The 220,469-nt window shown below is 55.5% G+C and carries 195 protein-coding genes and 6 pseudogenes (1 of these 201 only partly in view); 102 read left to right on the top strand and 99 right to left on the bottom strand.

All coding sequences use genetic code 11. The features are described from left to right. Nucleotides 1-436: 436 nt before the first annotated feature. The 3 genes from PZA18_RS04245 to PZA18_RS04235 all read right to left on the bottom strand — a co-directional run bounded on the left by PZA18_RS04245 (nucleotide 437) and on the right by PZA18_RS04235 (nucleotide 2,631). On the bottom strand, nucleotides 437-1,354 hold the full coding sequence (locus PZA18_RS04245; RefSeq protein WP_284099549.1) for a PP2C family protein-serine/threonine phosphatase: 918 nt from the start codon (nucleotides 1,352-1,354) through the stop codon (nucleotides 437-439). Continuing rightward, the gene (locus PZA18_RS04240) at nucleotides 1,351-2,313 is read right to left on the bottom strand and encodes a serine/threonine protein kinase (protein WP_284099547.1); all 963 of its coding nucleotides are present in this window, start codon (nucleotides 2,311-2,313) and stop codon (nucleotides 1,351-1,353) included. Before PZA18_RS04240 ends, PZA18_RS04245 begins: the two co-directional genes overlap by 4 nt. 90 nt (nucleotides 2,314-2,403) lie before the next feature. Next, on the bottom strand, nucleotides 2,404-2,631 hold the full coding sequence (locus tag PZA18_RS04235) for a hypothetical protein (RefSeq protein ID WP_284099546.1): 228 nt from the start codon (nucleotides 2,629-2,631) through the stop codon (nucleotides 2,404-2,406). On the opposite strand from PZA18_RS04235, the gene PZA18_RS04230 reads away from it, so the two are divergent. The 7 genes from PZA18_RS04230 to trmB all read left to right on the top strand — a co-directional run bounded on the left by PZA18_RS04230 (nucleotide 2,630) and on the right by trmB (nucleotide 8,860). Beyond that, a complete protein-coding gene (locus PZA18_RS04230) occupies nucleotides 2,630-3,484 on the top strand; it encodes a YicC/YloC family endoribonuclease (RefSeq protein ID WP_284099545.1) in 855 nt (284 codons plus the stop codon). The two genes, PZA18_RS04235 and PZA18_RS04230, sit on opposite strands and share 2 nt — an antisense overlap. A gap of 304 nt (nucleotides 3,485-3,788) precedes the next feature. After that, on the top strand, nucleotides 3,789-4,406 hold the full coding sequence (gmk, locus tag PZA18_RS04225; protein ID WP_284099554.1) for a guanylate kinase: 618 nt from the start codon (nucleotides 3,789-3,791) through the stop codon (nucleotides 4,404-4,406). 27 nt (nucleotides 4,407-4,433) lie between these two features. Further along, nucleotides 4,434-4,643, top strand: coding sequence for a DNA-directed RNA polymerase subunit omega (rpoZ, locus tag PZA18_RS04220; RefSeq protein WP_284099544.1), 210 nt, complete (start codon nucleotides 4,434-4,436; stop codon nucleotides 4,641-4,643). Between the two features lie 77 nt (nucleotides 4,644-4,720). Continuing rightward, nucleotides 4,721-6,892 (top strand): RelA/SpoT family protein, encoded by a 2,172-nt coding sequence (locus PZA18_RS04215; protein ID WP_284099543.1) that lies wholly within the window; start codon nucleotides 4,721-4,723, stop codon nucleotides 6,890-6,892. Nucleotides 6,893-6,985: 93 nt separating this feature from the next. Continuing rightward, nucleotides 6,986-7,189, top strand: a complete 204-nt coding sequence (gene thiS, locus PZA18_RS04210) for a sulfur carrier protein ThiS (RefSeq protein WP_284099542.1) — start codon at nucleotides 6,986-6,988, stop codon at nucleotides 7,187-7,189. 111 nt (nucleotides 7,190-7,300) lie between these two features. After that, nucleotides 7,301-8,086: a thiazole synthase gene (locus tag PZA18_RS04205; RefSeq protein WP_284099541.1), complete on the top strand. Its 786-nt coding sequence runs from the start codon at nucleotides 7,301-7,303 to the stop codon at nucleotides 8,084-8,086. Between the two features lie 90 nt (nucleotides 8,087-8,176). Continuing rightward, nucleotides 8,177-8,860: a tRNA (guanosine(46)-N7)-methyltransferase TrmB gene (gene trmB, locus PZA18_RS04200; protein WP_284099540.1), complete on the top strand. Its 684-nt coding sequence runs from the start codon at nucleotides 8,177-8,179 to the stop codon at nucleotides 8,858-8,860. A gap of 148 nt (nucleotides 8,861-9,008) precedes the next feature. Here the strand turns inward: trmB and PZA18_RS04195 are convergent, their stop codons facing one another. Together PZA18_RS04195 and PZA18_RS04190 are read right to left on the bottom strand one after the other, a co-directional pair. Beyond that, nucleotides 9,009-10,451, bottom strand: a complete 1,443-nt coding sequence (locus PZA18_RS04195; RefSeq protein WP_284099539.1) for a heavy metal sensor histidine kinase — start codon at nucleotides 10,449-10,451, stop codon at nucleotides 9,009-9,011. After that, nucleotides 10,448-11,119: a heavy metal response regulator transcription factor gene (locus PZA18_RS04190; protein WP_284099538.1), complete on the bottom strand. Its 672-nt coding sequence runs from the start codon at nucleotides 11,117-11,119 to the stop codon at nucleotides 10,448-10,450. The genes PZA18_RS04195 and PZA18_RS04190 overlap by 4 nt, the downstream gene beginning before the upstream one ends. A gap of 481 nt (nucleotides 11,120-11,600) precedes the next feature. Between PZA18_RS04190 and PZA18_RS04185 the strand changes: the two genes are divergently transcribed. The 5 genes from PZA18_RS04185 to PZA18_RS04165 are packed head-to-tail and all read left to right on the top strand — an operon-like array spanning nucleotide 11,601 to nucleotide 17,947. Next, nucleotides 11,601-12,821: a TolC family protein gene (locus PZA18_RS04185; protein WP_284099537.1), complete on the top strand. Its 1,221-nt coding sequence runs from the start codon at nucleotides 11,601-11,603 to the stop codon at nucleotides 12,819-12,821. Beyond that, a complete protein-coding gene (locus tag PZA18_RS04180; RefSeq protein ID WP_284099536.1) occupies nucleotides 12,818-13,342 on the top strand; it encodes a hypothetical protein in 525 nt (174 codons plus the stop codon). The genes PZA18_RS04185 and PZA18_RS04180 overlap by 4 nt, the downstream gene beginning before the upstream one ends. After that, the gene (locus PZA18_RS04175; protein ID WP_284099535.1) at nucleotides 13,339-14,439 is read left to right on the top strand and encodes an efflux RND transporter periplasmic adaptor subunit; all 1,101 of its coding nucleotides are present in this window, start codon (nucleotides 13,339-13,341) and stop codon (nucleotides 14,437-14,439) included. The genes PZA18_RS04180 and PZA18_RS04175 overlap by 4 nt, the downstream gene beginning before the upstream one ends. A gap of 11 nt (nucleotides 14,440-14,450) precedes the next feature. Beyond that, entirely contained in the window at nucleotides 14,451-17,552 is a 3,102-nt protein-coding gene (locus PZA18_RS04170) for an efflux RND transporter permease subunit (RefSeq protein WP_284099534.1), read from the top strand. Between the two features lie 26 nt (nucleotides 17,553-17,578). Then, on the top strand, nucleotides 17,579-17,947 hold the full coding sequence (locus tag PZA18_RS04165) for a hypothetical protein (RefSeq protein ID WP_284099533.1): 369 nt from the start codon (nucleotides 17,579-17,581) through the stop codon (nucleotides 17,945-17,947). Between the two features lie 69 nt (nucleotides 17,948-18,016). Here PZA18_RS04165 and PZA18_RS04160 read toward each other — a convergent pair whose 3' ends face one another. The 5 genes from PZA18_RS04160 to wrbA are packed head-to-tail and all read right to left on the bottom strand — an operon-like array spanning nucleotide 18,017 to nucleotide 21,407. After that, nucleotides 18,017-18,751, bottom strand: a complete 735-nt coding sequence (locus PZA18_RS04160; RefSeq protein WP_284099532.1) for an SPOR domain-containing protein — start codon at nucleotides 18,749-18,751, stop codon at nucleotides 18,017-18,019. Beyond that, nucleotides 18,748-19,482, bottom strand: coding sequence for a type III pantothenate kinase (locus tag PZA18_RS04155; protein ID WP_284099531.1), 735 nt, complete (start codon nucleotides 19,480-19,482; stop codon nucleotides 18,748-18,750). Before PZA18_RS04155 ends, PZA18_RS04160 begins: the two co-directional genes overlap by 4 nt. Continuing rightward, nucleotides 19,479-20,453, bottom strand: coding sequence for a biotin--[acetyl-CoA-carboxylase] ligase (locus PZA18_RS04150; protein ID WP_284099530.1), 975 nt, complete (start codon nucleotides 20,451-20,453; stop codon nucleotides 19,479-19,481). The genes PZA18_RS04155 and PZA18_RS04150 overlap by 4 nt, the downstream gene beginning before the upstream one ends. Further along, nucleotides 20,450-20,770 (bottom strand): DUF2069 domain-containing protein, encoded by a 321-nt coding sequence (locus PZA18_RS04145; RefSeq protein ID WP_284099553.1) that lies wholly within the window; start codon nucleotides 20,768-20,770, stop codon nucleotides 20,450-20,452. Before PZA18_RS04145 ends, PZA18_RS04150 begins: the two co-directional genes overlap by 4 nt. Before the next feature lie 49 nt (nucleotides 20,771-20,819). After that, nucleotides 20,820-21,407 (bottom strand): NAD(P)H:quinone oxidoreductase, encoded by a 588-nt coding sequence (wrbA, locus tag PZA18_RS04140; protein WP_284099529.1) that lies wholly within the window; start codon nucleotides 21,405-21,407, stop codon nucleotides 20,820-20,822. 27 nt (nucleotides 21,408-21,434) lie between these two features. Between wrbA and PZA18_RS04135 the strand changes: the two genes are divergently transcribed. After that, nucleotides 21,435-22,709, top strand: coding sequence for a YihY family inner membrane protein (locus PZA18_RS04135; protein ID WP_284099528.1), 1,275 nt, complete (start codon nucleotides 21,435-21,437; stop codon nucleotides 22,707-22,709). A gap of 104 nt (nucleotides 22,710-22,813) precedes the next feature. Here PZA18_RS04135 and PZA18_RS04130 read toward each other — a convergent pair whose 3' ends face one another. Both PZA18_RS04130 and bioA read right to left on the bottom strand, forming a co-directional pair. Beyond that, a complete protein-coding gene (locus PZA18_RS04130; RefSeq protein ID WP_284099527.1) occupies nucleotides 22,814-24,418 on the bottom strand; it encodes a hypothetical protein in 1,605 nt (534 codons plus the stop codon). A 36-nt stretch (nucleotides 24,419-24,454) separates the two neighbouring features. Continuing rightward, nucleotides 24,455-25,789: an adenosylmethionine--8-amino-7-oxononanoate transaminase gene (bioA, locus tag PZA18_RS04125; RefSeq protein WP_284099526.1), complete on the bottom strand. Its 1,335-nt coding sequence runs from the start codon at nucleotides 25,787-25,789 to the stop codon at nucleotides 24,455-24,457. 376 nt (nucleotides 25,790-26,165) lie between these two features. Here bioA and groES point away from each other — a divergent pair, with 376 nt between their 5' ends. The 3 genes from groES (at nucleotide 26,166) to PZA18_RS04110 (ending at nucleotide 30,767) form a co-directional block, all read left to right on the top strand. Further along, nucleotides 26,166-26,456, top strand: a complete 291-nt coding sequence (gene groES, locus PZA18_RS04120; RefSeq protein ID WP_284099525.1) for a co-chaperone GroES — start codon at nucleotides 26,166-26,168, stop codon at nucleotides 26,454-26,456. Between the two features lie 52 nt (nucleotides 26,457-26,508). Beyond that, complete coding sequence (groL, locus tag PZA18_RS04115) at nucleotides 26,509-28,146, top strand: chaperonin GroEL (RefSeq protein WP_284099524.1); 1,638 nt, start codon at nucleotides 26,509-26,511, stop codon at nucleotides 28,144-28,146. A 383-nt stretch (nucleotides 28,147-28,529) separates the two neighbouring features. Continuing rightward, nucleotides 28,530-30,767, top strand: coding sequence for an Ig-like domain-containing protein (locus tag PZA18_RS04110; protein WP_284099523.1), 2,238 nt, complete (start codon nucleotides 28,530-28,532; stop codon nucleotides 30,765-30,767). 181 nt (nucleotides 30,768-30,948) lie between these two features. On the opposite strand, the gene PZA18_RS04105 is transcribed toward PZA18_RS04110, so the two are convergent. From PZA18_RS04105 to rsmD, 3 genes are all read right to left on the bottom strand, one after another. Continuing rightward, on the bottom strand, nucleotides 30,949-31,203 hold the full coding sequence (locus PZA18_RS04105) for a YfhL family 4Fe-4S dicluster ferredoxin (protein WP_284099522.1): 255 nt from the start codon (nucleotides 31,201-31,203) through the stop codon (nucleotides 30,949-30,951). An 81-nt stretch (nucleotides 31,204-31,284) separates the two neighbouring features. Next, the gene (locus tag PZA18_RS04100) at nucleotides 31,285-32,643 is read right to left on the bottom strand and encodes a cation:proton antiporter (protein ID WP_284099521.1); all 1,359 of its coding nucleotides are present in this window, start codon (nucleotides 32,641-32,643) and stop codon (nucleotides 31,285-31,287) included. Between the two features lie 53 nt (nucleotides 32,644-32,696). Next, complete coding sequence (rsmD, locus tag PZA18_RS04095; RefSeq protein ID WP_284099520.1) at nucleotides 32,697-33,311, bottom strand: 16S rRNA (guanine(966)-N(2))-methyltransferase RsmD; 615 nt, start codon at nucleotides 33,309-33,311, stop codon at nucleotides 32,697-32,699. 103 nt (nucleotides 33,312-33,414) lie between these two features. On the opposite strand from rsmD, the gene ftsY reads away from it, so the two are divergent. The 4 genes from ftsY to rpoH all read left to right on the top strand — a co-directional run bounded on the left by ftsY (nucleotide 33,415) and on the right by rpoH (nucleotide 37,346). After that, nucleotides 33,415-34,710 (top strand): signal recognition particle-docking protein FtsY, encoded by a 1,296-nt coding sequence (gene ftsY, locus PZA18_RS04090; protein WP_284099519.1) that lies wholly within the window; start codon nucleotides 33,415-33,417, stop codon nucleotides 34,708-34,710. A 117-nt stretch (nucleotides 34,711-34,827) separates the two neighbouring features. After that, nucleotides 34,828-35,481: a cell division ATP-binding protein FtsE gene (gene ftsE, locus PZA18_RS04085; RefSeq protein WP_284099518.1), complete on the top strand. Its 654-nt coding sequence runs from the start codon at nucleotides 34,828-34,830 to the stop codon at nucleotides 35,479-35,481. Between the two features lie 8 nt (nucleotides 35,482-35,489). After that, on the top strand, nucleotides 35,490-36,380 hold the full coding sequence (gene ftsX, locus PZA18_RS04080) for a permease-like cell division protein FtsX (RefSeq protein WP_284099517.1): 891 nt from the start codon (nucleotides 35,490-35,492) through the stop codon (nucleotides 36,378-36,380). A 123-nt stretch (nucleotides 36,381-36,503) separates the two neighbouring features. Further along, nucleotides 36,504-37,346, top strand: coding sequence for an RNA polymerase sigma factor RpoH (gene rpoH, locus PZA18_RS04075; RefSeq protein WP_284099516.1), 843 nt, complete (start codon nucleotides 36,504-36,506; stop codon nucleotides 37,344-37,346). 106 nt (nucleotides 37,347-37,452) lie between these two features. Here the strand turns inward: rpoH and PZA18_RS04070 are convergent, their stop codons facing one another. The 7 genes and pseudogenes from PZA18_RS04070 to PZA18_RS04040 form a co-directional block, all read right to left on the bottom strand. Next, the gene (locus tag PZA18_RS04070; RefSeq protein ID WP_284099515.1) at nucleotides 37,453-38,364 is read right to left on the bottom strand and encodes an ABC transporter ATP-binding protein; all 912 of its coding nucleotides are present in this window, start codon (nucleotides 38,362-38,364) and stop codon (nucleotides 37,453-37,455) included. Between the two features lie 16 nt (nucleotides 38,365-38,380). Further along, complete coding sequence (locus PZA18_RS04065; protein ID WP_284099514.1) at nucleotides 38,381-39,223, bottom strand: hypothetical protein; 843 nt, start codon at nucleotides 39,221-39,223, stop codon at nucleotides 38,381-38,383. Further along, nucleotides 39,213-42,902 carry a hypothetical protein gene (locus tag PZA18_RS04060; protein WP_284099513.1) on the bottom strand — a complete coding sequence of 1,230 codons (3,690 nt, stop codon included), beginning with the start codon at nucleotides 42,900-42,902 and terminating at the stop codon, nucleotides 39,213-39,215. Before PZA18_RS04060 ends, PZA18_RS04065 begins: the two co-directional genes overlap by 11 nt. A gap of 20 nt (nucleotides 42,903-42,922) precedes the next feature. Beyond that, complete coding sequence (locus tag PZA18_RS04055) at nucleotides 42,923-43,726, bottom strand: ABC transporter permease (RefSeq protein WP_284099512.1); 804 nt, start codon at nucleotides 43,724-43,726, stop codon at nucleotides 42,923-42,925. A gap of 105 nt (nucleotides 43,727-43,831) precedes the next feature. Beyond that, a complete protein-coding gene (locus PZA18_RS04050; protein WP_284099511.1) occupies nucleotides 43,832-44,182 on the bottom strand; it encodes a hypothetical protein in 351 nt (116 codons plus the stop codon). Between the two features lie 143 nt (nucleotides 44,183-44,325). Continuing rightward, nucleotides 44,326-44,422 (bottom strand): annotated as a pseudogene (locus tag PZA18_RS04045) (prepilin-type N-terminal cleavage/methylation domain-containing protein); the annotation flags it as partial. A 589-nt stretch (nucleotides 44,423-45,011) separates the two neighbouring features. After that, nucleotides 45,012-45,251 (bottom strand): annotated as a pseudogene (locus PZA18_RS04040) (hypothetical protein); the annotation flags it as partial. A gap of 17 nt (nucleotides 45,252-45,268) precedes the next feature. Here PZA18_RS04040 and PZA18_RS04035 point away from each other — a divergent pair. Beyond that, nucleotides 45,269-45,902 (top strand): annotated as a pseudogene (locus PZA18_RS04035) (IS5 family transposase). Nucleotides 45,903-46,020: 118 nt separating this feature from the next. On the opposite strand, the gene PZA18_RS04030 reads toward PZA18_RS04035, so the two are convergent. The 12 genes and pseudogenes from PZA18_RS04030 to PZA18_RS03975 all read right to left on the bottom strand — a co-directional run bounded on the left by PZA18_RS04030 (nucleotide 46,021) and on the right by PZA18_RS03975 (nucleotide 61,967). Beyond that, complete coding sequence (locus PZA18_RS04030; protein WP_284099510.1) at nucleotides 46,021-46,395, bottom strand: hypothetical protein; 375 nt, start codon at nucleotides 46,393-46,395, stop codon at nucleotides 46,021-46,023. A gap of 138 nt (nucleotides 46,396-46,533) precedes the next feature. Continuing rightward, a pseudogene (locus tag PZA18_RS04025) lies at nucleotides 46,534-46,630 on the bottom strand (prepilin-type N-terminal cleavage/methylation domain-containing protein); the annotation flags it as partial. 492 nt (nucleotides 46,631-47,122) lie between these two features. After that, a pseudogene (locus PZA18_RS25750) lies at nucleotides 47,123-47,207 on the bottom strand (prepilin-type N-terminal cleavage/methylation domain-containing protein); the annotation flags it as partial. A gap of 210 nt (nucleotides 47,208-47,417) precedes the next feature. Further along, entirely contained in the window at nucleotides 47,418-49,001 is a 1,584-nt protein-coding gene (locus PZA18_RS04015) for an HD domain-containing phosphohydrolase (RefSeq protein WP_284099509.1), read from the bottom strand. Between the two features lie 216 nt (nucleotides 49,002-49,217). Continuing rightward, nucleotides 49,218-51,596, bottom strand: coding sequence for a GspE/PulE family protein (locus PZA18_RS04010; RefSeq protein WP_284099508.1), 2,379 nt, complete (start codon nucleotides 51,594-51,596; stop codon nucleotides 49,218-49,220). 61 nt (nucleotides 51,597-51,657) lie between these two features. After that, on the bottom strand, nucleotides 51,658-52,425 hold the full coding sequence (locus PZA18_RS04005; RefSeq protein WP_284099507.1) for a 3',5'-cyclic-nucleotide phosphodiesterase: 768 nt from the start codon (nucleotides 52,423-52,425) through the stop codon (nucleotides 51,658-51,660). Between the two features lie 13 nt (nucleotides 52,426-52,438). Beyond that, complete coding sequence (locus tag PZA18_RS04000; RefSeq protein ID WP_284099506.1) at nucleotides 52,439-54,739, bottom strand: CHASE2 domain-containing protein; 2,301 nt, start codon at nucleotides 54,737-54,739, stop codon at nucleotides 52,439-52,441. 206 nt (nucleotides 54,740-54,945) lie between these two features. After that, nucleotides 54,946-55,689, bottom strand: coding sequence for an FHA domain-containing protein (locus PZA18_RS03995; RefSeq protein WP_284099505.1), 744 nt, complete (start codon nucleotides 55,687-55,689; stop codon nucleotides 54,946-54,948). A gap of 18 nt (nucleotides 55,690-55,707) precedes the next feature. After that, a complete protein-coding gene (locus PZA18_RS03990) occupies nucleotides 55,708-56,538 on the bottom strand; it encodes a Stp1/IreP family PP2C-type Ser/Thr phosphatase (RefSeq protein WP_284099504.1) in 831 nt (276 codons plus the stop codon). Nucleotides 56,539-56,540: 2 nt separating this feature from the next. Beyond that, nucleotides 56,541-59,069, bottom strand: coding sequence for a CHASE2 domain-containing serine/threonine-protein kinase (locus PZA18_RS03985; protein ID WP_284099503.1), 2,529 nt, complete (start codon nucleotides 59,067-59,069; stop codon nucleotides 56,541-56,543). A 334-nt stretch (nucleotides 59,070-59,403) separates the two neighbouring features. After that, the gene (locus PZA18_RS03980) at nucleotides 59,404-60,264 is read right to left on the bottom strand and encodes a J domain-containing protein (RefSeq protein ID WP_284099502.1); all 861 of its coding nucleotides are present in this window, start codon (nucleotides 60,262-60,264) and stop codon (nucleotides 59,404-59,406) included. After that, nucleotides 60,261-61,967 (bottom strand): Hsp70 family protein, encoded by a 1,707-nt coding sequence (locus tag PZA18_RS03975; RefSeq protein WP_284099501.1) that lies wholly within the window; start codon nucleotides 61,965-61,967, stop codon nucleotides 60,261-60,263. Before PZA18_RS03975 ends, PZA18_RS03980 begins: the two co-directional genes overlap by 4 nt. A 486-nt stretch (nucleotides 61,968-62,453) precedes the next feature. On the opposite strand from PZA18_RS03975, the gene PZA18_RS03970 reads away from it, so the two are divergent. From PZA18_RS03970 to PZA18_RS03955, 4 genes are all read left to right on the top strand, one after another. Continuing rightward, on the top strand, nucleotides 62,454-62,981 hold the full coding sequence (locus PZA18_RS03970; RefSeq protein ID WP_284099500.1) for a cytochrome b: 528 nt from the start codon (nucleotides 62,454-62,456) through the stop codon (nucleotides 62,979-62,981). Between the two features lie 24 nt (nucleotides 62,982-63,005). After that, the gene (locus PZA18_RS03965; protein ID WP_284099499.1) at nucleotides 63,006-63,560 is read left to right on the top strand and encodes a YceI family protein; all 555 of its coding nucleotides are present in this window, start codon (nucleotides 63,006-63,008) and stop codon (nucleotides 63,558-63,560) included. Between the two features lie 66 nt (nucleotides 63,561-63,626). Beyond that, nucleotides 63,627-64,202 (top strand): YceI family protein, encoded by a 576-nt coding sequence (locus tag PZA18_RS03960; RefSeq protein WP_284099498.1) that lies wholly within the window; start codon nucleotides 63,627-63,629, stop codon nucleotides 64,200-64,202. A 64-nt stretch (nucleotides 64,203-64,266) separates the two neighbouring features. Beyond that, nucleotides 64,267-64,851 (top strand): YceI family protein, encoded by a 585-nt coding sequence (locus PZA18_RS03955; RefSeq protein ID WP_284099497.1) that lies wholly within the window; start codon nucleotides 64,267-64,269, stop codon nucleotides 64,849-64,851. 61 nt (nucleotides 64,852-64,912) lie between these two features. On the opposite strand, the gene PZA18_RS03950 is transcribed toward PZA18_RS03955, so the two are convergent. After that, on the bottom strand, nucleotides 64,913-65,233 hold the full coding sequence (locus PZA18_RS03950; RefSeq protein WP_284099496.1) for a DUF4156 domain-containing protein: 321 nt from the start codon (nucleotides 65,231-65,233) through the stop codon (nucleotides 64,913-64,915). Between the two features lie 152 nt (nucleotides 65,234-65,385). Continuing rightward, entirely contained in the window at nucleotides 65,386-65,709 is a 324-nt protein-coding gene (locus PZA18_RS03945; RefSeq protein WP_284099495.1) for a 2Fe-2S iron-sulfur cluster-binding protein, read from the bottom strand. Nucleotides 65,710-66,357: 648 nt separating this feature from the next. Here PZA18_RS03945 and PZA18_RS03940 point away from each other — a divergent pair. The 15 genes from PZA18_RS03940 (at nucleotide 66,358) to PZA18_RS03870 (ending at nucleotide 82,111) form a co-directional block, all read left to right on the top strand. Next, a complete protein-coding gene (locus PZA18_RS03940; protein WP_284099494.1) occupies nucleotides 66,358-68,265 on the top strand; it encodes a lytic transglycosylase domain-containing protein in 1,908 nt (635 codons plus the stop codon). 129 nt (nucleotides 68,266-68,394) lie between these two features. After that, entirely contained in the window at nucleotides 68,395-69,600 is a 1,206-nt protein-coding gene (locus PZA18_RS03935; protein WP_284099493.1) for a methyl-accepting chemotaxis protein, read from the top strand. A 130-nt stretch (nucleotides 69,601-69,730) separates the two neighbouring features. Then, nucleotides 69,731-70,663 (top strand): complex I NDUFA9 subunit family protein, encoded by a 933-nt coding sequence (locus tag PZA18_RS03930; RefSeq protein WP_284099492.1) that lies wholly within the window; start codon nucleotides 69,731-69,733, stop codon nucleotides 70,661-70,663. An 83-nt stretch (nucleotides 70,664-70,746) separates the two neighbouring features. Continuing rightward, nucleotides 70,747-71,400, top strand: a complete 654-nt coding sequence (locus tag PZA18_RS03925; RefSeq protein WP_284099491.1) for a glutathione S-transferase family protein — start codon at nucleotides 70,747-70,749, stop codon at nucleotides 71,398-71,400. A 134-nt stretch (nucleotides 71,401-71,534) separates the two neighbouring features. Then, nucleotides 71,535-72,083: a cysteine hydrolase family protein gene (locus PZA18_RS03920; protein WP_284099490.1), complete on the top strand. Its 549-nt coding sequence runs from the start codon at nucleotides 71,535-71,537 to the stop codon at nucleotides 72,081-72,083. Beyond that, nucleotides 72,062-73,057, top strand: coding sequence for a GlxA family transcriptional regulator (locus PZA18_RS03915; RefSeq protein ID WP_284099489.1), 996 nt, complete (start codon nucleotides 72,062-72,064; stop codon nucleotides 73,055-73,057). Before PZA18_RS03920 ends, PZA18_RS03915 begins: the two co-directional genes overlap by 22 nt. Nucleotides 73,058-73,202: 145 nt before the next feature. Beyond that, nucleotides 73,203-74,201 carry a sulfate ABC transporter substrate-binding protein gene (locus PZA18_RS03910; protein WP_284099488.1) on the top strand — a complete coding sequence of 333 codons (999 nt, stop codon included), beginning with the start codon at nucleotides 73,203-73,205 and terminating at the stop codon, nucleotides 74,199-74,201. A 5-nt stretch (nucleotides 74,202-74,206) separates the two neighbouring features. Beyond that, entirely contained in the window at nucleotides 74,207-74,785 is a 579-nt protein-coding gene (locus PZA18_RS03905) for a hypothetical protein (RefSeq protein WP_284099487.1), read from the top strand. A gap of 56 nt (nucleotides 74,786-74,841) precedes the next feature. Continuing rightward, complete coding sequence (locus PZA18_RS03900; protein WP_284099486.1) at nucleotides 74,842-76,233, top strand: cystathionine beta-synthase; 1,392 nt, start codon at nucleotides 74,842-74,844, stop codon at nucleotides 76,231-76,233. Next, nucleotides 76,220-77,374, top strand: a complete 1,155-nt coding sequence (locus PZA18_RS03895) for a trans-sulfuration enzyme family protein (RefSeq protein ID WP_284099485.1) — start codon at nucleotides 76,220-76,222, stop codon at nucleotides 77,372-77,374. Before PZA18_RS03900 ends, PZA18_RS03895 begins: the two co-directional genes overlap by 14 nt. Nucleotides 77,375-77,674: 300 nt before the next feature. After that, the gene (locus tag PZA18_RS03890) at nucleotides 77,675-78,676 is read left to right on the top strand and encodes a sulfate ABC transporter substrate-binding protein (RefSeq protein ID WP_284099484.1); all 1,002 of its coding nucleotides are present in this window, start codon (nucleotides 77,675-77,677) and stop codon (nucleotides 78,674-78,676) included. A 52-nt stretch (nucleotides 78,677-78,728) separates the two neighbouring features. Then, nucleotides 78,729-79,562, top strand: a complete 834-nt coding sequence (cysT, locus tag PZA18_RS03885) for a sulfate ABC transporter permease subunit CysT (RefSeq protein WP_284099483.1) — start codon at nucleotides 78,729-78,731, stop codon at nucleotides 79,560-79,562. A 21-nt stretch (nucleotides 79,563-79,583) separates the two neighbouring features. Next, nucleotides 79,584-80,459 (top strand): sulfate ABC transporter permease subunit CysW, encoded by an 876-nt coding sequence (gene cysW / locus PZA18_RS03880; RefSeq protein ID WP_284099482.1) that lies wholly within the window; start codon nucleotides 79,584-79,586, stop codon nucleotides 80,457-80,459. Nucleotides 80,460-80,467: 8 nt separating this feature from the next. Then, the gene (locus PZA18_RS03875) at nucleotides 80,468-81,505 is read left to right on the top strand and encodes a sulfate/molybdate ABC transporter ATP-binding protein (RefSeq protein ID WP_284099481.1); all 1,038 of its coding nucleotides are present in this window, start codon (nucleotides 80,468-80,470) and stop codon (nucleotides 81,503-81,505) included. Nucleotides 81,506-81,568: 63 nt separating this feature from the next. Beyond that, a complete protein-coding gene (locus PZA18_RS03870) occupies nucleotides 81,569-82,111 on the top strand; it encodes a HutD/Ves family protein (RefSeq protein WP_284099480.1) in 543 nt (180 codons plus the stop codon). Between the two features lie 64 nt (nucleotides 82,112-82,175). Here the strand turns inward: PZA18_RS03870 and PZA18_RS03865 are convergent, their stop codons facing one another. The 14 genes from PZA18_RS03865 to PZA18_RS03800 form a co-directional block, all read right to left on the bottom strand. Continuing rightward, a complete protein-coding gene (locus PZA18_RS03865) occupies nucleotides 82,176-82,961 on the bottom strand; it encodes a TIGR00266 family protein (protein ID WP_284099479.1) in 786 nt (261 codons plus the stop codon). A gap of 137 nt (nucleotides 82,962-83,098) precedes the next feature. Continuing rightward, complete coding sequence (locus tag PZA18_RS03860) at nucleotides 83,099-83,737, bottom strand: flavin prenyltransferase UbiX (RefSeq protein WP_284099478.1); 639 nt, start codon at nucleotides 83,735-83,737, stop codon at nucleotides 83,099-83,101. Further along, nucleotides 83,734-84,357, bottom strand: coding sequence for a Gx transporter family protein (locus tag PZA18_RS03855; protein ID WP_284099477.1), 624 nt, complete (start codon nucleotides 84,355-84,357; stop codon nucleotides 83,734-83,736). The genes PZA18_RS03860 and PZA18_RS03855 overlap by 4 nt, the downstream gene beginning before the upstream one ends. A gap of 50 nt (nucleotides 84,358-84,407) precedes the next feature. Further along, the gene (locus PZA18_RS03850) at nucleotides 84,408-84,800 is read right to left on the bottom strand and encodes a NusG domain II-containing protein (protein ID WP_284099476.1); all 393 of its coding nucleotides are present in this window, start codon (nucleotides 84,798-84,800) and stop codon (nucleotides 84,408-84,410) included. Continuing rightward, nucleotides 84,790-85,641: an RNase adapter RapZ gene (rapZ, locus tag PZA18_RS03845; protein WP_284099475.1), complete on the bottom strand. Its 852-nt coding sequence runs from the start codon at nucleotides 85,639-85,641 to the stop codon at nucleotides 84,790-84,792. Before rapZ ends, PZA18_RS03850 begins: the two co-directional genes overlap by 11 nt. Before the next feature lie 25 nt (nucleotides 85,642-85,666). Then, entirely contained in the window at nucleotides 85,667-86,608 is a 942-nt protein-coding gene (gene hprK, locus PZA18_RS03840; protein ID WP_284099474.1) for an HPr(Ser) kinase/phosphatase, read from the bottom strand. Then, entirely contained in the window at nucleotides 86,589-87,062 is a 474-nt protein-coding gene (locus PZA18_RS03835) for a PTS sugar transporter subunit IIA (protein ID WP_284099473.1), read from the bottom strand. Before PZA18_RS03835 ends, hprK begins: the two co-directional genes overlap by 20 nt. Before the next feature lie 104 nt (nucleotides 87,063-87,166). Beyond that, the gene (hpf, locus tag PZA18_RS03830) at nucleotides 87,167-87,499 is read right to left on the bottom strand and encodes a ribosome hibernation-promoting factor, HPF/YfiA family (protein ID WP_284099472.1); all 333 of its coding nucleotides are present in this window, start codon (nucleotides 87,497-87,499) and stop codon (nucleotides 87,167-87,169) included. A 40-nt stretch (nucleotides 87,500-87,539) separates the two neighbouring features. Beyond that, nucleotides 87,540-88,964: an RNA polymerase factor sigma-54 gene (locus PZA18_RS03825; protein ID WP_284099471.1), complete on the bottom strand. Its 1,425-nt coding sequence runs from the start codon at nucleotides 88,962-88,964 to the stop codon at nucleotides 87,540-87,542. Between the two features lie 160 nt (nucleotides 88,965-89,124). Continuing rightward, entirely contained in the window at nucleotides 89,125-89,847 is a 723-nt protein-coding gene (lptB, locus tag PZA18_RS03820) for an LPS export ABC transporter ATP-binding protein (RefSeq protein WP_284099470.1), read from the bottom strand. After that, nucleotides 89,844-90,380 carry a lipopolysaccharide transport periplasmic protein LptA gene (gene lptA, locus PZA18_RS03815; protein WP_284099469.1) on the bottom strand — a complete coding sequence of 179 codons (537 nt, stop codon included), beginning with the start codon at nucleotides 90,378-90,380 and terminating at the stop codon, nucleotides 89,844-89,846. The genes lptB and lptA overlap by 4 nt, the downstream gene beginning before the upstream one ends. After that, the gene (lptC, locus tag PZA18_RS03810; protein ID WP_284099467.1) at nucleotides 90,361-90,936 is read right to left on the bottom strand and encodes an LPS export ABC transporter periplasmic protein LptC; all 576 of its coding nucleotides are present in this window, start codon (nucleotides 90,934-90,936) and stop codon (nucleotides 90,361-90,363) included. Before lptC ends, lptA begins: the two co-directional genes overlap by 20 nt. A gap of 4 nt (nucleotides 90,937-90,940) precedes the next feature. Then, a complete protein-coding gene (locus tag PZA18_RS03805; RefSeq protein ID WP_284099466.1) occupies nucleotides 90,941-91,426 on the bottom strand; it encodes a KdsC family phosphatase in 486 nt (161 codons plus the stop codon). A 45-nt stretch (nucleotides 91,427-91,471) separates the two neighbouring features. Then, nucleotides 91,472-92,470: a KpsF/GutQ family sugar-phosphate isomerase gene (locus PZA18_RS03800; RefSeq protein WP_284099465.1), complete on the bottom strand. Its 999-nt coding sequence runs from the start codon at nucleotides 92,468-92,470 to the stop codon at nucleotides 91,472-91,474. Between the two features lie 148 nt (nucleotides 92,471-92,618). Here PZA18_RS03800 and PZA18_RS03795 point away from each other — a divergent pair, with 148 nt between their 5' ends. Beyond that, complete coding sequence (locus tag PZA18_RS03795; RefSeq protein ID WP_284099464.1) at nucleotides 92,619-94,589, top strand: cation:proton antiporter domain-containing protein; 1,971 nt, start codon at nucleotides 92,619-92,621, stop codon at nucleotides 94,587-94,589. Between the two features lie 83 nt (nucleotides 94,590-94,672). Here PZA18_RS03795 and PZA18_RS03790 read toward each other — a convergent pair whose 3' ends face one another. Beyond that, nucleotides 94,673-95,314, bottom strand: coding sequence for a prepilin-type N-terminal cleavage/methylation domain-containing protein (locus PZA18_RS03790; RefSeq protein ID WP_284099463.1), 642 nt, complete (start codon nucleotides 95,312-95,314; stop codon nucleotides 94,673-94,675). A 257-nt stretch (nucleotides 95,315-95,571) separates the two neighbouring features. Between PZA18_RS03790 and PZA18_RS03785 the strand changes: the two genes are divergently transcribed. Next, nucleotides 95,572-97,293 carry a sensor histidine kinase gene (locus PZA18_RS03785; protein WP_284099462.1) on the top strand — a complete coding sequence of 574 codons (1,722 nt, stop codon included), beginning with the start codon at nucleotides 95,572-95,574 and terminating at the stop codon, nucleotides 97,291-97,293. Between the two features lie 24 nt (nucleotides 97,294-97,317). Here PZA18_RS03785 and PZA18_RS03780 read toward each other — a convergent pair whose 3' ends face one another. From PZA18_RS03780 to PZA18_RS03730, 11 genes are all read right to left on the bottom strand, one after another. Continuing rightward, the gene (locus PZA18_RS03780) at nucleotides 97,318-98,094 is read right to left on the bottom strand and encodes a type II secretion system protein (RefSeq protein WP_284099461.1); all 777 of its coding nucleotides are present in this window, start codon (nucleotides 98,092-98,094) and stop codon (nucleotides 97,318-97,320) included. An 8-nt stretch (nucleotides 98,095-98,102) separates the two neighbouring features. Further along, nucleotides 98,103-99,242 (bottom strand): hypothetical protein, encoded by a 1,140-nt coding sequence (locus tag PZA18_RS03775; RefSeq protein ID WP_284099460.1) that lies wholly within the window; start codon nucleotides 99,240-99,242, stop codon nucleotides 98,103-98,105. Between the two features lie 25 nt (nucleotides 99,243-99,267). Then, the gene (locus PZA18_RS03770; RefSeq protein ID WP_284099459.1) at nucleotides 99,268-99,702 is read right to left on the bottom strand and encodes a hypothetical protein; all 435 of its coding nucleotides are present in this window, start codon (nucleotides 99,700-99,702) and stop codon (nucleotides 99,268-99,270) included. Nucleotide 99,703: 1 nt separating this feature from the next. After that, nucleotides 99,704-100,327, bottom strand: a complete 624-nt coding sequence (locus PZA18_RS03765; protein ID WP_284099458.1) for a hypothetical protein — start codon at nucleotides 100,325-100,327, stop codon at nucleotides 99,704-99,706. Next, on the bottom strand, nucleotides 100,302-101,948 hold the full coding sequence (locus PZA18_RS03760; RefSeq protein WP_284099457.1) for a hypothetical protein: 1,647 nt from the start codon (nucleotides 101,946-101,948) through the stop codon (nucleotides 100,302-100,304). Before PZA18_RS03760 ends, PZA18_RS03765 begins: the two co-directional genes overlap by 26 nt. A 1-nt stretch (nucleotide 101,949) precedes the next feature. Beyond that, a complete protein-coding gene (locus PZA18_RS03755) occupies nucleotides 101,950-103,152 on the bottom strand; it encodes a type II secretion system F family protein (RefSeq protein ID WP_284099456.1) in 1,203 nt (400 codons plus the stop codon). A 3-nt stretch (nucleotides 103,153-103,155) separates the two neighbouring features. Next, the gene (locus PZA18_RS03750) at nucleotides 103,156-104,853 is read right to left on the bottom strand and encodes a GspE/PulE family protein (protein ID WP_284099455.1); all 1,698 of its coding nucleotides are present in this window, start codon (nucleotides 104,851-104,853) and stop codon (nucleotides 103,156-103,158) included. A gap of 32 nt (nucleotides 104,854-104,885) precedes the next feature. Then, nucleotides 104,886-106,607 carry a tetratricopeptide repeat protein gene (locus tag PZA18_RS03745; RefSeq protein ID WP_284099454.1) on the bottom strand — a complete coding sequence of 574 codons (1,722 nt, stop codon included), beginning with the start codon at nucleotides 106,605-106,607 and terminating at the stop codon, nucleotides 104,886-104,888. A gap of 171 nt (nucleotides 106,608-106,778) precedes the next feature. Next, nucleotides 106,779-108,668, bottom strand: coding sequence for a pilus (MSHA type) biogenesis protein MshL (gene mshL, locus PZA18_RS03740; protein WP_284099453.1), 1,890 nt, complete (start codon nucleotides 108,666-108,668; stop codon nucleotides 106,779-106,781). Nucleotides 108,669-108,772: 104 nt separating this feature from the next. After that, nucleotides 108,773-110,188, bottom strand: a complete 1,416-nt coding sequence (locus tag PZA18_RS03735) for an AAA family ATPase (protein ID WP_284099452.1) — start codon at nucleotides 110,186-110,188, stop codon at nucleotides 108,773-108,775. A 231-nt stretch (nucleotides 110,189-110,419) separates the two neighbouring features. Further along, nucleotides 110,420-111,838 carry a sigma-54-dependent transcriptional regulator gene (locus PZA18_RS03730; RefSeq protein WP_284099451.1) on the bottom strand — a complete coding sequence of 473 codons (1,419 nt, stop codon included), beginning with the start codon at nucleotides 111,836-111,838 and terminating at the stop codon, nucleotides 110,420-110,422. Nucleotides 111,839-112,041: 203 nt separating this feature from the next. Here PZA18_RS03730 and PZA18_RS03725 point away from each other — a divergent pair, with 203 nt between their 5' ends. From PZA18_RS03725 to PZA18_RS03685, 9 genes are all read left to right on the top strand, one after another. Continuing rightward, nucleotides 112,042-112,851 carry an ABC transporter ATP-binding protein gene (locus PZA18_RS03725; RefSeq protein ID WP_308447324.1) on the top strand — a complete coding sequence of 270 codons (810 nt, stop codon included), beginning with the start codon at nucleotides 112,042-112,044 and terminating at the stop codon, nucleotides 112,849-112,851. Beyond that, entirely contained in the window at nucleotides 112,844-113,638 is a 795-nt protein-coding gene (gene mlaE / locus PZA18_RS03720; RefSeq protein ID WP_284099448.1) for a lipid asymmetry maintenance ABC transporter permease subunit MlaE, read from the top strand. Before PZA18_RS03725 ends, mlaE begins: the two co-directional genes overlap by 8 nt. 3 nt (nucleotides 113,639-113,641) lie before the next feature. Further along, nucleotides 113,642-114,121, top strand: a complete 480-nt coding sequence (gene mlaD / locus PZA18_RS03715; protein WP_284099447.1) for an outer membrane lipid asymmetry maintenance protein MlaD — start codon at nucleotides 113,642-113,644, stop codon at nucleotides 114,119-114,121. 57 nt (nucleotides 114,122-114,178) lie between these two features. Then, on the top strand, nucleotides 114,179-114,805 hold the full coding sequence (locus PZA18_RS03710; RefSeq protein ID WP_284099446.1) for an MlaC/ttg2D family ABC transporter substrate-binding protein: 627 nt from the start codon (nucleotides 114,179-114,181) through the stop codon (nucleotides 114,803-114,805). A gap of 9 nt (nucleotides 114,806-114,814) precedes the next feature. After that, nucleotides 114,815-115,102: an STAS domain-containing protein gene (locus PZA18_RS03705; protein WP_284099445.1), complete on the top strand. Its 288-nt coding sequence runs from the start codon at nucleotides 114,815-114,817 to the stop codon at nucleotides 115,100-115,102. 61 nt (nucleotides 115,103-115,163) lie between these two features. Then, entirely contained in the window at nucleotides 115,164-115,913 is a 750-nt protein-coding gene (locus PZA18_RS03700) for an MlaA family lipoprotein (protein ID WP_284099444.1), read from the top strand. A 77-nt stretch (nucleotides 115,914-115,990) separates the two neighbouring features. Then, on the top strand, nucleotides 115,991-116,905 hold the full coding sequence (locus PZA18_RS03695) for an ABC transporter ATP-binding protein (RefSeq protein ID WP_284099443.1): 915 nt from the start codon (nucleotides 115,991-115,993) through the stop codon (nucleotides 116,903-116,905). Nucleotides 116,906-116,920: 15 nt separating this feature from the next. Further along, nucleotides 116,921-117,676 (top strand): ABC transporter permease, encoded by a 756-nt coding sequence (locus PZA18_RS03690; protein ID WP_284099552.1) that lies wholly within the window; start codon nucleotides 116,921-116,923, stop codon nucleotides 117,674-117,676. Nucleotides 117,677-117,749: 73 nt separating this feature from the next. Then, entirely contained in the window at nucleotides 117,750-117,992 is a 243-nt protein-coding gene (locus PZA18_RS03685) for a BolA family protein (RefSeq protein WP_284099442.1), read from the top strand. Here the strand turns inward: PZA18_RS03685 and PZA18_RS03680 are convergent. Then, entirely contained in the window at nucleotides 117,989-118,174 is a 186-nt protein-coding gene (locus PZA18_RS03680) for a hypothetical protein (protein WP_284099441.1), read from the bottom strand. The genes PZA18_RS03685 and PZA18_RS03680 overlap by 4 nt on opposite strands. Between PZA18_RS03680 and PZA18_RS03675 the strand changes: the two genes are divergently transcribed. The 13 genes from PZA18_RS03675 to tatC all read left to right on the top strand — a co-directional run bounded on the left by PZA18_RS03675 (nucleotide 118,173) and on the right by tatC (nucleotide 126,017). After that, on the top strand, nucleotides 118,173-118,532 hold the full coding sequence (locus PZA18_RS03675) for a DUF4870 domain-containing protein (RefSeq protein WP_284099440.1): 360 nt from the start codon (nucleotides 118,173-118,175) through the stop codon (nucleotides 118,530-118,532). The two genes, PZA18_RS03680 and PZA18_RS03675, sit on opposite strands and share 2 nt — an antisense overlap. Beyond that, nucleotides 118,532-119,173 carry an ATP phosphoribosyltransferase gene (gene hisG, locus PZA18_RS03670; protein WP_284099439.1) on the top strand — a complete coding sequence of 214 codons (642 nt, stop codon included), beginning with the start codon at nucleotides 118,532-118,534 and terminating at the stop codon, nucleotides 119,171-119,173. The genes PZA18_RS03675 and hisG overlap by 1 nt, the downstream gene beginning before the upstream one ends. Nucleotides 119,174-119,202: 29 nt before the next feature. Next, nucleotides 119,203-120,495: a histidinol dehydrogenase gene (gene hisD, locus PZA18_RS03665; RefSeq protein WP_284099438.1), complete on the top strand. Its 1,293-nt coding sequence runs from the start codon at nucleotides 119,203-119,205 to the stop codon at nucleotides 120,493-120,495. A 47-nt stretch (nucleotides 120,496-120,542) separates the two neighbouring features. Continuing rightward, the gene (hisB, locus tag PZA18_RS03660; RefSeq protein ID WP_284099437.1) at nucleotides 120,543-121,136 is read left to right on the top strand and encodes an imidazoleglycerol-phosphate dehydratase HisB; all 594 of its coding nucleotides are present in this window, start codon (nucleotides 120,543-120,545) and stop codon (nucleotides 121,134-121,136) included. Nucleotides 121,137-121,157: 21 nt separating this feature from the next. Continuing rightward, nucleotides 121,158-121,793, top strand: a complete 636-nt coding sequence (gene hisH, locus PZA18_RS03655; RefSeq protein WP_284099436.1) for an imidazole glycerol phosphate synthase subunit HisH — start codon at nucleotides 121,158-121,160, stop codon at nucleotides 121,791-121,793. 43 nt (nucleotides 121,794-121,836) lie between these two features. Further along, on the top strand, nucleotides 121,837-122,577 hold the full coding sequence (gene hisA / locus PZA18_RS03650) for a 1-(5-phosphoribosyl)-5-[(5-phosphoribosylamino)methylideneamino]imidazole-4-carboxamide isomerase (protein ID WP_284099435.1): 741 nt from the start codon (nucleotides 121,837-121,839) through the stop codon (nucleotides 122,575-122,577). Nucleotides 122,578-122,622: 45 nt separating this feature from the next. Continuing rightward, nucleotides 122,623-123,396: an imidazole glycerol phosphate synthase subunit HisF gene (gene hisF / locus PZA18_RS03645; protein ID WP_284099434.1), complete on the top strand. Its 774-nt coding sequence runs from the start codon at nucleotides 122,623-122,625 to the stop codon at nucleotides 123,394-123,396. A 70-nt stretch (nucleotides 123,397-123,466) separates the two neighbouring features. Then, nucleotides 123,467-123,841 (top strand): phosphoribosyl-AMP cyclohydrolase, encoded by a 375-nt coding sequence (hisI, locus tag PZA18_RS03640; protein ID WP_284099433.1) that lies wholly within the window; start codon nucleotides 123,467-123,469, stop codon nucleotides 123,839-123,841. Nucleotides 123,842-123,913: 72 nt separating this feature from the next. Further along, a complete protein-coding gene (locus tag PZA18_RS03635) occupies nucleotides 123,914-124,246 on the top strand; it encodes a phosphoribosyl-ATP diphosphatase (RefSeq protein ID WP_284099432.1) in 333 nt (110 codons plus the stop codon). Then, nucleotides 124,246-124,611 (top strand): histidine triad nucleotide-binding protein, encoded by a 366-nt coding sequence (locus tag PZA18_RS03630; protein ID WP_284099431.1) that lies wholly within the window; start codon nucleotides 124,246-124,248, stop codon nucleotides 124,609-124,611. Before PZA18_RS03635 ends, PZA18_RS03630 begins: the two co-directional genes overlap by 1 nt. A gap of 13 nt (nucleotides 124,612-124,624) precedes the next feature. Then, a complete protein-coding gene (gene tatA / locus PZA18_RS03625) occupies nucleotides 124,625-124,843 on the top strand; it encodes a Sec-independent protein translocase subunit TatA (protein WP_284099430.1) in 219 nt (72 codons plus the stop codon). Between the two features lie 2 nt (nucleotides 124,844-124,845). Next, complete coding sequence (gene tatB, locus PZA18_RS03620) at nucleotides 124,846-125,235, top strand: Sec-independent protein translocase protein TatB (RefSeq protein ID WP_284099429.1); 390 nt, start codon at nucleotides 124,846-124,848, stop codon at nucleotides 125,233-125,235. A gap of 26 nt (nucleotides 125,236-125,261) precedes the next feature. Then, entirely contained in the window at nucleotides 125,262-126,017 is a 756-nt protein-coding gene (gene tatC / locus PZA18_RS03615; protein WP_284099428.1) for a twin-arginine translocase subunit TatC, read from the top strand. 68 nt (nucleotides 126,018-126,085) lie between these two features. Here the strand turns inward: tatC and PZA18_RS03610 are convergent, their stop codons facing one another. After that, nucleotides 126,086-127,237, bottom strand: a complete 1,152-nt coding sequence (locus tag PZA18_RS03610; protein WP_284099427.1) for a Do family serine endopeptidase — start codon at nucleotides 127,235-127,237, stop codon at nucleotides 126,086-126,088. A 21-nt stretch (nucleotides 127,238-127,258) separates the two neighbouring features. Between PZA18_RS03610 and PZA18_RS03605 the strand changes: the two genes are divergently transcribed. The 6 genes from PZA18_RS03605 to PZA18_RS03580 all read left to right on the top strand — a co-directional run bounded on the left by PZA18_RS03605 (nucleotide 127,259) and on the right by PZA18_RS03580 (nucleotide 132,006). Next, entirely contained in the window at nucleotides 127,259-128,005 is a 747-nt protein-coding gene (locus tag PZA18_RS03605) for a Nif3-like dinuclear metal center hexameric protein (RefSeq protein ID WP_284099426.1), read from the top strand. Between the two features lie 110 nt (nucleotides 128,006-128,115). After that, nucleotides 128,116-128,709: a ubiquinol-cytochrome c reductase iron-sulfur subunit gene (gene petA, locus PZA18_RS03600; RefSeq protein WP_284099425.1), complete on the top strand. Its 594-nt coding sequence runs from the start codon at nucleotides 128,116-128,118 to the stop codon at nucleotides 128,707-128,709. Between the two features lie 13 nt (nucleotides 128,710-128,722). After that, nucleotides 128,723-129,961 (top strand): cytochrome b, encoded by a 1,239-nt coding sequence (locus PZA18_RS03595; protein ID WP_284099424.1) that lies wholly within the window; start codon nucleotides 128,723-128,725, stop codon nucleotides 129,959-129,961. A gap of 15 nt (nucleotides 129,962-129,976) precedes the next feature. Beyond that, the gene (locus PZA18_RS03590) at nucleotides 129,977-130,759 is read left to right on the top strand and encodes a cytochrome c1 (RefSeq protein WP_284099423.1); all 783 of its coding nucleotides are present in this window, start codon (nucleotides 129,977-129,979) and stop codon (nucleotides 130,757-130,759) included. Nucleotides 130,760-130,903: 144 nt separating this feature from the next. Continuing rightward, nucleotides 130,904-131,506, top strand: a complete 603-nt coding sequence (locus PZA18_RS03585; RefSeq protein ID WP_284099422.1) for a glutathione S-transferase N-terminal domain-containing protein — start codon at nucleotides 130,904-130,906, stop codon at nucleotides 131,504-131,506. A gap of 23 nt (nucleotides 131,507-131,529) precedes the next feature. After that, nucleotides 131,530-132,006, top strand: a complete 477-nt coding sequence (locus PZA18_RS03580; RefSeq protein WP_284099421.1) for a ClpXP protease specificity-enhancing factor — start codon at nucleotides 131,530-131,532, stop codon at nucleotides 132,004-132,006. Nucleotides 132,007-132,176: 170 nt separating this feature from the next. On the opposite strand, the gene PZA18_RS03575 is transcribed toward PZA18_RS03580, so the two are convergent. From PZA18_RS03575 to purM, 5 genes are read right to left on the bottom strand one after another with little or no spacing between them, the layout of a single operon-like run. Next, a complete protein-coding gene (locus tag PZA18_RS03575; protein ID WP_284099420.1) occupies nucleotides 132,177-133,439 on the bottom strand; it encodes an RsmB/NOP family class I SAM-dependent RNA methyltransferase in 1,263 nt (420 codons plus the stop codon). Between the two features lie 4 nt (nucleotides 133,440-133,443). Continuing rightward, on the bottom strand, nucleotides 133,444-134,130 hold the full coding sequence (locus PZA18_RS03570) for a DUF3108 domain-containing protein (protein WP_284099419.1): 687 nt from the start codon (nucleotides 134,128-134,130) through the stop codon (nucleotides 133,444-133,446). A 12-nt stretch (nucleotides 134,131-134,142) separates the two neighbouring features. Continuing rightward, nucleotides 134,143-135,279, bottom strand: coding sequence for a DUF3108 domain-containing protein (locus PZA18_RS03565; protein ID WP_284099418.1), 1,137 nt, complete (start codon nucleotides 135,277-135,279; stop codon nucleotides 134,143-134,145). Nucleotides 135,280-135,309: 30 nt separating this feature from the next. Next, nucleotides 135,310-135,933: a phosphoribosylglycinamide formyltransferase gene (purN, locus tag PZA18_RS03560; RefSeq protein WP_284099417.1), complete on the bottom strand. Its 624-nt coding sequence runs from the start codon at nucleotides 135,931-135,933 to the stop codon at nucleotides 135,310-135,312. Between the two features lie 54 nt (nucleotides 135,934-135,987). Beyond that, entirely contained in the window at nucleotides 135,988-137,034 is a 1,047-nt protein-coding gene (purM, locus tag PZA18_RS03555; protein ID WP_284099416.1) for a phosphoribosylformylglycinamidine cyclo-ligase, read from the bottom strand. 117 nt (nucleotides 137,035-137,151) lie between these two features. On the opposite strand from purM, the gene PZA18_RS03550 reads away from it, so the two are divergent. Together PZA18_RS03550 and hda are read left to right on the top strand one after the other, a co-directional pair. Then, nucleotides 137,152-138,216 (top strand): AI-2E family transporter, encoded by a 1,065-nt coding sequence (locus PZA18_RS03550; protein WP_284099415.1) that lies wholly within the window; start codon nucleotides 137,152-137,154, stop codon nucleotides 138,214-138,216. Between the two features lie 115 nt (nucleotides 138,217-138,331). Next, complete coding sequence (gene hda, locus PZA18_RS03545) at nucleotides 138,332-139,003, top strand: DnaA regulatory inactivator Hda (RefSeq protein ID WP_284099414.1); 672 nt, start codon at nucleotides 138,332-138,334, stop codon at nucleotides 139,001-139,003. Between the two features lie 109 nt (nucleotides 139,004-139,112). On the opposite strand, the gene PZA18_RS03540 is transcribed toward hda, so the two are convergent. After that, on the bottom strand, nucleotides 139,113-140,735 hold the full coding sequence (locus tag PZA18_RS03540) for a hypothetical protein (RefSeq protein ID WP_284099413.1): 1,623 nt from the start codon (nucleotides 140,733-140,735) through the stop codon (nucleotides 139,113-139,115). Continuing rightward, entirely contained in the window at nucleotides 140,735-141,175 is a 441-nt protein-coding gene (locus tag PZA18_RS03535; protein ID WP_284099412.1) for an HIT family protein, read from the bottom strand. Before PZA18_RS03535 ends, PZA18_RS03540 begins: the two co-directional genes overlap by 1 nt. A 209-nt stretch (nucleotides 141,176-141,384) precedes the next feature. On the opposite strand from PZA18_RS03535, the gene PZA18_RS03530 reads away from it, so the two are divergent. Next, on the top strand, nucleotides 141,385-142,419 hold the full coding sequence (locus PZA18_RS03530) for a M48 family metallopeptidase (protein ID WP_284099411.1): 1,035 nt from the start codon (nucleotides 141,385-141,387) through the stop codon (nucleotides 142,417-142,419). Nucleotides 142,420-142,794: 375 nt separating this feature from the next. Here the strand turns inward: PZA18_RS03530 and PZA18_RS03525 are convergent, their stop codons facing one another. Continuing rightward, nucleotides 142,795-143,850, bottom strand: coding sequence for a TRAP transporter substrate-binding protein (locus PZA18_RS03525; RefSeq protein WP_284099410.1), 1,056 nt, complete (start codon nucleotides 143,848-143,850; stop codon nucleotides 142,795-142,797). A 108-nt stretch (nucleotides 143,851-143,958) separates the two neighbouring features. After that, nucleotides 143,959-145,611, bottom strand: a complete 1,653-nt coding sequence (locus PZA18_RS03520; RefSeq protein ID WP_284099409.1) for a flavin monoamine oxidase family protein — start codon at nucleotides 145,609-145,611, stop codon at nucleotides 143,959-143,961. Nucleotides 145,612-145,945: 334 nt separating this feature from the next. On the opposite strand from PZA18_RS03520, the gene PZA18_RS03515 reads away from it, so the two are divergent. Both PZA18_RS03515 and PZA18_RS03510 read left to right on the top strand, forming a co-directional pair. After that, entirely contained in the window at nucleotides 145,946-150,193 is a 4,248-nt protein-coding gene (locus PZA18_RS03515; protein WP_284099408.1) for a response regulator, read from the top strand. A gap of 47 nt (nucleotides 150,194-150,240) precedes the next feature. Further along, nucleotides 150,241-151,140 (top strand): diguanylate cyclase, encoded by a 900-nt coding sequence (locus PZA18_RS03510; RefSeq protein ID WP_284099407.1) that lies wholly within the window; start codon nucleotides 150,241-150,243, stop codon nucleotides 151,138-151,140. Between the two features lie 54 nt (nucleotides 151,141-151,194). Here PZA18_RS03510 and PZA18_RS03505 read toward each other — a convergent pair whose 3' ends face one another. From PZA18_RS03505 to PZA18_RS03490, 4 genes are all read right to left on the bottom strand, one after another. Beyond that, nucleotides 151,195-152,085 (bottom strand): hypothetical protein, encoded by an 891-nt coding sequence (locus PZA18_RS03505; protein ID WP_284099406.1) that lies wholly within the window; start codon nucleotides 152,083-152,085, stop codon nucleotides 151,195-151,197. A 178-nt stretch (nucleotides 152,086-152,263) separates the two neighbouring features. Continuing rightward, the gene (locus tag PZA18_RS03500) at nucleotides 152,264-152,878 is read right to left on the bottom strand and encodes a hypothetical protein (protein ID WP_284099405.1); all 615 of its coding nucleotides are present in this window, start codon (nucleotides 152,876-152,878) and stop codon (nucleotides 152,264-152,266) included. A gap of 36 nt (nucleotides 152,879-152,914) precedes the next feature. After that, nucleotides 152,915-154,282: a sigma-54-dependent transcriptional regulator gene (locus PZA18_RS03495; RefSeq protein WP_284099404.1), complete on the bottom strand. Its 1,368-nt coding sequence runs from the start codon at nucleotides 154,280-154,282 to the stop codon at nucleotides 152,915-152,917. Continuing rightward, the gene (locus PZA18_RS03490; protein WP_284099403.1) at nucleotides 154,279-155,856 is read right to left on the bottom strand and encodes a two-component system sensor histidine kinase NtrB; all 1,578 of its coding nucleotides are present in this window, start codon (nucleotides 155,854-155,856) and stop codon (nucleotides 154,279-154,281) included. Before PZA18_RS03490 ends, PZA18_RS03495 begins: the two co-directional genes overlap by 4 nt. A 276-nt stretch (nucleotides 155,857-156,132) precedes the next feature. Between PZA18_RS03490 and yedA the strand changes: the two genes are divergently transcribed. The 6 genes from yedA (at nucleotide 156,133) to PZA18_RS03460 (ending at nucleotide 166,893) form a co-directional block, all read left to right on the top strand. Further along, complete coding sequence (gene yedA, locus PZA18_RS03485) at nucleotides 156,133-157,002, top strand: drug/metabolite exporter YedA (RefSeq protein WP_284099402.1); 870 nt, start codon at nucleotides 156,133-156,135, stop codon at nucleotides 157,000-157,002. 186 nt (nucleotides 157,003-157,188) lie between these two features. Next, a complete protein-coding gene (locus PZA18_RS03480) occupies nucleotides 157,189-158,016 on the top strand; it encodes a PhnD/SsuA/transferrin family substrate-binding protein (RefSeq protein WP_284099401.1) in 828 nt (275 codons plus the stop codon). Continuing rightward, nucleotides 158,013-160,229 carry a PAS domain S-box protein gene (locus PZA18_RS03475; protein ID WP_284099400.1) on the top strand — a complete coding sequence of 739 codons (2,217 nt, stop codon included), beginning with the start codon at nucleotides 158,013-158,015 and terminating at the stop codon, nucleotides 160,227-160,229. Before PZA18_RS03480 ends, PZA18_RS03475 begins: the two co-directional genes overlap by 4 nt. 267 nt (nucleotides 160,230-160,496) lie before the next feature. Then, a complete protein-coding gene (ilvA, locus tag PZA18_RS03470) occupies nucleotides 160,497-162,008 on the top strand; it encodes a threonine ammonia-lyase, biosynthetic (protein WP_284099399.1) in 1,512 nt (503 codons plus the stop codon). A gap of 101 nt (nucleotides 162,009-162,109) precedes the next feature. After that, complete coding sequence (locus PZA18_RS03465; protein ID WP_284099398.1) at nucleotides 162,110-162,655, top strand: hypothetical protein; 546 nt, start codon at nucleotides 162,110-162,112, stop codon at nucleotides 162,653-162,655. 398 nt (nucleotides 162,656-163,053) lie between these two features. Further along, nucleotides 163,054-166,893, top strand: a complete 3,840-nt coding sequence (locus tag PZA18_RS03460) for an FAD/FMN-binding oxidoreductase (protein WP_284099396.1) — start codon at nucleotides 163,054-163,056, stop codon at nucleotides 166,891-166,893. A gap of 119 nt (nucleotides 166,894-167,012) precedes the next feature. On the opposite strand, the gene PZA18_RS03455 is transcribed toward PZA18_RS03460, so the two are convergent. Continuing rightward, nucleotides 167,013-168,188 carry a YjgN family protein gene (locus PZA18_RS03455; protein ID WP_284099395.1) on the bottom strand — a complete coding sequence of 392 codons (1,176 nt, stop codon included), beginning with the start codon at nucleotides 168,186-168,188 and terminating at the stop codon, nucleotides 167,013-167,015. A 115-nt stretch (nucleotides 168,189-168,303) separates the two neighbouring features. After that, the gene (locus PZA18_RS03450) at nucleotides 168,304-169,230 is read right to left on the bottom strand and encodes a LysR family transcriptional regulator (RefSeq protein WP_284099394.1); all 927 of its coding nucleotides are present in this window, start codon (nucleotides 169,228-169,230) and stop codon (nucleotides 168,304-168,306) included. Nucleotides 169,231-169,329: 99 nt separating this feature from the next. Here PZA18_RS03450 and metE point away from each other — a divergent pair. Continuing rightward, nucleotides 169,330-171,597: pseudogene (gene metE, locus PZA18_RS03445) on the top strand (5-methyltetrahydropteroyltriglutamate--homocysteine S-methyltransferase); the annotation flags it as partial. Here the strand turns inward: metE and PZA18_RS03440 are convergent. Next, a complete protein-coding gene (locus PZA18_RS03440) occupies nucleotides 171,589-171,900 on the bottom strand; it encodes a GNAT family N-acetyltransferase (RefSeq protein WP_308447323.1) in 312 nt (103 codons plus the stop codon). The pseudogene metE and the gene PZA18_RS03440 overlap by 9 nt on opposite strands. Nucleotides 171,901-172,461: 561 nt before the next feature. After that, entirely contained in the window at nucleotides 172,462-173,379 is a 918-nt protein-coding gene (locus PZA18_RS03435; protein WP_284099392.1) for a LysR family transcriptional regulator, read from the bottom strand. 135 nt (nucleotides 173,380-173,514) lie between these two features. Between PZA18_RS03435 and PZA18_RS03430 the strand changes: the two genes are divergently transcribed. Then, nucleotides 173,515-174,267 carry an SDR family oxidoreductase gene (locus PZA18_RS03430; protein WP_284099391.1) on the top strand — a complete coding sequence of 251 codons (753 nt, stop codon included), beginning with the start codon at nucleotides 173,515-173,517 and terminating at the stop codon, nucleotides 174,265-174,267. Between the two features lie 32 nt (nucleotides 174,268-174,299). Here the strand turns inward: PZA18_RS03430 and PZA18_RS03425 are convergent, their stop codons facing one another. From PZA18_RS03425 to recG, 5 genes are all read right to left on the bottom strand, one after another. Beyond that, on the bottom strand, nucleotides 174,300-174,722 hold the full coding sequence (locus tag PZA18_RS03425) for a hypothetical protein (RefSeq protein WP_284099390.1): 423 nt from the start codon (nucleotides 174,720-174,722) through the stop codon (nucleotides 174,300-174,302). Further along, the gene (locus PZA18_RS03420; protein ID WP_284099389.1) at nucleotides 174,722-175,669 is read right to left on the bottom strand and encodes a Nudix family hydrolase; all 948 of its coding nucleotides are present in this window, start codon (nucleotides 175,667-175,669) and stop codon (nucleotides 174,722-174,724) included. Before PZA18_RS03420 ends, PZA18_RS03425 begins: the two co-directional genes overlap by 1 nt. Next, a complete protein-coding gene (locus tag PZA18_RS03415) occupies nucleotides 175,666-176,538 on the bottom strand; it encodes an ATP-binding protein (protein WP_284099388.1) in 873 nt (290 codons plus the stop codon). Before PZA18_RS03415 ends, PZA18_RS03420 begins: the two co-directional genes overlap by 4 nt. A 466-nt stretch (nucleotides 176,539-177,004) precedes the next feature. Beyond that, complete coding sequence (argJ, locus tag PZA18_RS03410; RefSeq protein WP_284099387.1) at nucleotides 177,005-178,234, bottom strand: bifunctional glutamate N-acetyltransferase/amino-acid acetyltransferase ArgJ; 1,230 nt, start codon at nucleotides 178,232-178,234, stop codon at nucleotides 177,005-177,007. Nucleotides 178,235-178,353: 119 nt separating this feature from the next. Beyond that, nucleotides 178,354-180,435: an ATP-dependent DNA helicase RecG gene (gene recG / locus PZA18_RS03405; protein WP_284099551.1), complete on the bottom strand. Its 2,082-nt coding sequence runs from the start codon at nucleotides 180,433-180,435 to the stop codon at nucleotides 178,354-178,356. A 531-nt stretch (nucleotides 180,436-180,966) separates the two neighbouring features. Here recG and PZA18_RS03400 point away from each other — a divergent pair. From PZA18_RS03400 to PZA18_RS03390, 3 genes are all read left to right on the top strand, one after another. Then, nucleotides 180,967-181,254, top strand: coding sequence for a helix-turn-helix domain-containing protein (locus PZA18_RS03400; RefSeq protein ID WP_284099386.1), 288 nt, complete (start codon nucleotides 180,967-180,969; stop codon nucleotides 181,252-181,254). A gap of 697 nt (nucleotides 181,255-181,951) precedes the next feature. Beyond that, on the top strand, nucleotides 181,952-184,141 hold the full coding sequence (locus PZA18_RS03395) for an isocitrate/isopropylmalate family dehydrogenase (protein WP_284099385.1): 2,190 nt from the start codon (nucleotides 181,952-181,954) through the stop codon (nucleotides 184,139-184,141). Next, complete coding sequence (locus PZA18_RS03390; protein WP_284099384.1) at nucleotides 184,138-184,821, top strand: RraA family protein; 684 nt, start codon at nucleotides 184,138-184,140, stop codon at nucleotides 184,819-184,821. Before PZA18_RS03395 ends, PZA18_RS03390 begins: the two co-directional genes overlap by 4 nt. A gap of 205 nt (nucleotides 184,822-185,026) precedes the next feature. On the opposite strand, the gene PZA18_RS03385 is transcribed toward PZA18_RS03390, so the two are convergent. From PZA18_RS03385 to PZA18_RS03375, 3 genes are read right to left on the bottom strand one after another with little or no spacing between them, the layout of a single operon-like run. Continuing rightward, entirely contained in the window at nucleotides 185,027-186,427 is a 1,401-nt protein-coding gene (locus tag PZA18_RS03385; protein WP_284099383.1) for a hypothetical protein, read from the bottom strand. Further along, nucleotides 186,420-186,842 carry a DNA polymerase III subunit chi gene (locus PZA18_RS03380; protein WP_284099382.1) on the bottom strand — a complete coding sequence of 141 codons (423 nt, stop codon included), beginning with the start codon at nucleotides 186,840-186,842 and terminating at the stop codon, nucleotides 186,420-186,422. The genes PZA18_RS03385 and PZA18_RS03380 overlap by 8 nt, the downstream gene beginning before the upstream one ends. A 30-nt stretch (nucleotides 186,843-186,872) precedes the next feature. Then, entirely contained in the window at nucleotides 186,873-188,378 is a 1,506-nt protein-coding gene (locus tag PZA18_RS03375) for a leucyl aminopeptidase (RefSeq protein WP_284099381.1), read from the bottom strand. Between the two features lie 321 nt (nucleotides 188,379-188,699). Here PZA18_RS03375 and lptF point away from each other — a divergent pair, with 321 nt between their 5' ends. After that, a complete protein-coding gene (gene lptF, locus PZA18_RS03370; RefSeq protein WP_284099380.1) occupies nucleotides 188,700-189,773 on the top strand; it encodes an LPS export ABC transporter permease LptF in 1,074 nt (357 codons plus the stop codon). Nucleotides 189,774-189,780: 7 nt separating this feature from the next. Beyond that, the gene (gene lptG, locus PZA18_RS03365; protein WP_284099379.1) at nucleotides 189,781-190,860 is read left to right on the top strand and encodes an LPS export ABC transporter permease LptG; all 1,080 of its coding nucleotides are present in this window, start codon (nucleotides 189,781-189,783) and stop codon (nucleotides 190,858-190,860) included. Nucleotides 190,861-190,930: 70 nt separating this feature from the next. Here lptG and PZA18_RS03360 read toward each other — a convergent pair whose 3' ends face one another. The 4 genes from PZA18_RS03360 to PZA18_RS03345 form a co-directional block, all read right to left on the bottom strand. Further along, nucleotides 190,931-191,572 (bottom strand): hypothetical protein, encoded by a 642-nt coding sequence (locus PZA18_RS03360; protein ID WP_284099378.1) that lies wholly within the window; start codon nucleotides 191,570-191,572, stop codon nucleotides 190,931-190,933. A 299-nt stretch (nucleotides 191,573-191,871) separates the two neighbouring features. Next, nucleotides 191,872-192,357: a DUF456 domain-containing protein gene (locus tag PZA18_RS03355; protein WP_284099377.1), complete on the bottom strand. Its 486-nt coding sequence runs from the start codon at nucleotides 192,355-192,357 to the stop codon at nucleotides 191,872-191,874. Nucleotides 192,358-192,570: 213 nt separating this feature from the next. Then, nucleotides 192,571-192,771 carry a hypothetical protein gene (locus PZA18_RS03350; RefSeq protein ID WP_284099376.1) on the bottom strand — a complete coding sequence of 67 codons (201 nt, stop codon included), beginning with the start codon at nucleotides 192,769-192,771 and terminating at the stop codon, nucleotides 192,571-192,573. Between the two features lie 98 nt (nucleotides 192,772-192,869). Continuing rightward, nucleotides 192,870-193,250 carry a DUF2237 family protein gene (locus tag PZA18_RS03345; RefSeq protein ID WP_284099375.1) on the bottom strand — a complete coding sequence of 127 codons (381 nt, stop codon included), beginning with the start codon at nucleotides 193,248-193,250 and terminating at the stop codon, nucleotides 192,870-192,872. 405 nt (nucleotides 193,251-193,655) lie between these two features. Here PZA18_RS03345 and PZA18_RS03340 point away from each other — a divergent pair, with 405 nt between their 5' ends. From PZA18_RS03340 to PZA18_RS03320, 5 genes are all read left to right on the top strand, one after another. After that, on the top strand, nucleotides 193,656-194,960 hold the full coding sequence (locus PZA18_RS03340) for a hemolysin family protein (RefSeq protein ID WP_284099374.1): 1,305 nt from the start codon (nucleotides 193,656-193,658) through the stop codon (nucleotides 194,958-194,960). Between the two features lie 484 nt (nucleotides 194,961-195,444). Then, complete coding sequence (locus PZA18_RS03335; RefSeq protein WP_284099372.1) at nucleotides 195,445-197,406, top strand: dynamin family protein; 1,962 nt, start codon at nucleotides 195,445-195,447, stop codon at nucleotides 197,404-197,406. Nucleotides 197,407-199,177: 1,771 nt separating this feature from the next. Further along, nucleotides 199,178-199,501: an H-NS histone family protein gene (locus PZA18_RS03330; protein ID WP_284099371.1), complete on the top strand. Its 324-nt coding sequence runs from the start codon at nucleotides 199,178-199,180 to the stop codon at nucleotides 199,499-199,501. Between the two features lie 658 nt (nucleotides 199,502-200,159). Further along, nucleotides 200,160-202,979 (top strand): VIT domain-containing protein, encoded by a 2,820-nt coding sequence (locus tag PZA18_RS03325; RefSeq protein WP_284099370.1) that lies wholly within the window; start codon nucleotides 200,160-200,162, stop codon nucleotides 202,977-202,979. 137 nt (nucleotides 202,980-203,116) lie between these two features. Further along, entirely contained in the window at nucleotides 203,117-203,500 is a 384-nt protein-coding gene (locus PZA18_RS03320; protein ID WP_284099369.1) for a hypothetical protein, read from the top strand. A gap of 58 nt (nucleotides 203,501-203,558) precedes the next feature. On the opposite strand, the gene moaA is transcribed toward PZA18_RS03320, so the two are convergent. Then, nucleotides 203,559-204,581, bottom strand: a complete 1,023-nt coding sequence (gene moaA, locus PZA18_RS03315; RefSeq protein ID WP_284099368.1) for a GTP 3',8-cyclase MoaA — start codon at nucleotides 204,579-204,581, stop codon at nucleotides 203,559-203,561. Nucleotides 204,582-204,950: 369 nt separating this feature from the next. On the opposite strand from moaA, the gene PZA18_RS03310 reads away from it, so the two are divergent. Further along, nucleotides 204,951-206,255: a S1 family peptidase gene (locus tag PZA18_RS03310; protein WP_284099367.1), complete on the top strand. Its 1,305-nt coding sequence runs from the start codon at nucleotides 204,951-204,953 to the stop codon at nucleotides 206,253-206,255. Between the two features lie 137 nt (nucleotides 206,256-206,392). Beyond that, nucleotides 206,393-207,697 (top strand): serine protease, encoded by a 1,305-nt coding sequence (locus PZA18_RS03305; protein WP_284099366.1) that lies wholly within the window; start codon nucleotides 206,393-206,395, stop codon nucleotides 207,695-207,697. Between the two features lie 134 nt (nucleotides 207,698-207,831). Here the strand turns inward: PZA18_RS03305 and PZA18_RS03300 are convergent, their stop codons facing one another. Then, on the bottom strand, nucleotides 207,832-208,869 hold the full coding sequence (locus tag PZA18_RS03300; RefSeq protein ID WP_284099365.1) for a Leu/Phe/Val dehydrogenase: 1,038 nt from the start codon (nucleotides 208,867-208,869) through the stop codon (nucleotides 207,832-207,834). Nucleotides 208,870-209,256: 387 nt separating this feature from the next. Here PZA18_RS03300 and crcB point away from each other — a divergent pair, with 387 nt between their 5' ends. After that, the gene (crcB, locus tag PZA18_RS03295; RefSeq protein ID WP_284099364.1) at nucleotides 209,257-209,640 is read left to right on the top strand and encodes a fluoride efflux transporter CrcB; all 384 of its coding nucleotides are present in this window, start codon (nucleotides 209,257-209,259) and stop codon (nucleotides 209,638-209,640) included. Between the two features lie 47 nt (nucleotides 209,641-209,687). After that, nucleotides 209,688-210,020 carry a DUF190 domain-containing protein gene (locus PZA18_RS03290; protein ID WP_284099363.1) on the top strand — a complete coding sequence of 111 codons (333 nt, stop codon included), beginning with the start codon at nucleotides 209,688-209,690 and terminating at the stop codon, nucleotides 210,018-210,020. 48 nt (nucleotides 210,021-210,068) lie between these two features. Here PZA18_RS03290 and PZA18_RS03285 read toward each other — a convergent pair whose 3' ends face one another. Beyond that, nucleotides 210,069-211,142, bottom strand: a complete 1,074-nt coding sequence (locus PZA18_RS03285) for a S41 family peptidase (RefSeq protein WP_284099362.1) — start codon at nucleotides 211,140-211,142, stop codon at nucleotides 210,069-210,071. A gap of 137 nt (nucleotides 211,143-211,279) precedes the next feature. Between PZA18_RS03285 and PZA18_RS03280 the strand changes: the two genes are divergently transcribed. Next, entirely contained in the window at nucleotides 211,280-211,723 is a 444-nt protein-coding gene (locus PZA18_RS03280; RefSeq protein ID WP_284099361.1) for an Lrp/AsnC family transcriptional regulator, read from the top strand. A gap of 160 nt (nucleotides 211,724-211,883) precedes the next feature. On the opposite strand, the gene PZA18_RS03275 is transcribed toward PZA18_RS03280, so the two are convergent. After that, nucleotides 211,884-215,339, bottom strand: a complete 3,456-nt coding sequence (locus PZA18_RS03275) for a M9 family metallopeptidase (RefSeq protein ID WP_284099360.1) — start codon at nucleotides 215,337-215,339, stop codon at nucleotides 211,884-211,886. 677 nt (nucleotides 215,340-216,016) lie between these two features. Then, the gene (locus tag PZA18_RS03270) at nucleotides 216,017-216,142 is read right to left on the bottom strand and encodes a hypothetical protein (protein WP_284099359.1); all 126 of its coding nucleotides are present in this window, start codon (nucleotides 216,140-216,142) and stop codon (nucleotides 216,017-216,019) included. Between the two features lie 219 nt (nucleotides 216,143-216,361). Between PZA18_RS03270 and PZA18_RS03265 the strand changes: the two genes are divergently transcribed. Together PZA18_RS03265 and PZA18_RS03260 are read left to right on the top strand one after the other, a co-directional pair. Further along, the gene (locus tag PZA18_RS03265; RefSeq protein ID WP_284099358.1) at nucleotides 216,362-216,766 is read left to right on the top strand and encodes a DUF2000 domain-containing protein; all 405 of its coding nucleotides are present in this window, start codon (nucleotides 216,362-216,364) and stop codon (nucleotides 216,764-216,766) included. Between the two features lie 122 nt (nucleotides 216,767-216,888). Further along, entirely contained in the window at nucleotides 216,889-217,467 is a 579-nt protein-coding gene (locus PZA18_RS03260) for a LysE family translocator (RefSeq protein WP_284099357.1), read from the top strand. 95 nt (nucleotides 217,468-217,562) lie between these two features. On the opposite strand, the gene PZA18_RS03255 is transcribed toward PZA18_RS03260, so the two are convergent. Continuing rightward, on the bottom strand, nucleotides 217,563-218,453 hold the full coding sequence (locus PZA18_RS03255) for a LysR family transcriptional regulator (RefSeq protein ID WP_284099356.1): 891 nt from the start codon (nucleotides 218,451-218,453) through the stop codon (nucleotides 217,563-217,565). Between the two features lie 457 nt (nucleotides 218,454-218,910). On the opposite strand from PZA18_RS03255, the gene PZA18_RS03250 reads away from it, so the two are divergent. Both PZA18_RS03250 and glmS read left to right on the top strand, forming a co-directional pair. Beyond that, nucleotides 218,911-219,438, top strand: a complete 528-nt coding sequence (locus PZA18_RS03250; protein ID WP_284099355.1) for a DUF2939 domain-containing protein — start codon at nucleotides 218,911-218,913, stop codon at nucleotides 219,436-219,438. A gap of 297 nt (nucleotides 219,439-219,735) precedes the next feature. Next, a protein-coding gene (gene glmS / locus PZA18_RS03245) for a glutamine--fructose-6-phosphate transaminase (isomerizing) (RefSeq protein WP_284099354.1) crosses the window boundary here: on the top strand, nucleotides 219,736-220,469 show its 5' end (the start). The gene runs 1,093 nt beyond the window's last position; only the first 734 of its 1,827 coding nucleotides appear in the window; the start codon lies at nucleotides 219,736-219,738; its stop codon lies off the right edge, out of view.

Raw genomic sequence — 220,469 nt, 5'->3', positions numbered from 1 at the left:
CGCGCCGGGCCGAGTTTTGGGGCAGGGCTAGGCAGGGTGAGCGCAGTTTAGCGAGCTAAATAAGCGAACGCTAACGACGCCATGCCCCAAAAATCGACCCGGCCCGGAGGGTTTCGCCGGATTTGGGCCTGCTGCGGTGTTGACTGCCAGGCTGTTGGCTTGCAATGCAAGCCTTACAGCCTGTGCGCCCAGCCGGGAAATCGCGTGGCTTACCACTAACCGGCGCGCTTTTCGCCTTGCATCAGGCCCAATTCCGACGAAACGCGATCCGGAAATAAAATGTCAACAGAGCCTAAAGCCGCTCCTGCAAAATTCAAACTTCATCAGTCCGGATCTTTAGGCATTTGCCAAGGGGCAATGGCAATTGCAGCGCAGCACACCGTGGGGAGGGCGTGCTGCGCGGGAGGGGGGATCAATAAGGTTGGGCGCCCAACGCTTATTTCGAGAACTTCTTGATGGCACGCTGGATCTCGTTGATCGCAGCTTCAATGTCTGCCTCGGTGACTTCCTTGCTTTCTTTCAGCTGACGGTCCGCCGCCAAGGTATCAACACGGGTCGTGACCTGATCAATATCCAGCTTGCGGGTCGAAAGGGCGATGGTTGACAGCTCGTCATCATCTTCATGCCAATTGATGCCGATCGCGGTCAGATTGTCGCCATGCACCCCACCGCGCAGTTCCGCCCGGTCGAGCAATTGCGGAATCGCATACAACACCGGATACGCTGTCAGAAATTGTTCCAGTTCTTCATTGGTGACACAGCCCCACAGGCCGTCAGTGCAGAGCATGACGCAGTCCCCATCCTGCATGGGCACCTTGCCACCGGTTTCCACTTCGGGGGGATAAATACTGCCCAGACAGTTGTAGATCTTGTTCTTCTCAGGATGGCGCTCCGCCTCTTGGGCCGAAATCTTGCCAGCTTCGACCATCTGCTGCACCTTGGAGTGGTCTTTGGTGCGAGCGATCACTTTGCTTTTGCGAATCAGATAGAGGCGCGAATCCCCAACGTGAGCCCAATAAGCCACCCCATCCTGAATGATGATAGCGACACAGGTGGTGCGCGGGGTTTCTAGTAAATGGTGATTGGTGGCGTAATTGAAGATTGCATCATGACATTTCATGAAGCCATCACTCAAAAACTGGTGGGGATTGGCAATGGTGGGGCGTGCCTTTTTCTGGAACAGATCGCAGAGCAGCTCTACCGTTATCTGTGCGGCGACTTCGCCATGCAGATAACCGCCCATACCATCTGCCGCAACCAGCAGCAGGGCATCCCGGCTGTAGGAGTAACCAACACGGTCCTGGTTGTACTGACGCGCTCCACGGCGGCTTTCCTGGAATATCGTAAATTTCACTTGGCCTCTCCTTTACCGCCGAGGCGGCTCAAGGTATTGCGCAATCCGGCCAGCAACGATCCGCTCTTATCTCCGCGTGGTTCGGCGGCGACCTCAAGCAGCGCTTTTTGCAGGGCATGCACACTCTGGGGGCGATCGGTATGCTCAAGCTTCAGGCACCAGTCAACGATATCCAGCAGGCTGTCCGAGTAACGGCCCGACCAGAGCTTCTTGACTGAGGTATAGCGGTCTTCTTTCATCCGCTGATCGGCTGCCTGAGGGGCCATGCCCGACATGCAGGCGAAAATGGTGGCGCCCACGCTGTAAATGTCACTCCAAGGGCCGAGGTTTTCGCGGTCGTTGTAGTGTTCCGGGGCTGCAAACCCTGGGGTGTACATTGGCGTGAATTTGTTAACTGCCGTCCCCAGCGCTTGCCGGGCTGAGCCAAAGTCGAGTAGTACCGGCGAACCATCCCGCCGGATGTAGATATTGGCCGGCTTGATATCGAGGTGCAGCAGCCTGTGCAGATGAACCTCACGCAAGCCATTGAGCAAATGGCAGAAAACATAAAGGATCATGTTTTCCTTGACGCCACCCTGGCTGACCTGAATTTCTTTCTGCAACGTCCTCCCCCGCTCGTATTCCATGACCATGTAAACAGTCTCGTTCGAGCGGAAGAAATTAATGACTCGCACCACATTTGGGTGCGAAATCTTGGCCAGAGTCTTGCCCTCTTCAAAGAAGCACTTCATCCCGTGGCGAAACAGCGCCAGCTTGTCGGCTGAGGTCGCCTGCACGATTTCGCCTTCTTTGCGGAGGACCAGCGCGTTGGGCAGGTACTCCTTGATGGCGACAGGATGATCTTCCTCGTCGTGAGCAAGGTAAACGATCGAGAAGCCACCCGCAGAGAGTTGCTTCACGATGGTGTAATTCAGCAGTTGGTAGCCTCGCGGTAGCGGGGCATTGGACGTCGGAGTCATTGAGACTGGGGGTAGGCCCGTGTGTTATAGTTGGCGGCACCGCAGAAGCTACGGGTTTACATGCAAACCAGTATCTGAGGTACAGATTCTTTATAGCCGCTTCCGGCCGACCTCGGGCTTTACCAATGGATATTTGGTGAAGCCCGAATCAATTTTGGTGACCTTGGGTACTGCTTGTAAAGCCTTGGCAGCAAGTATCTTGGTTATATTTTGTACCAACAACCTGAATTCTGGCTGTTTGTCTCGGTTTTGCCAGTCGGCTGAAGTGTCGCAAACCAGCCCATATTCTTTGAAGAGGTAGAGCATGATCGTCAGCATGACAGGATTTGCAACCATCAGCCGCGAGCTGGTGGGGGGGGTTCTGACGGTTGAATTGCGCGCTGTCAACCATCGCTTTCTCGATGTTTCGCTGCGTCTGCCTGAAGAGCTGCGTTTGCTGGAAAATCAGCTACGGGAAAAGATGGCTGGCAAGGTAACGCGAGGCAAGCTCGACTGTCGTGTTAGCTACAACACTGACACCGGTGCGCCAGCTCCGTTGAGGGTAGATCGTGATTATCTGCAAAGCCTGATTGCCCTCTCTGAACAGGTACGGGCGATGGCTCCTGGCGCGGGTGAGCTGAAGTTGGGCGAGCTGCTGCGCTGGCCGGGCGTCATGGCTTCTGATGCGCTGCCGCCGGAAATGCTGCAGCAGACCTGTCTTGAAATGTTCGATGCGGTGCTGACCGATTTCGTGGCGACACGCCGTCGTGAAGGTGAGAAGCTGGTAGCGATGATGCTGGAGCGCGTCAGCAGGATGGAGCAGCTGGTGGTTGAAGTGACGCCGAAGATCCCGGCTATCGTTGCTGCGTATGAAGAGAAAATTGTTCAGCGTCTGAAAGAAGCGCTTGGTAGTCTTGATGATGATCGCGTCAAACAAGAGGTGGCGTTGTTTGCACAACGGGTTGATGTCGCTGAAGAGATTTCAAGACTCAATGCGCATCTGAGCGAATTGCGGCGTATTCTGTCTGCTGGCGGCTCTGCTGGAAAACGCCTGGATTTTCTGATGCAGGAACTGCATCGAGAAGCGAATACTCTTGGTTCGAAGTCTGTTTCAATTGAAACCAGTCAGATTTCGATGGAAATGAAAGTGCTGATCGAGCAAATGCGCGAGCAGGTGCAGAATATCGAATAAAACCAATATGTAATTGTTGGTTTGGAATAATTTTGGTGCGAATGCCGGCTTGCACGGAATGAGCCGGCATTTTTGTTTTGTGATACGCTGAAATGACGCCTTGCCTATTGGAAGCTGTTTGCAAAATTGCTACGCAGCCGTGGTTCGCGGTCAGGCGGTGCCCCGAATCCTCTTGTAAGTCACCTTGCATTTTGGATTCCGTGAGCGGTTGTTCCCCGACTGGACCGTTGCATATTCAATTTGGCAAGCAGCTTCTAAATTCAAGGCTGCCCATTTTTTGGCACAAAGAAATACGCTTTCCATCATGAACTCTGGAAACATTTACGTCATTGCTGCACCTTCCGGTGCAGGAAAAACCACCTTGGTGCTGGCTTTGCTGGCCGCTGAGCCGCAGGTGCAGTTGTCTATCTCCTATACCAGCCGTGCGCCTCGTGAAGGCGAGGTGGATGGCCGTGATTACCATTTCGTTTCAAGAGAAACCTTCGAAGCGATGATCGCGCGTGGCGAGTTCCTGGAAAGTGCTGAGGTCTATGGCAATTACTACGGGACATCGCAAGTCTGGATCAACGAAGCCTTGGCTGCGGGCAAAGACATTCTGCTTGAGATTGATACTCAGGGTGCCGCACAAGTGCGAAGGCTGTTTCCTCAGGCAATCAGTACTTTTATTTTGCCGCCGTCTGCTGAAATTCTGGAGCAGCGTTTGCGGAATCGTGGCAAGGATAGCGAAGACGCCATTGAACGCCGTCTGAAAGCTGCGCGCGAAGAAATCGCCCACGTTGAAGAGTTCGACCACATCATCGTCAATGAGCATATTGACGAAGCAGTGCGCGACATCATTGCGATCGTGCGTGCAGGACGTCTCACCTTGAACCGGCAGGTGGCACGCCATTCCGAGCTGATTTCCAAATTGAAGGGCGCGTAAGGCGCATGGTTTTTTGTAGGAGGATGTATGGCACGTATTACTGTTGAAGATTGTCTGTCGCGCATTAACAACCGTTTCGATCTGACTTTGGCTGCAACTTATCGCGCCCGGCAGATTGCCAATGGTTCGACCCCCTTGGTTGATGTTCCTGGTAAGGACAAGCCGACCGTGATTGCATTGCGCGAATTGGCTGCAGGCAAGATCGGCCTGGAAATGTTGCATCGAAATAAACCCTGATCCGGCCGGCGCGTTTTGCGCGCCCGGCTTTGCTGGTGACGCCATCCTGGCGTCCAGCACCTTTCGAGACGTTCATTATGGAACTGGCTCTAGCCGATGTTCCCATTCTTGCCGAAACGGCACCTCAGGTCGTGAATGACGCCAACGCCCTATTCCGGCGGCTTGGCACGTATTTGCGATCCGAAGATGTTCTCCTGCTGATTGAAGCATTCAAGTTCGGCGAAGCTGCCCACCGTGGCCAGTTTCGCAAGAGCGGCGAACCCTATATCACTCACCCATTGGCGGTTGCGGCCATCCTGGCAGACTGGCATCTGGATGCGCAGGCTCTGGCGGCGGCGTTGTTGCACGATGTCATGGAAGACACCGGTGTGGCCAAGATCGAGTTGGTTGAGAAATTCGGCCGCACCATTGCCGATCTGGTGGATGGGCTGTCCAAGCTTGAACGACTGGAGTTCCAAAGCAAAGAAGAGGCGCAGGCCGAGAACTTCCGCAAGATGCTGATGGCAATGGCCAGAGACGTGCGTGTGATTCTGGTGAAGCTGGCAGACCGTTTGCACAATATGCGCACGCTGGAGTCGATGCGTGAAGACAAGCAAAAGCGGATAGCAGCAGAAACGATGGAGATTTATGCGCCGATTGCCAATCGGATCGGCCTGCATCGGGTTTATCAGGAACTTGATGACCTGAGTTTCAAATATCTTCACCCACATCGTTATCAGGTTCTGTCCAAAGCCCTGACCAAGGCGCGTGGCAATCGGCGGGAGATGCTTGGCAAGATTATCGACGCCATCAAAACCCGGCTGGCCGATGCGGGTATCGAGGCCTCCATATCAGGTCGTGAAAAGCACCTGCATAGCATCTACACCAAGATGCAAGACAAGCACCTGTCGTTTTCAGAAGTGCTCGATATTTATGGGTTTCGTGTCATCGTCAAGGATGTTCCCACCTGTTACCTGACGCTGGGCGTGTTACACGGTTTGTACAAGCCGATTGGCGGCAAGTTCAAAGACTATGTGGCGATTCCTAAACCCAATGGTTATCAGAGTTTGCACACGGCCTTGTTTGGCCCGTACGGCACCCCAATTGAAATCCAGATCCGCACGCAGGATATGCACAAGATCGCCGAGTCTGGCGTTGCCTCGCACTGGATGTACAAGAGCGGCGATGAGAGTTTCGGTGATGTGCATCAGAAAACGCATCAATGGTTGCAAAGCCTGCTGGAGATTCAGTCAGTCAGTGGGGATTCGATTGAGTTTCTCGAACATATCAAAGTCGATCTTTTCCCGGGTGAGCTCTATGTCTTCACCCCGAAGGGCAAGATTCTGACCCTGCCACATGGTGCTACGGTTGTGGACTTTGCGTATGCCGTGCATACCGATATTGGTAATCGTTGTATTGCGGCCAAGATCAATTATGACCTGATGCCTCTGCGGACGGTGCTCCGTACAGGGGACAGGGTGGAGATTATTACCGCCGCACATGCCAAGCCAAATCCGAGCTGGCTCAATTTTGTGACTACGGGCAAAGCACGGTCCCATATCCGACATTTTCTCAAGACCATGCGCTATGAGGAGGCTGTTGCGCTTGGAGAGAAGATGTTGAACCAGTCGGTCAATGCTTTGGCATCGGTCAAGCAGCTGACGGCAGAGGCCTGGGAGCGGTACTTCAAAGAGAACGCCCCCATCAGTCGTGATCAGGTCTTGTCCGATATTGGTCTAGGCAAACGTTTACCGGTCGTGGTGGCTCAACGTCTGTTGGTATTGTCCGGGGCGTTGACCGATGAGTCCGCCAAACCCGGGCCGATCATGATCCGGGGGACCGAGGGCCTGGCCGTCCAGTTTGCCAAGTGCTGTAACCCGATTCCTGGCGATCCGATTATCGGGGTGATCAAGAAAGGTCAGGGTTTGGTCGTGCACACCCATGACTGCCCGCAGATGACCAAGAGCGGGCGTGTTGATCAGGATAAATTGCTGGATGTGGAGTGGGATGTTTCGTCCAGCAAGCTGTTTGATGTTGCCATCAAAGTGTTGGCGCTACACGAGCGTGGGGTGCTGGCCCAGATTGCTGCGGCAATCTCGGAGGCAGGAGCGAATATCGAAACGGTCAGGATGAATGACGAAGGGTTCGACGGTAGCGACCATTACACTGAAGTGAAATTCACTGTGCAGGTCGAAAACCGCCTGCATCTGGCCAAAGTGAAGCAGGCCTTGCGTCAGTTGCCGAGTATCGTGCGGGTGACCCGGGTCTGAGTATCGCGTGCCGGCGCAATGTTTGCTGCCGCCGGCTGTAGAGAGGGGCGTGCTAGAATCGTCGCCCCTCGAATTTTGTGTGCAGGGCGAATCGTGCTTGAACTTACCGTAAATGGGCAGCTGCATCGTTTTGATGGCGAAATGTCGGTAGCCGACCTGATGAGTGCCCTTGGCCTGGCCGGAAAACGTTGTGCAGTGGAAAGAAATGGCGAGATTGTCCCTCGCGGCATGCATGCCACAACATTGCTGCATGCGGGCGATAAGCTGGAAGTTGTGGTGGCGGTAGGTGGTGGTTAGCCAAGCGCTTCGCGGACGGGTTGGACGGGCGTCGCAGTCGATGTTTTTGCGCTGCGGTGTCGCGTCGTTTAAGGCGGAGACCGCCTTTCTTTTATTTCAAGGTTGGTGTGAATGAAACAGGACAGGCTCGTTATCGCCGGGCGGGAGTATGGTTCCCGGCTACTGGTGGGGACAGGTAAATACAAAGATTTCTCGGAAACCCGGGCAGCTATTGATGCTGCGGGGGCTGAAATCATCACCGTGGCGATTCGTCGCGTGAATATCGGTCAGGAACCGGGCCAACCGAGTCTGCTCGAATTTCTGCCGCCAGCTGAATTCACCTATCTACCCAACACGGCGGGCTGCTATTCAGCGGATGACGCGGTGCGGACCCTCCGATTGGCACGTGAACTGCTGGACGGACATAAGCTGGTCAAGCTGGAGGTTTTGGGAGATCCCCACACCTTGTTCCCCAATGTAATGCAAACCTTGAAGGCGGCTGAGACCCTGGTCAAGGAGGGTTTCGATGTCATGGTGTATACCTCGGATGACCCGATTGTTGCCAAACAACTCGAAGAGATTGGCTGCTGCGCCATCATGCCGCTGGCCAGCCTGATTGGCTCGGGTATGGGGATTCTCAATCCCTGGAATCTCAAACTCATTATCGAGCAGTCACAGGTTCCGGTGATTGTCGATGCCGGGGTCGGCACCGCGTCGGATGCCGCAATTGCGATGGAGCTCGGTTGTCACGGCGTATTGATGAATACAGCGATCGCGGCAGCGCAAGATCCCGTTCTGATGGCCAGCGCAATGCGCAAAGGTGTGGAAGCAGGGCGAGAGGCATTTCTGGCGGGGCGTATGCCACGCAAACTGTACTCGGCTACGCCCAGCTCGCCTACAAACGGCATGATTGGCTGATCTGCATACGGGTCTCCAGCCTGCTGATGACCTATTCAATGGCCCGGTGTTCTCTGGGCCTATCCCACTGGTTTGAGTGAATTGCACGTAATGGAAGAAGAAAACCTGAAACATCGCCACATTCGTAGCTTTGTGCTGCGGCAAGGGCATTTGTCGGATGCGCAGCAGCGGGCGATTGATCTGGGCATGCCCCGCTGGGGCATTGATTACCAACCGGCGAGACTGGATCTGGATGCGGCGTTCGGCCGGTCGGCACCTAAAGTGCTGGAAATTGGTTTCGGCATGGGAGGCGCAACCGCCGAGATCGCAGCCGCCCGTCCCGATACCGACTTTCTGGGCATTGAGGTGCATGGCCCTGGCGTTGGCAACTTGCTGAAACTGATCGAGGAAAAGCAGCTGAGCAATCTGCGCTTGATCCGGCACGATGCCGTGGAAGTCTGCAGCCATATGCTGGCGCCCGCGAGCCTGGATGGCTTTCACCTTTACTTTCCCGATCCGTGGCCCAAGAAGCGCCATCACAAGCGGCGATTGGTTCAGCCCGAATTTGTGGCGGGCATTTTGCCTTTGCTCAAACCGGGTGCGTATATTCACATGGCGACCGATTGGGAAGACTACGCGGTGCAGATGCTGGAAGTGTTGAGCGCGACCCCCGGTATCAAGAACAGCGCCGAGACTTACGCGCCGCGACCCGACTGGCGGCCGCTGACCAAGTTTGAACAGCGTGGCCTGAATCTTGGCCATGGTGTGTGGGATCTGGTCTTTCACAAGCAGTAATCACAGCAATGTCAGGCCGCCCGGAGACTTTCTGTCGGTGGTGGGCGGCCTCTTCAATGTAGCCGTCCTTGTCATCTAAAGGCTTCCACGGCTTCCACCAAACTCCAATTCTTTGTGCTGACAGCGCCGGGTCTCGATGTCTGATCAGTCAGACTCGCGATGCCTGATGGGTTGCTGCCGTGTCCAGGCCTTTCTGGAAACGCAGCTGGAACTGGACTTTTTCCTGATCACTTACCGCTACGACCTGTCCTTGGTGCAAGCGCATGATGGAATCGACAATAGCGAGGCCCAGGCCAACACCGTCTGTGTCGCGACTACGGGCGTCGTCATTGCGGGTGAATCGGCTGAATAGCTGACTAAGTCGCTCGGCGGGAATGGGCTCACCGGGATTGCTGACTGAAAGTACGGCGCCATGCTCGGTTTCTTCCAGCGTCAGTTCGATTTTGGCGTGGTCGGGTGCGTAGCGAACGGCGTTGGAGAGCAGATTGGTCATGGCGCGCCGGAGCATGGCACGGTCGCCGGATACGCAGGCTTGTCCGCATACTCCAATCCGCTGGTGGCGTTCGGAGGCGGCCAATTCAAAGAACTCCGCCAGCTGCTGGGCTTCGGCATGGAGGTCAACGGTGACACGATTCAGATGGATCATGCCGCGATCAGCCCGGGCCAGAAACAGCATATCCGACACCATGCGCTGCAGCTGCTCCAGTTGTTCCAGATTGCCGAGCAGGGCTTCCTCATATTCGTCCGCCTGACGTGGACGGCTTAAGGTTACCTGTGTTTGCAGCATCAGATTATTGAGCGGTGTCCGTAACTCATGGGCGATATCAGCGGAGAATTGCTCCAGGCTGCGAAAGCTGTCGCCCAGCCTTTCCAGCATGCGGTTAAGGCTGGCAACCAGCTGGCGGATTTCGCCTGGGGCGTGGGCGATATCAATCGGCGCACCCAGCTTGGCGCTGGTCATCTGCTCAGCCTCGGTGGCGATCTGGGCAATGGGCGCCAAGCCCTGACGGGCTACAAAGAATGCCAGCAGCCCGCTGGCCAGCGAACCGAGGACCACGGCAAGCACCGCCGACCAGCCATGCTCACGCAGGATTTGCCGTGATTCACTGACATCGATCACCAGAAAGGCATCGATTGCGGCTGGTGCATTGCGTGACCAGGTGTACCGGATGCGCTTGATCCACCAACTGGATTCTCCGCGCTGCAGATGTCGAACCTTGCCGGGCTCCAGGTGGGTGATCTGTGCGGCCAGCGCTGCCGAGTCACTCAGAACCGCCGGTAATGGCAAAAGCCAGTGCCCATTGCTATTTAGTCCGATGGTGAGGTGCGGATGGCCCAGCGGAATGTCGCGCAGCCGGTCCAGTCGGGCGGGTAGCGCTTCGGCGCTGGGAATGTTGCTCAGTACATGCTCGATGATTTCGGTCTTGCCATGAATTTCCGCCAGCTCGCGCTCGTCGAGCTGCATTTGCAGGGCGTGGTAGAGCCAATAGCCCACTGCGCTCAGCAAGAGTGCCGAACCGAGAGAGAACAACACCACCAACCGGCTGCTGAGCGTGGTGGATTCGGGAAACGGATCAAGACGCCATTTCAATCGCGCTGCTCCATCACATAGCCAAAACCACGGACGGTGTGCAGCAACTGGCTGCCGAACGGCTCGTCGATCTTGCTACGCAACCGTCGCACTGCCACTTCGACCACATTGGTATCGCTGTCAAAATTCATGTCCCACACCTGCTCTGCAATCAGCGTGCGGCTCAGTACTTCGCCGCGTCGGCGCAGAAACAGCAGGAGCAGCGCGTATTCCTTGGCAGTCAGGTCGATGCGTTGGCCAGACCGTTCGACGCGCTGTCGTAGCAGGTGCACGCTCAGGTCTCCCAGCGTGAGGACATCGAGTTCCTGCTGTTTGCCTCGCCGCAGCAAGACCCTGACACGCGCCAGCAGTTCAGAGAACGCATAAGGCTTGATCAGATAGTCGTCCGCGCCCAGCTCCAGGCCGCGAACCCGATCCTCCACCCGGTCGCGGGCGGTCAGAAATAGCACGGGTGTGTGTTGACTCTGGCGCAGGCGTTTGATGATCTCCCAACCATTCAGGTCTGGCAGCCCAATATCCAGCACGATGGCATCGTACTCAACGTTTTGTGCCTGATGCAAAGCATCCAGGCCGGACTTCAACCAGTCCACCACAAAGCCGTTCTCCCGCAGCCCCTTGCTCAGATATTCGCCTGCGTGTTGTTCGTCTTCAACCAGTAATAAATGCATGGTGCTTGCCTTTGGAAAGACCTGTTGCGATCAGCATATCGGTGCAATGCCAATTTTGATGGCATCGGACTACAACTAGGCTCTGTTGACGTTTTGTTTCCGGTCGCGCCGGGCCGAGTTTTGGGGCAGGGCGAGGCTGGGTGAGAGCGGTTTAGCGAGCTAAATAAGCGAACCCAAACGATGCCATGCCCCAAAAGTCGACCCGGCCCGGAGGGTTTCGCCGAAACGCGTTCCGAAAACAAAACGTCCACAGAGCCTGGGTTCTGCAAACGTAACGTCAACAGAACCTAAACTAAACAGCCGGCCGCTGGCCGGGCGTTGCTCTTACCTGCATCGTAGCGAATACAGCGCCACCACAGGCCTGGATGACAAATTTGTAATCTGATGGTCAGTTCAGCGACGAGCTATGCCATTTAAGCTGCTAATCAATCAAAAAGTCCCATATTGGGGCGCGGCGAGTTGCCATTCAGCGGAGGAGTCCATGCGTGTTTGCTCGTTCTGGCGGCTATGGCCGTTGCTGTTGCTTCTGCCGGCACAGGCTGCCAGCCTGCACGAGGTCTTTGTTGCGGCCTGGGCACGGCAGCCGGAAGCGCTTGGTCGCGCCGCCCGTGAAGAGGAAGTGGCTGCACGCGTTGACGCCGCTCGCGCCTGGACGCCCCAGCCACCGGCCATCAGCCTGTCGCAGAAGAGTGACCGGATTGATCGCAATACCGGCCAGCGTGAGTGGGAGGTCGAAGTCGGGGTGCCGCTCTGGCAGCCGGGTGAGCGTCAGCAGCAGATGGCTGCAGTGCTGGCTGAGCATGCCGCTTATCGTGCCGAGCAGCTGCACAGCCAATGGCGCTTTGCCGGCGAGCTGCGTGAGGCCTGGTGGCGGCTACAGCTGTCTACCAGCGATTTGGCAATTGCCCGGCGCCGCCTCGAAGAAGTTGGCGCCGTGGCAGACGATCTGGCCCGCCAGCTTAAGGCTGGCGCGGTTTCCCGGCTCGATGCCAATCAGGCACAGATCTCCAGGCAAGCTGCCGAACTGGCATTGACGCAGGCCGATCTAGCCTGGCAGCGGGCGCGTGGCGAGTGGCAAGCGGTTGTGCTGGCGACGCAGACTGGCGAGATAGCAGCGGTACCGGCCGAGGTGCCATCTGCGTCGAGCGCTGCCGAGCGGGTTGCGTTGCTGGAGCGACATCCAGCATGGCTGCTTGCCTTGCAACGGGTGGTGGTGGCACAGGCGCGATTGGGCTTGGCGGCAGTCAATCTGCGGGATGCGCCTGAGCTGGGGTTGGCGATCACCCGGGAGCGCCAGAGTCGTGAAGATCCTTATGCCCAGTCGTTGACTTTGAAACTGAAGATTCCGCTGGGGGGAGATTCTCGCAATCGGTCGCGACAAGCCGCAGCCGCCGCAGAGCTGGCCGAGGCGCAGGCTCAGCTCGACAAGCAAAGACGGCAGCGAGCGCTTGAAGTGGAGGGGGCGGCCGCCGAACTGCAGCAGCAACAGATGGCGGTCAATATCGCGGGCGACCGTCAGCAACTGGCGTTGGATAACTTCACCCTGCAGCAGAAGGCCTATCGGCTTGGTCATATTGACCTGGCCACCCGCCTGCGGGCCGAAGCGGAGCGCTTTGATGCCGAACAAGCGCTGGCGCGCGCCCGACTGGAAGTCGGCCGGGCCATCGCCCGTTACAACCAAGCTTTGGGAGTGTTGCCATGATTTCTGTTGTGCGTCTTTGGCTGATCGGGCTGCTGGTGCTGCCAGGCAGTACGGCCTCGGCTCATGGCGGTGAAGATCATGGTGATACGGTCACCCGGCAAACGGTCACACCGGGGATCGCTCCGCGTGCTGAGGCCAAGTCCGAACTTTTTGAGTTACTGACCGAGCTGAATGGCTCGCAGTTGACGCTTTATCTCGATCGCTTTGCTGACAACCAGCCGGTGCAAGGGGCGCGCATCGAAGTTGAGAGCGGTACTTTCAAGGCGGTCGCCACAGCTGTGGATGATCACTACCGTCTGATGGCCGGGCCTCTCGCCAAGCCGGGCAAGCATCCATTGATTTTCACCATCACTGCCGGCAATGACGCTGATCTCCTGGAGACGACGCTGCTAGTTGGCGGTGATGATTCAGCAGAACCGCATCCGCATCCGCTTCGCTGGCGATGGCCGCTACTGGCGCTGGGTGGGGTGATCGCCATGGCAGCGCTGCTTCGTTTTCAATTTCGCCGGAAAACATCATGAGACGCGCCTTGCTGCATTTATCTCTGCTGACGCTGATTCCGCCCGGTGTGCTGGCGCATGAGGGGCATGATCATGCCGATGCGGCGGCCAGTGTCGCTCAGACCCTCAACGGTAATCGACCACAGCGCTTGCCCGATGGCAGTGTGTTTTTGCCCAAGGTTGCGCAACGACGTCTGGCGGTTCGTACCGTGTTGGCTGCCGTGGCGGACCACCCCCAGACGATAGAACTGAACGGCCATGTCGTCATGGACCCCAGCGCGGGCGGCAAAGTGCAGGCGCTGGTGGCTGGGCGTGTCGAACCTGGACCACGTGGCTTGCCATTGCCAGGGCAGGCGGTGCGCCAGGGTGAGTTATTGGCGTATGTGCGGCCTGTGCTCGGGGCTGCCGAGCGTAGCGGCCAGCTTGCCCAGTTGGCCGAGCTGCGTAGCGCTCGCCAGCTTGCCGAAAAAAACCTGGCGCGTCTGCGCGAGCTGGAAGGGAGCGTGCCCCGGCGGGATATCGACGTCGCCGAAGCGGAACTGGAAAGCCTGGCAGGACGCCTGCAGGCGGTGTCAGCCGGTGTGGAGGGCCGTGATGCCTTGCGGGCGCCGGTGAGTGGCGTGGTGGCGAGTGTTGCCGTGGTGGCCGGGCAGGTGGTCGATGCCAAGGAAGTGCTGTTTGAAGTTGTGGATCCAGCCCGACTGCTGGTGGAGGCACAAGCCTTTGATGCCAGTCTGGTCGATCAGCTGACCGATGCCAGCCTGGCCGGTAGCGATACCCGATTGCGCTATCTTGGCGGCAGTCGCGCGCTACGCGACGGGGCCTTGCCTTTGCTGTTCCGGCTGGAGTCATCAAGTGCAACGCTGGCGCTGGGGCAGCCGGTCAAACTGCTGGCGCGTAGCCGCACTACCCGCAAAGGTGTGGCATTGCCCACACTGGCGGTGGTGCGTAACCCGGCCAACGAGGCCATTGTCTGGTTGCACGCCGCAGCGGAACGCTTCATGCCAGTACCCGTGAAGGTATTGCCTCTCGATAGCGCCACCGTGCTGGTACAGGGCGTGTCGGCTGGCGCACGGGTGGTGACGGGCGGAGCCACCTTGATCAACCAGATTCGTTGAAAGTCCGGAAAATGTTCAACTGGGTCGTCAGCCACAGCTTACGCAATCGCCTGCCCGTGCTGGCGCTTGCCCTGGTTCTGCTGCTTTATGGCGGCATGACGGCTTGGCGTATGCCAGTCGATGTTTTTCCTGATCTCAACAAACCGACCGTAACCGTGATGACCGAAGCCGGCGGCATGGCGCCGGAAGAAGTGGAACAGCTGGTGAGTTTCCCGCTGGAAACCGCCTTGAATGGCATGCCGGGGGTGACCCGTGTGCGCTCGGTGTCGGGTATTGGGCTGTCGATTGTCTACGCGGAGTTTGATTGGGGAAGTGATCTGTACCGCAATCGTCAGCTGGTCGCCGAGCGTCTGGCCGAAGTGCGGGAGCAACTGCCCGCCGGTGTCAGCCCGAATATGGGGCCGATCTCATCGGTGATGGGCGAAATCATGCTGATTGCCTTGCCGGCAGACCCTGGCAAAGTCAGCCCGATGCAAGTGCGGGAGTATGCGGATTTCGTCCTGCGGCCGCGCTTGCTGTCGATTCCAGGGGTGGCGCAGGTCATTCCGATTGGGGGTGAGGTCAGGCAGTTCCGGGTTGAGCCGGACCCTGCGCGCATGGCGCAGCTGGGCATCAGTTTTGAACAGCTGGAGTCCGCACTGAAAGCTTTTTCCCGCAATACCAGCGGTGGCTTTCTGGAGCAGAACGCCCGCGAGTATCTGATCCGCCATCTTGGCCACACCACCCGATTGGAAGATCTGCAGAACCTGGCGGTGGCGGTCAGTCGTGATCGGCCGATTCTGCTGAAACAGATCAGCGAGGTGAAATTTGCTGCCGCCTTCAAGCGCGGCGACGCGGGTTTTGCCGGCAAACCGGCAGTCATCATCAGCGTGCAGAAGCAGCCGGGGGCCGACACGGTACGCTTGACCCGCGAGATCGATATGGCGCTGGCAGATCTGAGCAAGACGCTGCCTGCAGGCATCAGCCAACCTCAGGTGTCGTTCCGCCAGGCCGATTTCATCGACGCATCGATTGATAACGTCCAGGAGGCTTTGCGTGACGGCGCGGTAATGGTGGCGGTGATTCTGTATCTGTTTCTGATGAATGGCCGCACCACACTGATCTCGCTGACGGCCATTCCCTTGTCGATTGCCGTGACGGCGTTGGTATTCAAGGCACTGGGCTTGTCGATCAATGTGATGACCCTTGGTGGGCTGGCGATTGCCATTGGTGAGCTGGTCGATGATGCGCTGGTCGATGTCGAGAATGTGTTGCGCCGACTCAAGCAGCATAAGCCGGATGGCGTGGTTGGCACCATCAAGGCGATTGCGGCGGCCTGTAATGAAGTTCGTTCCGGGGTGGTGGTTGCCACGCTGGTGGTGGTGCTGGTGTTTGTGCCTTTGTTCGCCTTGCCCGGCATCGAGGGGCGGCTGTTTGTACCGCTGGGTATCGCTTATATCACCTCCATCCTGGCCAGCATGCTGGTGGCGCTGACCGTGACGCCCGTCATGTGCTACTTCCTGCTACCGGGCATGAAGCAACTCGATCACGGCGACAGCTGGCTGGTACGAAAGCTCAAGGCCTGGGATCGCCAGTTGCTGGAGGCATCGTTTGGCTATGCCCGGCAGATTCTCGGGCTGGCCATCCTGTTGCTTGCAATGGTGGTGGCAACAGTACCGTTTTTCCCCCGCGCTTTTTTGCCGGCTTTCAACGAAGGCACGCTGACTATCAGCCTGCTCTTGAACCCCGGCACCTCGCTGGCCGAGTCGAACCGCGTGGGGGCATTGGCCGAAACGCTGATCATGACTGTGCCCGAGGTAAAAAGCGTTGGTCGCCGTACTGGCCGTGCTGAGTTGGATGAGCATGCGGAAGGGGTACATTCCAGCGAGCTGGATGTCGATCTCAAGCCAAGCCATCGTGGTCGGGAAGTCATCATTGCTGATATCCGCTCGAAACTAGCGCCACTGCCTGCGACAACGCTGATCGGGCAGCCGATTTCACACCGGCTTGATCACTTGCTGTCGGGCGTTCGTGCGCAGATTGCGGTCAAACTGTATGGAGATGATCTGGATACCTTGCGTGGCCAGGCTGCGGCGTTGCGCGACCGTCTGGCGAATGTGCCGGGATTAACCGATCTGCAAATCGAAAAGCAGGTGCTGATTCCGCAGATCAAGGTTCGGCTGGACTATGCGCGGGCAGCGCAATACGGCGTGGCCCCCGGTGCCTTGCTGAAAACGCTTGAGACCCTGAGCGAAGGGGATACGGTGGCGCAGATCGTGGATGGTAATAAGCGCTTCAAGCTGGTGGTGCGTCTGCCGGATACGGCACGTAATGCGCAGGGACTCGCCAATGTGCTGATCGACACCCCGCATGGCCGCATTCCGCTCAGTCTGGTTGCCAGTGTGGAAGAAAGCGATGGCCCAAACCAGATCGGTCGTGAAAATAGCCGGCGTCGTATTGTGCTCGCGGCAAATACCGATGGTTCGGATATGGCAGGCATCGTGGCGCGGGTTCGTCACGAGCTGGCGGCCAGCCATTTGCCTGCAGGTTACTTTGTCAGCCTTGAAGGCCAGTTTCAGGCGCAGGAGCAGGCTACGCAGCTGATTGCCGGCTTGTCGGTGCTCTCGCTTGGCTTGATTTTCATGGTCCTGTATGGCCGCTATCAATCGTATCGGTTGGCGTTGCTGATCATGGGCAATATTCCAATGGCGCTCATCGGCAGTGTCGTGGCGATGTGGCTGGCCGGGGTATCGCTGTCGGTGGCGTCGTTGGTGGGCTTTATCACGCTCACAGGTATTGCAACGCGCAATGGCATTCTCAAAATCAGCCACTACATCAACCTTTGCAAGTTTGAAGGTGAACAATTCAGCCAGGCGATGATTGTGCGCGGATCACTGGAGCGGCTGACCCCGGTACTGATGACAGCACTGGTGGCTGCGTTTGCCCTGCTACCCCTGTTGTTCGCGGCCGATGCGCCAGGCAAGGAGATTCTGCACCCGGTGGCGGTGGTGATCTTCGGGGGGCTGGTTAGCTCGACCTTGCTTGATACGCTGCTGACACCGTTGATGTTCTGGTTGTTTGGCGAAAAGCCCTTGCAGGTTTTGCTGGCAGACCAAAGCCAGGAAGCGTTTTAAACCGAATTTTTAAACAAGGAATGACGATGAAGCGGCTATTTGTGGCATGCCTGACCAGTTTCGCCTCTGCTTATGCATTGGCTCACGGCGACCTGCAGCCAGCACATGGCGGGGTAATTGAAGAAGGGGCTCTGGTGACGGTGGAGCTGGTTGCCAAGCCAGGTGGCTTGGCGGTGTATCTGAGTGACCACGGCAAGGCGATGGATGCCAAGGGGGCCAGTGGTTCGGTTATTGTGCTTGGCGGCGGTGGCAAGGTGGAAGCCAAGCTCACTCCGGCTGACGGCAATGCCTTGAGCGCTACCGGTAATTTCAAACTAGGTAGCGGCAGCAAGGCTATCGTCAAACTCTCGGTGCCCGGCAAAGGCGACGATCAGATCCGCTTCAGCATTAAATGAGCCGCTAGCACGGCTGGCGTCGTCCTGACTTCGCACCCGATTTGTGGCGGCGGCAAACTCAAGATCGGCCTAGCGCGAGCAGCGGCTGTCATCCAGCGTCGTGCCTTTGAACTCGGCGGCCAACGCCTGCAGTTTTTCTTTTTGCTCACTGCTAATGCCACTGAGCGACAGGGTGGCTGAATGCACGCCATCGCCACGTTCGCGTACGACGGCTGATTTGACGCCGACAGTCCTCAGGCTTTCCAGCCGCCGGTCTGCGGCTTCTCGGGTCGAGAAGATGCCGAGTGATATGGCGTTTTGCCACTTCCCGCCATCGTTGACGACGTAATAGTCGTCAATCTTCAACCCCTTCAGCTCGTCGCCTTTGCGCTGCGCTTCAGCAAGGGTGTTGCGGGGCGGAATGTATACCCAGAATTTGGTTGGACCATCGCTGATCAGTTGCTCGGCCGGGGCATTGGCCAGTTTGAGGGCTTTGAGCTTGCTCTTGGCTCGCAGCAAGTCGCGCTCTGGTAGCCCTTTCCAGACCATGCAGCTGTTGGCGGCGTCCTGGGCGGCTAGCGGGGCAGGAGCTTCCGCAGGCGTGGGTTCGGCTGGTTTGGCATCGGCAGGCTTGGGTTCTGTGGCAGTCGCTGCGCTATCAACACCTGGTTTGCCTGGTTCGGGGGCTTCGGCACTGATCAGCTTGATTTTGTCGGCATTGACTTCGCGCGAGCGCCAGTCTGGCGCTGCCGTCGGTTCGGCAAACTGGCTATAGCCGTAGAACAGCAAATTCGCGATCAGCAGTAGCAGAAAAAGCCATTTCATAAAGAGATTTCCTCATTGGCCACCACGGCCAAGCCTTCAAGCACGAGATTATCTATATGACAGACATGAGAGGCGGCGATGCCGAGCCAAGGTGTAATCACTGCAGCATCCCCTCCCGAGATCAGGCAGCTTACCTCATGACCTCTAAAACGGGCGAGGCGGGCCGCCATGTGTTCAATGGCGCCAGCTAGTGCCACCAGGGCCCCGTTGAAAATGGCATCGCCGGTATTGCATGGAAATTCGGTCGCTTGGCCGGGCGGCAGGCCAAGCTCGGCAGTGCCTTGTGCCAGGCTTTTGCGCATCAGCTGCAAGCCGGGCGAAATGGTGCCACCCAGAAAGACACCCTCGGTGGTCAAGGCATCGACGGTCAACGCCGTCCCGGCCATGACCACCAGCAGGTCTCCCTCTCGCTGCTGGCGGGCACCGATCAATGCCGCCCAACGATCCGCCCCCAGCCGCGCCGGCTCAGTATAGCTATTGTGAATGCCACAACGCTCGCGGCCAGGAATCAACCATTGCACGGTGAGTGGCTGGACAGCGGCGGCCAGCGCCTGCGCCAGTTCCGGCCCTGCCACATTGCAGGCTACAACCTTGCTGATTGGCCACGGTGCGATTTGCGCCGGCAGCATTGCTAGCTCCGTATGCAGGCAGGCAGCGGTATGCAGGGTGTGCGTTCCCTGGCGAATGGCCCACTTGATGCGGGTGTTGCCGATATCAACCAGCAGGTTCAATTTGAATCCTTTCTGCGCAGGCTGACATCGCCGGCGAACAAGCGGAATTCCCCTTGCGCACCGCTGACTCGCAAGGCGCCATCGTCGGTGATGCCCAAGGCGACCCCTTCGGACTGTTCGCCATTCGAGTGCAGGATGGTGACCGGCTGGTGGTGCCAGGCGTGGCGGCGCTCCCACTCGGCAACCAGCGGCTTGAAGCCGCCAGACTCGAATGCCGGCAGGATGTCGGCCAGCTCTGCCAGAATGCCGGCGAGCAGAACGTTGCGATTGGTCTCACCGCCTTGCGCCTGCATATCGGTAATTGGCTGGTCCAGCGCCGTGCGGGCTTGTTGCGACAGGTTGATGTTCAGACCAATGCCGATCACGGCAGCATTCGGGCCGAGGGCGTCTCCCTGCACCTCGATCAGAATCCCCGCCAGCTTTTGTGTCCCGGCGATCAGGTCGTTCGGCCACTTCAACCGGGCCTGGGTTGCCCCGTGGCGTTCGACGGCTCGCGCCAGGGCAATGCCTACCGCCAGACTCAACCCTGACAGCTGGGCAGCACCGCAATCGAATCGCCACAGCAGAGAGAACATCAGGCTGGCACCCAGTTCGCCACGCCATTGGCGGCCGCGTCGCCCCCGGCCAGCGGTTTGCCATTCGGCGGCATATACCATGCCGGATGGTGCGCCTTTTCCGGCTGCTGCCAGCAACTCGGTATTGGTCGAGCCGGTGCTATCGAACAGTTTCAGGTCGAAAAATCGCGCCTGTGAACCCAGATGACGGGCGATGGTGGCTTCGTCCAGCCATATCAGGGGCCGGGACAGCCGATAACCTCGGCCTCGTATGCTGTGAACTTCGATGCCGTAGTGCTCGGCTTGCTGCAGGGCTTGCCAGATCAAACTGCGTGACACCCCCAGCTGTGAAGCCAAGGCTTCGCCCGAGATGAAATGTTCGGCAGAAAGCTGCCGCAGAACATCAAAGCAATTCATGTGCTGCCACGAGGCTGACTATCACGGGTTTGTCGGGCAAACATGGCCGAGGTGGTGAAGACGACCAAGGCCAACGTCAGCTCTGCCAGGGCAAGCCACTGCGACAAGCCCTTGTCACCCCAGGCGCGCATCACGCCTTCGGTGAAATAGGCGAGTACCAGCATGCCTGTCCATTGATAGGTGTAGCGCCGACCTTTCAGCAATCCCGGCAGTGGTAACAGCAAGGGCAGCGCCTTCAGAGCCAGCCAGGAGCCACCAGGGCGCAAAGGGGCGAGGCGCAGCTCCCAGGCTGCGCAGACGGTGATCAGGCAGAGCATGCCGACAATCGTGTAATTACGAAGATTGAGTGTGGAGGGTGTCACGGTATCAAGCCAGTTTGAGGGCAATTTCAGCCAGACGGCGGCCGAGGGTGAAGGTGAGCTGGCGTTCGTGCTCAGTAATGGGGTTGCGGCCATCTTCGCCTGCAATATGCCCGGCACCATAGGGGCTACCGCCGCTCTGGGTCTCGCTGAGGGCCGGTTCGGTAAAGGGCAGTCCGACCAGCAGCATGCCGTGATGGAGCAAGGGCAGGGCCATGGTAAGCAGGGTGGCTTCCTGCCCGCCGTGCTGTGTTGCGCTGCTGGTAAACACGCTGGCAGGCTTGCCGACTAGCGAACCATTCACCCACTCCGCTGTGGTGCTGTCCCAAAAATGTTTGAGGGGAGCGGCCATCTGACCAAACCGGGTCGGACTGCCTAGCGCCAACCCTACGCACTCGCGTAAATCTTTGGCTTCAACATAAGGTGAGCCTTCTTCTGGTATGGCTGGGGCGACTGCTTCACAGACGGGCGACACGGCCGGGACGGTGCGCAGGCGGGCCGTCGCGCCGCCGGCCTCGATGCCGCGCGCCAGGATGCGTGCCAATTGTCGCACCGAGCCGTGCCGGCTGTAGTACAAGACGAGAATTTCAGGCATCAACAGGCAAAAGGGGAAGTAATAGGGATGCGCTATTATAAGGCTTTGCTCCTTAGCCCGACCCGTCAGATGCGCAACCTGTTTTCACTTTTCAGACAGTCTGGCTTCAAGCTGCCCGCGCCGCTGGATTTCGCTGGCTTTGTCCTGCGTCGATTCTGGCGTGATCGCTGCCCGGAAGTCGCAGGCAGTCTGACTTTTACTACCATGCTGGCGTTGGTGCCCTTCCTGACCATCGCCCTGACGGTGGCTTCGGCTTTTCCGACGTTTGAGATCTTCAGCAACCGCTTCAAGACCTTTCTGCTGACCAATCTGGTGCCCGATTCAGCCGGTCGGGTCATTACTGTCTACATGAAGCAGTTCACTGACAATGCCGACAAACTGACCGTCATGGGCACGGCAGCGCTGGGCATTACGGCGCTGGCCATGTTGATCACGATTGATGAGACCTTCAACCGGATCTGGCGCGTCAGCCGGTCCCGCAGACTGGTGACTCGGGCGCTGACGTATTGGGCGACGCTGACGCTGGCGCCTTTGCTGATTGGTGTTTCGATTTCACTGACCTCCTGGCTGTTTGCCGAATCAGGTCTCAATGCGGGGTGGTTTGCGTCGTTCTTGCTGGAAAGTGGCACCATTTTGCTGGCCATCATCGCATTTGCCTTGCTGTATGGGGTGGTGCCCAATTGCCCGGTGCCAATGCCGCATGCCATGAGTGGTGCCATATTCGCCGGCATTCTGTTCGAGCTGATGAAAAAACTGTTCGGTTGGTATGTGCGGCAGTTCTCAGGCTTCAAGCTGGTTTATGGCGCCTTTGCCAGCTTGCCGATCTTTCTGATGTGGCTCTATCTGAGCTGGATGATTGTGCTGGCGGGGGCGGTGCTGACGGCAGCCCTGTCTTACTGGCAAGGCGGCGCATGGCGCAAACCGGTGTTACCAGGGCGACGCGTGCGCGATGCCGTGAGAGCCTTGCTGGAGCTTGACAATGCCCGTCTGACCGGTGAAGCGTTGACCGAGTATGTTCTGCAACGCCGGCTGGCGATGGGGCTGGATGAGCTGCATGGATTGCTGGAGCAGCTGGCAGAGAAACAATGGGTGCAGGCAACGCGCAATAGTGGTTGGGTGCTGTCGATTTCTTTGGAGTCGCTGACTTTGCGCGAGGTTTACGCCACCCTGGTCCCACACCCCCAGCCAGACGACCAACCTGTGGACCGCATTGCCAGTGAGCTGGATCGGCACTTTAGCAAGGTCGATGCCGAGCTGAACGTGACTCTGGCCGAACTGAAGGCTGGCGCTAGGCTCTGTTGACGTTTTGTTTCCGGTCGCGCCGGGCCGATTTTTGGGGCATGGCGCGACCGGAAACAAAACGTCAACAGAGCCTAGCCGGCTATAAACCGTGACGAAGCGGAGGCTTATCCCGGTGCGCCGGTACTCTGCATATACTCGAATAGATCAAAGCCGATCGCTTGTTCGATGAGTTTGGTGGCGCGGACCAGATACTCACCTTCATCGGTATAAATCGCCAACTCCCGCATTGGCCCAAACGTGCCACGTGCGGCGGCGATCAGTGGTGCCTGCTTCAGGGCGACAACTTCTGGCAGCAGCAGACAGGGCTGGAATGTGGTGCCTTGATGCGCGATGGTTGGCCGAATCAGCGCCGCTTCAGCTTTCGATGCCAGAATCTGCACTCCCATCTCAATGGCGTCGCCTTCGTCTACCACCTGCAGCCAGCGCGATGCGGCAACCATCCAGCCGCCTTGCTCGCGTGATTGCAGGCCGACAATGTCGCCAACTCGATACTGACAGTGCTGCGGAACCGGTTGCATGCGGATAGCGTAACCACCGGGGCTTTCGTTTAAAACGACCCAGTCATCGGGTGGCGGTACGACAGCGCCGCTCAGCGTGGCCGGACCTTCGCTCCCTTGCTCGCTCACCTCAATTCCCGTGTCAAGTACCACGGGCTGCAACAAGGCTTTGGCGCCGTTGGCATAGAAGCTGGCGGAGCGTATCCCGGCACAGACTTCCACCAGGCTGCTGGCACGAATCCGCTGGAAAACCCGTTTCGGGGCAATGCTCCATTGACGGATCACTCGCTTGAGTAGATCAATCCAGGCCTGAGCCTTGGCCTTGTCGGGCACGCTGTGCGCTTTCGATTCGACGGATTGCAGCGCCTTATGCAGGTGCTTGGCCATATCCAGCGTATCGAGCAGAATCGCGCTACGGGAATCGACATCGACGGGACGCTGACCCAGAAACACGGGCGGACTGTCTGTCTCCAGACGCACCAGAAAAAAGCCGGCTGGATTGGGAGTGACCGTCAGGGGCTGAAACTGCGCAGCAGCGCCATAGTTGCGGATCAGATCCTGAATTTTGTCGAGATCGGACGTCGAGTAGCGATAGGGGTCCGCCAGCGACAGCAGCAGAATCTGCTTGTATAAGCCACCAAGTGTCATGTTGGGATTGCCGGCCGCTTCTTCCGGGCCGTCGATCATCTTGTGCTGAATGACGTGACGGAACACGCAATGCAGCTCAAACCAGACACCGGGAGGCAATGGGCAATAGCATTTGCAGCATACCCAGAACAGCTTCTGATAAGTCATCAGCAAATGCTGGAATAGCTGCGGCAGCTGCTTGTTACCAAAAGAAAAACGTTTCTCCAGCTTGTCGAGAATGGCCAGCTTGTAGCCATTCGCGAGTTCCATTTGCAAAGCCCGCGCCATATTCGCCGAGTTGCGCGCTTTGTCCTTCATCGGCACGCTGCCGGAGGTGAAGGCCTGCTCCAGCGGCGCTTCCAGCATGTCGATCGTGACTTGATAGTGCTCAAGCAATTTCTGGCGGGTATCCGCATCAATCTTTACCCGGTTGAGCGTGGCCAGCGCGTCGCAGATGGCGCGCGAGGTCTCAAGCAGGTTGGCGTGTGGCAAAGATACCAACCAAGCCTTGAGTGCCTTGGGGTTGGTTTCAACCGCAATATGCGGGTTGGCAACCGGTGTCGGAACGCTAAAGCTGATCGTCATGTTGGTTATGATGGCAGGATCAAATTTAGTTATACCTTATTTTTCGGCGGACGCGACCGGCGCAAATTCAGCCGAGTCGAGCAGGCTCAGCATGACCTCCACAAATAAGCCAAAACCTGCGTCATCGATGACATATGGCGGCATCAGATAAACCGTATTGCCTATAGGTCTTAGCAGCAGACCTCGTGCCAGCGCCGCTGAAAAACAGCGCTGCGAAAAACCGGGGCCTGCGCTATCGACTTCAAATGCCCAGATCATTCCAATATTGCGAAAATTATGGACCCGGGAATGTTGCGCCAGGGGCGCCGCCAGCAGATTAAAGCGTGTGGTCTTGCTTTCGTTTACCGCCAATACCTGATCGTGCTCGAAGATATCCAGTACCGTCAGCGCTGCTCGGCAAGCTAGCGCATTGCCGGTGTAGGAATGTGAATGCAAAAAGCCTCGACCGATATGGTCATCATAGAAAGCTTCGTAAACCTTGTTGGTGGTTAAGACCGCTGCAAGTGGCAGATAGCCCCCGGTAATTCCCTTGGACAGGCAGATGAAATCTGGCCGGATCTGGGCTTGTTGATGCGCAAACATGCTGCCGGTGCGGCCAAATCCAACGGCAATTTCATCCGCGATCAAATGAACTTGGTACTTTTCACAGAGCGCGGCCGCCTGCTTGAGCCAGCTGGCGGGGTAGATGGCCATGCCTGCTGCGCACTGCACCAGCGGCTCCACAATCAGCGCGGCGATGCGCTGCCCATGGTCAGCCAGCAAGGTTTCTAGCGATACCAGCGTACGCGCAGCATATTGCTCTGCAGTCTCGTCGGGTCTGGCCAGACGTGGATCAGGTGATGGGACGCGGTGACTGTGGCGAAGAAGCGGTGCGTAGGTATCACGAAACAAAGGGACATCCGTAACTGACAAAGCGCCAATCGTTTCACCGTGGTAGCTGTTTTCCAGGCTGACGAATTCACATTTCTCAGCCCGACCGGTGTTTCGCCAGTAATGAAAGGACATCTTCAGCGCAATTTCGGTAGCCGATGCACCATCCGAGCCATAAAAAGCATGGCCGAGACCGGTGAGCGCGGCTAATCGCTCTGATAGCTCAATGACCGGCTGCTGGGTAAAGCCAGCCAGGATGACATGCTCTAAAGTGTCCAGTTGCTGCTTGAGCGCGTCGCCGATCACCGGATTGCAATGGCCGAACAAATTGACCCACCAAGAGCTGACGCCATCGAGATAGCGCTTGCCTTCAAAGTCGTAGAGCCAGATACCTTCCCCGCGGGCGATCGGGACAATAGGAAGCGACTCGTGCAATTTCATCTGGGTACATGGGTGCCAAACCGCTTGCCGGCTGCGGCTGAGCCAAGATTGGTTATTCATTTGGACCTCTTAACGGGTTCGCAAACTGCGGAAGGGGCGGGTATTCGATGACGAGGACGCCTGTCTTCCAATGTTCGGGGTTTGGGGTACTCTCGTATCGGTCTTCCAATCGGAAGTGTCGGGTGCATTGTCATGTAAGTAGCACGGTCGGCTCCAGCGATGGATGTCCTGGATTGCGCAGGCAGGCAAGGTTTGCCCTCGATTTCATTCCAGCAGCAAATGATGTTTGCCGGATGTCTTGAAAAGGCCATATGTCGCCCATATCATTAGCACTCGTCAGCGATGAGTGCTAGCAATGCTGGGTTTTGAGGGGTTTAGCCTCAAAATCAGATTCCGCTGATTCGCTCAGAATTTCTTTTGAACAGGAGATGTGTCCATGAAAATCCGTCCTTTGCATGATCGCGTCGTCATCAAGCGTGTCGAAGCCGAAGAGAAGACTGCATCTGGAATCGTTCTGCCCGGCAACGCCGCAGAAAAGCCAGATATGGGTGAAGTAGTTGCCATCGGTAACGGCAAAGTGCTGGAAAACGGTTCGGTTCGTGCCTTGCAAGTCAAGGTCGGTGATAAGGTCATCTTCGGTAAGTACTCCGGTCAGACCGTCAAGGTTGACGGTAACGAGCTGCTGGTCATGCGCGAAGAAGACATCATGGGTGTTGTAGAGGCTTAATCCTCGCCACTCTGCCGCAAACCCGGATTCAACCGTATTTGGAGAACTAAAAATGGCTGCAAAAGACGTAAAGTTTGGCGATTCCGCTCGTCAGAAAATGGTTATTGGCGTCAACGTACTGGCTGACGCAGTAAAGGTAACTCTGGGCCCCAAGGGTCGCAATGTGGTTCTGGAGCGTTCGTTTGGCGCCCCTACCATCACCAAGGATGGCGTATCCGTTGCCAAGGAAATCGAACTGAAAGACAAGTTCGAAAACATGGGTGCTCAGATGGTCAAGGAAGTGGCTTCCAAGACATCCGACGTTGCTGGTGACGGTACTACCACCGCTACCGTTCTGGCTCAATCCATTGTTCAGGAAGGCATGAAGTTTGTGGCTGCCGGCATGAACCCAATGGACCTGAAGCGCGGTATCGACAAGGCTGTAGTCGCTTTGGTAGAAGAACTGAAGAAGAACAGCAAGCCCTGCACAACCAGCAAGGAAATTGCTCAGGTTGGCTCAATCTCCGCGAACTCCGACGAAAGCATCGGCAAGATCATCGCCGACGCAATGGACAAGGTTGGCAAGGAAGGCGTTATCACCGTTGAAGATGGTTCTTCTCTGGAAAACCAGCTGGATACCGTTGAAGGTATGCAGTTCGACCGTGGTTATCTGAGCCCTTACTTCATCAACAACCCAGACAAGCAGATTGCGTCGCTCGACAACCCGTTCGTGCTGCTGTTCGACAAGAAGATCAGCAACATCCGTGACCTGCTGCCGGTACTTGAGCAAGTTGCCAAGGCTGGCCGTCCTTTGCTGATCATTGCTGAAGACGTAGAAGGTGAAGCGTTGGCGACTCTGGTGGTCAACAACATCCGCGGCATTCTGAAGACCGTGGCAGTGAAGGCTCCTGGCTTTGGCGATCGTCGCAAGGCCATGCTGGAAGATATCGCCATCCTGACTGGCGGTACCGTGATTGCAGAGGAAGTTGGTTTGACTCTGGAAAAAGCTTCGTTGGCTGATCTTGGCCAGGCAAAGCGCATTGAAGTTGCTAAAGAAAACACCACCATCATTGATGGTGCCGGCAAGGAAGATGCGATCAAGGCCCGTGTTGTCATGATCAATAAGCAGATCGAAGAAGCTACCAGCGACTACGATCGCGAGAAGCTGCAAGAGCGCAAGGCCAAGCTGGCTGGCGGTGTAGCCGTGATCAAGGTTGGCGCAGCCACTGAAGTTGAAATGAAAGAAAAGAAGGCACGTGTTGAAGACGCACTGCATGCGACCCGCGCTGCTGTGGAAGAAGGCATTGTCGCTGGCGGCGGTGTTGCGCTGCTGCGTGCTCGCTCTACCCTGGCTTCCGTCAAGGGCGATAACCACGACCAGGACGCAGGCATCAAGATCGTTCTGAAGGCGATTGAAGCCCCGCTGCGTCAGATTGTGACCAATGCCGGTGACGAGGCCAGCGTGGTTGTTAACCGTGTTCTGGATGGCAGCGGTAACTTCGGCTACAACGCCGCTACCGGTGAATACGGCGACATGGTTGAAATGGGCGTTCTGGACCCAACCAAGGTGACACGCTCCGCTCTGCAGAATGCTGCGTCCGTGGCTTCACTGATGCTGACGACCGATTGCATGGTTGCAGAACTGCCTAAGGATGACGCCCCGGCTGCCGGTATGGGTGGCATGGGTGGTATGGGCGGTATGGACATGTAAGGCTCTTGGCTTGCGTGCTGGTTTCCGTAGCAGGAGTCTGGGTACGCAAAGTTCAAACAAAGACGCCCGCGATGGCTTTCATCGCGGGCGTCTTTGCTTTGGCGTGTCGATGTACTGTCTTGGGACAAGTATTTTCGTGGTCGATGGATGTTGCCGATTCACTTATTCTTGAATTTGGCTTATATCTCAAACTGAGCCAATAAGGCGGGGAAACCCACCCAAAATGGACGTTGGTCGGCGACAACTTGATCCAAATGGCATAAGCGAGGATTGCTTTTCCCAGCTATATAGGTTTAAATGTAGAAATGACAATATCCTGTTTTGAGTTTATTGAATAAATTCAAACACTTCTCGCGTTAATTTCACAAAGGAATTCAGCTGTGATGCGCTTTTTCGACTCCGCGAAAGACACGTCCGTTGGCAAATGGTTTGCCATGGCCGGTCTGGTGCTGCTGACAGCCTGTAATGGCTCCGGTGGGGGCTCCAGTGGCTCAGTAAACACCGGCCAGACAGGGCCTCAGCCTGCAAGTATTTCAATTCTTGCCAATTCGACTCAACTCAATTCTGATAACAAAACAGCCGTAGAAATTACCGCTATTGTTAAAGATTCAGGTAATGCAGCGATGGCAGGCCAGACTGTTAAATTCAGTACGACAGATGGCGTGGTAACGGCTGAGAATCCGGTCACCGGTAGCAATGGTTCCGTTGTCGCTAAATTAAATACCAGCGGAGATCCTTCTAATCGTAATGTTACCGTTACAGCAACCTCTGGAAAGGTTAGTAGTAGCGTAACGGTTACTGTTTCGGGTACAAGCATTGCTGTATCGGGTACCTCCTCCATTGTTTTAAATAGTTCGACGGATCTGGTTGTTTCTGTTACCGATTCCAGTGGAATAGGAATTAGTAATAAGCCGGTGGTGATCACCTCGGCTTTGGGAAATACGCTTAAAGTTGTACAAAATGGCAATACAACCGAAGGGGTTGGCAAAGTATCGACAACCACGGATAGCCAAGGCAAGCTGACTGTCACTGTGAAAGGCGACAGGGCAGGGTCTGATATTCTGACTTTTGGTGCCGCTGGTGCAGCCAAACAGTTCAACTTGAACGTCAGCAGCTCAAGCTTCCAGTTCATTGGCTACAACGGCCAGACCGATGTAGTGCTGCGTACACCGCAGTTGATAACCGTAAAGTGGTTGGAGGGTGGTCAGCCTGCGGTAGGCCGCACCGTCAATTTTTCTACCACTCGCGGTACTCTGTATGACGCGAGCCAGTCTGGTTTAGTCCCAGCATCGTCATCGACCACAAACTCCCAAGGAGAGGCGTCGATCATGGTGGCTTCTGATCAGGCAGGTTCTGCCATTGTGCTGGCGACGAGCTCGGGAGGTACGACTTCCAATACTATTTCAATGCGGTTTGTAGCCGCGACTGCCAGCCGTGTCGATTTGCAAGCAGACCGTACAACGCTGGGTGTATTCAAACCAAATAATGCGGCAAGCCAAGCTACTCTAACGGCCGTGGTTCGCGATTCTGCAAATAATTTGGTCAAAAATGCTCGCGTCGAATTTTCTGCGATCTCGGATATTACCGGCGGTACTTTGAGTAGTCCCTCCGCATTGACTGATGAAAGTGGGATTGCTTCGGTGGTATATACGTCAGGTACGATCAGCAGCCCGAAAGATGGTGTTGTGATCCGGGCGACCGTGCGTGAAGTAAATAACAGAGTGATAACAAACGGGGTGTCCAGTGACATCAAGTTGACCGTTGCAGCACAATCCCTGTTTGTTCGTTTAGGCACTGATAACCTGCAAGGATCTGATGGCCAGACTAATTACCAGAAGACATATTCCGCTATCGTGACGGATGCAGCAGGAAACCCGGTTGCAAATCAACCTGTTCAGTTTACCTTTGTTCTGGATCTTTATTACAAAGGCTACTTCTCTGCTGGCGCAGAAGAGTGGGTTCCAACCTATACCACCGTATGTGCTTCTGAAGATGTCAATTACAACGGTATTCTTGACCCGGGTGAAGACATTAACGGCAACGGTCAGCTTACACCTGGCGCAGTGGCGAATGTTACTGCAACCGCAAATACTAACGCAGATGGTATTGCGACAACCAAGATTACATTCCCCAAAGAGTATGCTTACTGGGTACGCGGGACTCTGGACGCAACTGTAAAAGTTGCTGGTACTGAGACTCGTGCAACGGTAAAGAATATTATCCTTGAAGGGGTAAAAGGTGATTACGCTAAGGATAAGCGCCCACCGGGGCGCCTAATTGAGGGCGGTTATTTCCAGCGAAATGTGACAGTGCGCCAGTTGAATCGGTATTTCACCGTGTCGAACACTACTGGCAACAACGGTACTTTGGTCGAAACACAAAAGCCTGATGAGACTATTACGCCGGCCTCACAGCGTTGGGTTGGACCTGCAGTTCCTGGTACGCAGACCGTTTTCAAAACACGTTCACCAAACCTGACAGACGTACAGATTCTTACACAACCCAATGGAACAGCGGTTAATGAGACCACTACAACAACGTTTACGGAGGTGGTATTCCTCCAGTCATTGTCAGTGATTAGTCCATATGGCCAGTCAGGAACCTGTTCTGATACGAACTAAATAGGTCCACCGTTGTGATCAGTGTGAAACACCGGCCTGGTTAGTGTTGATGTTCAACTAGACCGGTGTGTAACCAAAACAAAAGCCCGCCAAGTTTGGTGGGCTTTTGTTTTGGAGCTTTCTCGAAGGGAGTCAGTGGTTATGATGAGGACGGATTGTGCGCAGATTGTCGATCAGATCCTTATGCCGACTTTGACCAGATCTGGTGATACTTTTCCATCAATTGCTCTTGAGTTTCGCGAAGATCTGGGTCGAAAGGTATGCAATCTACAGGGCAGACCTGCTGACATTGCGGCTTATCGTAATGGCCGACGCATTCCGTACACAGCTTGGGATCGATGACATAAATCTCGGCACCTTGCGAGATTGCATTGTTTGGACATTCGGGCTCGCATACATCGCAGTTGATGCATTCGTCCGTAATCATGAGTGCCATGGCGGGTCTTCCTTAATAATTCCCAAGGTTTTTACTCGGGTATTTTCCCGCTCCTTGCGGGGTATGGCAAGTTGCTCATGGCTAAGGCTCGGATTGGCTGCGTTTTATTATCAAGTTTAATGTCGGCGGGGTGATAAGTGTTGTGAAAACAATGACCAAAACCAAGACCGAATAGAGTTGGTCGGGGATTACCTGCAGCTGTTTGCCAATGGCTGCGAAGATCAATCCCACCTCTCCTCTTGGCACCATGCCCCATCCCACCAGCCAGCGATTGACAGGTCCGGCTATTGTGGCAGAGGCAATCTTTCCAATGACGGCAGCTGCAGAGATCACCGCTGCAATCAAGATAGTCTTGCTGTCAGCCAGCGTTGCCAGGTTGACCTGCATGCCACTCATCACAAAAAAGATCGGGACCAGCAAATAGCCAACCGGCTCAATCTGCCGATTCAAGCGGTGCTGATTTTCTCTTTCCAGAAGGTGTTTGACTGCCTGCTGCAACATCGGCTCAGCGGGCGTCATGACTTCTCGAAGTTCCACATGCAGGCTATCTGGTTCGAAGTTGTGTACATAGCTGGCTTCAAGAATCAGGCCTGCGGCGAACGCGCCAACGATGGGGTCCAGACCTACCAGATTGGCGGCGTAGGCAAATCCGAAACAGAAGCACGCCAGCATGGTGAATTGCATGGCTTTACCCGGGTTCAGTCGCGATAGCAACGTTGAAATCAGAGGGGCCAGCTTGCGGCCGACGATGATGGAGCCAGCGAGAAAGGCAACCGCTAGCAACAGAATTCGGCTGACTTCAATGGGAGAGATGCTGCCCTTGCTGGCAATTGCGCTGACCACGGCAAGAATCACCAAGCCTAGTACGTCATCAATGACTGCCGCCCCAAGCACAATGGATGCTTCGACACTGTGCAGAATGCCTGCGTCTTTAAAGACGCGGCCGGTTATTCCAACGGAAGTCGCTGTGAGCGTTGCACCAATAAAGAGGTAGGTAATCGAGCTCGACTCGGGTAGTAGCAATGGGCCGATCAACAGCGTTCCGAAGATAAAGGGGATGATTACACCCACGCTGGCAACCATCAGTGCGCGTAGCCCCACGCGACGCATGACATCAAGATTGGACTCCAGGCCGATTTGAAACAGCAGGATGATCACTCCGAGTTTGGCCAGGAATTCCATGATGGAGTCACTTCGTATTGCATCCAGCTGATGGAGTCCTAGCAATCCCAGATTACCTAAGATGATCCCAATCAACAGCTCTCCCAAAACTGCGGGCTGACCGATCTTTTCGATCAGGTTGGATAACCGCGCTGCCAGTAAAATTATGAGCAGCCAAAGCAGATGGGTGCTGGTATGTGCTGTGCCGCTTGCCCATGCGATGGCTGGTAAGGTCGAAGCAGTGCCTAGCAGGAATAACTTGGGATCGCGTCTTTTCATTTCGGCCCGATGCTCACGGTGGAGGGGGAGTTTGCGCAGGGTGGGTGAACGGCTCAAAAATGGCCATCGTGGACTTCCACATCCTCATTCGGGGTATCTCGTGAAATGAGTCCATAGTGAACCATCCCCGCTTTGCCTTTCTTTACGGTGCGCCATCCGCTTAATGTCGGCCATTTATCTGTTTCTACATAGACGTATGCCGTTTCAGCCAGATGTGGCGCCAGTTTGGCCAAGGCTTTGCCGAGAAGATCCGAGTGGAAGGGCGGGTCGAGGAAAACTACATCAAACGTTTCTTTGTTTTTATCGAGAAAGATCATCCCATCCATGCATAGCACTTCGATGTTGCTCGCACCTAGTGTCTGCCGGTTCTCTTGCAGTGTTTTCGAAACGCTATGGTTGGCTTCGATCATAATGACTTTTCGGGCGCGCCGTGATGCGGCTTCAAACCCCAGGCCGCCACTACCTGCAAACAAGTCGAGGCAGGTTTTCCCCCAAAGATCCTGGCCGAGCCAGTTGAAGACGGTCTCCCGCACGCGATCTGGCGTGGGGCGCAAACCTTCTGCATTTGGAAATTTAAGCTGGCGTCGTTTCCATTCTCCACCGATGATACGAATCTGATTTTTTTGCTTGGGGGCGTGGCCAGATGATTGAGGGCGGCTTCGTTGCATGATCGTTTTTCAAGCGGCGCTTGGGCCGAATGGCTGCAAAAGATAAAATGCTAACCCAATTCGATATCTATTCCTTCTTCGCCTGCTTCATAAGGCAGAATTCATGACAGAACACGATTCCAATACCCCCCCGAAATCAACTGAACCTTCCGCCTGGAAAAGCCGCCTGAAGCAGGGCTGGAAGTTACTGAACACCGATCTGGGTGAGCTGATGAGAGGTGATGAGGCGGCTCCTACTGCTGCCCCTCATGTCCCGGCGACTCCGACAGCCGAAGGCGAAGGCGCGCCCGAATCTCAGGCGCCGATCGCACCTGCGGCAGAACCGCTACCCCTCGCAGCAGATCCTGCAAGCGTAGAGCCGCCGGCGCAAGTTACCGAGCCAGTTGTCCAGGCGCCAGCTGCTGTTGAAGAAAAGTCCTTCTGGCAAAAAACGGTCGAGATACTGAATACCGATGTCACGGTGTTGGCGAAAGACGTCGTTGAAGCTAGTCAGGAAGTCTGGCAGTACAAACTCAAAGCAGGTCTAGCCAAGACGAGAGACAAGCTGGGTAAAGAGCTTGCGGCTTTATTTGGTGGGGGTCAGATTGATGAAGACATCTACGAAGAGCTGGAGTCCATTCTGCTGACAGCCGATATGGGTGTGGACGCGACGAATCACCTTCTCAAGCAAGTCAGAGAGCGTGTCACATTGGCGGGGCTGAAGGATGCGTCCGAATTGAAGGGTGCACTGAAGGGGGCTCTCGGTGATCTGATCGCGCCGTTGGAGCGCCCACTGAATACCGACAGCGGAGCACCGTTCATCATCATGGTGGCCGGTGTCAATGGTGCAGGAAAGACCACGTCGATTGGCAAATTGGCGAAATATTTCCAGTCCCAAGGCAAGAGCGTTTTATTGGCTGCGGGCGATACCTTCCGCGCAGCAGCCAGAGAACAGTTGATGGCATGGGGCGAGCGAAATAATGTGGTGGTAATTGCGCAGGATGGCGGGGATTCAGCAGCTGTGATCTTTGACGCAATCCAAGCAGCCAAGGCCAGAAATATCGACATTGTGCTGGCTGATACGGCCGGCCGTCTGCCCACCCAGTTGCATCTGATGGAGGAAATCAAGAAGGTGAAGCGGGTGATTGCTAAAGCTGAGCCTGATGGCCCTCATGAAGTATTGCTCGTCCTGGATGCCAACATCGGCCAGAATGCGTTAAGCCAAGTAAAAGTTTTTGATGAGGCGCTGGGGCTCACGGGCCTTGTTCTGACCAAGCTGGACGGTACAGCCAAGGGGGGAGTGATCGCAGGCATCGCCAAGACACGGCCTATTCCACTACGGTTTATTGGTGTGGGAGAAGGGATTGATGATCTGCGGCCTTTTGTCGCCAAAGACTATGTTGATGCGTTGATTGATTAATCTACCCATGCTTGCTTGAAGCGATAAACCATGGGCGTCATGGATGAGATCGGTTCTGCACTGTGTTGGATTTGGAACGGAGCCTCAGGCTCCGTTTTGTTGTGAAGGTGATAACGCATGATTCAATTTAATCAGGTGACAAAACGCTATCCCGGCGGACTGGAAGCCTTGCGGAGTTTGTCATTTCAGATTGAGTCGGGTGAGCTGGTGTTTCTGGCTGGCCATTCGGGGGCAGGAAAGAGCACTTTGCTCAAGCTCATTGCCGGAATCGAGCGCCCAACCTCCGGTAGCGTAGTGGTGAGCGGCCAAAACCTTGCCAGTTTGAAACGCGCCTCTGTGCCTTTTGTGCGGCGGCACATTGGACTGATCTTTCAGGACCACAAGATTTTGTTTGACCGCAGTGTGTTTGAAAATGTCATGCTGCCTTTGGATATTGTTGGCTTCGATCGGCGAGAGGCAACACGTCGGGTCCGGGCGGCGCTGGATAAAGTGGGCTTGCTAGGCAAAGAAAAGCTCAATCCTGTCGCGTTGTCAGGTGGTGAGCAGCAGCGACTGTGCATTGCCAGAGCCGTAGTACACCGCCCGGCCATATTGCTGGCCGATGAGCCGACAGGCAATCTTGATAGAGCTTACTCGCTGGACATTATGGAGTTGTTCAAGTCATTCCATCAGGTTGGCGTGACCATCATTATTTCAGCCCATGACGAAAGCCTCATGGCTGATTATGGACGTCGCATTTTGCGGCTTTCGAAGGGGCAGTTTACCCAATGAAATCCTGGTTGATTGCACACAGAACGGCACTACTTGCCACACTTAAGCTATTGCTTGCTGCGCCACTTGCAAGCTTCTTCAACGTTTCAGTAATCGGGGTGGCGGTTGCCCTGCCGCTGACTTTGCATGTACTGGTAACGAATATGCATGCTGTTGTGGGCAGAATTCCTACAACAACCGAGGCGACGATTTTTCTGAAGCCCTCAGCCACCCCCTCGGAAACAATGCGCCTGGAAAAGCAGCTGAAAAGCCACCCCGAGATCGCGAAGGTACAGGTGGTGGATCGCGCCATCGCGCTCAAAGAAATCAGCCAGCGCAGTGGGATCGGCGAGTTAGTGGGCAATCTTGGCGAGAATCCCTTGCCGGACTCGATTCTGATTGAACTCAAGCAGGCTGGGGCCTTGGAGCTAGTGCTTGCCACCATCCGCAAAGATCCTGCAGTCGATGAAGTTGAAGCTGATTCGGCGTGGGCTAGGCGCTTTTCAAGCATTGTTGATCTGGGCGAACGAACAACCCGTCTGCTCGCAGGTCTTCTATTGTTGACTCTCGCATTGGTGACGGCGAATACCGTCCGATTACAAATTCTGACGCGCCGAGACGAAATCGAGGTGTCCAAGCTGATTGGCGCAACAGATCACTTTATTCGTCGGCCATTTTTGTATTTTTCTGCCCTGCAAGGCGGGATGGGAGCGTTGCTAGGGTGGGGAATTGTCCTGTGGGTAGTTGCCGAATTGAATCCACCGCTGGAGCAGTTTGCGCAACTGTATGGCGAGACCTATCGGCTGAGTACCCCGTCGCTAGAGGCCGTGGCAACTGTATTTGCCGGTGCTTTGGTGGCTAGTTTGCTTGGGGCGTTATTTGCTGTGCGGCGCCATCTGCGTCAGCTGGATGCGGCATAAGCCTCTTGGAGCGTCATACACAACGTGTGTTGCGGGAACTTATTCTTCTGCTAGCACTCTCAGATGACGAGTGCTAATATTTGATCGTCATCCATGTGCTTGACAGAATTCAGGAGAGATTTGATGAGTGCCACGTTCGCTTTGCCCGTACTGTCCGACGGTCTTGACCGCTACGTACAGCAGGTATCTGCAATCCCGATGCTTTCGCAGGAGGAAGAAACCGAGTTGGCGACACGTTGGCAACGGGAGCATGACATTGATGCGGCAGGACGCCTCGTCTTGTCCCACTTACGGGTAGTGGTATCAATTGCCCGGGGCTATGCAGGCTATGGCTTGCCTCAGGCAGATCTGGTGCAGGAAGGCAATATCGGCTTGATGAAGGCCGTTAAACGCTTCGAGCCAGATCGTGGTGTGCGCTTGTTTTCCTTTGCCGTGCATTGGATTAAGGCTGAAATTCACGAGTACATCCTTCGCAATTGGCGCTTGGTTCGGATCGCGACGACCAAGGCGCAGCGCAAGTTGTTTTTTAATCTGCGTAGCATGAAGCAGAGCTTCTCAGCTTTGTCGCAGTCCGAAGCCAAGGAAATCGCGAAAGACCTCGGTGTTAAGCCTGAGGAAGTGATGGAAATGGATACGCGCTTGAGCGGCCAGGACGTGACGCTGCATGCGGAAGAGGGTGACGAGGAAGGTTATGCGCCGATCGACTGGTTGGCCGATACTCACAACGAGCCGGTAGCCGTGCTGGAACGCCGGGCCGTCGATCACCTGCAGTCAGAGGGTTTGTCTGAGGCTCTGGAGAAGCTCGATCCACGCAGTCGTCGAATTGTTGAGGCACGCTGGTTGGCGGAGGGCGATGCGGCAACCTTGCATGAACTGGCAGCGGAGTTCGGGGTATCGGCCGAGCGAATTCGCCAGATTGAGGTTAAAGCATTACAAAAAATGAAAGGCACGTTGGCTGCTGCCTAGGCCATTGCAGCCTGTCCTGAGCTGGGCAATAGCGCTAGTTTCAGAATAAAAAATAAAAAGGCATCCTCTTCAGCGGGATGCCTTTTTATTTGGGCAAAGGTTTAGCTTAGCTGGCGCGGTTAGGTTGAATATCTTCTGTTACATACTTAACAAACGCACCTTCCAAGGTAAGTGCGGGTTTGATTTCTACAATCTGATGGTCGGCAGCTCTTAGCTGTTCCAGCAGTGGCCAGAGCTGATCCCTTTCAATATTGGTAGACCATCGCTCGCCGACATCCTTTTCCATGCCCTCAATTGCTTGTGTGCCCATACTCCTGACCAGTACTTTGCCCGTGTCGCCAACCAGCTCATGTGGTTCTTGAACGGTACGTAGAACCCCTTTGTGGATCAGGCCAAAGCGGTCTGCCAGTCGCTCGACGTCGTGCAAAACATGGGAAGAGAAGAAAATGGTGCCACCTTGGTGGCGGTATTCCATCAATACATCAACCACTTCTTTACGGCCTATTGGATCTAAGCCTGACAAGGGCTCATCCAGAATCAACAGGCGGGGCTGGATTGCCAAAGCATGCGCAAGGACTGTGCGTTGAGTCATCCCCTTGGAGAAGCTACGAATGCGCTTGTTGGCTACATGCGCGATACTGAAACGCTCCAGCCACTTCATGCAGTGCTTCTCGGTATTGTCCACTTTGAGCTTATGCAAACTGACTCCCATTTTTAGCACTTCGAGTGGGGTCAGGTAGTCATAGAGATAAGGATTTTCTGGTACGTATCCCATACCAAGGCGGGCATGATGGTCAGAAACATCTGTGCCAAACATGCTGGCTTTGCCGCTGGATGGACTGATGATGCCAGTCAGGATCTTGATCGTTGTGCTTTTGCCGGCACCATTGGGGCCAATGAAACCAAAAGCTTCTCCTTGATTGACTGATAGCGTGACATTGTCGAGCGCCTTGGTGGACTGCTTTTTTCGGTCACGATAATGCTTGGTTAGGCCTTCAAGTGCGATAGCGCAGGTCATGGTCATATGCGGTTAATTAATTAGTAGATGGCTTTTTATTGAGCAAGACTGGTTGCCCTTTATCATCCAGCACATAGCCGAAACCAAATGGATCGACAGGCAGGCTGGTGAGTAATTTGTGGGTAACCAAGTCATCCAGGCGAGCTGGCGGCCTTCCTGTTTGCTTCTGAAATTCGGCAGTAGCCGTACGCAGCGCTTTCAAGCCCTGCAGCCGACTAATTCGAGCATCCAGGTAGCGCTGGAGGTCTTTATCTCGTGTGGATTGCCGCATTGCAGAGATAGTGCCAATCGCAATATCGACGTCGTTACTCTTCTCGTGCCATTTGGCGGCAATGGCCAGTAGGGCCGATCTGTCGCTACCAGTACTGCGCATGGCAGCTTCTTCCAGATCCCGTCCCGCCCCGGCATAGTCCATATAAAAGTATTGTTGGTTAAATCCATGGAAGAATGATGGTAGCGGATCCTTCTTGCGAGCCTCTGCTGCACGTTCCAGGACATACTGGGCAGCATCTACCTCGCCCGTCCACGGCAGGATGGCGGCGGCGAGGTAGTAATTGTCTTCGTGATAGGGATTGAGTAAAGCCGCTTCTCGCTGAACACGCCCGAGCACGTGAGACGTGGTTTCATCGAGTTTGTCTGTCCCCACAACAATTGCACGGAACACTGCGATATTCGCTGCCAGGTAGCGATCCCCGCCGGCAAGAGCAATTTGGACTTCGGCGGGAACTGATACTCGCAGCGCGTCCTGAATTTTTACCCCAGGCCGGTGGCTTAATTGGTTGACCGCAATGCCATAGATGCCGATCCCCAGCGCAAGCGAGAGTGCCACGCCAGTGGAAAAGCTCTTATTACGCGCCATCACTTACTCCTCGCTCTGCCAATAGATCTTCCAGGGCATCTGCAACACGCGCCAGAACAGCCTTCCAAGGCTCTCCTCTCTTCTGTCGGAAGAGGCGGGCGGAGGGGTACCAAGGTACATTGTCTTTCTCAAGTTGCCATCTCCAATCGATCCCCTTGAAAGGCAATAAAATCCAGACTGGGCAGTTGAGCGCGCCGGCCAAGTGAGCCATTGCCGTATCGACGGCAATGACCAGATCCAATGATTGGATATAGGCAGCGGTATCGGCAAGATCATTGCAATCGGCAACCAGGTTATTCAACTGAAATTCCGGGTGGTCCAGTGCCTGATTAGAAGCAATATCCTTTTGAATGCTATAGAGACTGATCTGATTTTGAATGGCCAGTAGCGGCGACCAATCTGACAAGTGGGTTGAACGATACTTATCGTTGCCATATGCAGGGTTTCCAGCCCAGACGATGCCTATCTTGAGTCGCCTATCTGACGAGAGCTTTTGCTGCCAGTGCTCGACAGTCTCTGAGGGAGGTTTAAGGTATGGGGGCGGGCTTGGGTCAACCTCCAGCGACACTCGCAAAATGTGTGGGAGCGCCATGACGGATACGAGGTAGTCTGCATTGAGCGTGTCGTAATCCGACTTGCTGAGCGCAATAACCTCGTCCACCCCCTTAATCGAGGAGAATAAACGATGCAGGTTATCGGTAACCGCAAGCGTTTTACGTTTAGCGGGCGGCAGTAATGGCAATAAGCGGATGAATTGTAAAAAATCGCCAATACCCACATTGCAGTAAATGAGCAGGTGTGAGTTAGAAACATCACTCGTGCCTTCCCAAACGGGAGTCTGTAGCGGAGGGGGTTTTATTCCTAAATGTAAATGTTTCCATCCATCTGCATAGTTGCCTTTCTGAAGATATTCCCAGGAAAGCGCAATATGGGCTGAGGTGTAATCGGGTGTTTGGTTGAGAACCTTGGTGAGATGAGAAATACCAATATCTGTTAAGCCTGAATGCAGAGCAATTAAGCCGATATTGTATAAGTCGTCTGTCTCGGTACTGTGGTAGGTCAACGCCTCTTTTACGGCCTTGGCAGCAAGTTCCGGTTCGTCCAATTCGTCCAAAGTCAAGATATAGGACATCAACGCTGGTAGAGTTTGCTTTATTTCTAATGCATGCTCAAGAATATACCTCGCCAGTTCGGGGCATTTCTCATTCAGCAAAACTCTACCTAAATTTGACCAGACATTAAAATAGTCGTACTTATATAGGATAGCATGCTGATAGCAGCGAATCGCCTCCTGGGCATTACCTTCTTTTTCGTACAGAAAGCCTAAATTATTTGCAGCGAAAACATGCCGCTTACAAGAAGCAAGCGCTTTTCGATAGAGAGTGATTGATGCTTCTAAGTCGTTCTGGCGATAGCGCGTACGACCTGCTAGATAGTTGAGGTTAGGAGCTTCTGGTGCTCTTGTGAGGCAGACTTCCCAAATCTGCCACGCTGCTTCATAGTTCCCCCCATCATGTAGTAGTTCACCTAAAAGTCGATATCTATCAAGTGTATCCTTAATTCTTAAGCTGGACCTGAGTAGCACTTCTGCCAAACTCGAATTTTCCTTTTTCAGGGCTATGGCAGCTAGAGTTTGTAATTGCCAGCTATTTTCAAAATGATTAACCTCTGATTTAAGCCAGTTCGCTGTAACTGGAAACTGCCCATCTTCCAGGCGCATTCCAATTGCCGCCACAAGCTGCCGGCTGAGCGATTCGCCTTGGGACACCAAAAGAAATTGTTGAAGGCTATTATCGGAGTCTTCCGAGGAATTCTCTTGATTAGTGAAGATCTCGCAGAGAGTTTTTTCTGTGTCGGGCAGTAATGACTTGTTAGCATATACATGCTGCAGCAAAGCATTCCTAATTTCCTCGATTACCAAGGCCCAAGTATTACCATGTGAGGCTTGTCGAAAAATTCGGAATGAAGGGTACCAGGATGTCGTATCCCCACTTATGGGCCAACGCCAATCAGACTCAAAAGGCAGCATGATCCATGTCGGGATTCCCATCGCACCGGCTAAATGAGCAATCGAAGTATCTACGGAAATTACAAGATCAAGTTCACCTATGGCAGCAGCTGTATGTCCTAGATGCTCAAAGTGATCTGATAGAGGAATGATGCTTAGACAATCAGGGTCATCTTGCAATTCACAAGTGGCATGCCCTTTCTGCAAGCTATAAAACTGGACACCCGGTACTCTTCCCAGAGGGAGTAAGTCGCCTATACTGCAAGAACGTTGATAGTCCCGCCTATGATTGGGATTGCCACTCCACGCAATCCCGACTTTTAACAGCTGAGTTTGGGTAATCCACGACCGGGCTTCTTGGATAAGCGCGGACTTCGGTTTTATATAAGGCGCGACAGGTAGTGCGCCATCATGTAATTGGCAAATTCCGAAGATTGGGATTTGGAAATCTATTTCTGGAATTTCTGTTTCTTGCGACGCTGCTTCTTCTGCGCCGTCTAGGTATGATAAGAATTCAAGCATCACACCTGGAATATCAAATAAAACAGTCTTTACTCTATTCTTTATCCATGGTAAATATCGCAAACACTGTATAACGTCGCCAATGCCTTGCTCTGCATGAATCAATAGAGTTCCATGCAGGATTGGCTGACCATCCCATTGTGCATATTCAATATGTGCATGTGGCCCACCTTGCGACCCAGGCCAAAAGCGTGATTCATAGTAGTGCCATGCTTCATCTATACGATTCAGTTTGAAACAAGCAACCGCTCTGCAGAAGTTTGCATTCGGATCTGCAGAAAAGTCTTTCAATATTCGGTCGACAGTGGAAATAGATTCTTCATATTTATTTTCTGAATGTAGAAGAAGAGTGGCCTGCCCTAAAATACCAGGTTCGGGATTTGATTTATTAATTTTTTCATGGAGAAGTTGAAGGGCTGGTTTATTTAAGCCAGCAATTCGTAAGCATTCCATCAGGGGAAGGCCCATGAATTCCTTGTTTCCCGTTGAGGTGCAAGCTTTTTTGGCTATTAATAGACCTTCAATAAATCGATTAGTACGAAACAATACCCTTATATAAGTGGAAATTACTGCTATTGATTTGTCAAATTCTAATGCTCTTTCAATCGCATTGGTGCATGAATCATTCTCATTCAGAGAGAAGTATGCCTCAGAGAGCAAATGCCAGCCATTTGAAAAGTCCGAGTGTATTGAAAGTAAAGGCTCAAGTAAATGAGGAATATCTTTTATGCGATTAGTTTGAAAAGATGCAACTGCTAAATTGAAAATAACGGTCGGGTCTTCTGGCGTGAGCTGATGAGCTGCTTTAATGCAGTCGTATACCTTTTCCAGATCACCTGCTGATTGATAGATTTCGGCCTTATGCAAGAGAAGATCAATTGATGTGGCATCTTTTAAATTAGAAGCATCTAAGATTTCGAGTGCACTATCTGGCCTGTTTTGAGCTGACAAATACCCAGCATATAAAATTGCCAGCCCAGTGCTTGAATGAGAGGATTGAGTCCAGAGGTGCCAAATTTCATCCATTGCAACTAATGCATCGCCTGTGCTTGCCAAATTTAAGAATTGTGATATTTCAGAAAGAATTAAACCTTCGTCGTTAGAGCTGGAAAGAAAAGTGCGTACATTCTTAATTATTTGTGTACTCATGATTTTCGGCGTACTTAGTATTAGATAAATTCCCGACGATTAAACTGCCAAGTTGCAAGTGCCATCATAATGATGATGTAGGCGAAACACATTGCGGCGGAGAGTAGCATGGACAAGGAATCTAAATTCTGACTATATAAAGCAGCTACACGAATGTCCATTCTGCTTAAGTCAGGCATTATCCAGAGAGTCGCAGAAAGTATGGGATCGAATATCGGTGCTATATCAGCAGCCATATCGCCTTTTCTTCTCAGGAATTCTATGGTTGGGCCGAGGCTGCGCGCGGCAATGGAGAATGCTGCACCCATGGCGAGGGGAAGCATGGGGGTAGTCGATATGCTCGCAATCAGCGTTGAAAATGCGGCTACTACTGCAAGATCAAGAAAGTTAAAAGCAAGAACTAGAGGTAATTGGGTCAAATCAATAGGGGTTGATTGTTGATAACCTTGGGGTGTTGCTAACTTGATGGTAATTAATAGCATTACGCCAAGTAGCATTGTAGCAACTAAGGTGAGTAACAAAATACCCAAATAACGACCTATGATATAGGCAGATCGACCGATTGGATAAGTTAATGCAAAGAAAACTGTTTTTCGCTCAATTTCTTTCCCTATTAACTCTTGACACCAAAATAAAGTCATTAAGACGCTGACAAATCGCATGGATGACAATCCAACATCCATAGCAACTGTAGAGGGCTGTCTTCCCGAAAATGTTGCAGCCAGAATGGTTCCACCCATTGATAGTAGGCTTATGATAAAAAGGGCCTGAAAGCTGCGACTACGGTAGCCTGAATACCAAGCTGATAGTAAATGCATCCACATGGTTTTCCCGTCAGTTTTGAAAGCGATGCATATATTTTAATGGTAATCGCATAAAAGAAAAACCGGCCTAGGGCCGGTTTTTCGGATTAAAGCCACTGCTTGTTTTTAGGAGCAGCCATCACCAGTAGCTGTGGCTGCTTTGGGAGCCGGAGTCGCTACGCTAGAGCCGTCACAGTCGCGTACACCACCACCATTGCTGCTACCGCCAAATGCCCTGGTTCCCTTTGTGCTGGCGGTGCTTACTGCAACAGCAGTAGGGCTGTCCAGAGCAATCAGTGCAACGTTATTCGAAAGTTTGAAGGTAAATGCATTCTGAACAAAGTTACCTGCGGTAACTGACCAAGTGCCCAGTGTACCTGTTGCATTTGCAGCAACCGATAGCGCATTTGCTGTTCCGGCGGTTAGACCCATGGCAACTACGCCACCTAATACAATCACTTTAGTGCTCTTTTCCATCTTTAATCTCCTGAAGCTCAATCGAGTGCCGAGAATTGAAGTTACAACGATCAGAAATTAGCTTGTGGTATTAGAGGCTGCGGTTGTCAGGAAATTGCGGGCATCAGACTGAGCGGCTTTGTCTTGGCCTTTCTTTTGGTATTCACTAAATTGAGGAATTGCGATTGCTGCCAAAATACCAATGATTGCAACGACAATCATCAATTCAATAAGGGTAAAACCTTTCTGTAACTTCTTCATTGTAGTTCCTTTCAAAGGAAAAAGTATTTGGGGTAAAACTTACTACGTAAGAATAAATAACAGGTTGGTGTTAACAACATTTGTCAAACAATCGTCCTGCGATCGTGACAGGCAGCAATTAAATTACAAGATGCTTAACCATTTCCCTCTATGCTTTGCTACATTCGTGTATAAGCAAACACAGTGCCAGCTTACCTCTGAAGGTTTACTGAGCGTTTTCCTGTAGGGCTTATTTGGTGTGGATGAGGCGGCAGACCACGTGGATCGTAAGGTAGCGAAACCTCGCATGACCAAAATGGTCACTAACTTACCTGAAATCGACAAAGTAAGATGGGGGGCACGCTTTCTGATTGATAAGTGTAGGCGGATATAGTGCTGTAGTGGTCACGTATTTCCGGGCACAGTGTTAAGTGTTTCGGCGGTTGAAAGCTGCTCGAAGGCATTGTGTGATCGGTGGTTCAAATGTGAATACAGCTGACGGTCGTTGTGGAACCCGACAATTGTAGTCGGCAACATCACGAATGGCCTTATCCTGATTGGCGTTATCCTGTCGCCAAATGCGCTCCATCACTGCGTTGACGCTCCTATGTCAAGAAGCGTTAGTTGTGGCAGCTAGGTTCGCAAGGATGAGAGGGTATAGCTCTCTAACGATATATGGCTTCAAGCAGCGATAAATTTCTTTGTTCGACATGCCTTTCGCTGTTCGTCGTTCCACATAAGCCTTAGTTCTGGGTTCGCTCCTCATTCGAACTGTAGCAATGGTCCACAATGCCTTGTTGGCCGATCGGTCATCGCCGCGGTGTAATCTATGTCGCACCGTTTTTCTTGACATCCGAATCCATAGCAGTGCCGGCGCATCGTCGCCATGACATATCTGAAGCGACTTGGCTCTTGCTGGTGCCTCTTCTTCCGGGGCGATAAGAAGATTGGGGTGGGGTAACCAAGGATAACTGATTGTTTATCAATGCTGTTTCTGGATTTTGTGCACGGGTGCGCCATGGAGGGATCTTCCTCCCAATCAGGGCGACTGGATAACACCACTCGACGCTTTTACCGATAGCACGACAAGGGTGTTTGGGAAAACGGCATGAACGTTTGATCTCTGACCCGGACTGTGAATGGCTGATGATTGATATTTCCCATGTCAAGATTCATCCCCGACTTAGCCGGAGCGCGTGGCGGCAATCGGGTAAAGGGCATAGCAAAATCAAGCTATATTTTGCTGTCGATGCACATGGTATGCCATCCACATCCTGCTGACAGCCGGAACGATCGCTGATTGCACCCAGGCAGGTACCTTGATCGAAGGGCTGACGCCTCGGAACCTCGAAGATTTATATCGCCACCATCATCTGGTTGAGAAAGCCATTCTGCAGCTCAAACGCTGGCGCGGCATGCAACTCGATACGCCAAGCATATGGCCTCTTTTCTGGCCGCCGCCAAGATCCGCTGTATTGCTATCTGGGTACGCGTCTTGTGACGACGCCCTTTAGTGTTTGGGGTTGCAAGTTTAATGGAATATAAGAAAAAAGCAGAGGTGTAAGCCTCTGCTTTCGGTGTTTGAAGAAATCCTTAAAGGATTTCTAGACTTGATCCGATTAGGAGCAGCCATCCTTGTCTGCATCTGGCGTGGCTTTGGGAGCAGGATTGGCTACGCTGCTGCCGGAGCAATCTTTAATGCCGCCGCCATTGCTGCTGCCGCCAAAAACACGAGTCCCTTTTGTGCTGGCCGAGCTTACGGCTACAGCGGTGCTGCTATCCTGAGCGGCTAAGGATACGTTGTTAGATAGCTTGAAGGTGAAAGAGTTGGTTACAAAACCGCCAGCACTGGCGGTGCCTGTTGGGACAGTAAACGTGGCCACCGCACCAGTAGCTGATGCTGCGGCGCTTACCGCGGTTGCATTTGCAGTACCGGTAGCCAAACCCATCGCTACTACACCACCCAAAATAACAATCTTAGTGCTCTTTTCCATTTTAAAAGCTTTCCTGAATTTGCAAGAGTTAATGTCAGTAACTAAAACGCAATTAGCTCGAGGTGTTTGATGCTGCGGTAGTCAAAAAATTACGCGCGTCAGATTGAGCGGCCTTATCTTGCCCCTTTTTCTGGTACTCGCTGAATTGAGGAATTGCGATAGCAGCCAGAATACCAATAATGGCAACAACGATCATCAGTTCGATCAGGGTAAAACCTTTTTGCAACTTCTTCATTGTGTTTCCCTTTCAAATGAAAGTGTGGGTTGAGTTTTGATTTCGTGAGCTTATTTTACTTTAAATTTTTATACCGTGCAAATAAATTTGCTTTTTATGTAAAGTTAAACGCAATAAAGTGACTCTGCTTATTGAAAGAATATCTTTAATAAGTAATGATTTTAATCGCAAAAGATTCGAATGCTGGTAATTGTTAATTACCAGCAATAGATATCTGCGGTGAGTACAAGCAACAGGATTCGACCGGAACTAACGACGTGCTAGAGTGGGTGCTGAATTACTTGGCTTGAGCGAGAAATCTTTGCAAAACAATCTATTGTAAGTCACTTTAAGTTTAATTCATCAGAGGCATAAGTATATCTCAAAAAAGAAAATATGCAAATGTCCTGAATTGTTAGTTGCTACTCCCTGCGGTGGCGGAGGTTAAAAAGTTACGCGCATCTGACTGTGCGGCCTTGTCTTCTGCACGGCGGATGTATCCGAGCGTTTGTGTAATGGCAATCGCCGCCAATATCCCGATGATTGCAATAACTATCATCAGCTCAATCAGGGTGAAGCCTTTACTGCTTTGTCTCATCCGAACCTCAAATTTACAGCTAGCTACTCTTAGCAATTAGGATGCCAGGTTGGTAGCCGCGGGCGGAAAAATACCGCCAATTATGGCGATTGCATGAATCGACGCTGCGTGATTGCTCTCTGTGATAGATGAACGAGGTGGGTGGATGGCAGACATCTTGACGAAGATTGTCACTTACTAACTCCTTACGTCCGTGTCGGAGGTTGTTAATCAGGCTCGGGACAGTGTCAGTATCGCGCTTTCATCGACTTCGTCGATTTGCGCTGGCTCAAGAAACATATTGGCGTAGGCCAAGTAGACCTTCTCTTTGATGAATACTTCGAAGAGGTCCAGGTCGATATGCTGATCCTTTGCCATTCTCGCCAGAATGGTGAGCGATTCGGATAGTGTTTTTCCTGGCTTGTAGGGGCGGTCGCGCGCGGTGAGTGCTTCGAAAATGTCGGCAATGCCCATCGTCCTCGCTTGAACAGACATTTGATCTCTGGTTAATCCACGCGGATAGCCTTTTCCATCCATCCGTTCGTGGTGTCCGCCGGCGTATTCGGGCACGTTTTTGAGATGCCTTGGCCAAGGAAGTGCTTCGAGCATCTTGATGGTCACCACAATATGGTGATTGATGATTTCCCGTTCTGCATTGGTCAATGTTCCTCTGGCAATCGAGAGGTTTTCTACTTCTTCGTCACTTAAAAAAGGCACGGTGTGACCGTTTGCGTCAGACCACTGATAACTGGCGATCTGCTGAACTCTGGCGATGGCATCTCGATTCATGAATTCACCGCCAAAGTTGGTATGTCTGAGAAATTCCCTGTCCGCATCATATTGTTCAAGGTTGCGAGCATGGGTGGCTGCGTCGATATTACCTCGCAGGTGTGCAATCAAGCTGTCTCGTTTAAGGATTTCAAACCGTGTGTCAATCAGTTCGATGCGGTCGAAAATGGTTTGTAGCTTGGTTGCCTTGTCTACAACATGGACGGGCGTGGTGACTTTGCCGCAATCGTGTAAAAGACCAGCGATTTTTAACTCATATCGATCTTTCTCGCTCATGCGAAAGTCTTTGAATGGGCCCCAGTCAACCCGGTTGACCGCATCGGCAAGCAGCATGGTCAGAACGGGTACCCGTTCGCAGTGCCCGCCAGTGTAGGGGGATTTGTCGTCAATCGCGGTGTTGATCAGGTTAATTAATGATTCGAACAAGTCCTGCAGCTGGTCAATCAAATGGCGGTTAGTAAGGGCAATGGCCGCTTGAGAGGCCAACGATTCGACCAGGCGCTGATCTGCGTGGGCAAAGGGGACGATATTGCCCGCCGCATCCTGGGCGTTGATCAGTTGAAGTACACCGATGATTTCGTTTTCGTGATTTTTGAGGGGAACGGTGAGGAATGACTTTGAGCGGTAGCCGGTATTGGCGTCAAAGCGACGGGTGCCGGCGAAGTCGAAGCCATCTTCGGTATACGCATCGGCAATATTGATGGTCTGGTCATGCAATACCGAGTAGGCAACCACCATGCTGCGATTGGGTTTGCCCGCTGCATCAAACAAAGGGATGGGCGGAAAGGGAATCGAGACGCCTGTGGTGCCTCCCATGGCAATGCCCAATGAATCAGTACGGATGATCTCGAATTTCAGTTTGCCATCGACGACCAGATACAAGGTGCCTGCATCGGCGTGGGCGAGTTCTTTGGCGGCCAGCAGAATGTGCTCAAGCAGACGACTGGCATCTCGCTCGCGCGAGAGCTCGCTACCTATGGCGTTGAGTCTTTCCAGTCGATCTATTAACTCGGTGACGTTCAACATAGAAGCCTCCTGGCCGAGCGCTGGGCCGCTCTGGCAGCGGCTAGATAAGGGGCGACTGCTTGCTCAGGGCTGGATGTTACAGATATGCGCAGCAAGACCAGGTATCAAATTAATGCTCCGTTCTGATCTGAAACGGGAGCGTCAGCGGAACCCGGCTTGCCTGCCTCTAGGTATAGTGCAAAACCATTTACTTGCCATGTCTTCGGAGGGCTCTTATTACTTAATGCAGACGGCCCTGACCTGATGCATGTCGGTAATGCCCATCAGCACTTTTTCGATGCCATCTTGCTTCAGGGTACGCATACCTTCTTCCAACGCCACGGCAAACAGCTCGGCGACTCGCGCGTGTTCTTGAATTTTCTTTTTGACCGGATCGGTTCCAACCAGTAATTCGTGCAGGCCAACGCGCCCCTTATAGCCGGTGCCTGCACAGGCATCGCAGCCAACGGGCTTGTACAGCGTCAGCTTCCCATCTTTGTCGCTGAATTGTTGTAACCATTCTTCTTTGAGTGCTTGTTTCTGCTTCTCCGGCTCGGCTAGCCACGATGTCGTACCAAGCAATTCTTCAGAATACTCGCGCAGCATCATTTGCATTTCCGCTTCTTCAGGCTGGTAAGCCTGCTTGCACTTGCAAAGTCGCTTGGCCAGACGTTGCGCCAGGATGCCCAGCAAAGCATCGGCAAAGTTGAAAGGGTCCATACCCATATCGAGCAAGCGGATGATTGATTCGGGTGCACTGTTGGTATGCAGGGTTGCAAGCACCAGGTGGCCTGTTAGCGAGGCCTCGATACCGGTGGAGGTGGTCTCTTTGTCTCGCATTTCACCGACCATGATCACATCCGGATCGGCGCGCAAAAATGCTTTCATTGCAACGGCAAAGGTCAGCCCAGCCTTTGGGTTCATCTGTACTTGCCGCAAACCCTTTTGCGTGATTTCAACCGGATCTTCCGCAGTCCAGATCTTAGTTTCCGGGGTGTTCAGGTGTTTGAGCACCGAGTGCAGGGTGGTGGTTTTACCAGAACCCGTGGGGCCGCAGACGAAAAACAGGCCATAAGGCTTTGAGATGACCGACTTCAGGTTGGTTTCGTTGCGCTTCGAGAAACCCATTTTGTCGAGCGGGATGGGTTCGCCGGAAGCCAGAATCCGCATGACTACGTCTTCCATCCCGCCGGCTGATGGGATGGTGGCGACCCGCAGTTCAATATCCAATGGCCCGAACTTCTTGAACTTGATCTTGCCGTCTTGCGGTTTGCGTCGTTCCGAAATATCAAGATCACACATGATCTTGAGTCGCGTCACCAAGGGTTCGCGATAAGAGGACGGCACCTCGATGTATGGCTGCAAAGAACCATCTCGCCGGAAGCGGATTTCGGTCTTGGCTTTGCCGGGGTACGGCTCGATATGAATGTCGGATGCCCCCATGTTGTAAGCATCGACAATGATCTTGTTGACCAGCTTGACGAGTTCGTTGTCGGCTGCCAGCGAGAGCGCTTCGGCACTGACGCTGTCATTTTCGTCATCCCCTTCGTCGAGGTTGGATAGCAGCTCACCGATAGATGCCCCACCATCTGCTTCGGCGCCCCCATAAAACAGATTGAGCGTCTGCACAAACTCCCGCTGGCTGCAGACGTGATAGGCAATGGTCTTACCTGGGAATACTTGGTTTACCAAGCGGCCACCACGGACCTTTTCGGGGTCGGTTGTGATGACGATCAATCCTTCCTTGCCATCTTCCACCGGCAGCCACTGGCTGCTTTCGGCGAAGTCCCGCTTAAAAGAGCGCAACAGGTCCAGTGGCTTTACGCGTTCTGCCTTGAATGGCTCATAAGGCACGCCAAAGAATTTCGAAAGTGATTGCCCCAAGGCAGCAGGCGTGACCTGGAACTCGCGCAGTAATAGATCTTCGATGTCTACGCCATGTTCGCGGGCAGATCGAATGGCTGTTTCAAGCTCGGTAGCGACGATAACGCCATCCGCAACCAGATAGTCGTACTTGGTGCGGGCGACAAAGCGAGAAGATTGCTGACGAAGCTTGAGGGCGATGGCCAGTGTTTTGCACAGTTCCACCAAGCCTTTCTCGGCGAGGGCAGGAAAGGGGCGTCCGGCCCGGTTGTTGATGATCTGCACCACTCCGGCCAAGTTGCCGGTTTTTTCCTCAAGAATCGGGCCAACCAGCATTTGCTTCGTCCGGTAACCCGTGCGCTTATCGACCTCCTGCAAGAAATTCAGATTCGGGCTGTAAGATTTCAGTTCTGCCGCATCGTATACGTCACGGATGTTTACCATGCGGCGATGGTTGGCCACATAGCCGGCTACACTTTGCTCGTTGATCGGAAGCTTGAGGTCTTTGAATGAGTTCAGCCCGGTTTTGACCTTGGAAATGATGGAGCCGCCATCTTCAGTAGAAATATAGATGGTGAGTCGGTCTGCGTTGAACAAGTCGCAGATGGCCTGGCTGACTTCGAGCATGATTTCATCAATGTCCGACGTCGCATGGATTTTGTTGGCGACGGCTTGCAGACTGCGCGTGAATTGCAGCTCGATACTCAGTTCCGGGTCACTGGCCGGGCGGGCTGCCGATTCGGGTTGGCTCATTCTCTCTCTCGATTGCAAAGAATCCGGCAAACAAGACGGCAGGCGGTGGGATTACATGCCGTCAGAAGTCGAAAATCTGGCTGTTATAAAGCATCTGTGGACTGTGCTGGCTCGCATCCTGCCCAATTTCCTGCATGGTTAGCTCAATTTCACCGGGTTTCAGGTGGGTGATGAAGACCTCAGCGGGACGATGCAGCTTGGACAGTTCATCTGCCAGCATGCTTGGGCATAAATGCTTGGAAGCTTCCGCCAGCTTGATTTCGCGGTTACAGAAAGCTGTTTCAATAATCAGGTAGCGCAGGTTGGTAATGGCATTGACGACGGGCCAGAAGGCATCGTTTACGGTGGTGTCGCCACTGAAAACCAAGCTGGCGGCGCCGCTATCCAATTGGTAACCAACAGCTGGGACTGTATGCAATGCGGGCAGGGCAACAATCCGTCCCCCTCCATCCAGCGGGAAGACTTCGCCTTCTTCGAAGGCGGCAAACTGCATGAATGGGGCCTGGACGGATGGAATTTCGCTGAAATCCGGCCAGATGAGCCAGTTGAAAATATGCGCTTTCAGAATATCAAGCGTGGCCTGGCTGGCATGAACCACAATCGGGCTGGTACGCAGGGCGCCAACCGTATCGACCAGCAAGGGCAGCATGGCAACGTGATCCAGATGGGCATGGGTGATGAAGATGTGATCAATCGCAGCCAGTTCTGCGACGGATAGATCGCCAACACCCGTACCTGCGTCGATCAGGATTTTGCCGTCGAGCAGCATCGAAGTGGTTCTGAGCGTTCCGCCAATACCGCCGCTGCATCCGAGTATTTTCACGCGCATGCTGATCTCCGGCCTATTTCGTATCGAATTCGTAAACCCCATCCCAGTTGGGTGGCGGAGGGGTGTGACGGAAATTCTTGATGCGGTCGAGATAGACTGAATAGAGTTTGCAATCGGGTTGCTGCTTTTTTAGGTTGATGAGTTGAAGTTCAGCCATGTCCCAGTTTTGTGTCCGGTAGTGCTTGAGCGCTTGGTGAAATAGCTGGATCTGATTCTGTACGGCTTTATCGACATTTTCCTTGCGGCCTACCGGCTCGAAGATGGCGACCGGGTCTTCCTTGCCTTTGACCTTCACCCGATCCAGTTCGCGGAAGATGACTGTGTCGCCCACGGCGTTTCGGGTTGCTTCGCCTACGATCATGCCGACTCCATATTGCTTGGTAATTCCCTCAAGGCGTGATGCCAGGTTTACCGCATCTCCCATGACGGTATACGCCTTGCGAATCTGCGATCCCATGTCGCCAACCGTCATCCTGCCGGTGTTGATCCCCACACCGATATGAATTTCTGGCCAGCCCTTTTCTTTCAGTTTAGGCCCGAGTTCGGCAATTGCACGTTGCATCTCTATACCGGCCAGCACGGCATTGGTGGCATGGTCAGGGTCGTATATCGGGGCACCCCAGAATGCCATCACGCAGTCACCCATGTATTTATCGATAGTGCCCAGATATTTACTGCGGATGACTTCAGACAGCGTGGTCAGAAATTCATTCATGAATCGGGAGAGTTCTTTGGGATCCATGCTCTCTGAAATGGTGGTAAAGCTGCGAACATCCGAAAACAGCACCGTCAATTCTCGGCTCTGACCATCCATCGTATATTTTTCAGGGTCTTCGGCCATTTTTCCTACCAATTCAGGCGGGACATATTGACCGAAAAGGCTGGCCATTTGCCGCTTTTTACGGGCCTCGAAGAAATAGCCATAAGCCATGTTCAGTGCAAATAGCACGGTAATCAGCGTAATGGCACTGGCGAGCGGAAAGGCGACATTAGCCTTTCGCCAAAGCAGGAAATTGCCGGTTACTACCAATATCAGCAAAACCCCTGTGGTAATTGACGCTTTGAATGGGTCGAGTACGACCAGCACAATCGACAGAACAATCCCAAGAAACAGCAGCTGCAGGATTTCTGCGCCGCTGATATAGAGAGGGTGATCGGGAATGGCGCCATCAAGCATTCCCGAGATCAGATTGGCATGAATTTCGACACCGGGGTATACCGGGCCAACTGGCGATACCCGCAAGTCCTTGAGACCGGGGGCTGTTGTACCGAGCAGCACTAGCCGCCCCTTGAGTTTGTTGAGGTCAACGGTGCCCTCATAGACGTCGGACGCCGAAACATAAGGAAAGCTGCCATTGCGGCCGCGATAAGGGATCAGGGATTTGCCTTGGTCATCGACGGGGATCGAAATCGGTCCCACGCGCAGCGACTCCATAACGTTGTAGCTTTTGCCGAAAAGTGGCTTGGGGTAATGGGGCTCAATCGGAGGATTGCCAAGCACGGCTCGGACCATGGCCATCGACAGGGATTCGTAATATTGACCGTCGATTTCAACCAGATTCCCGACTTTACGGGTTACACCGTCAATATCACTGGAGGGGACGAAGTGGCCGCCCGTTGCAGCGCTCTGCGCAAGGATGGGCAGATTGGCGCCATAACCTTTGGCAACATCCACCAGAATATCGCGTCCTTTGAACATCCCTGCAGGCAACACGGGCTTGGGCAGCTGTCCTGAGCGCGGAGAATCTGCCACGTTGTAGTAGTAGCCAAGGACGATCTGGCGTCCCTTCAGACGCTCCGCGAGGAGTTGATCGTAGTCGTAACGCTTTTCCAGCTCGGGTAACAGCGCGAGGTAGTCTGTACTGGATTTGAGGTCGGTCTGCGCCAGCTGCCGCAAGACCCGTAGACCGGAACTATCGTCAGGCTCGGCAAATACCACGTCAAACCCGACTACACCAACCTGATAGCGGTCAAACAACTGATCTACCAGCTTGGCAACGATATCGCGTCGCCAGGGCCATCTTCCCAGTTTGGCCAGACTCTTTTCGTCGATATCGACAATGACTACACGCGGATCAACGGTGCCCGGCATGGTGGCGACCATTCGGGCATCGTAGAGCCATAGATCAAATTGCCGCAACGCATGCGGTGTCCAGTAGCCGCCGGCATAGCCAAGCAGATAGACCAGAACCATCACACTGAGTGTGAGTTGTAGCCAGTGCTTCTTGATCGTATTCCACATGGCCGCGTTGTCCGCCAAGAGCGAAGACTGGTTGAATAAAAGCACGCCGGTCAGAAAGATCTGAGCGGACATACGCCATACGAAGCCACTTCCCTGGTTACCTGAAGGAGCACAGGACGCATTGCTTGCGCTCGCAATCACTGCCCTTCTTTGCGACTACCCTGCCATTTCGGGGTAGCCGCGTGATGCGTGCCTCAGCACTTGGCTTGGATTTGCCACCCCGCAGGCTTAAAGCAAAGCCGCCCCAAGCGCATCCTGCGCTAGCTGGGCCAATGGCGCTATTTGTAAAACAGCTCCATTTTGATGCCAGCCAGTTCAATCACATCGTGGTCTTTCAGCACATGCGCCTGGGTGCCAACCGGCTCGCCGTTGACCGTCGGGAATTGGCTGCCTTCAACATGCGTCAGGAAATAACCATTTGGCCGCTTGGTGATAATGGCAACCTGAACACCCGGCTTACCCAGCGAGGTCAGGTTCTTTACCAGATCCAGTGTTTTGCCGGCGTTAGCACCATTCAGTACCTTGATGGCCGCAGCCGGAACTTCGGGAGGGAGCCCCAGAACTGTCGGTTCACCGTGCGAGCTGATCTGCTCGATTTGGGTCGCGTCTGGATTGAATTTGGGTGGAGGGGGCTCTGCTGCAGGGGGGGCGGATGGCGCTGCCGGCTTGGCGGCCATCGGGGACCGGATCACCATGGTCTTGTCGAAATCTTCTCCACCGCCTTTGGCTGCGCTGGCTTCACGCATGTATTTCAGCTTGTATTTGCCGATTTCAACGACATCGTTATCCTGCAGAAAATGCTTCTGCACCGGATTGCCATTTACCAGTGTGCCATTGGTGCTATTTAAATCTTCCAGAAATGAGTCATTCTGGATTGTTGTGACCAAGGCATGTTCACCAGAAACGGCCAGATTGTCGATCTGTAAGTCGTTATGTGGTTTTCGGCCAATTTTGACCTTTTCTTTATCGAGCTTGAATTCGCGGAGAACCATTCCGTCGAGGCTCAAAATGAGTTTCGCCATAGTTTTCTCTACCCTCGTTTATCGCGCAAACCACGAAAATAAGCGCGCCCATAAACTGCGTTCGGCGGCGTAATCGTGTTTAACCTTGATTAGTATGACCGAAACATTATCGCGTCCGCCATTGTCATTGGCCATTTGTATCAGCTGTTGCGAAGCCAGTTGCAGATTGCTGCGCAAGGTGGTCATTACCAATGCAATATCTTCGTCCGGCACCATATCGTTTAAACCATCGGAACAAATCAAATATATATCGTTGACTTGTACTTCGTGGTCATTCAATTCGGGATTCAGCTGCGGGTCGATCCCGACGGCCCGTGTCACCAGATTTTTGTTCTGCGATTGCCGCGCCTGCTCGGGAGTGATGAACCCACTGTCGATCTGCTCCTGCAGTAAGGAGTGGTCTTTGGTGAGCACCGTGAAATTCTCGCCGCGCAGACGATACACCCGTGAATCACCGACATGAGCGATGGTCAGGCGATTATCGTAGAACAAGGCGGCCACCAAGGTGGTGCCCATCCCGGCGCATTGGGGCTGGCTTTGTGCTGTCTGGAAGATGGCCAGATTGGCTTTCTCGATTTCATCGCGCAATATCCGGTGCGCCAGCGGCTTGCCGCTCATGGGCTCGGGTCGATGGGGTGCCATCGACTCCAATGCGCCTTTGACGCCCTCTGAAATCAGCGTGACCGCAATGCCGCTGGCGACTTCTCCAGCGTTGTAGCCGCCCATGCCATCCGCCAGAATGGCCAATCCCAATTCGGGCTTGTAGCCGATTGCATCTTCGTTATGTCCTCTTACCATGCCGGAATCACTGATTCCCTGCATTTCAATCGCGTGAACTAGCGTCCCCATCGTCACCCCTTAAGCGACACTGCGCATTTCCGCAGTGCTTGCGCGAACTCCGCGCCAGTCTGAAAACGTTCCTCGGCATTTTTCTTGAGTGCCTTGTCGATGACTGCTACCAGGCAGTCCGGCAGATTGGGATTGAGTTCTTTAGGATTCCGATAGGGTTCATTGGCAATCCGGAACATCAATTCCGCCATCGACTCGCCTTGGAAGGGCAGCGTGCCGACGGTCATCTGATACAGCATGACGCCCAGCGAAAACAGGTCTGAGCGGCCATCAATTTTCTTGCCCGATAATTGTTCGGGCGACATATACGATGGTGTGCCAAGCACCATACCCGTCTTGGTCTTGGAGGAATCGGTAATGCGTGCCACGCCGAAGTCTGTCACCTTGGTCTTCTTGGTGTCGGTTTCGTACATGATGTTGGCAGGCTTGATGTCGCGATGCACGATGTTCATGGCGTGGGCTTCGTTCAGGGCTTCGGCCACGTCATAGACGATTTTCATCACCTCCGGGATCGGCAGCAAATGCCCGGCCTTGGTGTAAGGCGCAAGGTCTTTGCCTTTCAGGAACTCCATCGCGATATAGGCAAGATCATGTTCTTCGCCGACATCGTAGATCTTGACGATGTTGGGATGGTCAAGCTTACCTGCTGCTGCTGCTTCGCGAAAAAAGCGCTCGCGGGCATCTTGTAACTCCTCCGCTTCAAACTCCTGAGACAAGGCCATGGTCTTGATTGCAACTTCGCGGCCAATCTTGGGGTCTCGCCCCAGATAAACGACGCCCATTGCCCCCTTGCCCAGCTCTTTCTCCACCTGATAGCGGCCGAGCATCGGCTTTTCAATGGCGCCGCCTTCGAGTACCAGCGTACTGGCATTCGAGCGGGTGCTACCGCCACCCAGCATGACGGTTTCGGCCATCTGCTTGGAACGGGTCATCTTCTGTTCCAGATCCTTGTACTTCGGATTGAAGTCGGCCATGTGCCGATACACCATCTCGGCCTTGTTGAACTGGCGCTTGCGCTCGAAATCGAGCGCCAGGTTATACAGCAGCTCCATCATCGAGTCGTCCATCGGAACCTTGCGAAACTTGTCGAAGGCCATGTCCAGCTGTCCTTGGCCCTGAAACGCCAAGCCCAGCATACGGTTGGATTCGGCCGCTGAGAGTTCCGATGCTTCCTTGCCTCGCTCGGTCATCAGGAAGCGCTTGGTAGTTAGCAGCAAATGGCCGAACAGCAACAGCGTCGCAGCTTCCATCAAAGGCAGATGGGTAAGTTGAATGGCCATCATGCCGATGTCGGCACTCACCAATACGGCAAATACCCCCCCTGTGATCGCAGCGCCTTGCGCGGCCTTGAGTCTGGGCAAAAGGCCGATGAGATAGGCGGCAACCAGCGCAATCATCAGGATGGATAACCAGCCGGCCCAATTAGGTAACTTGACATAGTGGCCTTGCAAAATGTCCGAGACGGCATGAGCAAGGTAAACCGCCGGGGTAGTAGTGGCCGATACTGGCGTGACAAAGGTAGAGCCGATCCCTGGCGCGGTAGCGCCGATCAAGACGATTTTGTCCTGATATTTACTGACCGGAATCTTGCCGCTGGCAACGTCATAGAACGAATCAGCGCTGAAGGCCGGCTTGCCGTCGCGATCCGGGTAAAAGTACGACGCCATCAGCGCGTTGGGTCCGGTGGCGACCTGTAAGCCACCCAGCTGCATGACTTCGCCAGTAAAAGTCACCTGCTTCAAATCGAGGTTCAGACTCTTGGCTGCGACCGCCAGGGCCAGGGAGGGATAGGTCTGATCGTAATAGCGCAGGGCCAGAGCCTCCTGCCGGACGATGCCATCTGCTTGGTCTGGTACTACGTTCAACGCCCCCAACGCTTTGGCCTGGGTACCGAATTGTTGCAGTGGGGCCAGGAAGCGGACGGTGGGATACGGTAGAGAACCGGAGTCGGCGCCGGCAACGTTGATCTGGTTCTTCAGTACGTAATCAGGGGTAGGGGCATCCGGGTTGCCTTGCGGCTCACCTCGGTCAAACACCATGGGGAGCAGGACGTTTTTCGCCTGGCCGATGCTGCGTGCCAGTTGCTTATCGAAGTTCAGCTTATCGGAGGCGTCTTCCAGCAGTTTGCCAAACTGCTCGTATTCGGGGGAACCCGCTTCTGCACCGTTGGCTTTACTCTTGCGATACAGGTCAAGCAGTTGATTGATGTATACCGTGCCCTTGTCCTGCTGTGGTTCGGTAAACAGGACGGTATTGGCGATCAACTTGGGTTTGGCAGCGGAGAGTTTGTCCAGAAACTGCGCGTGAACATCACGAGACCACGGCCAGCGGCCGATGTTGGCGATACTTTGCTCGTCGATGGCAATAATGGCGATGCGGTCATTGGGGACGCGGTTGGCCAACTTCATTCCGACATCGTAGGCCTTGTTTTCCAGGGCATTCAGCAGGCCGGTGCCAAACTGGATGATGGCAAATATAAGCAGCATGACAATGCCGACGAACCAGTCTGATTTCCAGAACCCCTTCTTCATCCAGCTCCCCTTGTTTCGTGCCCGCCCTGTTCGGGCGTTCAATTCCCCGTTTATCTGCCGGGCTCGTCGCGATTGCTCCGGTCAAACGTTGTGAAAACGGTTTGCCCTGCATTGACATTAGCAGGTCATGGCAAATCTGCCGCCCGCTGCCAAGCCTGTATTCAAATGCTTTGCATGCGACAGGAGGCGCAAGGCTAGCCGTATACAGCGCCGACGGCTAGAGCTTGCTGCACTTTATGTGAACTATTCCACAAGCTTAAAGTGGAATATTCAAGTGGAATCTGAAGATTTAAGTCGAAAGTCCTGCCAGAGGCTGGCTGGGGGGGATTGTCAGCTAGCTGAGGTGAGGGGGTGTTGAGAATGCGAGGGCCATTTTTTTGGTGAGTTCTGCCCAAGCTTCAGGTTGGTAATCTTGCAGGTGCTGATGGCTTCGAGACCAGCCAAAAGTCTGTGCTACAGCCAGCGTTAAATTCAATGGTACGGGATGAATCTCGGACAACCCTACCATCAGCTCGCCTTCGAACAAGGCGCGCACGTCAAAATTAAACAGGATGTCCTGCTCCAGACTGGCATGAAACAGGGCCAGCGCGTCATACTCGTTGGTGGTCTCGACCAGATGAAGGATTTCTTCAACACGGTTGAGGGCATCGGCCTCAAGTAGGCGCAGGCGTAGCCAGTCAACGGTCTTGGGTTCTTTCTCGGCCATCCAGTGATCGGGCTCCAACCAGCGGCAAACCTCGACACAGCGGCGAATCACGTCATCCTGCAGGGTCTCGATGTCGCAGCAGATATACAGCAGGCCGTCTTCAAACACAGTCCAAGCCAGCGGTTCTGACAGCACGGGCTCGGCCAGCCTGCGTTCCAGTGCGGCCAGTGCTGACTCGATCTCACCTTGTTCGCATAACTGGGCGAGTTCCTGAATCCATGGCTGCATCAAGGCTTCCAGCTCAGCTTCGCGGCCGACGGTGGGGGGGGGCGGCTCTGGCGCTGCCAGTGGGGTGGCAACGGGCTGGGACATTTCCAGCATGAGAGCCGTCTCGTAGGCATCTCGCAGTGTCTGAAAGGCTTTGGGGTCATCCTCGGGCCGGGTACTTTTGAGCAGGCGGGCGTAGGCGCGCTTGATGTCCTGCAGCCCGCTTCCTGGTGGCAGGCCTAGCGTCGTCCAGCAGGTGAGGGTGAGATTGTCCTCGTTCACAGCCAGCTTTCTCCTTCAATTTCGTCTAGCAAGGATTTCAAATTTTCACGGGCCTGTTCGATATCTGCATTGTCTTGTCTTTCCAGTGCTGCCTGGAAGGCATTGGTGAGTTGTCCCACCCATAGCCGATCTTCCCCCAATGCTTGCTGATACAGGCGCTCGGCACGCGTCAGCAGTGCGGTGTTGGGGAGCTGATCCCTGGGGTGGATTTTCAGCCGGGTCAGTGCCCGTAGCTTTTCTTCAATTTCTTCTGCTTTGAGTACGCCAGGGTTTTCTTCGATCACCAGACGATGTTTCTCGCCGGTTTCGGCGACGGTCATTTCGGCTTCGAGCAGGCCGTTCACGTCATAGGTGAAGCGAATCGACACCATCTGGCCGGAAGGCCGGGGCGGGGTGGGCACCGTGAGCTCGCCAAGGAATATATTGTCCTTTACCAACCGACTCTCGCCTTGAAAGATGCGAACATGAATGGCGGGCTGGTTATCGCTGATGGTGGTGACGGTCTGCTCCCGCGAGATTGGCACGACGGAATTACGCTCGATAATCGGCAGAAAAAAGCCTGGCTGATACTGTCCTGGCAAAATTTCTTCCGATACATCAACGCCGAGTGTGTAAGGGCAGACGTCAGTCATGACCACTTCATTCAAGGCGGCATCACGGGCTTTCAGACCTGCTTGCACTGCGGCCCCCAAGGCAACGACCTCGTCAGGGTTCAGGTGCATGGATGGCAGACGGCCAAACATGCGGGCGACCAGCTTTTTCACGAGTGGCATGCGGGTGGCACCGCCCGCCAGCACGATATGATCCAGTTCGGCAACACGGATACGGGCGTCACGCAATGCCCGTTCGATCGGCTCGCGCAGGCGGTTGAGCAATGGCTGAACACTTTGCGCAAACATGTCGTCGCTGATCGTCCATTCAAGCGTCTGGCCCTGCCACGGCAGGCTCATGGTGGCTTGTGAGGCGGATGAAAGCATCCGTTTGGCCCGCTCGGCTTCCTGTCGGAGCTGCTGATACAAAGCTTGGTCGGCCTGCTTGTCGAAATGGTCGAGTGCAGGCTTTACGGCGTCGATAAATCCATCTACCAAGGCTTCGCCAAAATCCTCGCCGCCCAGAAAATTGTCGCCGGCCGAGGCCCTGACTTCCATCACTCCTTCAAACAACTCCAGAATCGAAATGTCGAAGGTACCGCCCCCAAGGTCGAAAACCAGAAATTTGCTTTCCGGATTGTTGTCGTGCAGGCCGTAAGCCAAGGCTGCGGCGGTAGGTTCATTGACGATCCGCTCGACAGTGAGGCCTGCTAGTTGGCCTGCAATCTTGGTGGCTTTGCGCTGGGCATCGCTAAAGTAGGCTGGAACGGTAATGACGGCTTCTGTGACGGTCTCGCCCAAAAAGCGCTCGGCATCCGCTTTGAGTGACCGCAAAACCAAAGCAGAAAGCTCTTCGGGCCGGAACTGCTGGTTGCCCAGCCGAGTTGAGCGGTCACTGCCCATATAGCGCTTGAAGAGTGCGGTGGTCAGCTGCGGGTGCGTCAGCATCCGTTCCCGCGCAGGCAAGCCCACCAGAATTTCCCCCTGATCATCGAAGCCGACAACCGATGGCGTCAGCATGTGGCCCAGGGCGTTGGGGATGGTTTGGGCTTTGCCATCGCGCCAAACGGCTACCAGGCTATTGGTTGTACCAAGGTCGATACCGATGATCATGGTTTGTTGGAACCTATTTCGTTGCGTTACACGAGCAGACAATTAACTGGGCGCTGTGGGTGATTGGGCTTCCCGATGGGGTTCCAACCCTGTCGGGAGGGCGCCTCGGCGGTAAATCGCTTTGCGGCAACCGTTGCACAAAGCCAAGTCGACTTTATGGAGCAAGGCAATGTTAGGACGCTTACTTACGCGACCAACCGCACTCACCCTGAACTCGACTGCATACCAAAACGTCAACAGAGCCTAGCCTGCATCTGTAACCAGCAATTCTGTGAAAAGCCGCTATTTTAACAGGGTGCGGGCAGGCATCTGGCGTGAACTGGATTGTGGGTTTCCGGGTCGGAGTTCATTGCGGACCGAAATCTTGTTCTTGATTTTTGACTAATTGTTTAAAAATACTTCGCTATCAATTTGTCATATCTGTGTAGAGAATAAGACAGACAAGGTGGTGGCTGTGATCAACTATTTTAAATACATGGACTTGCGATGACTCCTGTGCGCTACACACTGACAGCCCGGATTCTTCACTGGCTGATGGTCTTGCTGATTCTGGGGGCGTTTGCCTTGGCGCTGTCGTTTGACGACATGCCACTTTCGCCGCGCAAGTTGCAGTACATCAATTACCACAAGTGGTTGGGTATCACCGTGCTCTGGCTGGTGGCCGTGCGACTGTTGTGGCGACTCAAGCATCCGGCCCCTGAACTGCCGGCCCACATGCCCAAGCATGAAAAGATGTTGGCGCATCTTGGGCATATTGGTCTTTATGTATTGATGTTTGGCGTACCGATTGGCGGCTGGTTGATGTCTTCGGCCAAGGGTTTTCCGGTGGTTTACCTTGGGCTGATTCCGCTGCCCGACCTGATTGGCAAGAACGAAGAGCTGGGCAAGCTTTTGAAAGAGGGCCATGAACTGTTTGCCTGGGGTTTGCTCTTATTGGCGGCTGGCCATGCGGCGGCAGCGCTGAAACATCATTTCATCGACAAGGACGACGTTCTCCGGCGCATGCTCGGATGATCGTTGCACAGGAGTTTTATTCGTATGCGTAAGGTCTTACTTTCTTCAGTGGTCGCGATGGCCTTGGTAGGGGCTGGTGCAGGGGTGTTTGCACAACCTGCAGATGCGGGCAAAAGCCAGGTGCGATTTGTGTTTACCCAGATGAATGTGCCGGTAGAAGGGCAGTTCAAGAAGTTCATGGCGGATGTGAAGTTCGACCCTGCCAAACCGGCCGAGGCCAAGGTGGATGTCAGTATTGATCTGACTCAGGCCGATGCCGGCAGTCCTGACGCCAACGATGCGCTCAAGACCAAGGATTGGTTTGATACCGCTCGCTTTCCTCAGGCAAAGTTTACGGCCGCAGGGTTCAAGCCTGTGGGAGGCGACAAGTTCCAGGCTGTTGGGCAGCTTAACCTGAAGGGGCGGGCGGCCAATGTGACCGTACCGTTTACAGTAAAGACCGATGGCCATGGGCAATGGCTGGAAGGGGTTTTCCCGCTCTCGCGTACGGCCTACAAGGTCGGTGAGGGCGAGTGGTCGGATACCGGCATGGTCGCTGACAATGTACAAGTGAAATTCAAGCTCTTTGTGCCGAAGTAAGCCGGTACAAGGTTGATATAAAGAGGGCGCCAAGGCGCCCATTGTCCCATCAAGGAGATTAGATCCATGCAGATGTTCCGTTTTTCTCTGGTAGCTGTTTCGACCATGCTGGCTGCCGGGGTTGCGCTTGCCGCACCTGAGACGTTCGATCTGGACGCCACCCACACCTATCCGAGCTTCGAAGTCAGCCACCTGGGTTTTTCGAATACCCGTGGTTTCTTCACCAATTCATCGGGAACGCTGACGCTGGATCGTGAAGCCAAGACCGGCAAGGTGGATGTGACGATTCAGACCGCCAGCCTGAATACTGGCTTCGAAAAGCGTGATACCCATCTGCGTAGCAAGGATTTCTTCAATGTTGAGAAATTCCCGACTGCGCAATTCAAGTCGGAAACCTTCAAATTCGATGCCGACAAGCCTGTTGAAGCACAAGGCACGTTGACCATGCTGGGTGAAACCAAGCCGGTTTCCTTGAAGATTGAGCAGCTCAAGTGCGCAGTGCGCGCCTCCGATCAGAAGTACATCTGTGGCGCGGAAGTCAAAGCGACGATCAAGCGTACCGATTGGGGTATGAAGTACGGCGTACCTTTCATTGGTGAAGAAGTAAAACTGAATGTGCAGGTCGAAGGTGCGCGCAAATAAACTTGCGCCTCCTGCCGGAGTATTACCCCGCCTGACAAGTCGGCTCCGGCTGGCTTGCCGGCGGGTGGCATGGTTTTTAGGCCTGATGCCTGGCTTGCTGGCCGGGCCTGTTTGGGCTGATGTTTTTCTGATTGATCCGCTGCATACCTCTGCACAGTTCGCTGTCAGCCATCTGGGGTTTTCTACAGCGCGAGGCCGCTTTGACAAGACCGACGGCCGCCTGGAGCTGGACTTACCAGCCCGCAAAGGTCAGATTACCGTGCAGCTTGATGCGAACTCCATCAGCACGGGCGACCCGGATCGCGACAGCCGGCTCAAGGGCAGCTGGTTTTTCAATACCGAACGCTACCCCGAAATCCGGTTTATCTCGAAACGCCTGGTATTCGTTGAAGAACGGCTCGATGCCGTTGAAGGCGAATTGACTCTACTCGGGGTCACCCGACCCTTCTCCTTCAAAGTTGAACGCTGGCGCTGTGGTTTTCACACCATGGCACTTCGGCAGGCCTGCGGCGCCGATTTGTCAGGGACTTTGCTGCGCTCGGATTTTGGCATGAAAGCCTTCATTCCTTTGGTGGGGGATGAGGTGAAGATTGATGTATCGGTCGAAGCCTTGGCAGAAGTCGTTACACCCCCCGCCCGTGAGCGCTGACGCAGTCGGCAAGATCCTGTTGCTACCTGTAGCAGCCAAGACGTCTCGCATGGCAGGACGATCAACGCCCACACCGATAAACCGCATAGCTGCGTTTGCCATCCAGAATCGGTGAAGTGGCGACGATCGCATCGCCGTTCATATCGGCTGCCGCGTTGCGAGCCAGTGAATCCAGATCCGAGCCCATGCCTTCCTGACTCCGTTCATATATTCCAAAGCGTGGTGTGACAGTGGCAGTGGTATCGCCCAGTTTCTTGCAACTGGCGACGGTATCTTGCGTCACCACGGCTACGCGTGAGCCCAGGGCAGACACCTTGACCCAGTTGGCACAGCCCGTCAGCAACAGGATGGGGGAAATCAGTAAAACTAGTGGCTTGAGCATATACACCTCATCAAATAGGGGAATCGGCAGGCGTTGTGTGATAGGGGCATCTCTCAGATGTCTCACGCCTTGAAATGACAGTGCCTGAGATTGTCGGGGGGCTTACAAAGTGCCCGAATATCGCGAAATTATCGCCGACGCGGCGCTTGCCGTTACCAGTTGACCTCCAAATCCTCTTCATCTACTACAACGTGACAGGCCAGGCGCGGCAAAGCTGGTGTGTCCGGGTGGTCCGTGGTGGCGCGTTGTGTGTCGTCGAACTGCCCCAGTCGATGCAGTACGTTTCTTTCCTTGCTGCTGAGTGTAATTGGTCGGGCTAGCCCGGACTGCGTATGTTTGAGCCTGACCAGACAGGCACCGCATGTGCCTTGCCCGCAGCGCCAATAGAGCGGCAAACCGTGGTCGCGCACCTGCTCCCGCACGATGTCGATCAGTTTGCTGCCTGGGGTGGCCTCAACGGCCAACGGTGCTGACATGCGGTTTCCGAAAAGGATAATGGTGGGCATAGCGCCTAGATTGGGTTGAAGTGAGTTTGCCGATCGCGTTTCGCCGAAAACGGCCTGGAACAAGGCATAGGGCGCGTTACCTAGTCATTCTATGCAAGCGTTCTGCAACGCAGAGCCAGGCTGCTTTCTGGTGAAGCCCTCAGGGCTGGGGCGTTGTCAGGGTTCGCTTAACTAGGCCCACCGGGTTTTGCAGGATTTGGGCCTGCTGCCGCGTAAAAAATCGCATGCTTAGTCCACTGAGTGGCACGCTTTTCACCTTGCATCAAGCCCAAATCCGACCAAGCGCGATCCGGAAATAAAACGTCAATGGAGCCGAGTTTACCGTGCATCGGCCGAGGTTGGACTCCCTGGCTAGAGCTGCTTGCCGGAAGAATCTAAATAATTCTTGCACTGTCGTTGTAGCGGACTTGGCCAGACAGCTACACTCCAAGCTGATTGCGGCTTTCCGCCCATGCTGGATGACCAACTCGCGGCACGGAGCGCACTTGGAAAGCCGGGCCGTCCCATTTTGCAAACAGGTTTCAAAACATAGCAATGTCCAAGCCTTCCGTTTTTCCCCCGGCGAAGCCATCTCGCCGCACCCGCAGGGTTCGTCTGAATCCCTCATACCTTGTCGCAATGGTTGCACTGAGCCTGCCAGGATTGGCACTGGCCAGCATGGCCGATGATATGACCGCTGCACGCGACGCGGTACGCGCCCGCGATTTGCCAAAGCTGGCTCGTCAGGCTGAGCGGCTGGATGACACGCCACTGGCCAGCTATCCGCGCTACTGGCTGCTTTCGACTCAGCTCGACAAGGTTGCTGCGGCAGAGGTCTCGGCGTTTTTTGATCGATTTGGCGATAGCCCGCTGGCGGATCGTTTGCGGGGGGAATGGCTGCGGGAGTTGGGCAAGCGCGGGGACTGGGCCGTATTTGAAGCCGAGTTGCCGAAGTTTTCGCAGATCGAGCCAGAGAGCGACGTCAATTGCTATCAGCTGCAACTCAAGGTGAACAAGCAGGATTGGGCCGGGCTGGCGGCACAGAAAAGTCTGTGGTTTGCGTCGCGTGGCTTGCCTGATGCCTGCATTCCGGTATTCGACGCCATGTTCAGCCAAGGCTTGCTGAATGAAGAAGATGTCTGGAAGCGCCTGCGGCGGACGCTTGAAGCGAATAACGCCGAGTTTGCCGGCAAATTGATTGCGCGCCTGAGCCAGCCACAAGGGCTGACCAGCAAATTGGTCAGCGAGGTCAGTGCCGGTCCGCAGAAAATGTTGCCCAAGCTGGCAACCAACCAGCGTGGTGGCCGTGAGCTGCTGATTCACGCCATTTCGCGCATCGCCCGCACCGATCCGGAGCAGGCCGCGAGCTTGCTGGAACATTTTGGCAAGTCATTGCCGGCTGCCGAAATGCGGTACGCCTGGTCGCGGATCGCGTATCACGCAGCTCGCCGCCTGCATCCGGATGCGCTGAAGTGGTTCAAACAGGCCGATAGCGAATTTCTGGACGACGACAGCCTGGAGTGGCGTGCCCGCGCCGCCTTGCGCGGTAATGATTGGGCGGAGGTCATCAAGTCGATTGACGCGATGAGTGCCAAAGCCAAAGCGGACCCGACCTGGGTTTACTGGCGGGCAAGAGGAGTCAAGGCCCAGGGCAATGCGACGGATGCGAATCGCAGCTTTGCCGAGCTTGCTGCCAGCCATCATTTTTATGGATTACTGGCACGCGAGGAGTTGGGAAGCTATGTCGATACCGCGGCGGGGCGGGCCAAGGTATCGGATGACGAGATCAAGGCTGCTCGCAAGCTCCCCGGCGTGCAACGTGCCTTGGCACTGTATGACATGAACTGGCGGCTCGAAGCTACCCGCGAGTGGAATTGGGCGATGCGCGGCCTGGATGATCGTCGTCTGCTGGCAGCGGCCGAGGTGGCGCGGGCGGAAAAGCTCTACGATCGCGCGATTTATTCGGCAGACCGCACACAGAATATTCACGATTTCAGCCTGCGTTATCTGGCGCCCTATCGCGATGTGACTCAGGCATATGCCCGGCAATTGCAGCTGGATGAGGCGTGGATTTACGGCTTGATCCGGCAGGAAAGCCGGTTCATCTCCGTGGCCAAGTCCGGCGTGGGCGCATCGGGGTTGATGCAGCTGATGCCTGCCACGGCCCGCTGGGTGGCCAATAAGCTGGGAATCAAGCGTTATGAGCACGCCACGGTGAATGAAATTGGTACCAATGTGCAGTTGGGAACCTACTACCTGAAGTCGATTCTCGGCTCGCTGTCCAACCAGCCGGTGCTGGCAACGGCGGGTTATAACGCCGGCCCTGGGCGCGCGCGGGCCTGGCAGGCGGCCAAGCCACTGGAAGGGGCGATTTATGCCGAGTCCATTCCTTTCAACGAGACCCGGGATTACGTCAAGAAAGTCATGGCGAATACGGTTTACTACGATATGACTTTTGGACATCCGGTAGCGCCGTTGAAACGTCGGCTGGGTGTGGTACCGGCGCGCGGTGCCGGGGATGTGGCCGAGCCGGATGAATTGCCATAAAGGTTTGGCACGACTGAATGCAATGGTGGCCCGCCTTGCTAAGCCCCGAAACTCACAACTAAATTGAACAAAGCTTGGGGGCGTTGACCCCCGAGGTGTTGTCACAATCATAGCGGGCGGGGAAGACTCATGAGCTACAGCCGGATGAGTATCGGGACGCAGACTGTTTCAGCCATTGTGGTGGTGTTGCTGGTGGCGTTTTCAGGGCAGCTATTGTTTCTGTCGATGGTTGGAACGCCGTCGGAGCAGCTATGGCGGCTGGTTGGTTTTGATGCGGTTGCCATGGTGGTGCTGACGTTGTTTGGCGGGTGGGTCAACATTCGGCGTGCGGCCAGACTCACAGAAATCGCCAACATCATGCGCCGTACCAGCGAAGGCGATCTGACTGCGCAGATTCCGGTTGGTCACGGCATCACCCTGGCGACAACGGCCAATCAGATTGACCACATGGCGATCCTCGCCAATCAGATCAGCCAGAATATGTCCGGCGTGCTCAGGCAGGTGAATGGTCTGGTCGAGCAGCTGGCGGGGGCGAGCCATCAACTGGCGGACGGTGCTGACCATGTGCTGACGGCCTCAACCGTGCAGAGCGATGCGGCTGCAAATCTGGCGGCGTCGATTGAGCAGCTTTCGGTCAGCATTTCTGTCATTGCGGACAACGCTGCGGAAAGCAGTAAGGTGGCCGGGTCAGCCTGCGAGCATGCGCAGCAGGGTGATAAAGCTGTCAGCGATGCGCGAGAACAGATTCTGTTCATCAAGGACAAGGCTGCGCAATCGAGCGTGGCTATTGATCATCTGGCCAACCGTTCGCAGCAGGTGACAGGGATTCTGGCCGTAATCAGGGAAATTGCCGACCAAACCAATCTGCTGGCGCTGAATGCCGCGATCGAAGCGGCACGGGCGGGCGAGCAAGGGCGAGGTTTTGCCGTGGTCGCCGACGAGGTCCGCAAATTGGCCGAGAAGTCGCGGGTGGCGACGGCCGAGATTGCCGGTGTGCTGGATGGAATGAAAGAAGAGGCTGCGATTGCCATTCATGGCATGCAGGAAGTGAACAGGCAGGTGGAGTCCGGATCAGAACTGGCAGCCACGGCCGGTGGTTTTGTGCAGGCAATCATCAGCGAGGCCAATAGCACTTCCAATCTGATAGGGGTTATCAGTTCTGCTACCCGCGAACAGAGCGCGGGTAGCCAGCATATTGCTCAGACAGTCGAGCGAATTGCCGAAATGGCGCAAAATAATACGGTCGAGATGAAGAATAACCAGATGGCAGTCGAGTCGCTGCGGCAGATGGCAACAGCCCTGCGTGACGGCATGCGTCGCTTCCGTCTGGCGTAGGTGCCGCTTGTAAAAAGTTTGCGCACTGGTTTTGTTTTTGGCTTCAAGGCGTTTTGTCTAATACCTGGTCGGGTGTGTCCGCTGGAGGTGGCAGACCGGCCGGGTTTCAATGTGTAAAGGATTCAACGTAATGCAACGTATCTGTCTGATTGGCGGTGGTGGGTTTATTGGTACTGCCATTGCTAACCGCTTGGTGCAGCGTGGCTGTGCAGTCACCATTCCTGCCCGTCATCGTGAACATGCGAAACAGCAGCTGATTCCCCTGCCCAATGCCGATGTGGTTGAGTGCAATGTCAACGATCCGGCACAACTGGAAAAGCTGTTGCAGGGCCACGATGCCGTGGTCAGTCTGGTGGGTATCCTGCATGGCAGCGAAGCCAAGTTTCGCGCGGCACACGTTGAATTGCCTGAAAAAATCATTGCTGCCTGCAAGAAGCTGGGAATCCGCCGGCTGGTGCATATCAGTGCGCTGGGGGCGGATGCGCGCGGAAGTAGCCGTTATTTGCGCAGCAAGGGCGAGGGCGAAGATAGAATCAAAACCAGTGGACTGGACTGGACGATTTTCCGCCCCTCTGTGGTATTTGGCCGTGGCGATGCCTTCCTGAATATGTTTGCCAAGCTGACCGCACTGCCGGTGTTGCCGCTGGCGGGGGCGGACAGCCGTTATCAGCCGGTGTGGGTCGAGGATGTCGCGCAGGCGGTTGATCAGGCCTTGCAGCGTCCCGAATGGACAGGCAAGAGCTTCAATCTGGTAGGGCCAAAGGAATATTCGCTGCGGCAGCTGGTGGCTTATGTCGCCAGCCTGCAAAAGCATCAGCCCATGATTGTGTCGCTGCCAGAGGGCATTGCCCGCCTGCAGGCTTCCATCATGCAGGTGCTGCCCCGCCCTCTGATGAGTGTCGATAACATTGATTCGATGAAGACTCCCAGTGTTGACCCGGCTGGTTTTCCGGCCGAACTCGGTTTCCGGCCGACTAGTGTCGATTCGGTAGCTCCCGAATATGTTGGGTTGACCGGGGTGCGTGGGCGCTTGCTGGAATTCCGCACCAAGGCCCATCGCTGACCTTGTCGTGAAAGATCGTTGCAGGATCGAACATACCCCCCAACCGCCGGTTTTGCCGGCGGTTTCCATTTACGGAGTCATGCATGCTCAAGCTGATTATCGGTAACAAGAATTACTCATCCTGGTCTTTGCGACCCTGGCTACTGCTCAAGCAGGCCCAGATACCGTTCGAAGAGGTTCTGATTCCGTTGTATGAAGCAGGCTCGCGTGAACGGACACTGGCTTATTCACCCACAGGCAAAGTCCCATGCTTGATCGATGGCGATATAGTGGTTTGGGATTCGCTGGCAATCAGTGAGTATCTGGCAGAGTGCTTCCCGGAGCGGCAGCTCTGGCCGGCTGCGATGGCTGATCGCGCCGAAGCCCGCGCAATCGCGGCAGAAATGCATGCGGGCTTTACCTATCTGCGTGGCCAGATGCCAATGAACCTGCGGCGCGAACGTCCTCGCTTGAGCAAGGCGCCAGAAGTCGAGCAGGACATAGCGCGGATCATCAGCATCTGGAGCGCTTTGCGGCAGCGGCACGCGGGGGCTGGCGATTTTCTGTTTGGATCTTTCAGTGTGGCGGATGCCATGTATGCGCCCGTCGTGACCCGCTTCAAGAGCTATGACGTGAAGCTGCCAGCATTGGCGCAGCAGTACGCCGATACCGTGCTGGCCCTGCCAGCCATGCAGGAATGGTATGCCGCAGGCCGGGCCGAAAGCTGGCGGATTGCCGTATCCGAACTGGATGACTAAGCGCTGCCAAGGCATGTCCGAATATGTCCGCATCGTGTCCGGCTAAGGCATGGGAGCAAGTGGGTTAGGTGCTTAAGATGGCGTCCATGGCAGCACAACAAGCGTACTGCCCAACCCATCCAAAGGATATGACCATGACTGCACAGACCGCCCTGATCGTTATCGACGTCCAACAATCTTTCGAGAACTACCCACACTGGCGCGAGGACGACGTGCCGGCGTTTCGGGAAGCCATCAGCACGCTGATCGACGGTTGCGCCGCCAAAGGTGTGCCGGTGGTGCGCGTGTTCCATGTTGAAGATGAAGGCCCGTTCTCCAAGGCTTCTGGCTGGGTCAAAGCGATTGACTGGTTGCCTGGCCCAATTGATGCGCAGGTGGAAAAGCGCGTCCATAACGCCCTCACCGACTCTGGGCTCAGGGAGTGGCTGGATGCGCGGGGTATCCGCAAGCTGATTATCTCGGGCATCCGCACCGAACAGTGCTGCGAGACCACGGCGCGTGTGGCGTCTGACCTTGGTTACCAAGTGGACTATGTGACAGAAGCCACCCTGACTTTCCCGATGAAACATGCCAACGGCCGTGTCTTCAGCACCGCTGAAATCAAGGAGAAGACAGAGCTGGTGCTGGCCGGCCGCTTTGCCACCATCAAGACGGTAGCGCAATGCCTGAGCGATCTGAACTGAGCCCGGAAGTCATAGAGTGGGTGTTTCTGCTGCTGCCTGGCGTCATCCTGCTGGATGTCGCCGGCCCAGCCGATGCCTTGCGTATTGCCGCCAGTCACGGTGCGCCGTATCGCTTGCGTTTTGTCGGGCCATCCGCTGTGGCCCACTCGTCAATTGGCCTGGGTTTGTCGGGCTGCGAGCCCTTGCCGGATCGCTTGCCCGACTGCGCCCGCATCGTGGTTCCGGGGGTTAGCGCCCGCTACAACGGCTTTGTTGAGAACGAAGCTGCGCAGGCTCGGGTATGGCTGCAGTCGCATGGTGCTGGCGGTCGCCAGTTGGTTACCGTATGTGCCGGCGCCTTGTTGGCGGCGGAAGCCGGCTTGCTGGCCGGGCGCCGATGTACCACCCATCACTCGTTGATTGAGGAGCTGGTGCGGCGCGAGCCGCTGGCAAAGATCGAGGAAGATCGGATCTTTGTGGAAGATGGACCCATCGCCACCAGTGCCGGAATCACTTCAGGCATTGATCTGGCGCTGCATCTGATCGCCGCCACCGCCAGTCCGCAGATTGCTGCCACGACGGCCCGTGAACTGGTGGTGTATCTACGGCGCGGCGGCGGCGACCCGCAGCTATCCCCTTGGCTGGAACATCGTAACCACCTGCACCGGGCTGTGCATAAGGTGCAGGACATCGTTGCCCGCGAGCCTCAGAAAATGTGGTCGGTTACCGAATTGGCTGATTTGGCTCATGTGAGCGCCCGACATCTCTCACGGCTGTTCAGTGCGCATGCCGGGATTGGTCTGGTGGAGTACCGGCAGAAATTACAGCTGGCTTATGCCGCAGATTTGCTGCAACACGGCCGGCATTCGATAGAGCGCGTTGCCGAACTCGCCGGCTTTGCCTCGGGACGCGATTTCCGACGGGTATGGGGCAAGCACCGCCAAGATACCCCCTCGCTGTTCCGCGTTGGCAAGGGGCTGGCGGGGGCAGAATGAATGAGCAATATGGACCCTGTGGTAAGCGGGATGTGGCTGCGCTTTATATTCTTATTTGCTATTAAATTTTAATTTATAATTCCTTTTGGTTGTTAAGTGGGCTGGCTAGACTCCGATCGAACCTTAACGATCTGGAGTGCATGCGATGTCCCTGTCACGTTTACCAACCTTCCTGGGGCTGGCTCTGCTGGCCGGCTCTGCCTTGGCGGCCGACGTATCCCTACTCAACGTTTCATACGATCCGACCCGCGAGCTGTATCAAGACCTCAACAAAGCGTTTGCTGCGCATTGGAAGCAGAAAACGGGCGATAACGTTTCCATCAAGCAGTCGCACGGTGGCTCGGGTAAACAGGCCCGCTCGGTCATTGATGGCCTTGAGGCCGATGTCGTCACCCTGGCCCTGGCATACGACATTGACGAGATTGCCGACAAGACCAAGCTACTACCGCCGGATTGGCAAAAACGCCTTCCGCACAATGCGGCGCCCTATCAATCGACCATTGTGTTTCTGGTGCGCAAGGGAAACCCCAAACAGATCAAGGATTGGGCAGATCTGACCCGGCCGGGCATCGAAATCATCACCCCCAACCCCAAGACATCGGGCGGGGCGCGCTGGAATTATCTGTCTGCCTGGGGTTGGGCCTTGCAGCAGCCAGGTGGCAATGAGCAGAAAGCTCAGGAATACGTGAGCCAACTGTTCAAGCGGGTGAAGGTGCTCGATTCCGGCGCCCGCGCTTCGACGGTGACGTTTGTTGGGCGTGGCATCGGCGATGTATTGCTGGCCTGGGAAAACGAAGCACTGCTGTCGATCAAGGAACTTGGCCCCAACAAGTTTGAAATTGTGACTCCCTCAACCTCCATCCTTGCCGAGCCACCCGTCGCGGTACTCGATAAGCACGCGGCCAAGCACGGCACGACCAAGGTGGCAGAGGAGTATCTGAAGTTCCTGTACACCCCGCAGGGCCAGGAAATCGTGGCACAGAATTACTACCGGCCGATTGATGGTGCGGTGGCGGCGAAGTACGCCGCGCAATTCCCCAAAACCAAGCTGTTTACGGTGGATCAAGTCTTTGGAGGCTGGAAGAAAGCTCAGCAAACCCATTTCTCTGATGGGGGCGTATTCGATCGCCTCTACGCGAGGTAAACCAGATGGGTCTGCCTGCCGCCGTACTTTCTCCCACTTCTGGCCTTTCGCAAGGGCTGGCCAGTTTGCCACCCCATGCGATTGCTGGTTTCCCGCTGTTACAGGACGCCGGCCGTGTCGTCGGGCGCTATTTCAAATGTCAGCTGCAAAGCGCGTTTGAGACCGTGGAGTACGACCGCCAGCCAGCCCGACTGGCATCCCTGATGGTCAGCGGACCGCAAGAGCAGCCCATCCCCGCTGAGCGTTTGTTTGCATTGGCTGCAGGTGAAGATGCCTTGTTGAGGCTTGATCGCTTATGCCGCCTTATGCATGCCCTCAACCACTTCTGCATTGATCAGCGTAAGGAATGGCTGATCCTTCCGGTACACCAACGGCTGTTTGACTACGTGCGAGAAGGGCATGGTCGTGCCTTTGCCAGTCTGCTCGGCCATTTTGGCCTGTCTCCAGAGCGCGTGGTGCTGGCCTTGCCACTGGTGGCCTTTGAATCCCCACAATCTGCCCGGATGCTGGCGAGTTTTCGCAGTCATGGCTTTCGCATCGGCAGGCGGGTTCAGGCGGATGGCAGGGTGATCGCTATACGTTGACCAAAACGCATGAACTGCATGGTTGTTTGAAAAACGGTTAACCCACGAGGTAAACAATGCCTTCTGATCCCGTTCTCGCGTTGATCGGCGAGACCCCGCTCGTAAAAATCACCCGGATCGACACCGGCCCCTGTGAGCTGTTTGTAAAACTGGAAAGCCAGAACCCTGGCGGCTCAATCAAAGACCGGATTGCCTTGGCCATGATCAAAGCGGCCGAGCGTGACGGCAAATTGCGGCCCGGCGGCACCATCGTCGAGGCAACGGCTGGCAATACTGGCCTGGGCTTGGCGCTGGTGGCAGCACGCAAAGGTTACCAGCTGAAGCTGGTGGTACCCGACAAGATGAGCACGGAGAAGATCCTGCATCTGCGGGCTTTGGGGGCTGAAGTCCTTTTGACGCGCAGCGATGTCGGCAAAGGGCATCCACTGTACTACCAGGATTACGCACAACGGATTGCTGACGAGACACCGGGTGCTTTCTATATTGACCAATTCAATAACCCTGCCAATCCTGCCGCCCACGAGCATGGCACCGCACCGGAAATCTGGCGCCAGACCGATCACCAGCTCGACGCAGTGGTGGTGGGGGTTGGTTCATCCGGTACCTTGACCGGCCTATCCCGTTTCTTTCGACGGGCTGCACCGAATGTCGAACTGGTGCTGGCTGATCCGGTTGGATCGGTGCTCGCGGGTTATGTCGAGACCGGTGAGGTCGGAGTGGCGGGGAGCTGGCGGGTTGAAGGCATCGGGGAGGACTTCATTCCGCCTCAGGCTGATTTCGGCCTGGTCCGTCAGGCATATCGCGTCAGTGATGGTGAGGCGATCGAGGCCGCGAGCCAGTTGTTGCAACAGGAAGGCATCCTTGCCGGATCTTCATCTGGCGCCTTGCTGGCAGCAGCGCTGCGGTACTGCCGTGCCCAGAACAAGCCGAAGCGGGTGGTGACCTTTGTTTGCGATAGCGGCAATAAGTATCTGTCCAAGCAATACAACGATGGCTGGCTGGTTGACCAGGGGCTAAAGGCTCTGCCGCGAAGGGGGGATCTCGCGGATATCGTGACCCGCCGTCACGATCTGGGCGCCACGGTTACCTGCCGGCCGGATGAATCCCTGGCTGATGCCTATGCCCGTATGCGCCGGCATGATGTCTCGCAACTGCCCGTTCTGCACGGTCAGGATGAAATCGTAGGGTTGCTGGATGAGTGGGATGTGCTGATTGCTGTCCACGAAGAACCAGAAAATTTTCAGCTCAAAGTGCGCGATGCCATGACAACCGAGCTGGAAACATTGTCGCCGCAAGCTTCGGTCGAACGCCTGTTGCGAACATTCAACGAGGGCCATGTGGCGCTGTTGGTGGAGCGGGGGCGATTTATCGGGCTGATTACTCAGAGTGACTTGATCAACCACTGGCGTCATCGCCAGTTGCAGGGAGTCAACCATGCCGCAGTTTGATACGCAGAGCGTTCATGCCGGTTACGAGCCGGATGCCACTGGCGCGGTGATGCCGCCGATTTACACCAGTACGACCTTTATCCAGTCTGCGCCGGGCCAGCCTGGCCCTTACGAGTATGCGCGCAGCGGCAACCCGACCCGGCAGGCGTTCGAGCGGGCACTGGCCGAGCTGGAAGGCGGTAGCACCGGGTTGGCCTTTGCTTCGGGCCTGGCGGCCACGGCAACGGTGCTGGAATTGCTGGATGCAGGTAGCCACATTGTGGCATTCGAAGATCTCTATGGCGGCGTTTGGCGCCAGTTCGAACGGGTGCGCAATCGCTCGGCAGGCTTGCGGGTGAGCTATGTACCAACGGGTGATCTGGCAGCACTGCGTGCTGCAGTGCGACCGGATACCAAGCTGGTCTGGGTCGAATTGCCCACCAATCCACTGCTCGAAGTGGTGGATCTGGAAGCGGTCGTGCAGATTGCCCATGCGGCAGGAGCGCTGGTGGTGGCAGACGCCACGTTTGCCACGCCGTACCTTCTGAAACCACTCGATTTTGGCGTCGATATCGTCGTGCATTCGGTCACCAAGTATCTGAATGGTCATTCCGACGTGATTGGCGGCGCTGCCGTGGTAAAGGACGCCGCACTGGGACAGCGGCTCGCCTATTTGCAGAACGCCATCGGGGCGGTGATGGACCCTTTCTCCAGTTTTCTGGCATTGCGAGGTTTGCGCACCCTGCATCTGCGCATGGCACGCCATTCTGAAAGCGCCCTGCGGATTGCCGACTGGCTGCAAGGACGAGCGGAAGTGTCCCAGGTGATCTATCCGGGCTTGCCAAGCCACCCCCAGCACATACTGGCTTGCCGCCTGTTTGCCAAAGGGCATGGTGGGGTGCTCTCGGTGCGGCTGGCGGCGGATGCAGCGGGGGTGAACCGGTTTCTGTCGCGACTGAAATTGTTTGCGCTGGCGGAAAGCCTGGGCGGGGTCGAGAGCCTTATCAGTCAGCCAGCCAGTATGAGCCACGGTTCCCTGACGCCTGAGTTGCGGGCAGAACGTGGCCTGGGGCCGGAATTGCTGCGGCTGTCGGTTGGGGTGGAGGACGCTGGGGATCTGATTGAAGACCTTGCCTATGCCCTGGACGGGCTCGGGCGTTGATGGTCCCGGAGGATAAGTGAAGTAGGGGAGAGAGCCGGGCCGGTTGGCCTGATGCGGTGGGGTTGGCTTTTTGCGGGCAATACGCGGTTGGATTGGTGTGGGCATTGCCGTGATGCATTGCTTGGCTTGATCACCACCACGGTACGTCAGCAGCGCCCAGGCGTCTTGGCCAGCCGGTAAACGGCTTTGGTATGGGTTTAAATTCCTGCAAAACATAAAGCGGAAGAAAAATATTATTTTTTGAAATATGCAGAGGCTTGCTAAGCTGCGGCCATCTCATCCCATCTGGCGAGTTCCAAGATGAAAACACGATTCTCAGTGCTGACGGCTTTACTGCTGGCAGCGGTGTCCGGCAGCGCCCTGGCAGGTAACGAGTTGCTGAACGTCTCGTATGACGTGATGCGCGATTTCTATAAAGACCTTAACCCGGCTTTCATCAAGGACTACAAAGCACGCACCGGGCAGGAGCTGACGATTCAGCAATCGCATGGTGGCTCGGGTAAACAGGCGCGCGCGGTGATCGACGGACTGGAGGCGGACGTCATTACCATGAACATGCCGCCAGACATTGACGCCCTCTATGACAAGGCCAAGCTGATACCGGAAAACTGGGCCAGCCGTCTGCCAAATAACAGTCTGCCCTTTACCTCGCTGCAGGTGTTGATTGTGCGCAAGGGCAACCCCAAGCAGATCAAGGATTGGTCTGATCTGGTCAAGCCCGGTATTCAGGTTGTGATGCCCAACCCCAAGGTTACGGGTAATGGCCGTTACAGCTATCTGGCGGCCTGGGGCTACGCGCTCAAGCAGCCCGGCGGAAACGAGCAGAAGGCGCGGGAGTTTGTCGGTGCCATGCTGAAGAATGTGCCTGTGCTTGACTCTGGTGGCCGTGCCGCCACTACGACCTTCATGCAGCGCAATATTGGCGACGTATTGCTGACTTTCGAGAACGAAGCCGAGATGATTGCTCGCGAGTTTGGCCGGGGCCAGTTCGAGGTGGTGTACCCCAGCCTGAGCGTTCGCGCCGAACCACCAGTTGCCGTGGTGGATAAAGTGGTGGACAAGAAAGGGACTCGCAAGCAGGCCGAGGAGTATCTGAAGTTCTTGTGGTCACCTGCTGGCCAGGAAATCGCGGCCCAGAACTATCTGCGTCCGCAAGATCCTGCAGTGTTGAAGAAATACGCCAGCCAGTTTCCTGCAGTGAAGCTGTTTACAGTGGATGAGGTCTTTGGCGGCTGGCGCAAGGCACAGAAGACGCATTTCGACGATGGCGGTAGCTTCGATCAGATCTACAGCAAGAAGTGATTTCCTGGGGTGCTCGTCCTTGAGCACCCATTTCCCCCTTACGTGATCAACTATGCGATTCAGACAAGCAAGCGTATTGCCCGGCTTTGGTCTGGCATTCGGTTACACCGTGTTCTACCTCGGTCTGGTGGTATTGCTGCCGTTGTCGGCGTTGATCATCAAGACCAGTAGTCTGACCTTCGACCGGTTCTGGGAGGTGGTTACGGCAGAACGGGTGATGGCGGCTTACCAGCTTACTTTCGGGGCCAGCTTTGTGGCGGCGCTGATCAATCTGTTCGCTGGTCTGCTGGTGGCATGGGTGCTCACCCGCTATCGCTTTCCTGGCAAGCGGCTGGTTGATGCGTTGGTCGATCTGCCGTTTGCCCTACCTACTGCAGTCGCAGGGATCGCCTTGACCACGCTGTATGCGCCAAATGGCTTGATTGGTGAATGGTTGGCACCGCTGGGCGTGCAGGTAGCATTCAAACCGCTTGGTGTGGTGGTGGCTTTGACGTTTATTGGCCTGCCATTTGTGGTGCGAACCGTACAGCCAGTATTGCAGGAGCTGGAGGCAGAGCTGGAAGAGGCGGCAGCCTGCCTGGGAGCTAGCCGCTGGCAGACCTTCGGCAAGGTGATTCTGCCAACGGTACTGCCAGCGTTGATGACAGGCTTCACTTTGGCTTTTGCCCGTGCGATTGGCGAGTATGGCTCGGTGATTTTCATCGCCGGCAATATTCCGCTGGAGTCGGAAATTGTCCCCTTGCTGATCATTGGCAAGCTGGAGCAGTACGACTATGCGGGGGCGACGGCGATTGCCAGCGTGATGCTGCTGATCTCGTTCGGCCTGATCTTCGTCATCAATCTGATCCAGTGGTGGCATGGTCGCCGCCACGGCATGCGCAAATAGCGCTGAGAGAGCGGAGTCTTCATGCATTCCCTTCATTCAAGCAAACGATCCGGCGCAACAGACGAACCCGCCTGGGTGCGCTGGCTGCTCACCGTAGCAGCCCTGGTCTTTCTGGCGTTTTTCCTGCTTTTGCCGCTGGCTGCAGTCTTTACCGAAGCCTTGCGCAAAGGCTGGGATTTATATTGGGAAGCCCTGAAAGAGCCAGAGGCGCTGTCGGCGATCAAACTAACCCTGATCATTACCGCCATCGCGGTTCCTCTGAATCTGGTGTTTGGCGTGGCGGCATCCTGGGCGATTGCCAAGTTCGACTTCAAAGGCAAAAGCCTGCTGATTACGCTGATTGATTTGCCGTTTTCGGTATCGCCGGTGGTGGCAGGCTTGATTTACGTGCTGGTGTTTGGCGCGCAAGGCTGGCTGGGGCCGTGGTTGGCCGAGCACGATATCAAGATCATTTTTGCCGTGCCGGGCATGGTGCTGGCGACGGTCTTTGTTACTTTCCCCTTTGTGGCACGGGAGCTGATCCCGCTGATGGAAGCGCAAGGCACCGACGAAGAGCAGGCCGCGCTGGTGTTAGGCGCCAGTGGCTGGCAGACCTTCTGGAAGGTGACTTTGCCGAATATCAAATGGGGGTTGCTGTACGGGGTGATCTTGAGCAATGCGCGGGCGATGGGGGAGTTCGGTGCGGTCAGCGTGGTATCTGGCCATATTCGTGGCCTGACCAACACCGTGCCACTGCATGTAGAGATTCTCTACAACGAGTACAACTTTGTAGCCGCCTTTGCCTGTGCTTCGATTCTGGCATTGCTGGCGCTGGTTACCCTGGCCGTGAAAACCTGGGTTGAATGGCGTAGCGAGCGGCAAATGGCAGCCGAGCAGGCTGTGGTTCACGATCACTGAGGCTGAGCATGAGCATTGAAATTCAATCGGTCGCCAAGCGGTTCGGCAACTTTGTGGCGCTCGACAACGTAGATCTGAAGGTTGAAACCGGCGAGTTGCTGGCCTTGCTGGGCCCCTCTGGTTGCGGCAAGACCACGCTGCTGCGGATCATTGCCGGGCTGGAAACACCCGATGCCGGGCAGATCCGCTTTCATGGCGAAGATGCCACCGGCACGCATGTGCGTGAGCGTCAGGTTGGCTTTGTATTTCAGCACTACGCACTATTCCGGCACATGACTGTGTTCGAGAACGTGGCCTTCGGTCTGCGGGTACGTCCCCGACAGACCCGGCCTCCCGAGGCCGAGATTCGTCGCCGAGTGCATGAGTTACTGGAGCTGGTGCAGCTCGACTGGCTGGCCGATCGTTATCCGGCACAGTTGTCGGGTGGGCAACGCCAGCGGATTGCCTTGGCCAGGGCCTTGGCCGTCGAACCCAAAGTGCTGTTGCTGGATGAGCCATTCGGCGCGCTGGATACCAAAGTCCGCAAGGAGTTGCGGCGCTGGTTGAAGCGCCTGCACAACGAGGTGCATGTGACCTCGGTCTTTGTTACCCACGACCAGGAAGAGGCGCTTGAAGTCGCTGATCGTGTGGTGGTCATGAACAAGGGCAAGATCGAGCAGGTTGGCACCCCTGAGCAGGTTTATGACACCCCGGCCACACCGTTTGTTTATCAGTTTCTGGGTGATGTGAATCTGTTTCACAGCCGGGTGCATGGTGGCTTTGCCGAAGTGGGTGAGCATGCTGGGGCGGAGGGTGTGGTGGCCTATGTACGTCCTCACGATATTGAACTCCTGCGAGAGCCTGCTGCCCTGACTCTGCCGGCGACGCTCGACCATATCCGTGCCATCGGCCCGGTGGTACGGCTGGAGCTGCGCCTTGATAATGGCGACCCTGTCGAGGCGGAGTTGAGTCGTGAAGCCTATGCAGACAAGCGGTATCTGGCTGGCGAACGACTGCATATCCGGCCACGCACCGCTCAGAATTTTGTAGAGGATTACACGATTTGATCCCGGCTCATGGCTACCATCGCGACGGTAAGCGTGGACTGGATTGATGAGGATGGAGGCATAATGAAGTGGACGATTGTGAATGCCGAGGCTGTGGCGCCACAGCCTTGGCGTAATGGGGGCGGTATCACCCGCGAACTGCTGGCCTGGCCACAATCGCCGGATTGGACCTTGCGGATCAGCGTAGCAGACGTTGAGGCCGACGGACCGTTCTCCCGCTTCGAGGGCATTCAGCGCTGGTTTGCCATTTTGCAGGGCGAAGGTGTGCGCCTGTTCGAGCGGGACGTCCACGCCGGAGATACCTTATTGGCCTTCGACGGTGCGCTGGCCCCCGATTGCACGTTGCTGGCGGGTAAAGTACGGGACTTCAACCTGATGCATCGTCGCCAGCAGGGACGGATGGCGGTAGTGGAGGCCGGGCAGCCTGTACAAGCTTCGGCTGACTGGTTTGGCCTGTTTACCGCCGAGGGTGGTTGCTTGCACGCGGGGACCAATCAACTGCATTTGCCGGCCATGAGCCTCGCCTGGACCGTGTCCGCAGAGGCCATTAATTGCCATTTTGAAGGCAGCGGGTCTGCCTGGTGGATGAGTTGGTGGGGGCAGTAAGAAGGTCGGGTTTTCAAAACAAACAGCCGGGGAATACCCGGCTGTTTTTTCAGGTACGGTGCGGTTAGTCGTCGTTGCTAAAGAGACTCGACAGTCCACCGCTTTGTTCGCCACCGCGGCTGCCCCCCATGGTCGAGGCCCCGACAATGCGGTTGGCCAGACGCGACAGTGGCAGTGATTGCAGCCAGACCTTGCCAGGACCGCGCAGGGTGGCAAAGAACAGCCCTTCACCGCCAAACAGCGCACTCTTTACCCCTCCGACAAACTGGATGTCGTAGTCCACGCTTTGCTGCATGGCCACCAGACAGCCAGTGTCCAGGCGCAATAGCTCTCCGGGGGCCAGATTCTTCTCGATGATCGCACCACCGGCGTGGATGAACGCCAGGCCATCGCCCTCAAGCTTTTGCATGATGAAGCCTTCACCACCAAAGAAGCCAGCGCCCAGTTTCTTCTGGAAGGCTAGCCCGATGGCCACACCCTTGGCGGCGCAAAGGAAAGAGTCTTTCTGGCAGATCAGTGTGCCGCCAACGTCCGGCAGATGAACCGGGATGATCTTGCCCGGATAAGGCGCGGCAAACGCAACTTTCTTCTTGCCGTGACCTTGGTTGACGAACAGGGTGGTGAACAGGGATTCGCCCGTCAGCAGGCGCTTACCGGCACCAAACAGCTTGCCCATCAGACCTTTCTGTGAGTCGGAACCGTCGCCGAAGATGGTTTCCATTTGTATGCCATCTTCCATGTAGAACATGGTGCCGGCTTCGCCCACAGCGGCCTCGCCAGGGTCGAGCTCAACCTCGACGAATTGCATGTCGTCGCCAAACAATTTGTAGTCGATTACATCCATAGCCATGGATTTAGCTCCTTCGTTGGTGCGGGGTATTGGATTGGAAACGGGAATGGGGTTGGGTTTCGAATTCGCGCCTGGGCTGGAATTCTGATTTGGTGATGAATTTCCGCTCGAATTCGAGTCAGGAAACAGGGGCGCAATCATGATGAAAACTCCGTCTTGGCGCTGGGCTCACCCCAGCGCTCCATCAAGGTATGGGCGACACCGATTTGATCAAGCACACGGGCCACCACAAAATCCACGAGATCACCCACAGACTGTGGATGATGATAAAAGCCCGGATTGGCAGGCAGGATGCAGACATTATTCATCCGGGCAAGTTTCAGCATGTTTTCAAGATGTAGCGCGGAGAAGGGCGCTTCTCGCGGCACAATCACCAATTTTCGTCCTTCTTTGATAGCGACATCTGCGGCGCGTTCGATCAGGCTATCGGACATGCCGGTTGCTACCGCCGCCAGTGTACCCATGGTACAGGGGCAGATCACCATCGCATCCGCGGGGTTGGAGCCGGAGGCAACCGGTGCAAACCATTCTTCACGACCAAACACCCTTAACTTGCCCGCAGCCTCGGGATAGCACTGCAGTAGCATGGCCTCGACATCCTTGGCGCGGGATGGCCATGTTTCGCCGATTTCCTGGCGGATCACCACCTGAGCGGCTTGTGAATACAGCAAGTAGGTTGTGGCGGAAGACGCGAGCAGGCATTCGAGCAAACGTAGTCCATACGGCATGCCAGATGCGCCGGTCAGTGCCAGGGTAACGGTACGAGGTGGGGTCATGGGCCGGTTTCTATCGGGGTGGAATGTGGATGTTGGGTGAGCCAGCGTGCCGCGATCAATCCGTTGATGCAACCGGTGATCAGTGCCGCAGTCGCCAATGGCGGTAATAGATAAACTAGTCCAGCGCTGGGAATCAGCCAATATCTTGCCACCAGCCACTGCCCTAGCAGATGGAACATTGCGGCAATCACTGACAGGCCGACCGGACCGAGCCACCGCTTCGGCAGGCGACTGAATGGGGCCAGAATCAGCAGGCTGCAACCGGCACCTGCCAGCGACAGCCAGAAACCCGGCGTCAGCAGGCTGCCCACCAACAGGGCGCTGGCGATGACCCGCAAGCCCACGACCCACGCAGTTACGCGCCAGCCATACCATTGCAGGGCGATGAGCGTCACGATATTGGCGAGCCCCGGTTTGATGCCGGGAATAGGCGATGGAAATGCCGCGTCGATCATCGACAAGCCAATGGCGACCGCAGCCATGTGGGCAACTTGCTTATCTTCGCTGGTGGCGCGCAGTGTGGGGACGGATGGCATTGGGTCGGCAGGTACGTCTTCTGGCAAGGTGTCGCGCTTTGGGATGGGCGTGTGCCGGATCGGGTGCAAAATCAACCGACGCAAGCGCACTCCTGCCACAGTCGAATAGGGCGGCGCATCTCATTTATTGGGCGTCAATAGCTAAGACTGTCATAGCGCGGCACGGCGGTTGGCAATTCGATGGCGGTTCGATTGGGTAGGCAGACTGCGAGTTGCCCGGCATGCTCCAGCCAGCCTGCATTCACGCAGTACTGGCGGGGGCCGGGGTCGGCAGCGATGCGAACCCTGCCGTCAGCAATTTCAACGATGGTGTCACCCAGAGGCCCTGGTACCGCCAAGCGTGCTGGGCCGGACAGATCCCGTTCGGCAAACAGGGTTCCGTTGGCAAAAATGCGTACTCGCTGTGCGTTCTGTTGGCTCCGCCAAGCCAGAGGGTAGCTGGCGGCAACGGCAACGGTGGCAAACAGCAGCAAAACGTAGTCCCCGGGCCTTAGCAGTTGGCGCCAGTCGGAAAGCTCAATCTTCATGAGGTGCTTCGCGATGGCGCACCAGTACCTGACGCAGACGGGAGAACTGCCGGGTCAGCAGCTCAGCCAGATAAACCGACCGGTGCTGACCACCGGTACAACCAATGCCTACGGTAAGGTACGGCCGGTTATCACGGTCAAATACCGGCAGCCAGTTTGCAACAAAGCGTTCGATGTCATCGGCCATCCGACCGACAGCAGGCTCTGCCGCGAGAAATCTGGCTACGGGCTCATCTTTTCCTGTCAGGGGGCGAAGCAGGGGATCGTAGTGGGGATTGGGCAGGCAGCGGACATCGAACACAAAGTCAGCATCCAGCGGGATGCCATGCTTGAAGCCAAACGATTGGAAAATCAACGTCAAGCGTGAATGGTCCAGTGCCACGAACTGGCGTACCCAGGCACGAAGGCCATTTGCGGCCAGCTCACTGGTATCTACCCGGTGGCCGAGTTCGATCAGGTCTGCCAGTAATTCGCGTTCGAGCAGAATGCTCTCGGTGACGGTGAGCGCTGGGTTGGATACCGACAACGGGTGGCGGCGCCGGGTTTCGGAAAAGCGTTTGACCAGCGTATCGGTCTTCGACTCCAGAAACAACAGGCGCACATCGACGCCCCGGTCTCGTAGCTCTGCCATGCACGCCGGAAGGGCCGGCAAGCTGACTGCGCCACGGATGTCTACGCTGATAGCCATCTGATTGTAGCCTTCATCCGCAAGCAGCTTGGCGGTTTGCGGCAGCAAGGCTGCGGGAAGATTGTCGATGCAGAAATAGCCCAGATCTTCCAGCATCTTCAAGGCGACGCTCTTTCCAGAACCGGATAGACCAGAAATCAGGATGAGTTGCATGGCCATTTTTCCCGTTGCGATGTGGCTATTCGCTGGACTCCATGAAGCGCTGGTGGCGCTCAATGAACTCGCGTGTGCTGTCTATGCCACGTAGTTGCAAGATGTAATTGCGGACAGCTGCTTCAACCAGTACTGCAAGGTTGCGACCCGCTGCAACCGGTAGAACAACCTTCCGGACTTCCACGCTCAAAATTTCCTGGGTCGCAGCTTGCATCTGCAGTCGATCAAGAGGATTCAGCGCTTCACTGGCTTTGGCAAGATGGATGATCAGCTTGAGGTTCTTGCGGGGCCGGACGGCGGTTTCACCAAAAATGGTGCGGATATTCAGCACGCCCAGGCCACGCACCTCAAGAAAATCACGTAACAGTGGCGGGCAGCGGCCTTCCAGCGTATCCGGGGCGATGCGATAGAGTTCAACCACATCGTCAGCAACCAGGCCATGACCGCGCGAGATCAGCTCCAGTGCCAGCTCGCTCTTGCCCATGGCGCTTTCACCGGTCAGCAGTACTCCCACCTCCAGCACGTCCAGAAAAACGCCGTGCATATTGGTCGATACGGCTAATGCCTTGGCCAGATAGAACCGCAGCACATCCATCAGGTATGGCGACTGTTCGGGCGATGTCAGCAAAGGGACATGGCTGCGCTCACAGGCGTCGCGCAGGATGTCGGGGATTCCCTGCGCGTTGGCAACAATCATCGCCGCCATATCGCTGGCAAATAAATGCGCTACTGACTTTTTCAGCTCCGGTGCTTCCAGACTTTTCAGATAGGCGATTTCAGCAATGCCAAGCACCTGAATCCGGTTGGGATGAACCAGATTCAAATGACCGACCAAGGCCAGCGATGGCTTTTGTTGATGCGAATCGTTGGACAACAGGTTGTTGGCACCGCTTTGCCCAGCAACCCAGGTGAGCCGAAGTTTCTCGGCGTTGTCGATGAACAGCTGCCTAACCGTGATTTGCGGCATGAGGTTGCCACTCCACGATTAATTTATGGGCTGCGTCTGCAGTTTCCACGGTTGTGAGGGCGTCTCGCAGTTTCTTGTCGCTGAACAGTTGCGCAAGTTCAGACAGAATCTGCAAGTGCAGATCGGTTGCATGGGCGGGTACCAGTAGCACAAAAGCCAGCTTCACCGGTTTGCCATCGGGGGCGTCGAATTGGATCGGCTGAGCGATGCGGACAAACATGCCCACGGCGTCTTTGAGCCCCTTGATACGGCCGTGGGGAATCGCGACCCCCTGGCCCAGCCCGGTTGAGCCAAGCTTTTCGCGGGCAAACAGGCTGTCAAAAATCTGGCTACGGGCGATCCCGTGGCTGTTCTCGAACAATATTCCGGCTTGTTCAAACAAGCGCTTTTTGCTTGAGACTTCTTCGTCAAGCAAGACATTGGTCAAGGGAAGAATTTGGGATAGCAGGGCCATTGCAGTAATCAGACAGGAGAGATGTTTTATTTTACGCGGCGTTTGGGCAATAAAAAACGGGAACAGTGTCCCAGACTGTTCCCGCCTTCCCTCTATCCGCCGAATTATTCAGAAATTGCTGCCTGATGTTTCAGTGCATCGTTAGTGTGTCGCCCATTATGTAGTCTTTCCTTGTGCTTGATGACTTGTCTATCGAGTTTGTCTGCCAGGGCATCAATGGCTGCATACATGTCCGCTTCAACCGCTTCTACATGAATGTCCTTGCCGCGCAGGTGAACATTGGCCTCAATACGCTGTTGCAGCTTGTCGACCGATAAGATCACGCCTATATCAATCACATGGTCGAAATGTCGCGTGACCCGCTCCAGCTTTGTCATCACGTACTCCCGGATGGAAGGTGTGATTTCGAGGTGATGTCCACTGATGGTCAGGTTCATGGTGCTCTCCTTCAGAGAAGAAAATTACTGCCAATAGGTGCTAAAGGGACTTTCGCTGATTGACGGGAGGGATTTGCAGGGACTCCCTGTACTTGGCGACGGTGCGGCGCGCGACCACAATTCCTTGCTTCGCCAAGGTGTCGGCAATTGCGCTATCAGATAGCGGTTTCTTTGGATCTTCACTGCCAACGAGTTGTTTGATGAGCGCCTTGATGGCGATTGCGGAACACTCGCCGCCGGTATCTGTTTCGACATGGCTGCCGAAAAAGTATTTGAACTCGTAGATACCACGCGGGGTAAGCATGTACTTTTGGGTGGTGACGCGAGAAATCGTCGATTCGTGCAAATCTAGCTCCTCCGCGATGTCACGCAATACAAGGGGCCTCATCGCCACTTCGCCATACTCAAAAAACTTCTGCTGGCGTTCAACGATGGCCTGCGCAACTCGCAGAATAGTTTCAAACCGTTGCTGCACGTTCTTAATCAGCCATTTGGCTTCTTGTAGCTGGCTAGCCAGTGGTGCCGAAGAGTCGCGCTGTTCGCGCAGGATGTTCGCGTACAACTGATTAACCTTTAGCTTTGGAACCGCCGCCCCATTGAGCTGGACTTGCCAGCCTTGCTTCTGCTTTTTGACGACGACATCGGGCACGATATAGCGGGTATCGCTCTCACCGTAATCGGCACCTGGCCTTGGATTCAGGCGCCGGATAACCTCTTGCGCGGCCTTCAAATCTTCGTCAGAGCATTTAAGCGTTTTCTTAATCTTACTGTAGTCTTTATTTGCTAATAAATCGAGATGGTTCTCAACAATCTGTTGGGCAAGCGGCAAGGCCGGCTCATCCGAGGGTTGCGCGGCCAGCTGCAAAGCCAGACAGTCCTTGAGATCGACCGCGCCAACGCCACAAGGTTCCAACTGTCGTACTAGCTGATGGGCGATTTTGAGCTCGTCGATTTCTATTTCAAATTCTTCGACTAGCTCTGGGGGGAGCAGTTCAAGAATTTCTTCGAGTGATTGGGTGAGATAGCCATCTTCATCCAGCGCATCGATAACCAAGGTTGCACCAGCACGGTCGCGCATCGACAGAGGAAGCAAGCCGATCTGTTCCAGCAGGAATTCGCGTAAGGTTGGGATCTGAGCGATATTGGCGCCAGGATCGTAGTCGCCATCATCGTCATCTCGGCGCTGTCCGCCAGAAGCTTCCTGCCAAAGGCCGTCGCCTTCAAACGGTTCGCTTTCACTGGATGAGGACTCTGTTGATTCTGCCTGCTGGGCTTCGGCGGGAGCTTCAGTAGCTTCGTTGTGGCTGGCTTCTTCGGTACGCTCCAGCATCGGGTTTTCCAGCAGGAAGCGCTCAATCTCCTGGTTCAGGTCAAGCGTGGAAAGCTGCAACAGCTTGATGGACTGCTGCAATTGAGGGGTGAGGGTAAGTTGCTGCGAGAGCTTGAGTTGTAAGGATTGTTTCATCGCATCGCAAGGACCTCGGGCCTGCCGGAGTTTCTATGGTTCGGCGTCTGACGGGGTCGTTGTCTGGCGCCGGGAGTCACTACAGTACTACAGCCTTGTGTAATGCGCGATGGCCGTTGGGCCGGGTCTTGTTTAGTTCTATTGGTTGATAGGTTGAGGTTTACAGTTTGAAGTGTTCGCCCAGGTAAACCCGTCGCACATTCTCGTTATAGACAATTTCTTCTGGCGTCCCGTCTGCCAGAACCGAGCCCTCATTGATGATATAGGCCCTATCGCAGATACCAAATGTCTCGCGAACGCTATGATCGGTAATCAGAACACCAATGCCCCGCGACTTCAAAAAACGGATGATTTTCTGAATATCCATCACCGCAATCGGATCAACGCCTGCAAAGGGCTCATCCAAAAGGATGAAGCGTGGTTCGGCGGCTAGAGCACGGGCGATCTCGGTGCGGCGTCGTTCGCCGCCCGATAGCGATAAGGCGGGACTATCTCGCAGGTGCACGATATTGAGGTCATGCAACAGCTCGTCAAGCCGCGCTTCTACGGCTTCGGCGCCAGATCGGTGCAACTCCAGAATGGCCTTGATGTTTTCTGCGACAGTCAGTTTGCGGAAGATAGACGCTTCCTGCGGCAGATAGCCCAAGCCTAATCTGGCGCGCTGGTGAATGGGTTGTCGGGTAATGTCGGTTTCATCAAGAAAAATCTTGCCGCTATTGGCGGCGACCAGCCCGACGATCATGTAGAAGCTGGTGGTTTTACCCGCGCCGTTTGGCCCTAGCAGCCCAACGACCTCGCCGCTATCGACATGCAGCGAAACATCACGTACTACGGTGCGGGCTTTATAGCGCTTCTGCAGATTGTGTGCGGCCAGTCTGCTCATGGTTTGGCGCCGGGAGTTGTGGGGTTGTTCTTCTTGGGAATGATGGTCATCTTTACCCGCCCCGGTTTGCCGCTGGCGTCCTTGCCGCCCTCGACACGATATTCCTCGGTTTGCGCATTGTAGAAAATTCGCTCCCCCGTCGCCTCATCGTTGATGCGCTTGAGATAAGCGTGGCCAATCAGCCGCAGGTCGCCTTTGGCACCATCGTACTCAGCGCGATCGCTACGAGCTTCGAGCATGCCGCCACCTTCTAGCTTTTGCTTGAACTGCACGGGCTTGCCTTCGGCTTCCAGATATTGATTGCCTGTTTTGTCTTCCCAGATCGTTGCTTTGTCCGCCTTCATCTGCAGCGAGCCTTGAACGACCGTCACATTGCCCTGCAAGACGTTTCGGGAATTGCGGGTATCCGTGCTGGTGGTCTCGGCTTCAACATGAATGGGCTGATCCCGATCGGCCAGTTCGGCCCGTGCAGTAGCAAAGGTGCTGACAAGTAAGAGCAATACCAATAGCGGCTTAACGTTTTGGTTGGGCATAGTCGATTTTCACTTGAGAGTGCAGATTCATGATCTGCTGGGCATTGTTGTAGTCGAAGCCAACGGCCGAGAGTCTGTTGTGGCCAGATTCGGCAGTGACGGCCTGATCAGACTTGGCTAATCCATCGGCAGCATTGGCCCACAGACGTGAGGTACGGACGGTCAGCGGCAGGTCTCCGGCGTGAGGTTCTCTAACCATGACAACATTGCCATCGAACCAGACTTCGTGGCCGCGATCGAGAATGCGAGCCCGATCTGCGCTGATGTTGAGGACGGGGCTGCCGGTAATGGTGCGGCGCATGCGTGCTTCGGCCAACTCGGCTGAGTCATCATCCGGGTAGTGCAGCATCTTGCGCGCGGATAACTCATAAATCGGTTTGCCATCCTCGCCCAAAGACAGCGCGGTGAAATTCTCGATAACCGTGTCCGGCTCATGTTTCACCGGTCCCGGCACAAACAAGGGGATGGTCGTGATGCGATCCAGCGCCAATGCCAAGGCGGCGAGGCCAGCCAGCAGGGCAATCGGGAAGGCAATGGCGGAGTGGTCGGTGTTCATCTGTTTAGTTCAAATAACGCGCCATTTGTGCGTCGAAGGTTCCTTGGGCCTGCATCAGTACTTCGCAAAGTTCGCGTACTGCGCCGCAGCCTCCTGCTGCTCCCGTAACGTAGTGGGCATGCTGGCGGACAAGTTCAGGCGCATCTGGCACGGCTACCGCAAACTGGCAACGCCGCATAACCGGCAAGTCGATTACGTCGTCGCCCATGAATCCGCACTGATCAGGTGTGAACTGCGTGGCGGCAAGCAGTTTTTCGAAGGCTTCGAGTTTGTCGTGCGCACCGAGGTGCAGGTGATGGATGCCGAGGTTGCGGGCGCGATGTTCAACCAGCCGGGAGTGGCGGCCAGAAATAATCGCCAGTTCAACGCCAGACTGCTTCAGCATTTTCAATCCATGACCATCGAGTGCATTGAATGCTTTAAGTTCCTGCCCATCATCGGTGTAGTAGAGGCGGCCATCGGTCATGACGCCATCGACATCAAAAATCATCAACTTGACTGCTCTTGCACGCTCTTGCAATTCGTTTACTCCCAATCAGACCACGCCTGCTCGTAGCAGGTCGTGCATATTCAAGGCGCCTACCAATTTGCCGTGATCGAGTACCAGCAAGCCGTTCTTCTTGCGGGTTTCCATGATCTGCACCGCTTCGGCAGCCAGATGGCTGGCGTCTATGCATAGCGGATTCCGGGTCATGACGGATTCGATCAGGGTGGTGGACAGGTTGATGTCACGATCCAGTGCCCGTCGCAAGTCTCCATCCGTAAACAGGCCGACCAGATTGCCGTTGGCATCCACAACGGCAGTCATGCCCAGCCCTTTGCGACTGACTTCAAACAGCGCATCCTTGACCGAGGTGCCGACGGGAACTATTGGCAATTCATCGCCACTGTGCATGATGTCCCGGACATGGACGAGCAGCTTGCGGCCCAGGCTGCCACCAGGATGGGACAGCGCAAAATCTTCCCGACCAAAGCCTCGGGACTCCAGCAGGGTGACTGCCAGTGCATCACCCAACGCCAACGCTGCCGTGGTACTGGCCGTCGGTGCGAGATTGAGCGGGCAGGCTTCCTGATCGACTTTTGCATCAAGGTGAACGGTGGCCGCTTTGGCCAGTGTCGAGCTGGCATTGCCGGTCATGGCAATAATGGCGATGCCCTTGCGTTTGATGGCGGGTAGCAGGCTGGTGAGTTCTTCGACTTCACCTGAATTCGATAGGGCCAGCCAGATGTCGTCAGCGGTGATCATGCCTAGATCGCCGTGGGCGGCTTCTGCAGGGTGAACAAAGAACGCCGGTGTACCGGTGCTGGCCAATGTTGCCGCAATTTTACGGGCAATATGGCCGCTTTTCCCCATGCCGCTGACCACCACCCGACCTTTGCAGGACAGGATCATGGTATGGGCGCGGACAAATAGCGGATCGAGCCGCATAGCGACATTCAGGATCGCGTCGGCTTCGATCTTCAGGACATTGCGTGCCGAGGCCAGTACCGTCTGGATATCTGGTTCGGCGGAGGAGATTTGTGGTTCTGTCATAGGGTGAAAGTATAACAGGATGCGCCGGGCAGACCTTTGGATGGCGCCGAGCAGGCTTGGCTTGCGTTATGAACCTTTACAGAGCCACTGAACTTGAATTTCTATAATTGGGGCAGAGTGGGCAAACCCAATGCCCCTGAGGTGATTTATGCACGAAAGCTTGCGACTGGTGTTAATCCTGCTGGCGGCCGCTGTGGTGGCGGTCATTCTGTGTCGGGCGGCGAGATTGCCGGCCATGCTGGGCTACTTGCTTGTTGGGCTATTGATTGGTCCAAATGCTTTTGGTCTGGTCCACTCAAGTGCCGAAGCCAGCGAGCTGGGTGAATACGGGGTGGTTTTCCTGATGTTCAGTCTTGGGCTCGAATTCAGCTTGCCCAAGTTGATTTCAATGCGAACCACCGTGTTTGGCCTGGGATCCAGTCAGGTGATCGGCACCATGCTGATTACGGCCATCATCACCTTGTTGGCCGGCTTACCCTGGCAGACGGGCATTGCGCTAGGCGGCGCATTTGCCATGTCATCGACCGCGATTGTCTCGAAGTTGCTCGCAGAGCGAACCGAGGTCAATGCCACGCATGGTCAGAATGCCATCGGTGTGTTGCTGTTTCAGGATCTGGCCGTGGTACCGCTGCTGATCCTGATTCCGGCTTTATCCAAATCAGGCGATTCACTGTGGATGGCGCTGGGCATGGCCACACTGAAAATTGCGGTGGCCCTGGTGATTCTGCTGTATTTCGGACCGAAGTTACTGCGTCCCTTATTCCATCTGGTGGCCAAACAACGTTCACCGGAACTGTTTGTCTTGAATGTCTTGCTGGTGACGCTGGGGGTGGCATACGGCACCGGGGCTGCCGGGTTGTCGCTGGCGCTTGGTGCGTTTATTGCCGGCATGCTGATTGCCGAAACCGAATACCGCCATCAGGTGGAAGATGATATTCGACCTTTCCGCGACCTCTTGCTGGGTTTGTTTTTTATAACGATTGGCATGCAGTTGAATTTTCAGGTGCTGTGGCAACAGTTCTTCCTGATTGTACTGACTCTGCTGGGGCTTACGCTCGGAAAGCTGGTGCTGGTAGCGGCTTTGGCTCGTCTGTTTGGGCACGCACCAGGCCATGCCGCCCGAACCGGCATTGCTTTAGGGCAGGGCGGTGAGTTCGGCTTTGTATTGCTCGCGTTGGCGGCAGCTTCTGGCGTGGTATCGGAAAGTGTACGTCAGGTGGCGCTGGCGGCGGTTCTGCTATCCATGCTGGTTGCCCCCTTCCTGATTCAACAGTCCGACCGGATTGTGCGTCGGTTCATTGCATCGGACTGGATGTTTCAATCCATGCAATTGACGGCGCTGGCGGCGCGCACCATGGCCAGTTCTGACCACGTCATCCTGTGCGGTTACGGTCGTAGCGGTCAGGCGTTGGCAAGACTGCTGGAGCAGGAGGAAATTCCCTTCTATGCGCTTGATCTGGACCCGGAGCGAGTGCAGGAAGCTGCTGCCGCTGGTGAGCTGGTGGCGTTTGGAGATGCCACGCGCCGCGAAGTTCTGGCGTCGGTAGGACTGGCGCGTGCACGCGCCTTGATCATCACTTACAACGACACAGAGTCTGCATTGAAGATTCTGCACTTGGTGCAGGACGCACGACCGGACCTGCCGGTGATTGTCAGAACCGGCAATGATGCGGACATTGATCGGCTGCGGGCGGCCGGCGCAGACGAAGTGGTGGCCGAGGTGCTGGAAGGTAGTTTGATGCTCGGTTCTCACGCCATGATGCTTCTGGGAGTACCGCTGAATCGGGTCGTCAAACACATTCGCACGGCGCGTGAGGCGCGTTACAGCTTGTTTCGCGGTTTCTTTCGCGGCGTGACGGATGAAAGCCTGGCTTTGGATGACCATGCTCAGCCGCGCCTACATTCCGTGTTGCTGCCGGCAGATGCGGCGGCCGTCGGCAAGACATTGGCCGATATGCAGTTGGCAGGTTACGAAGTCGAAGTGAAGTCGGTTCGCCGACGCGGGCAGCGTGCCGAAGCACCTCCGCAAGACTTCAGTCTGCAAGAAGGCGATGTGCTGGTCTTGCTGGGACGTGAAGCGGATCTGGCCGCAGCTGAAGGGCGCTTGCTGCAAGGCTGAGTACCGGCAATGACCAAGAAAAACCCGCCAGATGGCGGGTCTGAAGGAGCGACCGGATGATGCCGGTCATTCGAGCAATAGTGTTAGAGGGTGCGGCAAACAGTGTAGGGCAGTGTTTCGTTGTACCGAGCACTTGTTGCGGCTGCACCCGGGGCGACATTGATTGAACCTGAGGCACCTACAGTCGCACGGATTGATCCCGTGCCCGGATTGCCGTCGTCCAGTTGAGTGTCAACCGCACCGGCTGCCTTGCCAGGCAAGCTGCCAAAACATAACAAATTCGGGCCAAGGCCACCGAGTACCCCTGCCGATGCTTGAGTAACGCCAACCAAACCATCATATGCGTTCTTTGGGAGGGCTGTGGCAACGACTGCGACTGTAGGGTCACCAGAAATTAAGCCGGCGTAACGCAGATGCCGCCAGAAGTTTAGGTTCTCACCGCCGAGAGTAAACGGGTTGCCTGGTGCGATCTGACCGTTACCATTCCCATTGGGTGAGCCAGCCCAGCCACGGGCAGTGGCTTGGTTATCATCCCCAGGGAGCGCCCTGTAACGATCCCGATAAGCATTCACGGCAGCAGAAATACCGTTGAAGTCGTTGATGACATTCTTGATCTTGCCGTTCTCAATCAATTCTTGACCTTTGAGTACGCCACCGAGCAAGAGGCCGATGATGACCAATACGATCGCAATTTCAATCAATGTGAAGCCGGATTGTTGTTTCATGAGGGGAGTCTCCTGGGAATCGGTCCGTTAACTGGACTCACTCCCGTTATAGCAATCCCTGTGCCATGCGTTTTGCGCCGATTCGCGTGTCAGATGGCCGGTTTGCTGACGGATACCCGACTGCTGTGTCGGTTTCCTGACAGCCGCCCGAAACGAGCTGCATCTGGTGATGCGTGTGCAGCGAGGGAGCGTGATGGGCGCAGGAAGACTGGTGCGGAATCAGCCCGCAATGGGTGGGTTTCGACCATAATCGAGACATGGAAAAGCGCGCCCCTTCTCTCCCTGCCTACCGGCCCATCATTTTTCAGTTCTCAAAAGGTGGCTCGTGGCTGCTGTTGATGAGCGGCTTGCTTTATCTCGCGCTCTTTAATCCGTTCGACTCGCTGGTGGTGCGTTCGCTGCTTTTGGCCCAGTACGGAATGTTCTGGCTCTGGCAGCCGTTGATACGGCCAGGATACCGGATGGACTGGCGCGGTATTGTCGCCATCTCGACAGGGGGTGTCTGCTTTCTGGCGTGGGGTGGCTGGTGGATGGTGGCCTTGTGGATTGCGCTGGTGATCTCCTTGTATGGTGGTCAAGGCGTACCTGCCCGTTTCAAGTGGCGTCGGCGTTTTCGCATGGGCTTACTGCTGTATTGGCTGATCTTGCTGCTGGTATGGGTGGTGCCCCATCTGACGTCTGATGTTCGTCTGCCGCAGTGGGGGGTGACGGGCTTGCGTTGGGGGCTGCCGCTAGGGCTGCTGTTGCTGGCGTTGTTGCCGGATGATCCGCCACGCCGTGAACGCGCGAGCAATGATTTTTTCTATAGCCTTTTGCTACTGCTGGTTATCGTGGTTGCCGTGCTGGGTACTTTGGCAGCCCGGCAGCTGTTTCATTTGGAGCATCTGGAGGCTTTGGCTGGAACGCTGCTTTGGCTGGGAGGATTGCTGCTACTGCTCGGGTGGCTGTGGAACCCGCGTGCAGGTTTTGCCGGGATTGGCACGCTATGGTCAGCGGGCATCTTGCGCTTGGGGTCACCTTTTGAGCAGTGGTCGTCCTTGCTGGCAGAGTTAAGTGGGCGGGGTGGCACTAGCCGGGCATTTCTGGAGTCTGCGGCCAGTGCCCTGCAGCAGTTGCCGGCGATTTCCGGTGGAGAGTGGCGTTGCGGTAACTTGCAAGGCGTGTTTGGCGAAATGGCCGATCATGTCAGCCTTCATCAGAAAGGGGAGCTCAGTCTAACGCTTTATGCAGATACCAGCGTTGCCCCGGCCCTCAAACTCCACTTTCAGCTGGCGACGGAGTTGCTCTACCAGTTCTATCTATCAAAACGACGGGAAGAGCAGCTGGCCGAGCAAACCTATATCGCTGCCGTGCATGAAACCGGTGCGCGTTTAACCCATGACATCAAGAATCTGCTGCAGTCGATGAAGGCTTTGTGCTCGGTAGCCGAAAGTGTTGAGGATCCTACGCGTTTGCAGGCCCTGTATGCTCGCCAGCTGCCGGAAATCACTCGGCGTCTGGAAACCACCCTCGATAAGCTGACCAAGCCGCAGCCAGACCAGCTGCCACCCCGGCCGACGGCCGCCGGGCAATGGTTTGCGTCGTTTGCCGCACGCTATGCCAACCATGCCGTTGAATTTTTGCCGTGTCGCCTGCGCGATGCCGATTGGTTGGACGCAGCGCTGTTTGATTCGATTGCCGACAACCTGATTCAGAACGCCTTACACAAGCAGGCCGCAAGGCCAGAAATCAGCATCAAGGTGGCGCTGGAATGGAAAGGGGCGATTGTGTTGACGGTGCAGGATAGTGGCGAGGCCATTGCAGCGGGCCTGCTTGAGAGGCTATTCAATGCCCCGGTAAGTTCGGCAACGGGCTTCGGACTGGGTCTGCACCAATCAGCCAACCTGGCACGCTCGCGTGGCGCCACGCTGGCGCTGGCACGCAATCGTTATGGTGAGGTGATGTTCAGCTTGGCAGCCCCGCCGATTTCGCATGATTAGATGCGAAATGTTGCGCAAGTGGCATCAAGGCAGCCGCCCAGCTGCGACGAGCCGGTTGAATAGCACCGGCGCGGGCAACCACCCTACAAGATCGTCGAACTCTCCACCCGTGCCTGCGGTTTCGCGCTTTTCGTGGCTAACGAAAGAACAGGAGAGATTGGTTGTGCCACCACTACAGGTACCTGTATCTGCGGTGTCTGGGAGGTTTCGGCCATCTGTATTGCCTCGTTCGTCAACGCCTGTTGGTTGTGGGTGCAAGACAAAGCCATCACCACGAGCGCCAAGGCCATTAGGACCATGCGATACCCAGACAGCGGGTACATTGGAGGCAAGAATCTGGGTACATGCATTGTTTTGACAAACGCGAGGGGTCGCAACACTGGCCAGTGTGAATGGCGGGGTTGTTGAAGAAAAGGTTATATCTACTCTATAGCGATATCGATTTCCCCATGGATCGCTACGACTCAGTCCTAGCGTCGTGGCGGGCAGCCAGCCTTCCTGGCTTGGGCAGACGCCCGCTACCCGCGCTTCCTCCAGCCCATCGCCATTGGTGTCCGGGCAAGGCAGGACAACACTGCCGGCGCGACTGATGGCGTAGCCGATCAATGCCTCCCTGATCGTGTCGAATGATTTGCGGGTTTCTGATTCGCGAGCCACATCGAGTTGGGTAGAGAGCGTCATCATCAATCCCCCCAGTAGTAAGCCCAGAATCACCATGACGGTTGCCAGCTCGGCGAGGGTAAAGCCAGCTTGACCGCTTGTTGAATGGGTGCAGGGGGAACGGCGGGTTCGCAATGACATGGAAGATCCTAACAATTCAGAGGTGCCCGGCTGACGGTGCTGCTGTTGCTGGCGGCATTCCAGGTCAGGCTGAAGATGCTATTGCAACCTTGCATGCGCAGGGTCGCGATATTGGGGCCGGTTACTTGGTAGTAAGAGGGGGGCGGTGTAGTGGGGATTTGCGAGTACAAGCCATTCGAGTCTGATTGATCATCCCAGACTAGCCAACTGCCGATCACGGCAATGCTTAGATTGGAGGGATAGCTGCCATGAGTGGCCCGGTACTGATCGACTTTCTGGCGGATGCCGTTGGTGAGCCGTTGTGCCAGCTGGTCAATAAACTGATCGCGCGTCACATAGGCAATGCGGTCGTTAAAGCTATTGGTGGGGTCGGCGTTAACGAAGACCAGATTATTGACGGCATGGTTGATGACGCCATTACACGGTGGCGTGCCACCGCTGATGGTGTAGCGGTCCAGATAATTGGCGGGGGCTGGCGCAGCGCCGTTGCGGACCTGTCCGGTCAATGCCTCGCCTGGCGCAATCACGATGAAAGCCACCTGATTCGATAGCACCTGACCGTTAGCGTTACAAACTGTGAGCCAAGGGTGCAGGGGCGGGGTTTTCAGGTTGGCAGGGGTGATATAGCGGTTGCCTGCAGTTCCCGGGAGGTTTGTGTAGCTGCCGCCTGCCGCATCATCAAGCACATTTTGCGAGGCGACGTACCATAGCCTCTCACCCGCGCCGTCGCGCAATTCGCCGCTCAGACTGTCTTGGCGAGGCATTCCAGCATCTCGACTTTCACAAGGACCAATCTCACCTTGCCAGGCCAGCTTACCCAAAAAAAGGTTGTTGGTAAGAGGGGCTGCTCCACTCGGGCAATCAGCGAAGCCATCGTAATTACCATCGGCATTCCTGTCCGGATAGGGCAGCAATCCTGGCGGTACCGGTAAGTTATCGTCTCGCCCCAACGCCCATCCCATGAGCGCTGTCTTGGCCAGGTTCAATGCAGGCTGGGTGCCTTGCTGTTCACGTATTGTCTGATTATTCGGAGTGTTCAGCTTGGACAGGATCAGGCTCATCAGGCCGACACCAGCCACCAGCAGGAACAACAGAATCGTGTTGCCGCGCTGCGACCGGGGGCGGGGGTGGGCTGGATAGGTCTTCATAAGCTGTTTGCAGCAATCTCTGTGCCTATTTGAGCGTCTTTATCTGGGGCTGATAGGCGTCTTTGATGGTTTCGCTGCCAGTATCGAGAGTTTGTCCTACCTTGAGCCTGGCCCGGCGCCCGTCCGGCAGGGCAATCACCACGGTTTGGGCGGTTAGCGGGGTGGCTGAGATGTCGTAGCCCTCGTTGCTGCCGGTATAGCGCTTGCCGTTTATCCAGATGGTCGGTAGGCCCTGCTCGCGTTTGATGATGCCGGAAAGGGTCACGTTGTCCGGTGGGGTTGGCTTGATGGCTTCAATTGGACTGGATTCGATCGTCTGTTGGGCCGCCGGCCCTCCTTGGCGGATCAGTTCCATCTGTTGCCTTTCGGCTGGCGTGAAGAACAATCGCCCCAGTTTTGAGTCATCGGCCCAAGCTCCACCAAGGGGAAGCAGCGTGGCTATGAGCAGACCGTAGCGCATGTCAGCCTCCTGTTACCGGTATTGGCGCCGGTGCATTCAAGGTAATGATGTCGGCTTCGCAGTGAACGTCGAGATTGGTGTCTTTTTTGTTGCTGGTTTCGCGGATCAGCAGGCAACTTTGCAAGAGGTGGGCGCCCGCGACTTGCTTGAGCCGATCTGTCATCTGCAGCACGTCGCCTTCATGGTACGCCTTGGCATCCAGCGATAGCCGGCTGGCAAAGAACTGCATATTGTCCAGCGGCTGGCTGGGCGCCTGCTCAAACGGACGCTGAGGGGTGATGGTCAGCTTCAGGGATTGAGGATTGCCACTCTCGACCAGCGCGCTGTAATAGTCGATCCAGGGCATGCGTTGCTCCGGGCCGATCACCCCGTTTTTTTTGAGCGTCAGAAATTCGTTCCGGAAGCCGTTATAGGCTTCCCTGTCACGCTTGGACGCTTCTGCGCGGGTTTCCGCGTCCGCCAGCGTGGTGGCGGCAGCCTGGTTGCTGGCCGTCTGAATCCGACGGCTATGTATCGCGCTGCCGATCAAGCCTGCCAGCAACAGGCTGACCAGCAACAGGTTGCGTAGTGGAAGGAACAGGCGGCGCAGAACCTCCTGCTTACTGGTTGGCTTGGGTTTGGCCATGGCTTTGTGTCACAAGGGGGTAGACCACTTTGAGGGTAAAGTCCGCATCAGGGGGCGTGAGTTCGCTGTTCAGGCTGATGCGACCGCTTGCTGACGGATCAATGGGCAGGCGTAGTGGGGTAATGATCGTTCCTGGCTGAATGCGCAAAGCTGCCGAGAACTGATTGATGAGTTGCATGGCATTGCGATAACGCGCGCCTTGGTCGATGGCCCGGCCAGTAAGCAGGATGACGACGTATTGAGGGGTGGCGGTTGGGGGGCTACTGCCTTCATTCACTGCGGGGGCGGCGGGTGGCACTGCCTCGGTTTGAGGGGGTGGGTTGTTGACTTCGACACCGTTCGCGCCCGGCTCGAATCCGGTTGGCAAGGTGTCTGGCGTCTGGGTAACCAGCCAGCCAAGGCGATCCAATGCAATGCCGGGAAATTGCTCCAGAACCTGCGACAAGCGGATGGCGTCACCGCGAAACCCCGGCCATTGGCTGGATAGTTCTCTTACGGCCAGTACCGCGCTTTTCATGGCTTCGGGGGTTGGCTCGCCCGGTTGTGTTGGCGGAGCGTTCTGGCGGTAGGTTTCTTCTGCAACCACGATGCGTTGTTGAATGGCCTGGGTTGCCAGGTACAGCTGGCGGCTGTCCCAGGCCAAGGCCGAGGCGGCAGCCACACCGGCGATCAGCAGGCCGATAGCCCCGCGATTGATCGCTAGCCCTGCCTGCCATAGACGGTATTCATACAGCTGCTGTGGCGGAGCATAAACATTGGGTGGCCGCTTGCGGCTGAGTAGCCTGAGCAGAAATTGCTCGGTGCTGCGTGCCTCGGCTGGAAAGGGCACGCCGGTTTTCTGGGCCAGTGTTTCAAGACTGTAGAACTCGAAACTGATCTGACTCTGATCCGTACACACGGCGCGCAGAGCTTCCAGTTCGAACTCGCAGGCAAGTACCAGTACTTTCATGCTGTCATCACGGCCGATACTGCGGGTACTGGCCAGAAACTGCCGAGCCCTTACCGCTTCGGCAACCAGCGTCTGGCCGACGTGTTCCAGCCCTTCGTCACCCAGCACAGTCAGGCGGCTGAACTTGAGGGCGCCGTCGGCAAGATAGGTCTGGCGCAGGCCGCTGCCATGTTGACGGGTCACCAGCAGCACATTGGCTTTCTCGCCGACGAGCTTGGTGGCCAGGCGCATCTTCATCAGTGCCACCGAGTAAATACCAATCAGACGGCAATCAGGAACCTGCAGCCGGCGAATCCAGTTGTCGATCTGACCGGTATTGGTCAGGGCCGTGAAAAGTACCCGATCATCACGCCGCCCCTCGGGCTCCCGCCCTTGATGGGTGCTGGTGCGGTACACCAGACCACGAAATAGCTGGTCTTGCCGGCGGGCGATGATCTTCCGGCTATCACCAAATGTCAGGTGCGGTACGGTATCAAGCCGGAAGTCTTCCTCGAAGACATCAACCAATACCCGATAGAAACCACCGGGGTGGCTGGCAATAAACTGCTCGAAAGCCTGCAGCCCAGGCTCGTTTTCCTCGAATTCGGCCACGGTTTGCAGCTGATCGCCTTCCTCCTGATAGAGATACAGGTGGGTCTGGCAAATGAAGATCAGATAATGCGTGCTTGCCATATCAAGTTTTGATCTTGGTGATGAGGTCGTAGATCGGCCCGAGCACAGAGAGCATGACGGTGCCGAGGATCAGACCCAGTACAACCGTCATGACAGGTTCGATCAGCGCCTGGATTTTTTCGATCGACTCTTTCACATCCCGGTTATAAAAATAGGCGACGTTCTGTAACGAAGTGTCGATGGCGCCAGTGTCTTCGCCCACGCGTAGCATGCGTAGCACCAGCGGCGGAAACATGCGCACCCGCTCGAAACTGTTGGTGACGCTCTGACCTTCTGCAATCTGGTCGCGCACCTCGGTCAATCCTTCACCGATCGTCAGGTTGCCGACCACGCCTTCCAGAATGCGAATGCACTCCAGAATGGTGATACCGGCGCCGTAAAGCAGCGCAAAGTAATTGGCCAGGCGGGCCATGACGATTTTTTCGAGAATGCCGCCAATGAATGGCATTTTCAGCTTCAGGTAGTCCACCCGGAATTGATAACGTGGATCAAGCGCCTTCCAGGCCGCCATGCCGGCGAGAATGGCAACCGGGATCAGCGGCAATACCCACCAGTGGTGCTGAAGGAATTCTGAAATGGCAATCAGCACACGGGTTTGCAGCGGTAGTTCCTGCTGCATGCTGCGGATGAATTTGACGAGCTGTGGTACCAGCCAGATCAGCAGAAACAGGGTGACGCCGACGACGATGGTGCCCACAAAGGCGGGGTACATCAGCAGCTTCTTGGTCTGCGCTGCCAGCTCGTCCTGCCATTTCAGTGTTTCCACCAGATTCTTGAGCACATCGGGCAATTGGCCCGATGCCTCGCCAGCGCGGATCAGGTTGACGAAGACGGTATCGAAAACCTTGGGGTGGGCAGAAAGGGCCTGCGATAGCTGCTGGCCGCCTTCGATGTCTTCGACCACATTGGCGATGATTTCGCGAAAGGTCGGGTGGTCGATCGAGTCACGCAGATCGACCAAACCATCGAGCAGGGGCACGCCAGCTCGCGTCAGTTGTTCCAGATGAAAACAGAAGGTGATCAGATCCTGGCGTTTGATGTTCTTGCTGGCGAACAGGCTGGGGCGATACTCGATGGCAGCGGCGTCGATTAGATCGAGACTGATGCGCGACAGCCGGCCCTCCAGATCAATCGGATTGGTCGCTTCCAGCTTGCCGCGGATGATGCGGCCTTTGGGATCGACGGCTCGATATTTGAACAGCATCGCTTAAAGCACCCGGTCGGTCAGATCGACCACTCTTGAGATTTCATCCAGTGAGGTGACCCCTTGCAGCACACGCCTGCAGGCATCTTCTGCCAGTGGCCGGAACCCTTTGGCCAGTGCCAGTTTGCGTACTTCGCGTGCTGTGGCGCGGCGGGCGATCAGCTCGTCCAGTTCATCATCCAGTTTGAGAATCTCAAGGATCGACAGCCGCCCTTTATAGCCTTGATTGTCGCAATCGTCGCAGCCCTTGGCGGCATACAGGGTCAGCGCTTGGGCGGACTCGCGCAGACCGAGCAGGCGACGCTCGAAATCGTCGGCCAGGTAGGGGGTCTTGCAGTGATTGCAGAGCTTGCGTATTAGCCGCTGGGCAATCACACCGATGATGTTGCCAGCCATGATGTCGGGCAGAACGCCGATATCGAGCAAGCGCGGAATGGCGCCGACGGCTGAGTTGGTATGCAGGGTCGAGTAAACCTGATGGCCGGTCATCGCGGCCCGGAATGCCATTTCTGCGGTGTCATGGTCGCGGATTTCCCCAACCAGGATCACATCCGGGTCTTGCCGCATCATTGAGCGGATACCATTGGCGAAGTCGATTTTCTCGGTCACCGAAGTTTGCCGGATCATGGGCAGTGGATACTCGACCGGGTCTTCCAGCGTCATGATGTTGACGTCGGTGCTGTTGATGTGGGAGAGGATCGAATACAGCGTTGTGGTCTTGCCCGAGCCGGTAGGGCCCGTCACCAGAATGATGCCCTCGGGGCGGGCGATCATCAGTTTCAGTAGGTTCAGGTTGTCTTCTGGCAGCCCCAGCTTGTCGAGGGGGACCAGGCCCTTCTGACGGTCAAGAATCCGCAGGACGACGTTTTCACCGTGCGTGGTAGGTTGGGCGGCAACCCGGAAATCCAGCTGTCGTCCCGCCAGCTGCAAGGAGATGCGGCCATCCTGCGGCGCACGGGTTTCTGCAATATTCATATTGGACATCACCTTCAGCCTGACCACCATGGCTGGCCAATAGGTGCGGTGCAGACTGCGGATCTGCCGTAGCACGCCATCTATCCGGTAGCGGATGCGCACAAATGACTGCTCTGGCTCGAAGTGAATATCTGAGGCGCCACGGTGGACAGCATCTGCCAGCAGTGCATCAATCAGGCGCACCACGGGTTGTGAATATTCGGCATCGGCCGACTGCAGACTGGCGTAGTCGATTTCACCGGTCTCGATTTCATTCAGGATGCCGTCAATCGACAGCTCGAAACCGTAGTACTGATCAATCGCCCGAATGATGTCGGATTCGGCGCCGAGTACGGGTTCCAGCTCGTAACTGTCTTTGATCAGGGCTCTGACCTGATCCAGCGCAACCAGATTGTTCGGGTTGGCCATCGCCAGCGTCAGCCTGCGGTTGGCGGTATCCAGCGAGATGGGCAGCATGTGGTGGCGTTTGGCCACGTCTTTGGGGATCAGCTGGATGGCAGCGGCGTCGATCAACACCCGCGAGAGGTCTACGCTTTCCTGCCCCAGGTTTTCGGACAAGGCTTCGCGCAAGGTGGCGTCGGACACAAAGCCGAGCCGTACCAGCTCCTTACCCAGAGGCGCACCGGTCTTGCGTTGTTCGAGCAGGGCGATTCTTAACTGGTCATCGGAAATGATGCCCTTGTTGACCAGCAATTCGCCCAGGGGGAGCTTACGTTTTTCTGTCATGTAGCAGTGGGCTGGGCTCGGATTGGAGTGGGCTAGAGGGTTTCGAGCCGGCGAGCCACGGTGGCCTTGTCGAAACTGAAACCATGCTTGTCGGCCAGGTTGAGTGCCTTGCGGTAATACTCGGCGGCCAGCTTGCGCTCGCCGAGGTTGTCGAGGCCAATTGCCAGGTTGTAGGCAAAGTCAGGGTTGTCTGGCGCGAGGGAATAAGCCCGGAAGTAATACTGTTGGGCTTCAGTCCACTGGCCCCGTCCGGCATAGAAGGCCCCGAGCGCTGCGGCGGCCTGCGGGTCGGCCTGCTCTTCAACCGCCTGTTTCAGACGGGCCTCGGTCCGTGCCGGATCTTTGCTGTCTCCAAGCGCCAGTAGCGCGCTACGGGCAGCCTCGTCGGTCGGGTACTCGGCCAACAGCCGGTGGTACCACTGCCGGGCTTCTTCCAGGCGGCCGCGCTTGGCTGCAATGGCAGCCAGCCCGAGCATGGCATCCCGATTATGCGGATCAGCTTCGAAGGCGCGCCGATAGAACTCGGCAGCCCGGCTGAGTTCTCCGCGCTGGAAGGCTTCATAGCCGAATGTGACATTCGGCGGGATGGTTGGTGACGACTCGCTACGGACAAAGCGGATTTCGTGGTCGGCAGACGCCGGGGCTACCTCAATCAGTTTGCCGCCGTCCTTGGCGGGAGGCGAAGGGGGCGCCAGCTTGGCGGTTGAGCCTGACGGGGGGGGAGGGGCCGCCGGCAGGGCCGTGTTGCTTGAGGTGGCAGGTTGACTGGCAGGAGAAGTCTGTGTGCTCGGTTGTGTTGCCACAACGGGAGCCGATGGGGCTTCTGCAGGGGGTGTTACCGGTGTGGTGGCTGAGGGTGCTGCCGCATGCTCCGCGGGGGCAGGCGTCGCTGCGGGGGTGGGTGCCGCGCTATCTGGCGGGTTGGCCCCGGCCGCTGGAACTTGGGAAGGCGGCGGATTGTTGAGTACCAGACTACTGGAGGCCAGCGAGTTAGCGCCGTTCAGTTTCCACCATAACCAGGCGGATACGCCGCCAAGCGCGATCAAGCCAACGGCTGCCACGGCAATCAGCCGCTTCGGCTGCGCTTTATTGCCCGGCTTTTTGGTGTCGAACAGGGCTTGTGCAGCCTTTGGGCTGGGCTTGGGCATCGCAGTACCCGTGGTGGCGCTGACATTGGTCTGCGCTGGCGTGGCGGGTGCGGTGGTAGGGGCCGAGGTCGGGTTTATCACGGGCTGCGGGGGCGGGGCACTCACCGCAGCCGCAGGAGCCTGGGTAACGAGGACTTCCTCCGCTGCGGGCTGGGGCGCAGGGGCTTCCTGGGCGTCTGCCTTGCTGTCTGTCGGTTCAGCCGGTGTGGGCTGGCTGACCAACTCCAGGCCGCTGCCGGAGGATTTGCGTTGCCCGAGCCGGTTGGCGGCTGCAGCTAACCGTGCCTGATCCTCTGCGGAGGACTCGGTGCCGACCTCCTGCGATGCCGGCGCCTGCGGTGCCCCTGCATCGGCCGATGAAGATTCGAAAGTCAGCGGGGCCAGTTCCAGTGTGCTGCTTGCGGGGATCGGGGCATCTTCCGTGGTGTCGAGTTGGGGAAATTCGAGGTTGGCGCTGCCAGCCTCCGGTTTGGGTATTTCGGTGTCCTCTGCTTGCTGCAGTAAGGGGCCCTCGCTGGGCTCCGCACCTTCCAGTGACGGCTCCGCCCGCATTCGTAAGCGCTTGGCTTCTTCAGCCTTCTTCATGGCTTCCAGCAAAAGGCTCATGGTCGTCTATTCCATCTACGTCTTTGCAACGGTTTGCAAACTAGATTGCACGGTCGTGATCAACATAGATCAACGAGCCGACATCCGACGGATTCCCGCCGGCTTCTTCCGCCTGATAGCGCTTGCGCAGGTTGCAAACCATCATGGAGCGAAAAAGGGCGGGTATCGCACTTACATGCTTGGCAGGCCGGATTTGAATACGCTGATTTCGTCCTCTTTTTTCTCAAAGAAGTCATTCTGCGGCTGATATTTCGCGTATTCCTTCAGATCGGTGTTGAGGCTCGGGTCTCGTACGATGGTTGGGCGAATGAAAATCACCAGCTCATTCTTTTTGCCCACATCGTTCCGGGCCGCGAACAGCTCGCCAATGCCCGGCACTCTTGAGAGGAAGGGTACGCCGTTACGCAGATCCTGCACGCTGTCCTGAATCAACCCGCCCAAAACCGCGACCTGTCCGTTAGACAGCTTGAGCGTCGATTCGATTTCACGCACCTGGATTTCAGGAATCTGGTTATCAAAGCCTGAACCGCCAAGGCGTGGTCCAGGGTCGGGCCGATAACCGATGATGCGTGAAATGGTCGGACGGACGTTGATCGACACGGTGTCGTCGTTGCTGATCTGCGGTGTTACGTTCATGACCACGCCAACCGGCACGGTATGGATCTCTGATTTGTATTCACGCCGCTCTGGAGAGGTGCTGGTTGCCTCGCGGACCTCGACCGCTGTCGTGAAGTACACCTTTTCATCCACTACTTTCAGGATAGCCGGCTGGTTGTTCAAGGCCATGATTTTGGGGCTGGATAGCACCTTGGCCTTACCGAACTGCTCTAGTAGACGTACGGTGGCCGTCAGATCGCCGCGCAGGAGAGAGCTGGCTTTCTTGGTGTAGCTAAGAATGGTGACGGGTGCAGTCTGTAAAGATGCCGCCGTAATGACCTGCGCGATGTTTGCCTGATTATCGGTGGTGTCGCCTACCCGGCTCCAATCGACTCCCGCTTGGTATTGATCATTCAATTCAACTTCGACGATCGTGGCCTCGATCATCACCTGACGGCGGGCGCTTTCAGTGATCAGATTGATGAATTCCTGAATTTTCTCATGCTGGCGATGCGTGGCGTTGACGGTCACGATGCCAGTCTCCGGATGGATCGTGACATTCGGATCTTTTTCCTTGTTGGCATCGGCTTGTTGGGGCTTGGTGCTGTCCTTGCCGGCAGCTTTGGCATCGTTACCAAGCACCTGGCTAAGTAAGGCTGGAGCGCCGGCACCTGCGCTGGCTACTGCCTGTGCGGCTTTCAGCCGCTCTTCGCGCTCTTGTTTGTCTTTCTCGGCTTTTCGAACCGATAGTTCGACTGACTTGCCGGCCTCCGCAGCTTCGAGTGCTTCCATCTGCTCTTTTTGTGTGGCCGAAACCTTGTTGCTGCTGTCGAGAATGTTGCGGATGCCCTCATTCAGTCTTTCCCAGAATTTGTTCTCGGCGGCATTGGTGACTTCAGTCAGCGAACAGTTTTCCAGTTTGCCGCCACATTCAGTGGTGGAGCTGGGGTTGCCTCTCGTCACGCCACCGCCGGCTGCGGCCAGGGTCGTGGCAATGGTCACCGTACCCTTGAGCGAGCGGCTCATGTTGACGTAATCGACTTTGTAAGTCTTCAAGAAAGCTTGATCCGGGCGAACCTGCAGAACATTCCCTTCCAGCGAATAGTGCATATCCACCTGCTGGCTGATGCGCGATAACAGTTGCGGCAGGGTTTGATTCAGGGCATTGATGGTGACGCGACCGCTGACCAGAGGATGGACATCGACGTTGATCTTGGCGTCCCGCGCCAGAGCGAACAGCAATTCACGGACCGGCGTGTTGGTGACAACGACGCTATAGGTTTCTGCCTTGGGGGAGGGTTTGGGGGCCGGCAGATAAATAGGTTGGTCGATAGGTTTGGGTGCTTCACCTGTGCGTGAAGGAGAGGGGTCGATATGCCGACCCCGCGTGACATCAATCGGCGAAGTGACACAACCGGTTGTCAGGCAGAGGGCGAGCAAGGAGGCGATTTGCCGGATTTGCATTTCTCTTTTTAAACCGTTGGTTAGAGAATATATCTAACAATATACGCAAAATATGGCGGGTTTGATTATTTGAAGTTTTTGATCAATTTCCCGGCTATTTCTCGCTATCTATTTGCTGCAATTGAGATTTTCTCTCCCACCTCCTTACGGATACCGCCCACAGTGCGTAGAAGTGGCCTGTGAGATAACAGTTCGCCGGGTAATTGCTTTAATGCCTGCATGGCCGATTGCTGGTCGGGATATAAACCCAGCATCACACCGTAGTGGTGTCGCCCATTGGCCTGTGTCGGATATATATATAAACGGTCCAGCGGAACTGAACGGGCGGCTTGTTCCAGAAAGCGTGTCAGCGCCTTCTCGTTGTCGCGGTCGGCCAGGATCAGTTGAATGGCGAATTCGCCCGCATTGGCCGTGCCGAGTAGTTCGGTGCCGGCCGTGAGGCGTGTCGATACCACGTCCGGTGTTGTGGCTGCGGTTTGCAATGGGGCGGGGTGGACGGCAGATGTCGGTGTGGTTGGTGCGGCGGCTGGCGTGGTGGGCGCGACAGTCGTCGTCGGTTGCACAGATGGCGCCGGCCGCTCCGGCTTGGCTGTTGAGTGCGGTGCCGTCACTGGCGAGCGATGTCCGACTTGAGGAATTGCCAGCCCCAGCCCCAGTCCCAGCCCCAGCAGGGCAATTCCCGCAAGGTAGGGTTGACCACGCTTCCAGCGTGCGGGACGGAACTGGCTGTCCTTGATGGCGGCACGAGCCTGGCTGTCGGTGACTTCGTGCTTCCCGGTGGCGTAGGCGGCCAGCAATGACTTGTCGGCAAGAATGTTGATGCGACGGGTCAAGCCCTCAGACTCGGCACTGATCAGCTTGATGGCGGATGCAGAGAAAATGTCTGGCCCACGATAGCCAGCCGTACGCATACGAAACGACAAATATTCCTTGATGTCCGTTCGCATCAGGGGTGCCAGCTCAAAACTATGGGTGATCCGTTCGCGCAATTGACGCATCTCCGGTACCGCCAGTTTGGTATCCAGCTCGGGCTGACCAAACAGCACGAGCTGCAGCAGCTTGTGATGGCCATGTTCCAGGTTCGATAACAAGCGGATTTCTTCCAGACTCTCCGGGGGCATGGCATGCGCTTCATCAATCAACACCACCACCTGGCGGCCGGCGGCGAACCGCTCGATCAACGCATCCTGCAGCAGACGTATCAGCACGGTGGAGCGCGCACCATCCAGCTCCAGCTTGAGGTCATCGGCAATCGCCAGCAGGATTTCCTCGCGACTCAAACTGGGGTTGGCCAGGTAAACGGTATCAATCGTTGCGGGTAGCTTTTCCATCAACACCCGGCACAGCATGGTTTTGCCGGCACCAACCTCTCCCGTCACCTTTACCAGCCCTTCACCATGCACGACTGCATAGATGAGAGCCTCCAGCGTGGCACCGCGATTCGCCCCGGCGTAAAAGAATTCGGTATGAGGGGTGATCTTGAACGGCGGTTCTTTCAAACCATAGTGTTCCAGATACATGCGTCGGCTCCGTTCCAGAATGAATGTGTCTTGCTTGGCGGCTGAGGAGACTTCTTCCCTGGCCCAAACTTGGTTGACGTCTGACTGGCTGATCGCGCTTTAGCAGCAAAACCTTTCGGGATTCTGGCGGTTAGTGTTGGCCTGATACGTGTTCAGTCAGCCAAATATCGTGCCTGCAAAGAAGGGGAAAACCATCCAATGCAGTGCCACGGGACTGATGATCAGCCTTTGCTAACGCCGATTGGTTTCGCGCAGGGCGTCCAGTCGACTGTAGAGCGTCGTACGGTTGATGCCCAGCAGTCTTGCGGCTTGGCTCATATTGCCATCTGCTAGTTTCAGTGCGGCATCGATATAAGTCTGCTCCCAATGGCGCAACACCTGATCCAGATTGAAGTTGCTCGCAGTTTGTAGTGCCCGTTTTGCAGAGGTGAGGTCAAGGTTGCCACTGCCCACCGGATTGCTGTCGAGTGCTTCACTATCCAGCTCGGCCTCCAGAATCTGCCTGCTGACGCGCTCACCAGGGTGCTTTGCCAATAGGCGGATCGCGATATTGCGTAGCTCTCTGACATTGCCGGGGAAACTGTAATGTTCGAACAGCTGCCGTGCTGGGTCATCCAGCTGAAACAGGCGGGTATTCAATTCATTGGCATACAACTTCGAGAAATGCTCAAGCAACACCCAGCGATCATCTTCAAGCTCCCGCAGGGCGGGCGTTTCAATCGTCAGGACTGACAGACGGTGGTAAAGATCTGAGCGGAATTCTCCCAGCCGGGATAGCTGTCGCAAGTCTCGGTTGGTTGCCGCCACAATTCGTGCGTGGCTTTGCCGGGTCTGCGTTTCTCCAACGCGCTGATATTCACCGTTTTCCAGCACTCTTAATAATTTGGATTGCAGATCCAGCGGGAGCTCGCCGATCTCATCCAGAAACAGCGTGCCTTCCCCTGCCTCCTCAAAGTAGCCGGCTTTCGAACCTGTTGCCCCAGTGAATGCGCCTTTTGCATGGCCAAACAGCGTTGCTTCAATCAGCGATGCATTCAATGCAGCACAGTTCAGTGCGAGAAAAGGTGAAGGGTGGCGTGGGCTGCTGCTGTGCAGGGCCTTGGCTACGGCTTCCTTGCCAGAACCCGACTCACCTATGATCAGCACCGGGAAGGGGGCACTGGCAAACTGGTGAATTTGCCGCTTCAGTCGTTCCATGAGAGGGCTCTGGCCAATGAGCCCAGCCACTTCAAGCGCGGGCTGCATGGCCCGCTCGGCAGTCTGCACATTGAGCGCCTGTGCCAGCACGGTACGAATTTCCTTCGGGTCTGCAGGCTTGGCAACGAAATCAATGGCGCCGAGTGTGCGGGCGTGCATGGCATTGGCTGGGGATGACTGGCCCGACAGCACAATGACCTTGATGTCGGGCTGCAGAGCCAGAAGTTCTACAACCAGGCGAAAACCCTCGTCCGGACGGTGAGGGGAGGGAGGGAGACCCAGATCAACCAGTGCAATCCGGGCTTTAAATTCAACCGAAGTCGCAACCGCGATGGCTTCGTTGCGCGATGCAGCAGTACGGATGGCGTAGCTGTCTGATAACACGAAGCTCAACGTGTCACAAATCAGCGCGTCGTCATCTACGATCAAGAGTCCCGGTAGCGGAGCTGTCATCGGCGTTTCCTGTGCGTCGAGATTCCGACAAGCATAGCACGCTTTGAAATGTAGGCTTTTTGCGGAAAATGTGGACCGATTTCCATTCCTGGTGTCGTGTTCTGACAACACCAATATGCTGTGCAAATTGTTGCTGTGCAATGGGTTGCTTTAAAATCGTTGTCTTGGCGCAACGACTGCCCACTCTTTTTTCATTCCGCACTGTGTCCTCTGATCCTCTCGTCGAAATCGACAATGTCACGTTTGCTTACGACCAGCGAACCATCCTGAACGGAATTAATCTATCCATTCCCAAGGGTAAAGTGGTTGCCATCATGGGTGGCTCTGGCTGCGGTAAGACCACTTTGCTGCGTCTGATCGGTGGTCAGGTTCGTCCTTCCAAAGGCGCGGTGCGGGTTGCCGGGCAGGTGGTAAACGAATTGAAGCAGGACGAGCTGTATGCCTTACGACGCAAAATGGGCATGCTGTTTCAATTCGGCGCTTTGTTTACCGATATGTCTGTGTTTGACAATGTCGCGTTTCAAATGCGTGAGCACACAGATCTACCAGAATCAATGATTCGTGATCTCGTGTTGATGAAGCTGCATGCAGTGGGGCTGCGTGGCGCTGCCCATTTGCTGCCCTCCGAGCTCTCGGGCGGCATGGCGCGGCGGGTTGCACTGGCCCGGGCTATTGCGCTTGATCCGATGCTCATGATGTATGACGAACCTTTTGCAGGCCTTGACCCTATCTCTCTGGGTGTAATCGGTCAGCTTATCCGCCGTCTGAATGATGCTTTAGGCGCGACTTCGATTGTAGTGACGCATGACGTGATGGAGTCGCTCGCGATTGTCGATTATGTCTACTTCGTGTCCGCTGGCAGCATTGTGGCTGAAGGCACGCCAGAGCAGATCAGGGCATCTGAAATGCCTTTTGTTCACCAGTTTGTGAAAGGTGAGCCGGATGGTCCGGTCCCCTTCCATTACCCTGCACCGGATTACCGTGATGCACTTGTAGGAGGCAGGAATGCTTGATTGGGGCGGTCGCCGGATTAGTGCGATCGGAGCGGTGCTGGTCAATGCCTTGATGCGGGCAGGTTTTGCAGCACGCTTCTTGTTGGCAATATTGCTCAATTCCGGAACGGCCTTCCGTCGTTTTGGACTAACGATCCGTGAAATCTATTTCACGGGGGTCCTTTCCCTGATCATCATTCTTGTTTCCGGTTTGTTTGTTGGCATGGTGCTGGGTTTGCAGGGGTACGACACCTTGCAGCGCTTTGGCGCATCCGAGGCACTTGGGGTTCTGGTGTCGCTGAGCTTGGTACGGGAGCTCGGGCCGGTAGTGGGCGGGCTGTTGTTTGCCAGCCGTGCGGGTTCAGCCATTACTGCTGAGATTGGTCTGATGAAGGCGACCGAGCAGCTGTCTGCCATGGAAATGATGGCGGTCAACCCGATAGCCCGGGTAGTCGGCCCACGTTTCTGGGCGGGGGTTATCTCAATGCCTCTGCTGGCGGCGATGTTCAGCGCCATGGGTGTGCTGGGTGGGTATGTGGTGGGGGTCCTGTTGATTGGTGTGGACTCCGGCTCGTTCTGGTCGCAGATGCAAGCATCTGTCGACTTTGCCAATGACATCATGAATGGTGTCATCAAGAGTATTGTTTTCGGTATTGCCGTGTCCTTGATTGCGGTATTCGAAGGTTATGACGCAGACCCGACTGCGGAAGGAGTTTCCGGGGCGACCACCCGTACGGTAGTCACTTCGTCACTGGCAATCCTCGGGCTTGATTTCATCCTTACCGCTTTCATGTTTCGAGGATTATAAAAAGTGAATCGCAAATTCTATGACTTTTGGGTTGGGTTGTTTGCTGTACTCGGATTTGCCGCGCTGGCTTTCCTGGCCTTGAGAGTCGCTAATATGCAAACTGTGCGTCAGCACGAAACCTACAAAATTAGCGCCGAGTTCGACAACATAGGTGGGCTCAAGGTGCGAGCCCCCATTAAAAGTGCTGGCGTGGTAGTTGGACGGGTGTCGGGTATTGCTCTGGATCCGAAACGCTACCGCGCGGTGGTATCGATGGAGCTGGATCGCCAATACCTGTTTAGCCGTGATGCTTCGGCTGAAATTCTCACATCAGGCATTCTTGGCGAACAATATATTGGTGTTTCTCCTGGTGCAGAGGAAACCATGTTGAAAGATGGTGATCGAATCAAGCTGACATCGTCTGCAATCGTGCTTGAGCAACTGATCAGCCAGATGCTGTTCAATAAAGCTGCCGATGGTAGTTCGGGCGGCAATAAACAATAGTCCCATTCCCGTTGAATGGCCTGAACCGCACATATCGAATATCTGATTGAGGAATATATGAATAAGTTTTTTGCCCTGTTTGTTGCCGCTGTTGTCGGCCTGACCGGGATTGCGCGTGCTGCAGATGCTGTACCGGTGCCAGAAGCGATGGTTCGCGCAACCAGCAAGGAAGTTATGGAAGTCTTGAAGAAAGAGAGTCTTCCGGGTAATGAAAAGAAGTTGCGCGATTTGATTGAGGCAAAGATCCTGCCAAGCTTTGACTTCACGCGTATTACTGCCCAGGCCGTTGGGAAGCATTGGCGCGATGCGTCGCCAGAGCAGCAAGCTGCATTGGTGCGAGAGTTTCGCACACTGCTGGTTCGTACTTACTCCACCGCTTTGACGGCAAACAAAGTACAAGGTATTGACGTCAAGCCGTTAAAGATGGGGGATGCGGATACGGACGTCATCGTGAAAACCGAAGTTGCAAATGGTGGTAATCAAGCATTTCCCATCGACTACAAGCTGCTCAAAGTATCGAACAACTGGAAGGTATACGATGTGGCGGTCGACGGGGTAAGTCTCGTAACCAATTACCGTAACTCATTTAATCAGACTATCCTGAAGGATGGTCTGGATGGCTTGATCAAGGCTCTGTCGGAGCGTAATGCTTCGGCACAAGCAGTCAAGACCACTGCAAAGTAAGAGGCTGGCATGACCATTGGACTGGTACAGGTGTTTGGCAGTATTACCTTGGAGTCGGTGGGCCGGGTTGCACGGGATACTGCAAATTTGCCTGAGGATGATACGGTGGTCTTCGACATGGGGCGGGTAACCGAGGTTGATTCAACGGCGGTTGCCCAGTTACTTCACTGGATTCGGGTGTGCCAGCAGGGTAACAAGCAAGTTCGATTTCGAAATATGCCCGAAAGCTTACTTGCGCTCGCCGACTTGTATGGCGTAGATGCGATGCTCCCTGTTGACGTTGAGGGTATAGCCTGATTTTTGCATTGTCCTCAGCGAGCCAGGAAGTATGGTCATTAAATGATTGGTGGAATTTGAAATGCGAACACTGCTCTCAATATGCGTTGCTGTAGCCCTGACGGGCTGTGCTACGCCTGCCAATCGTTATGATCCACTAGAGCCACTTAATCGCAAGGTTTATGCATTCAACGATGCGTTGGACAGGGCTGTAGTGAAACCTGTTGCGCAAGGGTATGTAGCCATTACTCCTGCCCCCGTACGTACGGCATTCGGTAATTTTCTGGGTAATCTGCAAGACGTTTATATTGCGTTGAATGGATTGTTACAGGGGAAGGTCCGGCAGGCAGGGTCGGATGCTGGCCGATTTGTCGTTAACTCCACTCTGGGTCTATTGGGCTTGATCGATATTGCGACACCTATCGGCTTTCCCAAGCACAATGAAGATTTTGGTCAGACTCTGGGAAGCTGGGGGATTGGCTCCGGCCCTTATCTGGTGCTGCCCGTCCTGGGTCCAAGAACCCTGCGGGATAGCGTTGATATTCCGGTTGCGGCCAAGTTGCAGCCGATTAATCAGATCAATGATGTGCAGACCCTAAATGGCCTGAGAGTAATGGAGGCTATTGACCAAAGAGCACGATTGTTATCGGCGGGGGAGTTACTGGACACGGCGGCTCTGGATCCATATTCCTTTCTGCGGGATGGTTATCTGCAGCGCCGTTACAATCTGATATACGATGGTTCTCCGCCCAAGCCTCTGCCAATGGGTGAAGATGATGTCGATGTAAAAGGGCTTGATGTGTCTGAGCCCGCAAGCCCTTCTATTCAATAACGTTTCCTCTTCGGTATGCCGAGTTTGCCAGGCCATTGGCTGTGCTGCCTACCGCTTAACTCTCTCTGAGGCAGCTCATGCCTGACGCGATTTCCTTCCGATCCATTCGTAAACAGTTTGGAAGTTTGAGGGCTCTGGATGGGGTGGAATTCACCATACAGGAGGGGGAGTTCTTTGCCTTGCTCGGGCCGAATGGCGCAGGGAAAACAACACTTATTTCGATATTGGGTGGCTTGACCAAGCCTGACTCTGGTAAGGCAGAGGTGATGGGTTTTGATGTTCAAACACACTATCGAGAAGCGCGCCGCAATGTCGGTATCGTGCCGCAAGAGCTGGTATTTGACCCATTCTTTACTGTTCGCGAGACTCTCAAGTTCCAGTCTGGATATTTTGGACTTCGCAATAACCAGAACTGGATAGATGAAATTCTGGAGAATTTAGGGTTGGAGGATAAAGCCGATACGAATATGCGTGCATTATCTGGTGGAATGAAGCGCAGGGTGATGGTAGCCCAAGCGCTCGTACATCGTCCGCCAGTCATTGTCTTGGATGAGCCGACAGCAGGGGTGGACGTTGAGCTGAGACAGACCTTGTGGGATTTCATCAAGCGGTTGAATGAGAAGGGTCATACGATTGTTCTTACAACACACTATTTAGAAGAGGCCGAAGTCTTGTGTAACCGAATAGCGATGTTGCGCCAAGGCAAGGTGATCGCTTTGGATACGAAAGACAATCTGCTGTCAGAGCATCAGTCGGTGCGCAGCCTGAATATTCGACTGTCGGGTGGAAACCTACCACGAGGCTTGCACAACAAATTAATTAGCAAGCAACATGATCAATATCAGATTCGACTTTCTTCGCCCGAGGAGTTGGAGTGGGTATTGGCGGAAATACGTGTGGCTGGTTTACAGATTCTTGATATGGGTCTGGATAAGCCAGATCTTGAACAAGTATTTGTTGCGACCATGCGCAGGCATGATGCACATGCATAGTAGGCAAAGCCCATGATGCGAGGTTTTTATACGCTGTTTATTAAAGAGCTGATGCGATTCTGGAAAGTGAGCTTCCAAACGGTTGCGGCACCAGTGCTCACAGCGTTACTTTATCTATTAATATTCTCCCATGTATTGCAGAAGCAAGTGCAGCCTTATCCTGGTGTTCAGTATGTAGAGTTTCTGATACCTGGATTGGCGATGATGTCGATGTTGCAAAATGCTTTTGCTAATAGCTCTTCCAGTTTGATTCAGTCAAAAATAACCGGCAATTTGGTATTTATTTTACTTCCCCCATTATCGCATTTTGAGTTGTTTCTGGCGTATGTCTTGGCAGCCATTGTCCGGGGTATGGTTGTTGGCGCTGGAGTATTGGCGGTGACTTGCTGGATGGCACCGCCTGCTCTGCAACATCCGCTTTGGGTAATGGTATTCGCATTATTAGGCTGTGGTGTAATGGCGACATTGGGTCTGATTGCGGGGATTTGGGCTGAGAAATTTGATCAGCTTGCAGCATTTCAGAATTTTATCATCGTACCGTTGACTTTTTTGTCCGGGGTTTTCTACTCAATTCATACCCTACCCGATATCTGGTTGAGAATATCGCATTTGAATCCCGTATTTTATATGATCGACGGTTTTCGATTTGGATTCTTTGGCGTAGGGGATGTATCGCCCTGGATGAGTTTATGCGTAGTGTTTTTGACGTTTCTAACTTTGGCAGGTTCGGCAATACTTCTGATCTGTACGGGATATAAATTAAGACATTAAGTCTCGCTGCGCAGGGGATTATGCTTTTTTCTGACTTTCGACGATTGAAAATCTTTTTGTGGGTAATTGGTAAATGTTAAAACCTGAAGTGCTCGCCCAATATATAGCGGCTGGTGTCAAATGCGATGTTTTGGAAGTATCCGGTGACGGCCATCATTTTGAGGCAACGATCGTCAGTGTCGAGTTTTCTGGTAAGAGTCGCATCCAACAGCATCAGATTGTGTACCGTGCGCTTGGCGATAGGATGCGTGAAGAAGTGCACGCACTGTCAATGAAGACTTTTAGTCCGGAAGAATGGGCGAGCAAGAACGGCTAGATGGTTATTGCTTGTCGCTGTGAGGGGGCTTTGTTTGCCATAGGCTCCGAAACACGGCTTGGTAATAAATTTTCCATGCTTGCTCGTTGTGCGGTAGTGTTCCAGTCTAAGCTGGGGTCGATGTCGCGGGCTTGTTGGACTTTCAATTTGCCGATGGTCGGATTAGCAAGGAGGTTTTGCATGGAAAGTGTTCCCACACCACTAAATCCCCAGGAGCGCACATGGGGAATGTTGGCGCATTTATCTGCTTTATCGGGCTACCTGGTTCCGATGGGATGGATCCTTGGCCCACTGATCATCTGGCTGATCAAGAAAGATGAAATGCCTTTTGTTGCGTACCATGGAAAAGAGGCACTGAACTTTCAGATCACACTCTTTATTGCTGGACTGATTTGCACGCCTTTGGTGCTGATCCTCATTGGTATTCCTTTATTGATATTGCTAGTGATTGTTGGTGTCGTTTTTACTGTCATCGCTGGCATCAAGGCCAATGAAGGGGTCGCCTATCGCTACCCTTTCGCTCTAAGGTTAATTAAGTAATGTCCATTACCATAGCTCTGTCAAAAGGGCGTATTTTCGAAGAAACCCTGCCACTTCTCGCTGCTGCAGGTATCGAACCTCTTGAATCACCAGATTCGTCCCGTAAGCTGATTATTGATACCAATCACGCAGAGATTCGCCTGATCATTGTTCGGGCAACCGACGTGCCAACTTATGTGCAATACGGGGCTGCGGATATCGGTGTGGCCGGGCATGATGTATTGCTTGAGCATGGCGGTGCAGGTTTGTATCAGCCCGTAGATTTACGTATTGCCCAATGCCGCTTGATGGTGGCAACCAGAGTGGGATTCGACTATGAGGCTGCGGTGAGGCAAGGGGCGAGGTTGCGTGTTGCAACAAAATATACGGAGAGTGCTCGTCAACACTTTGCGAAAAAAGGGGTTCATGTTGATCTGATCAAGTTATACGGATCAATGGAATTGGCGCCTCTGGTTGGTTTGGCCGATGCCATTGTTGACTTGGTCAGTACAGGGAGCACATTGAAGGCCAATCAACTGGTAGCGGTTGAGCATGTACTGGATGTTAGCTCCCGGTTGGTCGTCAATCAGGCCGCACTCAAACTTAAGCGCAAACAATTGCAACCCCTGCTGGATCAGATCGCCTCCGCGATATCTTGTTAGCCTGATTCCCAATAAAAGCCAATCTCTGTATGCAACGTCTTATTACCACACAAACTGATTTCAATTCGAAATTGGAAGCTCTGCTGGCTTTCGACCCCACCTTGGGGGGAGATGTTGAGCATGCGGTTAATGCAATCACCGAGCAGGTGCGGGTACGAGGAGATGCCGCCTTATTGGAATACACCCAGCGCTTTGATGGAATCAGTGTCACTGCAGTTTCTGAGTTGCGACTTGGTCGCGACGAACTTGAGCGGGCATTTCTGGCTTTGAGTGAGCCAGACCGTGATGCATTGCGGACAGCCACTCAACGCATTCGCACTTATCATGAGCATCAAAAAGCTACTTCGTGGCGCTATACCGACGAATATGGTTCGATATTGGGGCAAATTGTTACGCCGCTTGATCGCGTGGGGATTTATGTGCCTGGCGGCAAGGCTGCTTACCCCTCATCGGTACTGATGAATGCCATTCCAGCTAAGGTAGCAGGGGTAGAGGAAATCATCATGGCGGTGCCGACTCCGCGTGGTGAAAAGAATGAACTGGTTTTGGCTGCTGCTTATATTGCCGGCGTCGATCAGGTTTTCACAATGGGGGGGGCGCAAGCAATTGCTGCCTTGGCTTACGGAACACAAACCATTCCGGCGGTTGATAAGATCACCGGTCCCGGCAATGCTTACGTTGCAGCGGCAAAGCGCAAGGTTTTTGGTGTGGTTGGCATTGACATGATTGCCGGGCCATCTGAGATCCTGATTCTGTGTGACGGCACGACAGATCCGGATTGGATTGCCATGGATCTGTTCAGTCAAGCGGAGCATGATGAAGTAGCTCAGGCCATACTGATTGCTACCTCGGCGGAATACCTTGATCGTGTTTCTGCCGCCATCGACAAGCTGTTGCCAACCATGCCGAGAGCGGAAATCATTTCGGCCTCATTGCGGAATCGAGGAGCATTGATTTGCGCAGCAGATCCGGATGAAGCTTGTGAGATAGCTAACAGGATTGCTCCAGAGCATTTGGAATTGTCTGTCGAGTTCCCGGATCAGTGGTTACCAAAATTACGGCATGCGGGGGCAATTTTCATTGGAAAGTACAGTTCGGAGTCATTGGGTGATTACTGTGCCGGGCCAAATCATGTGCTGCCCACCTCCAGAACTGCCCGCTTTGCCAGCCCGCTTGGCGTTTACGATTTCCAGAAGCGCACTAGTTTGCTGGATATTTCCCACCCCGGAGCGCAAGCGCTTGGTGTGGTCGCGGATCGACTCGCCACCGGAGAGGGCTTGGCTGCGCATGCTGCGTCAGCCCGGATGCGGCTGGATAAATGAAAATAAGATCGATTTGATTTGTTTTTATTGGCAAATGAATGGTCATTATGAGACAGGCCTTAATTTCCAGAAATACGCTGGAAACGCAAATTTCAGTATCAATTAATCTCGATGGAACAGGAAAGTGTCATTTTGATACCGGTGTCCCATTTCTAGAGCATATGCTGGATCAGATAGGTCGACACGGGTTGATTGATATTGAAATTATTGCAAAAGGTGATTTGCATATTGATGCTCATCATACTGTTGAGGATATAGGAATCACCTTTGGTCAGGCCTTGGCATCTGCGTTGGGCGATAAGAGAGGTATTCGCCGATATGGTCATGCTTATGTCCCGCTTGATGAAGCCTTGAGCAGAGTGGTGATTGATTTATCGGGAAGACCAGGCTTGGTTTATGAGGTGCAATATACCCGTGCCACGATAGGCCAATTTGATGTTGATCTTTTCTCCGAGTTTTTTCATGGATTGGTCAATCACTCAATGATGACACTGCACATTGATAACCTGCGTGGTGTCAATGCACATCATCAAGCTGAAACTATATTCAAAGCATTTGGTCGAGCTTTGAGAATGGCTGTTGAAATGGATGGTCGTATGGGGAGTTTAACGCCATCTACAAAAGGTACCCTGATTGGCTGATATTTTTATTGATTGCAAACTATGCAGATAGCAGTAATTGATTATGGTATGGGCAATTTGAGATCTGTTCTGCGTGCCATGGAGCATGTGGCGCCAGATGCTGACATTGTTCTGACTAGCGATGCAAAAGTTGTGGCAGGTGCCGACAAAGTGGTATTTCCTGGGCAGGGCGCCATGCGCGACTGCATGGCGCAAGTAGAGCAGCGGGGGTTGCGAGACGCCATTGTGAAAGCCGCGTATTGCAAGCCTTTTCTCGGAATCTGTGTGGGGGCGCAACTGCTGTTTGAGCACAGCGAAGAAGGCGATACTGCTGGCTTGGGAATTTTTGCGGGTAAGGTAGTGCGCTTCCCAAGTGGCCAGAAGAATGCTGCTGGCGATACTCTGAAGGTTCCCCACATGGGTTGGAATACTGTCACTTTGTCACCGCACCCGCTTTGGTCGGGCATCGAAAGTGGCCAGCGTTTCTACTTCGTGCATAGTTATTACATGGTACCCGCTGATAACGCTCTGACTATCGCTGAGGCAGATTACCCCTTTCGCTTCACGGCAGCCGTGGCTAGGGGTAACATCTTCGCTACCCAGTTTCACCCGGAGAAGAGCCAAGCGGATGGCCTTCGATTGCTGAAGAATTTTGTGCAGTGGGATGGCACCTGCTAGCAGGTTGATATCCTCCTTTTAATTCCTAATTGCCTGTATTTGTATGCTCATCATTCCCGCTATTGATCTCAAGGATGGACAGTGTGTTCGGCTTAAGCAGGGCGATATGGATGCCGCAACAGTTTTTTCAGATGCGCCCCAGATTGTTGCTCGACAGTGGCTGGATGCAGGGGCGAGGCGCTTGCATCTCGTTGATTTAAATGGTGCTTTCGCGGGTAAGCCAAAGAACCTAGAGGCAATCAAAGAGATTATTAAGGTTGTGGATGCAAAGATTCCAGTTCAGTTAGGAGGGGGTATTCGTGATCTGGAAACTATCGAAAAATACCTTGATGCGGGCTTGAGCTACGTCATCATCGGCACTGCTGCGGTAAAACGGCCGGGCTTTTTACATGAAGCGTGTGATGCTTTCCCCGGTCAGATTGTCGTTGGTCTGGACGCCAAAGATGGCAAAGTAGCTACGGATGGCTGGTCGAAAGTAACGGGTCATGATGTTTTGGATCTCGCCAAACGGTTTGAAGACTATGGTGTTGAATCGATCATATATACCGATATTGGTCGTGATGGCATGCTGTCTGGCGTAAATATTGATGCTACGGTAAAGCTCGCCAAGGCGTTGACAGTACCTGTAATTGCCTCGGGTGGATTGCATAATTTGGAGGACATAAAGTCCTTGTGTGCCGTTGAAAGTGAAGGTGTGGTTGGGGTAATTGCAGGTCGCTCAATTTATGAAGGAACAATTGATTTTGCCGCCGCTCAGTTATTGGCAGATGAATTGACCATCTGATTTGATTGCATTATTAACCCTTCCATCATTGTTGGATTGAGTCCTATGCTGGCTAAGCGTGTAATTCCCTGTTTGGATGTGAATGCCGGCAGAGTTGTAAAGGGTATAAATTTCGTTGGTTTGAGAGATGCAGGAGATCCTGTAGAGATTGCCCGCCGTTATGATGAGCAAGGGGCGGATGAACTGACTTTCCTTGATATTACTGCCACGTCAGAGAATCGAGATCTGATTCTTCCAATTATTGAGGCTGTAGCAGATCAAGTATTTATTCCTTTAACTGTCGGTGGGGGCGTAAGATCCATACATGACGTGCGTCGGCTTCTGAATGCCGGTGCAGATAAAGTCGGCGTCAATTCTGCTGCAGTTTCGAATCCCTCGTTGATCAGAGAAATTTCAGACTATTTCGGCTCCCAGTGCATTGTTCTGGCCATAGATGTCAAGCGTATTTCTTCTGATAAAAATGAGCCTAGATGGGAAGTGTTTACACATGGTGGCCGAACCGGCACTGGCCTAGATGCTGTCGAATGGGCGGTACGTATGCAGGAGTTGGGGGCGGGCGAGATTCTTCTGACATCTATGGATAAGGATGGCACCCGTTCTGGCTTTGATCTAGAGCTGACACATGCAGTGGCAAAAGAAGTGGATATACCGGTAATTGCGTCAGGCGGTGTTGGTTCCTTGCAGGACTTGGTTGATGGAGTAAAGCTGGGGATGGCTGATGCCGTGTTAGCTGCCAGCATTTTCCATTTCGGGGAGTATACTGTCAGCGATGCAAAGAGATTGATGCGGGCTGCCGGTATTGAAGTGCGACTTTCCTGATCTAGCTCACGGTGGATTCTGCTGGTGAAAAATTGATCCATCTGACGGTGTTGCATTTTTGAAAGCATATATGTCTGAGAATTGGTTGGGAGCGATTTGCTGGAACAATGATGGTTTGGTTCCCGTCATTGCACAGGACGTCGTTTCTAACAAAGTTTTGATGATGGCCTGGATGAGCAGAGAGACATTGAAACTGTCTGTTGAGACAGGCTTTGCCCATTATTGGTCTCGCTCCCGCAATAAGATTTGGAAAAAAGGCGAAGAGTCTGGACATTTACAAGCAATTGAGGAATTTCTTCTTGATTGTGATAGCGATGTACTCCTAATCAAGGTAAAGCAAGTTGGTGGTGTGGCCTGCCATACGGGGAGAGAGAGTTGTTTTTTCAGGCGATATGGTCATGGCGAGTGGGAGGTTATTTCTCCCGTAATTAAGGTGATGACTTGATCATTTTTATAGTGAAATATTGTTGTAATTTCTCCTCTATAAAGTGATAAGTTTATTTGGTATTCCATAAATATGATCGACGTTAAAATTCTTGAACGCATCGCAAACACCCTGGAAAGTAGGAAGGCGGCGGATCCAACCGCTTCCTATGTGTCTAGCCTGTTTAGTAAAGGGCAGGACGCCATTCTAAAGAAGGTTGGTGAGGAAGCCGTTGAAACTATTATGGCGGCAAAAGATGAAGATGCCCTTCACCTCGTTAGAGAAATTGCTGATCTCTGGTTTCACTCAATGATTCTTTTATCATTCAAGGGGTTGGGGCCTTCTGATGTATTGGCCGAATTAGCCCGGAGAGAGGGTATTTCGGGTATCGAAGAAAAGCTCGGTCGAATGGAGATTAAGGAATAATGAGCCAGTGCATTTTTTGTTCGATTGTAAATGGTGCAATTCCGTCAAATAAGATTTTTGAGTCGGATGAGATGATCGCCATTCATGATATTCACCCAGTGGCTCCTGTGCACTTTCTGCTTATCCCAAAGTTGCATATCAGCTCAATGCTTGATGTGAAAGATGAGCACCATGAATTGTTAGGAAAGATTTTGGTAAAGGCGCCTTCGTTGGCTAAAGGCCTTGGCCTATCAGATGGATTTCGTACTGTAATCAATACAGGGGCCAGTCACGGGCAGTCAGTTTTTCATCTGCATGTGCATATAATTGGTAATCCGTCGCAAGATGGCTTGAAAGCAGGAATTGATCAGTTATTGACGCTGTAGGGTGGAGTAAATTATGGGCTCGTTTAGTCTTTTTCATTGGCTTGTTGTTTTGGTGATTGTGGTATTGGTTTTTGGTACAAAGAAATTAAGTGGCTTAGGTAAAGACTTAGGTAGTGGTATTCGCGGATTTAAAGAAGGCTTGAAAGGTGATGAAGAGGTAAAGGATAGTTCTATAAAAAATACGGGTGCCGAGGCGGAGTCTGGCTCTGTAACTGGAAAAGATAAGCGTTAACAGTGTTTGATTTTAGTTTTGGTGAGATTCTGGTAATTGGTGGTGTTGCGCTGATCGTGATCGGACCGGAGCGATTGCCTAAGGTAGCAAAAACCATTGGTCATATTGTTGGCAGAGCGCAACGCTATGTCGCCTCAGTAAAGGCTGATATATCAAGAGAAATCGAGTTGGAGAATTTGCGTAAGATTGAGGCTGATATGAATGAGGCGGGAAGAAATCTAACGCAAAATGTCGAAGGTACTTTCCACCAGGTTTCTGCAAGCCTTACTACTCCCTCGCTAGATACTGATTCCGACGAGATAAGTCGGGTAAATGGCGATATTTTGCTAGATAGCCGAGAGACAATAACTCGAAATTCTGACAGTTCCTCGTCTGCGCGGGATCGGCGTTAATCTTAAAATATTTACTATTCCCGTATATGCAAGAAGAATTACAACCACTGATTGTTCATTTGATCGAATTGCGCCAGCGCCTGCTTCGCTCCGTGGTCGTATTGGCGGTTGTCTTCTTCTCTCTTATTGCTTGGTCAAACGATATATTTCATCTACTTGCGCTGCCCCTGTTGAAGGCACTAAAGGCTTTGCCTGTACAGGGGGAGATGATAGCCACCGAGGTTACGACCCCTTTCTTTGTGCCAATGAAAGTCACTGCAATGGTGGCATTTATCATCACGTTACCTCATACGTTATATCAAGCATGGTCATTTGTGGCACCAGGTTTATATCAGCATGAGAAGCGATTTGCTTTGCCTGTATTGGCTTCCAGTGTGGTGCTCTTTATAGTAGGTATGGCATTCGCGTATTTTCTTGTTTTTCCTGTCGTGTTTGGATTTATGACGACATCCGCGCCGCAAGGTGTGAAGATGTCTACCGATATCGATAAATATGTCTCATTTGTTCTCGGGATGTTTTTGGCGTTTGGCTGTACTTTCGAAGTTCCTGTTGTCGTCGTATTACTTGCGAAGATGGGATTCGTTAGCGTAACGAAACTTCGCGAGGCCCGCCCATATGTAATTGTTGGCGCTTTCGTGATTGCAGCAATTGTTACCCCCCCCGATGTACTGTCTCAGGTAATGCTTGCGGTACCCTTATGGGTTTTGTATGAGGTTGGGTTGTTGATCGCCAGAGTTTGGATTGCCTCCCCAGAAAAAGATCTGGTGGAGCCCAACACTTAGTCGCGGACATTTACTTAGTGTTTTGAATTGCTCTTTATTTAGAGCCGCATTTAAGGTGCGGCCTTTTGCTATTGGGCTTGTATGCGTGGGCGCTTTCCAATCGTGACGTTTATCGACAATAAACGTTTATCTCTGATAATTTTCAGAGAGGCAATCTTATTGGGGGGTAAGCTGGCAATGACGTTTAGCATTTCGGTGGAGTCTTGAATTTTCCTTCCCGCAATTTCGGTCAGGACATCGCCGGGCTTGATTCCTGCGCTATCGGCCGGACTATCGCGTACCACACCGGTTACCAGTACGCCTTGTTGCCCGGCATTCAATTTTAGCGAGTTCGCTATATCAGGAGTCATATCTTGAGGCTCTACACCAAGCCAGCCTCGCGTAACGCTACCATCTTGAATCAGTTGCTCCATGACTTGGCGGACAGTTGTTGCTGGAATCGCAAATCCTATACCCATAGATCCACCGCTCTTGGAATATATTGCGCTGTTGATGCCAATTAAATTGCCCGTTGAGTCAATCAGTGCGCCACCAGAATTGCCTGGATTAATTGCGGCATCTGTCTGAATGAAGTTCTCGAAGGTATTGATTCCCAGTTGAGAGCGTCCCAGAGCCGAGACGATCCCCATGGTTACTGTCTGCCCCACGCCAAACGGGTTTCCAATCGCAAGTACAACATCCCCAACTTGCAGTTGCTCGGGATGTCCGAATTGGATGGAAGGAATGTCGGGTAGGTCAATTTTAATTACCGCGAGGTCTGTTTCAGGATCTGAACCAATAACCTTCCCCTCTGTCGTTCTGCCATCAGCTAAGGCGACTTCAATTTCATCTGCGGACTCAACAACATGGTTATTGGTGATGATGTATCCCTGTGGACTGACTACAACCCCTGAGCCCAAGCTCGAAGATTGCTGACTGTCGTTTTGCTCCGGCCTTTCGCCAAAAAAACGGCGAAAAAATGGATCATCCAGAAGCGGGTGGCGCGGTGTTCTGACAACTTTGCTTGAATAGATATTTACGACTGATGGAATGGCCCGCTTGACGCCATCGCGATAGGAGTTTGCAATTGGCGCCTTGCTTGAAGGGTACGACTGCTCTTTGAGGGTTACTATTTCAGATGTAGGTCGAGGGAGCCAACTGGGTTTAAGTAGGGTGACCAAGAACCAGATCGCCAATCCGGCGGTGGTTGTTTGAGCAAAAATCAGCCATAGCTTTTTCATTGATTTATCAACAGACGACATATGCTATTACGTGAGCTTGAAGAGTATACCGGACAACTTCTGGTGGTTGAGCGATATCGCGACTACTGCCCGAATGGAGTGCAGGTCGAAGGAAAGTCTGAGGTGACCAGAATCGCTACAGGTGTAACCGCAAGCCTAGAGTTGATTGAGCAAGCAGAGGCTTGGGGGGCTGATGCAATATTGGTCCATCACGGGTACTTTTGGAAGAATGAGGAGGCTTCGCTCAGAGGTGTTAAACGCAATCGAATTGCTAGGCTTTTATCGAGGAATATAAGTCTTCTTGCGTACCACCTGCCTTTAGATTCGCATGAACTGCTCGGAAACAATGTCCAACTCGCCAAGCGGCTTGGGGTTACCCCAACCGGTCGCTTTGGGGAGCAGGATATAGGCTGGATTGGAACTTTGGGTGGTGAGTGGGCGTTGGCGGAGCTGGCGCTCAGGCTTGAACAAGTAACATGCCGGTTACCAATTTTAGTGCAGGGTGGAAAAGGCACTGTATCGCGCATAGCTTGGTGTACAGGAGGGGCGCAAAATTTGTTTCAGCAAGCTATTGATTTAGATGTTGATGTGTTCATTACGGGGGAGGCTTCTGAGCCCTGTTATCACCTGGCGAAAGAATCTGGTGTGGCTTTTATTGCCGCAGGACATCACGCAACGGAGCGCTATGGAGTGCAGGCGTTAGGTGAGCACCTTTCGCAGAAATTTGGGCTTGAGCACAGATATTTTGATCTTGATAACCCCATTTAGTGTGTGGTTGGGATAACCCTTTTTGCCGCAAGGCTTAAATTACATGGATAGATCAGCTAAAATCATTGGATTTTCGGGTTTCGGTTTCTATCTGGATCAGGGATTGGGTTATGAGTAATCAAATAGACAGTAGCAAGCGGCGCTTCTTGACCGTTGCAACCGGCGCTGTTGGCGGCGTTGCGGTGGTCGGCGCAGCGGTACCATTTGTCGCCAGTTGGTTTCCATCTGAACGTGCCAAGGCGGCCGGGGCCCCGGTTGAATTTGACGTTGGTAAGATGGAGCCTGGCGAGAAAGTGACCATTGAGTGGCGTGGAAAGCCAGTTTGGATGGTCAAGCGCACCGATGAGATGATGGCAAGTCTTGGTAAACTGGAAGCTGCAAAAGTGTTGGCTGATGCGTCGTCAGAGGGTAGCGTGCAGCCAGACTATTGTAAGAATATGCATAGATCAATCAAGGATCATGCCAACATTCTGGTTGCCGTGGGAGTTTGTACCCACCTAGGGTGCTCTCCGACATATCGTCCAGATCTCGCCCCCGCAGATCTTGGAGCTGACTGGCTTGGAGGCTTTTTCTGTCCTTGCCATGGTTCGAAGTTTGATTTGGCTGGACGTGTTTATTCAAGCGTACCCGCTCCTAAAAATCTTGATATCCCACCGCACAAGTATTTGAGCGAAACCAAACTGCTGATTGGTGACGACAAGTAAAGAGGCTAGCCTGATGAATAAAGTACAACAAATTGTCGATTGGGTTGATGCTCGGTTTCCGGCTACGCAACTCTGGGAGTCACAGTGGGGCAAGTATGTAGCACCAAAGAATTTTAATTTTTGGTACTACTTCGGCTCTTTGGCCATGCTGGTTCTGGTAATCCAGATCGTAACTGGTATTTTCTTGACAATGAACTATAAGCCGGATGCAAATCTGGCTTTTTATTCAGTCGAGTACATCATGCGTGATGTGACGGGCGGATGGTTGATTCGCTATATGCACTCAACTGGCGCATCAATGTTCTTTGTCGTCGTTTATCTGCATATGTTCCGTGGATTGATATATGGTTCCTATCAAAAGCCACGTGAGTTACTGTGGATTTTTGGCATGCTCATTTTTCTGTGCCTAATGGCCGAAGCGTTCCTCGGCTACCTGTTACCATGGGGACAGATGTCGTTCTGGGGTGCGCAAGTTATCGTAAACCTGTTTTCATCTATTCCTGTAATTGGCCCCGACCTTTCTGTTTGGATTCGAGGTGATTTTGTTGTATCCGATGCAACGTTGAATCGCTTTTTTGCTCTGCATGTCATCGCGGTGCCTTTGGTCTTGTTACTACTGGTAGCGTTGCATCTGATCGCATTGCATGAAGTTGGCTCGAACAACCCTGACGGAATTGAGATTAAGAAACAACCAAAGGATGAAAAGACTGGTTTGCCATTGGATGGAATTTATTCACACCCTTACTACTCCATTAAAGATATTTTTGGCGTGGTAGTGTTCTTGATCGTATTCAGTGCGGTTGTCTTTTTTGCGCCGGAAATGAAGGGCTATTTCCTTGAGTACAATAACTTTATTCCCGCAGATCCGCTGAAGACGCCCCCCCATATTGCCCCGGTTTGGTATTTCACTCCTTTCTACGCAATTTTACGTGCAGTGCCATCTTTGTTTGGTACTCAGGTTTGGGGTGTTTTAGCAATGGGTGCTGCCGTCATGATTATTGCGCTACTGCCTTGGCTCGATCGCAGCCCGGTTAAGTCAATTCGATACCGCGGCACCTTGTACAAGTCGATCCTGGCGGTATTTATCGTAGCTTTTATTGGTTTGGGTATTCTTGGAGCGTTACCGGCTACTCCTGTAAGAACCACGCTCTCGCAGATTTTCAGCGTGATTTACTTTGGATTCTTCTTGGCAATGCCTTGGTATACCAAAATGGATAAAACCAAACCAGTCCCAAGCCGGGTAACTGGATAAGGCGAGGAATAAAATATGAAAATGATCAGCAAGTTTTTACTTGCTTTGGCGATGGTGCCGCTTCTGGCGGTTGCCAACGAAGACGTCAAGCTTGATCCGGCCCCCGTGAATACAAGGGACCTTGCTTCATTGCAAAGTGGTGCCAAGTTATTTACCAATTACTGTTTGTCTTGTCATGGTGCTCAGGCTATGCGCTATAACCGACTGATGGATATTGGTATTTCTGAGGGGCAAATCAAAGAAAATCTGATGTTTGCAGGTGACAAAGTTGGCGAAACCATGAAGGTCGCCATGCAGGCAAAGGATGCAAAGGTTTGGCTTGGGGCGGCCCCGCCTGATCTTTCCGTTATCGCACGATCTCGTGGTGCCGACTGGCTTTACACCTATATGCGCAGTTTTTATCGCGACCCATCCCGACCGACTGGTTGGAATAATACCGTCTTTGATAAAGTTGGTATGCCGCACGTTCTCTGGAACTTGCAAGGTGATCAAGAATTGAAGGTTACTTCCCACCCGGCAGAAGGAGGCAAAGATGCGCATGGACCTGCAACGCATGCGGAGAAAAGCTTAGTTCTTATAAAAGCTGGCGAGCTGACACGGATCAAGGAAGATGGAAAGGCTCACACTGTTGAATATGATGCTAAGGTTGCTGATCTGGTCAACTTCCTGGTTTGGATGGGAGAGCCTGCACAAAATACTCGCGAGACGGTCGGGTATTGGGTGATGTTGTATCTATGCTTCTTGCTGCTACCAATGGTTTGGTTGGTGAAGCGGGAGTATTGGAAAGATGTGCATTAAGTTTAAATTGCTCTGAGGAAAAGCGGGCATACCCGCTTTTCCTTTTTATATTTTGTGTTTGGCAATAATCTGGTTTTAAACAGATTTACCCCGACCACGAGTTATTAATTTTTTAATCGCTGTTTGCGGTGGAGACTTATCACCATGATGACACTTTACTCTGGTACTTCCTGCCCGTTCAGCCACCGCTGTCGTATTGTTCTGTTTGAGAAGGGCATGGATTTTACTATTGTGGATGTTGATGTTCACAATAAGCCCGAAGATCTGGCAGTCATGAACCCATACAATGAGGTTCCAGTGCTGGTTGAGCGTGATCTCGTTTTGTACGAGTCAAATATCATTAACGAATATATTGACGAGCGCTTCCCGCATCCTCAGTTGATGCCTGCAGACCCAATCATGCGAGCGCGTGCTCGCCTGTTCTTGTTTAATTTTGAACGTGAGTTATTTGCCCACGTTCGTACTTTGGAACAGGGCGCGACTGGTAAAGCGGCAGAGAAATGCAGAACGACCATTCGCGATAACCTTGGACAAATCGCCCCTTTGTTTGCCAAGCAGAAGTTTATCCTGGGTGAAGAGTTTTCCATGCTGGATGTGGCACTTGCCCCTCTGCTATGGCGTCTTGACCATTACGGGGTCGAGGTTTCTAAGCCAATGGCGCCTGTATTGAAATACGCAGAAAGAATTTTTAGCCGCCAGCCATTTATTGATTCGCTAACGCCCAACGAAAAGGCGATGAGGAAGTAAATTCTGTTGGCAGGAGAGATGCAATGTCGACAGTTTCGACCAAGCCATATTTGATTAGAGCCATACACGAATGGTGCTCCGATCATGGATTTACGCCATATCTGGTGGTCGCAGTAAAGGACCGTATGCAGGTGCCGATGGAGTACGTCAAAAATGGCGAGATTGTGCTGAATATCAGTTACAACGCAACGCGAGCCCTGCAACTTGGAAATGACTTTGTTCGGTTCTCGGCGAGGTTTGGTGGTGTCTCCCGTGATGTGGCAGTTCCCATTGGAGCTGTTGTGTCAATTTTTGCAAGGGAGAATGGTGAAGGAATGGCGTTTGAGCCGGATAACACGGAAGTAGGGGATTTGTCGGCTGTTCCTGAGTCGGTGAGTTCTAGCCCTTTGCGGGCCGTTGATTTGTCTTCGGACGATGAGCCACAGACTGCAGAGGAGGAGCCTGAGCCACCGACACCGACCCCATCAGGTAAGCGGCCAAGTCTTCGCATCGTAAAATGACATAGTGACCTGAGTGGTGCATTTACCGTAGCGGCTTGTATGCTTAGATCATCAGCCCATTTTTGAGCAAGCACGGTTGTAAAAAAGGGAATGCTTTAAGCATTCCCTTTTTTATTTTGCGCTAGCCAGATTCGTAGATGGTAGTTGGCTGCAGTGACTACAGGTGCGTATTACTCGACTCTTTCCAACACAGCAGCAAAGAAGCCATCGCATTGGTGATCCTTAGGATTGAGTTGCAGGAATGGTCCTGTATTCAGTTCGACTCTGGAGGAAGCCAGTGCTTCTCCTGCATCCCTTACTACGAAGTTTGGATGGGATTGCAAGAACGATTCAATAACTTTCTGGTTTTCGACCTGAAGAATGCTGCAGGTGGCATAGACAAGTCTGCCACCTACCTTTGGCAGTCGTGCGGCAGAGGTCAGGATGGAGAGCTGTTTCGCGTTCAACTCTGCAACACTTTGAGGGCTTTGGCGGAATTTCAAATCGGGGTTACGTCGTAGGGTGCCAAGACCAGAGCAGGGTGCATCGACAAGTACCCTGTCAATTTTGCCCGACAGCCGCTTGATCTTAGGATCATTTTCCGAGCTGATAAGCTGAGGGTGTACGTTGGACAGGCCTGAACGTGCCAGACGGGGCTTCAAATTCGCCAAGCGCTTTTCACTTACATCAAATGCGTATAAGCGCCCTGACGACTGCATCAGCATGCCGAGTAGCAAGGTCTTTCCGCCTGCCCCTGCGCAGAAATCGACAATCATCTCGCCGCGTTTAGGTGCCAGAAGTAAGCCGAGCAGTTGACTGCCCTCGTCTTGCACTTCAATGACGCCTTCTTGAAATAATGGATGCCGATTGATTGTGGGCTTGCCTGCAAGCCTGATCCCGTGAGGGCTGAAAGGGGTTGGGGAGTGGGCAATCCCGTCTTGACTGAATCGTTCCAGAACAGCCTCTCGGTTGGCTTTGATCGTATTGACCCGCAAATCCAGACTGCCTGAGCTGCCGAAAGCACGTCCCATTTCGATGATCTGTTCATCACCGAGACCATCTTCGCGCAGCATGCCGACAATCCAGCTTGGCAATTCGGCCAGTTCCTCAATTTCTGCCGATGCAGATTTGGCCGCCTTAACTTCGGAGATCCAGCGTTGTTCCGATTCGGTGATATATGGAGTGAGTTCACGCAGGTTGAGCCCATAAACTGCAGCGAGCCAAGCCAAAGTAAGCTTGCGCGGTGTGGGCTGGGCTCCAGACAAGCGATCAAGCTGAATTTTATTGCGCAGGATGCCGAATACTGCCTCAGCTACGAAGGCGCGGTCTTGGGCGCCCAGCTTGGGGTGTTCGCGGAAAAAGCGTGACATTTCAATGTCTGCTGGCGCACGAAGTGGCATCACGGCGCGTACGGCATCAATGGTTGCGGCAAGTTGAGTGCTGGTGAAAGCCATGAATTTATTCCTTTCGTTCTGTTGGCTCGATTTCTACATGGCGAGCAACAAACTCAATAGTGTTGTTTCCTTCAGCTCGGCTGAGCTTTAAAGGCAGATTGTGATGTGCAGGTGATAGCCATACCTCTGAGCGACTGTCGCCATCGGCGCTACGAAGGACCACAAGGCTTAGCTCATTGCTATCTATCTTCAATTTGGCGGTGCCTGCTTTACCGAAGGTATCGTGCCGAAGCTTTTTACCTGTGGCAATTTGCATTCCTGTCCCATCTCCAACGTATGAAAGCTGGTATGGGAAAGCGTTGATATCCTGGGCGCCCTTTTCCAGTTCACCAGACTGTGGGTTGTCGGGTTCTCCGAATTTGGCGACTAAGATTTTCCAGTCGAACTCACAAAAATTCCGAAGGTCATCTGACTTGCCCCGACGTTCCTCGAATCGCGATGGTATCAAGCCCTCTTTAGCCAGCCGGCCTTCACTTACATAGTGGATGGTTGGCCCCAAAATCGGTATCAGCATGGTGTCGAGTCGATAGCGTTCCCCTTCAATCACCCAGCGTTGCGAGGCCTTGCCAATTTTCAGTCCGCCTCCGTAATACACGTCAAAATCAATGCTGGCCCGTTTGGGCAACGGGCCAGCCCAAGCGAGGCTGCAGATTGCCATTAACGTGCAAATGGTGGTGACAACAAACTGCATGGGTATTCTTCCTTATTTATCTCGTTGAGGGGGGGCGATTGACCGCTCGAAGATCGTCTTCCCCTCGATTTCCAGCTTGTATGCAACAAATAGTACTGACTTGTCCGGTTTATCCAGGGATAGGCGTAGTGGCAGGTTATTCCACTCTGGCGCAAGCAAGATCTGATAAACCGCAGTGTTTTGTGATCCTTTTAATAGCAGCACCGAAATGTCTTTATCTCCCGTTGGGAAGTTGGTCTCCCCAGCGAGCTCGAAGGGAAAGCGATACAACTTGCGCCCATCGGCAATCGTCATGGTGAAACTGGGTAGCTGGCTTCCTTGCAAGGCAAATTGATGGGCTGCCGACAGAAAATCCTGACTGCCTTTCTCGATAGGCTCGGTCTTCAAGTGACTGGGTTCACCATAGCTAATCTGACTGTTTGCCCAGTCGAATTTCGCCATACGTTTGGGCTGTGGCGCGTCGTTTGCATACTCCGCAAAATTCTCTGGAACCAAGCCATTTGGACCCACAGAGCCGTGGCTCTCGAAGCGGACTGACTGACCAAGGAGACGTGCTCCCAAGGTGATGTCATAGCGATCTGCTTGACGCTTCCATACCAGCTGAGCTTGCACGCCTGCTACGGCGCCCTGACGAGCCAGATAGTGAATGACTACATGATTCGGAAAGCTCTGTACTACTGGAGGTGGCGGGTTGGTGGGCTTTACGTCTTCCTGAGTTGGAGTGCCGGGCGGTGCGGGAGCTTCCTCTTTGGTCGCATCAAAGCTTGATGAGAGAGTCTCTGTGAGCTGGGCAAGCTGCGATGCGGCATTGGCTTGAGTAGCTTTCGGTGGGCGACGTATCGTCGTGCGGTGAGCCACCTTCCTGGTGGGCTGCGGCGTATCAGGCTGTTCCAGCTCTGGGGCTGTCGTGCCGATTGAGGGGGGAGGGCGTTCCTGACGGTGTGCCAAGGTGATTGTTAGCTGTTCGATAGCTGGGCCTTTACGCCTGCCCGTGGCGTTTTCCGTCAGTGATTGGCCGCTCAGGGTTTTCGTGGTGGCCTGAACTTTGATCTCGCTGGCTTCTGTCGTACTGAGCCACCATAGCCACGCACTATCCCCGAAAGTGAGAAGAGCATGAAGCAGGGCCGACAATGCAAAAGCAACGATCAATGTCGGCGTAATCAGGTGCCGGCGAGACAACTACGGCCTTCCCGACGAGTGATCCGATAAGCGAGTATTGATGACGCGCATTCCCTCGACCCGTAAATGTCCTTGCACAAAATCGCTGACAGCTTCAGGGTAAATGCGATGTTCGGCCGCTAAAACCCGTTGTGCCAGGCTCTGTGCCGTATCGTCATTCAAGATGGGCACAACCGCCTGTGAGACGATGGGGCCGTGATCAAGTTCCGCAGTAACGAAATGGACGGTACATCCAGCAACTTTGCAGCCAGCATCAATTGCGCGCTGGTGTGTATGCAAGCCGGGGAAGGCTGGGAGCAAGGAGGGATGGATATTGAAAAGGCGACCTGCGTAGCGTTGCGTGAATTCGGCACCCAGAATACGCATGAACCCAGCAAGGATAAGCAGATCTGGTCTGAACTGATCAATGGCATCCGCCAGAGCGGCATCAAACTCTGCCCGGTTGGCATATTGTGTGTGGTCTACCGTAACGGTGTGAATGCCCTGAGCCTTGGCCCAGTCCAAACCATAGGCATCGGGGCGATTGCTGATGACTGCTGCAATCCTCGCGCCAGAGATGCGTGCATTGACCAGGGCCTGCATGTTCGAGCCCCGGCCCGAAATCAAAATAACGATGTTCTTCATAAGGAGGGGGGCGGGCCGGCGAGTAAACGTGCTTGCCGGCCTGCCTGTTGATTATCAGGCGACCTGAGTTTGATGCTCGTTGCTGTCACGCAGGCGGACATGCCCAATGCGATAGACGGTTTCGCCTTCAGCGGTCAGCTGGCGGATGGCCTCTTCGGCGTGTTCCGCGGCAACCACTACAGCCATGCCAATCCCACAGTTGAAGGTGCGATACATCTCCTGGCTGGCGATATTGCCTGCCTGTTGTAACCACTGGAACAGCTTTGGCAGCTGCCAGCTGGCGGCATCAATCTGCGCGACACAATGCTCAGGCAGCACGCGGGGTATATTCTCGGTGATGCCACCGCCGGTGATATGAGCCATGCCCTTGACCGGCAGGTTGGCCATCAGCTTCAGCATGGGTTTGACGTAAATGCGAGTCGGGGCCATCACCACTTCAGCCAGTGACCGGTCGCCGTCGAAGGTTGCTGTGAAGTCGGCTTCCGCAAGGTGCAGCACCTTCCGGATCAGGGAGTAACCATTCGAGTGGGCGCCATTGCTGGCCAAACCGAGGACAACGTCACCAGGTTGAATTGATTCACCGGTAATGATCTGGCTCTTTTCAACTACGCCAACGGCAAAACCTGCCAGATCATATTCACCAGCCGGGTACATGCCGGGCATTTCTGCGGTTTCGCCACCAATCAGGGCGCAGCCGGCCTGTTCACAACCGTGAGCGATGCCTTTGATGACTTCCGTCGCAGTGGTGACATCAAGCTTGCCGCAGGCGAAGTAGTCGAGGAAGAACAACGGCTCGGCGCCTTGAACCAAAATATCGTTGACACTCATGGCAACCAGGTCGATACCTACTGTGTCATGGCGGTTAAGTTCAAACGCCAGCTTCAATTTGGTGCCGACCCCGTCGGTGCCCGATACCAGAACGGGCTCGCGGTATTTTTTTGAAATCTCAACGAGACCGCCAAATCCGCCGATGCCTGCCAACACTTCGGGGCGCATGGTACGACGCGCAAACGGCTTGATGTTTTCAACCAGCTGATCGCCAGCGTCGATATCGACGCCAGCGTCACGATACGAAAGGGAGGTGCGGGATGGCTCGGTCATGGGGGCGGCTCGCAAGCAGAGAAGGGGCGACATGATGCGTCGCAAAACATGGTTTAATGTGGCGCGGCCGGGGCAAACAGGCTGCAACCTACGGAAACTCCTTGCATTTTACCCGAAATGAGACAGAAACGCTTTGCTGGAGGGCGAGTAGTCGCCTTGCTGGGGATTCTCGCTGTAGTCATCGCTACGGTTTATTTGCTGGCGCCGATTCTTGCGCCGTTTGTGGCGGCAGCCATTATCGCGTACATGCTGCACCCACTGGTTGACCGACTTTCGCGCTATCGATTGCCGCGCAGCCTCTCTGCCGGCTTGGTGATGACCGGCTTATTCGTTGCTGGATTGAGCATGTTGCTGGTGATCGTGCCCTTGTTTGTGCAGCAGATACGGGCGCTGGCGGGGTATTTACCCAAAGTCATCAGCTGGGGCAAAGATACACTGGCGCCTGGTTTAGTGCAGCGGTTTGGTATAGACATCCGTCTGGAGCCAGAGCAGGTCAAGGCTTGGCTGGCCTCTCACTCTGATGCGGCAGGCGCTGCGCTGAACAAAATCCTGCCCTCGCTGGCAGATGGCGGCGCCGCGCTGTTTGGTGTGTTGGCCAATATGTTGCTGCTGCCGGTGGTCTTATTTTATTTCTTGCGTGATTGGCCTGCGGTGATCCGCATGGTGGATGAGCTGATTCCTCGCAGCTGGCATGGCAAGGTACATCAGGTAGGTGGTGAGATAGACAGCCTGCTTGGACAATTTTTGCGTGGGCAGTTTTCGGTCATGTTGATCATGGCGGCGTTTTACAGCATTGGTCTGGCCTTCACTGGTTTGCATTCGGCATTGGCGATAGGTTTAGTTGCGGGTTTTCTGGTCTTTGTCCCGTATTTGGGTGTAATCGTGGGGGCAGGGCTGGCTACGCTGACAGCGGCTTTGCAATTCGGCACTGTGATTGGCCTATTGCCGGTATGGGGTGTTTTTCTGATTGGCCAGTTACTGGAGGGGTTTTACATCACACCGACGCTAGTGGGGGAACGTATCGGCTTGCACCCGGTTGCGGTGATTTTTGCCTTGCTCGCCTTTGGTCAACTCTTTGGATTTGTTGGTGTTCTGCTGGCATTGCCCTTGGCTGCTTCATTGCTGGTAGCCCTTCGGCATATGAAGGCCCATTATGTAGAAAGTCCACTCTATCGGCGCTGAGCTGGATGTTTGCAGGTAAATTGCAGACAGTTTCTGCCAAATCCTCTGCGGTGAGCCTTATATCTGTGGAGCCTAGCCGGTACAATTCGGTGCTGTATGCTGTTGCTGGATTATCTTGAAACAACTTCCTCTCGATCTTGAGCTTCCCCACCCATTTGCGTTCGATAATTTTGTTGTCGGCGCAAATGCGGAGCTGGTGTTCCAGCTCAGTGAGCTTGCCCGTGGCAAGTTGCCTGAGCGCGCCATCTACATTTGGGGCGTAACTGGTACCGGCAAGTCTCATTTGCTCAATGCGACTGAGCAGGCTACGCGGGCGGGTGGCTTTGCTGTCGCGCGCATTGATGCACATTCGCTTGTCGATGCCAACGCGCCCATGGCTGAGCTGCTGGTAGTGGATGACATCGAAGCCGCCAGTCCTGCATCCCAGATTGCCTTATTCGACCTCTACAACCAACAGCGTGAAGCAGGCCTGGCCTGGTTGGCGGCAGGTACGCTGCCCCCGTCGCAGCTGCCGTTACGCGAAGATTTGCGCAACCGGATGGGGTGGGGATTGGTTTATGAAGTGCGGCCCGCCAATGACGACGACAAGATCAAGCTGCTACAGCAACGAGCGCTGGAGCGTGGTGTGGAAATTGGTGAAGAAGTCTGCCGTTATCTGGTGACCCATCGCGGCCGAGATCTGGCCTCATTATTTGCTGACATCGCTTGGCTCGACCGCGAAGCGTTGGCAGCCAAACGCCCGGTTACCCTGCCATTTGCCCGCGAGGCATTGCGCCAGCGGCGTTAAGCTCGCTAAACCGCTCTCACCCTGCCCCAAAACTCGGCCCGGCGCGACCGGAAACAAAACGTCAACAGGACCTGAATCAGCCTCAGTGGCCGGGGCTGCCAGTTGGAGCTCAATGCAGTGCGCCGCTGAAAGAGATCCGCTCGAAATCCAATCCCCGCTCCAGCAGGCCGTCCAGCCGCATGCGCCGTATTTGCCCATCCTGATACACCTCCAGAATTCGACCGGCTTTAAACCAGTGCAGAGGCAAAACCAGAGATGGTTGGGTCTGCAGGGCGGTAACGGGCGGCAGCATCAGAGCCGGGGTGAACTTGTTGCTGAAGGTATTCAAACCTGTGGCACGCACGGCAATGGTTTTCGGGATGCCTGGCAAAATCCGTATCCCAGCCTCCAGCGCGTCGTTTTCACCTTGCTTGATCCAGCGAATGGTGCCCAACACGATAGGCTGACCGGGCGCTGGGCGTATTGCTAACAGCTGGTGATGCGCTACCCTTTGGCCGGGGCTGGTTCGGGAGAGGCGGAATCCCAACGCGCTCTGATTGATGATGTCCCAGCGTTCGGTTTCGACGTGCTGCGCAGCAACCTCCGCCTTGGCGCTGACGTGCTGGGCAACATTGCCAAACAGCTGGAAGTCGGTGATGGCCCGGCCATGAATTTCAGACGGGCGTTCTGGTAGATCGAAAGGCGCTCCACCAATAAAAGTATAGCTTTGCTCCATAGTGGTGGTGATTTCTGCGATGCCTTCCGCCGTATGGCGGGGAAGCGCTCGATCAACCGGCATATCACACCATTCCTGATACAGGCTGATCAGATACGACTCCGAAGCGGTTGCCGAGTATTCCTCACCCAAACCAAGCTGAGCCGGTGATTCGCCAGCACGCAGGTACTTGATGCGTTTACGGATGCTGCGCGCCAGGGAATCGGTATCGATATAGCGGAAGGTTTCCCCGCGAGGCGGTGGGTCAAGCCGCTTTGCCTCACCGGGTTGATCCAGCTGCAAGGTCAGCATGCCTTTATCGCAATCCTGAGGCGGGTTGACCAGCAAGGGAGTTTGATTGGACCAGCGGTCAAGCAGGCGATCCACCCACAGGATCTGCTTGATCGACATCGCAGAAGGGTTGGCGGCGGCCAGCAGCAGAGCCTGAGAAAATGCGGCGGCGCAGGAAGACAGCTCGGTTTGCCGGTTCTGGCTGTCTTTGACGATTTTGACCGAATGCTCATTGTTTTCGGCTAGGCGGAACAGGGCGAACAGCTCGCTCCAGGCCAGTTCGCTGACCACACGATAGGCCAGATGGTGCTCGCGGATGGCCAGTGCCGTATAGCGGATCGAGCGTTGTCCGGCCAGTGCAACGTAATCGCTGATGCCCGATTCGCCATCAAGCGCGGCACGCCAGCAATGGCGATAGCCGATCGACATCTCGCGCCAGAGTGTGACATTGCTATGCCAGACTGCTGCTTCGGCTTCGGCAAGCGGAAATGGCTTGCCGGCATAGCGTTTGGTATTTTCTTCCTGCAGCAGGGACAGGGGTTCGCGCAGCATTTCGAGCATCTTGATACGCTCGACTGGCGGAACGGGTGCGCGGTTCAAACGTGCCAAAGTATCCAGAATCTCGGTATGTGCTTGCCGCACATTGATCATCGGAACCAGCTTCAGCCACTCTTTAAAGCCACGGGCGTCAACAAACTCCAACGGCGCATCAGCATCAAACCCTGGCAGGTCGAGATCGACCTTCATCAATTGCCTCCATTGCTAGCGAGTTGGGTCATGGCGGCGTGCAGGCGATCTTTGAGGCGCCCAATCAGCCCTGAATCCAGCGGATGGCTAGCAGCGCGCCGAGGCGCTGCCCAGATCGGGTCCGGAAAATGCCGATCATCATCAAATCGCGGAATGATGTGCCAATGCAGATGTGGTACCTGGTTACCCAGGCTGGCCAGATTGATCTTGGTTGGTTGCAACAGTTCACGCAATATCGACTCGGCGGTAAACACGGCATTCATTAATAATTGCTGGTGCTCGGTGGATAAGTCGCTCATCTCGGCGACGTGCTGGCTCCAGACAACGCGAACAAAGGCCGGATAGTCGGCATCTTCAGCCAGAATCACGCGCCAGAGTGGTCCTTGCCAGACAAGCGTGCCACCGGCAGTGTCACAAAGTGGACATGGTTTGTACGACATAGAGGCAAATGTATCAATTTGTCATAGCATAACAGCTCAAGCTTAGCCCAAAGCCAGCAGTCATCCAAACGCCGTTAAGCACAGATGAACGATGGGTAACCGTAATTTCCATCTCGTCTGGCGCGAGTTTGGTAGGCGGGAAGGGCACAGGCGACCGGCGGAAGCGCATTAATTGAAGCGCGTTAATTCATTACCTTGGGTGGAGTCACGTGCAGTCTGAATCTATCAATAAGAGTTCTTTGCCTGCCAAATGGCATGACGGTACCCAGTCGCATGCCCATCCCGTCACGCTGAGGCTGGAGGCAGGGCACCTCTGCATCGATCATGCTTACGGAACCCAGAAATACCGGTTGGGCGATATCACGATACAAGCTGAGTTGGGGAGTCTGGCCCGCCGCATTGATCTTCCTGACGGAGGTCAGATCGAAGTCGCCGATCGGCAGGGCTTCCGTCTGTTGATGGGCGAGGAGCGCGGCTGGTTGCAGCGGCTGGAGTCAGGCAAGCGTTGGATTGCATTGAGTTTGATCATTCTGATGGCGTCTGCATTTGTCACCTATCGTTGGGGCTTGCCGTGGGTGGCCGATCGGGCGGCAGACGTGGTGGATGCCAACACCGAAGCCAGTTTGGGCAGAGAGGTACTGGAAGCGGTGGATGAAGACTGGGTTAAGCCGAGCAAGCTGCCTGCGCAGCGACAAACCGAGCTACTACGCCGCTTTGCCGAGCTGGCTGGCAAGGACGCCAACCATTATCGGTTGGAGTTCCGGGCCGCGCCGGAGATCGGCCCCAATGCTTTCGCCTTGCCGGGCGGGACCATCGTCTTGACGGATGAACTGGTGGCGTTGACCAAAGATGATCGGGAAGTGATGGCTGTTTTGGCGCATGAAATGGGGCACGTCAATTATCGGCACAGTATTCGTGGCCTGATGCGGGCCGCAGGCTTGTCGGCGGTGACGGCGATGCTGACGGGCGAGGTGGCCTCATTGGGAAGTGTGCTGGCATCGGCGCCTGTGCTGGTGGCGCAGCTCAAGTACAACCGGGATTTTGAAAACGAGGCCGATGATTTCGCCCTGCAGATGCTGCCGCGTCGGAATATCTCGCCTTGCTACTTTGCAACAGCAATGGGGCGCCTGGAGGGCTGGTATCAGCGTAAGGCCGGCAAGCAGGATGGGATTCCCAGCTGGTTATCGACCCACCCTGAAACGGATGATCGGATCGTGCCGTTTCAGCGTTTCTGCCAGAAATAGTAGGCTTTGTTGACGTTTTGTTTTCGGATTGCGTTTCGTCGGATGTGGGTCTGATGGCAGGCGAAAAGCGCGCCACTTAGGGGTAAGCCACGCGATTTTCCACCAAGTTGCGCAGGCTGTAAGGCTTGCAGTGCACGCCAACAACCTGGCAGTTAAGGCCGCAGCTAGCCCCAATCCGGCGCAACCCCCCGTCCCCGCACGGGGGGGCGGTAAGCTGCATTGCGGCAACCACCACGAAAGGCTGAGGTCGAGTTTGGGGCAGGGCGTCGTCCGGGTTCGCTTATTTAGCCCGCTAAACCGCGTGGCCTCACCCCAAAACTCGGCCCGGCGTAGATCGGGAGGTCAACCAGGGTGCCAACCTGCTACTTCGCCGGTCTATGGGGTCGCGCCAAGGCCAATCACTTTGCCGACGGTTTTGCTCCATTCCTTGCTGCATTCACTGCCGCAACGTTCGAACCAGCGTTTCACCACAGCCTGTTTGAGTAGATGTTTGACCTTGCTGCGATCAGAATCGCTGGCTTCAACGATGGTCATACTGCCTTTTGTGTCCAACGCGCAGCGGTCACTGCCGCTATTGCAGGCAATGCCGAGGGCCGTCTGCGATTCAGCGGCGTGCCATAAGTCATCCGATAGCTTGCGGATACCCTCGCGCAATGCTGTTTGATCCTTGCTCTCAAGCTTGTCCCAGCTGCTGCTGTTGACGCCGAGCAACATCATGCTCCAGCCCAGTGGCAGGTTGTAGAGGTGGGTGGTGACTTCGTAGAACTTGGCGGTGTATGCCGGCAAGGTGCCGGTGACCAGGCAATCCACGCTGCCATCCTTGATTTTGGCGTAGGTTTCGTCGAATGGCACGCTGAGGGTGACGGCGCCAAAAGATTCAATCAGATCACTGGTGGTGCGCAGGCTGACCCGTATCTTCCGGCCTTTCAACGACTCCAGGCCGGAAATCGGACCTTTGCACAACAGCATTTGCGCGGGATAAGGCCACAGTGCTAGCACCCGGATGCCGTATTTTTTCTCAAAGTGCCGGCTCAGCGCTGGCAGACCGGTGTCGGCTACCTTGCGCGCCGTGGCAATGTCGGGCGCCAGACCGCCCAGATCCACGCCTTCGACGATGGGGTCTTCCGCTGAAACGTAACTGAGTACGGTGGTGCCGAAGTCTGCCATGCCAAGACGCATCAGCCGGATCATTTCCGAACCCTTGAGACCAGCCTGATTAAAGGGTGTCAGCTCTACACCAAGGCGCCCCTCCGATAGCTTGGGCACGGCTTCGGTCCAGAACGGCTTTTCGAAGTCCTTGTACTGACTCAGCATATCCCATGAGCCAAATACCTTGAGCATGGTCGCAGAGGGGGGCGATTCTGCTGCGGGTGCCTGGCTGGAGAGCAGGGCCAGGCCTAGCGCAAACGGGATGAATAGTTTTGTTGGCATGTGTTCCTCCTGCCGCCGGCGAGCCCCGGATTGTCAGGTTATGGCGGGCATGGTTTGACGCGGCAATCCGCCCCCCGATGTTGCGCAGTGCGGGGGGCGAATGCGGCTTTAGCGGGCGAAGGCCGCTTCTGGTGTCGCGGCTTCGACAGCGCTGCTGTAGTCGTAGTCGTGCGCGGGCATGTCAGACAGGTGCGGTGGACGCAATGGTTTCAGATGCGGGTCGTGGAGCAGTTGCTGGCATGCCAGCAGGGCCGAGTCGAGCGCGCCGACGATCCAGGTGTGGTGCACACTCAGGTGCTCACCCGCAAAGTAGACGTGACCTTCGGGCTGACGGGCAATGGCAAACAGGCTGCGGAACTGGCCTGGGAAGAACATGGCATCACCGGTTGCCCATTCCAGTGACCAGGCAACGTCGAATGACTCGATGTACTGACCATAAACATCCACCTGACCGTTGTACAGAGTGTTCAGGTTGTCCAGCGCCAGCCGCACGCGGTTCTCCTGTGATTGGGCCAGCCAGTTGTAGGCATCAGTCATCCACGAGTAAAGCAGCAGTACGCCTTTGCCATTGTCGCCGATGCCGTATGAAGGATAGACGCACCAGCGAGAGGGTAGATCGGTGATCGACTGGCCCCCATTCGAAGGCTTGGGCGTGTGTTCCCAGAACCGGCTCTTGAAGCGCAGGCCGATCTTGTAGAGCGGTTCATAGTGCATGGCGCGGATGCCGTGCATCTTGGGTACCGACCATTGCGGGGTCTGGATCATCCGCAGCGCTGCGGGCGGTATCGCCATGATGACTCGGTCGAACACGGCTGGCATGTCGGATTTGGTGTGATGAATCGCCACCTTTCCGCCCGGCAGGTTTTCGATTTTGTGTACCTGAGTACCCATGGTGATGTGCTCACGCCCGAACAGATCGGCACAGCCATTGGGCAGACGGTCCATGCCGTGTTCGATGGTTTTCCACTTGGCGTTGGAGAAATCCATGTTTTCGATTACCAGCTCGGTAAAGCTGTTCTGGAACTGGTTGGTTTGCGAAGTCATGGTTTCGACGTAGTTCACCTTGGCGGCAGACCAGCCGCATTCCTGAGTCAGATAGGTGTACATCGAGTAATTGTCGTACTTCATCAGCAGGGCAAAGCCGGCATCGAAGTCCTCGGCCAGCAGCTTCTCAAACTTGCCAATAGCTTCGTTCAGCAGCTGCGAGGCCGTTTTATTGCGATCTTTGGGGGGGAGGGGGAAGTCGAGGTCTTCGGGGTGCTGGTCGGCATACGCGACGGTCATGGTCTGGCCGTCCGGGCCGCGCTTGCCGTTGACGTACACCAGATTGCCCTTCTGGTCATACAGCACGTAATCAATCAGCTTGATGTGCTTTTCGGGAGGTAGCTTGGCATTCAGATAGTCCACCAGATGAAACACCGGTTGCTGGGCTTCAATGTCAGGCAGGCGCATGGCGCCGGCCTCAAAGTACTGGTTCGGGTCATCATTGAAACGGTGGGTATACACGCGGCCGCCCAGTCGATCCGGGCTGGCTTCGAAGATATGGCAATCAACGCCACGGGAACGCAACAGCAGTGCCGAGTAGAGCCCGGCCATACCGCCACCGACAATCCCGACCTTGATCTTGGCAGGGTCCGGTCGATCGCCGGTGGTGGGGACCAATGGGGCGGGGGCGTGCTTTTTCAACCATGCTTCATAAGCCGCCCTGAGTGAGGGTTTGCCTTTGGGGGTGCTGGCATACATATGGGATGAGTCGCTCATGATGTCCTCCTGAATATCTTCAAATTGGCAGGCCCGCCCGTCTGACCTGATCCGTCACTCTTCCCCGCAGCGCCCCCGACCTCTGCCAATACGTTGCGCTGCCGAGACAGTCCATGCGGATGTCCAGCAGATTTCTTAGCCCATACGATAATAGGTAGGCGGGAAGATCAAATCCAAGAAGCGGCTTGCATTCTTCAATGTGACAGGCTCTGGTTGGCGGGTTTCGTAGCGTTTATGGGAGGGATGGCGATTGAGTGTTCACCACCGCGACTGCTCAGTACCCTATCGGGCCGACAGGTGGCGGCCAATGCGGCCTTTGATTGGCTAGGGCAGCATGGCGCTGATACCGTTTCAGCTCAAATCGCCAACAGGCAGCATTGCCATGCGCCTGCGACTGGCATTCGGCTTGGTTGCGGCAACCACACTGGTGGCCTCGGTGGCATCCCTGCTGGCGTTCCGGGCGGTCGATACGACGTTCAGCTCGGTCAGCAATCAGAGTTTTCCGGCAACGGTGGCTGCAGCGGCCTTGCAGGCCAGTAGCCGTGAGTTGTCAGCGGCGTTATCGGCACTGGCCAGCGCCGATAGTCCTGCCGCACGTGAACTGGCACAGAAGCGCGTCTATGAAGTTCTCGATGCGCTGCCCAAACAGGTTTCACGGCTCGGGGCCAGTGGTTCTGCCACGGCACATCGCCTCGGGCCGGTTGTCGATTCGATCACCCGTAGTGCCGAAGAAACCGACCGGCTGGTCGGTCGCCGCCTGGAGCTGGAGCAACGCAAGCAAGTGGCGCTGGGCCAGACGGCAACCAGCCAGCAGCAGTTTTTGCGGGCGATCAAGCCGGTGGTGGACGCTGCGAACGCAGACCTCCTTTCAACCACCCGTCGCATCTCGATTCAAAGTGGTGCGGCCGTGCATGGCCTTATCGATTCGGAATTCACCACCTTGCATGGCATGTTGCTGGCCCGTACCGATGCTTACCGCGTTCTGGCCATGGCGTCCGAGTCATCACAGGCTGGGCAGACGCCCAAGCTGCGCGCTGCGTTGGCAGAGTTTGAGCGCAATCTCGGTCGTGCCGGACCCGTTGTGCAGGAAGCTGGCAAGCAGATGGTCAGCAAGCTGCAGAGTCATCTGGCGGCCGACGGTGTCGATTCACTGCTGCGGCAGCAAGTCTTTCGTGACGTTATCACCCGCTTTGATGCAACCCTGGCGCCATTGATCCGCCAAAACACCTTGCAGCTGATTTCCAAGAGCGATGCGATTACCCAGGAGGCGACCAATGCGGTCGTGCTGCTGGTCGCCGAGCAGGTTGGCTCCTTGTCGGCCTCGCAACGCGCGCAAGGCGAGGCCAATCTATTGGCCAGCCTGGCCGGGCAGGCATCGTCTGCGGCTTCGGCTGCGGCACTGCTCGACATCCGTCAGCAATTTCGCGAAACCGCCAAATTGTTGATGAGCACTCTTAAAGATTTGCAGGCCCCAGGCCAGATCAAAGCCATCCGCCAGCACGCCCAAGACCTGCAGCGTGCTGACGATGGGGTATTTTCGGTTCGCCTGCAGCAGCTTGAGCTGATTGTAGATTCGCAAAGGATGGTCGAGGCCAACCACAGCGCGGCTGAGCAGCTGGTGATCCTGGCCCGGCAGGTTGGGGAGGAGGTCGGTGCCGGGCTTGATACCGAGATCAGTCAACTGGATCACCGGCTGCAGCAGGCATCCTGGCTGCTGGCTGCGTTGTCGCTGGCCAGTATCACCTTGTCGATCGTGCTGGCGTACTTCTATGTCGGGCGGCGCATCACCGCACGGCTGACCGTGCTGACTGCGTGCATGCACGCTATTGCAGCCGGGAATCAGGACATCGAAATCCCCGAAGATGGTCACGATGAAATCACCGCAATGTCGCTGACCTTGCGTGTGTTCCGTCACGCCATGATGCAACTGCGCAGTAGCTCGGCTGCGCTCAGTATCAGCGAAGAGCGGCTCCGCGCGATTCTCGACAATTCGCCGTTTCCGCTCTGCATCTCGGCGCTGGATGGCGGTGCCTTGCTCTATTACAACCATCGCTTCGGCACGCAGTTTGATTTGGTCGAATACCCAAGCACCGACTGTGATTTTCTGTTCGACAGCCGCGAAGACTACGACCGGCTGGTGGCCCGGCTGGAACAGGGCGACATGGTTGGGGATACCGAGATCATGCTGCGCTCGCGTTCGGGGCGCGGCTACTGGGTATTGCTGTCGGCGATTCGTATCACCTACGACAACAAATCTGCCATGTTTGCTGCGTTTCAGGACATCACCGAACGCAAGCGTGTCGAGCGCGAGCTGATTGCCGCCAAGGAAGCTTCAGAAGCTGCCACGCGAGCCAAGAGTGAATTCCTGGCCAATATGAGCCATGAAATCCGCACTCCGCTGACAGCGGTACTCGGCTATACCCATCTGGCCCTGGATACACCGCTGAATCCCCAGCAGCAGAGCCTGTTGCTGAAAGTCCAGGCCGGGGCGAAAACCTTGTTGGGCGTCATCAACGACATTCTGGATTTCTCCAAGGTTGAGGCCGGCAAACTCGACATCGAACATATCGAATTCGACTTGCGCAATGTTCTCGACAACCTGGGCTCGATTACTGCCGTGCAGGCGGAGAGCAAAGGTCTGGAGCTGCTGTTTTCGATCGATAGCAACGTACCGGGCAGCCTGTGTGGCGATCCGCTGCGGCTGGGCCAGATCCTGCTGAACCTGGTCAACAACGCGATCAAGTTCACTGAGCGTGGCGAGGTGACGGTGACGGTTGCCGTCGCCATTGCTCCCTGCGCGGAAGATCAGGTGCCGGTGCGCTTTTCGGTGCGGGATACCGGCATCGGCATGAATGAGACCCAGCTTGGCCGCTTGTTCCAGAGCTTCAGTCAGGCCGATACCTCGACGACCCGCCGTTATGGCGGCACCGGACTGGGGTTGGCTATTTCACGTCAGCTGGTGGAGTTGATGGGGGGCAAAATCAATGTTCGCAGCACGCCAGGCCAAGGCTCGGAATTCAGCTTTGTCCTGCCTTTGGGGCGGGGGAGCGAACAACCGCGTCCGGCAATCAGCGTGGCGGCCTTGCGTGGCATGAAGGTGCTGGTGGTGGATGACAACGCGGCGGCCCGGGCCGTGCTGGGCAGCATGTTGGCCTCCTGGTCGATGGAGGTGCGTCATGCCTCGTCCGGTATGGAGGCCTTGGGCGTGTTGGGCGATGAAGCCGCGCCCGAGCACTTCGATCTGGTTTTGGTGGACTGGCGCATGCCCGGCATGGACGGCCTGGAAACCGCTCGCCGTATTTTTGACTGTACACGCAAAGACAGCCATCCACCTGAAATCGTCATGGTCACCGGCTACAGCCAGGACGAAGTGGCATCCAAAGCCCGCGAAGTCGGCATTGTTGGCGTACTGCCCAAGCCACTCGAACGCTCACAGGTGTTCAACGCCATTATTGATGTCGTTGCCCAGTCCCCCGAGCGCCAGCAGGCCCAGGGCGAATTGCAGGCGAAAGCCCGCGAACCCAGTCCACTCAGAGGATTGACGCTGTTGCTGGCCGAAGATAACGATGTCCTGCGTGACTTCGGCCAATCCTTGCTGACTTCCATGGGGGCGAGGCTGCATGTGGCCAGCAACGGTGCCGAAGCGGTGAAGCTGGCGCTGGATGCCTCGCTGCAGATTGATCTTGCGCTGATGGATGTGCAGATGCCGGAAATGGATGGCATGCAGGCAACGCGCGAAATCCGCCGCTATCGCACGCCCGAGCAATTTCCCATCATCGCCATGACTGCCCACGCGCTGGATGTCGAGCGCCAGCGTTGCCTGTCGGCAGGCATGAACGACCACTTGAGCAAACCGATCGACCCGCCAAAACTGGTCCAGACCATTCTGGCCTGGGTCCGCAAACCTGCCGCCGAGCAGCCCAGCCCGGAACCTGCTCCCGCCGCTTTGCCAGTTGCCGAGACAGTCTCCGCCCCGCCTGATGTGGCACCGGGCTTGCCCGATTTACCTGGGTTTGATGTTGCCGAGGCGCTCGACCGGCTGGGCGATAAGCCCGAGTTACTCAAGCGCCTGCTGCTGCGCCTACGTGATAACTACGCAGACAGCGTATCGCGTCTACGCAGCCTGCTGGCAGAAGGGCAGCCAGAAGAAGCCGAGCGATTAGCCCATACCCTCAAAGGCATGGCGGGAACACTCAGCGCGAATCAGGTATTTTCTGCGGCGCGGGTACTTGAGTTAAAACTCAAATCGGGCGAAGCTGCGGATGACGAGCTGCAACAACTCGATGATGCGCTGAAAAGCGCCATGCAAAGCCTGTCGGCACTCGATGCTCCAGCCTCCACGACAGTGCCGGCCCAGGCCGGCCCGGCAGCCATGGTGCAATCTGGTTTGCGTGAGCTGGATGGCCTGCTGCAAAGCCATAGCCTGCGTGCCCGCAAAGCCTTCATCGAGCTGGCCCCAGCCTTGACCAGCCACGACGCAACCGCAGCCCAGACGATAGGCCAACTGATTGAAGCATTGGACTTCCAGGCGGCCAGCGAGCAGGTCCGCGCCGTGTTGCAGGCGATGGAGTCGGCGACATGAGCTTGATTTCGATTGCCGTGACGAGAACTTTCTAATAACGATTCGCCATGCAGCCCACCACCATCCTGATCGTCGATGACGAACCGGCCAATATAGAAGTGTTGGCTGCCGTGCTGGAGCACTACGACGTCCGGTTTGCCCTGACGGGACGGGAGGGGCTGCTGCGGGCCCGGTTTGCCCCTCTGCCAGACTTGATTCTGCTCGACGTCATGCTGCCTGACCTGGATGGGTACGCTGTGTGCAGCGAGCTGAAAGGCGACCCGACCACTGCCGAGATACCGGTGATTTTTGTTACGGCCCTGTCAGACCCCCGTTCCGAAGCGCGGGGCCTGGAGATTGGTGCGGTGGACTACATCAGCAAGCCCTTCAGCCCCGCCATCGTGCGCGCCCGCGTGCGCAACCACCTGGAGATCAAACGCTCACGCGCGCTACTGCAAAAGCTTGCCGTTACGGATTCGCTGACGGGTCTCTACAACCGCCGGCATTTTGACCAGGCCATCGAATATGAGGCACACCGCCACCTGCGGCGCGAACTGCCCCTGTCCCTGGTGCTGCTCGATGTCGATCATTTCAAGCGTTACAACGATTTTTATGGTCATCCGGCCGGCGACGATTGCCTGCGGCGGGTTGCGGCGGCGATTGCCTCGGCACTCAAACGCCCGGCCGATGTTGCCGCACGCATCGGCGGCGAAGAGTTTGCCTGCCTGTTGCCCGAAACCGATCAGGTTGGTGCCTTGGCTGTGGCTGAGCTGATCCGCGAAGCCATCAGTGCTTTGGCCATACCGCATGCCAGTTCGGAAGTTTCCGATATTGTTACCGCCAGCCTGGGCGTGGCATCGCTGGCCGGCAGTGATCAAAGCGGTGCAGCCCGTTTGTGCCAGCTGGCCGACACCAACCTGTATCGCGCCAAGAGCAACGGCCGTAATCGGGTAGAGGGGAATGGCTAAGCGGCTATGGAAAAGATATCCGGCCCCATGCTTAATGTTTTAACTGGAGAACGTTTACGCATCATTTGGGGATGAATGATTGGCCATATCCGTGTCATGGGTGTACACGGGTAAATGAAGTTGCTCGGCAATTCGAGGGAAGGCATTCTTGTCGGCAACGATAAAGTAACCATATTGACCACCATCAAGCATGCTTGAATCAAAACCAAAAGCACGTAGATTGCTATTTTCTTCACGCATGATTCTATTGAAATTGAGAAGCATGCCCTCGATGTTAAACCACGTTCCCATGCTTTCAATATGGAATGTACTTTTTCTCCCATTGAGTGTGTATTCAATTGCCCATAGATCGTCATTCCGATGTTGCTTGACTTCTTCTACTGGGACGCTTGGATGGCATATTGATGCTAAATTGGAAAAGAAGATTGCGTAATCGTCATCAGTAAAATAACAGTGCTTGTCTCTCAGGTCGCCTAAATATAGCCTTGCACCAAACAAGCTTCTCAGCAGGTCGTAGTGCTTATCTACCGAAGAGGCCGGGTTTATTAGCCAGTCATCGATTTTTGATAAGCTTTCGTTGTTGAGGGGGATGCCAAGTTCTAATAATTTCCGGGCTATGGATTCTGAGGTAAATCCATTTCTCTTCCATGTGAAAACAAGTTTATTCCAGGGTTCCAGGCATTCAATTACATCGTTGCTGATGTGATTGCAGCGAATTAATGCCTGTGCAACTTTGTAGCCTGCGTAATTTCCTTTGTTGTCATGTAATGCATGCAATAGTGCGTCTATTAATTCTTCGCTGGTTTGCCAGCCATCATGAAACGCTTTGTTTTCCAGATTTGTTATGGATCGGGATACGCCATATGTCTCATCTTCTTCAGATTTGAATTCGCCAATGGTGATGCCGCTTAATTTAAATAACGTCAGTGATGATTTTTTATACATGGTTATTTCTCTATATTGATTTCTATTTCATTCCTACCATTGGTTTTATGGTCGGCGAATGACTGGGCGCTTGGCCCGAAGGCAAGGGGTTTAGGCTTGGGGATATTTGTACGTACGGCGTTTAATCCAAGCGCTAAATGGGTAATGGCGTGTCAAGGTAACGAGCCAGCCAATCCCCTTAATGAATCACCAGCCTGCCCATTTCGCGGCGTTTGTTATGGACGGGATACACCTCGCGTAGCAGGAAATTGGCGATACGGTTGATATAGCGTCCACTGCGTTTTTCCAGCAGCCGTTCGACGCCCGTTTGAGAGAGCAAAAAGCGCTTGGGGTCGTCGCTGGGTTGGCAGTCGATGTCGCGCATGCCGATCAGCATGCGGCGCTGGTCTTGAGGGGCTTTGCCGAGAATGTCGGCGATTTCGTCGGCGTAGAACCACAGGGCGCCGTATTCATCGACTACGCCGTGCAACGGATGACCATCGAATTCATAGTAATGCCCGGATTTCTCCCCCAGCTCGCGCAAATAGCGTCGATAGCGAAACCAGGGCAGCAAGGTACACAGGATCAGCATGGCACCCGCACCTACGAAAACCAGCGCCGGGGTCGGGCCACCCTCATGCCACCAGCCCGAGTTGCGGGCGAAGTGCCAGCCAACGCCGATCAGCAGGCCGCTCATGGTCAGCCAGCCCAGTATCAGCAATGGCACCAACCAGTTGGCGCGGTTGAGCAGCCAAGGGGAGATCCACCGGGCGGAGACCAAGAGTACGAGTCCGGTGGCAAATTCTGTGACCATGATCACCCTATTCCCAATGGCATGCGTCCACAGTGCCTAGTTGATTCCCAGGCGTTCCATCCGATAGCGCAATGAGCGGAAGGTGACGCCCAGAATCTTGGCGGCGGCAGTACGGTTGAAGCGGGTCTTGTCGAGGGCTTCCAGAATCGCCTCTTTTTCGACGCGATCGAGATAATCCTGCAACGGGCATTTATCGCCGATGGCGGCGGAGGTGCCCAATTCCATATCCTGAGCCGAGCCTTTCAGCTGCAGGTCATCGACGCCGATCTGCTGGCCGTCAGAAAGTGCCAGGGCGCGTTCGAGGATGTTTTCAAGTTCGCGCACGTTGCCAGGAAAGTCATAGGCGGTCAGCGCGGCCAGCGCTTCGCTCGACAATTTGGGCTCGGACTGGCCGGATTGCTGTGCCAGTCGTTGCAGCACATGGCGGGCAATCGCTTCGACGTCTTCGCGCATTTCGCGCAGGGCAGGCATCTTCAGCTCGATGACGTTCAGCCGGTAATACAAATCCTGACGGAAGCGGCCTTCTTCGACGCAATTGGCAAGATTCTGGTGGGTGGCACAAACGATGCGCACATCCACCGGGGTTTCCTGCGTATCGCCAATCTTGCGCACTTTCTTTTCCTGGATGACCCGCAGCAGCTTGACCTGCATCAGCAGCGGCAGATCGGCGACCTCATCCAGAAACAGGGTGCCGCCATGTGCGGCCTGAAAGAATCCGTCCCGCTCGCTATCGGCACCGGTAAAGGCGCCCTTCTTGTAGCCGAAGAACTCGCTTTCCATCAGGTTTTCGGGGATAGCGCCGCAGTTGACGGCGACAAAAGGCTTGTCCGACCGGCTGGATTTGGCATGGATCATTCTGGCGGCCCGTTCCTTACCGCTGCCTGATTCCCCGGTCACATAGACCGGTGCCTGGCTGCGCGACAGCTTGTCTACCAGCTCCAGTGCAGTACGGATGGCGGGCGAATCACCAATGAAGGCTTTTTCGCCGCTGGGAACGTCCCGCGTGGCTTCTCGACCGCGATCAAGATCAAGGGCCGATTTGACCAGGGTGCGCAGCTGATCGAGTGAAACCGGTTTCGAGAGGTAGTCAAAAGCGCCGAGTTTGAGCGCTTCGACGGCGTTATCCATGCTGCCATAGGCGGTAATGACGGCAACCGGCAGGTCTAACCCTGCAGTATTGATTTCACGGATCAGGTCGAGCCCCTGACCGTCGCCCAGGCGCATGTCGGTAAAGCACAGGTCATAGCTGCCGGTTTCCAGTTTCTTGCGAGCTTGGGCGAGGCTGGCGGCTGTATCAACTTCAAGCCCCATGCGGATCAGCGTCAGTTCGAGCAATTCGCGCAAATCTGGTTCGTCATCGACAACGAGTACTTTGGGAACCGCTTTAGGTGTGCGTTTACTCATGAGTTGAAATCGAAAGTGACCCTGAAGACGGCGCCGCCAGCCGGCGGTGGTACGTATTCCAGCACGGCATGGTTAGCAGCGCATATCTCGCGGGCGATATAAAGCCCGAGACCTGTACCTTGGGCCTCGGTCGTAAAAAAGGGCTCGAACAGCTGCCGCTCCAGCTCCGGCGAGACACCGGGGCCATCGTCGGCGACTTCCAGGGCCCATACATCGTAGTAACGACAAACGGTCAGGCGCAGGCTGTCTTCCTGCTTCCGGCCGTGCCGCCAGGCATTGCGACACAGATTCCACAGCACCTGATGCAGGTGGCCGGTATCAAACCGTACGACGACCGATTCCGGACAGTTGAGGGGGACGGTCGTCTGGATGTTTTCAACGTCGCGAAACTCGGCGACGAATTGGTCCAGCCAATCCTTCAAGCGTATTTCAACCGGTTGCACCCGGTCGCGCCGGTTAAGCTCCAGTACTTCCTGCACCATATGGTTCAGGCGCCGGGTGTTGCTGGTGATGATCTCCACCAGCCGCCGGCTGGTCGGGTCGGTGGTTTCTTCGGCCAGCAGCTGCGCAGCATGGCCGATGGCACCGAGCGGGTTACGGATTTCATGGGCGATGTTGGCAGTCAACCGGCCCAGTGCGGCCAGCTTGAGCTGCTGCGCCTCACGTCTTACCCGCTCCATATCTTCGAGAAAAATTACCACGCCGCCCTCGGCGCGTGCCGTGCGAATGGGGACGAAGCGTGGTCGCGCCGCCAGGCGCGAATCGGTGCTGGCAACGGGCTGCGTGGCCTCGACCACCGCGCCGGCCCGCCAGTAAGCGACTGCGAGCGCCAGAGTCGGGGCGTATTCGACCAGCAATGTCTTGCCAGCGAGAATACCGGGCCCGAACAGCCGCTCCGCCTGCTGATTACTCTGGCGGATGGTGCCTTGATCATCAATCACAATCACACCATCGGAGACATCCTGCAGAACCAGCTGATTGACCTGCGACATATTGGCGAGGTCAATGCCGCGCTTCTCCGCCAGTTGCTCGCTTTCGGTGGCATAGCTGGAGAGCCGATGCGCCAGCCAGGCCACGGCAAAGCAGGCAATCGACAGCATGGCTGCCTGCGGGAAATCGCCGCTACCACCATCTTGAATAAAGAAGTGGTAGCTCTGCTGCAACAGCAGGGCAATGCTGGCCAGTGCTGCATGAAACAGGGTGGTTCGGCCCCGGCTGATCAGACCGCCGACTGCCAGATACGGCAACAACATCAGGCCAATGCCGGTCTTCAAGCCTCCCGAGATATGCATCAGCCCGACAATGAACCCGATGTCGCTGGCCATATGAAAGGTCAGCTGGATGCGGAAGTTCGGCCGTCTGAAGCGGACGGTGATGCTGTGCAAAATGGTTAAGGCAAGATAGACACTGGTGAGCGTGTAATACAAATCACGCTCTTCCTGATAAGCAAACAGGCGGTCGCTGACCACAAAGCCCGCCAGCATGGTGCCGATGGCGACCGTGACGCGGAACAGGTTGAAAACGGCCAGGGACCGCCAGTAAGTATCAGGAATAAACGGTGTCGCTGGGGACATGGCAGCTTGCACCCAAGCAGGGATGCACGTTTCGATACCCTGAATTGTAGGCCCAGTCGTAACGTTTTATGAAAATTTCATACTTGGCGCCGCATTCGCGGTCGATGCGGACAAGACGCCGAAGAGTTCCGGCGACGGCCGCGATGAGCGGAAGCTTGGCTAAGCGTTTGATTGTAGGAGTGCTGCCGCTGGTGGGTGGAGCCCGCGGTTGCTCGCAATGTCGGCAGTCGGGGCTGGATGCTATGCTTGGCCTCTTCTTGAGTGATGGCTTCTATCGTGTCAAATCGTCTGCTGATTCCGCTTTGTCTTGCTGCGACTTATCTCATTTGGGGATCGACCTACCTCGGCATCAAATGGGCGCTTGAAAGTTTTCCACCGCTGACGCTGGCGGGAATCCGCTTTGTTGTGGCGGGTTTGTTGATGCTGGCCTGGGCGCGCCTGTCCGGTTTGCCATGGCCGAGCTTGCGCCAGTTGCGCAATGCCGCTTGGGTTGGCTTCATGATGCTGACCTTCGGTAATGGTGCCGTCTGTATCGCCGAGAAAAATATTGCATCCGGTGTTGCCGCCCTGATAGTGGCGCTGACACCGCTGGCAACCGTGCTGATGAGCCTGTTCTGGGGCGTCAAGGCCCGCCGGATCGAGTGGGCCGGCATTGCCGTCGGCTTTGCCGGCATCGTGCTTTTGAATCTTGATGGCAATCTGCGCGCAGAGCCATTCAGCGTGGGTTTGGTGGTGGCGGCCTGTATTGTCTGGGGTCTGGCTTCTGCCTGGATGCCTCGGCTGGATATGCCACAGGGGCCGATGTCGAGTGCCATGCAGATGCTGGCTGGTGGCATTTTCTGTCTGCCCCTGGCCTGGCTCAATGGTGAGTCGGTGCCGACCAGTGTGACGTTCAAGGCCGGGGCGGCGCTGGTTTATCTGATCGTGGCGGGGTCGATGCTGGCTTATAGCGCCTATATCTGGTTACTCAAGCACACGCGGCCGGCTTTGGCGACCAGCTCGTGCTATGCCAATCCGGTTGTGGCTTTACTGCTTGGCGTCTTTCTGGCGCAGGAAGCCATTTCGGCACCGATCATCGCCGGCATGCTGGCGATCCTGTCTGGCGTTGTCATGTTGGGGGTGGCTCAAAGCCGCGCCAGAACCTAAGTTCTGTAGAGGTTTTGTTTTCGGACCGCATTTCGCCAGCAATGACAGGTTTGGAATGAGCGGGGATGTTTCCTTGGCGGTATCGGGTGGGAGCCAGACCGGTGCAAGTCAGGTAGTTCCCGCGAAAATCCTGACTATGATTAGGCAATGCGGAGTCCCTTGCTCCGTTTCGTGACGGAGTTGCCTATGGCTCGCGGCCTGTTTGTCGTTTTGATGCTCGGGTGGAGTAGCCTGGGGCTGGCGGCTTACACGCTGGGCATCGTGCCTTTTCTCTCTCCCCGCAGTCTGATTATCGAATTCGCCCCTTGGCGTGCCCACCTTGAATCGCGGTTGGCCACTTCGGTGGCAATTGCCACCGCGACGGACCCCGTACATTTTCTGGCGCGCTGTGGGCGGGGTGACTTTGATGTGGTACTGGTGCCTCCTCACATTGCGTTGTATCTGCAGCGCCAGCTCGGCTACCGGCCACTACTCGGAATGCGTAGCGAGTTTTTTTCGCAGATTCTGATCAATCGGGACGCGACTGCCACGCAGTTGTCCGATCTGAAAGGCCGACATCTGCATCTGCCGGATCAGTTGTCCCTCGTCAATTACGAAGCCACCCAGTTTCTCTCCCGCTTCGGTTTGCAGGCTGGGCGGGATTTCACGACCCAGTCTCACACTACTGAAAACAATGCCCTGCTGGCCGCGATCAGCAAGCCGGGCGCTGCTGCGGTGGCGTCCCGTATGGCGTTCGAGCATTTACCCGAGAATCTGCGTGAGCAACTCAGGATCATCGGGTCAGGCCGTTCCAGCCTGTGGCTGGTGGTGATGGTGCCGCATCATCTGAAAGATTCGGATGTGGCAAGGCTGGAAGAGGCTATCTCGCAAATTCCGCATACCCAGGCTGGCGCAGCCTACTTCTCGCACGCCGGGGTTGCGCTGGAGCCGCTGGGCAAGTCTGAGCTGGCGCACTTCGAGCCTCTGCTGTCGATCATCGAAAAGGCTTACTGGACGAGGTATTCATCACGATGACGCAGACCGCGACGACCGGCATTCACTCGTTGCGCTACCGGCTGCTGTTTGCCAGCACGGTTGTCGAGGTGGTGCTGCTTGCGCTGCTGCTCTTCAACAGCATGCGGCTCATCGACAGTGTGATCCGCACCTCGGCCGAGAACACGGTTGCTCAAACCGTGCCCATGCTCAACATCGCCATTTCGCCCTATCTGGTGCAAGGCGACTATGCGGCGGTGCGCGACAACGTCAGCGAAATCGTCGGCGATGGCAAGAAAAGCATTGCCTACGTTGCGGTGTTTGATCGCAACAACCGTCTGGTGGCGAGTGCCGGTGTGGACGATCCGCTGCGCCTGCCTTCCGCCTCAAACTCATTCGACGATGCTCTGGCCAACTCGATCCTGCATATCGAGCGGCCTTTGCTGTTAGGCAAACAGCAGGAGGGGCGGGTGCGGTTTGGTCTGTCTACCTCACTGGTGGCGCAGGCCAAGCGCCAGTTATTCAACCAGGGCGTGGCTATTTCGGCTTTGTCGGTACTGCTGACATTTGTACTGCTCAGCTTCATCGCCTATTGGGTGACACATCGCCTGAGCCTGCTGACCGAAGGGGCCAAAGCGGTTGCGGACGGCGACTATGGCATTACCCTGGATGCCAGGGGCAAGGACGAGGTAGCGCTGCTGGCGGGCAACTTCAACCGCATGACGGCAGCGATCCGGCGTCAGGTGGCTGATCTGGGCGATACCACGCGTGAATTTCGGGCCATGTTCGAGCAGGCGGTAGTGGGCATCATGCACGTCAGCCCGCAACTCAAATGGATCAGAGTGAATAACAAACTACTGAGCATGCTGGGTTACGACAGTGCCGAGGAATTATTCAAACTGGGCCCGATGGACATCATCCATCCGGTAGACCGTGCCTATGGCGAGGTTGCCCGGCAGCGGCTTGAAAAAGGCGAGGTGACCTACTTTTCGACCGAGCGCCGCTATCTGAAGCGAGGGGGCGGCCATGTCTGGTCGTTGGCGACGGTGACACTGTTCCGTAGCGAAAATGGCGAAGCACGCTATTTCTCGATTGTCGTGCAGGACATCGGGCGCCAGAAAGCAGCCGCCTTGGCGCTGGCCGAAAGCGAGGCCCGTTACCGCCGCTTGCTGGAATCGACTCGCATCGTGGCCTGGAGCTGTGATGAGGAAGGTAACCGACTGCTATACGTCGGCCCGCAGATTGAAGGTCTGACCGGAGTAACGGTAGGCGAGTGGCAGGCTGAAGGCATGCTGCGGGCACGCATCTATCCCGAAGACTGGCATCAGTTCACGGCAGCGATCAAACGGCCGCAGGCGGAGTTTGAGTGCCGGTTGATCAAACGGGATGGCAGCACAAGCTGGGTAGCGTGTTACTGCAGCCAGCAGGCGGAAAGCGACAGCCGGCTGGTGCAAGGTTTTTTTGTGGATATTCATGCCCGAAAACTGGCCGAAGCGGAGTTGCTGCACTACCGCGAAAAACTGGAAGAGTTGGTGGAAGCACGCACGGCGGCGCTGTCTGTCGCGAATCGCGAGCTGGAGAGCTTTAGCTACTCGGTATCACACGATCTCCGGGCGCCGTTACGCTCGATCAATGGCTTCGCCCAGATCATGCTCGAAGATTACGGCCCCAGGCTGGATGCCCAGGCGCGTGATTATCTCGATCGGATTCAGCGCGGTGCCATCCGCATGGGAGATCTGATCGAAGCCCTGTTGCAGCTCAACCGCTTCTCGCGTGGCGAATTGCGCAATGAACCGGTTGATATGTCTGATCTGGCGGGCGTGCTTTGTGAAGAGCTGGCCAGAAATGCCCCGCAGCGTCAGGTCGAGGTTAGGATTGATCCGCATATGGTAACCCTGGCCGATAAGCGCCTGCTGATGGCTGCGCTGCAGAATCTGCTCGACAATGCCTGGAAATACACTGCCCCGGTCGAGCAGGCCAAGATCGAATTCGGGCATTTCGAACGCAACGGGCAGCTGATCTACTTTGTCAGGGACAATGGCGTCGGCTTTGAGCCCGCCCATGCCAGCCGACTGTTCGGGGCATTCCAGCGCCTGCACACCAGTGAAGAATTCGAAGGGTATGGCGTAGGGCTGGCAACGGTGCAGCGCATCATCCGCCGGCATGGCGGCGAAATCTGGGCGGAAAGTCAACCGGGGCAGGGGGCAACATTCTTCTTTACCTTGGGGAATGAAGTCGATCTGCTGAAAGAGTGATTGCGGCAAGTGGCCCGAGAATTGCGGCGAATGAGGGGCGGCTGTGGTAGCCGATTTGCGTCGAATCCTGCTAATCTGGCCTTCTCCTACCGAGAATTCAGAAATAGTGGTCTGGTTTTTCAGGCGTGCCTATCGGCACGGTCGATAAACAGGGCCATCCGGCATGGCGCATGATCTGCGTCAGCGCTTACCCTCAGGATGCCGGATACGGTCTGGCGTCCTCCTGATGTCCTCCCCAAGCCAATTCAACGTCTACTGAGCTCAATCATGTCTGCCGATTATCTCGAAAGAATCCTGACTGCCCGTGTTTATGATGTCGCGGTCGAATCACCGCTGGATGAGGCACCCAACCTGTCCCGGCGTCTGAACAACCAAGTCCTGCTCAAGCGCGAGGATGAGCAGGTGGTGTTCTCGTTCAAGCTGCGCGGTGCTTACAACAAAATGGTACGGCTGAGTGCGGAAGAGCTCGGCCGTGGTGTGGTGGCGGCATCGGCCGGTAATCATGCACAAGGCGTAGCGCTGGCCGCCCAGTTGCTCAAATGCCGGGCAACCATCTGCATGCCGGCTACCACGCCGCAGATCAAGATCGACGCCGTATCCCGTCGCGGTGCCGAGGTCGTCTTGCATGGAGACTCCTACGCCGAAGCCTACGAGCGCGCCATGCAGCTGATTGCTGAAACTGGTGCCACCTTTGTCCACCCATACGATGACCCGGACGTTATTGCCGGGCAGGGCACCATCGGCATGGAAATCCTGCGCCAGCATCAAGGGCCGATCCATGCCGTGTTTGTGCCGATTGGCGGGGGCGGGCTGGCGGCTGGCGTGGCGGCTTATATCAAGCGACTCAAGCCCGAAATCAAAATCATCGGCGTTGAGCCGACCGATTCTGATGCCATGGCGCAGTCGATGGCGGCAGGAGAGCGAGTGCTTCTGTCGCAGGTCGGTATTTTCGCCGATGGCGTGGCGGTAAAACTGGTGGGGGAGGAGACCTTTCGCCTCTGCAAAGGCCTGATCGACGAGGTGGTGTTGGTTGATACCGATCAGATCTGTGCCGCCATCAAGGATGTCTTCGAAGATACACGTTCGATTCTTGAGCCGGCCGGCGCCTTGTCGATTGCCGGCCTCAAGGCCTATGTCGAACGCGAAGGGTTGACGGATCAGACTCTGGTTGCGGTGGCATCCGGCGCCAATATGAACTTCGATCGTCTGCGCCATGTGTCGGAACGGGCTGAATTGGGCGAGCAGCGCGAAGCCATCATCGCGGTTACCATTCCCGAAAAACCCGGCAGCTTCAGGGAGTTCTGCATGTTGCTGGGGTCGCGAGCCATCACCGAATTCAACTATCGCTATGCCGACTCGGGAGCCGCGCATGTGTTTGTCGGGCTACAGATCCGCAACCGTCAGGAGACCCGAACCTTGATCGGCATGCTGGAAGCCGCTGGACTGACCGCGCTGGATCTGACCGACAACGAGATTGCCAAGCTGCATGTGCGCTATCTGGTCGGGGGGCATGCGCCACAGGTCCAGCACGAGGCCGTGTATCGTTTTGAGTTTCCCGAGCGACCCGGCGCTTTACTGGGCTTCCTCAAGAAAATGGGGGAGGGCTGGAATATTTCCTTGTTCCACTACCGTAATCACGGCGCCGATTATGGTCGCGTGCTGGTGGGGATGCAGGTTCCACCTGCTGAACGCAGCAAGTTCCAGCCTTTCCTCGATAGCCTGGGGTACCCGTATTGGGATGAGACAGATAACCCGGCTTACAAGCTGTTTTTGGGCTGACTTAACGGATTGCTGCGCTAAACATATTTTGCCTCTTGCGACAACTCGGTCTAGTATGAAAGGTGAATATTTGCCCTGATCAAAGACTGATGGAGTCCATCGTGGCCAAGTTCGCTTATTGCAGCGTCATGCATATCGCCGCCTGCTTGGTATTGACCACTCAGGCGGCAACTGTTTGGGCCGGGCCTGCAGACCGGGCGAGTCGCCTGCTACGGGAAGAACCTGTGCCAATCGCCTTGCAACTGGCTTTGCCGGGTAATGGTCTGGCTGAAATTCGCCATCCGGTATCGCCCGTTCTGACTCGTGGAATGGGCGAGGCCGTAGCAACCGGTACCGGCGCCCCTGTCTTGAAGACAGATCGTAATGAGCTGGCGATGGAGCTGACTGCTCGTCAGTATGAACAGGTACAGAGGATGGCGGCGGTCAGCAGCAATACCTGCCTGAGCCGGCGTTCAAAACTGGGTGAAGTCGAGCGCAATGGCGGCGGCATCATGTGGTCGAGCCAGGATGGCTTCAATGTCTACGTCGCAAATCGCGAACTACGCGCACTCAATCTGCTTACCAACCGACGCGAGCTGGCGATTGGCTGCCAGGCTGGTTCGACCAGCGCAGCCTGTATGAATCAACCTAAGGATGGCTGCGATTAGTGGCTGTTTGGCGCATGCCAAATCAAGCAAGATGGCTTGATTTGCCTTTGGGATCTCCCTTATTCCTCTGAAATTTTTCGGCAACAATACGACACATTGTTGTAGTTGCCCCACACCGGTTGACCCCTTTGCTGGGTGGTTGCCTGCTGGCTTTCCATTGTTTTTCTGTTATTAAATCATTGCCTTGTCGTTAATTTGGCAAGAGGCCGGGCATTTGTCGGCTTGCCGGGTTTTCGTCGGACAATGGCCATTTCCGGCACGGTGCAATGCAACAATTTCCGCTATGATCGTTGCCTGCCCAGCAAGACAGCCGGGCAGCGTCCTACCCTGCAAATCGCCGATCCTCTATCAAATCTTCAACTGCATCAGGATCGGCCTTCACTGGAGATTTGCCCGCCATGGCCACCGCTGCCACTGCCCGGCTACGGGAAATACCTTACAACTACACCTCCTTTTCCGACCGCGAGATCGTCATCCGCCTGCTGGGTGAAGATACCTGGGCCTTGCTCGACCATTTACGGGGTGAGCGCAAAACGGGCCGCTCTGCCCGCATGCTGTTCGAGGTGCTGGGGGATATCTGGGTGGTACTGCGCAACCCTTATCTGCAAGATGACCTGCTGGAGAACCCGAAGCGCCGTGCGGCCCTGGTCGAAGCCATGCGCCATCGCCTGCGCGACATCGACAGTCGCCGTGGTGACAACGCCGAGGTGGGGGAGCTGCTCAAGCGCGCCGAAAAGGCCGTCGAGCGTTTTGACGCCAGCTTTGATGAGTTGGCTGAATTGCGCCGCAAGGTGCTGCGTCGCATGGGCGGGCTGACCCGCAAGGACAATATCTGTTTCGATGGCCTGGCTCGTGTCAGCCATGTCACCGACGCGACCGACTGGCGGGTTGAATACCCCTTCGTGGTCCTGAGTCCAGACCACGAGGATGAGATGGCCGGCTTGGTTAAAGCCTGTATCGAACTGGGCCTGACCATCATCCCGCGTGGTGGTGGGACCGGCTACACTGGCGGCGCCGTACCGTTGACGCCCTATTCGGCGGTCATCAATACCGAAAAGCTGGATCGCCATCAGGGCGTGGAGTACATCGACCTGCCTGGGGTTGAAGGCAAGGTGGCTACCATCAATTGTGGCGCGGGGGTGGTAACCAAGCGCGTGATGGAAGCGGCAGAGGCCGAAGGACTGGTGTTTGCAGTTGACCCTACCTCGGCTGAAGCCAGCTGCATTGGCGGCAATGTAGCGATGAATGCAGGCGGCAAGAAGGCCGTGTTGTGGGGAACGGCACTCGATAACCTCGCCTCCTGGAAGATGGTGGACCCCGACGGCAACTGGTTGCTGGTGGAACGTCTCAACCATAACCGGGGCAAGATCCACGATGTGGACGTGGCGAGTTTCAAACTGCGCCGCTTCAAACCGGACGGCAAAACCTTGCTGGAAGAACGGCAACTGGATATTCCCGGCCCTCAGTTCCGCAAAGTGGGCTTGGGCAAGGATGTCACCGACAAATTTCTGGCGGGTCTGCCGGGCGTGCAAAAGGAAGGCTGCGACGGGATTATCACCTCGGCCCGCTTTGTGCTGCATCGTATGCCCAAGCATATCCGCACCGTCTGCCTTGAGTTCTTTGGCACCGTAGCGGAAGCCACACCAGCCATCGTCGAAATCAAAGACTACCTCGACGCCCATCCGCACGCGATTCTGGCCGGATTGGAGCACCTTGACTGGCGTTATGTGCGGGCGGTGGGTTACGCCACCAAGGCCAAGTCCAAGGGCCGACCCAAGATGGTGTTGCTGGCCGATATCGTGTCGGATGACGAGAACGCCGTTGGCGAGGCGGCGAGCCAGGTAGTACGCTTTGCCAACGCCCGCCATGGCGAGGGCTTTATTGCCGTGAGCCCGGACGCTCGCAAGAAATTCTGGCTGGATCGCAGCCGCACTGCGGCAATTGCTCGCCATACCAACGCCTTCAAGATCAACGAAGATGTGGTGATTCCGCTGCCAAGGCTCGGCGATTACTCGGACGGGATCGAGCGCATCAATATCGAGCTGAGCATCTACAACAAGCTGCAGCTCTTGCAACGGTTGGAGACGTTCTTTGAGAGCGGCAACCTGCCAATCGACTCAGGCGATTCGCCGGTTTCTCACGAAGAACTGATTGGTGACCGGCGCCAGGTGGCGCTGGAAGCCGTACGGCAGGTGCATGTCCGCTGGCAGTGGGTGCTGGATCATCTGGATGACAGCTTCGAACTCTACACGGCTGCCTTCCCGCAAGCGCCACTGGAACCCGGTGCCGAAGCAGCGCAGCCGCAGAGTGTTTTCCATGCGTTGCGCGACTTTCATCTACGCATTTCCTGGAAACGTGAACTGCGCGGCGAACTGGATGCGCTGTTCTCTGGTGCGGCCGACAAGCCGATTCGTGAAGCCGTGGAGGCCATCCACCAGAAGACGTTGAAAGGGCGGGTGTTCGTCGCGCTGCATATGCACGCTGGCGATGGCAATGTGCATACCAATATTCCGGTCAACTCCGACGATTACGAGATGCTGCAATCGGCCCACAAGGCGGTCGCCCGGATCATGACCCTGGCCCGCAGTCTGGATGGCGTCATCTCGGGCGAGCACGGTATCGGCATTACCAAACTCGAATTCCTGACGGACGATGAAATTCGACCTTTTGCCGATTACAAACAGCGGATCGACCCGAATGGCCACTTCAACAAGGGCAAGCTGCTGCCGGGAGCGGATCTGCGCAATGCCTATACCCCGTCATTCAATCTGCTAGGCGCCGAATCGCTGATTCTGGAACAGTCGGATCTGGGTGAAATCTCGGACATGGTGAAAGACTGTCTGCGCTGCGGCAAATGCAAGCCCGTGTGCGCGACCCATGTACCACGCGCCAATCTGCTGTACTCGCCTCGCAACAAGATTCTTGGTGTTGGGCTGCTGACCGAAGCCTTTCTGTATGAAGAGCAGACCCGGCGCGGTGTCAGCCTCAAGCACTTTGAGGAGCTGGGCGATGTGGCAGACCATTGCACGGTTTGCCATAAGTGCGTCAACCCTTGTCCGGTCAAAATCGACTTCGGTGATGTCACCGTGGCCATGCGCAACTTCCTGCGCAAGACCGGCCACAAGAAGTTCAACCCCGGCGCTGCCGCTGCCATGGCTTTCCTGACGGCCAAAGACCCCTCCACCATCAAGACGCTGCGGGCAGGTATGGTCGGCATTGGCTACAACCTGCAGCGGCTGGGGAATCAGGTACTGCGTGCTGCCGCCCACCAGCAGGTCAAGGCGCCGCCCTCCACGGTGGGTAAGCCAGAGATCAAGGCGCAGGTTATCCACTTCATCAACAAGAAGATGCCGGGCAACCTGCCCAAAAAAACCGCCCGCGCTTTGCTGGATGTGGAAGACAACAGCGTGGTGCCAGTGATCCGTAACCCGAAGCTGCCAGCTGACGAAAGCGATGCCGTGTTTTACTTCCCCGGTTGCGGCTCGGAGCGTTTGTTCTCGCAGGTAGGGCTCGCTACCCAAGCCATGCTGTGGCATGTGGGGGCTACAACGGTTCTGCCGCCCGGCTATCTGTGCTGTGGCTACCCGCAGACCTCCGCCGGTCATGCGGACAAGGGCGAGCAGATCACCACCGAGAACCGGGTGCTGTTCCACCGTGTTGCCAATACGCTCAACTATCTGGATATCAAGACGGTGATCGTGTCATGCGGAACCTGCATGGATCAGCTCACCCGCTACCAGTTCGAGCAGATCTTCCCCGGCTGTCGCTTGCTGGATATCCACGAGTATTTGCTGGAAAAAGGCGTCAAGTTGAATGGGGTGAACGGGGTGCGTTATATGTACCACGACCCTTGCCATACGCCGATCAAGACCATGAGCCCGATCAAGCTGGCCAACGAGCTGATGGGCGGCGGCGTGCAACAGAACGAGCGCTGCTGTGGGGAGTCGGGTACCTTGGCGGCAACACGGCCGGATATCTCAACCCAAGTCCGTTTCCGCAAGGAAGAGGAAATGCGCAAAGGCGCGGAGCGTCTACGTAGTGAGACGGCTGGTGCAGAAGTGAAGGTGCTGACCTCCTGCCCATCTTGCCTGCAGGGCCTGAGCCGTTACGACCACGATGCGAATACCAGTGCCGAATATATCGTGGTGGAGATGGCGCGCCAGGTGCTGGGTGAGAACTGGATGCCCGATTATGTAGAGACCGCCCGCAATGGTGGCATCGAGCGGGTGCTGCTGTAGCGGAGGCATTCTCAGGTTTGCCAGAACCTTACACACTTTTGGCATCTGAAATGCGGATATGAAAAAGCGGGGCGATGCCAGATGACATCGCCCCGCTTTTTTGGATCAACGATTTCGACTTACACCGCGATATCCACATCAAACATCTGCGCCACTTCCTGTCCGGTCGCGCCTACCTGGTCGCCACTGGCAGCAGTCAGCTCGGCCAATGGCGCGCCGGTGGTGACGCTGATCGACTCCAGAATCATCTTGGTCATCCTGACCTTGGCCCATGGCCAGGCCAGCCCCAGCGAGCAGAGCAGGGCCAGCAGATTGGTGCAGAACATCCAGCCTAGCGGGAATATCTTGAACTCCGCCTTGATCTGATGGGGACCGATCTGGCTGTGGTTGAGCACAATGCCCAGCAGGCTGATCTTCAGTACCTGACCCACGACGACATAGAGCAGCAAGGTGATGAGGTAGAGCACTGCAATGGCCGCGATGAACATGCCGCCACCTACCATCTTGGCAACATCCGAGCCATCAAAATTGCCAACGGCAACATAGAACACAACCCCCACCACTGCGGCAATCAAGGCAAAGGCAATCATCAATGCCGTCCCTCCGGCAAAGACCGAGCCGATGGACACCAGATACGCCATATAGAACTCGCCAACCGCTGGTTTGACGCTGGTCGATGTTGAGCCGTAGCGCAGGTGCTTCAGCAAAAAGGCACGCTGCTGGTGGTGGACCCAAGGCATGGCAAACATCAGCGAGAGCGGAATCAATAAGGGCATCAGCAGAAAGTGCAGATAGGTCTGGCCGACGCTGCCAGACCAGCCAAAGCGGATGGCGCGCCAGCTGGTCATGCGCATGCGAAACCGTAGCGACCGCGCAACCAGCCAGGGCGCCAGCAGCACGATGACGCCGAGTACGACAAACGCCAGTGCATTTTCCATCTGCGCCAATACCGCGTAGGGGATGAACAAGGCCGCAGCAATCAGCCGGCCAATCAAAATGGCCAGCGGTTTGCCGTGATAGTCGAAATGCGAGCCTGCCAGCTCGGTGTGGCCGTAAAAATACTTTTGGGTACGCACCTTGGCCCAAGCGGAGTAAATGCCGAGCGTAAGCAGCGTCAGGGCCAGATTGACCATCCAGATGCCAAAATATTCGCCCGCTTTGCCGTGAAATTGCAGCCGATAGGTCTCGGGAACATGCTCGCCTATCACTGGTTCATCAGGTGTTGGGGTGGGGGGATCAAAATTCAGCGGTGGTTCTGCTGGGGGGGTAAAAGCGGGTTCAAACGATGAAGTCATGTGCAAAATCCTGAAAAGAGCCAGCCGTATGACAAAGGCAAGCTCTCTACCCTAGCTCAGGAAAAGGATGGCTACAAGTTTGAATAATCCCTTGCGGTCGCGGCCGTGTCCCCGCTCATTCCGCCAGCAGGACGATGCCCGGCAGGTTGAGCTGGCTGGTTTCGCGCATCACATCGACAAAGTCTTCTACATAAGGCAGCCCGGCACGGGTGGGTAGCGTTGCCGCATATAGCTGGGCGTATAGCCGATCCGTGGTGATAGGACGGGCTTCGACATAACCGCGATCGAGATATGGCTGCACCGCCCACTGGGGCAGAGCGGCGATGCCACGCCGGCTGGCAACCAATTGCAAAATGGCAATCGTCAACTCACTGGTGCGGCGCTTGGGCTGAATGCCGGCGGGTCGGAGCACCTGGCGAATCAGATCGAGCATGTCATCGGGCACCGGATAGCTGATCAGGGTTTCGGCGGCAAAGTCCTCGGCGCTCAGGTACGGTTTGGCGGCCAATGGGTGGCCATGTGCCAGTAAGGCCACGACTTCGTAACTGAACAGCGGGAAATAACGGACAGCCTCCGCCTCATCGCGCTCCGACACGATAGCAAGATCAGCGCGGTCTTCATGCAGCAGGCCAATCGGGTCGGCATGAAAGCCGGACACGATATCGAGTTCCACCTCTGGCCAGCGTTCACGGTAGCAATCCATGGCCGGCATCAGCCAGTCAAAACAGGTGTGGCATTCCACGGCAATCCGCAGCTGGCCTGCCTCACCAAAGGCAATGCGGGCCAGATCGCGCTCGGCAGCACCTACGGCGGGTAATACGGTTTCGGCCAGACTAATCAGCCGCTTGCCAGCAGCCGTGAGTTTTAGCGGCAGAGTCTTGCGCTCGAACAGGGCGGTGCCATAGTGGTCTTCCAAGGCCTTGAGTTGATGTGACAACGCAGACTGGGTGAGGCTGACCCGCTGCGCGGCACGCGAGACACTGCCGGTGTCGGCCAGCGCCAGCAAGGTGCGCAGATGGCGAAGTTCGAGAGGTGATTGCATGAGAAATTTTCAATTTAATCGTAAATATTATTAGTTTGAATCATATTTGTGGGCGGACGATCATGCAAGGCATCTTCCCTTGCTGATAGAGAGACTCACATGCCCACTACCCATATCCTAGGATTTCCCCGCATCGGCGCTCGCCGCGAACTCAAACTGGCGCTGGAAAGTTTCTGGCGTGGCGACAGCACCGCCACCCAACTGTACTCGGTGGGGGCGGACTTGCGCCGTCAGCATTGGCAATGGCAACTCGACGCCGGGCTGGATCTGCTGACGGTTGGCGATTTCGCCTGGTATGACCAGGTTCTGGAGACGGCGGTCCATCTCGGTGCCATTCCGGCACGCTTCGGCCACGATGCGGCCAAGCTCGACCTTGCCGCCTTCTTTGAGTTGGCGCGGGGTAATGCCCATCAGCCCGCACTGGAGCTGACCAAATGGTTCGATACCAATTACCACTATCTGAAGCCGGAGTTTGATGACGCCAGTCGTTTTGATGGCGGGGTGCGCTGGTGGATTGACGCCACGGCCGATGCGGCGCGGTTGGGGCGCCCGGTCAAGACCGTGCTGGTTGGGCCGCTGAGCCTGCTGTATCTGGCCAACTACCGTGGTACGGGTGATGTTCTGGGCCTGTTGCCGCGCCTGATTCCGGCATATCGTCGTCTGCTGGCGGAACTGGCCGAGGCAGGTGCCAGCTGGGTGCAGCTGGATGAACCGATTCTGGCGCTGGATTTGCCGAAGGTCTGGCTGGATGCGCTGGCACCCACTTATCGGGCTTTGCAGGGGGCGGGGCCGCGTTTGCTGCTGGCGACTTACTTTGGTGGCGTCGAGCAGCATGCCGAGCTACTGAAATCGTTGGCGGTAGACGGTTTGCATCTTGATCTGGTGCGGGCGCCTCAGCAGTTGGCTGCGTTGGTGGCGGACTGGCCTGTGGACAAGATTCTGTCGGCAGGGGTGATTGATGGCCGCAATATCTGGCGCACTGACCTGGATGCTGCCCTGGATTGCCTGACACCGGTGCAGCGCCAGCTCGGTGATGCCCTATGGCTGGCGCCATCGTGCTCACTGTTGCATGTGCCGGTTGATCTGGCGGCCGAGCAAAGGCTGGATGGCGAGCTGCAAAGCTGGCTGGCGTTTGCCAGACAGAAGCTGGATGAGCTGAGGCTGCTCAAGCGTGGCCTGGAATTGGGGCGGATCGCCGTGCATGCGCAGCTCGCTGGCCAGCGCGCTGCACTGGAAAGCCGTCGCCATAGTCCACGTTGTCACAACCCGGCGGTTGCCGCCCGGCTGACGGCGATTCAACCCGCAGACTGGCAACGTACCCTGCCATATGCCGAACGTGCGGTACAGCAACGCGAACGCCTGCAGCTGCCGCTGTTGCCGACAACGACCATCGGCTCCTTCCCGCAGACTGCGGCGATTCGGTCGGCACGCGCCGCGCACAAACGTGGCGAGCTGGATGTGCCCACCTACCGTTCGGCGATGCAGGCTGAAATCCGGCACGCCATTGAACGCCAGCAGGTGCTGGGCCTGGATATGCTGGTTCATGGCGAGGCTGAACGTAACGACATGGTCGAGTATTTCGGCGAACAGCTGGCGGGCTATGCCTTCACCGACTTTGGCTGGGTACAGAGCTATGGCTCGCGTTGCGTCAAACCGCCAGTCCTGTTTGGTGATGTGGCCCGTCCCGAGCCGATGACGGTTGAGTGGTCGATGTATGCCCAGAGCCAGACACAGCTGCCTGTCAAAGGCATGCTGACCGGGCCGGTTACCATGCTGCAATGGGCATTCGTACGCGACGATCTGCCGCGCTCGACCGTCGCGACCCAGATTGCGCTGGCGATACGCGATGAAGTGGTGGATCTCGAAGCCGCTGGTATTGCGGCTATCCAGATCGACGAGCCGGCGTTCCGCGAAGGTTTGCCGCTCAAGCGTGCCGAGTGGGAGGCATATCTGGATTGGGCGGTACGAGTGTTCCGGTTGGCATCGAGCGGGGTGGCGGCCAACTGCCAGATCCACACCCATATGTGCTACTCGGAATTCAACGACATCCTGCCGGCGATTGCAGCGCTGGATGCCGACGTGATCACGATCGAGACCTCGCGCTCGGCGATGGCGCTGCTCGATGGCTTTGCCAGCTTCGCTTACCCGAACGAGATCGGCCCCGGCGTCTACGACATCCACTCACCGCGCGTACCATCGGTGGACGAGATGCTGGTGCTGTTGCGCCGCGCAGCCAGCGTGATTCCTGCTGAGCGTCTGTGGGTGAACCCCGACTGTGGCCTGAAAACCCGTGGCTGGCCCGAGGTCGAAGCCGCGCTCGCGGCTATGGTGTCGGCGGCGCGACGACTGCGGGCAGAATTAGGCGAGGAGTTTAAGGTAGGCAAAGTCCTCAAGTCGCTGGAATCCGATGCGCTGATACAGGCTGTTGCTGGTGGGGTTGGCCAGGTCGGTGAACAGGAACACATCGAACCCTTCGGCAACCAGCATCCCGGCTGCACTTGCCACTAAAGCCCCCGCATAACCCCGCTGGCGCTGGGCTGGCGGGGTATAGACCGCTCCGATACGGCTAATGCCGCCAGCCAGACGCGACGTGCGGAGTAGGGCTGCTGGGCCGTTGTCTTCCCACAGCCAGTAAAGCGATGGCTGAGTGGCGAGGCGTTGTTTGATCATTTCTTCCCGGTCGGCAGGGCTGGGGGGCAGGCGGCATTCTTCTGAAAAAGCCTGCAAGGCAGATGTGACCCAGCTGATGTCGTCCAAGGTTGCTGGACGACATTGGCCGTTGGCGGTCAGTCGGTGAGGTGGACTCCGTAATAAATAGCTGCCTTGGGCACTATGCAGCTGGTGGGGGCGGTACGCGGCAGCAAACTGCTGCGCGGTGGGTTGCGGGCCGCGCAGATAGCTGAGCGCTGGTCCGGGCCAGTGTTTGGCCAGATAGTGGGTGGCATCCTCCGGCATGGCTGAGATCAGAGCCGTACTGTTGTCGTTTGCCAGGGCCAGCCCGCCGACGACATTGCCTTCAGCGCCATGAACGACTACCCAGCAGCCAGCACGATCAGCCTTGGTAAGCGCCAGGGCCAGCAAGTCATGGCAATGCTCAAGATCTGACCGCAGGAAAGTCTCGGCTTCAGCGAGAAACGCGGCGGCTGTTGAAAATTGCATCATTGTGTAGGTCATGCTGTCCCTTTTGGGCTTTGTTGGACGGGTCTGTGGTGCGGGTTTGTCAAGTTCCGCTTAGGTCACGGTGGGTGCCTGCAAGACACCGCTGGCCAGCCAGCAGCTTTGCAAATAGTCGATCAAGGCCTGTACACGAACCTGTCCGCGCCGGTCTGGCAGATAGACAGCGTGCAAGGGCATGCCGGCAAGCTGGTAGCCGCAAAGAATGGGCCGGACGATTCCGGAGGCCAGTTCTGGCCGGAACAGCCAGTGCTGCGAGTAGCAGATCCCCATGTCGGCCAGCACCGCTGAACGTAGTCCGTCTGAAGTATTGCAGCGCAGTCGGCCGGAAACCGGCACGTTGAACGACTGCTCGCCTTGCTGTAGCTGCCAGAAGGGTTCGGCGACAGTGTCGTTCTGGTAGAGCAGGCAGTGATGCCTTGATAAGTCGGCGGGTTGTTCGGGCGTGCCGTGCCGGTCCAGATAGCGTGCCGACGCAAACAGCGAGCAGGGAATGCTGCCCAGTGGTCTGGCGATCAGCCCATCGTTGCGGACACTGCCACAACGAAACGTCACATCAATCCCCTCCCGCAGCAGATCGGCAACGTCATCGCTAAGCGCCAGATCAATCTCGATAGCGGGGTAGCGCTGCAGGAAATCCACCAGATGCGGCACGATTTCCAGTCGCCCAAATGCCCCTGGCCCAGCCAGCCGGATGTGGCCAGCCAGCGACTCGTGACCCGCCCGGAATCGCTGCTCGGCCCCGTCCAGCGCATGCAGAATCGCCTGACACTCTTCGTAGTAGCGCCAGCCTTCCTGCGTCGGAGAGAGCTGGCGTGTGCTGCGCGTCAGCAGCGGCCCACCCAGGCATTCTTCCAGCCATTGAATCTGCTTGCTGATCGTCGGCTGCGACACCCCTTGCTCGCGTGCGACCGCAGAAAAGCTTCCGCTCTCGATAACCCTGACCAAAGTCCGCATCGCCGCCAGTTTGTCCATTTGTCGTCCTGAAGGTTGAATTCATTCAATTTTGGAATGAGTGATATGCAGCCCTGTCTGCTTATCAAGTGTGTTCTGCTTGTTGATACTGCGATCCCTGAACTTCGTCGTCAACTCATTTATCAAGGAATAAGAATGAATACGCTAAGCAACTATGCCGGCAAAACAGCCGTGGTTACCGGTGGAAATAGTGGGATCGGTCTGGCCACCGCACGTCTGCTGCGCCAACACGGTGCCAAAGTGGCAATCTGTGGCCGAGATCAAGCCAGTTTGCAGGCCGCCGCGCAGGAGCTTGGCGTGCTGGCGGTGGAAGCAGACATCAGCCGGCATGCTGACATTGACCGCCTCTACGCCACGGTGTCAGCCGAGCTGGGGCCGATTGACTTTCTGTTTGCCAATGCAGGGGTATTCCAGGCTATGTCCCTGGCGGATACCACCGAGGCATTCTTTGACTGGCAGTTCGATATCAACGCCAAAGGCGTGTTCTTCACCGTGCAGAAAGCGCTGCCGTATTTGCGGGATGGTGCCAGCATCGTGCTGATGAGTTCGACGATCCACGACGCCGGATGGGCGGATTGCAGCGTATATGCTGCCAGCAAAGCTGCAGTGCGCTCGATGGCGCGTAGCTTCTCGGCTGAATTATTACCGCGTGGCATTCGCGTGAACGCGATTGCCCCCGGTATCACCGATACCCCGATTCTGGAATGGCCCGGCATGAACCCGGAAGAACGTGCCGCCGCGCAGGATGGCTTCCGCAGCCGTGTGCCGATGGGGCGTTTTGCTCAGCCCGAGGAAATGGCTGAAGCCGTACTGTTTCTGGGAAGTCCGGCATCGGCTTATATGGCGGGTGGTGTGCTGCGTGTGGATGGCGGATTGATGGAGCTGTAAAGCGGCAACCGAAAACAAAACCTCAACAGAGCCTAGCGCTGCGCCGTGAAAGTGACGTCCACCCGGCCTTGATCCAGCTCCAGCGTCAGCAGCCAGTCTAGTCGTCGCTGGCTGCATACCGGCAGGATGACGCTGGCCTTCAGTTGTTGAGAGCCCGCAGCGCGTAGCTGATAGCCGTTTGGCCCCATCTCCATGCCTATCATGCTGAAATGGGCCCGTGCTTGTTGGCTGGGGCCGGTCAGAGTCAGCTCGAACGGGCGCAGACCGCTGGGAGGACTGGCCGCTTGCAAACGGAAAGTCTGGCCTGCCAACTCAAACTGACAGCTTTGCGAGAGATCGGGGCAGCTGACCTTGGCTTGCGCCACAGCTTGGTCGGGAGGCAGGAGTTGATGTGCGAGCTCAGCGCTGATCAGCACGGCGGCTGCCGTGCCGATGATCCAGGGTTTCCAGCGCATCAGGCGTTCCAGGCAGCGCGCAATAAGGCGACGCCATGACCACCATGCTGGCGGGCGGCGGGCAGGTCACCCAGACTCAGGCCGCCGATGGCATACACCGGCAAGGTATAGCCATGGCTGACGATGCGGGCGAATCCACCCCAACCCAAGGTGTCGCCATCGGGATGGCTGGGGGTGGGCTGCAACGTGCCGAGGAAAGCGTAATCAAGCCCCAGTCTGGCCGCATGGGCCAGCTCCGGGCCGCCATGAGTCGAGGCGCCTACCCAATCCAGCCCTTCCGGACGCTCCTGCAAGGCCATCAGTTGCGGTGAACGCAGGTGTACGCCTGCCGCTCCCAGTTGCCTTGCCAGCTCGGGATCGCGATTGATGATGACGCGCACCCCAAACGGCTTGGCCAGCGCCAGAACCTTTTCCGCAAGCAGGGCGAAGTCATCGCGTTCCAGATGGGGTTCGCGCAGCATCAACCAGCGTAGACCGCCGGTGAGCCGCCTTGCCAGCCTTCGCATATATTCCGATTCGCCCAGCTCGGCGACATTCGAGATGGCCATTTCATTGGGTAATTCGAGGCCACGCAGAATCGGGGTATTGGCGGGCAGCATCGGTGCGACGGTCAGCATGCCCGGCCGCTGCCAGACAAATTGCTGGCCTTCCTGCGGCTGAATTTCACCCTTCCAGCGTGTCACCTGAAAAAAATGCAGGCGCACGGTGGCATGGGGGTAGATGAACTCCTGAGTGAGCCAGGGGTAGGCGGTCACCACCTCTATGCCCATTTCTTCGTTCAGCTCCCGCTTGAGCGCGGCCAAGGCGGATTCGCCTGGTTCCAGCTTGCCACCGGGAAACTCCCAGTAACCGGCATAGGGTTTGCCTTCGGGGCGGCTTCCCAGCAGAAACTCGCCATCGTCGCGCACCAGTACGCCGGCGGCGACATGTGTGATGGGGCGTGTCATGCCTGGCCTCCTTGCCTGCCGGCGTAGTCTCGGGCGAACTGCCAGGCAATGCGCCCGCTACGGCCGCCGCGACCCAAGGCCCACTGCAAGGCCGCGGTTTCTTCCGTTTGGCCCCAGACAACACAACCGAATTGCTCCAGCCAATAGCGGGCAGCGCTCAGGTAGGCGGGCTGATCGAAAGGGTAGAACGTCAGCCATAGCCCAAAACGCTCGGATAGCGATACTTTCTCTTCGACCGCATCGGCCGGATGGACCTCGCCATCAATGTGGCGGGTGCGTGCGTTCTCGTCGAAATATTCCGGCAGAAGGTGACGGCGGTTCGAGGTGGCGTAAATCAGGACTCGGGGGGACTGGCCGCTGATCGAACCATCCAGGGCCGACTTCAGCGCTTTATAACCGGGCTCGCCTTCTTCAAACGACAGATCATCGCAGAACACGATAAAGCGCTCTGGGCGGTTGGCAACCTGCTCGATGATGTCTGGCAGGTCCACCAGATCGGCCTTCTCGACTTCGATCAGGCGCAAGCCCTGATCGGCATAAGCCAGCCACGCTGCTTTCACCAGCGAGGATTTGCCGGTGCCTCGTGCGCCGGTCAACAGTACATTGTTGGCGAGCCGGCCGCCGGCAAACTGGCGGGTATTGCGATCAATCTCAGCCTTTTGCGGCTCGACGGCGACAAGGTCTGCCAGCCGGATCTGATGGGGGTGGTGGACTGGGTGCAGGTAGCCTGCGCCATAACGGTCGCGGCGCCAGCGAAAGGCGCGTGCCGACCAGTCGGTGTCAGGTCGTGTAGGGGGCAATATCGATTCCAGCCGCGATAATACGGACTCTGCGCGGTCGATAAGCTGCCAAATATTCGCTTCGGACATCAGTTTCCATTCAACCGGGCATTGTGCCGCCCCGGTATTCGTCTAGTTGTCGATACGTCAAACCTGGCGGGTGCATCTGCCGGAGTGCCTGACATGGCAAATCTTATAAGTGCCATCTGCCGCAGCGCGGTTCCTGTGAATATGCCCGTTGCCAGAGAGAGGAAAACGGGATCTATGTCCCGTTTTCCTCTGCTTTTGCAGCATGCCACATACATTTGGTATAGCGGCCTTGATCGGCTTAGGCACCCGATAATTTTGACAAGACAACCTCGGTTGATTGCGGCGGCTGCCCAGGCGGGCGAGGTCGATGAACGGGGAGAGTCTCGGAGGCTGTAACAGGTGCCGGGAGAGGGGGGGACGGCCCAAGCCGGGGCAAGCCATCACGCCCCGGCTTGGCAGGCGGCAGTGCCCCGACAGGTGACCGCTTGTCTCGCTGGACCTGGCGCAAAGCGTGGCTGGGGACCGATCAGGTTCGATAGTCGGCGTTGATCTTTACGTAATCGTATGAAAAATCACAGGTCCAGATGGTGGCGGCTGCCTCGCCTCGGTTGAGGCGTACCCGCACCAGAATTTCTGGTTTGCTCATGACTTGCTGGCCCTGCTCCTCTCGATAGTCAGGGTTTCGGCCACCATTGACGGCGACCAGAACGTCGTCGAGATACAGATCAACTTTATCCACGTCCAGATCAGTCACCCCCGCATAACCTACCGCTGCCAGAATCCGGCCCAAGTTTGGGTCCGAGGCGAAAAATGCGGTTTTCACCAGCGGGGAGCGGCCAATGGCGTAGCCAATCGCTTTGCACTCCTCTCGATTTTTCCCGCCTTCCACGGTGACGGTCATGAATTTGGTCGCCCCTTCGCCATCACGCACGATGGCTTGTGCCAGGATGATGGCGACGTCGGTAATGGCTGCGGCAATGGCTTGGTATGCGTCACTGCGGCTGTCGGTAATCGGCGCCAGCGCCGCCTTGCCAGTGGCGGCAATGATGAAGGAGTCGTTGGTTGAGGTGTCACCATCGATGGTGATGCTATTGAACGACCGGTCTGCCGCGTCGCTGACCAAGGTCTGCAGGGCTGCTGTGGCGATAGGGGCATCGGTGGCGATGAAGCCGAGCATGGTGGCCATGTTCGGATGGATCATGCCAGCGCCTTTGGCGATGCCGGTGATGCTGATCGTGACGCCATCCACCACAATTTGCCGCGATACGGCCTTGGGCAGCGTATCGGTTGTCATGATGGCTTCGGCAGCCTCGGCCCAGTGAGCAGGTGCCAGCCGCTCAATGGCGGTTGGCAAGCCGGCGATTACTTTGTCTACCGGTAGCGGTTCGAGAATCACCCCGGTCGAGAAAGGCAGGATTTGTTCAGTCTGACAGCCCAGCTGGTTTGCCAGGGTTTTGCAGACCTGCAGTGCGCGGTTGCGGCCTTCCTGACCGGTGCCGGCATTGGCGTTGCCGGTGTTGACGACCAGCGCCCTGATCGGCTCCCCTGCCGCCAGATGCTCACGGCACAGCTGGACAGGCGCTGCACAAAAGCGGTTCTGGGTGAATACGCCAGCCACCTGGGTGCCGGCTTCAAACCGCATGACGAGTACATCCTTGCGGCCGGGGCGTTTGATGCCTGCTTCGGCCCACCCCAGTTCGACCCCGGAGATCGGGAATAAGTCTTTGGCAGCGGGGGGCTGAAGGTTTACCGGCATGGGGTGTACTCCTGAAATTTAAAACGACTGTTCAATCGGTAGGAATTGTAAACAATTACCAATCCGCTTGGAAATTTTGTCCATTCTGTTGGCATATTTCAATGCTGGGCGAGGCGTGATCATACCTTCAGCAGCTCATCGCGCCCGGCCATCCAACGGTTAAGATGGTCGCTGGCAGCCTGTGGATAGTCGCTGATCAGCTGAGGTGCCAGCTCGCGTGCGAGCTCCAAGAGTTCGCTGTCGGCTTCCAGATCCGCAAAGCGCAGCATGGGCAACCCGGACTGGCGGGCGCCGAGAAACTCGCCGGGGCCGCGCAGCAGCAGGTCTTGCCGGGCGATTTCAAAACCATCGGTGGTTTCAAAGATGACCTTGAGCCGTGCTTTGGCTTGCTCGGAAAGCGGGGCATTGAAGAGCAGAATGCATTCACTTTCGGCTGCACCGCGCCCTACCCGCCCGCGCAGCTGGTGTAGCTGGGCCAAGCCCATGCGCTCGGCGTGTTCAATCACCATCAGGCTGGCGTTGGGGACATCGACGCCGACTTCAATCACCGTTGTGGCGACCAGCACCTGCAGCTGATTGCCAGCAAACGCGGCCATCACGCCGGCTTTTTCATCCGGTTTGAGCCGGCCATGTATCAGACCAACCTGCAGGCCCTGCAAGTCTTCGGAAAGCGCCAGATGGGTGTCTACGGCTGTTTGCAGTTCCAGCGTTTCCGACTCTTCGATCAACGGGCACACCCAGTAGGCCTGCCGCCCCTTCAGGCAGGCTTGCCGTACCCGCTCGATCACCTCATCCCGTCGTTCATCCCTTACCAGGCGAGTGGCAACGGGCGTGCGACCTGGTGGTAGCTCATCGATGGCGCTGACGTCGAGATCAGCGTAGTAGGTCATGGCCAGGCTGCGGGGAATGGGGGTGGCTGACATCATTAATTGATGCGGGCTGCCACCTTTGTTGCGTAGAGCCAGACGCTGGTGCACGCCAAAGCGATGTTGTTCATCGACGATGGCCAACCCCAGACGCTCGAAGCTCACGGCATTCTGGAACAATGCATGCGTGCCGACGGCAATGTCGGCCCGGCCCTCGGCGACTGCGGTGAGGGCTGCGGCCTTGGCCTTGGTCTTGAGGCTGGAGCTTAGCCAGACCACTTCCAGGCCCAGAGGTGTCAGCCACTGCTTGAACTTCAGGTAATGCTGCTCAGCCAGGATTTCAGTGGGGGCCATCAGGGCCGCCTGAAAGCCTGATTCAATGGCCACCAGGGCGGCAAGGGCTGCCACGATGGTTTTGCCACTGCCAACATCGCCTTGCAGCAGCCGTTGCATCGGATGCGCGCTCTGTAAATCGGTACGGATTTCTGCCAGTACCCGCTGTTGCGCAGCGGTCAGGCCAAAGGGCAGTGCTGCCAACAGCGCTGCCACCAGTTGTCCATTTCCCGCCAGCACGGGTGCATGCCGGTCGCGTCGTTGTCGGTAGGCGAGGCGCATCGATAGCTGCTGTGCCAGCAATTCGTCAAATTTGATGCGTTGCCAGGCTGGGTGGCCGCGTTCGATCAGGCTGGCGGGGGTGATGTCTGTCGGGGGGTGATGCAATAGCTGCACGCTGTCGCCAAATGCCATCAGGCCCAGTACTTCGCGCACCTGGGGGGGCAGGGTATCGCTGGGTGCCGGGGGAGCCAGTGCCTGAGTAATCAGCTTGCGCAGGCTGGCCTGGGTGAGGCCTGCCACAGTTGGATACACCGGCGTCAGCGCTTCGGGCAAGTCAGCGCCCCCCTCAACATTGCGCACCCTGGGGTGAACCATCTCCGGACCGTAGTATCCGTGGCGTACCTCGCCATACAGCCGTACCCGCCGGCCCTCGGCCAACTGTTTCTGCTGGCTCGGGTAGAAATTGAGAAAGCGGGCCCACAGCTCGCCGCTGCCGTCTTGAATACGCGCCAGCAGTTGTTTGCGCGGTCGGTAGACCACTTCGCAATGTTCAACAATGCCTTCCACCTGCACGGTCATTCCACCCATTGCGTCGGCGATGGGGTAGAGGTGGGTTTCGTCCTCGTAACGCAAAGGCAGGTGCAAGACCAGGTCCAGCCTGCAGCGGATGCCTAGCTTGGCCAGTCTGGCCAGGGTCGGAGCGGGAAGTTTTGGCAGATCGGACATTGCGGCAAATGGACAATTGAGGGTTGGTGTTGTCTGGTTCCGTCTTCGCTGGATCGGGGGATATGGTGAATCAGATTGCGCAAAACAGCGCGTTGTACTGAATCGCAGCGCATTTGAACAGAGCCTGAGCCGTTTGCAGGTTCAAATTCTGATCTCGCTGCATGAAATATATCCGCATGGCTGATGACGTCATCGCAATCCAGCAGGGTGTTGGTTGCCTTGCGTGGGGGGCGAGACTTGAAGGAGGTCAGTTCTTTGATTTTTATTGAAAAAAATTGGAATTTGTAAGGGTGGGGGTAAGGGAGTTGGCCGCTTGAGTGAGGGGGATAGAGGGAGTATGGGTGTCAGCGGCTTGTGCGCAATTAGGTCAATCATCAATCTAAAAAGAATGACTGTCAAAAAAAACGAATTTAATATGGAACCGTTTTGGAATGTGCGGTCACTGACTATTCCGAAGCAGTACGGTCTCTTTGCCGCAAGAGATCTCAGGCTGGTCTGTTGCCAACCAGTCGAAATTTTTCCAGGCGCTTAAAAAAACAAATGACAGCGCGAGCCATTTTTTTAAGGTTCCATAGAGAGGAATTCATGTCCGATCAATTTGGTGCAGGCACACTTGCCGCGCACACTCCAGCCAAAAACCGTCGTCTGCCCCGAGTAGGGGCTGCTTTGACTCCTGCCGAGCTGCGCGTCATGCAATTGGCAATCGGCGGGCATTCGACGCCAGAGATCGCAGGTTCTCTGGGTAAGAGCGAAAAGACCATCAAGACACAGTTAAGCTCCATTTATCGCAAGCTCGGGGCGGCCAACCGTGCCCACGCGGTGGCGATCTATCTGGATAAGCTACATCGGTCGGTCGATAGGCAGCCAAGTTAATCGGGCTGATTATCCGTCGATCTTTGCCTCGGCCCCTTGTTTGCCCTGGTTTTTGCAATATGCCCTGGCGGCAATTGTGAGTGAATTGGTCATGTGCCATTTGATTCCGATTGCCTGGCCGGCAGGGGGGAGCTTCTCTGTGTTTATCTGGATTGATGGGTTTATTTAAATTGGCCATATCCAAATTCGATTTAGTTTGATTGCGGCAATTTGCAACCCGGCCGTAATGTACGATCAATTGGAAGCCGTTTGGGCTGATGTAGACGGATGTCGAAAGGAATTAGGGGGAGCATCCGCTGAAAATCTTTCGTTTCCACTGCCAGCTACGCCAGACACTTGAACAAATTCCAACAAGCGGAAGCTTGATTGGAGGTTCTGCCGTCGAAAATCCGCTCTGTGGCGGACTCGTTCGGTGATCGCCAATGGTTGCTGGAGGGGGCTTGCTGTCCCCGGTTTTTGAGTTCGCCAGGCGCAGCTGCCGCAAAGCGGCCTACCGCCACGGCATCTTCTGCGGGGATTTCGGTTTCGCCGGATTGAGACCTGCTGCTGTGTTGCGCTTGCCAGCCTTGCAGACTGTGCGCTCCGAGAGAAACCGCGTGGCTAATCACTAAGCGGCGCGCTTTCGCCTTGCATCAAGCACCAAATCCGACGAAACGCGATCTGGAAATAAAACGTCAACAGAACCTTGCCGATACGCATGATGAAAAAATTTCTGGTTTTGCCCGGCGATGGCATTGGCCGAGAAGTCTGTGAAGCGGCCTTGCCGGTACTGGATTTGCTGAATCTGCCAATACAGTGTGAGTTTGGAGAGATTGGCTGGGATTTCTGGTGCCAGGAAGGAAATGCAATCCCTGCTGCTACCTGGCATCAGATTGACATGGCTGATGCGGTGTTGCTGGGCGCCATCAGCAGTAAAGGCAAGCAGGCCGCCGAGGCCGAGCTGGTGCCGACTCTGCAGGGCAGAGGACTACGGTACACGTCGCCAGTGCTGCAGTTGCGACAACGGCTGGAGCTATTTGCCAACGTTCGGCCAGTCTGGCGGCTGGCGGGGCAGGGCATGCCGTTTCGCTGCGCCATCATCCGTGAAAATACCGAGGGCCTTTATGCGGGGTTTGATCGGCAGGGAGTGCCTGAGTCGCTATCTGACTGGTTGACGCACCCGAATCTGGCACGTAGCGGCCTGGATCAGGCGGCGATTTCAGTGCGGCTGCAGACCCGGTTCGGGCTGGAGCGGCTGTTCCGATATGCTTTTGACTATGCCGGTGCAAATGGCTATTCCCGCGTAACGTTGGCCGACAAGCCAAATGTGCTGCGGGAGAGCGGCCAGTTCGCCACAGATATTTTTTTGGGTATTGCCGCGCACTATGCCGGCATCGAAGCCGAAATCTGCAATGTTGATGCGGTTGCGCTGGATCTGGTACGGCAACCCCAGCGTTTCGGGGTCATCGTTGCCGAGAATCTGCTGGGGGATATTCTTTCCGACCTTGCGGCCGGTGTGATGGGTGGCCTGGGTTTGGCGCCAAGCGCCAATATCGGCCATGGGCGGGCGTACTTCGAACCGGTTCACGGTAGTGCGCCGGATATCGCTGGTAGCGGCCGGGCTAATCCTGCCGCCATGTTTCTGACCATTGGCATGGCGTTGCGCCACATGGGTTTTGCAGCAGCTGCTGATCGGATTGACGGGGCCGTGCTTCAAGTGGTTCGGCAGGGGAGGTGCCTGACCCCGGATCTGGGAGGCGCATCAACTACGCAAGACATGGCATCTGCCATATTGCAGGCAGTGACCAGACCCCGACATGCCTTACGCGCCAGCATCGTCTGCGTGGGCGAGGAGTTGTTGGTGGGGAGAGTGCTCAACAGCAATGCTGCGGAAATTGGCCGCCGGCTGAGCGAGGCCGGTTATGTGGTGACAAGCCAGCATACCTGTCCCGATCGCTTGCCGGCCATTCAGCAGGCCTTGGCCGATGGCTTGGGGCAGTCCGATCTGGTGGTGGTGAATGGCGGTTTGGGGCCGACGCCCGATGATCTGACCCGGCATGCGGTCGCTGCCGTGTTGCAGCGATCGCTGGAATTCGATGCTACAACCATGGCCAATATTGAAACGCGCATGACCGGTTATGGCTTGAAAATGGACCCTTCCAACCGGGTGCAGGCCCTGTTCCCGCAAGGGTCGCGGATTCTTGCCAATCCGAATGGGACGGCGGCTGGTTTTGAGCTGGACTGGCAGGCATGCCGGCTGCTGGTTCTGCCTGGGCCGCCTCGCGAATGCCTGCCTATGCTGGACCGGGTGTTGGCTGCGGCCCCCAAACATCCTGCGGCCCCGAGCTATTGCTGGACACTGCTGGGGGTGGTTGAGTCTGATATTGCGGCCATTGTTGGCAGGATACTGGCTGAGTATGGCGCTGCGGTTGATGTGTCTTACTTGTGGCGTTATCCCTATGTTGATGTACGCCTGAGTGTATTCGACGAACGTGCCGCGCCCTGCGTCATTGAGTTGGAGCGCCGGTTTGCTGCACACCTGGTCAGTCGGGATGGGGTGTCAGCGATGACGCAGTTACTGCCTTTGCTGGCGGGGCGTCGCTGGTTGATTGATGACGGTATCACCCAGCAAGCCTTTACCAATCGCCTGCCTGCCTCCAACGATACCTCGGCCCTTGACGTGGTGCGCATGAAAGCGCTGGCAAATCGACCGTTGGCCGCACCGTGGGAAGGCGTCCTCAGCATGAGCTGCCAAGTGCAGATTGGCGCCCGCCAGGGCAAGTATCGGCTGGATGTTCCGCATCGTGGCCCAGAAGTGCTGGAGTACGCCTGCGAGTTTCTGGCCTGGAGCATTCTGCGCAATCTGGATGCCTTTCTGGTATCTCTCAAGAGCGAGCCTTGTCTATGAATCAGTTTTCTCAGGATGCGCTACGCCATCGTTTGATGCTGCTGGATACCCCTTCGCTGGCGGATGCCATGGATCACATTGGTATCTATGGGGCACTGCAAGGGATTCAGTGCCAGATTTCCGGCCAGCAAACGGTGGCAGGACCGGCGTTCACTGCCATGTTCCGCTCGTTTTCTCGTGGCGGTGACACGTATCAGGACCCTATCAGCTATATCGATCAGGTCAGGCGTGGTGACATGATCGTCATTGATAACGAAGGACGTCGCGATTGCACGAGTTGGGGCGATTTGCTGACAGAAGCCGCGCTGCAAAAAGACATCATGGGGACGGTCATTCACGGCGCGGTTCGCGATATCAGCGAGATTCGCCGTATGGGTTACCCGCTGTTCAGCACGGCGATTCACATGGTCGGAGGCAGGAATCGTGTGCGCTTGACGGCATTGCAGGTGCCAATCCGGGTGGGGGAGGTGTTTATCAATCCAGGCGACTGGATCGTTGCGGATAGCAATGGCGTATTGGCTATTCCGGCCAGCCATGTTGAGGACATCGTGCAGCGGGCTGAGCGTATTGATCGAGTTGATCAGCGCATTCGTCAGGCTGTACGGGAAGGGGTGCCACTGGAAGTGGCGCGACTGCGCTACCGCTACGAGCAACCTTGGGATTCGTCGGTGGGTGCTTGATCAGAGGGGGTGAGAAACGTAATAGGATGTTCGCCCGATGGCGGGTGCTGAGGTGTTCGGGTCTGGATGTTCGAGGGAGGTTCAGACTCTGTTGAGGTTTTGTTTGTCGATCCAAAGACAAAATATCAACAGAGTCTGGAAACCGGGGGGCGATTCGCGGCTTATGTCAGCTATCAGACGCGTTCATTCAAGACCTCTGCAGAGCCTAGCGGCGATCGGATTGACGCGTGATACCCGATTTATCTAGTTCGCGAGCAACCAGCTGGGTTACCCGGTCGCCGATGGTTTTGTGAACTTCCTTGCGGACTTGCGCCAGAATGCCGTGCAACGCCTCGCCATATAGCTGCGCGGCCAGCTTGGATAATTCAATCCGAACCAGCGATTCCAGATATTTACCGATATCTGCTTGAATCTCGGCCAGGATATGGGCGTTGAGTTGCTCAATATGAGCATCTGTGAGCGCCTGCATGAGCGGAGGCTCGGCAGGCAGAGTCTGCCCGCTGGTAGTCTCCTGTAAGGACGCTTTCGCTGCAGCGGAGCTGGGAGCTTCGCTGAGTACAGGCGCGGGTTCTGCTGGCGAGGCATCCGGTATCGCAATGAGTTCCAGCACTTCTGGTTCTGGCCACTCGGCGGACGCAGACTCCTGCACAGCTTCAACAGCTTCAACAGCTTCAACAGCTTCAACAGCTTCAACAGCTTCAACAGCTTCAACAGCTTCAACAGCTTCAACAGCTTCAACAGCTTCAACAGCTTCAACAGCTTCAACAGCTTCAACCAGCTCTATGGTGGGCGAGATGTGGTCTGCCGGTGTGTCGAGATCCGTGAGCGTGAGCTCGATGATGTCGTGGGCTTCCTCCATAGGCGCTGCAAGCGGCGCTGTCGGTACGGCCTCAACGGACAGAGCAAGCTCGGACTCTGCGGGATCTTCCAGCGTCAGCTCGATGATTTCGATTGGCTCATTCGGGTCGTAGCTGAAGTGCAGCAGCTCTGCATCGGCCGCAGGAGGGGCTGGCAGATCAAGCTGAATCTCATCATCAATCGTCAGCTCTAGATCGCCCAGAATCAGCTTGCCCTCGTGTTCGACAATTTCGTCTGCGGGGGGCGGCGGTTCAAAGTCGAAATCAAGTTTTGTTTCAGTCAGTGTGTGGGGAGTGGGCGCGGGCTGCCGTGCAGCGGCCTGAGGCGGCGGTTTGGGTCCGGGCTTGGGTTGCGGTGTGGGTGCCAACAGCTCGGTGGGTGCATCCATTGGGGTGAATGCCAACTCCGGGAAGTCGAGTACCGAATTCGCATCCATCGGCGTACCTACCAACACAGGGGGTGGTTCCGGCTTGTCTGCAGGGACTGCGATGTCTGATGTCGGCACGTCGCGTCGCGTCGCGTGGATTTCTTCCGGCGTGAACATGAGTTCGTCGGCACCAAAAACGGGCGCAACTTCGTTCAGTGTTGGAATCAACAGGCTCTGCGTTGGGGTGTCGAGCGCATGAATCTGCGTCAGGACAGGTATTTCGGCAGTGGGGCCGGTTCCACGGTGTCGAGCGATCAGGGCGTCCATCTTGGTAAAGATGGGCGAGGCACTATCCGGATCGGGCTTCTTCGGGTCAGACATCGGGCTTGGTCAAATCTATATAGTCAACCGTGTGGCCGGCAGCCTTGTAGGCCCCGACTCTGGCACGGGCGGACGTGGCATTGTCTGCGTCAACAATCTCGATGACCCGTCCGAATCGTTCGAATCCAGGGGGGAGGTTGTCGGTCCAGTTGATCAATACATCGCGTACCGGTAGCAATTCACAGCGATGATCGACCAGTATCGGCGTCTCTGCCGCGATGGCTGCATCTGCAGCGCAATGCGGCAGAAAACCTGTCGTTGGCACCTCCCACAGCAAACGGTCGAGGGCTTCGCTGGCAGCCGGGCTGCCTGTGGCGACAACGACCTGCAGCCGCCGTGCCAGCGCTTTGCCTGCGATGACGCACAGCGCATGCTCACGATTGGCTGGGTTGAAGTAGAAGGTGATCTGACTCATGTTTAGACGGGGGCTTGCGCCCCCTGTTCCTTACTTCTTGGTGGACTTGGCGGCTTCTGCGCGGTTGATCAGGAAGCGGGTCAGCAGCGGCACAGGACGACCGGAAGCCCCTTTCTGTGCGCCAGACTTCCAGGCGGTGCCAGCAATATCCAGATGCGCCCAGTCGTATTTTTTGGCAAAGCGGGACAGGAAACAGGCTGCTGTGATGCTACCGCCCGGGCGACCACCAATATTGGCCAGATCAGCGAAGTTGCTCTTCAACTGTTCCTGGTAATCATCCCACAGTGGCATGTGCCAGGCACGGTCGGCCGTATCTTCACCTGCCAATAGCAGTTCTTTGGCGAGGCTATCCTGATTCGAGTAGAGACCGGTAGCAATATGGCCCAGTGCAATCACGCAGGCGCCAGTCAGCGTGGCAACATCGACCACGGCGGCGGGCTCGAAGCGCTCGGCGTATGTCAAGGCGTCACACAAGATCAGCCGACCTTCGGCATCGGTGTTCAGCACTTCGATCGTGGTGCCGTTCATGGCGGTTACGATGTCGCCGGGTTTGTTGGCGTTACCGCCCGGCATGTTCTCGCAGGCGGGTACGATGGCGATGACATTCAGCTTGAGCTTGAGCTCGCCAACCGCATGCATGGTTGCCAGAACGGAGCCGGCGCCCATCATGTCGTACTTCATTTCGTCCATGCCTTCGCCCGGCTTCAGCGAAATACCGCCGGAGTCAAAAGTAATGCCCTTGCCAACCAGTACTACGGGCTTGTCATTCTTGCCGGCACCTTCGTGCTTGAGCACGATCAACTTCATTGGCTCGGTCGAGGCTTTCCCGACAGAAATAAAGGAACCCATGCCAAGTTTCTCAATATCGGCACGTTCCAGAATCTCTGCCTTCATTTCAAAGCTCTTGGCCAGCTCGCGTGCGCGGTCTGCCAGGTAGGTGGGGGTGCAGATATTTGGGGGCAGATTGCCGAGGTTTTTTGCGAAGTTCATCGCATCACCAATCGCACTGCCACGGCGCACAGCCACTTCGACGGCATCGTTCTCCGACTTGGCGGCGGCAACTACCAGCTTTTTGAGGCGACCCTTGCTCTCATCTTTCTTCGACTTCAGTTGGTCGAAGGTGTATCCCTGGTCTACAACCAGCTGGGCGATTTCGCCGGCAGCCCAAGCGGCATCGCGGTCTTTGGCGGGGGTGTCTGTCAGGTAAAAGGCTGCATCGGCTACGCCCAGGCCATGAATGGTTTTGGCTGCGGCGCGCACGGCATCGCGGAACTCCTTGTCGCCAAGGTCGGCTTGCTTGCCAAGGCTGACCAGCAGAACGCGCTCGGCAGCAATGCCGGGAACCTTGGGCAGCAACAGGGTAGAGCCTGCTTTGGCTTCGAGGTCGCCCAGTTTGACGACGCTGGAGAGATGGCCTTCGGACGCCTGATCAATAGATTCGGCCGCAGCGCTGAACTTTTTGCCTTCATAAACACCAATAACCAGGCAAGCGGATTTTTGCTTGTCTGCCGAAGCCGATTTGATGCTGAATTCCACGGTGGACTCCTGTATGATTTTTCGCCGACCTGGCGATAGAGGATTCGCCATGGATCTGCGTTAAATGAGCCTGATCCTGCTTTTGGCGGGGTCTTGGCAAAACTGAAGATCAATCAAACGATTTTCCGGCATTCTGGCCGCAAAAGTCAAAGCACCACTGGGGTTTCACGGGTTTTCTGCAGATATTGTGCTCTGCGGGCAATTGAGTGGTTGAGCCAAGCCCACAGCAGGTGCCAGACTGCAAACACACTCCTTTTTCCATTCACGTCATTTTTAAACACGATCTTGCGATCCAATCGGCGCTCACTTTTTGGTTTTCTTATGCCTGACCGGCGGGTGTTTGCTCGCGCGTTGTATCGGGAGCTGTCGGTCGTTACGGCGTCTACTTTTTTCGTGCTCCTAGGCATTGTGCTGACCCAGCTGGTAGTCAAGCTACTGGGAGCAGCAGCGTCTGGCGGATTGGCATCTGAAGCCGTTGCAGCCACCATCGGGTTCATGGCCTTGCGCTATACGCCCTGGATATTGTCGATGTCCTTGTTCGTCGGCGTGCTGTATACGCTGACCCGAGCCTACCGAGATCATGAAATGCCGGTCTGGCAGTCGTCCGGCTTGGCAATTACCGCTTGGATTGGTCCGGTGATGCGGTTTGCCTTACCTCTGGTATTCACGATTGGTTTGCTGAGTCTCGGCCTCTCGCCTTGGGCCATGCGCAAGGCGGATGAGTATCGTGACCAACTGGCCCGCAGAGATGATGTTTCGACTGTCGCGCCAGGTTTGTTCAAAGAGTCGGCCAAGTCTGATTCGGTGTACTTCATCGAAAATTTCACCGGTGAAGGAGGGGCTGCGCGCAATATCTTTGTCGAGTCGATCAAGGATGGCATGCAGAGCATTACTGTCGCCGATGAAGGATTTCTGACTTCCATGCCGGATGGGGAGCGGATCCTGGTGCTTAAGCATGGGCGACGCTATGAGGGTAAGCCCGGTTCTCGTGCATATCGCATGGTGGAGTTTGAACGCAGTCAGTTGCAGGTTGCCGAAGGGCAGCGCAACGCGGTAAGTCTGGCGGTTCAGGCCACAGATAGCTGGACCCTGTGGCGTGCCCCTTGGCCGGCTTACAAGGCCGAGCTGGCGTTGCGTGCGGCGCCGCCGATCAGTGCATTGCTGCTTTGCCTGATGGCCATTCCCCTGGCGTTTTTTAATCCACGGGTCGGGCGTGTATTCAATATCGTTCTCGCCTTGCTGTTGTTCCTGATTTATTTTCAGTTGCTCAATCTATTTGAGACCCAGGTGGCGCAGGGTCGAATTCCGATTTGGGTCAATCTCTGGCCGGTTCACGTGGCGGCTGCGGTCACGGTGCTGATTCTGTTCTATCGCAGACTGGGGCCGCCGCGCTAAACCGATCATGAAAATCCTTGCGAGATATTTACTAGGCAATGTGCTTCGTGCCACGGCAGGCGCCTTGTTTGCACTGCTGGCGTTACTGTCTTTTTTTGATGTTGTGCATGAGCTGCAAAATGTAGGACATGGCAGCTATACCGTGGTGCGGCTGATTGTTTTCATCGTGTTGTCTGCGCCAGTGCATGTATACGAGTTGATGCCAATTGCGTCTTTGCTTGGTGGTTTATGGGCGTTGAGCCAGCTTGTTGCCAGCAGCGAGTACACCGTGATGCGTACCGGTGGCTGGTCGGTGGCGAGTGTGATCGGCAACTTGACGCTTACCGGGCTGGTATGTGCGGGAATTACCCTGGCAACAGGCGAGTTTCTGGCGCCTCAGGCAGAGCGGGCCGCCCAGCAGATGCGCTTGGCGGCAACGGGTTCATTTGTTGCGAAGGATTTCCGGTCTGGTTTCTGGGCGCGCGATGGGGATAGTTTCGTCAACATTGGTGAAGTCTTGCCGGACGCGACGCTTAGAGCGGTAAAGATTTTTCGCTTTGATGTTCAGCGACGGCTTTCGAGCATCACGTGGGCCGGGTCGGGTTACTTTGACAGCGGTAGCAAGAACTGGCGGCTCAACAACGTTACAACCCTGACTTTCGGTTCGAGAGATGCCAGCATGACTGCTGCTGGTGAGATTGCCTGGCGATCATCCATGCTAAGCCCGGATATGCTTTCGGCTTTGTTGGTGCGGCCAGAGCAAATGTCCTTGCAGAGCTTGGTCAGCTATATCGACCACCTGAAGCGCAATGGGCAGAAGACCAGCCGGCATGAAATTGCCTTGTGGAGCAAAATTGCTTACCCCTTGGGTTGTATAGCCATGCTGATTTTGGCGTTGCCTTTTGCCAATAGCCAGCGACGAAGCGGAGGGGTGGGCATCAAGCTGTTTATTGGTGTGATGTTGGGTTTGGCGTTTTTCCTGCTGAATCAGCTATGCAGTTACATGGGATTGCTGTACGACTGGCCGCCAATCCTGGCGGCTGCGACACCGGGCGCTATTGCTATATCTGCGGCACTTGGTTTGTTGTGGTTGCAGGAACGCCGATAGTTACAAGCTTCCCTTCCTTTTACGAGACACGGAAAGGGGCTTTGAATAAAAACGGCGGAAACGCCGTTTTTTATTTGCTGTTTTTCTCGCGTTCCGCGTGCTTGGTTTCGCAGCCGGGCACTTCATCCCACCGTCCCTGGCAATGCTTCCAGCGCACCTTCTCCCGGCAGGTGATTCGCGTGAAGAAGCTCTGCTTTTCGCAATCGGCAAGTTCCTCCGACATATTGCTGGCGCGTTGAGGTTCGGCCTGGCGGCTGGGCGCGGGCGACGCGGGCTCGCTCACTGGGCGGGGAGGTGGCTTCAAGTCTATGGGGGCTTGGGTAGGCTTCCCGCTAGCAGGCTTTGTGGCGGGCAGAGGCTTGGCTTCTCCGTTCCAGCCCTTCACGGGTGGGGGGGAGGTGGTGTCTTCAGCGGGCAATTTTTCTGCATCGCTGAATGGTGGGCTCGGTTTGCCAGGAAATGGCAGGATTTCCGGTTTGCCATCTGCTCGAGGAGAGTAGACAACCTGAGGCGAGGCTTGTGTTGCCATATGGCTTCCGAGGGCCCGATACCCTATATAGCCACCTGCTCCCAGCGATGCCGCGACAATGGTGACAATCGCGATCTTGAAATTCAGCGAGACGACGCCTGCTTGTCTGCGTAGGCCATTGAATGGACGCGGAATCGAAGCGGAGCGTTGCAACTGGATCGTCACGCAGATCGGGCGCTGCATCTGGATCTCCAAGGATGGACGAGACCGGCACCATAGCGCCCTTATTGGCATTGGTCAAAGTGCAACCGAAGCCAGGGCCTTGCGGACACTGAGTTTACGTCGCGTTGGCGCGAATTTTGGGGAATGCCGTCGTTAGGTTCTGCAAACCTAACTCAACAGAACCTAAGATTCGTTTAACCAGTCCACCCAGTCATACGTGCCTTGCTGTATTGCTCATACTCGCCCCGATGCTTCATTGGGGGGGAACTTGTCAATCGGACTCGTACTGTCTCGCCTTTCCAGTTTTGACCAATTGCGGGTCAAAACCAATAAGCAAATCCATAGATGCCAACCATGACAAATGCCAGAGCGACTTTGGCGACGGTACCAATTACCATGCCGAGCCAGGTAGCCAAGCCCACTTTGCCGGCTCGATAGGCGTCGCCCTGAGCGATCATCTCCCCGACAAATGCGCCAACGAATGGACCGAGAATCAGGCCGACAATGCCGGCAAAAATGCCCAATATGCTTCCGATTGTGGCGCCTATAACGGCCATTCGACTTGCACCGAGCTTTTTAGCGCCCAGTGCGCCGGCGATGAAGTCTATGGCGGTCATGGCGACGGCCAGAATCGTGAGGATGATCAGGCTGGGTGCGCCGATGCGTTGGAAGTCGTCAATCCAGGCTCCAAGCAGCATGCCGGCCAACATCAATGGAGCTGCGGGAATGACTGGTAGTACCGTACCAGCAACGCCGACCACGATCAAAATCATCGCGCCAGCCCAGAGCATTAACTGGTTTTCCATAAGGTGTGGTTATTTATCAATCATCAATGAGAGAGACGCTGGGTCTGCTTTAGATCGGGATGGTTCCCGTATGGGGTATTGAATCGAAGTTTCTTCAAGGGAACTGCCAAAAAGCAAAAAGGCGGGGTCACCGCCTTCTCTTGCTGCTGGGTAATGCTGAATCACATTATCCCAATATGGCATTCACGCCGTCCTATAGTCCCAAACATCAAACTATGCGCCGAGGCTACCAAAAACCGCGAGATCACTACTTCTTCTACCCAGAGCGGCGCGCTGTTCATTACCATTCAGCGCAAAATTCACAAGACGCCAACCAATTTCATCCGACTCCAACGCTTGCCGCCGCTCGCTGATCCTGCGATCTGGCCCTCGATATTCAGAGGAAAGAACTGATGATTTACGCTCTACCGCCATTTCCCCTCCTTTCATGATTTGAAACAGTGGCCTACGTGTTCAATATAGATCTGACCTGGGTTGAAATGCCAGAGATTTTGTACTGGCCGGATGAATGGTCAGTTTGCTGTTGGGCGATCCAGTGCGAATTCGACCAAGGTTTCCAGCGACACCAGATCCAGAATGCCTTCGTCGGTTGCTGCCATGTATATAGGGGGAGCGTGGCCGCTGGTCAGGGCTTCAACCCAGCGCGTTGCACATAGGCACCAGCGGTCACCCGGCTTAAGCCCGGGAAAGCCAAATTCGGGACGTGGTGTCGAGAGATCATTACCCACCCGCTTCGAAAATTGCAGAAAGTCCGCACTGACCTGTACGCAGACAATGTGACGGCCTGCATCCTGCTCGTTATCCCGGCAGCAGCCATCCCGAAAATAACCGGTAAGTGGCGCGAAGCTACAGGGCTGTAGCGGCAGGCCGAGAACATTCATACGTGTAGACATGGCTTGGCTGGCTTTCTCGGGTAAATGCAGGGGTTGCAAATTACTTGATTTCGGTTCGATGCACACAATCCCTGGCAATGCCATCGGTGCAACATCGGCTAAAATCAATAAAGTCTGAAATATATCCCGCTTTGCGTAATAGGGATTGAAAGCAGTTTTGATTCAAAGCTATCGGTAATGGGTGAAAATTTTAATATGAATCAATGATTTGGTGCGGTGCCTTTGGCGGGTGTTGAGGCTGTAATTGGTGGCATAAACGTAAACCTCCCGCGCCCATAAAGCGCATGGGTGTCAATCATGATTAGCAGGCTCTTCACCGTGGCACTTAGCTGGCTCGTGTATGATGCGCGCCTTTCCATTATATTGCTTTCTTCTTCGTAAAATAGGGGTGAAAACCTAAGTCTCATGGACAGCCTGTTATTGTTTTCGGCAATTCTTTTAGTATTTCTTAATGGATTTTTTGTAGCGGCCGAGTTTAGCCTGGTGAAATTACGGGCAACCCGGGTCCGTACCATGGTCAAAGTATATGGACTGCCTGGAAAAATCCTCGGTCGTGTCCATTCAAGGCTTGATGCCTATCTGTCTGCCTGTCAGCTTGGGATTACGTTAGCCTCGCTAGGGTTGGGGTGGGTGGGTGAGCCGGCCTTTTCCCGAATTGTCGAGCCTGTTCTGACCTTTTTTGGTGTCGATTCCCCGGCGCTTTTGCATGCGGCATCCCTGACGATCTCCTTCTCGGTCATTTCTTTCCTGCACATCGTAGTTGGCGAACTTGCGCCAAAATCATTGGCGATTCGGCTGTCCGATAAAGTAGGGCTGTGGACCTCCGTTCCCCTCTATGTTTTCTACTGGATCATGTACCCCGGTATCTGGGTGCTGAACGCCAGTGCCAATCTGATCCTGAAGTGGCTTGGCCTGTCCGGCTCTGGTGAGCATGAGGCTCATTACAGCGCAGAGGAGCTCAAGCTGATTTTGCGTACCAGTCGCGCCAGCGATGTGTTTACGCAGGATGAGTGGGCGGTGCTGGCGCATACATTGGATTTTGGGGACCTGACTGTTGCCGATTTAATGCGCCCTTTCCACGAAGCGGTGTCCCTGTCTGCCGATGCAAGCCATGCGGACAATCTGCAGCGGATTGCGCACCAGCGCTTTTCACGTTATCCGTGGCTGGATGAGGATGGGAATGTGAAGGGGCTATTGCACGTCAAGGATCTACTGCCTGCGCTGGTGGACGGGCAGGGTGTTGGAGATTTGCGCGAATACCTGAGACCCGCATTGCTGATATCGCCCGACATGAAAGCCGTGGAGCTAATGCGTCGTTTCCGCACGGGGGCACCGCATTTCGCGACGGTCGGAATCAAAGGCCAAGCCCCGCTTGGATTTATTACGCTAGATAACCTTCTCGGTGCTCTGGTGGGGGAAATTCGAGATGAATTCCGGCAAAGCCATCAAGAGTGGATACGCCAGGATGACGGGACATTGTTGGGCAAGGGCAGTCTGCCTATCTTCAGTCTTGAGCGAGCGCTAGGTGTTGAAATCGTCAATGACGAAGTTGATTCAGTAGGTGGCCTGGTGATGTGGAAACTGGGCAGCGTGCCGCGCGAAGGGGATCGGGTGAAATTCGAGCGCTTCGATGTGGTTGTCAAGAAAATGAAGGGGCCGCGCATTGTGCTGGTTCGCGTACACCCTCACGATCCAATGCCCGACGCATGAGTTAACTTGCAAATTGGTCAGAGGATACAAAAATAAATATCTACGCGCTGCGGCCGTTTTATTTTTGGGTTGCGCCGGAGTCGAGCAGTGCCGGCTCGGTACTGGCGGTTTGACGGGCGCAAATCTGCCGAAACCTTATTCGGAAATGAAATGGCAACAGCGCCACTTGATTGATGATGACCGGTCATTGCAGTTGGTGATTAAAGCGCTTGGGTATTGCGTGGGGTTTGCCCTTTTCATTTCGATGGCATAGGGCGCCCCAATCTTCTGAAGCGGCGGGTTTTTGCTTGAATTTTGACTAGACTTCAACAAATTGGTGATGCCTTGATCAAACCCTGCATCGTCTCATTTTGGCGGCAGCCGGTTGGTGGCTATGGCGGGAACACGAGATTGAATCTCCAACAGACTATGCTAAATTTGCCCCGGCCGAGGTACACTTGCCTTTGTCATTCTGAAACGCGGCACAAAACAAGGAATTCCACTCATGGGGCACGATAATTTAGTGGCCGATTTTGAGGCGTACAGTCGCTGGAGAGAAAATCTCACCAAGTCAATTGTTGATATCCAGCGCTGGTTGTCCGAACAAGACCTTAACGATGCTCAGACCAATATGCGTATCCAGCATCTGGTCGATAAGCTGCGTGACGACAAGCTCAATATTGCTTTTGTGGCCGAGTTTTCCCGTGGGAAATCAGAGTTAATCAACGCCATATTCTTCGCCAATTATAAACAGCGTATTTTGCCTTCATCTGCCGGTCGCACCACGATGTGTCCGACTGAGTTGATGTATGAGTCTTCGCGCCCCAATGCGATTCAATTACTGCCAATTGAAACCCGCGAAGGGGACACTACGACTTCTGAATACAAACGTTATCCCGATGAGTGGAAAACCATTCAGCTGGATGTTAATTCCGGCGAAGCAATGGTGACGGCTTTTCAGCAAGTTGGCCAAACCAAGCGCGTAACAATTGAAGAAGCAAAAAAGTATGGCTTGTTCGATGAAAAAGACCCTGATCATCGTTTGACGATTGGTCCGGATGGCTTGGTCGAGATTCCGTGCTGGCGTCATGCAATCATTAATTTCCCCCATCCTTTGCTCAAGCAAGGGTTGGTGATTCTCGATACGCCAGGTCTGAACGCGATTGGTACTGAACCCGAGCTGACACTGAATCTGCTGCCGAATGCACACGCCATTCTATTTTTGTTGGCGGCAGACACTGGTGTGACCAAGACCGACATTGAAGTCTGGCGCAGCCACATCGGTAAGGTGCAGGGTGGGCAACGAGGGCGGATCGTGGTTTTGAACAAGATCGATGGCCTGTGGGATAGCTTGAAGTCGGAAACGGAGATTGATGCCGAAATTTCGAAGCAGGTGAAGACGGTTGCCGATCTGTTATCGATCAAGACGAATCAGATTTATCCCGTGTCGGCCCAAAAGGGCTTAGTTGCCAAGATCAACGATGACCAGCTGTTGCTGTCGCGTTGCCGGTTGGGGGCCCTTGAGCAGGCATTGTCGGATGAGCTGATCCCATCCAAGCAGGAAATTGTTCGCGACAACACTCAAACTGAGATTGAAGATCTGGTGTTGGCAACCCGTGGCATTCTGGGCGCACGCCGTGATGGTGTGATGGAGCAGCTGAATGAGCTCAAAGCGCTGCGTGGCAAGAATCAGGATGTCATCAGCCACATGCTCGACAAGATTCAGGAAGAAAAAGAGCATTTTGAACGTGGTATGCAGCGTTTTCAGGCTCTACGTAGCGTTTTCTCGCAGCAAACCAATATTCTATTCGGATACTTGGGAATGGATCAGCTGCGCGCTCGTATTGCCAAGATTCGCCTGGAAATGGAGGACAGCACATTCTCGACCGGGCTGACCTCTGCCATGCAGAAGTTCTTTAAAGATGTGAATGCCAATATCTCGAAGTCGGCTGAGCAGATTGCCGAGATTCAGGCAATGATGGCGGCCATGTATAAAAAGTTCAGTGAGGAGCATGGTCTGGGTTCTGTCACCCCGCCGCCGTTTTCCACGCTCAAGTATCACAAAGAGATTGCTCGGCTGGAAAAGAGCTTTAACGAACATTTCAATACGCTTGGGGCGATCGTCTTTACTACCCAAGGCAAGCTGACGCGCAAATTCTTTGAGACCATTGCGAGCCGAGTGGTGTATGTCTACGAGGTGGCCAATCGTGATGTTGAAAACTGGCTGAAGGCGGTGATGGCACCTATGGAGACGCAGGTGCGTGAGCATCAGTTGCAGCTGCGCCGTAGGCTGGAAAGCGTAAAGCGCATTCATAAGGCGACAGATACGCTGGAAGACCGCATTCAGGAGCTGGAAGAAATTAACCAGTCGATTTCGCTGCAGTCAGGTGAATTGGAGGCGCTTCTCAAGAAAGCCTACAACTCATTGAATGCGCCAATGCAAATTGCTGAAGTAAAAGTGGCTTAGACCATCTGGTAAGACCACTTTGCCCTCAAAGACGCCACCGAAAGGTGGCGTTATCTTTTGTGATGCCGCAGGCGCTTCTACAACGGTACGGCAGATCGGCAGCCCAAGAGACTTGGCATACTGAGGCCGGACGATTAGGCGTATTGCGCGATGCTTGAAGAACGTTAATCATGATCTACCCCGGTTTCCCGTATGAATATGGGCGCTATCGTGGCTTACGTTGTAAACAAATTAGGCGTGGAAGCGTGGGGGCTTTCCCAAGAAAAGATTGAGTCGCTATTTTTGAATAGTGGTTTGGGCTGCTGATGCGATTCTTTCACAGTACATGTCAAGGCTTCGACACCGCTTAACCCTAGGCGCTTTTGACGCGTTATTTCCAGATCGTGTTTTGTCGGATGTGGGTCCGCAGCGAGGCAGAAAGCGCGCCGCTTGGTGGGCAACGCAGGCGGTTTTCCTCCTGTACTAACCGCTTCTCGGTTACACCTTTGCTGGCTCCAATCCGGCGAAACCCTCTGTCCCCGCAAGGGCTATGCCGTGACGGCAAACCGATTTGTGGCAACAGCCACGCAAGGCTGGGTCGATTTTTGGGGCATGGCGTTGTTAGGGTTCGCCTATTTAAGCTTGCTAATCCGCACGCACCCGGCCCAAAACTCGACTCGGTGCGACCGGAAATAAAACGTCAACAGCTCCCAGCCGCTACGCGCATCGACTTGTTGATGCCCGTATTTGGGTGGGCGTGCCGCCTGCGCAATTCCCCGACTCAAGCAAATCCGGCCAGCCTTGAAGGGAGGTTGCTGCGATCCTAATAAACTGTGGGGAAACGGTCTAAGCATATAACCAATCTTATATTTTGCTTGGTTTCTGCCGAAGTCATTACTGGCTAATTTGTTTGTGCCAATGTTCGATGTGGGCAAATCATGCACGGCATGATCGTGTTCTGTCGATACCTATTGAGGTCTGGATGAGTATGCATATCCACCACGACTATTTCTGGGATGATCTGCATATTATCGGGCTAATACCCTAGAAATTGTCCTGTTGTCAGAATCAGTGTGTGACTTGCCAGCCCCTGAATTCATGGCAGAGAAATGACAGAAATGTCACGGAAATTATCTCGGGTCTGTGGGGTAGATAAATGCGCTAACTATCTGTTGAAAAAGGAACATGGTTCGTTTATTGGCAGGAGGCGTGACAGTGCCGGAATCCCGGGCTTTGACCAAAATAGCGAAGCCTGACGAATTGCTCGACGTATCTGACTAATTACCATAAGCACCCCTGTGCAATTGCTCTACAACTACTATAAATGGGGCTACTGCATATGGCATAAAGCGCTGTAACGGCAACTTGGTCGATGTTAGTGGCGTGAAGGTTTTTGGGTTTATTTCGGATGGTTTATATCGAGATACCAAGCGAGCCGAAGCCATGTTGAACCGGTTTGATTTGCTTCATCTTATTGGCTGAAGATTACGCGACTTCAGGCTTTGGCGAGTAGTCATCCAGTGCGCCATTCACCAGGATTGATACGCCGCAAGTCGTGGTATTTTTTGCCACATTCTGTAGTTTTAAGTGTAGACAGACTGGGTATATTTTCGGTATATCGTTCAGTACATTGGGAACCGAATTAAATTTTTATTGTCCGAATTGATGCAATCCACTAGTAATTTACAAAAACCCGGTTAAAATACACTTCAAGTTAGCTTGGTTTGTTTCCAACTCATCATAGAACCGCGTTGATCAAGGGTCTGCGCGTAATGTAAACAGGAGAATTAAAATGGTCGATTTGTCCGCGCTGAGCATCCCCGAGCTTACTCAACTCGAAAAGGACGTCCAGGCTGAAATCGTTCGCCGTAAGGACACCGAGCGTTCGCGCGCCCTGCAGGATTTGCAGCAATTGGCAGCCGATCGTGGTTTTACTATTTCTGAATTGCTGGGTCAGGAACAGCCGAAAAAAGCTAAGAAGCTGATCGTTGTTCGTCCCCAATACCGCAATCCTGATGATGCAAACCAAACTTGGACTGGCCGCGGTCGCAAGCCACAGTGGGTTCTGCGTTGGGAAGCCAAGGGCGGTACGCTGGATCAAGTCCGCATCAGCTAATTGCTGATCCAGCCAATTGGCTGGCTGAAATAGCTTAAACTTAAACACCCCATGCTGAAAAGCTTGGGGTGTTTGTTTTTGTATTGCACTTTATCGCAGCTTAGTTTGACGATTGCGCGTTTTCCGATTATCCAGGCTATCTAATCAAATATCTGCCTTGGGGCGATATAGTAACTTCAGCCTCTTGAATGCAAGCGTCAACTCGTTGCCACTTGGCAAGATGTATTAATCCGATTGTCTGGTAATTTAGGCTGGCGATCATCGCGGCGTACTGACGATACCGTACGGCGTTTTATCGCAGATAGGTCAACCGGATATCATCGAGTGCTTGCGCATGGGGCAAGCCAAAGTATTTGCGGGTTGCTCATTCAGAATACGATGCACGGCACAGACTGCTGGTGAGCAGTGAATCTTCCCCTGTCGTAAACCCCCTCTAATCAAATCTGATACTGCCGGCTTTTCAATTGCCGCAGGGATCTGTTGTCGTTCGAATGTTCGTACTGAAAAAGCGGTAGAGGACTCGTTTCAAACCAGATATGGGCGTGTTTGAAAAATGGCAAGCCAGCCTGGTAAAAAATTTTTACTGATGCTTAACCCGGTTTGCTCGGTTGGTTCGTTTCATCGCACATGACAAATCTGAAAATGAGAGTTGGGAATCATGCGCTACCTATTGTTAACGGCACTATTGGGATCGGCATTGCCTGCCTGGGCAGCAACGCCATTACTCAGAGTTAATGATCCACAATCGCCTGTCGTGCTAAGCCAAGTAAAAGTCGCTGCCAGTTTATTTGGAGGCATGGCTGAAACAACCGTCGAACTTCAGTTCAAGAACAAAAGCGGCCGGCTACTGGAAGGAGAATTGCAGTTTCCATTATTGGCGGGGCAGCAGGTCAGCGGATTTGCGCTGGATATTGATGGCAAATTGCGCGATGCGGTGCCTGTGGAAAAAGAAAAGGGCCGGGCCATCATGGATGATGTGGTCCGAAACCAAATTGATCCGGCCTTGCTGGAAAAAACGGCAGGTAATCAATACCGATTGCGCATTTACCCGCTGCCGGCAAATGGCAGTCGAACGGTGCGATTGCGGTATAGCGAGTTGCTGCAAGGGGATAAAGGCACCTGGCAGTATCGGTTGCCCATGGGCTATGCGACGGGTGAGGCCAAGGTCGAAGTGCGAATTCAGGCATGTAGTGGCGTAGAACCGGGTGTGAGTGGACCGGCCGGTTTGCATACGCAACGCAAGGGTGAACTTTATGAAATGGCTTTTACTGGTGATGCCGGTGCTGCCAAGGATATTCGTGTGACTGTCCCTCAGGCTGTTGGTGCCCAAGCCTATACCGAGGCACGGCAGGGGGATCAATGGTTTGTGGCCAGTGTGCCTGCGACGGTGGCCGACGCGAAGCCGCGCCCTACGCCGCTGGGACTGACCTTGATCTGGGACGCTTCGACTTCAGCGGCCGATGACGACCATGCCGCACAATTGGCTTTGTTGGGGCGCTATTTCAAGCAGTGGCCCGATATGGCTGTCGAGTTGATTGTTTTGCGTAACGAAGCCGAGTCGCCGCAGCGGTTTTTGGTGACAGGGGGAGACTGGTCTTCATTGCGCAAAGCCCTGCAGCAAACCCGTTACGATGGGGCAACGGCGCTTGGCCGCTTGCCTAAAGTTGCAGCGGGACGGGACGTCTTGCTGTTCACCGATGGGGTGCAGACCTGGGGTTCGCGGGGTATGCCAGTGGTACAGGGAGGAAATTGGTACACCATCTCGGCTTCTGGCAAGCACGATGCGGCATGGCTCAGTCTGCAGGCCTCAATCAATGGTGGAAGCTGGATCAACCTGCAACAGCTGGGCGTTGATGAGGCTGCCAGCCGTTTGCTACAGCGCCGCTCTCGATTATCGCTTGGCAAGGGCGATGCCATGGATTCGCTGGTCTTGCAATCGCCCGAACCGGTCTCTGGCCGCTACGTGCTGGCGGGGCGTCTGGTGGCCGATGAGGGGAAGCTGCAGATGACCGAGGCCCTGCCGGATGGGCGGATCATGGTGCATGCGCTTAAGGTCAAGGCTGGTGCCAGCCAGCCGGGCATCGCCAACCTGTGGGCTCAGCTCATGCTGGAGAAAGGAGAGGCCGACCCAAAGGGTAACCGTACAGAGATCCGCCGATTAAGCCAGCAGTTTGGGCTGGTAACCAGCAGCACTTCGCTGCTGGTGCTTGAGCGTGCTGCCGATTATGTGCGCCACGAAGTCAATCCACCGGTAACCGACTTGCTGCTGAAGGAAGAGGTGCTCGATTTGCTGGCTGGCCGGAAACAGCAGCAAGCCGATGAGGATCGTCAGCATTGGAGCAAACTGCTGGCTGCGTTGGAGGAAAAGCGTAGCTGGTGGAAAACCCGCTATCCGGAAGCACGAGAAAATCTCAAGCAAAAGCTGGGGCCTCTGATGGGAGAGCCGCCGATGCCTGCTGCCATGCCGGCGCCAGTAGCAGAGTCTGCGCCATCTGCACCAAGGCAACAGTTTGAGAAGATGGAAGTCGTGCCGTCTCCTGTCCGACGCGCCAAAGTGGATACCAGCGTGTCGATCAAGCTGCAGCCATGGAAACCGGATGATCCGCTGGTAGCCACCTTGCGTAGCCAACCGGTGGAGCAGGTTTACGAGGGCTATTTGCAGGCCCGGTCGGCGATGGGGCGAAATGCCGGCTTCCTGCTCGATGTGGCGCAGCTGCTGGTTGAAAAAGGGCGCAAAGATCTGGCTTTGCGCGTTCTATCCAACCTGGTGGAACAGGAGCTCGACAACCGGCACATGCTGCGAGTGCTGGCGTATCGCTTGCGGGAGTGGAAGTTATGGGATGAGGCAATCTGGGTGCTGGAGACGATTCGCGACATGGCGGCCAAAGAGCCACAATCCTGGCGGGATCTGGGCTTGGCCTATGCCGAGGCAGGCCGACCGCAGCTTGCTGTGGATACTTTGTACGAGGTGGTGAAACGTTCGTGGGATGAGCGCTTTGCCGAGGTGGATCTGATTGCGCTGGGCGAACTCAACGCCATTGCTGCCAAGGTGGGCAAGAAGGTGAATCTGAGCAAGGTCGACCCGCGTCTGCTCGGCAATATGCCGGTAGATGTGCGTGCCGTAATGACGTGGGATGCTGACAATACGGATATTGATCTGTGGGTAACCGATCCGGATGGTGAAAAAACCTACTACGGCAATCTGCGCAGTCGTATGGGTGGGCGTATCTCGCGCGATTTCACCGGAGGATTCGGCCCTGAGGAATTCATGCAGCGCGTGGCCAAACCCGGCAAGTATGTGGTCGAAGCCAATTACTTTGGTGAGCGCCAGCAGCTGATTTCCGGCCCGGTGACTCTGCAGCTAAACCTGTTTACGCATTGGGGAAAGCCAAACGAAGCACACAAGGTCATGACTCTTCGTCTCAAACAGCCCAAGGCAACGGTTCTGGTGGGCGAGTTCGAGGTCAAGCCGGATTGAGGCAGGCAACAGGGCCCCGGCCTCACCATTGATTCTTGCCGGGGTAGGGGAAGGTAGGCAAAGGGGCCCGCTTTGGGCTATCGTTTGCCGCTTTCCCGGTGATCGCCGGGTATACATATAACAGGGAGTATCAGGCGATGAAATCCATTCTCTTCGGTTTGTTGCTGGCTTGTGGCACAGCCTTTGCGCTGGAGCCGACCGTTGAGCCGGTGTGTACTACCAGCTGCACCGAAACCGTTCGCATGCCCGGCATTTTGCTGATCAAGCTCAAGGGCAAGGATGGCAAGGTCATCCGTATGAAGTCGATTGAGTTCTCAAAAGACGCGCAATATGCCGGCTATGCCGATGGCGGCAACTTCAGCGATTTGCTACAGGAAAAAGTCACCGTTGGCAGCTATGCGTATTTCACGCAGGACGAGTCGATCATCGTCACCCTGCATCGCTACTACGATGTGGCGGGCGAATTGGCGGATGTGTCAGCCAATGTCAGCACAATCCGGCGGCGTGTCGTGGCCAAGTAAGTCCGTATCCGGCGATATGCCGGGCCGTCCGGCAAGGCAGTCTTTGCAGGCGGGGAGATTAGCCGCCCGTCTGTGACATAAAGCGGACGACTTTGTGTGGCGACTCCCTGAATTCATGGCGTTCCGGTTTGAGTTCGATGGCCTGTCGGATCGCTGCTTCCAGCCCGATATCGCTGATGCCTTCCCGCAACAGAGGGCGTAGCGGCAAACTCGCTTCCTGGCCCAGGCATAGATGCAAGGTGCCATCCACCGTCATACGCAGGCGGTTGCAGCTAGCGCAAAAGTGCTGTGACAACGGGGTGATCAGGCCCACAACGGCTTGCCCTGATGCGTCAGCCAGATAACGCGCCGGGCCACCTCCAAGCTCTGCGACAAGTGGCGTCAGGCCAAATGTGCGGGCCAGTTGTTGGCCGATCTGGCTCAAATCTATCCGTCCGGCTTGACGACCGGTGTCCCCCACGGGCATCGGTTCGATCAACCTCAAGACAAAACCGTGATCCAGTGCGAACTGCACCATGCGCTGGATTTCACCATCGTTGATGCCGGGCATCACCACCATATTCAGCTTGATCGGATCAAAGCCCGCTGCTTTACCGGCTGCAAGACCGGCCATGATGCGATCAAGGCTGTCATTGCCGGTGATGGATTGCACGCAGCGAGGGTCGAGCGAGTCGAGGCTGACGTTGATCCGGCGAATGCCAGCGGCCTTGAGTGCATCGGCCTGCCGGTCCAGCTGCGTGGCGTTGGTCGAAAGGGAGAGATCGTCGATGCCAGGTAGTGCAGCGAGGCGTTTTGCCAGCTCGGGCAGATTGCGTCGAAGCAGAGGTTCTCCGCCGGTCAGGCGGACACGGCGTAGCCCAAGCCGGCCGAATGCCGCCACTACCCGGCTTATCTCATCGAAGGTCAGCCAGTCTGCGGGCTCTTCAAAGCCTTTGAAGCCCTTGGGGAGGCAGTAGCTGCAGCGCAAGTCACAACGATCCGTCACTGATAGGCGTAAGTAATCGATCTTGCGCCCGAAACGGTCAATCAGCGCGCTGTGTGCGGTATTCGCTGTCGAAATGGGCTGGCTGAGCGGGGGCATGATCGGATATCCAGAGTTGAAAAATATGGGTGGCAGAGCTTGGTGCCATGTCTTGAGTCACGCGCTTTGAGTCAGTACCGGGCGAAGATGGCCTGCTGCGATAGACCAGAAATTTACCCAAAAGTGCGCTGGGTGGTGAGTAAATAACCATGGAGGGCAGCGCTTCTTGCTCCAGCCTTCCTGTCGCACTCGACAATCTCAATTCTGGTGATGCAACGGTCTTTGGTCGGACGATGCCTGCCAATCTGACACGGTTCGCCATTTCGGTACATTTGCCATTTTGCCCCTCAAGCCGCTGACAGCCAGGTTGTCAGTGGTAGGATTTCCCGTTTGGCATATCCAATATTCCCACATCACCTGGAGGTTGTTATGCATTTCCCTTTGCGCCGCAGCATTGCGGCGCTTGTCATGCTTGGTGCAGCGGCTACCGCATCTGCCAATCAATTTGAGATCGTCAATGGTAGCGAATCTACTCCCGGGGCCTATCCCTGGCTGGTTTCGGTGGGTAGCGCTGCGGATACGAACGCCTATCAAGCCCACTATTGTGGCGGTGCTCTCATCCACAAGCGTTGGGTGCTGACGGCCGCGCATTGTCTGGACGCCGGTCAAAACCCGAGTACCGTTGCCGTGACGATCGGCCGTCACAAGCTATCCGAGAGTGGCGGGCAGCGCATCGTTGCCAAGCAGCTGGTGCGCCATTCTGCTTACGATGCCAACACGTCCGACCATGACATTGCTTTGATCGAGCTATCAGAAGATGCGAAAAGCCCGGTTATCCGCATCCTGCCACCCCCGCTGTACCCGAAAGTCGGCACAACGCTGCGTGCTGCTGGCCATGGCGGCACGGCAGCCCCCATCGACTATCTGGCCGATACTTATAAGGTAGATAACTGCAGCAAAGACCTGCAAGCCTGCATCGAGAAAATCCAGCTTGGCGGCATCAGCGATATTGCGATGGTCCGCACGGCCTTGCTGGCAAATGGATTGGGCGATCCACTCAAGGGTATCGGCTTTGCCGAGCTGCTGGCCGAGCTGAAAAGCCGGGGTGGCAATACAGCGACGGCGACAACGGTGGATAAGCTTGTTGTCGGGTTGCTGGATGCAGGTGTCGATGTCCGGCAGATGCTGGTGATTGTTGCGCAAGCCGCTTCTGCTACCGATGAAACCCGTGAAGTCGATGTGCCCTTGGTTGATTCGGTTACCTGCGCCAATGCCGGATATGAAGGGCTGACCCCCAATATGGTCTGCGCGGGCTACAACACTCAGCCCAAAGACACTTGCCAGGGGGATAGCGGTGGCCCGCTGTTCACCCGCAACAGCAAAAACAATGACTGGATGCTGGCGGGGGTGGTCAGCTTTGGTACGACCTGCGCAACCAACTTCGGCGTGTACACCAAGGTTGCCAACTACCTCGACTGGATTCAGACAAGCGTGCCGAATTTCATGGAGGAACGGATCTTCACCTGGGGCGAGGCAACCTATCCTGACCTGTTGAAACCCACTGGTACCGAACGTTCGGCATTTTTCTCACCGTATTACGCCCGGGTTTACAGTGGTAGTAATACCGCAGTCGGTAGTGATGGCAAGAATCTGTATTTTTACGATGGCCAAACCATTTTGACACTTGGCCTATTATTTCAATTCTTTGGGTCAGTCGTAAGGGACCGTTTCTGATCGGACTGTCCGGTATTTGTACTTAAAAGCCCCGTTCGCGGGGCTTTTCCATTGATAGATTCAGACTGCAGAAAGGTTTTGGGCCAGATCGACCTGATCGGTCTGGAATATAATAGCTTTCTGATTCTGGAGGTTTTATGCGTTTCCTGTTTCGCTGTGGTCTGGCGAGTTTGGCTGTCTTGCTTGCGCTTCCGGCTTTCGCCAACCGATATGAAATTGTCAATGGCACAGCATCGGCAGCCGGGGCCTATCCCTGGATGGTGTCGATTGGGTCGGCCGCCAACTCGGATGCCTTGTCGGCCCACAGCTGTGGGGGCTCGTTGATTCATCCGCGCTGGGTGTTGACGGCCGCACATTGTCTGGAGCTTGGACAGGCTCCGGCGACAGTCGCGGTCACGGTGGGTCGTTATCGGCTGTCGGAGTCGGGTGGCAAGCGGATTGTGGCCAAGCAACTGATTCGTCATCCCTCCTTCGACGAAGCCAATGGCCCCGAGCACGACCTTGCCCTGATAGAGCTGACCGAAGATGCCGGGACTGACGTTATCCGCGTCGTGCCACCGGCCATCTATCCCAAGGTGGGCACCCTGCTGCGGGTGGCCGGGCATGGTAGTACGGCGGCACCGCTGAGTTTTCTGGAGCGTGCCTACGGTGTCTGGAAGTGTGAGGAGAGCCTTGCCAGCTGCCTGCAGGCCATCAAGCAAAAAGGGGCCGACGACCTTGGCATCGTGCGCACGGCCCTACAGGCCAATGGTCTGGAAGACCCCCGCAAGGGCGTGGGCTATGCCGAGCTCGTGGCCAGACTGCAGCGCCAAGGGGGCAATCTGGCGGCCGCTGAGTCACTTGATGCCTTGGTTCCGGCATTGCGTGATGCGGGCGTAGATGTCGTGCAGATGGTGGCGATTATTGCCCAGGCTGCACTGCGTAGCGATGAAGTCCGCGAAGTCGAGCTCCCTTTGATCGAGCAGAAGCTCTGCAAAGAGGCCAGTTTTCGCGGTATGACCGACAACCTCATCTGTGCGGGATACCTCGACCAGCCCAAAGATACCTGTCAGGGGGATAGTGGCGGCCCCTTGTTTGTCCGTGTAGAGACCAGCAAGAGCTGGATGCTGGCGGGGGTGGTCAGCGCCGGACGTACCTGTGCGACGACATACGGGATCTATACCAAGCCAGCTAACTACCTCGACTGGATTCAGAAGTACGTGCCGAACTTCCTGGAAGAGCGCTTGTTCATTTGGGGAGAGTCGGCTTATTCGAGCATTTTCACGACAACCGGCGAGGAGCGCTCGTTTATCGCCGCCCAGTTTTATGCGCGGATTTTCCTTGGTAGTAATACGGGTGCGGGCAGCGATGGCAAGTCACTGTATTTCTACAATGGCAAGTACATTTATCCGATGGGGCCTCTGGATTACTTTTTTCAAATGGCAGTGGATGCCAAGTATTAGGTTCTGTTGACGTTTTCACCAGACCTGATCAGCGGAGCCTGACGGTTGCTGCAACCTTGCAATTATCTGGCGACCGCTGACCGGCCAAACAAAAAGCCCCTTTTGGGGCTTTTTGTTTGGGGTGCGGACGGGGATCAGGCGGAGAAGCGGGCCCGAGCCATTTCGTCTGCCACGCTGGCGGGGTTGGCCCCACGGCTGGCGGCGCTTGTAAAGATTTCGGTCAGGGTGTCGGCAATCTTGCGAACACGGCCTTCAACCTGTTCGGCCGGTTCCTTGAAGTATTCGGCACAGACCTTGATGATGCCGCCAGCGTTGATCACGTAGTCTGGGGCATACAGGATGCCGGCTGACTTCAGGTGCTCGCCCAGGGCATCGGTTGCCAGCTGGTTGTTGGCTGCGCCGGCGATGATCTTGAACTTGAAGCGCGAAGCGGTCTTGTCATTGACGATGGCACCCAGCGCACAGGGGGCAAAGACCTCGGCATCGACATCGTAGATTTCATCCGGGCCGACAACCTTGGCGCCGAATTCCGCTGCGGCGCGCTGGCAGTTATCAGCATGAATATCGGTCACAATCAGGCGAGCACCTGCTGCGTGCAGCTGACGAGCCAGATCGTAACCAACGTGGCCCAGACCCTGCACGGCAACGGTCATGCCGGCAACCGAATCTGCACCAAGCCGGTGTTTTGCGGCCGCACCGATACCAACGAAAACACCGAGCGCTGTGGCGGGTGACGGATCGCCACGACCGCCAAGCTCACCACCCAGACCTGCAACGAAACGGGTCTTTTCCCTTACCAGCGCCATATCGGCAGGTGAGCTGCCGACATCTTCTGCCGTAATGTAGCGGCCAGCGACGCGCTCGACGGCTTCGCCAAAAGCCAGCATCAATTCTGGTGTCTTGTCGGTGCGGGCATCCCCGATGATGACAGCCTTGCCGCCGCCAATCGGCAGGTCGGCCATGGCGTTCTTGTAGGTCATGCCACGCGACAGACGCAGCGCGTCGGTCACGGCAGCCTGGGTGTCCACATATTTCCACATCCGGCAGCCGCCCATAGCAGGGCCGCGATGGGTGTTGTGGATGGCGATCACGGCTTTCAGGCCGGTTTTCGGGTCGTTGGCGAACACGACTTGTTCGTGTCCGTCGAAATCAGGTAGTTCGAATACGTTCATGATTCCCTCTTCTGTCTGGTTGACGGGTGCAATGGGTCATCGCCGCGACCGGATTGGGTGCTGGCGTGGTTCGGGTAATGCGAAGTGGCCGTTCAGAACAGGCGAGAAGGGGGAGCGCGCCGGAGGGCGCAAGTCGTGCAGGGCATCATTGTTGTCTCCGATTGGGGTCGCTGTTCGGACGCCCCCGAGGGTGGCCTGCCGGGTTGGCGAGCTAGCTCGATGGGGCGGACTACTGCGCGGCGATTGTGTCGTCGCTGGAGCCGAAGATACCGCAGCAGGGCCGCATGCGGCAACCACTGCGGGCAGCCAGGGGCGCTGATATCGCTCTATATTGACAGAGCCAGCCCAACACGCTGGCTCGCAAACAAATTTAGAAAGTCTGACGTAATGTTCAAATCTGTTCTGGCGATTTCCATGGGAGCGGCGATAGGTGCCGTATTGCGTTGGTTGCTGGGGGTACGTTTCAACCCGGTTTTTCCTACCATCCCACCGGGCACATTGCTTGCCAACTGGCTTGGCGGGTATCTGATTGGTGTCGCGGTAGCCTTTTTTGCGCAGCATCCAACCTTGCCGCCGGAGTGGCGCCTGTTTGCAATTACGGGTTTTCTTGGGGGATTGACGACGTTTTCGACATTTTCTGCCGAAGTCGTCCAGCTGCTGCAGCAGGGGCGTTTTACGGAGGCAATGACGGCGATTGCCGTGCATGTAGTCGGTTCCCTGCTGATGACACTGGCAGGGATCGCCAGCTACGGTTGGCTGGCGCGATCTTGATCGGGCGCTGTCGGCAATCGCCGGGGTGACCCACCAGGGAGGGCAGGATGAAGGGCTTTCAGCTGACTTTTATCACGCAGCAGAACAAGCAGCATGCAGGCAAGCCGGTGGCTGAGTGGTTGCTGCAGGAAGCGCGGCAGTTGGGCATTCAAGGCGCCACCGTCTTGGCGGCCAGTGAAGGTTATGGCCGGCATGGCCAGCTGCATGCGGCACGTTTTATCGAGTTGGCCGATCAGCCGGTCGAGATTGTGCTCGCCGTGACGCTAGATGAGGCTGAGCGGCTGTTTGCCAGTCTGGCAGCACAGCGGCTCGACCTCTTTTATATCAAGACACCCATCGAATTTGGCTGGTGCAGCGAGCGGAGCGCCAACAGAACCTGACAGCCTGTCGGCTGCCCCGTTCTGCGCGCCCGAAAGTCCGACAGGCTGTTAGCTGCGGGCTTTGTCGAGCGCTTGCAGCGCCGTTTGGGCCTCTTGGCGTAGCTGCGAGTCTTGAGCGGACTTCGCCAGTTGCTCCAGCGTCAGTCTATGGGCCGTCCGCAACGCGTCGGCTGCAGGTACTGCGATGTCCGGTTTGACGCCAGTCCCCTCCCAATTGCTGCCGGTGATCGGATTGATGGCACGACCATTGGCAATAAAAGCCGAGAAGTGTGGGTGGAGGCGCACGACATCGCCGGGGTGGGCGCCGCCACCCGTCGATTCGCCAACCAGCGTGGCGCGCTTGAGGTTTTTCAGGTTGTAGCTGAATTCCTCCGCACCTGAAAAAGTCCGCTTGGCGGTCAGCACCCAGACCGGCTTGTCGAGGTAACGTTTGCCAGCCACGTCTTTCAAGGTCCAGAACGCTTCGGTGCGATCGGGGATGCGGAAGTAGAGGTCATTCAGATGCACGGGCGTCGGGCCGAACAGATAAGAGCACCATAACTGCACCATCTCCGGGTCGCCGCCACCGTTTTCCCGCAAGTCGATGATCAGTGCGTCAGTATTGGCCAGCAGGTTCATCGTGGCGGCAGCGGTTTCGCGTGCGCTATCTGATGCGGTGACGAAGGCATCCAGCTTCAGATAGCCGATGTTGCCGGTCAGGCGTTCCACCTTTGAAACACCGTGATTGCTGCGCCGGTTCTGCCTGGCTTGTTCGGCCAGCTCGACGGGCGTAGGCACCGCTGCGTCCTGGCGCTCGGGCTGGGGCTGGGCATGAAAGCGCACGCGCAAGTGTTTGTCCTGGCTAACCGCCTGCAAGGATTGGGTGAGCGAGTCAGCAAAGGCCGGCCCTTCGGTCATCGCATCGAAGCGCCCCTGACGGCTTTCGGTCTGCAGGCTGGCGATCATGGCTTCGGCCACTTTGGGAAACACATAATCTGTGCGAAGTCTTGCCGACAATTGCTGGATGACAGTCTGCCGAACTTCGGCGTTGAGGCTGGGAGCGGGCTCGGCTGCGGATGCTGCGCTGACTGCGAGGGCGCACAGCAGAGGGGCGAATGTGCGGGGGAGCTTGGGTTTGTGCATGTGGAATCTCCGATCGGCGACGGCTTGGGCTATCGCCGTCTATAGTGGATTTTGGCTAGGCAGTATAGCGACGTGCCAGCTTGATTTTTCTTAGTAATTGCGTCTGATTTGGCAATGAGGCAGAGAAATATACGGTCATGGATAGAATTGACAGAGAAATCCTTGGCAGGCTGACCAAAGATGCCCGCCTGAGCTACCGTGAGCTGGGTGAGCAAGTTCATTTGAGCGCGAATGCGGTCGCTGAAAGGGTTAGGCGCTTGCAGCTGGCTGGGGCTATTCGGGGCTTTCATGCGGATCTGGATCTCGCGGCGCTGGGCTGGCCTTTACAGGCGCTGGTAGATGTCAAACTGCGGCCGGGTGTTAGTGCGACCCAGTTTGAGTCCATGCTCAAGCTTATCCCTGGCGTGCTCGGCGCGCAGTTACTGACGGGCACTTTCGATTATCTGCTCAGGGTTGCCTGTGCCGATCAGCAGGATCTGGTGCGGGTGGTGGAGGCGCTACGCGAGACGGCCGGCGCCCAGGAAACCTATAGCCGGTTGATTTTGCGCGATCTGGTGGTGACAAACGGTATGCCCGACTAGGCGCTGTTGACATTTTATTTCCGGTCGCGCCGGGCCGAGTTTTGGGGCCTGGCGCGACCGCAAACCTGACGTCAACAGAACCTGGTTATGCCAAAGGCCACCTTGTTGCCAAGGTGGCCTTTGTTATCAACGTCTGCCGGAAAGGTTAACCCCGGTAGGCTCAGTTGAACTTGGCGTTGATGGATACACCCGAATACGGCTGTTTGGCACGCATCATGATGTGGTAGTACTCGCCATTGCTTGCGGTTGGATTATCCAGTACCACCGACTCCTCGTTGCCCGCGTTGGTGGATTTGCCATCAAACTTGGTTTCAGAGGGCCAATTCTGGCTTTTCACGTACAGATCAACATCACCGCTACCACCGCTGGTGTTGATGGTCAGCTTCTGTACACCTTTGGGAACCCACAACCAGTACCAGCTTGAACCGTTGCTGGCGATATTGCTGCGGGTGCAGCCATCAGCCAGGGCGTCTTTACGGTCTTTCGGGCAGCTATCACCGGTTTCGCCAGCTACTTTGACCTTGATGTCCGACTTGGTGCTGAGCTGACCATCATCAACCGTGACTGTGACCGTGGTTTCACCGGTTTTGCCTGCTGCGGGTTTCACGGTGAGGACACGAGCGGCGTCCGTACCCGTCAAGACCAGGCCATCCGCCGGGATCAGATTGCTATCGGCTGCGGTGGCGGTCACCTTGAGTTTGGACGACGGGGTTTCCTGATCCAGTACGCCGAACATTTCGGTGGTGGCCGTCCCAGCGCTGGCATTGATGTCCTTCAGGCCCACGATGCGCGGCGCAGTATTGCCGGTGGCGGCGCTGACTTTGACGTTGAACATGCCCTGTGTGAACAGTTCGCCATCAAAGACTCCCATCAGGACATTCACCTCGCCGCCTTTACCGCCGACCGGTTTCAGGCTCAGCGTACGTTCTGTGCCCTTGCCGCTGATTTCGAGCGCGCCGGGGGGCAGGATGCTCGGGTCGGACGACACAGCAAAGACCGCCAGTTTTTCCGCAGGGGTTTCCTGATCGGACACCGTGAAGTTCAGCGTGCCAGTCTGACCGGCGGTGACGGAGACATCACGCAAACCACCAAACTTCGGTGCGGTGTTGACACCGCCAGTCCCGGCGACCGTGACCTTGAAGCTGGATTGCGAGGTGAGCGAGCCATCGGACACCGAAACGGTCACCATGCCTTCGCCTGTTTTTCCGGCAGCGGGTTTGATGGTCAGGGTGCGTTGTTCGTTGCTGCCGCCCAGAATCAGGGCATCGGTCGGAATCAGGCCCGTATTGGACGACGCGACACTGACTTTGAGCTGGCCGGCTGCGGTTTCGGCATCGCTGACCGTGAAATTGAGCGATGCGGCCTGACCTGCCGAGGCATTGATGTCACGCAAACCGGCGATCTTGGGTGCGGTGTTGCTGCTGGTACCGCTACCAATGGTGACTTTGATCGACTGCTGGCTGGTGAGCTTGCCGTCGCTGACCACGACGGTCACCACGGCTTCGCCTGTTGCCTTGGCATTGGGCAGTAGCGTGAGGGTGCGCTGGCTGCCTGTTCCACCAAGGACCATGCCCGAGGCCGGAATCAGGTTGGTGTTGTTGATCTGGACGTTGACCTTGAGCTGATCGGCAGCGGTCTCTTTATCGCTGACGGTGAAGTTCAGCACAGGAATGGTCTGGCCGACATTCACCTTGACATCGCTGAGACCGGTAACCAGGGGGGCGGTATTGGTGTTGTTACCGCCGCCACCGTTGGAAGGTTTGCCACCGGCAAATTCCCCGCCGGTTGCGACGGTCTTCAGCCATGCGGCAAAGTCTGCATCCAGACTGGTGCCCAGATCGTTGATCATCTTCTGGTAGCCAGCGAAATCGCCGCGTCGGGTAGCCAGCAGCATGTTTTCGACAAAGGGCCGCTGCCGCTCGTGCATATAACGCACGGCCAGATAGCCCCAGGCGTAGATGCGGTTGCTATCGGCATTGGCGTAAGTGGTCTTGAACAGGGTACTCAGGCTGTAGGTACCTTTGCGTGCTTCGTTGACCGCCCCTGTATTGTTGTTCTGGTAGGAGTAGTACTCGGCGACACCCTCACCCCACCAGACCATGGCCACACTCTGGCTCTTGCCGAAGTCCCCTTCTGCGTTGTAACGGCCATCAAGGTAGTGAATGTATTCGTGCTTGAGGTTCCACACTTCAAACAGCGGACGTTTCCACTGGGCTTCGTGCGCGATGAAGCGAGCCTGATTGCCTGGCTTGGCCGGATTCCCTTCGAGATACATACCACCGTTGTTGGTGCTGATACCGAACAGCGGGCCGGCGTAGGTGTTGTAGTTGTTGTAATCGTCAAAAACGACCACTTCGAGCGCGGTATTGTTGTCGTTCGGTACCGGAGTGCTGGCCAGTGGGTCGGTATTGCCGAAGGTGCCGTAATGGAACAGCTTTTCTTCGGCAGCGAGGTCGGCGCAGGCACCGGCCAATTGCTCGGCGGTCATTTCCTGGGCGCGAATCGTCAGGGTTGGGCCGCACTTGTGGGTAATCGGCAGAATCTTGGCAGCCAGATCGGCCTTGTAGTTACAGGTGCCGTAGTAGCTGCAATTGTCCTTGTCGTAATAGTTGGCACCATCCACAGCGGCCATCCAGATGCTGGCCCCGCTGCCACCCAAGGCATTGTCGGTGATCATGGTGCGAACCATCGGCTGGACTTCGGCCTTACGCTCCGGATATTGCAGGAAGCGGGCCAGCTCACGCGCAGCGTTGGCGAGCATGAATTCGTCTCCCGTACCGCGCATATTGAGATTGCGGCGGTAGAAATCGAACACAGCGGTGGCATAACTGCCATCGGCCTTCATCAAAGCCTTGAAGTCGGCATTCTGGTGGCCACGGAAGTACACCGTAAACGCATTGTTATAAGCATTGCGCACTGAGCTGACCTTGCGCTGCTCGGCACCAAAGGTTCTCAGCATTTCTTTGATGACGGGCATAAAGCGGGCATTTTCGCCGGCGCTATCGATCAGGGTGACGGTTTCGCCGAGGATGTCGCCGTTTTCCTTGCTGATCGTCCAGATGGCCTTGTTGGCGAAGAAGGCATCCAGCGCACGTTGCTGCGCTGCCTTGGCGGCTGCGCCGTAATCACCAACATCCTTCTTGTTGTACCACTGCACGTAATACCCAGCGCGCAGGAACATCACTACCTGATAGATGCCTTCCTTGTTGGTGCCGTCATAACGCGGGGCAAGACGGGTCAGTTCATCCAGCGCGGCAACCAGCTTGGCTTCCTTGAAAATGGCCTGGGCGTTGCTGCCGGTGACGCCGAACAGCTGGTTCATGCAGCTGGTGGTAGACGAGGTGATCATCTTGGCCAGCCCTGCGGTATCGGCACGGGCAAAGGCGGCGACATCACAGTTGGCATCAGCAAACATGCGGACCGGTGGCTGGAACGTCGGGTCTTGCATTGGCTTCGGATCGGTGCGGGTTTCAGAACGCTGGGTGCTGTGCAACAGCGCTTCAGTGACCGGGGTGATCGAGGCTGGGGTCGGGGCCTCGACGGCGTAAGCGGCAAAGCTGGAGGCGACAGCGACAGCCATCAGGGCTAACGCGTGGCAGTTCGGATATTTCATCATGCTCTCCTAAAGCACATCAGATCGGGAAACCGCCGGACACGACCGTCCGCATGGCGGTATGAGTAATCGCTGACAACCTGCAGGATCATGCGGTTTAAGCCATGACCGGCCTGGCTGAGCCAGCAGGAATTCATTAATTATGTGGAATGCATAATATCGCCTGTTCAAACAAATGGGCAATGCCGTGAGCATAAGATTTTCGCGAATAATGCGGGTTTTTAACAGACTGTAAAAATTCAGCTGTTGGTGTAGTTTTGATTAATAAGTTGTGGGTAATTTCAAGCAATTTTTGGTTGCGCAAGGTTACAGATAGGGTAGGGATGTTTCTATGAGAATCAGGTTAACTTGTTGATTTGTCACTGCGAAAGTGTGGCGCTTGCAAGCCTTGCTTGGTGTGGCATGGCAGGTTGTTCGACGATATGTTGGGTGATATGGCGGAGTGAAGGAGTGCTTAATGATGTGGTTTTTAAAATGAATGGAACATTGAATGCCTAGTGAGAGATTAGGGAATTGCAAATGAAATCAACCTATTAATTGTTTCGCTCTGAAATGTGGCAACGAAAAGGTGACTTGCGGGATTTTTCGTGTCAGGTGGCGTGATGTGTCGAAAAATTGACAGGCAGGCCGGGCAGAGTACGAGCCTAAGGATCTGCCGTCGAGGCGGAAGGTATATAAGATTATTCGCTGATCAGGGTGTAGCAGGCGTCGTTGCCATGCTGCGGGCACTGGCTTGAACCGCCACCAGGCTGACGGCTGTGCGAATAGGTGGTGGCGTAAAGCGTCTCGGTGGATTGATCAATCAATAGAGGAAATCACTGCCAGGGAGGCGGGTATTTTTCAAACAATCGCCATCAGCATGCGGGGTTGTTGTGGGTAAGTATTTGATTTTTAGCTGCCTTGCCTTTTTGCGTTTGATGATTTATTGAAAGGTTTATTTCGAGAATCTGGCATTCTCAATCCAAATCGACCGACATAGAATTCATTTCATCCTGAAATACCCCATACACCACAAGGAAAACGAAATGGAAAATAAATGTGTCGTGATTGTCGATGAGTCCATGCCTTTAGGTACCATTGCCAATACCACAGCAGTATTGGCGGCCACCCTGGGTAAATTGCGGCCAGAAATGATTGGTGCCGATTTACCCGATTCCAGCGGATTTCTGCATCAGGGCATTACCACCATGGCGCTGCCAATACTCAAAGGCAATGGCCCTTTGCTTAAGCGTATGCGCAGTCAGCTCAAGGCGTTCGAGCCGGCTCTGCTGGTGGTGGATCTGATCAGCGCAACCCGCACCACCAAGTCTTATCAGGAATATGCGGCAGTGTTAGCGGCCGATGAGGATATCGAATACTTTGGCCTGGCATTATTTGGCGATAAAAAAACTGTGAATAGCCTCACGGGCAGCCTTGGTTTGTTACGCTGATCCATTCAATCAATATGGCCTGTATGGTTATTTAAACCATTAAATAAATATTATTAAACTAAATTAATTCTGCAAACTCTGCCCGGAGAAAAAGCATGATGTCTCTTCTGATGGCCATGTGTGTGTTTTCGCTGACCATGTCCATTTCACCTGGACCCGTGAATATGGTGATCGTCTCTGCGGGGGCGAATCATGGCTTTTGGCGCACCCTGCCTTTTGTTTCGGGGGCGACGATCGGATTTACCCTGTTGCTGGTTTTTGTGGGGTTCTCCCTCATGCAGGTCATCAGCGGATACCCCGGACTCATGCTTGCCATGGAGCTGGTCGGCTCGGCATTCATCATCCATGTTGGTTACAAGATTGCGGCATCGTCACCCGACCTCATACTGGAAAAGCGCGGGGTACCGACATTCATGCAGGGCTTTCTGCTGCAGTGGCTTAATCCCAAAGCCTGGATTGCCTGTGCAGCCGGCGCGGCGTTATTCACCGACCCGGCAAGTCATACCACCCTGCTGGCGTTCATTGCTGTGTATTTCCTCATTTGCTATGCCTCGCTGGCGGCCTGGGCAATCTTGGGCGATCGGGTCTCGGTTCTGCTCGGCAACCACCAACGCATACGAATCTTCAACCTGTTGATGGGGGGCATGCTTATCGCATCGGCTGTCTATCTGGTCTGCAGCCAGTTTCTCGGCGCGCCTTGAAGCGGTCGAGGCATCGCCCGATGTCAATAGAGCCTAGGTGCCGCTGACGTTTTCATATCAAACACATACTGCAAACATCGACAGCGCCAAAGGCTTCAAGGCGTGTTCAGCGCGTCATAGAGCGCGTTGATCAGGGTATAGGCGATGCTGCTGGGCGAGATATTGGGTGGCCACACTGCATAAACCTTCATCGGCGCCAGTGACCATTCCGGCAAGACAGCGACCATGCTCCCCTCGTCGAGATGGGCTTGCGCCAGCTGGGTTGGAGGGGCTGCCAGGCCGATGCCCTGTCGCGCCAGTTGATAAGCGGCTTCGACGTTATCCACACGAATTTGCGGTACATACTTCACATCGCAAGTGTCACCACCGGTATGGGTGAAAGTGCGCAGATTCGGCCGCATGCTCAACCCCAGCCAGGGAATGTGGGCCAGATCGCGCGGATGGGTGATGGCGGGATGCTGATCAAGTAACACTTGGCTGGCTACCACCACGCGGGGGAACTCAAACAGCCGCCTGGCTTTCAGTGTGCTGTCGGGAAGATCACCGATGCGGAATGCCACATCAATGCTTTCATCAATGATGTTATGGCGGTTGTCGCTACACACGATATCCATGCTGAGGCCGGGATGGTGCCTGATGAAGTGGGCGATCTGCGCCATGAAATCGTGATGGCTGATAAACAGTGCCGGGATCGAGATCCGCAAGCTGTTCGACGTCGAAATCGACCGCTGCGTGAATTCGATGATCCCTTTTTCATACAGCTCCAGCATGGCGCGGGCGGTTTCCAGCAGATTGGCGCCATCGTGCGTCAGAGACAACTTGCGCGTGTTGCGATACAACAGCGTGACGCCCAGATTCTTCTCCAGTTTTGCCAGATGCATGCTGATGGTGGCCGGCGATAGCGCCAGCGCTTCTGCCGCGCGTGAGAACGAGCCGGTTTCTGCAACTTTCGCAAACACAATCAGATAGCGGATGTCTTCAATCATATCGGGCTCGAATTTTCAGAAAATTGGCTTGTCTGCACAGACATGGCGGAACGTCCCGGCTGGTGGCGGCAGATCATGAGGCGCTGCTCTGGCTGGGAGTGAGGCCGGGGTTGCGAGTCGGGCCGTCAGAATCGAGGGTTTGGATGGGGATTGGCAAGAATGGGTTGTTGAACCCAAGCCCATCAATTTTATTCCCATATTTGTATGGGGGTCTAAAAGCTGTCAAACCCTGTAAGTATTTAGGCGCTGTTGACCTGCTTGTTTGCTAATTAAATGCACACCTGCTGGCGCTTGATTATTTAACTGGATTTCTCGACCAGATTTTATTTGGGATAAGTGACATTCAAATTCAGTGCCATGCAGCGGTACGGTAAAATGGCCGGTTGGCCAGATGGGGCGCACCGCACGTCGCGACAAGGTGCCCACTAAAAACAGATTAAGTAAAAAAGGATAATGAATGAAGAAAAACGGCAAGCTGCTGATTGCTTTGATTTTTGGCCTTTTTGCCGCGTGGTTTTATGCTGCCCCCTATCTCACTCTGCAGGCGATCAAGTCGGCCGCCAATGCGCGGGATGCTGACAAACTATCCGGGTATATCAATTTCCCGCTGCTAAGAGCAAGCATCAAAGAACAATATAGCGCCTTGATGCAAGACTCGATGCGCGACAAGCGGGACAACCCGCTTGCGGTATTGGGTTCCAGCCTGGCGCTGGCCCTGGCGGATAAAGTGGTCGATACCGTCGTCCGGCCCGAAGGGCTGGCGCGATTGATGAGCGGCGAGAAGATTCACGGTAACAGGGAGGGGGAGAATCCAACCACCCCCCGGCCGCAGGATGAAACGGAAATTACAACGGGCTATGCCGCGTTTGACCAATTTGAAATGCGCATCCGGAAGAAACACGCTACCGATAAACCGCTGGTGCTGGTCTTGAAGCGAGAGAACCTGTTCTTCTGGAAGCTGGCGGGAATGAAACTGCCGGTATAAATCCGGCTCTCAGTTGATGAGAGGCGAGCGGCGCGATTCGGAGGTTGGCTGGCAGCAAGGGTAAGCGGAGCGTTTGCCGCACCTTGGCCGGGCCCTTGGAGAGGCCAGGCAAATCTGGCTGAGCTTGCCTTGCAATCACCCTGCCGGGCCCCATTTAGTCACAATCTGCAAGACGTGTGGGACGGACCGCTGAAGTCGGCGACCTTGCGACCGCACAAGGTCCGCACCCGAAAAGGCGGGTCGAGCCAAGAACAACCGGGCAGGATGGATCTGTCTGATTAGGGAGTGATCAAACCAATGTGTGGAATTGTGGGAGCAGTAGCGCGCAGAGACATCGTGCCTGTGCTGGTTGAGGGATTGAAGCGCCTTGAGTATCGCGGTTATGACTCGGCGGGTGTTGCCGTGCTCAATGGCGACATCAAGCGGGTGCGGCGCGTTGGCCGCGTGGCAGAAATGGAAGCCGGTGTCAGGGCTGAAAACCTGCAAGGCGAAATCGGGATCGGCCACACCCGTTGGGCGACGCACGGCGGTGTGACGGAGCCGAATGCCCATCCGCATGTCTCACAGGGGCTGATTGCCGTCGTGCATAACGGCATCATCGAAAACCACGAAGAGAAACGCCAATATCTGCGGCAGCTGGGCTACCAGTTTGATTCGCAGACCGATACCGAAGTCATCGCCCATCTGGTTCACCATTACTACCTTCAGAACGGCGATCTATTCCTGGCGGTGCAACAAGTCGCCTCCGAGCTGACCGGCGCCTACGCCATCGCCGTCATGGCCAAAGATCAGCCCGGCGTATTGGCCTGTGCCCGCATGGGATGCCCGCTGGTGGTTGGGCTGGGCGAGGGCGAACAATTCATCGCCTCCGATATCTCGGCCATTCTGTCGGTTACCCGTCGTTTCCAGTTTCTGGAAGACGGCGATGTCGCCGAAGTGCGGCACGATAAGATCCACATCGTCGATCGCAACCGCCAGCCGGTTGAGCGCAAGCTGCATGTGAGCGATCTGTCGCTGACCTCGCTGGAGCT

The organism is Parachitinimonas caeni (assembly GCF_030129945.1).
Taxonomy (GTDB): Bacteria; Pseudomonadota; Gammaproteobacteria; order Burkholderiales; family Chitinimonadaceae; genus Parachitinimonas; species Parachitinimonas caeni.
The sequence above is the reverse complement of the archived record's forward strand: the minus strand, read 5'-3'. Positions and strand labels throughout refer to the sequence as shown.

Excerpts from the sequence above, each read along its gene's own strand:
- groL (WP_284099524.1), top strand. The coding sequence starts at position 26,509 with ATGGCTGCAAAAGACGTAAAGTTTGGCGATTCCGCTCGTCAGAAAATG.
- PZA18_RS03895 (WP_284099485.1), top strand. The coding sequence starts at position 76,220 with ATGCCGCAGTTTGATACGCAGAGCGTTCATGCCGGTTACGAGCCGGAT.
- lptC (WP_284099467.1), bottom strand. The coding sequence starts at position 90,936 with ATGAACACCGACCACTCCGCCATTGCCTTCCCGATTGCCCTGCTGGCT.
- rapZ (WP_284099475.1), bottom strand. The coding sequence starts at position 85,641 with ATGCAACTCATCCTGATTTCTGGTCTATCCGGTTCTGGAAAGAGCGTC.
- PZA18_RS03290 (WP_284099363.1), top strand. The coding sequence starts at position 209,688 with ATGAAGGGCTTTCAGCTGACTTTTATCACGCAGCAGAACAAGCAGCAT.
- PZA18_RS03460 (WP_284099396.1), top strand. The coding sequence starts at position 163,054 with ATGGCCACCGCTGCCACTGCCCGGCTACGGGAAATACCTTACAACTAC.
- hpf (WP_284099472.1), bottom strand. The coding sequence starts at position 87,499 with ATGAACCTGACCATCAGTGGACATCACCTCGAAATCACACCTTCCATC.
- PZA18_RS03680 (WP_284099441.1), bottom strand. The coding sequence starts at position 118,174 with ATGCAAAACCTCCTTGCTAATCCGACCATCGGCAAATTGAAAGTCCAA.
- PZA18_RS03940 (WP_284099494.1), top strand. The coding sequence starts at position 66,358 with ATGGTTGCACTGAGCCTGCCAGGATTGGCACTGGCCAGCATGGCCGAT.
- PZA18_RS03505 (WP_284099406.1), bottom strand. The coding sequence starts at position 152,085 with ATGTATAAAAAATCATCACTGACGTTATTTAAATTAAGCGGCATCACC.
- PZA18_RS03875 (WP_284099481.1), top strand. The coding sequence starts at position 80,468 with ATGAGCATTGAAATTCAATCGGTCGCCAAGCGGTTCGGCAACTTTGTG.
- lptA (WP_284099469.1), bottom strand. The coding sequence starts at position 90,380 with ATGCCCAACCAAAACGTTAAGCCGCTATTGGTATTGCTCTTACTTGTC.
- PZA18_RS04060 (WP_284099513.1), bottom strand. The coding sequence starts at position 42,902 with ATGAGTACACAAATAATTAAGAATGTACGCACTTTTCTTTCCAGCTCT.
- PZA18_RS03390 (WP_284099384.1), top strand. The coding sequence starts at position 184,138 with ATGAATCAGTTTTCTCAGGATGCGCTACGCCATCGTTTGATGCTGCTG.
- moaA (WP_284099368.1), bottom strand. The coding sequence starts at position 204,581 with ATGCCCCCGCTCAGCCAGCCCATTTCGACAGCGAATACCGCACACAGC.
- PZA18_RS03710 (WP_284099446.1), top strand. The coding sequence starts at position 114,179 with ATGAATAAGTTTTTTGCCCTGTTTGTTGCCGCTGTTGTCGGCCTGACC.
- mshL (WP_284099453.1), bottom strand. The coding sequence starts at position 108,668 with ATGCAAATCCGGCAAATCGCCTCCTTGCTCGCCCTCTGCCTGACAACC.
- PZA18_RS03790 (WP_284099463.1), bottom strand. The coding sequence starts at position 95,314 with ATGAAACAACAATCCGGCTTCACATTGATTGAAATTGCGATCGTATTG.
- PZA18_RS03450 (WP_284099394.1), bottom strand. The coding sequence starts at position 169,230 with ATGCAATCACCTCTCGAACTTCGCCATCTGCGCACCTTGCTGGCGCTG.
- PZA18_RS04130 (WP_284099527.1), bottom strand. The coding sequence starts at position 24,418 with ATGACGATCAGCTTTAGCGTTCCGACACCGGTTGCCAACCCGCATATT.
- petA (WP_284099425.1), top strand. The coding sequence starts at position 128,116 with ATGAGTAATCAAATAGACAGTAGCAAGCGGCGCTTCTTGACCGTTGCA.
- PZA18_RS03330 (WP_284099371.1), top strand. The coding sequence starts at position 199,178 with ATGGTCGATTTGTCCGCGCTGAGCATCCCCGAGCTTACTCAACTCGAA.
- rpoH (WP_284099516.1), top strand. The coding sequence starts at position 36,504 with ATGAGTGCCACGTTCGCTTTGCCCGTACTGTCCGACGGTCTTGACCGC.
- PZA18_RS03870 (WP_284099480.1), top strand. The coding sequence starts at position 81,569 with ATGAAGTGGACGATTGTGAATGCCGAGGCTGTGGCGCCACAGCCTTGG.
- PZA18_RS03780 (WP_284099461.1), bottom strand. The coding sequence starts at position 98,094 with ATGTCATTGCGAACCCGCCGTTCCCCCTGCACCCATTCAACAAGCGGT.
- PZA18_RS03750 (WP_284099455.1), bottom strand. The coding sequence starts at position 104,853 with ATGACAGAAAAACGTAAGCTCCCCCTGGGCGAATTGCTGGTCAACAAG.
- PZA18_RS03675 (WP_284099440.1), top strand. The coding sequence starts at position 118,173 with ATGGAAAGTGTTCCCACACCACTAAATCCCCAGGAGCGCACATGGGGA.
- PZA18_RS03920 (WP_284099490.1), top strand. The coding sequence starts at position 71,535 with ATGACTGCACAGACCGCCCTGATCGTTATCGACGTCCAACAATCTTTC.
- PZA18_RS03515 (WP_284099408.1), top strand. The coding sequence starts at position 145,946 with ATGGCGCTGATACCGTTTCAGCTCAAATCGCCAACAGGCAGCATTGCC.
- PZA18_RS03345 (WP_284099375.1), bottom strand. The coding sequence starts at position 193,250 with ATGTCTACACGTATGAATGTTCTCGGCCTGCCGCTACAGCCCTGTAGC.
- PZA18_RS03930 (WP_284099492.1), top strand. The coding sequence starts at position 69,731 with ATGCAACGTATCTGTCTGATTGGCGGTGGTGGGTTTATTGGTACTGCC.
- lptG (WP_284099379.1), top strand. The coding sequence starts at position 189,781 with ATGAAAATCCTTGCGAGATATTTACTAGGCAATGTGCTTCGTGCCACG.
- PZA18_RS03860 (WP_284099478.1), bottom strand. The coding sequence starts at position 83,737 with ATGACCCCACCTCGTACCGTTACCCTGGCACTGACCGGCGCATCTGGC.
- PZA18_RS03605 (WP_284099426.1), top strand. The coding sequence starts at position 127,259 with ATGCTATTACGTGAGCTTGAAGAGTATACCGGACAACTTCTGGTGGTT.
- PZA18_RS03960 (WP_284099498.1), top strand. The coding sequence starts at position 63,627 with ATGCAGATGTTCCGTTTTTCTCTGGTAGCTGTTTCGACCATGCTGGCT.
- PZA18_RS04050 (WP_284099511.1), bottom strand. The coding sequence starts at position 44,182 with ATGGAAAAGAGCACTAAAGTGATTGTATTAGGTGGCGTAGTTGCCATG.
- PZA18_RS03990 (WP_284099504.1), bottom strand. The coding sequence starts at position 56,538 with ATGGGGACGCTAGTTCACGCGATTGAAATGCAGGGAATCAGTGATTCC.
- PZA18_RS03300 (WP_284099365.1), bottom strand. The coding sequence starts at position 208,869 with ATGAACGTATTCGAACTACCTGATTTCGACGGACACGAACAAGTCGTG.
- PZA18_RS04235 (WP_284099546.1), bottom strand. The coding sequence starts at position 2,631 with ATGCTGACGATCATGCTCTACCTCTTCAAAGAATATGGGCTGGTTTGC.
- PZA18_RS04105 (WP_284099522.1), bottom strand. The coding sequence starts at position 31,203 with ATGGCACTCATGATTACGGACGAATGCATCAACTGCGATGTATGCGAG.
- PZA18_RS03745 (WP_284099454.1), bottom strand. The coding sequence starts at position 106,607 with ATGAGCCTTTTGCTGGAAGCCATGAAGAAGGCTGAAGAAGCCAAGCGC.
- PZA18_RS03480 (WP_284099401.1), top strand. The coding sequence starts at position 157,189 with ATGGCTCGCGGCCTGTTTGTCGTTTTGATGCTCGGGTGGAGTAGCCTG.
- PZA18_RS03585 (WP_284099422.1), top strand. The coding sequence starts at position 130,904 with ATGATGACACTTTACTCTGGTACTTCCTGCCCGTTCAGCCACCGCTGT.
- PZA18_RS03610 (WP_284099427.1), bottom strand. The coding sequence starts at position 127,237 with ATGAAAAAGCTATGGCTGATTTTTGCTCAAACAACCACCGCCGGATTG.
- PZA18_RS04030 (WP_284099510.1), bottom strand. The coding sequence starts at position 46,395 with ATGGAAAAGAGCACTAAGATTGTTATTTTGGGTGGTGTAGTAGCGATG.
- PZA18_RS03360 (WP_284099378.1), bottom strand. The coding sequence starts at position 191,572 with ATGCAGCGCCCGATCTGCGTGACGATCCAGTTGCAACGCTCCGCTTCG.
- PZA18_RS03440 (WP_308447323.1), bottom strand. The coding sequence starts at position 171,900 with ATGATCAAACAACGCCTCGCCACTCAGCCATCGCTTTACTGGCTGTGG.
- PZA18_RS03520 (WP_284099409.1), bottom strand. The coding sequence starts at position 145,611 with ATGAGCGACTCATCCCATATGTATGCCAGCACCCCCAAAGGCAAACCC.
- PZA18_RS03550 (WP_284099415.1), top strand. The coding sequence starts at position 137,152 with ATGAGACAGAAACGCTTTGCTGGAGGGCGAGTAGTCGCCTTGCTGGGG.
- PZA18_RS03475 (WP_284099400.1), top strand. The coding sequence starts at position 158,013 with ATGACGCAGACCGCGACGACCGGCATTCACTCGTTGCGCTACCGGCTG.
- PZA18_RS03490 (WP_284099403.1), bottom strand. The coding sequence starts at position 155,856 with ATGTCCCCAGCGACACCGTTTATTCCTGATACTTACTGGCGGTCCCTG.
- hisG (WP_284099439.1), top strand. The coding sequence starts at position 118,532 with ATGTCCATTACCATAGCTCTGTCAAAAGGGCGTATTTTCGAAGAAACC.
- PZA18_RS03825 (WP_284099471.1), bottom strand. The coding sequence starts at position 88,964 with ATGAAACAATCCTTACAACTCAAGCTCTCGCAGCAACTTACCCTCACC.
- PZA18_RS03835 (WP_284099473.1), bottom strand. The coding sequence starts at position 87,062 with ATGGCCCTGCTATCCCAAATTCTTCCCTTGACCAATGTCTTGCTTGAC.
- PZA18_RS04015 (WP_284099509.1), bottom strand. The coding sequence starts at position 49,001 with ATGTTGAACGTCACCGAGTTAATAGATCGACTGGAAAGACTCAACGCC.
- PZA18_RS03975 (WP_284099501.1), bottom strand. The coding sequence starts at position 61,967 with ATGATCATCGGTATCGACCTTGGTACAACCAATAGCCTGGTAGCCGTT.
- PZA18_RS03320 (WP_284099369.1), top strand. The coding sequence starts at position 203,117 with ATGAAATCCATTCTCTTCGGTTTGTTGCTGGCTTGTGGCACAGCCTTT.
- argJ (WP_284099387.1), bottom strand. The coding sequence starts at position 178,234 with ATGCCGGTAAACCTTCAGCCCCCCGCTGCCAAAGACTTATTCCCGATC.
- PZA18_RS03865 (WP_284099479.1), bottom strand. The coding sequence starts at position 82,961 with ATGGCTATGGATGTAATCGACTACAAATTGTTTGGCGACGACATGCAA.
- tatC (WP_284099428.1), top strand. The coding sequence starts at position 125,262 with ATGCAAGAAGAATTACAACCACTGATTGTTCATTTGATCGAATTGCGC.
- PZA18_RS03800 (WP_284099465.1), bottom strand. The coding sequence starts at position 92,470 with ATGACAGAACCACAAATCTCCTCCGCCGAACCAGATATCCAGACGGTA.
- PZA18_RS03705 (WP_284099445.1), top strand. The coding sequence starts at position 114,815 with ATGACCATTGGACTGGTACAGGTGTTTGGCAGTATTACCTTGGAGTCG.
- PZA18_RS04170 (WP_284099534.1), top strand. The coding sequence starts at position 14,451 with ATGTTCAACTGGGTCGTCAGCCACAGCTTACGCAATCGCCTGCCCGTG.
- PZA18_RS03775 (WP_284099460.1), bottom strand. The coding sequence starts at position 99,242 with ATGAAGACCTATCCAGCCCACCCCCGCCCCCGGTCGCAGCGCGGCAAC.
- trmB (WP_284099540.1), top strand. The coding sequence starts at position 8,177 with ATGGAAGAAGAAAACCTGAAACATCGCCACATTCGTAGCTTTGTGCTG.
- PZA18_RS03850 (WP_284099476.1), bottom strand. The coding sequence starts at position 84,800 with ATGAAGATTGAGCTTTCCGACTGGCGCCAACTGCTAAGGCCCGGGGAC.
- hprK (WP_284099474.1), bottom strand. The coding sequence starts at position 86,608 with ATGCCGCAAATCACGGTTAGGCAGCTGTTCATCGACAACGCCGAGAAA.
- PZA18_RS04185 (WP_284099537.1), top strand. The coding sequence starts at position 11,601 with ATGCGTGTTTGCTCGTTCTGGCGGCTATGGCCGTTGCTGTTGCTTCTG.
- PZA18_RS03985 (WP_284099503.1), bottom strand. The coding sequence starts at position 59,069 with ATGAAGAAGGGGTTCTGGAAATCAGACTGGTTCGTCGGCATTGTCATG.
- PZA18_RS03905 (WP_284099487.1), top strand. The coding sequence starts at position 74,207 with ATGGGTCTGCCTGCCGCCGTACTTTCTCCCACTTCTGGCCTTTCGCAA.
- cysT (WP_284099483.1), top strand. The coding sequence starts at position 78,729 with ATGCGATTCAGACAAGCAAGCGTATTGCCCGGCTTTGGTCTGGCATTC.
- tatA (WP_284099430.1), top strand. The coding sequence starts at position 124,625 with ATGGGCTCGTTTAGTCTTTTTCATTGGCTTGTTGTTTTGGTGATTGTG.
- PZA18_RS03805 (WP_284099466.1), bottom strand. The coding sequence starts at position 91,426 with ATGATTTTTGATGTCGATGGCGTCATGACCGATGGCCGCCTCTACTAC.
- hisI (WP_284099433.1), top strand. The coding sequence starts at position 123,467 with ATGTCTGAGAATTGGTTGGGAGCGATTTGCTGGAACAATGATGGTTTG.
- groES (WP_284099525.1), top strand. The coding sequence starts at position 26,166 with ATGAAAATCCGTCCTTTGCATGATCGCGTCGTCATCAAGCGTGTCGAA.
- PZA18_RS03570 (WP_284099419.1), bottom strand. The coding sequence starts at position 134,130 with ATGCAGTTTGTTGTCACCACCATTTGCACGTTAATGGCAATCTGCAGC.
- PZA18_RS03785 (WP_284099462.1), top strand. The coding sequence starts at position 95,572 with ATGGAAAAGCGCGCCCCTTCTCTCCCTGCCTACCGGCCCATCATTTTT.
- PZA18_RS03910 (WP_284099488.1), top strand. The coding sequence starts at position 73,203 with ATGTCCCTGTCACGTTTACCAACCTTCCTGGGGCTGGCTCTGCTGGCC.
- PZA18_RS04175 (WP_284099535.1), top strand. The coding sequence starts at position 13,339 with ATGAGACGCGCCTTGCTGCATTTATCTCTGCTGACGCTGATTCCGCCC.
- PZA18_RS03950 (WP_284099496.1), bottom strand. The coding sequence starts at position 65,233 with ATGCTCAAGCCACTAGTTTTACTGATTTCCCCCATCCTGTTGCTGACG.
- PZA18_RS03510 (WP_284099407.1), top strand. The coding sequence starts at position 150,241 with ATGCAGCCCACCACCATCCTGATCGTCGATGACGAACCGGCCAATATA.
- PZA18_RS04135 (WP_284099528.1), top strand. The coding sequence starts at position 21,435 with ATGCGCTATTATAAGGCTTTGCTCCTTAGCCCGACCCGTCAGATGCGC.
- wrbA (WP_284099529.1), bottom strand. The coding sequence starts at position 21,407 with ATGCCTGAAATTCTCGTCTTGTACTACAGCCGGCACGGCTCGGTGCGA.
- PZA18_RS04100 (WP_284099521.1), bottom strand. The coding sequence starts at position 32,643 with ATGAAAAGACGCGATCCCAAGTTATTCCTGCTAGGCACTGCTTCGACC.
- PZA18_RS03385 (WP_284099383.1), bottom strand. The coding sequence starts at position 186,427 with ATGTCTGACCCGAAGAAGCCCGATCCGGATAGTGCCTCGCCCATCTTT.
- purN (WP_284099417.1), bottom strand. The coding sequence starts at position 135,933 with ATGAAGAACATCGTTATTTTGATTTCGGGCCGGGGCTCGAACATGCAG.
- PZA18_RS03945 (WP_284099495.1), bottom strand. The coding sequence starts at position 65,709 with ATGTCAGCACCGTTGGCCGTTGAGGCCACCCCAGGCAGCAAACTGATC.
- PZA18_RS03350 (WP_284099376.1), bottom strand. The coding sequence starts at position 192,771 with ATGGCGGTAGAGCGTAAATCATCAGTTCTTTCCTCTGAATATCGAGGG.
- PZA18_RS03285 (WP_284099362.1), bottom strand. The coding sequence starts at position 211,142 with ATGCACAAACCCAAGCTCCCCCGCACATTCGCCCCTCTGCTGTGCGCC.
- PZA18_RS03500 (WP_284099405.1), bottom strand. The coding sequence starts at position 152,878 with ATGGTCACAGAATTTGCCACCGGACTCGTACTCTTGGTCTCCGCCCGG.
- PZA18_RS03495 (WP_284099404.1), bottom strand. The coding sequence starts at position 154,282 with ATGAGTAAACGCACACCTAAAGCGGTTCCCAAAGTACTCGTTGTCGAT.
- PZA18_RS03730 (WP_284099451.1), bottom strand. The coding sequence starts at position 111,838 with ATGACAGCTCCGCTACCGGGACTCTTGATCGTAGATGACGACGCGCTG.
- PZA18_RS03690 (WP_284099552.1), top strand. The coding sequence starts at position 116,921 with ATGCGAGGTTTTTATACGCTGTTTATTAAAGAGCTGATGCGATTCTGG.
- PZA18_RS03575 (WP_284099420.1), bottom strand. The coding sequence starts at position 133,439 with ATGGCTTTCACCAGCACTCAACTTGCCGCAACCATTGATGCCGTACGC.
- PZA18_RS04230 (WP_284099545.1), top strand. The coding sequence starts at position 2,630 with ATGACAGGATTTGCAACCATCAGCCGCGAGCTGGTGGGGGGGGTTCTG.
- PZA18_RS04110 (WP_284099523.1), top strand. The coding sequence starts at position 28,530 with ATGCGCTTTTTCGACTCCGCGAAAGACACGTCCGTTGGCAAATGGTTT.
- PZA18_RS03415 (WP_284099388.1), bottom strand. The coding sequence starts at position 176,538 with ATGTCCGAAGCGAATATTTGGCAGCTTATCGACCGCGCAGAGTCCGTA.
- PZA18_RS03535 (WP_284099412.1), bottom strand. The coding sequence starts at position 141,175 with ATGTCGTACAAACCATGTCCACTTTGTGACACTGCCGGTGGCACGCTT.
- rpoZ (WP_284099544.1), top strand. The coding sequence starts at position 4,434 with ATGGCACGTATTACTGTTGAAGATTGTCTGTCGCGCATTAACAACCGT.
- PZA18_RS03425 (WP_284099390.1), bottom strand. The coding sequence starts at position 174,722 with ATGCGCTGGAAACCCTGGATCATCGGCACGGCAGCCGCCGTGCTGATC.
- PZA18_RS03970 (WP_284099500.1), top strand. The coding sequence starts at position 62,454 with ATGACTCCTGTGCGCTACACACTGACAGCCCGGATTCTTCACTGGCTG.
- PZA18_RS03580 (WP_284099421.1), top strand. The coding sequence starts at position 131,530 with ATGTCGACAGTTTCGACCAAGCCATATTTGATTAGAGCCATACACGAA.
- PZA18_RS03685 (WP_284099442.1), top strand. The coding sequence starts at position 117,750 with ATGTTAAAACCTGAAGTGCTCGCCCAATATATAGCGGCTGGTGTCAAA.
- PZA18_RS03340 (WP_284099374.1), top strand. The coding sequence starts at position 193,656 with ATGGACAGCCTGTTATTGTTTTCGGCAATTCTTTTAGTATTTCTTAAT.
- crcB (WP_284099364.1), top strand. The coding sequence starts at position 209,257 with ATGTTCAAATCTGTTCTGGCGATTTCCATGGGAGCGGCGATAGGTGCC.
- PZA18_RS03400 (WP_284099386.1), top strand. The coding sequence starts at position 180,967 with ATGTCCGATCAATTTGGTGCAGGCACACTTGCCGCGCACACTCCAGCC.
- hisB (WP_284099437.1), top strand. The coding sequence starts at position 120,543 with ATGAGACAGGCCTTAATTTCCAGAAATACGCTGGAAACGCAAATTTCA.
- PZA18_RS03325 (WP_284099370.1), top strand. The coding sequence starts at position 200,160 with ATGCGCTACCTATTGTTAACGGCACTATTGGGATCGGCATTGCCTGCC.
- PZA18_RS03755 (WP_284099456.1), bottom strand. The coding sequence starts at position 103,152 with ATGCTGTTCAAATATCGAGCCGTCGATCCCAAAGGCCGCATCATCCGC.
- PZA18_RS04010 (WP_284099508.1), bottom strand. The coding sequence starts at position 51,596 with ATGAGCCAACCCGAATCGGCAGCCCGCCCGGCCAGTGACCCGGAACTG.
- PZA18_RS03890 (WP_284099484.1), top strand. The coding sequence starts at position 77,675 with ATGAAAACACGATTCTCAGTGCTGACGGCTTTACTGCTGGCAGCGGTG.
- PZA18_RS03700 (WP_284099444.1), top strand. The coding sequence starts at position 115,164 with ATGCGAACACTGCTCTCAATATGCGTTGCTGTAGCCCTGACGGGCTGT.
- PZA18_RS04180 (WP_284099536.1), top strand. The coding sequence starts at position 12,818 with ATGATTTCTGTTGTGCGTCTTTGGCTGATCGGGCTGCTGGTGCTGCCA.
- PZA18_RS03695 (WP_284099443.1), top strand. The coding sequence starts at position 115,991 with ATGCCTGACGCGATTTCCTTCCGATCCATTCGTAAACAGTTTGGAAGT.
- hisH (WP_284099436.1), top strand. The coding sequence starts at position 121,158 with ATGCAGATAGCAGTAATTGATTATGGTATGGGCAATTTGAGATCTGTT.
- PZA18_RS03925 (WP_284099491.1), top strand. The coding sequence starts at position 70,747 with ATGCTCAAGCTGATTATCGGTAACAAGAATTACTCATCCTGGTCTTTG.
- PZA18_RS03630 (WP_284099431.1), top strand. The coding sequence starts at position 124,246 with ATGAGCCAGTGCATTTTTTGTTCGATTGTAAATGGTGCAATTCCGTCA.
- mlaE (WP_284099448.1), top strand. The coding sequence starts at position 112,844 with ATGCTTGATTGGGGCGGTCGCCGGATTAGTGCGATCGGAGCGGTGCTG.
- PZA18_RS03965 (WP_284099499.1), top strand. The coding sequence starts at position 63,006 with ATGCGTAAGGTCTTACTTTCTTCAGTGGTCGCGATGGCCTTGGTAGGG.
- PZA18_RS04215 (WP_284099543.1), top strand. The coding sequence starts at position 4,721 with ATGGAACTGGCTCTAGCCGATGTTCCCATTCTTGCCGAAACGGCACCT.
- PZA18_RS03420 (WP_284099389.1), bottom strand. The coding sequence starts at position 175,669 with ATGACACGCCCCATCACACATGTCGCCGCCGGCGTACTGGTGCGCGAC.
- ftsE (WP_284099518.1), top strand. The coding sequence starts at position 34,828 with ATGATTCAATTTAATCAGGTGACAAAACGCTATCCCGGCGGACTGGAA.
- PZA18_RS03435 (WP_284099392.1), bottom strand. The coding sequence starts at position 173,379 with ATGGACAAACTGGCGGCGATGCGGACTTTGGTCAGGGTTATCGAGAGC.
- PZA18_RS03335 (WP_284099372.1), top strand. The coding sequence starts at position 195,445 with ATGGGGCACGATAATTTAGTGGCCGATTTTGAGGCGTACAGTCGCTGG.
- PZA18_RS04160 (WP_284099532.1), bottom strand. The coding sequence starts at position 18,751 with ATGAAATGGCTTTTTCTGCTACTGCTGATCGCGAATTTGCTGTTCTAC.
- PZA18_RS04065 (WP_284099514.1), bottom strand. The coding sequence starts at position 39,223 with ATGGCGCGTAATAAGAGCTTTTCCACTGGCGTGGCACTCTCGCTTGCG.
- bioA (WP_284099526.1), bottom strand. The coding sequence starts at position 25,789 with ATGAATAACCAATCTTGGCTCAGCCGCAGCCGGCAAGCGGTTTGGCAC.
- hisD (WP_284099438.1), top strand. The coding sequence starts at position 119,203 with ATGCAACGTCTTATTACCACACAAACTGATTTCAATTCGAAATTGGAA.
- PZA18_RS03250 (WP_284099355.1), top strand. The coding sequence starts at position 218,911 with ATGAAGAAAAACGGCAAGCTGCTGATTGCTTTGATTTTTGGCCTTTTT.
- hisA (WP_284099435.1), top strand. The coding sequence starts at position 121,837 with ATGCTCATCATTCCCGCTATTGATCTCAAGGATGGACAGTGTGTTCGG.
- PZA18_RS03525 (WP_284099410.1), bottom strand. The coding sequence starts at position 143,850 with ATGCCAACAAAACTATTCATCCCGTTTGCGCTAGGCCTGGCCCTGCTC.
- ftsY (WP_284099519.1), top strand. The coding sequence starts at position 33,415 with ATGACAGAACACGATTCCAATACCCCCCCGAAATCAACTGAACCTTCC.
- PZA18_RS03430 (WP_284099391.1), top strand. The coding sequence starts at position 173,515 with ATGAATACGCTAAGCAACTATGCCGGCAAAACAGCCGTGGTTACCGGT.
- PZA18_RS04205 (WP_284099541.1), top strand. The coding sequence starts at position 7,301 with ATGAAACAGGACAGGCTCGTTATCGCCGGGCGGGAGTATGGTTCCCGG.
- ilvA (WP_284099399.1), top strand. The coding sequence starts at position 160,497 with ATGTCTGCCGATTATCTCGAAAGAATCCTGACTGCCCGTGTTTATGAT.
- PZA18_RS03935 (WP_284099493.1), top strand. The coding sequence starts at position 68,395 with ATGAGCTACAGCCGGATGAGTATCGGGACGCAGACTGTTTCAGCCATT.
- PZA18_RS03395 (WP_284099385.1), top strand. The coding sequence starts at position 181,952 with ATGATGAAAAAATTTCTGGTTTTGCCCGGCGATGGCATTGGCCGAGAA.
- PZA18_RS03770 (WP_284099459.1), bottom strand. The coding sequence starts at position 99,702 with ATGCGCTACGGTCTGCTCATAGCCACGCTGCTTCCCCTTGGTGGAGCT.
- PZA18_RS04070 (WP_284099515.1), bottom strand. The coding sequence starts at position 38,364 with ATGACCTGCGCTATCGCACTTGAAGGCCTAACCAAGCATTATCGTGAC.
- PZA18_RS03765 (WP_284099458.1), bottom strand. The coding sequence starts at position 100,327 with ATGGCCAAACCCAAGCCAACCAGTAAGCAGGAGGTTCTGCGCCGCCTG.
- PZA18_RS03795 (WP_284099464.1), top strand. The coding sequence starts at position 92,619 with ATGCACGAAAGCTTGCGACTGGTGTTAATCCTGCTGGCGGCCGCTGTG.
- rsmD (WP_284099520.1), bottom strand. The coding sequence starts at position 33,311 with ATGCAACGAAGCCGCCCTCAATCATCTGGCCACGCCCCCAAGCAAAAA.
- PZA18_RS03915 (WP_284099489.1), top strand. The coding sequence starts at position 72,062 with ATGCCTGAGCGATCTGAACTGAGCCCGGAAGTCATAGAGTGGGTGTTT.
- cysW (WP_284099482.1), top strand. The coding sequence starts at position 79,584 with ATGCATTCCCTTCATTCAAGCAAACGATCCGGCGCAACAGACGAACCC.
- PZA18_RS03735 (WP_284099452.1), bottom strand. The coding sequence starts at position 110,188 with ATGTATCTGGAACACTATGGTTTGAAAGAACCGCCGTTCAAGATCACC.
- PZA18_RS03635 (WP_284099432.1), top strand. The coding sequence starts at position 123,914 with ATGATCGACGTTAAAATTCTTGAACGCATCGCAAACACCCTGGAAAGT.
- PZA18_RS03265 (WP_284099358.1), top strand. The coding sequence starts at position 216,362 with ATGGAAAATAAATGTGTCGTGATTGTCGATGAGTCCATGCCTTTAGGT.
- PZA18_RS04190 (WP_284099538.1), bottom strand. The coding sequence starts at position 11,119 with ATGCATTTATTACTGGTTGAAGACGAACAACACGCAGGCGAATATCTG.
- gmk (WP_284099554.1), top strand. The coding sequence starts at position 3,789 with ATGAACTCTGGAAACATTTACGTCATTGCTGCACCTTCCGGTGCAGGA.
- PZA18_RS03355 (WP_284099377.1), bottom strand. The coding sequence starts at position 192,357 with ATGGAAAACCAGTTAATGCTCTGGGCTGGCGCGATGATTTTGATCGTG.
- PZA18_RS03310 (WP_284099367.1), top strand. The coding sequence starts at position 204,951 with ATGCATTTCCCTTTGCGCCGCAGCATTGCGGCGCTTGTCATGCTTGGT.
- PZA18_RS03995 (WP_284099505.1), bottom strand. The coding sequence starts at position 55,689 with ATGGCGAAACTCATTTTGAGCCTCGACGGAATGGTTCTCCGCGAATTC.
- PZA18_RS04150 (WP_284099530.1), bottom strand. The coding sequence starts at position 20,453 with ATGAATTGCTTTGATGTTCTGCGGCAGCTTTCTGCCGAACATTTCATC.
- PZA18_RS03595 (WP_284099424.1), top strand. The coding sequence starts at position 128,723 with ATGAATAAAGTACAACAAATTGTCGATTGGGTTGATGCTCGGTTTCCG.
- PZA18_RS03275 (WP_284099360.1), bottom strand. The coding sequence starts at position 215,339 with ATGATGAAATATCCGAACTGCCACGCGTTAGCCCTGATGGCTGTCGCT.
- PZA18_RS04000 (WP_284099506.1), bottom strand. The coding sequence starts at position 54,739 with ATGTCCGCTCAGATCTTTCTGACCGGCGTGCTTTTATTCAACCAGTCT.
- PZA18_RS03305 (WP_284099366.1), top strand. The coding sequence starts at position 206,393 with ATGCGTTTCCTGTTTCGCTGTGGTCTGGCGAGTTTGGCTGTCTTGCTT.
- PZA18_RS04005 (WP_284099507.1), bottom strand. The coding sequence starts at position 52,425 with ATGCGCGTGAAAATACTCGGATGCAGCGGCGGTATTGGCGGAACGCTC.
- PZA18_RS04145 (WP_284099553.1), bottom strand. The coding sequence starts at position 20,770 with ATGCTCTGCCTGATCACCGTCTGCGCAGCCTGGGAGCTGCGCCTCGCC.
- lptF (WP_284099380.1), top strand. The coding sequence starts at position 188,700 with ATGCCTGACCGGCGGGTGTTTGCTCGCGCGTTGTATCGGGAGCTGTCG.
- PZA18_RS03255 (WP_284099356.1), bottom strand. The coding sequence starts at position 218,453 with ATGATTGAAGACATCCGCTATCTGATTGTGTTTGCGAAAGTTGCAGAA.
- PZA18_RS03380 (WP_284099382.1), bottom strand. The coding sequence starts at position 186,842 with ATGAGTCAGATCACCTTCTACTTCAACCCAGCCAATCGTGAGCATGCG.
- PZA18_RS04165 (WP_284099533.1), top strand. The coding sequence starts at position 17,579 with ATGAAGCGGCTATTTGTGGCATGCCTGACCAGTTTCGCCTCTGCTTAT.
- purM (WP_284099416.1), bottom strand. The coding sequence starts at position 137,034 with ATGACCGAGCCATCCCGCACCTCCCTTTCGTATCGTGACGCTGGCGTC.
- hisF (WP_284099434.1), top strand. The coding sequence starts at position 122,623 with ATGCTGGCTAAGCGTGTAATTCCCTGTTTGGATGTGAATGCCGGCAGA.
- lptB (WP_284099470.1), bottom strand. The coding sequence starts at position 89,847 with ATGAGCAGACTGGCCGCACACAATCTGCAGAAGCGCTATAAAGCCCGC.
- PZA18_RS03540 (WP_284099413.1), bottom strand. The coding sequence starts at position 140,735 with ATGAAGGTCGATCTCGACCTGCCAGGGTTTGATGCTGATGCGCCGTTG.
- PZA18_RS03455 (WP_284099395.1), bottom strand. The coding sequence starts at position 168,188 with ATGACTTCATCGTTTGAACCCGCTTTTACCCCCCCAGCAGAACCACCG.
- PZA18_RS04240 (WP_284099547.1), bottom strand. The coding sequence starts at position 2,313 with ATGACTCCGACGTCCAATGCCCCGCTACCGCGAGGCTACCAACTGCTG.
- PZA18_RS03590 (WP_284099423.1), top strand. The coding sequence starts at position 129,977 with ATGAAAATGATCAGCAAGTTTTTACTTGCTTTGGCGATGGTGCCGCTT.
- PZA18_RS03760 (WP_284099457.1), bottom strand. The coding sequence starts at position 101,948 with ATGGCAAGCACGCATTATCTGATCTTCATTTGCCAGACCCACCTGTAT.
- PZA18_RS04055 (WP_284099512.1), bottom strand. The coding sequence starts at position 43,726 with ATGTGGATGCATTTACTATCAGCTTGGTATTCAGGCTACCGTAGTCGC.
- PZA18_RS03280 (WP_284099361.1), top strand. The coding sequence starts at position 211,280 with ATGGATAGAATTGACAGAGAAATCCTTGGCAGGCTGACCAAAGATGCC.
- PZA18_RS03900 (WP_284099486.1), top strand. The coding sequence starts at position 74,842 with ATGCCTTCTGATCCCGTTCTCGCGTTGATCGGCGAGACCCCGCTCGTA.